This window comes from Ichthyenterobacterium magnum (assembly GCF_003610635.1).
GTDB lineage: Bacteria > Bacteroidota > Bacteroidia > Flavobacteriales > Flavobacteriaceae > Ichthyenterobacterium > Ichthyenterobacterium magnum.
The window spans coordinates 173,015-403,700 of sequence record NZ_RAQJ01000001.1; the positions used below are offsets into that span (position 1 = coordinate 173,015).

The following is a 230,686-nucleotide window of genomic DNA, read 5'->3' on the forward strand; positions in this document are numbered from 1 at the left end:
AAATTACGATTTACATCTACATTTAATTCACCAGCAACAGAAAAGGTGCTTACATCGTCATAAACAAGACCAAAAGAATTACCATAATGGTAACTTTCTGTTGCGCCACCTAAAACACTATTGGCTTTAAATAACGCTTTGCTTCTATCTGCATAGTAATGTCCACTAACATTATAACTCATGCTATTAGATAATTTTCCTTTTAAACCAATTGAAGCATTATATTGCTGATCTGTAGGCGTAATAAATAATGTTGGTGATACAAACGGATTTACATTAGCAAAATCATAATACGAGTTTTGAATCAAGCCGCCTTCAATACCTCCATAAGCGATTAATATTTCATCTACTAAACGGTAACTAGCTGTAATATTTGGATAAATGAATATTTTATTCTTTCCGACTTCTGTGTCATTTAAATACACAAGATTAACACCTAAATTTACAGTTAAGTCATCTTGTATTAATTGATAACTCGGTGCAATACCAACATTTATATTTCCGTATTTAAGTTCTGGTGTTGAATAAAACGTTTGATCAAACGAACCTCCAATATAATCTATAGTTAATTCTGTATTAACATTTTCCCCTTGAATAGGAACATCAAATTCTGCTTTAGCTACAAATCTATTTTCACCAGAATCTTGATCATCACCAAAACGTCTAAATTGCATACTCAATTTATTAATGATAGCATCTTCAAAATTTAATTTTCCTCCAAAATTCGCACTATAAAATGAATGTTTTACATCTAACATATTAGCTGTTGTAGCATCAAATAAAGGTTGTGGCAATCCGTACCAATTATAGGTTTGCAATTCAAAACCTCCACCAACAGTCCAAGATAAATCACTTAGTTTTTTGGTATAATGTACATTTAGGTTTGTTTTAGAAAAATCGTCATCTAACAGTAAGTTTTCAATGCCGCCTTGTGAAGAATGATGACTAAAATAACCACCAACACGTTCGGTTCTATTTAATGCATGATTTAAATACACTTCACCCAAAATAGTTGTGTAAGTACCAAAACCAAGCGACGCATAATTATCGTATAATTTTATGGGTTTAGCTTTAGTAACTGTTGCAGCTTTACCTTTAGCTGGAGTAAATGTTGAAGCCACAGGAATAGAAAAAATATTATACTTCACCTCCTTTTTAGTTTCTGTTGTTTCGTCATCTAAACGAGGTGTTTCCTTAATTTTAAATGCATCAGAAATTGTTGGTGTATATGGCTTTACAACATTAATTACTTGCGTATCTATAGTATCGTTTGTTTGCTTACGTTCTTCTTGAGCGAATGATTGTGTAACGCTTATTGTAAGTACGACTATTATATATTTAATATGTTTAAGCATGTTTATGTTTTTTGATTGAATCATAAAAATTTCAGTAGTAACTTTAATTTTGTTCGGCTTCTACAGAAGCATTTGTTTTAGCTTCTTCGGTTTTAATTTTATTTAGTTCTTGTTGTGCTTCTAAAACCACATCATTAAACTCAGGGAAGTTTTTAATAACACTTTCTAGAATATACGTAGCTTGAAATGCATCATCTAAAGCATCATAATTTTTAGCCATAACAACCAAACCTTTTGCACTGTAGTATTTATAACTAGAATAGTCTCTAGCTAATTTTTGAACTGTAGTATTTGAAGCAGCATAGTTGCCATCTTTATTTTTAAAATATGCATTGTAATACAAGGCTTCTGCAGCAACTATGCCTGTAGCTATCTTTTCTACTTGAGCATAAGCTGCTTTTGCTTTTGTTTCATCACCAGTTTTTATTGCAGATCTAGCAATAATAATTTGAGCATCACTCTTTACTTTATTATCAATTTTAGAATTTGCTAAAACTTTTTCGGCATAAGCAACTGCATCATTATAATTTTGTAATTGATAATAGGCATTCATCAAATTAGATTGCGCATAAGTAATATTTTGCGGATAGTCTGCTTCTGATTCTAAACGTAATAAAACAGGAATAGCGTCATTCCATTTTGAGTTATTTAAATACGTTTCTGTTAACTTAACCATTGCTTGCTCAGTAAACTCGCCTTTAGGTTTAGAAACCACATACTCATAATGAGGCTCAGCATTTTCTGGTAAATCTTTTTTAGAATACAATTCGGCAAGATAAAAGTGAGATTTTAAGGCGTGAATTCCGTTAGGAAACTCATTTAAATAGCCATTAAATTGTCTAATTGCTTTATCTGTATTGTTATCTAGATATTGTTTCTCGGCAGCTAAATAGGTAGTGTTATCTAACTCAGCATCTGTAACATCTACATAGTCTAGTGTTTTTACCCAAGCAGCATATTCGTCTACACGACCTAAATCAATATAAATTAAACGTGCTGTTGCAACTGCTTGAATAGCTTCTTCTGTATTTGGGTAGCTACTAGCAACTTTTTTCAACTTTGTTAAAGCGCGTTCATTATCATTAGTATTATAATACGCTAAACCTTGTCTTAATAATGATTTTGAAACAAATACACTATTACGATATTCTGAAATTAAGCGATCATACATCTGCATCGCCTTATCATTCTGGTTAGATTTTACGTACGAATTTGCCAATTCATACATAGCATCATCACGTAATGATGATTTAGAAAACGCATCTATAAACGCATTTAGCTCTTGCATTTTTGTTGCGCCTTGACCTATATAACCATAACTCATTGCTTTTTGAAATGTTGCATAATCAGATTCTATTTCATTAATTGCTATAGCTTCATTGTATGCATTAATTGCTTTGTTATAATTACTGGTTACAAAATGGCCATCACCTAATCTTAGGTAAGCATCATTTAGCCTTAGTTTATCATCTTTAGATTTTGAAATGAATTTCTGAAAATACTCAGTTGACTTAGCATAATTTTTCAATTTAAAATAAGCATAAGCCAAATTATAATCTATGTTTTCGATTTCTTTAGTTGCGTTTGATTCTGATTGTTGTTCAAACTGCTTTAACCCAATTAAAGCGTCATTATAATTGGTTAGATGGTAATCTGTTTCGGCTTTCCAAAATGTTGCTCTAGATGTAAATTTTGAGTCTTTAGCTTCATTTATAGAAGCATCAAAAAGTTGTTTGGCATTATTATAATCTGCTTCGTTATATACTTCAATTCCGCGATAAAAAGCTACTTTTTGGTAGGCGACTCTATTTTCAAAACTACGCTTACCTTCTAATAACTTTAAAGCTTCTTTATAATTTTTTGATGTGATATATGAATCTATCAACAACGTTTCTAACTCTTCTCTATAACTCGTGTCTGGATATTTATCTAAATAACCAGCTAATACTTGCGGAACAGATTGGTATGGATTACCAATTTCATAACTAATTTTTGCATAATTTAACCATGCATCTTCTTGAATCTTTAAATCATAATCCATTTGAGATGCATTTCTAAACGCATTTAAAGCTTCTTGTTTTTTATCAAGATTAATATAGCTTTCCCCAAGATGATAATAGGCATTTTGAGCAACGCTATTATTACCATCAATTATTTTATTAAACTCAGAAATGGCGCTTTCAAAATCATTTTGCTTGTAATACGCATATCCTAATTGATAATAATCTGTATTATTCCAACGACCACGTTTGCCTTTATATTTGGTTAAAAACGGAATTGCTTCAGCATATTGTTCTAAATTAAAATAACTTTCACCAATAATTTTTGACAATTCTGAAACTTCAGCAGCATTGCTTTTTGGTAATTGTTCTTTTGCTAATGTGATTGCTTTTTCAAAATTACCAAGCTTAAAATTTAAATCTGCTTGATAATATGATAGCTTTTCTTTGTATTTCTCTTCGTCACTTACTTGGTCAAAATACGCATTAGCTTTATCGTAATCATCACCTTCATAAGCCATAAAACCAATATAGTATTTAGCTTGAGAACCATATTCTTTAGAATTCACTACACGGTTTAAATATTTTTGAGCGCCTGTTTCATTTCCTGTAGAATAAAGTGCATACCCATAATTAAAATTAAAACGGTCTCGCTCAGAACGAGCAATACTCTCTTCATCTACTTTATCATACCATTTTCTTGCATAGGCATATTTTGAGTTTTCAAAGTAATAATCGGCAACATCTAAAAATGCTGTATTTCGTTTTGTACTTGTAGGATATGTTTCTACAAAATCTTGAATAAGGTCATCTGCATTTTGCTGGTTTAAACGTACAGCACAATTAGCAATATAGTAAGCACAATCAGACTCCAATGTCTCATCATCAGCTTCATCTTTAATAGTGTCGAATAAAGATTGTGCTGCTTGATATTGCTTATTATTATACAGTGTTAGTGCTTTTTGGTAGTCAACTAATGCATTTGTGTAGGTTGCAGATTTTTGTGCTTGTGTGTAAAAGCTAAGTAATAGGAAACTTACTAAAATTATTATTTTTCTGTTAGCCATTAAGTCCGTTTTTTGTTGAAATTCAAAGATAAATCATTATACTCATTACATGCAGGTTTTTGGTTTTTATTCGTATTCTTTTTCTCTTTCTCTGCGTTAAAATTTTAAACCGTAACTATGGCTATGCTTGAAAATTTTGCCTTAATAAAGAAAAAAATAATTATGCCTAAATTCCCCAAAACCTACATGTAATGAGTATATAAAACTATAACGCAAGAATCGTGCTATAATTATAAACTGAGTTATTAAATGTAAAAAATGGCTGTTGATTGTTGGTTGTTGGTTGTTGGTTGTTGGTTGTTGGTTGTTGGTTGTTGGTTGTTGGTTGTTGGTTGTTGGTTGTTGGTTGTTGGTTGTTGGTTGTTGGTTGTTGGTTGTTGGTTGTTGGTTGTTGGTTAAAAAAATATAAAATAACCTTTTAAACTTTTAAACTTTTAAACTTTTAAACTTTATTTTTACAACACAATAAAAACTACGTATAAAAATGCCAGAAACTGTTTTACAATTAAAAGACGCGTCAATTTTTCAAGGTGATAGCATGGTTTTATCTGATGTAAATTTTGAAATGCATAAAGGCGACTTTGTTTACCTTATCGGAAAAACAGGAAGTGGTAAAAGTAGTTTTATGAAAACACTTTATGGTGATTTACAATTAACTGAAGGTGAAGGTCATATTGTAGATTACGATTTAAGGACACTTAAAGAAAAAGATATTCCTTTTTTAAGACGGAAACTTGGTATTGTTTTTCAAGATTTCAAACTATTGCCAGACAGAACTATAAATAGCAATTTAGAATTTGTATTAAAAGCTACAGGTTGGAAAGATAAAAAAGACATAAAAGAACGCATAGAGACTGTTTTAGATAAAGTAGCCATGAAAACAAAAGGCTTTAAATTCCCTCATGAACTCTCTGGTGGTGAGCAACAACGTATTGCCATTGCGAGGGCTTTATTAAATGACCCTGAACTTATTTTAGCAGATGAACCAACTGGAAATCTAGATCCACAAACTAGTATTGAGGTCATGGAAGTTTTACTAGACATTAATAAAAATGGAAATACCATTTTAATGGCAACTCACGATTATGCATTACTATTAAAGTACCCAAGTAAAACATTAAAGTGTGATGAAAACAAGGTATTTGAAGTCGTGCAGCGTAAAAATTAAATTCTAAAAATTGTTTGAATCACTTAGTTGACTTCTTATAAATATGTGGGTTTTTACGAATTCCTTTTTTAAAGATTTTTCGTAAAAGCATTCTCAGGCTTGCATCAATATCTAGCACTAAATTAGTTAGCGTGTCATTTGGTCTTCCTCTAAATTTTGTGACATGAAACTTGTCTGTTTCTTTTAAAGGCATATCACTAAAATAATAATTAGAAATGCAGCATCTACTCTTATCTACAGTAACCTTATTTACTGAATGCCACGAGGCATCATGAGTAGCCATAACTGCCAGCCTGTTAAACTTACTTTCTAAAACAAGTGGTTCTTTTTTGGGCCCATTAGGCCATAACTCTAAATGCCCGCCATTTTTTGTTTCCCAATCTGGAGTAACATAATATAATAAATTAAACACTCGCCATCGTTCTCTTTCTGCATCATGAGAATTATCTAAATGAGGATGCAAAAAATTATCTTTTGCCATTAATGAAATGCCTCCTGCATAAAGCGACTCATCTGCATAAAGCGACTCTACATTACATATCTCACCAATAAGCTTTACAATTTTTTTATCTTGAAAAGCATAAATAACATCTTCTAATAATTTATGATGCGCATCCATTTGAGCAGAAACATATTTATACTCACGAATACTTTTTAAAGACCTCATTTCTGTTTTATCAGGAAAAACCTCAAAACATTTTTTGGCAATGTCATCTGGTAGTAAATCGTCTATATAAAAATAACCAATTGTTGACAGAGAATTTTCATACATGTCTTGAATGGTTCTAATTCTATTTTTTATAGAATTATAAATATGATCTATTATTTCTTCTTTAGTCAAAATGAAATTAATTAAATAATGTTATAAACTGTTTTGCATTTTTTTTTGATGAATATAAATCTAATGTTTCTAATCTATTTGTACTTATTTCATAATCTAAATTAAAAACATCATTTACTATATTTATATACTCTTCTCTTGTATTTACTACAAAACATAAATCTAAAATAGATTTATCATCAACGATATTATTATTTACCACTACATGCTTTCCTTTATATAAAGCATTAAAAACCTTCAGCTTAGTACCAGACTTCTGATTTGAATACAATACATTTACATGTGCATTCTCTATCAACTCATCAAGTTTTTTATTTGATTGTAATTCTTTAAAAATACAATTAGAATTATTAGAGATTAATTTTTCGATTTTTTTAGGTTTTGTTGAACTCGCTATTATTAATTTATGATTTAAATTTTTAAAAATATCGATTAAAAACATAACAGATTGCACGTTTGAAGGTGACGTTAAATCACCATGATACAATGCATATTTCTCTGCATCATCATTAATTAAACTATTATTCTCATTAATTTCATTATTACCATGAAAAACGGGAATAAAACTCACATGTGAATCAAATCGTTTAGAAAAAAAACTATAATCATATTTTGACAATGTAATTATCTTTTCTGCTTCTTTTAAAATGGACTGATATCGTCTTAATTTTAAAGCTTCAAAATAATAACTGATTTTTTTTACCCAATTGTTTTCACTTTTAGCTAACCCAAAAATGTATTGATGTTCTACATTATGAGTTCTAACATATACTGGAAATTTAAATGTATTATTAACAAGTACAGAAGTACTATGTAAACCCTCAAATAAAACTGGTTTATTTATTTTTTTTAAGTTTAAACAAAGATGTTTATTATCCCTAGATTTTACACGAAACGGGAGCCAATGAAAAAAATTAAACAAAGATGTATTTCTTTTATAGGCATGTACCTCTTCACAGAGTTCTTTTAGAGGCCCAATATCTTTTCTGTCTTTATAATAATAATGTAAATAAATTTTTACACCTTCAAGAGCAAGGGCTTCAATCTTATAAAAAACATCAATAACACCACCAAAATTAGGCGGATATGGGTTATCAAAAGTGACAATTTGAATTTCTTTTAAACTCATTTTTACAAATCTAACGCATTTGAATCATAAATCTAAAGGGTTAATAGAAGAAAACTATTATTTTTGCTTCAATCAAAAAAATAATGCCGCAACAAATATCTGTAGTCATACCTCTTTATAATAAAGAAAAGCATATAGCAAGTACTTTAATGAGTGTCTTGGCTCAAACTTTTAAAGATTATGAAGTTATTATTATTAATGATGGTTCTACTGATAATAGTGTAAAAATTGTTAAATCATTTTCTGATCAACGTATTAAACTTTTTACTACAAAAAACAAAGGTGCAGCACATGCAAGAAATTATGGTATAAAAAAAGCTACTTCAAATTTTGTTGCACTATTAGATGCAGACGATTATTGGTTTCCTTTTTATTTAGCTAAACAAAACAGTCTCATTAATAAATATCCTAAACAACATGTATTTTCGACAGCTCAAAAAATTTATAAATATGGAAGACATTACCCTTGTACATACTCGGTTAATTTTGGGCTAGAAAGTGATGGGGTAACAAATTATTTTAAGTCTAGCACAATAAGTTCTATTATCCACTCATCATCGATAGTAATCCATAAAGATGTTTTTAAAAACGTTGGAATGTTTAATCAAAAAATCATGAGTGGTCAAGATACAGACCTTTGGATTAGAATAGGTTTAAAATACCCCATTGTATTTAGTACAAAAATATGTTCAGTATACAATTTTGTTTCTGATGGGTTGTTTAAATCTACTCACTCAATGAAACAAAAAATTGATTTATCACCTTATGAAGTGTTTGAAAAAAACAATTCTGATTTAAAAAAATTTTTAGACCTCAATCGATACGCTTTAGCTATTCAGTCTAAATTATGGAATGATAAAAAAAGCTTTAAGGCTTTAACTTCTAAAATAGAATTAAGCAATCTTAACAAAAAGCAACGCTTTTTGTTAAAGCAAAATAAAAATACACTTTTAATGTTTATAAAAATTAAAGAAAACCTTTCTAAATTAGGGATACAACTAAGTACTTACAAATAATTTAAACCTATTATAATCTCTAATATAATCTTTCTCATCAAACTCAGTAGAAGCTAAAACAAGGCATACAGATCCAGATGAAAAATCATCTATTTCTCTCCAAATACCTGACGGTATAAAAAGCCCTTTATTTGGTTTATTAAGCATAATAGTTTTTTTATTGATACCATCATCAATAGTAACTTCAAAGCTTCCGCTTAAAGGAATAATAAATGATTGTTGCTTAATATGTGCGTGACCACCTCTATAAGCATCACTAGGCACATCATACAAATAGTAAATACGTTTAATTGCAAAAGGAATAAGGTTTTTTTCAATTACCGCTAATTTTCCTCTTTTTTCATGAACATTCGGAATATTTATTATATCGACCAAATTTAATGTGTTTTTTAATTACTAGCTTAATTTAATAACTTTTTCCAAACTTTAGCTATAGATACCATAGAAAAAGGCTCTGCACTTTTTTTAGCATTAAATTTACATGTTTCATACAAACTAGTATCATTTATAAAACGATTCATAGCTTCGGCTAATGCATTAGAATTATAATTTTCTACTAAAAGCCCATTTTTCTCATTTATAATAATTTCATTAGGTCCAGACATACAATCTACAGATATTACAGGCACACCCAAAGCTAAAGATTCTATAAGAGAGCGTGGAAACCCTTCGTAATGGCTTGTTAATACAGTAAATTGTGCAGCCTTTACATATCTGTATGGGTTAGGCATAAAAGGCACAAAACGAACATTATCTTTTAAGTTTAATCCTGCAACTTTATGCTTTAACAAATTAATATCTAATCCATTACCTAAAAGTATTAAATCTATCCCTTTTTGTGGCAATTGAGACTCATAATAAGATTGAATTAATAAACTAATATTTTTAACATTATCTACTAATCTCCCAAAAAACAATATGTATGGCTTACTTGTGACCTTATTATTTATTTCTATAGGCTCTACCGGATTATAGATTGTTGTAACATTATTAAACCCATATTCTGCAATAATTTTTTCTTCAATTTGTTTCGACACAGCCACAATTTTATAAGCATCTTTATAAAGGTACCTTGATATAAATTTAGGTTTAACAAAATAAGTACCCAAGTTATAACTCCTAACACAATAAATGGTTTTTTTAGGATTAAACAGTAATCTAGAAACTCCTATCTCCCTAAAAAATGAAGACCTAGATCTATTATCTATAACAAAGTCAAAATTATTTGTTTTAAGATAATTCTTAAAAATTATAAATTTTTTGACTTTAGATATAAATGATTTACCCTTTTCAATTTCTCCTAAATTTAATAGTTCACCAGCATATTTATAATCAATTTCTGGCAAAATAGTAACAACATGTACTTTATAATCTAGGCTATCTAACATTATTGATAACAGTGCTGATGAACGCTCTGCGCCTCCATTAGCCAATGAAGAAACCACAATACATACTTTTTTCTTATTTGATTTTGGCATTAAAAGTTATCTTTGATAACAAAAATATGTAATATTAATGAAGATTTTATTAATAGGAGAATATAATAGGGCTCATAAATTTTTAAAAGAAGGTCTTATTAAATTAAACCACGAAGCTATTGTAGTTGGTCTAAATGATGGATTTAAAAAAGTAGATGTTGATATATTAATAAAACCATATTTAGAAAAAGGTATCCTAAAAAAAATTCGTGTTCTATTTTTTAAGCTTTTTAGGTATGATTTACATTCTTATTTTACTAAACGTCAAATCATTAAACATAAAAACAAACTTTCTGGATATGATGTAATACAATTTATTAACGAAAGCTCTTTTTTATGTCAAGCCAAAACAGAAAAAGAAATAATTAACCTTCTAACTCAATGGAATAAAAAAGTTTTTTTACTGTCATGTGGTACAGATTACCCAAGTGTTAAATATGCTTTCGATAAAAAACTTAGATATTCAATACTAACACCTTATTTCGAAAAACGCTTACCAAAAAGTAGTTTTTCTTTAGGATTGAAATACTTAGAACCTGAATTCATAGAATTACACAAACATATGTATAATACTATTGAAGGTGTTATCTCATGTGATCTTGATTACACCATCCCTCTAAAAGACAATTTTAAACATTTAGGTTTAATTCCTCATGCAATTAATACTGACAAAATTGCCTTTACACCTTTAAAAATAAGTGATAAAATCGTTATATTTCATGGCATAAACAGAAATAATTACTATAAAAAGGGTAATGATATCTTCGAAAAAGCTTTAGAGATTGTTAAAGGAAATTATAATGAAAAGATTAAAATAATTACAGTTGAAAATCTTCCTTATCATAATTACATTAAAGCTTTTGATGAAGCCCATATTTTTTTAGATCAGGTTTTTGCTTATGATCAAGGCTACAATGCTTTAGAGGCTATGGCAAAAGGCAAGGTTGTATTTACAGGTGCAGAACAAGAATGGCTCGATTATTATAACTTAAAAAAAGATACAGTAGCAATTAATGCATTGCCAGACGAAAAAGCTATCGCCAAAAAAATAGAGTGGCTTATTTTAAACCCTGAAAAACTTATAGAGATTTCTAAACAAGGAAGAGCATTTGTTGAAAAAGAGCATTATTATATTAAATGCGCTAAACAGTATTTAAATAAATGGCAAACTAATTTTTAACTCTTGGAGATCTTAACTCCAAAGACACTCTAGTTATATCTTTATTTTTGTTTACTGCTGCTCCATGAATTAAAAAGGGCGTAAATATTGATGCTTCTCCCTTTTTAGGGTTAGGTCTTACCATTTTAATAGTCCATTTTTTTGTTTCTAAAATACATGGCACTTAATAAGTATTCTCATTTATTTTTCCGTCTTTGCTTTTAGTTCTTAAAATTTCATGCTCTGAAATTAAGTGGCTTTTAGGCAAAACTGGCAAAGATGAATTTTCATTACACCCTTCTATTGGAATCTAAACATTTATAATATCTTCCCAATAGCTCAAATAACCATCTCGATGTGGTGGATTGATATCCAATGAATTTGGTCTACTTATTCTAATTTGTATATGTGTTTTTTTCAATTCTTCAACCTAGGACGTTAATTTATAACCTAAAACATTTCCAAATTGATTTGTTAATTTATCTATATCGAAATCAAAATCTGAGTTTTCAAGATTACGAGTAATTTCAATTATTTTATTATGCAAATCATCTGACGTAACAACTTTATGATACTTATCTAATGAAAATGTTTGCTCATCAAAATCTACATTATGTTGTCGAATCGCTTTTATTACATTGTTGGTAATTGACTGCTTTAATTTTTCAAAATCTTGTTTAACAAAAGCATTTACAATTGTATAGCCATCATTTTTCCATGGCATTTTTGAAATAACATTGTTTTCTTTTTTAAACAACAGCTTTTTTCTCTAAAAAAAAATCGCCTTCAACATCAAAACGGTATACATCTTGGTTAATAAATAAATACAGGATTTATTCATTTATGTTTTTTTAATTCTAAAGTAATTCCAAATTGCAAAAGCAACAATAACAAAATATATAATGTATCTATAAAAATGTGCCATAACAACACCTTGTACTCCATATAAATCTACATAGTATTTTGATAAAAAATAAAAAAGCCCTAATGAAATTAGCTCTGTAATAATGAAGCTAATTAGCATCTTTTTTGCCAAAAATTGATGTGACATTACCAAAGCTGCTAATCTTACAAAATCTCCTAAAAGTTGCCATTTAAACAAAGGTTCCATTCCAATAAAATTGGGGTAAATTATTTCAATTACTAATTCTCTAAATACGTAAATTAAAATCATTCCTAAGCCAAATAGCGGAAGCAATGTTTTATAAATATTAAAAACTTCTGCTTTAAATGCTTTGCCTCTATTTATTCTAGCAAACTTAGGAATTACATAAAGTGTAAACAAACTAGATGAAAACACCATGTAATTTTTAGAAATAAAATTCATCGCGGTCCAATGACCTGCATCAGTAATACTAATCTTATTTGTAATCATTGTTCTTATATCCAACTCAATATAATTTACAAGTACTGTAGACACAATAGACATTAATGTAAAAGCCAATAACTCTTTTATGTATGGTACTTTAAAATTAATCTTACTAACATTTAAATGTTCTTTAAGTCTAACGCCAAAAACATATAATGTAATTATAATTTGAACTATTGGCGTTATAATAATTGATAACAAAACGCCTTTTAGGCTAAAATTATACAGCCCTATTAAAAGTAAAACAATTGATAAAATATAACTTATTAAATCAATCTTTGCATATTTTTTATAATCTGACAGACCATTAATAATGCCTACAAAAACTTTATTAACACCTATAACAATTGGCATAAATGCTAATATCTGTATTATACCTATAAACTTGAGTGTATCAAATAGCCTAACAGAAATCCATGAGGCATTAAAAAAAAGTGTGATAGAAGTTAACAAAGAACCTATTAGTAGAAATACGAATGTAGTAGAAAACAATTTTTGAAGCTGTAATTTATCTTCTCGATTTTCTGAAACATTTTTTACAACACCATTAAATACTCCCAAAGATGAAGTGCTTGCTATAATCTGCATTAAATTTCTAAGCTGTCCAATTTTAGCAATACCAGCTTCACCAAGTGTCACAGCTAATACCCTTTGAACACCTAAAGAAATTAATAATCTCACAAAAACCACAATGGAGTTTAGTGATATTATTTTTAACAAAAGATTGTTTTTAAGTATGTTTTTAAATTTGGACACAAATTTTAGTTTGCTTGATTTATTACAAATTAAGGCTTATTTATGCTTTATCATCTTCAGAAATAACGCCAAAAAGAGAGCTGCTAAATAATAGTAACACAATACCATAGTGCATTAAGTAACTTACAAAATGCCCCATTACAGCTCCTTTAACACCAAATGCATCTATGAGGTAAACACTAGAAAAATACATCATTATCACCAAAGATATTTCAATAATAATAAAATGAGTAAACATTTTTTTTGCTAAAAACTGATATGCAATAACAACAGACAATACTTTAACAAAATCTCCTAAGAGTTGCCAAAAAAACAGGTTTTCAACGGGTTTAAAATCTTCAGAAAAAACAAGCGTTACAATAAATGGTTTCAACAAATAAATAATTATTAGACCTAATGTAAAAATTGGTATAACCGACTTATAAAAGCTAAACACTTCGTTTCTAAAATCTTTTTTATTATCAATTTCATTAAATCTAGGTAATATATATAAGGTCATTATAGAACTAATAAACATTAGGTAATAATCAGAAATTCTATTCATCGCTTCCCAATAACCTGCATCTTTTATTCCTATAGAATCGATTATATAATTTCTAATACATATTGAAACTATGGGTATTGCTATTGCAGATACTAATGCCATTAAAGCAAAAGGTCCTAATTTTTTTAAAATTTCTGCACTAATATTAGATATTTTAATTTGGGAAACTAAGTTTTTTCTATTTACAATACCAACTAGAGTTATTAAAAAAATTAACGAAGGCGCAATTACCGCTGCAACTAATGCACCATCTATATTATCTTGGTAAATTAACAGTAATGTTACTAAAAGACCTAGTACTTGACCAATGATATTAATAATGAGCAACATTTTATAGTTAGAAAACCCATTCATGATTGAAAAACTAAAAAGGTTTAATGAATAAAATGGAAGTGCTAATGCCATTATTTTAATTACATAAGCATAATTATAGTTTGATGAAAATAAAAAATCATTAATTGTACTCGCATTATAATAGCATGTAAATGAAACTAATATTGTAAAAAAGAAACCAATATAATAAGCTGTAGATAATGTTTTACTAAGCTTAACGGCATCATCTTTATATTGTGCAATGGTTTTAACAACACCATTATAAATGCCTAAAATAGAAAACGACTGTATTGCGCTTAAAAAATTTCTTAGGTTGCCAATAAGCGCCATCCCTTCTACTCCAATAAATATTGCAATGGCCTTAGAGGTTAAAATACCTGCAAAAATCTTAGTGATTATTGTTGCAGTATTTAAATGTGCGACTTTAAATAACACATTATTATTAATATACTTAAGTAGGTTTTTCAATTAATAATTATTTAAAACATTAATTACTTTTTTTACTTCTTCATTAGTCATTACTGGACTTATAGGAATGCTTATTATCGACTCATGTATCGCTTCAGTAACTGGAAAAGATAAATGGCTATACACTTTAAGTGCCTCTTGTTTATGTGGTGCTATTGGATAATGAATTAGATGGCCTATTTTATTTTCATCTAAATACGACATAAATTTTTTTCTATCATCAATCCGTATTACAAATACGTGAAACACATGGCTTTTAGACTGATTATAGTAAGGCAGTTTTATTTTACTATTTACGATTTCATTACAATACCGTTTTGCTATATCTTGTCTTCTTTCATTATCAGCATCTAACCGTTTAAGTTTTATATTTAAAAAAAGTGCTTGGAGTTCATCTAATCTACTATTATAACCTATTAATTGGTTGACATATTTTTGTAAACTTCCATAATTGTGTAATAAACTAACACATTTAGCTAACTCACTATCATTAGTTGTGACTGCTCCACCATCTCCTAAAGCGCCTAAGTTTTTTGAAGGATAAAAACTAAAGGCAGCAGCGTCTGATAGATTTCCTGCTTTTATAGAATTATCATTTTCTGCTCCATGAGCTTGTGCTGCATCTTCTATAACCAATAGATTATGTGTTTTTGCTATTTTACTGATAGCTTTCATATCTGCCAATTGCCCATAGAGATGAACAACTAAAATAGCTTTTACTTTAGAAGTGATATGCTTTTCAATTTCAGTCGCTGAAATATTATAAGTATCTTCATTTGGCTCAACCAAAACAGGTTTTAACCCAGCATTAATAATTGATAAAATACTGGCTATATAAGTATTTGCAGGAACTATAACTTTATCTCCATCATGTAACTTCTTTTGTTGAATAAATGCTTTAAAAATTAGTGTAAGCGCATCTAAACCATTAGCTGTACCTATACAATACTTTGTACCACAATATGAGGCAAAATTAGTTTCAAACGCTTTAACTTGATTTCCTAAAATATAATAGCCAGAGTCTAAAAACGTATTAAATCCTTTTGAAAAATCGTCTTCAAAACGTGCATTAATTTTATGTAAATCAAGAAACTTAATCATACTAAAACATCATTTAAAAGATTATAGTTTTCCGTTTTAATAGTATAAAAATCATGAGCGATAGCTCTTGCACCAAAACTTTCTTTCCAAGATAAAAGTCCTTTATTTATTTGTTGTCCTTGGTTTTCATTAGAAATCCCAAAATCAAAATAGCGTTTATGCTTAAACACCTCTTGAATTAAGTAATTAAAAATAGCATCTAATCCTCCTAAATTGTTTTTACTACTAAGCGTAGAGATGTATTGCGAATGCGCAACCATTTTTGTCTCAAAAATTGTAACTCCAGCAATGATTTTGTTATTATAATAAGCATTAAACTGCCTTATCTGGTTTGGAAAACTTTGCTTTAAAAGTACTATCTCTTTTAATGAATGCGTTGGTAACACATTGTGTTTTTCTTTAAGATTTGGAATTAAAATTTTATTCCAAAATGATTCCATTTCATTAACTTCTCTAACCTCAATATTATTTGCCTGAGCTTTTTTTAAACTTCGCTTTCTATTAGAAGACTTTATTTCTAATTTATTAAAATTGTCTATTGATGTAGATATATCTCTTCGGTATAAATTAGCATTGAGTTTAAATAATAGATATTCTATTTCATCGTTAGGTAGATGAAGGTAAACTTTTGGAAGCACTTTTAACTTTACATATTCTACTAATTCATCACTTAAGTAATTAAGAGTTGCTTTAAACAAATTTAAAACATCTTCAAACTTAGTTTCTTTTAAGGTTATTAAACCTCCATAGGTTAAACCTTGATGAGAGTGTAAAGTATTACCAACTTTATTTGCAGGCAAAAGTGCTATAAGCTTGTCTTCTTTATAAATCATTAACGAAAAATCTTCAAAACGTTCTTGATGATAATCCATATAATCTCTATGAAATAAAAACGTAGCATTTTTAGCTTTTGAGACAAAGATATCCCAAACTTGCTTATCATTTAGGTGGTATTTTTTTATTAAAAAGATAGACTTATTTTTTCTTTAATATTTAAACAATCTAATTTAACTATAAATTGGGGTTGCGTTAATAATTATCATATTTACTTTTGTAAGCTGTTCTAAGCTTATTAAATCAACCAAAAATAGTTTTAATTTTTTTATTTAATTAAAAAATAAACTATTAATAGCTTTTACTACCTTATTAATAATTGTATTTATTATTCTTTTAAACATTAAATATCATGTTAGGTTACTATGGTTAATAGATTCAATCTGAAAAATCTTTTTGATTTAACCCTACTTATTATTCTATATTAGCAAAAAAATCATTCTAGTGTTATCAAGCGAAATTTATAATAAGCTCTTTAAGTACCTTTTTTTTATTATACTTATTTTTTATATGCTTGTGTATGGACCTTATGGTATTGAAGAAGGAGATATGGGCTCTATATTTGGAATATCATGGAGTATGTATAATGGCTATTTTCCGCATAGAGATTTTGTATATATAAAGCCTGCTTTTTCTCCTTTTTTCCATTCACTTCCACTTTATATTACAGAGAATTATGCGTACTTAATCAATCGATATTTATATTTTGCACAAGTTTTTAGCTATTCTTACTTGGCTAGTGTAATTGCTTTTAAATTTTTACAACTGCCAAAAAAACATATTTACTTTATTGCAATTATTGGTGCTTTAGTGTCTATTCATAATTATCCGCCAATGCCTTGGAACACTATTGATGGGCTTTTTTTTAGTATCATAGGGCTATATTTTATTACTATTAACTCTAAAAAATGGTGGCTAATTATACTCGGAACTTTTTTTCTGTTTTTAGGAGCTTTATGTAAGCAGTCTTTTTATTTTTTTCCTCCGCTTGTTGGTTTATTCTTAGTTTACAGAAAGGAGTTAAGAGCTTTTTTAATACTAACCATTAGCGGACTATTATTCTCTTCTTTTTATTTATTATTGTTTTGGTGGCAAAATGCTTTACAACAATTCATTGAACAGATGTTTAGCTTTACATCTGGCTCTAGCTTACTAGATACTGGTATAAAATCATATTATTTAGCAATAAAGTTTCATGCTTTTTATATCGTTTTTGGAATTATAGGCTTTTGGATAACAAAGAAATATACATCTAAGCATCTAACCTTTTTATCGGTAAATATTTTTATCGTTTTAGTATTTGTTTGGCTATACTATAAACACCAAAGCCTATACTATTCAGCTAAATATGGTATTATCCACATTTTATGGGCATTGGGCTTATTATATGCTCTAATAAAAAGTATATACCATAAAAAATATACTATTTTAATTATACTTTTTTCGTTGTCTTGGTGTGCTTCTATAAGTAATGGATATAATACCCCTATTGATTTTTCTACACCAACAATTTTAGTAGTAGCATTAATTTGTTTTGGAAAAGTTTTTACAATAAAAAAATGGCACGCTATTATAGTTACAGTCCTTTATCTAAGTACTTTCTATTATGGGTATCAAATTCCATATAGAGAACAACACAGAAGTGAGCTAAACTATCCTTTAGGGAATCTATTTCCTCGTTTAAAAACCATTTATACAAATAAAAAAACGTATCATAAATTTAAAGAGTTAAAAAACCTATCTAGTAAGTATGATAACTTTACCATATTACCATCTATGACTTTAGGTCATTATATAACAAACACTACAAATCCAATAGGAGTTGATTGGGCCTTTAATCATCATCTAGCAAACAAACTTGAGGACTACAAAAAAATGCTAAGTGATAAGAATGTAGTTGTTTTTATTGAAAATTTCGAAAACCATCGAGATAATTACGAAGATAGTTCATTACTAACAGTATATGTAACCTCTCATTGGAAACTTATAGAAAAGCACAAACACTTTAGAGTTTATCAAAAACCATAATCAAAAAAATGGTAGATTTGTAATACAATTGTACATATGAAATTTCAAGGTGATTTGCTCTCTTTAGTCATTCCTCTTCTTAATGAGGAAGGCAATATAAAACAACTATTAAAAAATATTGATAAAGCTTTAAAAGACTTTAAACATGAAATTATTCTTGTTGATGATTTTTCTACAGATAAAACTGTCAATGAAATAAAAAAAATAAGTCACCCAAAAGTAAAACTTATTGAGCTACGTAAAAATTATGGACAAAGTTTAGCTTTGGCAGCTGGGTTTGATAAAGCTAAAGGAGATTTTATTATCACACTAGATGGTGACCTACAAAATGACCCAAAGGACATATTACCAATGCTTCAAAAACTACAATCTGAAAATTGGGATGTAGTTGTTGGGATTCGTAACAAAAGAAAAGACAATTTCATAAAAAAACTACCTTCTAAAATTGCTAACTTTTTAATTAGAAAAGCTACTAAACTTCATATTAAAGACCATGGTTGTGCATTAAAAGTATTTAAAAAAGATATTGCAAAAGAGTTAAATCTCTATGGTGAAATGCATCGTTTTATCAGTTTACTTGCTTACCTTAATGGTGCTCGTGTTGGTGAAACGAATGTTAACCATCACCCTAGAGTTAATGGGAAATCAAAATATGGTTTAGGAAGAACCTTTAAAGTATTTAATGATATTCTACTTATTTTATTTCAGCGTAACTACCTTCAAAAGCCATTATATTTATTAGGAAACTTAGGTATTTTCTTTTTTATTTTTGGAGCAATTATTAATGCTTATTTATTAATAGAAAAAATATTAGGAAATGACATTGGAGACAGACCCTTATTAATCTTAGGCGTATTACTTCTACTTGTTGGCATTCAGTTATTTACAACAGGAATTGCTATAGATTTACAAATGCGTACTTATTACGAAACTCAAAACACAAGACCTTATAAGGTTAGAGAAATCACTAATTTTAAAAGCAACGAATAATTTTTAATTTCATTCACTTCTAAAATTTAAATTAAAGCAAAAGAGAATGCTAAAAAACATCCTCTTTTAAATATTATTAGTTGCAAAAAATTAAATCTAAATAATTTTATTTCGTTTACGTTCTACTTCTGTTAAGTATATTTTTCTTAAGCGTAAATGATTAGGCGTTACTTCTACATATTCGTCTTTTTGAATATATTCTAAAGCTTCTTCTAACGAGAACTTAATTGCTGGCACAATCTTAGCTTTATCATCTGCTCCAGAACTACGTACGTTACTCAACTTTTTCGTTTTAGTTACATTTACTGCCATATCATCACCACGAGAATTCTCACCAATGACTTGACCTTCGTAAATATCTTCACCTGGATCTACAAAAAACTTACCTCTATCTTGTAATTTATCAATTGAATAAGGAATTGCTTGACCTTTTTCCATGGATACTAAAGAGCCATTTTGACGTTCAGGAATTCCACCTTTTAATGGTTGGTATTCTTTAAAACGGTGAGCCATAATAGCTTCACCAGCTGTTGCTGTTAATAATTGGTTACGTAAACCTATAATGCCTCTTGAAGGCACGATAAATTCACATACCATACGTTCTCCTTTAGCTTCCATGCTTAACATTTCACCTTTACGCATGGTTACCATTTCAATTGCTTTACCAGAAACTGTTTCTGGCAAATCGATAGTCATTTCTTCAACTGGCTCACATTTAACACCATCAATTTCTTTAATGATAACTTGTGGTTGACCAATTTGTAGCTCATAACCTTCACGACGCATAGTTTCTATTAAAACCGATAAGTGTAATACACCACGCCCGAAAACCATAAATTTATCTGCACTATCTGTTTCTTCAACACGTAAAGCTAAATTCTTTTCAAGTTCCTTAGTTAATCTATCTTTAATATGACGAGACGTTACAAACTTTCCATCTTTACCAAAGAAAGGTGAATCGTTAATCGTAAATAACATGCTCATTGTTGGCTCATCAATAGCAATAGTTTTTAAACCTTCTGGGTTTTCAAAATCTGCAACTGTATCTCCAATTTCAAATCCTTCAAGTCCAACAATAGCACAAATATCTCCAGTTTGTACTTCTTCAACTTTTAAACGACCTAAGCCTTCAAAAGTATGCAACTCTTTAATTTTATTTTTAACAATAGAACCATCTCTTTTTACTAAAGAAATTTGTTGTCCCACTTTTAAATTCCCTCTTGTTAAACGCCCAATCGCAATACGACCAGTAAATGAAGAAAAATCTAAAGATGTAATTAGCATTTGTGTATTCCCTTCTGGAATTTCTGGTGAAGGAATATGCTCAATAACCATATCTAATAATGGCTCAATATTTTCTGTTTCATTCTGCCAATCATCACTCATCCAGTTATTTTTAGCTGAACCATAAACTGTAGGGAAATCTAACTGCCATTCTTCTGCACCCAACTCAAACATTAAGTCAAACACTTTTTCATGTACTTCGTCTGGCGTACAATTTTCTTTATCAACTTTGTTTACAACCACACAAGGTTTTAAACCTAAATCAATTGCTTTTTGTAACACAAAACGCGTTTGCGGCATAGGACCTTCAAAAGCATCTACTAACAAAAGCACACCATCTGCCATGTTAAGAACACGCTCTACTTCACCGCCAAAATCGGCGTGACCAGGTGTATCAATAATATTAATTTTAGTGTCTTTATAAATTACTGATACATTTTTTGAGGTAATTGTAATTCCTCTTTCACGCTCTAAATCATTGTTATCAAGAATTAAATCTCCTGTGTTTTCGTTTTCACGAAATAACTGACAATGGTACATGATTTTATCAACCAACGTTGTTTTACCATGATCGACGTGTGCAATAATTGCAATGTTTTTAATATTAGCCATAATGAATGCTCCTTATTTTAAGCGTGCAAAGATACGCTAAATTCCTCTGTAAAAAGTAATCTTGCAAAATAATTTTAAATCCTTGAAACTATTAGAGTTACATAGCAATTGAAAGAGATTAAAATACTCATACATTTTTAAAACATGTGCTTTTAAGTTTTAGTTAATTATATGTTATAGTTTAATAAAAATGTAATTTATGGTAGTATCTTTCGTTTAAGAAATGATTAATAGTAAATAGCCATTTTTGACCAGCCATTTTTAACAGGCGATTTACATCTGATAACCCTTTAAAAACTTAACAGATGAAAATGATTAGTAAGTATTCAAAATTTATCCCTTATCTCTATTTTATTGCAATTATAGCTTATTGGTTCACTATTGTAAATAAAAGCGAAGGAATTTCTGCATATCCAATTTTACTCTTTGCAATTCCTTTTTTATGGCAAGTCATTAAGCCCAATCGAAAATTAAATTTCACATTAGGCATTACATTTGTATGCTTGTCATCTTACTTAATATTAGCGTATTTATTTGACGCATTTAATATTGTAACTTTAACTAATTCTGCTAAACAGTTTATAATTTATGGTGGCTTTTTTGTTATGGCAAACTTTATTATGGCCTTATGGATTATAAGAAATAGTCTTAAAAGAAGCTTTTAATGCTTATCTTTGCAGCTTAAATTTGAAACTTTAAGCAAATGAATCTTAATAACATTCCAAATATAAAGCATACTAATTCTGATAACTTTTTTCTTTTAGCAGGTCCATGTGCCATTGAAGGCGAAGCTATGGCAATGCGAATAGCCGAAAAAGTTATAACTATTACAGATAAGTTAGAAATTCCTTATGTTTTTAAAGGAAGTTTCAAGAAAGCAAATAGAAGTAGAATTGATAGCTTTACTGGTATTGGAGATGAAAAAGCGCTAAAGATTCTTAAAAAAGTATCTGAAACTTTTAGTGTCCCAACGGTAACAGATATTCATGAAGTGTCTGATGCGCATCTTGCTTCTCAATATGTTGATGTTTTACAAATACCAGCGTTTTTAGTTAGGCAAACAGATTTAGTTGTTGCTGCCGCAAAAACCGGAAAAGTTGTCAATCTTAAAAAAGGACAATTTATGAGTCCTGAAGCTATGAAACATGCCGTACAAAAAGTAAAAGATGCTGGAAATGAAAATGCATGGATTACAGACAGAGGTACCATGTTTGGTTATCAAGATATGATTGTAGACTTTAGAGGTATACCAACTATGCGTAGTTATGCACCAACAGTTTTAGATGTAACGCATTCATTACAACAGCCAAATCAAAGTATTGGTGTAACTGGCGGAAGACCAGATATGATTGAAACTATTGCTAGAGCTGGTGTTGTAAATAACGTAGATGGTTTATTTATAGAAACCCATTTTGATCCTGCAAATGCAAAAAGCGATGGTGCAAATATGTTACACTTAGATAACCTTGAATCACTTCTAGCCAATTTAGTAGCTATTAGAAAAACGATAAATAGTCTTAACTAAATAAACCAAGCCTTTTTACTGTTATTAATATTGGTTTTAGCATCTTTAAGAAGTTTTACAAACTCTAATTCATCAAAATCCTCTAATGATTTTACCTGAATGGAACGTACTTGTTTACGGTTATTATAGTCTGTAAGTATAGGATATTTCTCTTCTAAAAGTATACCTTGTACAAAAGCAACATCAACAAAACTTGTCCCTTTTAATACATTTAAATACAACATAGGTTTCTTACCTATATTGTAAAACGGAATTCTGTAACTATACGTTCATTAACATCTGGCAATGTTTTTAATATTACAGCACGTACATACAACATGATAGATTGATAGGGTTCTTCTTGACTAAAAAAGTAATTATCTATAGGATTCAATATGCTAGTTATTTAGACTTTAAATTTATGAAACTTTTAACTTGTGCATTAAAATTATTTATTAACTTTGAATTTCAAAGTACTTTTTATTATGAGCTCAGAAGATTATTTAAAAGACATTAGCGAGATTAAAAACTTAATGAATAAGTCATCTCGTTTTATATCCTTAAGCGGTTTATCCGGGATTTTAGCAGGCGTATATGCATTAATTGGAGCCACTGTTGCTTATTGGTTAGTTATAAATCAAAGCTACGGAAAATTACTTTTAGATGGTTGGGTTTTTAAAACATGTTTAGTCATTCTAGCTTTAGTTGCACTTTTAAGTGTTGCAACTGCAATTTTTTTAACAACAAGAAAGGCTAAGAAAAACAGTGAAAAAGTGTGGGATAATTCTTCTAAGCGATTAATCTTAAATTTTATTATTCCTTTAATAACTGGAGGTATTTATATCTTAATTATTCTTGGTCAACAAAAATATGGACAAACAGGTGCTTTAATGCTTATTTTTTATGGTTTAGCATTAGTAAATGCTTCAAAGTATAGTATTGGAGATATTAGATATTTAGGATTTATACAACTAGTTTTGGGTTTAATTTGTGCTTGGTTTCCAGGATATGGCTTTTGGCTTTGGGTATTAGGCTTTGGAATAATGCATATTATTTACGGTACAATAATGTACTATAAATATGATAAAAAATAATAAACATCAGTAATCTAACCAAGTGAGGCATAAAATGAAAAAATATTTTGGATACATACTAATTTTACTATCCATATACTTTGCATTTTTTAGAGGTAAAAGACAAGGTAAATTAGATTGTATTGACTTTAATGTTTTATCAATTGTTGATAACGCAATAACAATTATAGTTTGCCTCTCATTAATGATAGTTGGTAGTATTCTAATAAAAAGAAAGTTTAATTCAATAAAAAAGATTCCTACTTAGGTAAGGAGTGAAATGAGTATAATTACTAACATAAATAAACTTTTTGACCACAGAATTAGATTAGGCATTATGTCTATCTTAATGGTAAATGAGTATGCAGATTTTAATATGCTTAAAGAACTATTAGGAGCAACTGACGGCAATTTAGCAAGCCATACTAAAGCATTAGAAAATGCAGAATATATTAAAGTGGAAAAACAATTTATAGGCAGAAAACCTAATACACGTTATAGCACTACAAAATTAGGCAGAGCTGCTTTTAAAAAACATATAGATGCATTAGAAAAATTAATTAAAAAACAATAACATTTCGACGACGCTCAATGCAAGTCATTTTTTTTATCACTTTACTTTGAAATTCAAAGTACTTTAAATCAAACATTATGGAACAACAGCAAAAACAAAACACAAACAAATTTGGTAATTGGGTTAAAACATCAATTACCGCAAGAATGCTTATGGTAGGAACTCTCGTTATGATATTACTTCTACCACTATCCTATATAAGCAGTCTCATAAACGAGCGCTCTTTCAGGCAACAAGACGTTGTAAATGAAATTAACGGCAAATGGGGAAACAATGTCTTAGTGTATGGCCCAATTTTAAAGTTGCCATATAAAACATATACCGAAACAACAATCTATAACAAAGAGACTAAAACCTATGCTACAGAAACAGAAACTAAAATTAAATATGCATATATATTTCCAGAGAATTTAGACACTCAAATAACAGCAGATTCAAAAACCTTAAAACGGGGCAACTTTGAGTCTGCAGTATATACATCTTCAATGAATTTCACTGGTAATTATATAAAACCTCAACTAGCATCAAAAGATATAAAAGACGAAGATATAATTTGGGACAAAGCAAGTATAATCATAAAAACTTCTAATTTAAAGGGTATAAAAAATGAAATGTTTATCAATTTAAATAACTCTAAATATACTTTCGAAACCAATTTTAATAATACTCAAAACACGTATTTAAATGAGTTAGAATCATCATTCATTAAAAAAGAAGACGCTCCAATAGATGTTTCAAAATCATTTAACTTTAGCATGACGTTTAATGGCAGTAAGCTCATTCAAATAATTCCTATCGGAAAAACAACAACCATGTCTATGGCTTCAAATTGGCCAGACCCAAGCTTTATTGGAAGTTTTTTGCCTGACGACGAAACTAAAGAAATCACCAAAGATGGTTTTAAAGCTAACTGGAAAGTATTACATATAAACAGAGCTTTTTCACAACAACACCTCAACGCTATTCCTAATCTGTCGCAATTTGCTTTCGGAACAAAATTTGTTGTCATGGTCGACGAATTTCAAAAAAGTGAACGCTCAGCAAAATATGGTTTTCTAGTTATAGGTCTTACGTTTTTAATCTTCTTCTTAATACAAACCATGAGCAAGATTAACATTCATCCGTTTCAGTATTTAATGATTGGTTTAGCTTTAGTGATGTTTTACACATTACTTGTTTCTATATCAGAACACAGTAACTTTTTAAAGGCCTATTTAGTAGCAGGTATTTCTGTTGTTTTACTTATAACCTTATACTCCAAATCCATACTTAAAAACATAAAATTCCCACTATTTATTGGCGTATCACTTACTGCGCTTTACACGTTTATTTATGTAATTATTCAGTTAGAAAATTATGCCCTTTTAGTTGGCAGTATCGGTCTATTTCTCATTTTAGCAATCGTCATGTTTGTATCTAGAAAAATTGATTGGCACAATGGGTAAGTTTAGCTAGTTGTGTTTGGGCGTTTCCTCGACACTTGCAAAAAGCAAGGTTGAGGTCGCGCTTTCACTACTCGCTTTTTTTTGTAAAAAAGAGCTCAAACAATTAGCCTGCTTAAACGCAGTCAAAACGTTCAATCACTAACGCGAAAATTGGAAAACAATGAAACTTACATTCAATAAAACATATTTCTTATTTTTTACAATTCTATTTCTAATAGAAACTCTAATTGCACTTTTTATAAAAGATGGTTTTATACGGCATACTTTTGGAGATTATCTGGTTGTTATTATGCTCTACTGCTTTTTTAAAACAATCTTAAAAACAAAACCAATATATATAGCAATAGTAGTTTTACTAACTGCTTTTACAATAGAGTTTTTACAGCTCACAAATTTATTAGAACTATTACACCTTGAGAACAGTACAACAGCTAAACTAATTTTAGGTAACACATTTCATATAAGCGATTATATTGCTTATTCACTTGGCATCATTACGGTTTTAATTATAGATTATAAAAACAAACAATTATGAACACTATAAAAACATACATTTTTAATCACTTTAAAGTCCTTTTTATACTATCTATCTCAATGATTGCTAGTTTGTTATTATTAATGATACGTTTAAAGATTACGTTATCATTTTTTTACCTGTTTCTGGTATGGAATTTATTTTTAGCACTAATCCCTTATGTTATATCAACATATCTAAAAACTAAAACCAATGTAAACAAATATGCTATGTTGTTTTGGTTAAGTATATGGTTATTATTTTTACCAAATGCACCCTATTTAGTGACCGACTTAATTCATTTAAGATTAAGTCCTCTTTCAATAATTTGGTATGATTGTATTATGATATCCACATTTGCAATAAGTGGTTTACTCCTATTTTACTTTTCAATTATAGATATACAAACTGTTTTAAAACCTTATCTATCATTAAAGAAGCTAAAAGCCATTAACTTTTGCATTCTATTTTTATCAAGCTTTGGTGTATACTTAGGCAGAGTTTTACGATACAATTCATGGGAATTGTTAGAACGTCCACAAAAACTATTTACAGATATATTTAATATAATAACACAACCAACTGAACATGCTGGAGCTTGGATATTTACTATTGGGTTTGGAGTGTTTTTATTTTAGGTTTTTGGCTTGTTAAACAGATTTATTCTAACCCATCAACATAATCCTGAAGGTATGTGTAGCGCTCTGTTAATTGACCTTTTTCATTTGTCATTCTAGCACGTTTTAAAATACCACGCTCATCGTTATTAAAAAATGACGGAATAACATGCTCTAAAAACATATCACCAAAGCCTTCGCTTGCATCTTTAGGTAATTCGCAAGGTAAATTATCTACAGCCATAACGGTAATAGCTCCATTTGCATTAAATGCAACTTCTTTTTCTGTATTTGCATCATAACCATAAAACGGATCTGCAATCGTTGAAGGTCTAATAGTAGTTGCTACTGGACCATCAATATCACAACTCACATCTGCTACTAAATTAATTCTAAAATCTTTATGCTTGGCATCTTCGCGCGTAAATAAATAAGGCGCGCCATCTCCATAAAAATGTCCTGCTATAAAATAATCGGTTTTTTTAGCGTAAGGCATAAAATTACTTTCATAACCTGTTGGGTCTTTATAAAATTCTTGTTTACGTCCTACTTTTCCATCTATACGTCTATTGTATTCCATGACATCAGACATACAGTAAACCGGTTCTGTAAACTCAGAAGTTAAATATAAAGCATCACTAATTTGTTTAATCTCTAAGTGATCTAAAATTTCTTTTGCGCCTTGAGCAACTTTTCCTGTTCCTGTTAGTAATATTTTAATATTTGGAAGCGTGATTTTATCTAACTCTGCTTTTACTTCATCTAAATCTGCCAGTGTTTCTACTTTAGGTAAACTAAACAATCCATCTCTTAAGCCTAATGCTCTAAACCCATTGTATGCGCCTACTAATCCCGCATAACGTCCAAAACCTATAAGTCGTGCTCCACTTTGTTTTACAATAGTTTCGTGGTCATACATTTCAATATTCTTATTGAGCATTGCAACTAGTAACTTTCTATTATAGGGCTGCTTTTTTATAGTATGCGAAAAATAGAAGTATTTTTTATTAGGAATTAAATTGGCAATTGGCACTTCTTTTACACCAATCATAACATCACAATCACTTACATCGTCTGTGACTTTAAATCCGAGTGATTTATAGGCGTCATCAGAAAAAACACGTATATCACTAGACTCAACAACAAACTCTGCTTGAGGAAATTGTGCTCTAGCTTCGGCTAATTTTTCTGGTGAAAATACAACACGTCTGTCTGGTGGATTTTTACGTTCTTTTATGATAGCAAATTTCATAGTAACTATTTGGTATAAATTTTGCACGAAAATACTAGTAAATGTAGGGTTATACAAACTTTTTGATAACTTTGCAGACTGCGTTAAGGATGGAGCAATCTGTTTAAGCTCTTTTTATTTTTATAAAAAAGCGAGTTGCGAGAGCCTGACCTGAAAGGGAACGCCCAAATTATCATTTTAATGGGGTCGACTGGTTTTGACAGCGAGATTAATGAAATGGTAAGCACGTCGTGTAATGGCATTGAAACACGTTAAAGGCTAGACCAAATTTTAAACGGCGAGAATAACTACGCTTTAGCTGCATAATCTGAATTATAGTAAGATTGGCCTAGGCTCACGAGGTGAGCAAGCTTTATGTCTCCAGAAAGCCTTGGTTAATGGCGTTCTATTTTGAGGCATCGTAAAAATTGACTAAGATGGTGCAGTGCTTTGATGCACTTTCGAGATTAAGAAGCTAAGTTATAGGTAGCGTGTTTTTAAGCGGCCTATAATCGAAAACCATGAAAAAACTAAGCGTGTAGAAAGCCCTTTGGTTACTTGTTTGGACGAGAGTTCGATTCTCTCCGACTCCACTCGAGAGGACAATTTTCAACAAAGTTGAAATTGTCCTCTTTTTTATTACTTAAATTTTTGTTTTTTGTCTTACGGAAAACTTATTTATCTTTCAAGTATTACTTTTTAATTGAGCAAAGAGTAACCCTATTTGTCCTGAATGATAAATGTCATGATGTATAATTCCTATCAATAAACTTTCAAAAGAATACGATTCGCCAGGCACTATGTTTTCAAGCTGATTATTTATCATTTGGTCTTCTAAAATCTTAATTATTTCTGCTTGAGTAAAAATTAATTTATTTAATAGTTTGGTCCATTCTAACTCACTTTCTATTTTAATTTCACTCCAATCGCAATTAGAATTAATTATAATTGCATAAGACTCATTTCTTTTTAGCTTTTCTATGACAAAAACTCTCCAGTTAATTAGATGTTGAATAATCATTGCTATTGACTTACTAGAATCGGTTACAACTATATTAGCATCTTGATAGTTAATTTTATTTAACTTATGGATTAATGAATCTCCAAACCAAGGCTTTCCTTTAAAGGATTCTTTTAATTTTAAAACAAGTTTTTGAATTTTATTTACCATAATAAAGTATCAATTTTTATTTAAGATTCATCGTTATTTTTTATTGACAATAGAATGAGGTTATAATGAGTTAGTCATTTCCATATGAAAGTTCTTTCAATGCAATATTATTACTTGTATCTACAGAGAAGAGTTGATTGTTTTCACAATAAAGCTGAATTAAAGCCACATTCTCACTTATATCTAAATTGGTAAATTGATTGTTAAACACATACATATACTTAAGACCAACATTGTAATCTAAATCTAGATGAGATATTTGATTAAGACTTATATCTAGATACACCAATGCTTTATTATGACTTATGTCTAAATCTGTAATTTGATTATCCGCAGCATCTAGGTAAATTAGATGTTTTAAGTTAGTGACATTCAAATCGAATAATTGATTGTTTCCACAAATAAGCGTCTCTAAGAGTAAGTTATTAGTTATGTCTAAATTCATTATATTATTATAACTACAGACCAATGTTTTTAGACCAACAAAAGCTTCAATGCCTTGCATGTTTGTAATGCTTTTATCCTGAATAACTAATTCGGTTACTGCTTCGGCATCTCTTATTAGTATGGTTCCGCTTAAGCCATTGGTATCAACTCCATAGTCTATAAGAGCTTGCTCAAAATTTATGTCTGGAATTTTAATTTCGGTGATTTCTATTGTTTTTTCTATATTATTATTTTTACTACATGATGAAAAAATTAGTACTGTGAGTATTAGCTTTAATATGATCTTCATTATTTCTGATTTTTTTGTGATTGATGAATAATTACACTTTTATGTAGATTTATTTTGATTTTTTTGAAACATCTCTAAATAAGAACATGTCTTTAAGTCTGCTCGATGCTCCATCATAGAACCCTGTTTCTTTTTGATAGTGTTTTGGGTTTTCGAATGTGCCAAATACCATATCGATTAAAGGCAAATCTGCGTAATTGTTTCTATGGATTCCTTTACCATGATGAATTGAATGACTTTCTGGACGCTGAACAATATATCCTATCCAACGTGGTGTTTTTATGTTGGCATGCTGAAAAAATGCCAAGAAGTTCACTACAAAAAGTAAAATGGTAACTGATTGTGGTGGTAAGCCAATGAGAAGCGCAAAACTAACGCTACCTACAAGCGTAAAGCCAATCATGTCTAAAGGGCTATGAAACAGTGAACCATACGCATCTAATCGTTCTGCGCTATGGTGTACTTGATGAAAAGTTCTCCATAAAAAATCATATTTATGCATGGTAATGTGATATGCATAAATGACAAGTTCATAAACAATTAGTCCAATTAACGAGCTTGTTAAAACACCTAATTGACTTAGATCAAACACTTGAAATTTTAGTAAATACGGATCGATAAAAATTGGCAAATAAGACGCAATAAAGAAGAACGCGAAGAAAAAGACTAAGCCTTTAATTCTCCAAAATTTAACTTTAGGAAGTTGTCTTGCGGGAAAAAGTTCTTCCCATAAAATTAAAATAACATATGATACTAAAACGCACAATGATAAAGGGTCGAGTAATAACTCTAACGGTGTTGGTAATTCTGATAAAATAGATTGCATAACTTTTTGTTTTTTAATTGAATAGCAAAACTAGATGCAATACAACTATTAAAAAAAAAATTAGGCTTGACCTATGTTAGGAATTTATTTTCTTTCGAATTCGACTTAAGCTTTCTGGGTGAATCCCAAGATATTTGGCTATTTTATTTACTGGGATTAGAGAAATATATTGAGATCTTGACTGAAACATTTCTACATATCGTTCTTCAGCAGTTTTAGTTAAAAGGTTTTTTTCTCGATTTGATTTTCTGATATAACCTTGTTCAGTGAGTATTCGGCTAAATTTATTTGCTTCTAATGAAAAATCATAAGCATACATCAAATCACTTCGCTTAATAACTTCCATATCACAATCCATTAAAGCTTTTATTTGTATATCTGTTGGTTCTTGCATTAAAAAAGACGTAAAACCACAAACCAATTCATTTTCAAAAAAGAAGTCAATTACTTTCTCAGTCATATAGCTTTTTATTGCCATTTCAACAATCCCAGAATTTATAAAATAAATAGAATCTTCTATCTGCTCATACGTTGTTATATAATTATCTTTGCTAAACTGAATTTTACTCACAGAAAAAGGGATGTCTTCATACGATTTATGAGACGTGTTTAATATAATGTTATAGAGTTCGAGAAAAGTCACCTTAAATTAAAAAAAGCATTAACAATATACAAATTTAATATTTTATACACTTTCAATAATAGCTCATAAACTGCTACTCTATACCATATGTGCTTTATAGATTTTGAATTTAACCTTATGAATAATTAATCTTGAAATAAAAAAGAGATTAACACACTCCAAAGTCATCAAAAATCACAAAACTCTCCTTAAGTTATAGTTGGCAAATGGTATATAACTTTTAAAAGTTGAGTTATAAAATAAAAACTATTTAAATACCCAAAAATCTATTTAGATTTATATCTTTTAAGAAAAATTATTTTTAATAGTTATATGACACAAAACAACATTTACTCTTCTTTAATTAACGCTATAAAGGAACTAGTTACACTTAATGTTGAAGATGTAACTATGATTGAAGATGTCTTCGAGCTTAAAAAACATGCTAAAAAAGAAATAGTATTGTTTAAAGGAGAAACTTCTAATCATATGCGTTTTGTTGTTGAGGGCTGTTTGCGTTCTTATTACATTAATGAAGAAGGTCAAGAATATATTGTGCAATTTGGAATTAAAAATTGGTGGATTAATGATTTGTATAGTTATTTAACCAAAACACCTGCTCAATACTTTGTACAAGCTTTAAAGCCCACTACAGTGCTTCAAATACATAGAGATAAATTAGAACAGTTATTTGTTAATGTTCCTGCTATGGAGCGCTTTTTTAGAATAAAAATTGAAAAAGCCTATGTAGCAAATCAAAATAGAACATTGCAATCTATGAGTGAAAGTGCAGAATCACGCTATAAAAATTTTATTAAAAATTATAGAAGTATAGAGCAAGAAGTCCCTCAGTATATGGTGGCTTCATATTTGGGAATTACACCAGAACACCTAAGTACTATTAGAAAGAATCTTCACAAGTAAGTTTCTTAAGACACCATAATTTCTTACGCTATTTTGAGTTTCACCTTTGTTGCCTAACAAAAGTAACAGATATGAAAATAAAAAGAGTGTTTTTAGTATTAGTGCTAATAGGTCAAATAGCATATAGTCAAGACATTTCAACACCTATAGAAGGCTTAAGTACAAGTACTAATTTTTACTATCAACACTCATTTCATAAAACGATTGGAGAGAGTAAATTCTCGTTTTTTAATCTAAGCTCACTTAAAACAAGTTATGAAAAAGCATCTGTAAATAATTCCTTTTTAGTCAGAAATCAAATATTCTATAATATACATAAAAATTGGAACCTAGGTATTACCGGAGAATTAACAAATGGTCAGAAAATAGCTAGATTTGGTCTTCAGTATTTGCTTAAAAGAAAAACATTCATTACTAGTCTTTATTCTAACATAGCATTCTCTAACAACTCTTCCTTTGTTAATATGCTATACTTTGAGTACAAACCTAAAATAAGTAATGCAACAAACTTCTATAGTCGCATACAAATTCAGACCACAACTTACTTTGGTGGCGACACACAATACAGTAACCTTTATCGCTTTGGAATAGAATATAAACAATTAAAACTAGGTATTGGAATGCCTTGGTTTAACCCCTTTAATGCCAAAAAAAGAGGATATAAGTATCTAGGGTTATTTATAGGAATTATACTATAAAAACAATTTACTTAAGATACCTTAATATTTATCATTTTAATACATCTCATCTTTGCATTATAATTAAATAAAACAAAAAAATGAAAGACTTAATTTTTAGAACAAACACAGATTTAAACCCCTTAATCATTAGAATACTATTAGGTATTGTAATCTTTGTTCATGGTGCTCAAAAGCTCTTTGGCTGGTTTGGTGGAAGTGGTTTTGAAAACACAATGAACTACCTTACAGAAACTATGAATCTCCCTTGGGCAATTGCCTTTTTAACAATCTTATTAGAATCCATTGGAGCCTTTGCATTAATTGTAGGATTAGCAACACGTTTTTTAGCTATATCATTTACAATCATAGCATTAGGCATTGTGTTTACAACACATTTTGAGCACGGATTTTTCATGAACTGGTTTGGAAATCAGGCAGGAGAAGGCTATGAATACTTTCTATTATGGTTAGGCATGTCTGTAGCATTAATTTTTTCTGGCGGTGGTAGATATGCTCTGGACAGATTAATTGCAAAAAAATAACTTAAAATAATATACAAATGGAAAATACAAAACAAAATATTACAATAGTACAAGATTATTTCAAAGCATTTCAACAAGGTAATATAAATCAGGTTTTAGACGCCTTTCATAACGATTGTTTAATAGTAAGTGTTCGTGATGAAAGTCGTAAAAAAAATCAATTGCATGGAACTTATAGAACTAAGGAAAGTGCAAAACAGTTTTTGCAGAATATTGTCGACCATTTTAACACAGAAGAATTCATTGTAGATAAAATTATTGCAGAAAACAATGTTGTATTTGCAAACGGAAAATTTAGACACAAAGTAAAAGCAACAGGTAAGCTGTTTATTAGCGACTGGGTACAACGTAGTATTATAGAAAATAATAAGATTAAAGAGTATAGATTTTATGAAGATTCTGCAGCCTTTGTAAAGGCTTCAATGACATAGTGAGAACTTAATTAGTAATTATATCTAAATAGCAAATCAAACTAAAAAATAATAAACATAAACAACTGTATATGAAAACATTACCCCTTACAATTATCCTATTCGCATTAGTACAATTAACAAAAGCTCAAAACATAAATATTCCTAATGCTAATTTTAAAAATGCCTTGCTTAATACCAATTGCGTAGATACTAATGGTGATGGTAATTACGATAGTGATGCAGATACAAATGATGATGGTGAAATTCAAATAAGTGAGGCAGAAAATGTAATAAGCTTAAACATTAGTTTTAATCATATAGACTCGTTAGAAGGTATTGACCAATTTACTAATCTTGAAGAGTTATCTTGTAATGATAATAGGTTAATTAGTCTTGATGTAACTCAAAACATAAATCTAAAAAAATTATACTGCTTTAATAATCAAATCTTATATCTTAATATATCACAGAATTTAAACCTCAAAACTTTAGATTGTCATACCAACCAACTAACTGGCATAGATATTTCTAATAATACACAATTAGTAAACTTGCTTTGTTATTCCAATCTATTACAATATTTAAACACATCTAATAACATTAACCTCGAAGTTTTAAATTGTTGGGGCAACCGATTACTAGCTTTAGATTTTACTCAAAACACAAACCTTAACGTGCTTTTTTGTTACTTAAACCAGTTAACCTCATTAAATCTTAAAAATGGAAATAATACAGCTTTAAATATTATGTGGGCACAGGTTAACAATAATTTAAGTTGTATAGAGGTTGATTCAGTAAATTATCCTGCTTCAAATGAAGGTTGGATCAAATCTGATTTAGCAACATATAGTCAAAATTGTAGCACTTTAAAAATTGATGATTTTGAAAAAGAGTTGCAGATAGCATTTTATCCAAACCCTGTTGAGGCTATTTTAAATATAAATACCTCAACTTCAGTAACAATAAAATCTATTAAGATTTACGATACCTATGGAAAATTAATGACTCAAGAAAATTCACAATTTAACTCAATAGCTGTATCTCATTTAAGCAAAGGTTTTTATTTAGTTGATATAGAGACAAATAAGGGCAGTATTACTAAAAAAATAATTAAAAAATAAACTTTAAAAGAATGAAATCAATAGTCATAAAAAACGCATACGGATTAGAAAATACAACTGTAGAAAATCAAGACATTCCTACTATTCAAGATAATGAGGTTTTGGTAAAAGTAAAAGCGATGTCTTTAAATCAATTAGACTTAATGGTGGCAAAGGGGGCATTTGCAACTAAATTGCCACACACTTTAGGTTCTGATGCTGTTGGTATTGTAAAAAAAATAGGTACTCATGTTACCAAGTTTAATGTTGGAGATACAGTTTCAACACACTTTGTTCAATCATGGCAATCTGGAGTTCTAAAAGCCAGTGATTCACAAAGTTCTTTAGGAACAAGTGTTAAAGGTGTATTTTCAGAATATATTTCATTGTCAGAAAACGCGTTAGTAAAAGCACCTCAAAACCTTACTGTAGAAGAAGCTTCAACCTTGCCAATTGCAGGACTTACCGCTTGGGAAACGCTTGTTAATTTTGGAAACTTAAAAGCAGGACAAACTGTATTGCTACAAGGTACAGGAGGCGTTTCCATTTTTGCTTTACAATTTGCAAAAATGATAGGTGCTAAAGTCATTCTTATTTCTAGTAATGATGAAAAACTAAAAACTGCGAAATCTTTAGGAGCAGATGAGGTAGTGAATTACAGAACAAATCCCGATTGGCAAGATAAAGTATTGAAAATCACCAAAGGAAATGGTGTAGATTTAGCTTTAGAAATCTCCTGGGCTGGAATAAATAAAACAATCACTGCTATGAAAACAAGTGGCAAAATTGCGGTTATTGGAATGTTAGGTGGTACCGAGGTACAATTATCGGTATTCGACCTTATTCAGCGTAGTTTAACGATAAAAGCTATGTATGTTGGTTCTAAATCTAGTTTTGAGGAAATGAATAACGCTATAGAAGTCAACAATATTAAACCTATAATTGATAGAGTTTTTAGTGTATCAGAATTACCAGAAGCAATAGCACATTTTGAAAAAAGCAAGCATTTAGGTAAAGTCGTACTTATTTTTTAATAAAAAAAACAGTAACTCTAAATAATTAGTATAGTTTAGCTCAAAAAAATGAAAAAAATCTTATTTTTAATAATAGCATTAATAGTAATTACATCTTGTAAAACAGAACAACCAACCGAAATAATTGTTATAGGAAACCTACACAAACCAGCATCAAATTATAATCCAGAAATACTCTTCAATATATTAGAAAATCTACAACCAGACTTTATTTTACACGAAATAGATTCTTCTTTTTTCACATCAGATTTTAAGTTTAGCAAACCCTATGATGAGAATGAAGGTATGGCTTCTAAAAAATATATAGAAAAATACCCAGCAACACAGTTAAGACCCTATGAGTTTGAAGGCAGAAACCAATATAGAAGAGATAAAGGTATGCGCCCAACAGATAGATTAACACTTAAGTTGTTAGACAGCCTAAGTAAAGTGAATTTACTCACAACAGAGCAATCAGAAATTTTCAATACTTACCAAGCACTTTTAGAGCCTTTAAAAGTACGTGCAGCAAAATCACCAGAACACTTTAACAATCCTCAAACAGATAGTATTTGTGAACGACGTCAATTTTATCAATATCAAATGATTCCTAAAATCACAAATGTTCGTGAAGAATTTTCAAAGCGGTTTGTAACCAAACCTAATGGCGAAAAAATAAGCTACAGAAATGGTTACCAACTTTGGGCAGATTTTTGGGATACGAGAAACAAAACAATGGCAAAAAACATATTGAAGATTTCGGAACAAAATAAGGAAAAACGAATTGTTGTATTGACTGGTTTTATGCATCGCTATTATCTTTTAAAGGAATTGAAGCGATTAACTAAAGGGGAAAAATATAGTTTTAAAGAATTTTATGAATAAAAAAAAAGATAAAATATGTATCATTGAATACGCTCTAATGAGCTTTTAAAATTAGATAACTATTTAAGTTTGTAATACAAATTAGGCAATTTAATTTATACACCACTATAACAAATATCATGTCAAATGAAAACAATCATTCAAGTATGCGTACTCTTAGTATTACTAGTGAACTGCACTAATAAAAATAAAACAATTTCTCAGATTGCTAAAGGCAAACAAAATTATACCACAAATGTAAATCTATGCGTACAAAATAATAAAATATCTAATGATTGGATAAAGGCAATAACCATAAGACATAGTGAAAAATTTATTGATTCATTATCTCAAGTAGAAAGAACCTTAACCAAAGAAGAAATAGAATGGTATAAGCTTGTTAATTCTAGAGCTCCGCAATGGAATCAGTTAAAAGATTCATTAAAAGTACCTTTTGGGGATATTTACATCAATGACACTACTTATGTTTATCTTGGGTATCAAGGGCATGATGACGCGTTTACCTATAAATATCAAACAGTCTGTTTCAACCTAACCGCTTTGGTAAAAGAGTATGGTTCAGCCAAACAGGCTAAAAATAAAATTCGTATGGATCGATTTTTTGCCCATGAATACACCCATTTGTTGTCTAAAGAATGGGCAAAACAAACTGAACAAAATCTCAAAACATTTAAAGATAGTATTTTATGGGAATGCATGTATGAAGGCTTAGGTATGTACAGATCAATGTCAGACAAATGGTTTCCTAAAGGAGATTCGCTATCAACAGTTGCCGATAAAACATTTGAAACATTATACCCAATTTTTACGGAACGTTTAATAACAATTGAGACTTCTGAAAATCTAACCCAAGACGATAAAATAAGACTTCATAAAAATCTTTCACGAGGCTCTATGAAAAAAAAGTGGGGAGCTTTACCTGTAGCTGTTTGGCTTGCCATGGAATCTAAAGGCAATGATAAAAATTTAATTCCATGGATAAAAATGGGCTCAAAAGCATTAATTCCTTTAGCTAAAAAGTATTTAACAGGCAAAAGTAAAATTAAGTTTAAAAAAGTGTTTTAAAAAATGGTACTCATTTATTTGGTATGTTTACTCTCTAAATGCAATATCTGTAGCCTGCAAAAACCCCAACTCTTTTAATTTTAAACATATTGTGAGGTTTTTAATTTATATCTTTAATTATTAAACGTAATAACTCTTAATCGTCCATTGCCACTAGGAGCTACTTCTGATACATAGATCTTAGATTTATCATTTGACATGGCTACTCCTAAAGGAGCTCTAAAAGTAGCCTCTTCTCCATAACCATCATTGTTACCAACTGCTCCAGTACCTATTTTATCAAACTCCAAAGTATTGATGTTTATCCTAAAAACCGCATGACCATTATAGCTCGTAGTATACAAATAATCATCTACTATAATAATTGGACCGAGATTACCAATAGGTAAGTTTAGAAACGGAATAATAGTTCCATTCATATTAACTTTACTGATAACTCCATCATTCCAATTTGTTACATAAAACACCTCATTTATTTTATCAAAAGTAACTCCTGATGCCTTATTAAACGTTCCGCCAGAAGCAAACTCTGTTTTTAATCCAGTTTGGTCAATTTTAAACATTTTATTTGTAGGCGGTTCCATCACATATATATTTTCATCATTGTCAATCTCTAAACCAGAAGGTTCTCCAATACCTGAATAAAAGACTTCTGAGCTAGTTCCATCATGGCTTATTTTTGTTATTATACCTGGGGCATTCCATCCTGTTACATACAAATTTTCATTACTATCAAAAATACTTCCTACAGGCCATGAAGGTAAGTTATCTTTAAAAAGTGACACATTACCATCTGGTGTTACTTTATATATTTTAGTACCATTCCACTGGTTTACAAACCCATTGCTATTAACAAAAATATTGTCTTCACTATCTACAGATATTCCGTCATTACCAGGATAGTCTGATACAAGAGTTGCTACAGAAAAGTAAGGCTCTGATAGCATATTAACAGTAATAGTCCAATCTGTTTCAGAAACCCCATCTTCTGCTACAACTTTATAGACAACTGGATTAGTGAAATCGTTTAATGTAACCCCAGATTCTTGCTCAACTCCATTAATATTAATCGAAGCACCTGTTGAAATTAAAAATGTTGCAATTAATTGATTTATTGGTGATCCAAAAGTTACATCAACAACAATTGTTTTATTTGTCTCGTCTATATTTGCTTGATTTTCTTGATAATTTAAAATCTCAAAAGCGTTTATATTACTTTCTGTAGAAGCTGCTCTCTCGGTTATAGTCACTGTCCAACTAGATTCAGTAACACCATCTTCAGCTAATATGGTATATACTACTGGGCTTGTAAAGTTATTAGCTGTTACACTTGAGACTTGAGGTATACCATTAACTGTTACAGACGCTCCTGCAGAAATAGAAAACGTAGCAACTAGTTGGTTAATTGGAGCTCCTAAATTAACCTGTACTGAAATAGTTTTATTAGTTGCATTAATTGTAGCTTGACCCTCTTGATGATTTAATACTTGAAAAGTGAGAATATCACTTTCGTTTGACAAAACTGCCTCATTGTTGGCATCATCTTTTTTGCTACAAGAAATTGATAATACAATTAAAATAATAAAGTAAATTTTTTGTTTAAGTTTCATAGCTGTTTTTTTGTTCAGTAAATGTTAGAATTAAAATATGAGCAGAATAAACAGAGATGTTAATTCTCAATATATTTCATATAATATTCTATAAAAATATCTATGAAAAAGCACATTTCATTAGTTACACAAGATGTAACAGTTCATTTAGATAGAAAAAAACTAAATACAAGTATTAGTATTACATAATTAGCCAAAAACTATAACTTCTCAATAAATTTTGATGGAGTTGTATTAAACTGCTTTTTAAAAAAAGAATAAAATGAGGCTTTGCTTTTAAAACCACTTACTTGGGCTACACCAAAAATAGATAACTTTAAATGCTCTCCAGATTCTAAAAGTTGAGCAGCATATTTAACTCTATAAGTATTTACAAAATCGTAAAAAGTAGTTTTTAAATGTGTATTAAGTGCAAAAGATAATTGATGAGGCGTTAACTTAATTGATTTTGCTAATTGAGGTAATGTTAAGTTATTATCTAAAAAAGGCTTAGAGGTTTCAATATAACTTAATAATTCTTTTTCAATTTCAAAAAAGTCTAATCCTTCATATTTTTGTTTCCTTCTTTTTGGCTCAGCTATTGACTCGAAGATTAGTTTTGGGCTTTTAACTATTGTATAACTTAAAATTAATATAAAAAGCGTCCACATTACCAAAGACCAATTCTCTATAAATCTGTTTTGAATATTTGCAAAATTTCTATACGTTGAAAAAGCGAATTCAAAAATAAAATACAAAGTAAAAAAAAGAAAAATTCTTTTGAGAGTTGTTAAAAGATCTGCTTGATTACTTGAAAAAAAATCTTTAAACCTTTTCTCATATTTATAAATAAAGTTAAAACATATAATAAGGTAGATTAGCATTTGAATCATCATAATTAAAATAAATACTTTTATTAAAAAATTATGCACTGAACCATGCATTACGTAAGATTCTAAAATTGCAGCTTTATATTTTGAATTAAGAAAAAGCATGCCACGGTATGTGTAAAAAAAATATAGAAATGGAACAAAATGTAATGTCTCAATAAGTCTAAACTTATTATTTCCCAATCTAATTTTTAAATAGATCCATAGCAAAGGCGCAATGAGATACCAAATAGAATCACTTATGTATAATCCTTGTGGAAAAAACTTGTAAAGTTGAGAGAGACGCAAACTATGATCAAAAAGAATGATGGCAAATATTAATAGTAAACTAGAAAAAATTAGGTTCGCTTTTCTATTTCCTTTTTTTTGTGTCAAAAAAATAAAACATAATATAAGCGCCTGAATAGTGCCTATTAACAAAAACAATGACCAGATTGTAATATTTAAATTCATGATTATTTGTTTTATTGATTTTGACTCACTTTAAGTTTATAGACTTTAGATTGCTAAGATAATCTTAATGCAAACAGAAAAACCTTTAAAAATTAATTAAAAAGAGTTCTTTTTTATAGAAAAGAACTTTATAAAATAATGTTAACCAACTGTTCTATGTAATTTCAAATTCTAAAAAAACAAAAGAACAATAACTATTTTAAGAAGGGTTTTCAAAATTTTAATAACCCTCTTCATTTTTTAAATTAACTTGATGGTATTAATTTTGAATTATAGCAACTAATTATTAATCAAAAAACTAGGAGTAGACTTATCTAAAGCTAAACTATGGCACCATCAACCTTTTAAACTTTAACTGCTCATAGTTAATATTACTTTTGATTTTTTTTAATTTTTGATTTCTAAAAGCGAAACTAAACCTTTACAAGTCGTTTATCTCCTTATTGTTGAAATATGGAGATAGATTTATGAGCATTTTAACAAACCTGTAGCCTTAATATTGAATATATCAGTAAAAACAATTTTGTAGATGATCTTTTCTATAGTCTTAATAATTTTTTACAATATTTAAAAAAGTGATGTCCCACTTTAAAAAGAGAGATTTTTAATTTCTACCCTTATATATGACAAATATCATATTTTAAACAAGTAAACATATCTAATTTTGAGCTATAGAATTAGGTATGAGTAAGTTGTTAGTAAATAAGTATAATGTAGCTGGTCCAAGATATACCAGCTATCCAACTGTTCCGTATTGGAACATAAACACGTTTTCATTAAAAAAATGGAAGTCTTCTTTAATACAATCTTTTAACGAAAGTAATACTAAAGAAGGTATAAGCTTATATATTCATTTGCCATTTTGCGAGAGTCTGTGTACGTTTTGTGGTTGTAACAAACGCATAACAAAAAGGCACGAAGTAGAATCACCTTATATTAATGCTGTTTTAAAAGAATGGGATTTGTATTGTAACCTATTTAATACAAAACCAAAAATAAAAGAACTGCATTTAGGCGGAGGAACTCCAACCTTTTTTGCTCCAAATAACCTAGAAAAATTGATTAATGGTATTTTGAGCAATGCAACTCTTGCAGATGGTTATGAATTTAGTTTTGAAGGTCACCCAAACAATACTACAAAAACACATCTACAAACACTATACAATTTAGGGTTTAGACGTGTAAGCTTTGGTGTTCAAGATTATAATGACACCGTGCAAAAAGCAATTCATCGTATTCAACCTTTTAAAAATGTAAAACAAGTAACAGAAATTGCTCGAGAAATTGGATATACTTCTATAAGTCATGATATTATTTTTGGTTTACCTTTTCAAACTGAAGCCCATGTAGAAACTACAATAGAGAAAACAAAACAATTAAAACCAGATCGTATTGCTTTTTACAGTTATGCGCATGTACCATGGATTAAAGGTAATGGTCAACGTGGTTTTAAAGATAAAGACTTACCAACAGCAGAAAGCAAGCGAGAACAATATCAACTAGGCAAAAAATTATTGAGTGAAGCAGGTTATTTAGAGATTGGCATGGATCATTTTGCATTACAAACAGATGCACTTTACAAGGCAGTTTCAAATAAAAAAATTCATAGAAACTTTATGGGTTATAGTGCCTCAAAAACTCAAGTTATGGTTGGTCTTGGTGTATCTTCTATTAGTGATAGTTGGTATGGCTTTTCTCAAAACGTTAAAGGTATCGAGGAATATTATCATTTAATAAATGAAGGCATTATTCCAGTATACAGAGGACACATATTAAATAAGGAAGATTTAATTATACGCAAGCATATTTTAAACCTAATGTGTCAGTTTAAAACATCTTGGACCAGCACTCATAATTATTTTACAGAATTACCAGAAACACTTATAAAATTAAAAGAAATCGAGCAAGATGGTCTTATCATCATGGGTTCAAATCAAATAACAGTAACAGACAAAGGTAAACCTTTTGTGAGAAATATATGTATGGCTTTTGATTTGCTATTGCAACGCAATAAACCAGACTCTCAACTATTTTCAATGACAATTTAAATCAAAAAAAAGATGAAAAAAATTATAGTACCAATAGACTTTTCAGAACACTCTGCTTTTGCATTAGAAGCAGCAGCTAGTATTGCAAAAAAATATAACTCAGAGATTTTAGCATTACATATGTTAGAAATTTCTAATGCTGTTTTAACAAATAATGATAATGAACAACAAGCAGAAGCTGTATTCTTTTTAAAACTTGCAGAAAATAAGTTTGAAGAATTTTTAGACAAACCTTATTTAAAAAATATTAACATCACTCCCATTGTTAAGCATTTTAAAGTGTTTAGCGAAGTAAATGACGTGGCAAAAGAGCATGATGCAGATATAATTATAATGGGCTCGCATGGGTCGAGCGGATTAAAAGAAATGCTCATTGGCTCAAACACAGAAAAAGTTGTAAGACATTCAGACATACCAGTTTTGGTCATCAAACACAACCCAATTTTAATGGATTTTGAAACTGTTGTTTTTGCCTGTGATTTCTCTGATGACGCCATTAGACCATATATTAATGCAACAAAAATGTTTAAAACTTTAGGTTCAAAAATTCATTTACTCTATGTCAATCTGCCTAATACAAATTTTAGAAGTTCTGCAGAAATGGAAAAACGTGTAGCAGACTTTTTACTTAAAGCTGATGGCAATATTGATAACATTAAAAATGTAAAATATGTTTCAGATTATACAGTTGAAAAAGGAATATTAAATTATTCTAATATTGCAGGAGCAGATTTGATAGCTATTGCAACTCATGGCAGAACCGGTTTAGCACATTTCTTTGAAGGAAGTATTTCTGAAGATATAGCAAATCATTCTACACTTCCTGTAATGACATTCAAAATATAAAGTAAAATACATTTGGTTTTAAATAGTTAGTTAATAAATAATGTGTTTTAGAGGCGAGTTATATCTCGCCTCTTTTTATATATCACAATTTTAATTCATAAAAAGGATAAAAATATCCTAAATATGATTTATATCATATTTTAACAAAACATTAGGCTGTAATTTTGTTGTATAAATCAATATAAACATGAAGACAACACTAAAATTAATGACCATTTTATTTACACTACTTATAATGAGTTGTGGCGGTAAAGAAGAAAAGAAAGACGAAAAATTCTCTTACAAAAAGAAAACAACAACTGAAAAAACAACAACTAAAAAAGCCGAAAAAGTTTTAGCCTCAAAAAAAGTAGATTTAAACAATAAAGGTATAGGTCCAATAAAATCTATCACTTTAGATGCAACAATAGACCAAAAAATGGCTACACATGGAGACGAAGTCTTTAAAAAAATGTGTACAGCTTGCCATAGACCAAACAAAAAATTTATAGGTCCTGCTCCAAAAGACATTTTAAGTAGACGTTCTCCAGAATGGGTAATGAACATGATTTTAAACCCTGATGAAATGACTCAAAAAGACCCTTTAGCAAAGGCTTTACTAATAGAGTTTAACGGTTCGCCAATGGCAAATCAAGGATTGTCTGAGGAAGATGCCAGAGCCGTTTTAGAATATTTCAGAACAATTAAATAATACTAATATGAAAACAGCCAAAACACTCGTTTTAGTTTTTGCACTAGTAGCTTTCGTATACTCGTGCAAAAATGAAAACAAAGAAGCCTCAACCAATGCAACAGTTACCAAAACTGATAATGAGCCTGCTAAAAAAACGGGCCAAGCTTTTATTAAAGACGATGCAAGTACAACTGTTTTAAGCATAGCTATTGGCTCAAAAGACCACTCTACTCTTGTTGCTGCGGTTCAAGCTGCAGAGCTTGAAAATGCATTAGTAAATGCTGGACCTTTAATGGTATTTGCACCAACAAACGAAGCTTTTGCAGCGTTGCCAGAAGGAACCGTTGATAATTTACTGAAACCAGAAAACAAAGAGGCACTGGCAAATATTTTAAAATACCATGTAACACCTGGTAATTACTCAAAAGATTTTTTAAAGAAGTTTAAAAAGCTTGGGCAAGCTAATAACCAATATGTAAAAGTAGAGGTTATAAATGGAGAACCTATGATTGGAGGCGCAAAAATATTAGGAAGCGTTAAAGCTGGTAATGGCATTGTACACGTCATAGATAAAGTATTATTACCATCAACTGAAGAATAAAAAACACTAATCTAATTTAAGAACATATGAGAAATTTATTAAAATTAACAGTTGCACTTGTATTCGTATTTGGTATCTATACAAGTTGTAACAATACAAAATCATCAGATAGTAAGTCTGGTGCCTTAGCTAGTAATATTGCAGAGAAAGTTTATGTTGCTCCTGGAGAACATGACGAGTTTTATGCCTTTATCTCTGGAGGTTACAGTGGTAATTTAACCGTTTATGGTTTGCCATCTGGAAGAATGTTTAAAGAGATTCCTGTATTCTCACAATTCCCAACATCTGGATATGGTTACTCAGAAGAAACGAAACCCATGTTAAACACGTCTCACGGGTTTGTGCCTTGGGGAGATTCTCACCATCCAGATATTTCTCAAACCAATGGCGAGATTGATGGACGTTTCATTTTTATTAATGAAAATAATACACCAAGAATAGCAAAAATTGATTTAAAAACATTTGAAACAACCGAAATTATTGAAGTACCAAATAGTGCAGGTAACCACAGTTCGTCGTTTGTAACAGAAAACACAGAATATGTTGTTGCTGGTACACGTTTTTCTGTTCCAGTACCTCAAAGAGATATGCCTATTAGTGAATATAAAGGGAACTTTCAAGGTGCTTTATCTTTTATTTCTGTAGAGCCTGAACATGGTCATATGGATATCAAATTTCAAGTGCTAATGCCAGGTTTTAACTATGATTTAGCGCATCCTGGACGTGGAGCTTCTCATGGTTGGTTTTTCTTTTCAACCTATAATTCGGAAGAAGCAAGTACATTGTTAGAAGTAAATGCATCACAAAATGATAAAGATTTTATCGCTGCCATTAACTGGAAGAAAATTGAAGAATATGTTAATAATGGAGGCGGAAAAATGATGCCAGCAAATTATGCACATAACGTTTATGATGAAGCAACGCATACTGCCACCTCTACTATGAAAAAAGAAGTGCGCGTTGTAAATCCATCAGAAGTGCCAGGAGCAGTATTTTTACTACCAACACCTAAATCACCTCATGGTTGTGATGTAGATCCTTCAGGTGAGTATATTATTGGTAATGGAAAGTTATCGGCTAATTTAACTGTGCATTCATTTACTAAAATGTTAGATGCTATTAAAAACGAAAAGTTTGATGGCGATGCATATGGGATTCCTATTCTTAAGTTTGAAGATGTTTTAGCAGGCTCAGTAGAGCAACCAGGTTTAGGGCCTTTACATACAGAGTTTGACGATAAAGGAAATGCCTATACAACATTCTTTATATCTTCTGAAGTTGTAAAATGGAAGCTTGGCACTTGGGAAGTTTTAGATAGACAACCTACATACTATTCTGTAGGTCACTTAACAATTCCTGGAGGAAACTCTAGAAAACCACAAGGAAAATACATGTTTGCAATGAACAAAATCACAAAAGATCGTTATTTACCAACTGGTCCAGAACTAGAACACTCTGCTCAACTCTATGATATTTCTGGAGATAAAATGGAATTATTATTAGACTTCCCAACACATGGCGAACCACATTATGCAGCTGCAATGCGTGCTGACCTCATTAAAGAACGTTCTCAAAAAATATATAATCTAGAAGACAACAAACACCCTTATGCTGCTTTCGCTGATGCTGATACTAAAGTAGTAAGAAAAGGAAACGAAGTACATATATATATGACAACGATTAGAAGTCACTTCTCGCCAGATAATATTGAAGGCATTAAAGTTGGCGATAAAGTATATTTCCACGTTACAAATTTAGAACAAGATTTCGATGTACCGCATGGATTTGCAGTACTAGGACAAAACACGTCTGAGTTATTAATTATGCCTGGACAAACCAAAACCTCTATTTGGGAGCCTACTAAAGTTGGTGTATGGCCATTCTATTGTACAGATTTCTGTTCTGCTTTGCACCAAGAAATGCAAGGTTACATTAGAGTATCTGCAGCACATGCTAACACACCATTAAAATGGTCGATGGGTGAAGACATTGAATAAACAAATTAGGAAAATTTTGTTTTAGTGTTTATTTTCCTATCAAAGGCGAGAGTTGTCTTTTCGCTCTCGCCTTTCTTTTTAAAACACTATATAAATCACTAAATATTTCAAGATGAAAAAGTCAAATATCATCATGTTACTTGCAGCAATTCTGCCATTGGGATTATTCTTATTTCCATTATGGAAAATCACCTTAGAAGCACCTCAATATCCAACACCTTTAGGCATGTATATTCACATTAATGACTTTTCTGATGCAAATCCGCATGACATCAAAAATATCAACTTAATGAATCATTACGTTGGTATGCAGTACATACCAGAAGCCATTCCCGAGTTTAAGATATTTCCGTTAGGTATAATTATTACTAGTGTTATAGGGTTACTTATAGCTTTTAAAGGAAACTACAAGTGGTTTTTGGGATGGTTTGTTTTAATGATTGTTTTGAGTGCTGCAGGCATGTATGATTTCTATTTATGGGAGCACGATTATGGTCATAACCTAGACCCTAAAGCCATTATGAAGTTTACCAATCCAGATGGTACGCAAATGGGGTTTCAACCACCTCTTTTTGGAAGTAAAGATATCTTAAATTTTAGAGCACATTCTTATCCACAATTAGGCTCTTTGTTTTTAACGCTAGGTATTGCTTTTGGATTTATAGCTTATTTGGTAGGAAAGAAAAACTATAAAAAATTCCCATCCTAAATCCTTCCCAAAAGGAAAGGCTTTTTTAAAGTTCTCTTTCCTTTAAAAAAGGGTTAGAGATAGGATAAAACACTAAAAAAATGCAAACACTAAAACACTATTCAATTTATGCATTACTACTGTTGTTTTTCAATTGTAATGTATCACCCAAAGCCATAGACTATGGTAATGATGGTTGCCACTTTTGTAAAATGACTATTGTAGACAAAGTTCATGCAGCAGAAATTGTTACTCAAAAAGGCAAGGTTTATACTTTTGATGCTACCGAGTGCATGATTAATTTCATGGATGAATTTGACACTTCAGAAATTGCATTGTATTTATCTAATGATTATACAGAACCTGAAGCATTAATTAATGCCACTAAAGCTACCTTTTTAATTAGCGAAAACATCCCAAGCCCAATGGGAGCGTTTTTGTCTGCTTTTAAAACTAATGAGGAAGCAAAAAAAGTTCAAACTGAAAAAGGGGGAACACTTTATACATGGAATGAACTACTAGCGCATTTTAAAGACTAGTAAAATGAAAACCTTAATTATTATTTTTTCGGTCATTTTAATGACTAGTTATACACATGCTTCACAAATTGAAGTTTGTAACACATGCCCAATCTCAACATTAAAAGAAGCCATAGCTCAGGCTAAAGATTTTGATACGGTTTTTGTTAAAAAAGGAACTTATAAAGAATATGATATATTGGTAAATAAACCACTTACTATTATTGGTGAAAATTATCCAGTTATTGATGGCGAATTAAAAGGTGAAGTTATTACTATCACTTCAGATAATGTTACAATAGATGGCTTGTTTATTATAAATGTTGGCACTAGTTATACTGAAGATTATGCTGCCATTCGTGTAAAGAAAAGCAAGCATTTTGTTATCCAGAATGTAGTTTTAGAAAAACTATTCTTTGGTATTTACCTTGAAAAATCTAGTTATGGCAAAGTATATCATAACAAAATAATTGGTGATGCAGTTGAAGAGTATAACTCAGGAAATGGCATACAGCTTTGGTATAGCAACCATATAGAAATTGAACATAATTATGTTGAGCACGTTCGCGATGGGATTTATTTAGAATTTTCAGACGACTGTATAATCAAAAACAATATAAGCGCAGAGAATCTTCGCTATGGTTTACATTTTATGTTCTCTAACGATGATATTTATCAAGACAATACTTTCGAAAATAATGGTGCTGGTGTTGCAGTTATGTTCTCCAAAAAAATTAAGATGCTCAACAATACATTTAAAGAAAATTGGGGAACAGCATCTTACGGCATGCTTTTAAAAGAAATTAATGATGCCGAAATTATTGGCAATACCTTTGAAGAAAACACAATTGGAATTAACATTGAAGGCTCAAACAGAATGGTCTATAAAAACAATAATTTTATCAATAATGGTTGGGCAATAAAAGTGCGAGGTGCTTGTTATACAAACCTGTTTATAGAAAATAATTTTCTGTATAATTCCTTTGACATATCATACAATAGTAAAGTAAATGATAATGTGTTTGACAGAAATTATTGGAGTAATTACACAGGTTATGATTTAGATAAAGATGGCGTTGGCGATGTACCATACAGACCTGTAAAGCTGTTTTCATACATAGTAAATCGCACACCAGAAACCATTATTTTATTACGTAGTTTATTTATAGATATTATAGATTTTTCTGAAAAAGTATCGCCTGTATTCACACCAGATAATTTGCTAGACAATAACCCTTTAATTAAAAAAGTACAATGGTAAGCATTCAAAATTTACATAAAAAATTTGGCAAAAATCAAGTGTTAAGTGGTTTGGATTTAACCATAAGCGAAGGTGGTATTTTTGCTGTACTTGGGCCTAATGGTTCAGGAAAAACAACCTTGATTAAGGCTATATTAGGTATGGTAATACCAAACAAAGGCGAGATTTCTGTACTTGGAGAAAACATAAAAAAGAGCTCAAATTACAGGCATCAAATAGATTACTTACCACAGATAGCAAATTTCCCAAGTAATTTAAAAGTTAGAGAACTAATCAAAATGATTAAGGATTTACGCCAAAATACTGATGAAGATAAACGTTTGATTGAACTATTTAAATTAGAACCTTTTCTAGATAAAAAACTAGGCAATCTTTCTGGAGGAACAAAACAAAAAGTGAACATTGTATTAACCTTTATGTTTAATAGTCCGCTCATTATTTTAGACGAACCAACAACTGGTTTGGATCCAATCTCCTTGATACGCTTAAAAGATTTAATCCAAACCGAAAAAGCCAAAGGAAAAACCATTTTAATAACATCGCACATCATGAGTTTTGTTGAAGAAGTGTCGGACGAGATTGTGTTTTTATTAGAAGGCAAAATTTACTTTAAAGGCTCAATTTCAGAATTAAAAACCAAGACCAATCAGCCAGATTTTGAGCATGCTATTGCGTCTATATTAACAGATAATCATGCTTAAAATATTAAAATATAGTTTTTTCGATTTAATGCGTAGTCGTTGGAGTTATGTCTACTTTGCATTCTATTTATTATTAGGGATTGTACTCTTATTTTTAAATAACGATTTATCAAAAGCGGTCATTACCTTAATGAATGTCATCATAGTATTAGTGCCTTTAATAGGAACCATTTTTGGTGTGATGTATTATTATAATTCCAAAGAATTTACAGAACTTTTGTTAGCACAACCTTTAAAGCGTTCATCCATATTTTTAGGGCAATATTTAGGCGTTGCCTTATCGCTTTCTATGAGCTTAATTTTAGGACTTGGTATTCCGTTTGTCTTTTATGGTTTGTTTAAAAGTACTGCCATTTGGGATTTCTCATTACTACTTATAACAGGAACATTTTTAACCCTCATATTCACAGCATTGGCTTTTAACATTGCCTTATCTAACGAAAATAAAATTAAAGGCTTCGGCTATGCTATTTTATTGTGGCTATTTTTGGCTATTATTTATGATGGTATTTTCTTGATGACTTTAATTCTATTTGAAGATTATCCGTTAGATAAATTATCTCTGGTTGGAACCATGTTAAACCCAATAGATTTATCACGTACACTTATTCTTTTAAAACTAGATATTTCTGCTTTATTAGGTTATACAGGAGCAGTTTTTAAACAGTTTTTTGGAACCAATTTTGGGCTCATTGTATCATTTATAATGTTAACCGTTTGGGTGATTTTGCCAGTTTTGCGTATTGTATTTAAATCGATGAAGAAAGATTTTTAAGTCAAAAATTGGCATTAAAATATTTATAAAAATGAAAACAAAAGCAATAGCCTTAACACTCATTTTAATTACAACATTAAGTTGTAAAAATGAAACTACAGATGAAGATATTTCGATAGCTCATAATTTAGAGTTAAAACTAAATCACGGTAAAAAATGGATTGCGAATATAGAAACACATGAAGGCATTATAAAAATGGATTCTATAATTTCAAGATTTAAAATAGATAATGAAAACGATTATAAAGTCTTAGGAAATCAACTTACAAAACAAACAAGCTATGTTATTAAACATTGCAGTATGCAAGGCGAATCACATGACCAACTACATGTAGTATTGATTCCTATGCTTGATGAAATATCAATTTTAAAAGAAGAAAACAATGAAGAATTAGTTAAATTTGCATTTGAAAATTTAGAACAGTTAATTAGTGCCTATTTCAAGTTCTTTAAAGTATGACATTAATCATATTTTAAAGCTGAAATTAGGCTTAATTTTACACCATGATAACAGTAATAATAAAGAAAATAATAGCATTTATATTAGTGTTTATATTATTAGCACAAAATATAAACACACTTGTTATTATTGGAGATTTTGTTGTTAATCAAGATATTATTGCAAAAACGTTGTGTATTCAAAAAGAAGAACAAAAAGGATGTAATGGTAAATGTCAGTTAAGAAAAGAATTGGCTCAAAGTTCAACCAAATCAAATTCTGATGCGCCTGTTCAAGAGCGTGAACGATTAGTTCTTGATATATTTTGTGTTACATCAATCAACACCGTTAAAAATCAATTTATCACGTCTCATTTAAAAAGACAAAAAACTACAATTCAAACTCCAAAAATTTCTAGTTTGTATCTAGAAATAGATACGCCTCCACCAAATTTTATTTAGTTTTTTCAGTATATAAAATCATTTAGATTTTAACTTATTTCTTGCTTAAATCCTTAAGCGAGCAAGAAGTATACACTCACATTTTATAATATAAAAAACTAATATAATGAACCTTAAATATATAATTCCAATTCTATTCATCACGTTATTTTTAACATCATGTAGTAACGATGATGACGAAGCTTTAATTACAAATGAAGTTGAAGGACTTCTTCAAATTCAAGAAATTACAAATAGCACACACACCATTGAATTGTTTAGCAAAAGTGGAATGTTTACAACGGGCTACAATACAATAAGTATGAGACTTAAAGATAATGAAACTGACAGTTATATTGAAAACGCATCATTATCTTGGATGCCAATGATGCAAATGCCAAACATGCAACATTCTTGTCCAAAATCATCGATTACAAAAGCTATAGGAAAAGACACCGTTTATAAAGGCTTTATCATATATCAAATGACCAATACAGACGGAACAGGTTGGACGCTAAACCTTCAATATTCTATCGATGACATAGATTACACAGCTTCTTCTTCAATTATTGTAAACCAGAGCGACTCACAAAACGTGACAAGCTTTATGGGAAGCGACCAATCGCGTTATGTAGTAGCACTTATCGAACCTAACAATCCAATTATTGGTATTAATGATTTAATTGTAGGCATTTATAAAATGGAAACTATGGTGGCTTTCCCAGAGGTTACAAATTATACTATTGCATTAGACCCTAGAATGCCAGGAATGGGAAATCATAGCTCGCCTAACAATACAGATTTAAGTTATAATGCGGCTGATCATTTATATCATGCCAATTTATCATTAACAATGTCTGGATATTGGGTTCTTAATTTAAAACTAATGAATGACCAAGATGAAGTTCTTAAAGGTGAAGATGTTACTGAAAACAACGACCAAAGTTCCTTCTACCTAGAATTAGAATTCTAAAACTTCTAATTATACAGACACATTGATGCCATGTATTAATGTGTCTGTTAAAACAAACACTAATGAAACATTCATAACTAAATTTTCGATACACAGAAAATGATTAAATGAATGTTACATATGACCGATAAAAGACATTAATTGTAAACAGATGAAAAAGCTCATAACATTTTGTATTAGCTTACTTTTTAGCGGATTCACTTTTGCTCAAGAAAAAGAACAGGCTACTATAAAAGACACCACAAAACTAAAAGAAGTTATTGTTTTAAGCAGACGAAAATTAAGCAATCATCGTCAGCAAAAAACATTATCAAGCATTGATGATTATTTAGAAAAATCTAATAAAATCACTATGATTAAGCGTGGCAATTATGCTTGGGAACCATCTATAAACAACATGAATAGCGAACGCTTAAATGTTACCATTGATGGCATGCAAATATTTGGTGCTTGCACAGATAAGATGGACCCAATCACGTCTTATGTAGATGTGTCTAACTTAGAAAAAGTAAGTATTGGCTCAGGACAAGCAGGAACAGAAAATGGTCATTGTGTTGGTGGCGGTATTGATTTACAATTACCTACAAGTAAATTTCATGAATCTGGATTAAAAACAAGTGTCGATTTAGGTTATGAAACCAATGGTAATTATCGAACTGCTGGTTTAGATTTAGAGTACTCAGGAAACAGATTTTATATAAGTACAGATGGTGTTTTTAGAAAATCTGATAATTATGATGCTGGCAGACATAACGAAGTTATGTATTCTCAATTTCAAAAGTATAATATCTCTTTACAAACAGGATATAAACTATCAGAAAACAATACTATTGATGCCAATATTATTTATGACAGAGCAACAGATGTAGGCTATCCTGCCTTACCAATGGATGTCTCTTTAGCCAAAGCTTTAATCACTTCAATAAGTCACAACTACAGTAATGATTCAACGTTTATAAAATCTTTAGAGTCTAAAATTTACCTCAATACTATTACTCATTTTATGGATGATTCTAAGCGTCCAGATGTACCAATACGTATGGATATGCCTGGCTGGAGTGATACTTATGGGTTTTATAGTAAAGCTACAACTAGCTTTAATAAGCATAAATTAGCCTTAAACCTTAATGGGTATTATAACCGCTCATTAGCAGAAATGACGATGTTTCCTAACAATCCAAATCAACCAGATATGTTTATGCTTACTTGGCCAGATGTAAGAACTTTGTATTCTGGAATCTTTGCCAAAGATGCATATGCTTTAAGTAAAAATGAAACAATTACAACATCATTACGTTTGGGCTATCAACATAATAAAGTTGCTTCTGATATTGGTTTAGAAAGCTTAAAGATTTTTTATCCAGAAATCAATACTACTAAAAACCATTTTTTAACGAGTCTGTCTTCAGATTACACCTTAAAAAAACAATCTTATAATGTGTCTTTTGGTATAGGTTATGGTGAAAGAGCACCTTCTGTTAGTGAAGCTTATGGATTTTTCTTGTTTAACAGTTTTGATAATTATGATTATATAGGAAACCCAAACCTAAAGCAAGAAAAAGCCATTGAGTTTAACGCTAAAGCAAATTATAACACAAATACATTTCATATCGGATTAGAAACATCCTATTTTCATATTATGAACTATATTATTGGTGATATTGATGCTACAATAAATTCAATGACAATTGGAGCCAATGGTGTTAGAGTATACAAAACCTTATCAAATGCTACAATTTTTGATGCATATTTAAATACTTCATATAAGTTTAGCAAATCATTTTCAGTGAATGGAACTATTGGTTATAATTACGGAAAAGGCAGCAACGATAAAAACTTACCTTTAATAAAACCCTTTTCTTATATAGCAGAATTAAGTTATAGTAAAAAGAAATTTAATACAGCATTGCAATTTGAAGGCAACGGCAACCAAAGTCAATACAGTAACTTTTATGGTGAAGATGAAACAGCTGCCTATGGTCTTTTAAATCTAAATTTTGGTAATGTATTCTATAAAAACAAGAACAAATTTATTCTAAAATATGGTGTTGAGAATTTGCTAGATGAAACATATTCAACCTATGCAAATTGGAATAATATCCCAAGACAAGGGCGCAATTTTTATGCTAATATTTCTATGATTCTCTATTAAAACATAAGCCACAAACTAATACGCTACTTGTTTATTTTAGAACTGACAATTATCATGTTTTAAGACAGTTTTAACACTTAATTTTGAACATGTTCTTAAAGAGGATGTTTTTGTCTTTTTTAAGACATAATACTAATCAAAATTAAATAATATGTTATCAAAAAAACAAGCACGTGCTTTTTTTCTTGGAGGAACAGTAGTCACTTTTCTAATATTTATTGGGCTAACAATTTTCTCCTTTAGTAAAGCGAATGACCAATCAAATGAAGAAGGAATTACTGAAGCTGTAGTACGCGGAAAGCAAATTTGGGAAGACAATAACTGCATGGGATGTCATACAATTATGGGAGAAGGCGCTTATTACGCTCCAGAACTTACAAAAGTAATAGAACGAAGAGGTATAGGTTACATTAAAGCCGTTTTAATGACTCCAGTAGACTGGGTGCCTAACGGAAGGAAAATGGTGGCTTATGGTTTTTCTGAAGAAGAAGCTGCAGACTTAATTGCCTTTTTTGACTGGATAGATGATATAGACTTAAATGGATTTGACACTGTAGTTTCACCATTAGCTAAAGACAAAAACTAAACTAAAAATTATGAAATATAAATCACAAAAAGTTGCCTATTGGTTTTTTGCCCTATCCATGTTATTATTCGGATTACAAATAGTGTATGGTTTTATAATGGGGTTTGCACATGCTGGAATGGATGGATTACATAGCTTTATTCCGTTTAATACTGCCAGAGCTGTTCATACAAACTTATTAGTTGTTTGGTTATTATCAGGTTTTATGGGAGCAGCTTATTACATTATCCCAGAAGAAGCCCAACGTGAATTAGTAAGTGTAAAACTCGCTTATGCTCAATTAATAAGTTTAGCTGTAGTAGGTGTAGTTGCTATTGTTGGTTACCATTTTAATTATTGGGAAGGACGTAAATTTTTAGAAATTCCAAGACCATTAGATTATTTAGTTGTTGTAAACGTACTCCTATTTTTAGGACTGATATTAGCAACCTTATTTAAAGGAAAAAGAAGAACCACAACAGCGTTGGTGCTTTCAATGGGATTACTATTTGCAGCCCTTTTATACTTACCAGGGATGCTTCCTTTTGATAGTCAAGTAAAAGACTCATTCTTTAGATGGTGGGTTGTACATCTATGGGTAGAAGGTGTTTGGGAATTAATAATGGGTGGTATTTTATCATTCCTATTAATAAAACTTACTGGTGTTGATAGAGAAGTTATTGAAAAATGGCTGTATGTGATTGTTGGATTAACATTCCTATCTGGAGTATTAGGTACAGGCCACCACTACTATTATATTGGTGTTAACAAAATTTGGCTAATTGTAGGTGGAATATTCTCTGCATTAGAACCATTAGCTTTCTTGGCTATGGCTCTATTCGCTGTAAATATGTACAGAAAAGGAGAAAAGAAACACCCAAACACTTTAGCTTTGTATTGGACGCTTGGCGCTGCAATAGTGTCCTTTATCGGCGCTGGCTTATTAGGATTTGCTCACACATTACCACAAACAAATTTATACACACACGGAACCTTAGTTACTGCAATGCATGGTCACCTTGCATTTTGGGGTGCGTATGCTATGATTGTTTTAGCTATTATTAGTTACAGTTTGCCAAATATGACGGGAAGAAAACTATATCAAAGCACACGAGGTAGAGCAGCCTTTTGGCTGTCTAATATTGGCATGATTGGTATGACGGTTGCCTTTGGTGTAGCCGGAGTAGCTCAAGTATATTTAGAACGAAAAATGAAGATGGAATTTATGGAAGTACAAAAAGAAATTGAAATCCATTTTATTGTCCTTATCATTTGTGCAACACTATTTATGACAGGTATTATTCTATACTTCGTTGATTTTTACAAACATGGTAAACCTAATGATGAAGCATTAGAAATAGTTACAAATTAACAACTAAACTATGCCAGAGTTGAGATCTGTATAAAATCAACTCTGGTTTTTTTTGAAGCTATTTCCTGCTTTCGGCAGTCGCTCTCTCCCAATAACTATCGTGAGAGGAGCTCCAACAAATGCCTCTATCAGGACTAAACATATTTGCTAACACATAGCATAACGAAAATGAACACACCATATTACCAACCTATTCATAAAGAAATAGATGTTTTTGAACACACCTACAAATGTAAAATTCCATTTTTACTAAAAGGTCCAACAGGAACTGGAAAGTCTCGGTTTATCGAGTTTATGGCACACAAATTAGAAACCAAACTCATTACCATTTCTTGTCATGAAGAAACATCATCTACAGATTTAATTGGGCGATTTATTATAAAAGGAGCCGAAACCGTTTGGTTAGATGGTCCATTAACTACAGCTGTAAAAGAAGGTCATATTTTATATTTAGATGAAATTGCTGAAGCTAGGCCAGACGTTATTGTAGCTATACATTCTTTAACAGACCACAGACGCGAATTATTTATTGATAAACTAGGCAAAACCATAAAAGCACACAAAGATTTTATGCTAGTTGCCTCATTTAATCCAGGTTATCAACGCGGATTTAAAGAGCTAAAACCTTCAACGAGACAACGTTTTGTAGCTATTTCTTTTGATTATCCTGAAGCAAAAATTGAAACTCAAATTGTAGTTTCAGAAACAGGTATTGAAAAAGACACTGCCAAAAAGCTAGTAAATATTGCTACTAAAATTAGAAACCTAACAGAACTTGGTTTAACAGAAACGGTTTCAACACGATTATTGGTAGATGCTGCGCAATTAATTCATGTTGGTTTACCTAAACGATTAGCCGTACATGTTGCGGTAATTGAACCATTAACTGACGATTTAGAAGTTATACAAGCACTAAAAGATTTAAGCGATTTAATGATATAAAACAGTTGGCAGTCTCAGTTCTCAGCCCTAGAAAACACGGTATACTGAGACTGAGAACTGCAACTGAACACTGAAAACTATGTTTGAGTTCGAGCCAGACGAATATATATTTACCAAGTTTGCTTTCTTTTTTAAAAAACGTAGAATAGCTAAGCAAGCAGAGCTTCAACATGCTATTAATTTAAATGACATAAAGCCTAGGCTATCCATTTTTGCACGCGCTATTACTGGCGAGTCTATAGAAATTTTTGAAGCTGAACGCGAAGGTGGTTATAGAAATAATAATTTTTTCTTACCAAGCAAGTTTTACGATTTTCAATCGGAAGAAGAAAACCTCTCGTTTTATTTATTTAGAGTGTTGTATTTATCTATTCAAAAGAGCCTGGATTTAAACTGGAATGATAATCAAGAGCATGAGACTTTAGAATCTCAACAAAAAGCAGAAGATACCTCAACAATTGTTTTAAAATCTTTATTTAAACAATTCCCAATTACAGAAAAATACCATCAACAATTTTTAAGCTTTTACGAAAACAAATCCACTAAAAAAAACCCAGCAGACTATTCATTTATTTATGGAAAATGGATGCGTAACGACATCAAAGATAATTTAGTTGAACCGCTAGAAAACTTTACAGACCAAGTAAAAAAAGCAAATAAAGAGCAACCAAAAACCATTATAAAATCTAAAGCTGTTGAGGAAATTATATCGGTTCAAATAGACCAACAACAAATGCAAGATGCTGTACTACAACATCAGTTTGAAAAGGTTGAAACTGCCGAAGAGTTTGGTGGAAACTTTAAAGATATGGATGGTGATGACGATCTAGACGACCATTCTAATGCGCTAGACGAAGTTAACATAAAACATACCGTTCGAGTAGATGATACTGCGCACTCCGTTTATCATACTGATTTTATTGAAAACACGACCATAGCCGAAAGTTCAGAAAGCGAAAGCAATAGTCATTTTATAACTTACGATGAATGGAATTATGTAGACCGCAATTATAAAGAAGGCTTTTGCAAAGTGTATCCTAAAACACAATTAGCATCAGATGGTTCATACTACAAAAAAACACTTAACGATAACCGTTCTACTTTAGTTGGTTTACGTAAAATGCTAACTACAGTTAATAATAAATACCAGCAACAACGTAGACAATCTCAAGGTGAAGAATTAGATGTTGATGCAATTACAGATTTATTTGTAGATGTAAAATCTGGACATACACCTTCAGAAAAAATATATCTTTCAAAACGTAAAAAAGAAAAAGATTTATCCATTCTACTATTACTAGACATTAGTTTATCTAGTGATGGTTATGCAGCTGGAAATAGAGTTATAGATGTCGAAAAACAAGTCTCTATTCTTTTTGGCGAAATTTTAAATGAATTTAATATTGATTTTTCAATCAATTGTTTTTATTCAAAAACTAGAAATCATTCTAGTTATTTAACTATTAAAGGTTTTGATGAAAATTGGGATACAGCAAAATATAAAGTTGGTGGTGTTGAGCCTAATGGTTATACACGTATTGGTACAGCTTTAAGACATTCTGGAGCCTTATTAGATAAACGAGACACCAAAAATAAATGGGTCATTTTATTATCAGACGGCAAACCAAATGATTATGATAAGTACGAAGGAAAATACGGTATTAACGACGTAAAACAAGCTTTACGAGAGTTAAATGAGCGTCAAATAAACTCATATGCGCTAGCTATTGAAGCGCAAGCAAAATACTATTTACCCCAAATGTTTGGGCAAAATCATTATCAAATTCTTACAAATCCTGTAGAGTTATTACAATCGTTAGTAAAACTATACGAAAAAATCAAACATCAAAGTTAAAGCTATGCAGCAGACTAAATCTAAATATAACATTATAATTATCGTAGTTTTAATTAGTATTTTTTGTATGTATAATGTTGTTATATATACTTCAAAAGAGTGTGCAGCTCCTATAAAATTAACTACAAAAGCATTAGAAGGTCAAAAAATATGGCAAAACAACAATTGTTGGTCATGCCACCAAATATATGGTCTTGGAGGTTATTTAGGTCCAGATTTAACAAACGTTTTTTCAAATCCAAATAAAGGAGAAAATTATATAAAAGCGTTTTTAAATAGTGGTGTTAAATCGATGCCAAAATTCAATTTTTCAGAAGCAGAAAAAGAAGCTCTAGTAGCTTTTTTACAACAAATAGATAGTACAGGGTACTATCCAAATAAAGAGGCCATTATTAAACCAAATGGTTGGGTAGAAATATTGTATAAAGATGAAAAATAAAACAGCCTTACTTTTTTTAATCGCAGCACTTTACGTACTAATTTTAGGTACGCTTTTTGGCTTGTTAGCTTCCTTACAATATAGCCTTCCAGATTTTTTAAAGGAGCTAATCCCCTTAAACAAAATGAGACCATTGCATACCACAACGGTAATTTCGTGGATTATCCTTTCGGCTACAGGCAGTATTTACTTTTATATTTCTAAAGTAGAACATCTAAGCTTGTTTTCCTTTAAACTACAAAAAGTACATTTGGGCATTTTTATGTTAACAGGAATAGCTATTTATGTTTCTTTAGTCTTCGGAAAAATGGAAGGCAGAGAATACCTGGCTTTTACTCCAATATTAACGATTCCTATACTTTTAGGTTGGTTTTTATTTGGTATTAATTATTTTAAAACGATTAGAAAACATGTAGTTAACTGGCCAATTTATTTTTGGATGTGGGGAACTGGAATTGTATTTATAATCTACCATTTATGCGAAGCGTATTTATGGCTAATTCCTTCCTTTAGAACACACTTTATTAAAGATACTATTGTGCAATGGAAATCTTATGGTTCTTTTGTTGGCTCTTGGAATATGTTGGTTTATGGAATAGCTATTTATGTGATGTCAAAAATTAAAAACGATGTTTCTTTAGCTAGAGGTAAAAAGGTGTTTTTCTTTTATTTTTTAGGCTTATCCAACTTAATGTTGGGTTGGGCACATCATACTTATTTTGTTCCTACACTACCTTGGATTCGCTATCTCTCTTATGGTGTAAGTATGACAGAATGGATTTTATTGATTCATATTATTTATAGCTGGAAAAAATCGCTTACAAAAAAAGAAAAACAAGATAACTCTATGGCTTATAAATTTTTAATGGCAGCCGATTTTTGGGTATTTATAAACCTAATAATTGCCTTACTAATTTCTATTCCTGCTATCAATTTATTTACACATGGAACACATATAACAGTTGCTCATTCTATGGGAACAACAATAGGAATCAACACCTCAATTCTTTTAGCTTCTCTATTTTTTATAGTATCGAAAGTAAAAGGAGAGGTAATCATGTTTCAAAAATTAAAAAAGGTGTATTACGTATTTAACAGTTCATTGTTAGTGTTTTTTAGTGTTTTGCTTTTTGCAGGAGCTAAAAAAGCAAATTGGATGTTTTTTGAAAAAAACACATCATTTTCTATGATGCAAGATTCTTTATACCTAACATATATTGCTTTTTTTGTTTTCGGACTAGTGCTAGCAACTTCCATTACCATACTAGCAATCACATTATTAAAAGTACTACATAAAGCATACAAAAAAGAGGCAACTTCAACTTTATAAATCATTATAAATGACATTACAAGAAAAAATAATAAAGCTTAAAAAAGAGAAAAACGCAGTGATTTTAGCACACTATTATCAAGAAACTGCGATACAAGATGTAGCAGATTATGTTGGAGATAGTTTAGGTTTGTCGCAACAAGCAGCAAAAACTAATGCAGATATTATTGTATTTGCTGGAGTTCACTTTATGGCAGAAACTGCTAAGATTTTGAGTCCAAATAAAACAGTGGTTTTACCAGATTTAAAAGCTGGTTGCTCATTAGCAGACTCATGTCCTGCAGATGCTTTTGAGAATTTTGTAAAAGCACATCCAAACCATACAGTTATTACTTATGTAAATTGTAGTGCTCAAGTAAAAGCTTTAACAGACATTGTTTGTACATCATCAAACGCACTTAAAATTGTAACTTCTATTCCAAAAGATAAACCAATTATTTTTGCTCCAGATAGAAATTTAGGAAAATACATCATTAAGCAAACAGGACGAGATATGTTGCTTTGGGATGGAAGTTGTGTGGTTCATGAAGCGTTTTCAATTGAAAAATTATTAAACCTTCATAAAAAATATCCTAACTATGTAATTATTGCGCATCCAGAATCTGAAGAGCATATTTTAAAAGTGGCAACTTATGTTGGTTCAACTTCTGGAATGATTAATTACGTAAAAGCACATCAAGACAAAAGTTTTATTGTTGCAACCGAAGCAGGAATTTTATATAAAATGCAACAAGAAGTGCCTAACACAGAATTAGTTCCTGCTCCAGCAAAAGAAGACAATACTTGTGCTTGTAGTGAATGTGCTTTTATGAAAGTAAACACATTGCAAAAACTTTACGATTGTTTACTAAATGAAAGTCCACAAATTAAAGTACCAAAAGCGATTAGAGAAAAAGCATTGATTCCAATTAATCGCATGCTAGAACTATCAAAATAATATGATAAAAACAAATTATTTAGTTATAGGTTCTGGAGTTGCTGGATTAACATTTGCAGTTAAAATTGCTGAAAAATTTCCAGAAAAAACTATAATCATAATTACCAAAGACAACGAAAACGAATCTAACACCAAATACGCTCAAGGAGGCGTTGCTATAGTATTAGATACAGAAGAAGATTCGTTTAAAAAACACATACAAGATACGCTTATTGCTGGAGATGGTTTATGCGACAAATCTGTAGTAGAAATGGTTATAAAAGAAGGCCCAAAACGCTTAAAAGAACTAATAGTTTGGGGAGCTAATTTTGATTTAGATGCTGAAGGGAACTTTGATTTAGGTAAAGAAGGTGGACACTCTGAATATCGTGTGGTACATCATAAAGACATTACTGGCTTTGAGGTTTTGCGTGCATTATTAAATCGTGTACATCAATTAAAAAACATAACCGTATTACCACATCATTTTGCTATTGATTTAATTACAGAACACCAATTAGAAACACCAATCCCTAATGATTTATCCTGTTATGGAGCTTATGTGTTAAATGAAAAATCTGGAAAAGTTTTAACCATTCAAGCAGAACGTACTTTGTTAGCTTCTGGTGGAATTGGTAGTGTTTATGGGCATACAACCAATCCTGTAATTGCAACAGGAGACGGAATTGCAATGGCTTACAGAGCAAAGGCACAAATAAAGGATATGGAATTTATTCAGTTTCACCCAACAGCTACGTATAATCCTAAAGGAGGTACTTCTTTTTTAATTTCGGAAGCAGTTAGAGGTTTTGGTGCTTATTTAAGAAACAAAAAAGGCTATCGATTTATGCTTGATTATGATGAGCGAGTCGAATTGGCATCAAGAGATATTGTATCACAAAGCATAGATAATGAATTAAAAAAAACTGGAGACACCCATGTATTTTTAGATTGTACACATCTTGATATTAAAAGTTTTAAAAAACATTTCCCTAATATATATCAAGAGTGTTTAGATAAACATATTAATGTTAAAAAAGATTGGATTCCTGTAGTTCCAGCAGCACATTATTTATGTGGAGGAATTGTTGTTGATAAGCACGGAAAAACATCTATAAACAACCTATTTGCCTGTGGAGAATGTACTAGAACAGGTTTGCATGGAGCAAATAGATTGGCTTCAAATTCGTTATTAGAAGCTTTGGTTTATGCTCATAATATTTACAACTATCAATGTAATCATCAAACAAAACCATTAAGTTTTATAATACCAAAATGGAATGATAAAGGCACAAATATACCTAAAGAGCATGTTTTAATAACTCACAATCTTAATCAACTTCAAGCATTAATGCGCGATTATGTTGGTATTGTAAGAAGTAATGACAGACTAACAAAAGCCATTGCACATTTAGATTTTATTTATAACGAAGTTGAAGAATTATACAAAAAATCTAAAATTGATACATCGTTATGTGAATTAAGAAACATGATTAATATTGCTCACCTTATTATTAGTCAATCTCTAGAACGTAAAGAAAACAAAGGAGGCTACTATAATATTGATAATTTATAAAATGAATAAAGTATCTATCAATTACAAAAACATCTACTATCCACCAGGAGGCATTTTATTATGGATTATTATTTTTTTAGAACTATTCACCTTTGGTATTGCATTAATTGCTATGGTGTTTTATAGTAAGCAAGAGCCATTACTATTTCATGACTCTAGACTTTTATTAAACGCTACTTTTGGGATGATTAATACACTGTTTTTATTAACTAGCGGTTATTTTATGGCAGTTTCTGTAGCTCAATTAAAAGCAAATAACAGAAAAAAAAGTAATACTTATTTACTGTTAACAATGCTTTTTGGAATGTTATTTTTAGCTTTAAAAAGTTTTGAGTATTACGGTAAACTAAACGAAGGCTTAGATTTAAGCTACAATACTTTTTTTACATTTTATTGGTTGCTAACCCTTTTTCATGTTATTCATGTTATCGTTGGTTTGGTTATTTTAACTTCGGTTTATTTTGGAATAAGAAAACCACAATCAAATACAAGTATTGAAGATGTTGAGGCAAGTGCAGCCTTTTGGCACATGTGTGATTTAATATGGATTATTTTGTTTCCTGTAATTTATCTACTGTTTTAATATGAAAACAACAATATCATTAACGTGGTTAATTTTAATCGTGCTCACAATAACTTCAGCTTATATATCAAACCTGCAAGGCACATACATTGCATTTGTAATTTTAATTTTAGCCGCTTTAAAATTTTTAGGAATTGCGTTTCAGTTTATGGAACTAAAAAAAGCGCATGTGTTTTGGAAAGGAATAATTATTGGCTTTGTGGTCATTTTTATAGGGATAATAAGTGTCGTTATTTAAAATATCTTTTTCTATTTTTTAAATAGATTCAATAAAATAAATAAGATACCTAAAGGTAATAATAAACTAAAGAGGAATAGTAACAAGTAATAATTTGGAAGTATTTCGTAGCCAAAGTAATAGTTACAACCTTGAACGAGTAAAGCTGTTTCAGTTAAAACAAATCCTAAAATAAAACAATAAACACCTATATATAAGGTTTTAAAATAGTTTACCAATTTGCTTTGCAAAATAAAAGCAAATAAAAATCCAGTAATAACACCTAACATGAGTAAGTGAATAAAACCAATTACAAAATTACGATGCTCATAAACCACTTGAGAAAATTCTGGTAAAATTGAAACTAGTTGAAATACAACTTTTAGCACAAAACAAAACATAGCAAAACTGTATATGCAAACAATTAGTTTAGATTTTTTATCAATTAAAGTATATAGTTTAGTCCTTATAAGTTTAATAAAAGTAAAGAGTGCAGCAAGTTGTAAAACAACACCAATACTATTAATCCATAACAATACGTTATGAGGTGCAAACCATTGTATTGGTAAAGCAAAAGTAAAAACTGTTGATGCAACTAATACACTAAAAAATTGCCTAAACAGTTTAGAATCTTTAATTTTTAGTAGATGAAAGAAAACAGTAATAATCGCTATTAAAAACCAACCATTAAATTGAAAATGTAAAAAGAATTGAATCGCAATTTGGTAAAATGCTGAAGCTTGCCCAAGCATTGAAACAGCTGGACCTAAACACCAAACACCAAATGTAGATAGTAACATAAAAAACAGCGATGCTTTTAGTAAAATACTAGTTACAATAGATTCCGTTTTGTTGTGTGTCCATATAAGATACACAAAGTAATAACTACAAAAAATATGTAAGGTAGAAAATGAAATAGAAAATGCTGCATACCCTTGAATAGGAAAACTTAGCATCATACCAACAACAGCAAATTCGGTTACCCAAAATAAACGGTTATATATTGGTTTTTTATCAGGAATAAAATAATGAACAATAAGTGTATATAGCATGAGGTAAACCCAACCCAACATAGCAACATGCGAGTGTGCATGTGTTAAAAACCTGTAATTCAAACCAATATCACCTATAGACGAATACCGTAACACCAAACCCATTACAGCAGCAATTAAAAAATTAATCAGGCAAACTATTACAAGCTTTTTAGGCATTCTCTATATTATTTAAAAACTAATCTACAGTAGATAATGCAATCTCAATCATGGTTTTAAAAGTGGACTCTCGATCGCTAGCAGATGTTGATTCTTTTGTTACTAAAGAATCTGAAATAGTTAGTATAGAGAGTGCTTTTACATTATGCTTTGCAGCAATGGTATACAAACCAGCCGTTTCCATTTCTACACAAAGCACACCAAAGTCTGCCCATTTTTTATACGAATTAAAATCGTCTTCATAAAACACATCGGCAGACAATACATTTCCTGCTTTGATATCTATATTATTGTTTTTGGCATATAAAGCGGCTTTCATAAAAAGCTCAAAATTTGCCGTTGGTGCATAATCTGAATTTATAAAACGAGAATTATTAATACCAGATGTAGATGATGCTGCCATAGCAATAACGATATCACGTATTTTCACGGTTTCTTTATAAGAACCTGCAGAGCCAACACGAATTAAGTTTTTTACACCATAATTTGTTATTAATTCATGACAATATATTAGTGTAGATGGTATGCCCATTCCTGTACCTTGAACTGATACGCGGTTCCCTTTATAAGTTCCTGTATATCCCAACATACCTCTTACATCATTATAAAGTTTTGGGCTTTCTAAAAAGGTTTCTGCAATCCATTTTGCTCGCATTGGATCTCCTGGTAATAATACCACTTCTGCTATGTCTCCTTTTTGTGCACCAATATGTGTACTCATGATTTTATTTTATCTTTTTCGTTTATACTGATTCTGTGTCACTTGATTTAAATACGTTTTAGTTTTAACTAATTCGAAGTTGAGTGCGTTAGGAAGTTCTGCAAATAAAGATGAGCCACCACCTAACAATACTGGTATTGTCGTGATGGTCATGTCGTCTATTAAATCTTCTTTTAGAAAATTACGTATTGTTGTGCCGCCATCTATATATAATCGATGGCATCCTTTTTGGTAAATCTGCTCTAAAATTTCAGTCAAAGTGCCTTTAACTAAAAAAGCTTTTCCTTTGTGCGTATTTGGTATCTCTTTTAGTTTGTTGCTCAATACAAATACAGGCTTGTTGTAAGGCCAATCTACATCAAAACCACAAACAGTTTCAAAGGTTGTTCTTCCCATAACAAGTGCATCAATTTCATTGGTAAAATCAACATATCCCATATCGTCGTTATTTGGGTTTGGTATAGCATGTAACCAATCTATGTTTCCGTTTTTGTCTGCGATATAACCGTCTAAACTTGTAGCAATAAATACACTGTTTTTTTTATTCATTGTTTTTTGAGTTGTTTATCATACAAATGAAAACATGCTTATGCATGATTAATTATGGAAACAAGGTATTAAAAATGTTAAGAGTTTTCAATAATGCTACAAGTATTTTTTTGGTTAAATAGCACACTATTTAAATACTCCAAAATGCCATAAAATCCCACAAGGATCATGTAAAAAAAACTCATTTCCCCATTCGTTATACACTATTTCAGATAATCTTACATTATCATACTTTTGAGTTAACTTTAAATTCTTTATATGTTCTAATGAAATTTCCAAATTTTCAACTTCGTAGAATATCATCGAATTATCAATCCAATCTTTCACATAAGCATCTTGTAGATAAAACCCGAATTCTTTTATATAGAAGTATGACATATTTTCTGACGTAATTATTTCATCAAATCCTAAATCTGAATAAAAATTTCTAGAAACATTAAAGTCTTTAGAACCTATAAAAGGTCTGATTGATTCTCCAAGTATTTTCATTTTTAAAAGTTTCTATTAAATTGCTCTTAATTGATATGCATAAGGTTGACTGTATGATTAAGCAACTAATTTAGCAATTACAAACCGAATAGAAAATCTGCAAAGGTTATTGTAAGTAGGCTTGAACTTGTTATGAACTATAAACGTTATTGACATTTCTATTTTATCTTCCACAATTACAATCTTCTATCCAATCATCTTTATAGAAATTAAAATACTCTTTTGTTATTTCATAAGATTTTTTAAAGTCAAAATTCAGATAGCTTTTGTACAATTCACGATATGACGCTGGAAATCCACTTTGCATATTTTTTGTATGTACAACATTATCTCTTAATTTCTTTATATCTAACAAAAACTCATACTTTTTGTGATATTCCTTTAGAAAGGATTTGTTCATAATTTGAGGAATAGCCTTTTTAATTTTATTTAAAAAATCCATTGACCTTTGTATTCTTTCTTTATTATAGTTTTCGTTTTTAATTCTTATCGAAAAATCATCTGGAATCAAACTATTGTTAAAAGCTTCAATTGATGTAAATAGATTAATAATATAATCAGATGATAATTGGAAAAAATTATAAAAAGCGTGTGATAGGTCGCTAAAATTATTTGTAGTTAAATTAGATTCAAGAAGAATTGATTGAAGGTTTAATAATGTATTCAATTTATCTTCAGCGTTAGTAAAATAAAGAATTGATGGCTCAGGCTCAGGAATCATAAATGGCTTTCCGTCAATTAGATGGACAAAACCTTGGATTATTGTTTGGTCTTCCAATTGCATAAAAACTTTTGGATATTCCTCAAAATCAACTTCTGATGGCTTTTTTGCATACTCATTCACTTTGTCCAATTCGTCGAACTTAAAATCAACTTTTATGTCTCCTACAAATTTTCTTTTGGAATGTGGTTTCATATTAATGCCAACTTATCTATAATAACTACCTTAATCTCATAAATGCTGTTCTAGTTTAATTGCTTTAGGAAATAAAATATTATTTTCTAAATGAATATGTAAATGTAAATCTTTTTCAAACTCATCCAACATAGCATAGGTAACTTTATAGGTATTGCATGCATCTGCTGGTGGATTATAGTTATTAGTTAAGCTTGCAATTTGTCTAAAACGCTCACCTTCATTATCATGTTCATGCATCATCATTCCAATTGGGTTTTCTACGGTTCCAAATTGTGGCGATTGTACAGCAGTTTTACTTAATTTAGCTTTTACCATCTTTTTTACAAATGGGAAAAGCATCAATTCTTCTTTTTTCATATGTGACGCTAATTCGCCTGCTGATGCTGTAAACAGTTCGTTTATTTTAAGCAACTCTGGATGACGCTCACCATGAACGCGACATAGTTTATCTAAAAACTGACGCAATACTGGTATCTTCTCCTCTACATATCTGTGATGCTTTTTCTCAATATATTCTACTAGCAAATCTAATGGCCAAGATTTATAATCTATAGATTCTCCTGTCGATGAATTTAAAACTGCTTTTAATTCATCTATTACTAAATTAGAATCTATACCTTTTTTAGTGCACGCTTCTTCTATACTTCTATTGCCATTACAGCAAAAATCTATTTTATGTTTTGAAAAAACTGCTGCTGTTCTGTAATCTTCTGCTACAAATTGCCCTATTTGTTTTTGGGTATTCTCTTGTACTATTTCCATATTTACTTTATTTCGGATAAAATTATCCTATTTATATTCAAATTTTTTTAAATCTTTAAAAATGAAACTCCAGATTTTATATCTAAAGCCAATTGCTCAAGGTTAGTATGCTCTAACATATCTTTTAACTCTGCTTTTATGGTTTTAAATTTGTCGTGTACAGGACAAGGATGATTCTCGTCACATCTGTGTAATCCTAAACCACAACCGCTATAAATTTTGTCTCCGTCAATGGCATTAACAATTTGTGAAAGCTTAATAGATGAAATATCTTTTTTATCTATTTCAAAACCACCATGAGCGCCTTTTACAGAGTTAATAACATTATGCTTTACTAAGGCTTGTAGAATTTTAGCAGTAAATGCTCTTGGTGAATCAATTTCTTCTGAAATTTCTTTGGGACTCACACGCTTACCTTCATACGAGTTTATCGCAATAAAAATTGACGCCTTAATACCATATTCACAAGCTTTAGAAAACATATACTACTATTTATACTAACAAATATATAACAAAATAGCAATTAAGACAAATTTATCTTAATTAGAATAAAATCTATTATGAGCTTCTTTTTCTAAGGCTTCTCTAACATTAGGATGTGCTATAGAAATTAAAGCTTTAGCGCGTTGTTTTAAACTTTTACCAAATAAATTAACAACACCATATTCTGTAACTACATAATGTACATGCGCTCTAGTAGTTGTTACGCCAGCACCTTCTTTAAGAAAAGGTGTGATTTTAGAAATCCCTTTATTAGTCATTGATGGCATGGCAATAATTGGTTTTCCGTCTTGCGATAATGATGCTGCACGTATAAAATCCATCTGACCACCTACTCCAGAATATTGATACATACCAATGGTATCTGCACAAATTTGTCCTGTAAGGTCAATTTCAATAGCACTATTAATTGCGGTTACTTTTGGATTACGTTTAATAATAGATGTGTCATTAGTATAACCTGCTTCTTTAAAATGTACAAGCGGATTGTCATCAATAAAATCGTATAATTTTTGCGAACCTACAGCAAAGCAAGTTACAATCTTACCTGTTTTAATGTCTTTATCTTCTCCTGTAATAACGCCTTGTTCTACTAGAGGTAAAATGCCATCAGAAAACATTTCGGTATGAATCCCTAAACGTTTATGATTGGTTAAATTATGTAATACCGCATTTGGTATATTACCAATTCCCATTTGAAGCGTAGCACCATCATCAATTAATCCTGCAACATACTTTCCTATTTTACTTTCGGTTTCAGATAAATCTTGAGATACTGCCTGATGAATTGGCTTATCTACTTCAACAGAAAAATCAATATTGTTTATATGAATAATACCATCACCATGTGTTCTTGGCACTTGAGGATTTATTAACGCAACAACATTTTTTGCAGTCTGTATCGCTGGTAAAGTGATGTCTACTGAAGTTCCTAAAGAGCAAAACCCATGTTTATCTGGTGGAGACACTTGTATAAAAGCAACATCTAATGGTAATATTTGTCGTCTGAATAACCAATGTATTTCACTTAAAAAAATAGGAATATAATCACCATTATTGGTGTTAACGCCTTTCCTCACATTACTACCAACAAAACAACTAAACAACTTAAATGAATTGCTGTAAGGTTGCTCCATATACTTAGCTTTTCCATCTGTATGTACCTGAATTATTTCTACATTAGATAATGATTTATAGTGCTCACATAAGGTGTCGATAAGTAAATTAGGTGTCATTGCTGCACCTTGAAAAAATACACGATTATTAGATTTTACGATTGAAACAGCTTCTTCTGCTGTAACTATTTTTGTAGTACTCATACCTGTTACTATTAATTTAGAGTACAAAGGTTGGGTATAAATAGAGTAATAAAAATGATAAAAATCATAAAAGAACTGCTATTTTATTTTTTGGATTTTGAAATGGAAAAAAGAGGTTATCTAAAAAGCATTTTTTGTCATTTTGAGCGGTGTCGAAAAATCTTAATCAATTATAAATCGAATTTTGATTTTTTAGAGATTCTTCATTTTATTCAGAATGACACTTTTAGATAGCCTCTTTTTAGCTATTACAATTTTTAATATTGTTCAATTAAATAGTTAATTAAATCTGTAGTTGTTACAATACCTACTAACTTATCATTATCGACTACTGGCAAGGCATGAAATTCTTTTTTAGATAATATTTCGGCAACTTCCTTAATGGTTGTAGCAGAACTTACACTCACTAAATTTTTAGCCATTACTTGTTCAATCGTAAACATATTATAAACAACTGTATCTACATCTTGCTCGTCTTCGTCAATAGCATCTGCAAAACTAATTCGTAATAAATCTGTGTAACTTAACAAACCAACTATTGATGCTCCGCTAACTACTGGTATATGACGAATGTTATGTGTTTTAAATAATCCTTCTGCAACTTCTAAATTATCGTTATGATTTAATGTAATGACATCTTTGGTCATTATTACTGAAACTGGTGTTCTTTTTTTCATGATTTTCTGGTTTTAAATTCTATATTAAATATAGCCAGAAGCGCTACGAAAAAACATGATATAAGTCAGTTGAAGTTGACTTTTTTAAAGTAATTTATATTATATCTTTAGCAAAATTTTCGCACAATGATAACGTCTCTTTTATATCTGCAAGTGTTGTTCTAGGGTTTATTAAACACATGCGCAATACTACTTGATTTTGTAATACAGTTGTCACCAATAAAGCTTCACGAGATGCAACAATACGTTTTGAAATCTCTTGATTAATTCGGTCTAGTTCTTTTTCAGAAATAGATTTACCAATTGGGTGGTATCTAAAATTAATTACCGCTAAAGTAGCCGGAGAAATAACTTCCCATTTTGAGCTTTTACGTAAAAACGCTTCTGCTTTTTCGGCTAAATCAATATTATAAGTTACCGCTTTTTTAAAGGCATTAAGACCGAAGGTTTTCATAGACATATAAAACTTAAGTGCTCTAAAACGTCTCGTTAACTGAATGCCATGATCATAGAAATTTATTTCTGATGTATTACCTTCAATATCACGTAAATATTCAGGTTTCTCTGTAAAGGTTTCACTTAACCATTTATGATTTCTAACCATTAAACATCCCATTTCATAAGGTTGATATAACCATTTATGAGGATCTATGGTTAGGGAATCTGCCTTTTCGATACCTTTTAATAACTGGCTCCCTTTTTTTGAAAGAATTGCTGCGCCGCCATAAGCGCCATCAATATGAAACCATAGTTTTTCTGTTTTGCAAATTTTAGCAATTTCATTTAACGGATCAACAGTTCCTGTATTAGTAGTTCCTGCTGAGGCCAATATACAGAATGGTTGCAAGCCTTTTAAACGATCTTTAGCAATGGCATTTTTAAGCTTATTAATAGCCATTTTAAATTCTATATCTGTTGGTATAATTCTTACTTGCTCTTTCTTAAAACCAAGTACTCTTATCGCCTTAATATTTGATGAATGTGCTTGGTCTGACATATAAATAATGGCTTTAGAAAAATCATCACCACAGCGTTGTCTTCTTGCCGTTACTAAAGCTGTTAAGTTTGCCATAGAGCCACCACTTGTAAATAAACCACCTCCTTTTTTGGCTGGAAATTTAAAGAGTTTTAATAGCCATTGCATAGTCACAATCTCTAACTCTGCAGCTGCTGGTGAAGCAGCCCAACCGCCAGAAAAAATATTAAACCCTGTTGCTAAAGTATCTGCCATCACACTTACATAATTGCTTGGTCCGGGCACAAAAGAATACGATTTTGGGTGCGATACTATATTACTATTAGGTAATACTTTTTCAACTACAAAATCTAAGACTTCATTATAATCTGAAGCTTCCTCTGGAGCTTCAACTTTAAACATAGAATCCATTTCTTCTCTTGAAGCAAAAGCAACTGGTTTTTTTATATGTTCTGTATTAAAATGCTCGACAATAGTATCGATAACTTGATAGCCATATGCTTTCATTTCATCTTTGCTCAATTGGAGCTTATGTGATTGACCCATAATTATATTTTATTTTAAGCTGTAAGGATGCAATATAACTTAATGGCAATCAATTGCACTTGATGCAACCTCAACAACAGGTGAAGGAGAGATATATGGAATTCCTAATCCTAATCCGCGAAGTATAAATAATACACCTATAATAATTACAAAAACAGGAATCGCTTTTTGAATGCGTTGTTTTATAGTACTATTTAAAAATTTTCCTAAATAAATTGCAGTCGTCATTAAAGGCACAGTTCCTAATCCAAATAAGACCATATAAAGACTGCCTTGTAATGCATTTTGTGTAGTTAACGATGCAAAGACCGCCATATAAACTAAACCACAAGGTAAAAATCCGTTAAGGAAACCAATGGTTAAAAAGGTATCTGCTGTTTTCTTTTTTAATGATTTGCCTAAAGCAGATTTTACTTTAGACACTATTTTATAAATAGGCTTTGACACATTGTATTTATTAAATACGTGAACAGGAATTAATACAATTACTATCATTAAAACTCCTATAACTATAGATAATTGCTGTTGAATTCCAAATATGTAGAGACTTTTACCTGCAAAGCCAAAAAACAGACCAATTAAACTATAAGCTAATAAACGTCCAATATGATAGGTAGAAATTTGAGATACTTTTTTAAAGGAGTTGCTTCTATCTACTGGCAACATAAAAGCTATTGGACCACACATACCAACACAGTGAAAACTACCTAATAAACCAAATATGATTGCAGACCAAAGCATTTAATACACAATTTCCTTTTTGTAAAGAAATGATTTTCCTTTATATTGCCAATCAACTTTAATGTTCCAACGACCATCTAACAAACGATTGTCAGGTATGAGCAAATTGTGGTTAGACAATGAAATGGGTGTTTCAAAGTCAAACTGTTTATTAGATGGTCTATATAGGAACACTTTTCCTGTTATGTTTTGAACTTTAAAGGTTTTAGGAAATTTTATCAACAGACCGTTTTCTGCCTTTTCCCAACTTATGTTTTTATCTAAAGCTTTTGCGTTTTGTTCTTTATCTATATCGTTTTGAAATTTTAACTCTTCTCCATAGTAATCTTCAGTAACCAAATCATGATCGTACTTACTATTGACATTCATGTTAATAACAAAGTACAGGATAAAGCTAATAAACCCTATAAATGCTAATACTATGCCTGTTCCCCAATTAAATTTCATAACATCTATTTTAATTATAACTACGTGGCCCTAGAAAGTTTACCGTTGTTGTTTCTATTAACTCATTATTACTATAGACCTCTATAGTTAATTTGTTTTTATCGCCTTTAAGGTCTTTTTTATCTATCTCTATAAATAAAGTTCCTTCTGCTAAGCCTTGTTCTGGAACACTAAAGTTATCTGTAGTTGAAACCAATTTTATTTCTCCTTTATATTTGCGGAGTTTAAAATTCACGTTTTCAATTGTTTTACTTGTTTTATTGACAAGCTTATAGGTAAACACATTACTGATTATAGTGCCTTCTTTATGCTCATACAATTGCCCTGGAAGTCTTAATACACGTGCTTCGACATCATTTCTCAATAATAACATACCACTTAAAACTCCAATAAGAATAACTAAAACAGCTATATAGCCTTTCATTCTCGGAGTGAGTTTAAACTTTTCTTTCTTTTCTATTTCAACTTCACTTGCATAACGTATTAATCCTTTAGGTAGGTTTATGCTTTCCATGATATGATCACACTCATCTATACATGCTGTACAATTAACACACTCTAATTGCGTACCATTTCTAATATCTATCCCTGTAGGGCAAACATTTACGCATTGCAAACAATCTATACAATCACCATGACCTAGCTCTTGTCTGTCTTCATTTTTTCTAAACTTCTTTCTACCACTTTCTCCTTCTCCTCGCTTATGATCGTAGGCTACAACAATAGATTTATTATCTAGCAATACACCTTGCAATCTCCCATAAGGACATGCAATAATGCACACTTGCTCTCTAAACCACGCAAATACAAAATAGAATACCGCAGTAAAAATAAGCAACGGAAACAATGTCCCTAAATGCTCAAAAGGTCCATCAATAATGTATTTTATAAGCTTATCACTACCAATTAAGTAGGCTAAAAACACATTGGCTATTAAAAATGATATCACCAAAAATATGCTCCATTTTAAAACGCGTTTTCTAATTTTTTCTGCATCCCATTTTTGCCTATCTAACTTTCTTTGTTTGTTACGATCTCCATCAATCCAATATTCAATTCTACGAAAAACCATTTCCATAAAAATGGTCTGCGGACAAATCCATCCACAAAAAATACGTCCAAATCCAACTGTAAAAAGCGCAATAAAAATAACACCTATTATCATTGAGATTACCACTAGATGGAAATCTTGAGGCCAAAATGGAAATGAAAACACATTAAAACGTCGTTCAAGAATATTAAACATCAAGAACTGGTTTCCATTTATTTTAATAAAAGGAGCTGCGACTAAAAAAGCAAGCAAGATGTAGCTTACTATTTTGCGTTTATCGTAGAATTTACCACTTGGTTTTTTTGGAAACACCCAAGCACGCTTACCTTCTTCATTGATGGTCCCTATTGAATCTCTAAATGATTCGTTTTCTGGCGCTTCCAAAGTTTAATAGTTTAAATTTATAAATTTATTTTTTGTTACTCTACACCTTCAACATTTGAATCTTCCCAAATGTCTCCCTCTGCAGCTTTTGGTTCTGCAGGGGTTGTCCCTTGAAATTGCAACAAATAACTTGCTACCTGAGCTATTTCTGCTGGTTTTAAACTTTGTTTCCAAGCAATCATTCCTTTACCATCTCGACCACCTTCAGATATTGTTTTAAAGACGTTCTTGATTCCGCCACCTAATATCCAATATTTATCGGTTAGGTTAGGACCAATTCCGCCACCGCCATCAGCTTTATGGCAAGCGACACAGTTGAGTTCGAAAATTTTCTTACCGTTACTTAAATCTGATGCATCTGTTAACAATTCTACCGTATTAAAATCTACTAAATCTTTAGCATTTTTTTTATAGTTTTCAATAGCAATTTTTGCTTCAGCATATTCTGTTTCTAATTCTGTATACTGATTATCTCCATTAAACACATGGTACTTTAATAAATATACAGCACCAAAAATAATAGACGCATAAAACCCATATAACCACCACGGTGGAAGATTATTATCTAATTCTTTAATACCGTCATAATTATGGTCTAAAATTATTTCGTGTTCCTCTTCAACTGGTTTTTGTCCTAATAATTTTATATAGGTCTTTTTTAACCAAGCTATAAACTTTGGTGCTTTTGTTTTTTGAGCATCAAAACGTGCTTTAGCCTCTTCATCTAGACTTTGGTATAAAATATTGTCCATAGATCCTACTATAGCTTCTGTAGCTATTAAAATTAGGAGCACTAACAATAAGAACAACATAATTACGGGTTGCTCTATAAATGCAGGTTTTTCTCCAGAATCTACAAAGTACTCTATAAGACCGAAGATGATAAAGAATACAACTGGTACTCTTACCCAAGATGGAATAAAATTTTTCATAGTTCTGTGTGATTTTGGTTATCTAATGGAATATTACTTACGTTATTTATATACTCTTTTTTAGCAGTTATAACCCACCAAAATAAGACTACAAAAAAGATAAAAAAGATAAGTAGTGAAATTATAGGATATATTTCTATTCCTGATATGCTATCCATATGGTTTTTTACAAATTTTAACATATTATTAGTTTTGAGTGGTTTCTGTATCTTTCACTTTTATATCTGTTCCTAATCGCTGTAAATATGCAATAACTGCAACAATCTCACGATTTCTCATTTCAACAAATTCTGAACCACCAGAAGCTTTATCAGCTTCATAAGTTTCAGCAAAATCTGGATCCGAATAAAGGTTTTGTTCTATTTGAGTGCCTTGCTCCAACATAGTTTGCTGTGCGTTAGCAATCTCTTCATCTGTATAAGGTACGCCAAGCGAAACCATAGCTTTCATTTTAGCTTCAGTTTGCGATTTATCTAACTCATTTCTAACAAGCCATTGATACGCTGGCATTATAGACCCTGAAGATGTACTCTGAGGATCGTACATATGATTTAAGTGCCAATTATCTGAATATTTACCACCAACTCGAGCTAAATCTGGTCCAGTACGTTTAGATCCCCAAAGGAAAGGATGGTCGTAAACAAACTCTCCAGCTTTAGAGTATTCTCCATAACGTTCTACCTCACTTCTAAATGGTCTAATCATTTGTGAGTGGCAACCAACACAACCTTCTCTAATATAAATATCACGTCCTTCTAACTCTAGTGGTGTGTATGGTTTTACACTACTTATTGTTGGAATATTTGACTCCACCATAATCGTTGGAATAATCTGAACTATACCTCCAATAAGAATAGCTATTGTAGCGTAAATTGTAAGTTTAATTGGTTTACGCTCTAACCAAGTGTGCCAAGCTTCTCCTGTAACACGTTTTTTAGAAACGCGTTGCAAAGCAGGAGCTTCTGCCAACTCATCTGTAACTTTGCTTCCGTTTTTAACAGTAAGTATAATATTATAAACTAGAATTAGCATACCAATAATAAATAATGTACCACCAATTGCTCGCATCCAGTACATTGGCATAATCTCAGAAACAGTTTCTAAGAAATTACCATAAGTTAATGTACCATCTGGGTTAAATTGTTTCCACATACTTGCTTGCGTAAATCCAGCAACATACATTGGTAATGCATACATAATAATACCAAGTGTTCCTATCCAAAAATGTAAATTAGCAAGACCTACAGAATATAGTTTTGTTTTAAATAATCTAGGGATTAAATAATAAATAATACCAAAGGCCATAAATCCATTCCAAGCTAATGCACCAACGTGTACGTGGGCAATAATCCAATCTGTAAAGTGACCTATAGCATTTACATTTTTAAGAGATAGCATTGGGCCTTCAAAAGTTGCCATACCATAACCCGTTATGGCTACAACCATAAATTTTAAAACAGGATCTGTACGAACTTTATCCCAAGCACCACGAAGTGTTAATAGTCCGTTTATCATTCCTCCCCAAGAAGGCATTAATAACATAACAGAAAAAGCAACACCAAGATTTTGAGCCCATTCTGGTAAAGCAGTATATAAAAGGTGATGTGGTCCTGCCCAGATGTATAAAAAGATTAATGACCAAAAGTGTACAATAGATAACCTATATGAATATACAGGTCTATTGGCCGCCTTAGGAACAAAGTAATACATCAATCCTAAAAATGGCGTTGTTAAGAAAAATGCAACTGCATTATGACCGTACCACCATTGCACTAGGGCATCTTGAACACCTGCGTAGACAGAATAACTTTTCATACCGTTAACAGGCAACTCTAAACTATTAAAAATATGAAGCACAGCAACCGTTACAAAAGTCGCTAAGTAAAACCAAACAGCTACATAAAGATGACGTTGTCTTCTTTTTAAAATGGTCCAAATCATATTTATACCAAAAACAACCCAAATTAAAGCAATAGCAATATCTATTGGCCATTCTAATTCGGCATATTCTTTAGACGTAGTGTAACCTAATGGCAACGATATAGCGGCAGCAACAATTATAAGTTGCCAACCCCAAAAGTTAATATTACTCAACAAATCGCTAGCCATACGTGTTTTTAATAAACGCTGTAGCGAATAGTAAATACCTGCAAACATTGCATTACCTACAAATGCAAAAATCACTGCATTGGTATGCAAAGGTCTTAATCGCCCAAAACTTAACCAGGAAATACCATCGGTAAGGTTTGGGAATATAAACATGAAAGCAAGTAATAAACCTACTACCATTCCTACAACACCAAAAATTATTGTGGCATAAAGGAATTTTGTAACAATTTTGTTATCGTAATGAAACTGCTGCATTTCCATAATTATTTAAAATTTATTTTTTTGGTTAGTACTTAATTTCTTTTTATTGGATTTTTCTTTAATTATCTCGTCTTCAAAAAGCATTCTAACAGAAGGTGTATAGCTGTCATCAAATTGCCCTTTTTTTACTGCATAAATAAATGCCACAAAAAACACAATTGCGACTATAACACTAATACTTAGTAACATATATATAACACTCATACCTACTTGAAGTTATGGCTCAAAATTACATTTGAACAGCTTTATAAAACATGATTTTTATCATGTTTGGTTAATATTTTTAAACTACTCATAACAAAGTACCATTATTTATTGAGTTTTCTACCTAAAAAATTTGTGGCAATTGTTGTAAATACCACAATACTAATAGAGCTCAAAGGCATCAAAACGGCAGCAACTACTGGTAATAATTGCCCAGTTACCGCAAAATAGAGTCCGATAATATTATACATAAATGACAAGACAAAACTCCATTTTATAATTTTGATAGCGCTTTTTGAGGCGCTAATAAATTTATCTAATTGATTAAATTTTGAAGCATCAAGAATTGCATCACATGCAGGTGAAAACACATTCACATTTTCTGACAAAGCAATTCCAACATTGCTTTGTGCTAATGCTCCTGCATCATTTAATCCATCACCAATCATTAATACTTTTGCACCTTCGGTTTGATGATATTTAATATATTCGAGCTTATCGTCTGGTTTCTGATTAAAAATTAGTTTTGTTTTTGTTGGCAAAAGTTTTTTAAGATTTTCTAATTCGCCTTTATTATCTCCAGATAGAATTACTAAATCGTATTGCTTCTTTAATTTGTTAAATAGTTTAGACAACCCTTTTCTATAACTATTATAAAAGGTAAACTTACCTTTATAAACATTGTTAGTACTTACATGCACAGTAGTATTTAAAGCCGATGTTTCTGTAGCTCCTACAAAACTTGCCGAACCAATTTTTATACGGTCGTTATTATGAGATGCCTCAACGCCTTTACCTATATGTTCTTCAAAATGGTTTAAGGTGATAATATTATGCTCATCTAATATATCGTAGAGCGTTCTGCTTAACGGATGATTTGAACCACGAAGTGTATTTTTCAATAGAGTTTCTTCTGATGCTGTTAACCTAACTCCTTCATAGTTTGCACTACTCTTTTGGTTAGATGTAATCGTTCCTGTTTTATCAAAAATAATGGTATTTACAGCCGCCAATTGCTCTAAAACAGAAGCATTTTTAACATAGAATTTTAACTTCCCAAAAATACGTAGCAAATTACCAAAAGTAAAAGGTGCAGATAATGCTATAGCACATGGGCACGCAATTATCAGTACTGCTGTAAACACATTCATTGCTTTAGAGGCATCTTTAAACAACCAAAATGTTGTAGCAATAAAAGCAATGCTTAAAACTGCTATTGTAAAACGTTTACTAATTGTATTGGTTAATGTTGTAAAACCTTCCTCTTTATTTTTATTAAACACATCGTTGCTCCATAACTGTGTTAAGTAACTTTGCTCTACCGATTTGATGGCTTCCATTTCAATAATACCAGAAGTTTGTTTCCCACCAGCAAATAACTTATCACCTGATTTTTTACTAACAGCTTCAGATTCTCCAGTTACAAAACTATAATCTATTCGTGCTTTTCCGTTTATTAAAACACCATCTACAGGAATTAATTCTTCATTTCTAATAAGAAGTCTATCTCCTTTCTTTATATCATAGACTTGTGTTGGTAGTTCTTCTCCATTAATAATTTTAGTTACAGCAATTGGGAAATATGATTTATAATCACGTTCAAAAGACAAAAAAGAATAGGTTTTTTGTTGAAAAAACTTACCAAGTAATAAAAAGAAAACAAGTCCCGTTAAACTATCAAAAAAACCTGTACCAAAATCAAAGAGTATCTCTATTGTACTTCTTATAAATAAAACTGCAATACCAAGAGCAATTGGTACATCAATATTTAATAGTTTAGAGCGCAAACCTTTGTAAGCTGAAATAAAATAGTCTTGCCCTGCATAAAAAACAACTGGTAATGAAAATGCAAACATTAACCATCTAAATACATTTTTATATTGCTCTATCCAGAAACCATCTACTTGAAAATATTCTGGAAATGATAAAAACATCACATTACCAAAAGCAAAACCTGCAACGCCAAGCTTATAGATGATTGATCTATTAATTTCAGCTTTTCCTGTTTTAAAATCATCAAGTGAAATATAAGGCTCGTAGCCTATAGAACTTAACAATAAAACAACATCTTTAAGTGAATAATCTTTTATACCATAGTTAACTCGAACAGTTTTTTTACCAAAATTAACCTGAGATGCTGATATATTTGGATTTAACTTATTGAGATTTTCTAAAATCCAGATACATGAACTACAGTGAATATGCGGAATATATAATGTGGCTATTTGTATTTGTCCATCATTAAACTCTGTAAATTTATCAATTATATTTTCTTGAGATAAAAAATCGTATTTACCTTGAATTTCTTTTGGAATAGCTCCTGGAGAAGATTGTAAATCGTAGTAACAGGTTAAATCATTTTCTGAGAAAATTTCGTACACGGTTTTACAACCATTACAACAAAATGATTTTTCATTTAAAGTTATAATTGAATTGCTACAATTATCACCACAGTGGAAACAAGTTGTTTGCTCCATAATTAACTTTGCTCATTTATACCTTTTGCAAATATTTAAAGATATTAATAATAGTAATATGATATTTATCATATTTGCTTAATTTTACATTTCTTCGAATAAAATATTATGAGCAAGTGTGAACAGTGTATAGTGCGACAATTTAATTCTCTTAAGGCTTTAACCAAAGATGAATTAGTTAGAATTTCTAGTTGCAAAACATCAAAGATTATAAAAAAAGGCGAGGTCATTTTTGAAGAAGGCGAAACACTTAATGGCATATATTGTGTAAAAGATGGTGTTTGTAAACTCTCAAAATTAAGTGCTAATGGTAAAGATCAAATTGTAAAATTGGTTATTAAAGGCGATTTACTTGGTCAACGCTCTTTAATAGGTAATGAATCTGCCAACTTAAGTGCTACTGCCTTAAAAGACATGGAGGTTTGTTTTATTCCTAAAAGTGAAATTATTAACGACTTACAAAATAATTCTAATTTCTCGATGGACGTGTTACAGAAAATGGCTCATGATTTAAAAGAGTCTGACAATGTTATTGTTAATATGGCTCAAAAAACAGTAAAGCAGCGTTTAGCCGAAGTTTTAATTTACATTTATCAGCATTTTGGAGCAGACACAAATGATATGCTTAATGTTGTGCTTTCTAGAGAAGAATACGCAAATATTGTTGGCACAGCAACAGAATCTGCAATTCGTATCTTATCACAGTTTAAAAAAGAAGGTTTGATTTCTACTTCGGGTAAGCAAATTAAAATAGAAGATATTAAGGGGCTTAAAAAAGTTGTGTAAATAAAAAACTGCCATTTAAAAAATGACAGTTATATTAAGAGTTTAACAACTTTATTTCTAATCTCCACTCATAAATTTGTTATACTCCCAAATTTCATCCCATCGATTACTAAATGTATCATCTAAAGTATCAAGGAAATTATCCCATGAGTTTTCGCCATATAACTTTTCATAGGCATCTTTAAATTTTATATCCTCATCAAAATCTGCCCAACTCTTATAAAAGCTAACAGCTGCAACATGACGTCCCAAATCTCCTTGTAAAAAAGCATTATAATATAAGCCCCAAGGATTGTCCCCTGGCATTGATTTTAATGTTGCACTTACTTGTTTAAAAATAGAGTTCATAGTATAGCCATGATCTGCTTCTACTTCAAAATATCTTACAAACATAATTGGATGGTCAGAGTTATTATCTGTTAATGAGCCTGTATTAGATAGTTTATCATCTTTTCTCCAATACTCTATGGTATGCATTTCTTTAATGTATGGCATTACATTATCTCGCCAATCTGCATTATGACCACCTTCTCCAGGGCGTGTATCATTGTGCTTTAACATCATTGGTCCCATTTCCCAAATTATTTTTCCAGAATTTGGTCCAGATGAAATATTATACACATTTGCTTCATAAGGTGTTGTTTTATGATACGTTTCGTTATGCTTACGCATATTTTCGCCTAGTGTTTTAAGATTGGTATAATCTGGTGTAAGCATAATGCTTTCCCACATTTTATAATCTTTAGAATCTTGTGCATTTGAAGTTAAAGAAACTCCAAACATCATTGTTAGCATCACCACTGATGCAATTACTTTTTTAAACATAATATTATTATTTGGTTGATAGTTACACATTGTATAACCTTTATACAATGTTAATTGCTATTAAAAACTTTTAGAGAGTTAATTATATAATAAATGAATTGTGATAAAAACCCATTTAAGATTAAAGATCAGCTTTGGAGTTAGTGTAAAGGTAAATGGTTAACCATGTTTAAGACAACAGCTTTTGGACGAAACATCAGATATAATGTCCGAAAGAAGGTTTTTATTTATCAAAGTAGATTTTGTGTTATGTAAATATGTTCTATAAAAAAACCTCTCAAATTTGAGAGGTTTTAAATTTAATTTTTAAAATTTTCCAGACCAGTTTCTAGCCAGTTATAATATTCGTCAACATCTGGTGTGTAGCCAACTGGCTGAATAAGATTATCCTCATTATGATTCATTAACACATAGAAAGGTTGTGTATTGGTCTTGTATTTTATGGTTTGTAATTCGCTCCATTTCTGGCCAATGTATTTAAGCTTTTTACCAGGTTTTAGTTTTGAATCAATAACCTCATCATCACTCAACTTTCGTTTATCATCTACATACAAGGAAATTAATACTACATCATTTTTTAAAACATTTAATACTTTATTATTTACCCAAACATTCTGTTCCATTTTACGACAATTTACACAAGCCCAACCTGTAAAATCTATCATGATTGGCTTTCCTACTTTTTTAGCATAAGCCAAACCTTTATCATAATCATTAAACGCTAAAATATCATGTGGTGCTAATAGATGTCCTCCATCTGGTAAATCTGAATGATTTGTAGAAGTTCCTCCAGAACCTAACTTAGTATAACCTACACCATAAGGCGACTCACTATAATCTAAAGGCGGCGGAAATGCACTTATTAAATTTAATGGTGCTCCCCAAAGCCCAGGAATCATATAAATTGTAAAGGACAATACTATAAGTCCTAAACTTAATCTACCAACAGAAATATGTGTTAATGGCGAATCATGCGGTAACTGAATTTTACCAAACAGATACAATGCTAATACTCCAAAAATTGCAATCCAAATAGCGATAAATACCTCACGTTCTAACCAATGCAATTGTAATACTAAATCTGCATTAGATAAAAACTTAAAGGCTAATGCTAATTCTAAAAAGCCTAGAACTACTTTTACAGTATTTAACCATCCTCCAGATTTAGGCAAAGAATTTAACCATCCTGGAAATGCTGCAAATAAAGCAAATGGTAATGCTAGTGCTAACGAAAACCCAAACATACCAACAAAAGGCGCTATTCCTCCTTTTGATGCTGCTTCTACCAATAGAGTACCTACAATTGGGCCAGTGCATGAAAACGACACAATAGCTAATGCAAGTGCCATAAAAAAGATACCAATCATTCCGCCTCTATCTGCTTGTCTATCTACTTTATTAGCCCAAGAGTTTGGCAAAACAATCTCAAAAGCTCCTAAAAACGAAAAGGCAAATACAATTAATAGCAAGAAGAAAATTATATTAAACCACACATTAGTTGATAAGGCATTTAAAGCATCTGCTCCAAATACCCAAGTAACAACTGCACCTAAAAACACATAAATTACAATAATTGCTAAACCATAAATGATGGCATTTTTTATTCCTGCAGCTTTAGATTTACTTTGCTTTGTAAAGAAACTTACAGTCATTGGTATCATAGGAAACACACAAGGTGTTAACAATGCTGCAAAACCTGATAAGAACGCAAGGAAAAAAATAGTCCATAATCCTTTTTTACTAGATTCTTTATTTGTTTTTTCGGCAGACTCAACTTGAAAGTTTTCTTTTGATGCTGCAACACTCTTAGTTAAATTGAAACTTAAATCTTCATATGTTGGCGCAGTACATTGCTTATCATCACAAGCCATGAAACCAACTTCACCATTTATAGTGGTTAATCTATTATTTAATAGTTTAATACGTTGTCTAAACTCCGCTTCATCTTCAAAGTATTTGATTTTCATATCAAAAACTGGATCTTCAACCGTTAAACCTTTTTCTTCTGTAGTTGTTCCTACTATCTCAAAATCACTATTAGAGGCATAAACAAACTCGGTTGGTATTGGTTTAATTTCTTTTTCTTCAGAAATATTCTGAGAATACAAATGCCAACCTTCATCAATTTTTGCTTTAGAAACTAAATTATATTCTGTATCAGAAACTTTTTCAACATAAGTAGACCATTTTACGGGTTCAAATATTTGAGATGCATTGTCATTAAGATCTAATTGTAATTCATTAGCATTTACTTCACTTTTTTTTTCTGTTTTTAAATCAAAAATTAAATCTACATAATCTGGAGGTAAGCATTTAGAGTCATCACAAACCATAAACTCTACTTCTCCTTTTACTATTGACAGTTCTTTATTTAAAATTTTTATGCGTTGCTTAAACTCTGCTTTATCTTCAAAAAAAGTAATTTTCATCTTAAAAATTGGATCATCAATAGTATGTCCTTTTTCTTGAGATGTTTTACCAACAAGTTTATAATTTGGATGCTCTTTATATACAAATGTGGTTGGTATTGGTCCATCTTCTGGAACATTTTGAGAATACAAATGCCAGCCTTTATCTATTGTAGCTGTTGAGATTAAATTATACTCAGTATCTGAAATTTTTTCAACAGAGGTAGTCCATTTTACAGGTTCAAGAATTTGTGCAGTTGAAGTTGTGATAACAAAAAGACAGAAAATACTAAAAACAATATGTTTCATATAAGATTTTTTGTTTTACTAATAGAGCTTTAATTAACAAAAATAAACATGCAATTTGATTAAAGCTATAAAGTTTTCCTAAATAATAAGGCAAAAATTTAATTTGGTAATTAAATTCTAAGTCTAGTTGTCGTGAGTAAATTAAAATTCTTACATAAAAAAAGCTATCTAAAAAGTGTCATTCTGAATGTAAATGAAGAATCTCAATAAAATCACCTTTTATATAGCCTCTATAAGTTAATTAAAGGTTTTTATTTCGAGGCCTTTAAACTCCCATTCGGTTATGCCACCTTCTAAATCATATACTTTTATAAAACCAGCCTCTTTGAGTTTTTTTGAGCACTTGGCACTTCGGCCTCCAGATTTACAATATAAAATAACAGGTTTAGTTTTATCTAACTTAATAATGTCTTCTTCAAAGGTTGGCGAATTAAAATCAATATTTTGAGAATGCATAATATAGCCTTCTTTGTATTCTTCTGCTGTTCTTACATCTACTAGTTGTACATCTTCTAACTCTAAAAGCGTTTGCATCTCTTCTGGAGATACTACTTTTACTTCTGTTTCTTGAGTCTCATTGCAACTTGTTATAAACATTGCAAAAACAAGACTTAAAGTGATTGTGATTTTTTTCATTTTGATTGATTGATTTTTATTTTAAAGCAACTTCGCCAGTCCAATTACTAAAGCCACCTAAAAGGTTATACGCATTTTTAAATCCTAATTGATTCATCACAGAACAAGCCTGACCACTTCTTCCTCCAGCTTTACAATACACATAATAATTTTTGCTAGTATCAAGTTGTTTTACCTCATCGATAAAACCTTGCCCCTTATATATGTCTATATGAATAGCATTAGGAATAATACCTTCATTTACCTCATCTTGAGTTCGAACATCTAAAACAACAGCATTTTTGTCTGAATTTAATTTAGAAGCCCATTCGTTTTGTGTTAAATCTGCCATAGTTTTTTATGTATCAATAATCATGCAAATTTAACATTTCTTTATGTTAAAGACGAAAAAAAATCCGAAGTGTTACACTTCGGATTGATAAATTTTAAACTAATTAGGGTGTTAAACCTTAATAGAACAGCCTATAGCTCTTGTCTTTTTTTCTTTAATTTCTTTACCAAAAAGTAATGCATCAACTGCATTTTCTACATACTTAGTATTAACAGCTTCAGCATCTTGGTAATTATCATCAATAGCTCCAATATACTTAACTTGGTTGCCTTTTTTAGTTTTCTCTAACACATAAACATGTGGTGTTTTTGTAGCTCCAAATTGAGGATATATTTTTTGGCCTTCATCCATTAAGTAAGGAAATGTAAAGCCTTTTGCTTTGGCGCGAGCTTTCATTGCTTCCATATTATCTCCTGGTTTTACATCTGTATTATTTGGCATAATTGCAATAACTGGATATCCTTTATCTGCATATTTTTTATTTAATGCTTCTACTCTATCTTCATACGCAACAGCGTAAGGGCAAGTATTACATGTAAATACAACGATAAAGCCTTTAGCTTTTTTATAATCTGATAATGACACTTTTTTACCATCTATATTTTCTAGACTAAAATCTGTGGCAATGTCTCCAATATGGTAACCGTGATTAGGACCAACAAAAGTTTTGTTTGCAAATGCAGAAAGCATAAAAATAGCTATCAATACAAAAGCAGTTTTTTTAATTGTTTTCATAAGTTCATTTTTTAATTAAGGAATTGTTTTAATTCGGTTTCTAATTCTTTATAATTGAAAGATCTCTCGTAAAATTCTCGTTTATCTTTAGTGTATATTAGTGTTGCTGGAATTGCACCTGTCCAATCTTTATTTACCTTAGGAAGCCACGCATTAAAATCTACATCATTAATTGCTATAACTCTAGACTGTATTTTATTTTTAGCTATAAAAGGCTTCAACTTAGTCTCGTATTTCTTTGGAAAATCAAGACTCACTAAAATAAGCTCAACATTTTTAGCTTTATAATTTTTAGCTAATGTCTCAAAATGAGGAAGTTCTTTAACACAAGGTGCACACCAAGTTGCCCAAAAATTAATTACGTAAACAGTTTCATCATTCTTATGCAATAGTGGTTCAAACTTTTCAAAGTCAAAAATCTCAAGCTCCTTTTCTTCAGCATTATTAAAAACAAGTTCATCATTTGTTTTATTGCTTTTATTATTACAAGAAACCATTAATAAGCCTATAAATATTAAATAACTAAGTTGTTTCATTCTCTAAAAGTAATGAATCTCAAAAAATTGACTTTAGCTTTAACAGAAATTTAAAAACTTTAACAAAACTAGCCGTAATACATACATAATTAATAATCTGTATATTTACATGTACAATGGTTTATAAAACATAATTTATAAATAAGTTAAGACCTTAAATACTTCTTGTAATAAAAGTGAAACAATAAATTGGTAACCCCAAATTATAATAATTAATAGCAATCAATAACTCTAATTATTGACCAATTTGTAAAAACTTCCGTTCTAATAAGCGGAAGTTTTATTTTTCTATTAAAATATTTGAATTTATAAAATACCTTTCTATATTTGAACCAACAAAAGCATATGAAAACAAACTTTAATACAACTTGGTGGTGGAACTCTCGAAACGTCAATTCGTGAAACACCTCGTATATTAAATTTAAAATATCAAAAAGGCTTGTCATTCACGACAAGCCTTTTTTAATACAAAAAATGAAAACATTTAGTTTATACACACATTATAAAAAAATACTTGCAGACACAATTACACCTGTTAGTATTTATCTTAAAATAAGAGACAAATATCCTAATAGCATTCTATTAGAAAGTAGTGATTATCATGCCAACGACAACAGTTTCTCTTATATCTGTTTTAATCCGATTGCATCAATAAAGGTTGAAAATGACTCTGTTTCTCAATCTTTTCCAGATGGAAGTTTTAAAAAAAATAACGCAAAAAATATTTGCGTTACAAATGAAATTCACAAATTCACGCAACGCTTTAAAGTAGATGCCGAAAAGCAATTCAAGTTTATAAATAACGGAATTTTTGGCTATACTGCTTATGATGCCGTTAAGTATTTTGAAGATATCGAAATTTCGAAAAAACCCAACTCTTTAGAGATTCCAGACATTTTTTACGCCGTTTATCAAAACATTATTGCCATTAATCATTTTAATAATGAGGCTTACATATTTGCCCATTGCTTTAATACAGATAATAATATTGATCAAATATTACAGCTTATAAAAACAAAAAATTACGCATCTTATAATTTCTCTAAAGATGGAAATATATTTTCAAATCTTTCTGACGATGATTATAAAGCGCATGTTGAATTAGCCAAAAAACATTGTGCTCGTGGTGACGTTTTTCAACTCGTACTTTCAAAGAAATTCTCACAAGCTTTTAAAGGCGATGAGTTTAATGTGTACAGAGCTTTACGTAATGTAAATCCTTCGCCTTACCTTTTCTATTTTGATTACGGAGATTTCAAAATATTTGGTAGCTCTCCAGAAGCGCAATTAGTTGTTTCAAAAGGTCAAGCAGAAATTCATCCAATTGCTGGAACCTTTAAACGAACAGGTAATGACGAAAAAGATGCCGAATTAGCCAAGCAATTAGCTAATGACGATAAAGAAAATGCAGAACATGTGATGCTTGTAGATTTGGCAAGAAACGATTTAAGCAGAAACGGAAGTCAAGTTAAAGTAGAAACGTATAGAGAGGTTCAATTTTTCTCACATGTCATCCATTTAGTAAGTAAGGTCACAGGAAAAAAACATGATAATGTATCTACAATGCAAGTTGTAGCAGATACGTTTCCTGCAGGAACTTTAAGTGGAGCGCCAAAGCATAAGGCGATGCAACTCATAGAAAAATACGAAAAAACGAGCAGAGCATTTTATGGAGGTGCCATTGGTTTTATGGATTTTGAAGGCAACTTTAACCATGCCATTATGATTAGAACATTTTTAAGTAAAAACCATAAATTACATTGGCAAGCTGGAGCAGGAATTGTTTCAAAATCAAGTGCAGAAAACGAATTGCAAGAAGTATATAATAAGTTAGGAGCATTAACCAAAGCTATAGAATTAGCAAAAGACATTTAAAATTATGACACAAGGGTTTGGCTTTCAGCTATATCTTTAAAAAAACAAAAGGATGTCGCTTCAATCCCTAACGTAAACCAGTTAGCAGTAAAAAAAGAGCCAATAAAAAGATTCGTGTATTCGTGGCAAAAAAATAAATATTATGAAAGTATTAGTTATAGACAACTACGATAGTTTTACCTACAATCTAGTCCATTATTTAGAAGATTTAGATTGTAAAGTAACTGTTATTAGAAACGATAGATTAACATTAGAAGATGTTAAGCCTTACGATAAGATTGTACTATCTCCAGGACCAGGAATTCCTGATGAAGCAGGTCTATTAAAACCTATAATTAAAGAATACGCATCAACCAAAAGCATATTAGGTGTTTGTCTTGGACAACAAGCTATTGGTGAAGTTTTTGGAGGCACTATTATAAATCTTGATACAGTTTTTCATGGCGTAGCAACAGAAGTTACCACTTGTGTTAATGACGAATCATTGTTTAATGGTTTAGGAAAATCATTCGATGTTGGTCGCTATCATTCTTGGGTTGTAGATACAGATCTTCCAGATGAATTAGAAGCAACATCATTTGATAAAAATGGACAGATTATGTCGCTTCGTCATAAAGTATATGATGTTAAAGGTGTGCAGTACCATCCAGAATCTGTATTGACACCAAATGGGAAACAAATATTAAAAAATTGGTTAGAAGCATAAAATGAAAAAATTACTAAACAGACTTATAAATCATGAAAGCATCTCTAGTGAGGAAGCTAAGCAGGTTTTGGTAAACATCTCAAAAGGCGACTATAATCAAAGTCAAATTGCTTCATTTCTAACTGTTTATATGATGCGAAGTATCACGCTTGAAGAGTTACAAGGGTTTCGAGATGCACTTTTAGATTTGTGTATTGCAATCGATTTAAAAGATTTTAATGCCATAGATTTATGCGGAACAGGTGGTGATGGAAAAGACACGTTCAATATTTCCACATTAGCATCATTTGTAACAGCTGGGGCTGGAGTTAATGTAGCAAAACACGGTAACTATGGTGTATCTTCTGCTTGTGGTTCATCAAATGTTATGGAATATTTAGGCATCAAATTTTCAAATGATAAAGATTTTTTAAAAAAATCAATTGACCAAACTGGAATCTGTGTATTACACGCACCGTTATTTCATCCAGCTATGAAAAATGTAGCGCCGATTCGTCGTGAACTAGGTGTAAAAACCTTTTTTAATATGTTGGGCCCAATGGTAAATCCTTCCTTTCCAAAGAATCAAATGGTAGGTGTTTTTAATTTGGAATTACAAAGACTTTATAGTTACCTCTACCAACAAACAGATAAAAACTACAGTATTGTTCATGCATTAGACGGCTATGATGAAATTTCACTTACTGGAGCAACAAAAATTATATCAAACAGTTCAGAAACTATGCTATCTCCTAAAGATTTAGGAATAGCTCAAATAAACCAAAGTGATATTTTTGGTGGTGATACAGTAGAATCTTCAGCTAAAATATTTTTAAACGTTATAGATGGTAAAGGCACAGAAGCACAAAACAATGTGGTATGTGCTAATGCCGGATTAGCTATTGCAACATCAAAACAAATGCCTCATCAAAATGGCTTCGAACTAGCTAAAGAATCCTTGTTAAGTGGGAAAGCAAAATTGAGTTTAGATAAATTAATTGAATTAAGTAAATAGAGAATAGAGAATAGAGAATAGAGAATAGAGAATAGAGAATAGAGAATAGAGAATAGAGAATAGAGAATAGAGAATAGAGAATAGAGAATAGAGAATAGAGAATAGAGAATAGAGAATAGAGAAAGTTATAATATAAAAACAAATAATAGAAATTCGAGTCTCAAATTTCGATATAGTCGAAATCAGCGATTTTCAGAAATAATGAGTGAAAAAGCGAAACTGCTAAGCAAAGCTTTAAGCATGTAGCTTTGAAAGCGAATGATGCTTTAGCAATTTCCTAACAAATCGCTTTGAATTTTTGATTCGTTTTGTTTAAAGACAAAATGAATAAGAAGAAACACATATGGATATTTTAGAAAAAATAGTACGAGATAAAATCGTAGAAGTTAAGCTACGTAAAAAGCTTATTCCTGTTTCTCAGTTAGAGCAATCTGTATTATTTAATAGAGAAACAGTTTCGCTTTCAAATAAACTAAGGGCAAGCAATACAGGAATTATTGCAGAACATAAACGCCGCTCGCCTTCAAAATCTGTAATCAATCACAATTTAAACGTTCAAGACATTGCTAAAGGCTATGAAAACGCAGGCGTTTGTGGTATGTCTGTATTAACTGATGGCAAATATTTTGGAGGTTCTTTAGATGATTTACTATTAGCAAGAGCAAGCTGTAATTTACCTTTGCTAAGAAAAGAATTCATTATTGATGATTATCAAATTATAGAAGCCAAAGCTTATGGTGCAGATGTTATATTACTAATTGCAGCCATACTATCACGAGATGAAATCAAGCAATTTTCACAATTAGCAAAAAGTTTACACCTCGATGTACTCTTAGAAGTGCATAACGAAGCTGAACTTCATAAATCAATAATGACAAGTATAGATATGCTTGGTGTAAATAATAGAAATTTAAAAACCTTTGAGGTGAGTTTAGACACAAGTAAGACTCTTAGTGAACTTATCCCTAACGATTTTATAAAAGTATCTGAAAGTGGTATTAGCTCTATTGAAGCCATAAAAGAATTACAACCTTATGGTTATAAAGGGTTTTTAATTGGTGAAAATTTTATGAAAACAGATAATCCAGGGATTAGTGCCAAACAATTCATAAAAACATTAGAACTATGAAACTAAAAATCTGTGGCATGAAAAATTCAAACAACATTTTAGATGTTGCTAAATTAAATCCGGATTTTATGGGTTTTATTTTCTATAAAAAATCGTCACGTTATTTTAATGATACCATACCAGAATTACCTCATAATATTAAAAAAATTGGTGTTTTTGTGAATGCTACTTTCGATTATATAAAAGGTATTGTCAATAAACATAATTTGCAAGGCGTACAATTGCATGGTAACGAATCACCAGAACTATGTAAACAATTAAAAGATTTAAATTGCATAATTATAAAGGTTTTTTCTATAAAGGACACATTCGATTTTAATAGTTTAGAACCTTATGAAAACATTTGTGATTATTTCTTATTTGATACCAAAGGTAAACTACCAGGAGGCAATGGCTATACTTTTGATTGGAGTGTATTAAATAATTATCCATCAACAAAACCGTTCTTTTTAAGTGGTGGCATTGGTTTAAAGCAAAAAGAAAAGTTAAAAGAGTTTATAAACAGTGAAGCTTCAAAATATTGTTTTGCTATTGATGTAAATAGTAAATTTGAAATCGAGCCAGGATTAAAACATATTGAAAAATTAGAAGAATTTAAACAGAATTTGTCATTCCGTACTTGATGCGGAATCCATTATAAATTGAACTAAAACTAAAAAAAATCCTGAATCAAGTTCAGAATAACATAATCATGAGTTACAACATCAACAAAAAAGGCTATTACGGAGAATTTGGTGGCGCTTTCATCCCTGAAATGCTCTATCCAAATGTAGAAGATTTACGCCAAAATTACTTAAAAGTAATGGCAGAACCTGAGTTTCAAAAAGAATTTAATCAACTCTTAAAAGATTATGTAGGCCGTCCTTCTCCACTCTATTTTGCAAAACAATTATCAGACAAATACAATACAAAAATATATCTAAAACGTGAAGATTTAAACCATACAGGAGCACATAAAATCAATAATACTATTGGGCAAATCTTAATGGCAAAACGTTTAGGAAAAACTAGAATTATCGCCGAAACAGGTGCTGGACAGCATGGTGTTGCTACTGCTACGGTTTGTGCTTTAATGGGCTTAGAATGCATTGTATATATGGGCGAAATTGATATTGCAAGGCAAGCACCAAATGTGGCTCGTATGAAAATGCTAGGTGCAGAAGTAAGACCAGCTTTATCTGGAAGTCGAACCCTTAAAGATGCCACAAACGAAGCCATACGTGATTGGATAAATAATCCTGTAGACACACATTATATTATTGGTTCGGCTATTGGACCACATCCTTATCCAGATATGGTGACACGTTTTCAATCCATTATTTCAGAAGAAATAAAATGGCAACTTAAAGAAAAAGAATGTAGAGAACATCCTGATTATGTAGTGGCATGTATTGGTGGTGGCAGTAACGCAGCTGGAACTTATTATCACTTTTTAGACAATGAAGATGTAGGCATTATTGCAGTAGAAGCAGCAGGAAAAGGCATTCATTCTGGTGAAAGCGCAGCCACTTCTGCTCTTGGTAAAGAAGGCATTATACATGGTTGTAAAACGCTTTTAATGCAAACTAATGATGGACAAATTACAGAACCGTATTCTATTTCAGCTGGCTTAGATTATCCAGGTGTTGGTCCTTTACATTCACACCTGTATAAAACTGGTCGTGGTGAATTTTATTCAGCAACAGATGACGAAGCTATGAAAGCTGGTTTGGAGTTATGCAAACTTGAAGGTATTATTCCAGCTATTGAAAGCTCTCATGCTTTAGCCATTTTTGAACATAAAACATTTCAACCAAACGATGTTGTGGTTATTAGTCTATCAGGTCGTGGCGATAAAGATTTACAAAATTATATTGATTATTTTAAGTTATAGAATTATGGCGTTACCGCAAGGGTCAGGCTTTCAAGACTCGCTATCAAAGATGAGCTCAAACAAATCTTTCAATCCTTAACGCTATAGAGAATAGAGAATAAAGAATAGAGAATAGAGAATAGAGAATAAAGAATAGAGAATAGAGAATAGAGAATAGAGAATAGAGAATAGAGAATAGAGAATAGAGAAACTAATAAAGATAATGTAAAGTCCATAGTTTCGACAAAGTCGGAATCAACGATTTTCAGAAATAATGAGTAAAAAAGCGAAACGGCGAAGCGAAGCTTCAAGCATGTAGCTTTGAAAGCAAATAGTGCTTTAGCAATTTCCTAAAATCGTTTTGAATTTTTGGTTCAGCTACGCTTGTACTTTCGTTTAAAATATATTTTAAACTCAGTAATGTATCAAGACAAAATGAACATATAAAAAAATAAAGTTTAATTAAACAGATTCCTGCCTTCGCAGGAATGACAGGAAAATGACAAATAGAATAAATCAAAAACTAAAAGAAGACAAAAAGCTCCTATCAATATATTTCACTGCAGGTTATCCTAATTTAAACGATACAGCTTCTATCATTCAAAACCTTGAAACATCTGGTGTAGATATAATTGAAATTGGCTTACCTTTTAGCGATCCATTGGCTGATGGACCAACCATTCAAGCGAGTTCAACACAAGCACTAAAAAACGGAATGACTACTAAAATTCTTTTTAACCAATTAAAAGACATCAGGAAATCAGTTAATATTCCACTAATAATTATGGGATATTTTAATCCAATGTTACAATATGGCGTGGAGGCATTCTGTAAAAAATGCCAAGAAACTGGTATTGATGGATTAATCATTCCAGACCTTCCAGTAGATGTCTATCATGATGAGTACAAATCTACTTTTAAAAAATATGGTTTAATTAATGTATTTTTAATCACACCACAAACTAGTGATGAACGTATTAGGTATATCGATTCTATTTCAAACGGCTTTATTTATATAGTAAGTAGCGCAAGTACAACTGGAGCGCAATCAGGTTTTGGAGAAGAACAAACCAACTACTTTAAACGTATTGCAGATATGAACCTCAACAACCCACAAATTGTTGGTTTTGGCATCTCAAATAATGAAACATTTATGCAAGCCACCAAATATGCAAAAGGTGCCATTATAGGTTCTGCATTTATAAAATATATTACAAATAATGGCATTAAAACAATAGATGAATTTACTCAAACCATTATAAATTAAGTTTGTATTTTTAGTTTATGAAAAATATAATATACAGAGTAGCTACTTTAAAAGACCTACCTACTTTATATAAATTTGAACAAGGCATTATATCTACAGAACGTCCTTTTGATAGCACATTAAAACCTGACCCTATAAATTATTATGACCTTAAAGAATTGGTTTTAAATGACAATGTGCAAGTTGTTGTAGCCGAAATTAATAATGAAGTCATTAGTTCTGGCCATGCCAAAATAATAAAAGGAAAACCTTATCATAAACATACAGATTATGTCTATTTAGGGTTTATGTATGTAAAACCTGAATATCGAGGACAAGGAATCATTAAAGCTATTACTGAAACTTTAAAAGCTTGGGCTAAGCAACAAAATCTTTTAGAAGTTAGATTAGAAGTTTATAATGATAATACTTCAGCTATTAAAGCCTATGAAAAATCTGGTTTTAAAAAACATATGATTGAAATGCGAATGCAAATAGAATAATATGAGCCTTAACATTGTCCTTATAGAACCCGAAATACCCAACAATACAGGAAACATTGGTCGTCTGGCTTTAGCTTCAGGTTCTAACTTACATTTAGTAAAACCCTTTGGATTTGAAATTAGTGATTCGCGATTAAAACGTGCCGGATTAGATTATTGGCAACACTTAAATATTACATATTATGATAGTATTGACGATTTTTTCCGCATAAACAAAAATGAAAAATTTGCACTCTTTTCTAGTCATGGGAAACAATCACATTGGGATATTCCTTTTGAAGATAATCTCTTTTTAATCTTCGGAAAAGAATCGGTTGGACTACCAAAACCACTACTAGAAAAACATAAAGAACATCTTTACAAAATACCTTTATATAGCGAACATATTAGAAGTTTAAATCTTGCAAATTCTGTAGGTATTATAGTTTATGAAGGATTACGGCAAGTTAAAATATAAAGCAGTAGGTTTTTTTGTTAAAAAACCATATCTTAGTTATTCTGTTGACTACAAGAATTGAAATTCATTTTTATTACTAACCATGCCTACTGGCGTAATATAAAAAACTATGACAGATCAAATATTTGAGTTCGTAACAGCTAATATTTTTAAGGTTATAATTTCCATTTGTTTGGGACTATTCTTTTTGTTTTTTGGATCATTTATGAAATGGCGCATAAAAAGACGAATTAGAAAAGCAACGAAAGATTAATAACTATGTTTCATATTTGATTTTTTTTTAACATATTCAAATACATGTTTTCAACTTTGGTTCTAGCCCAAGGTGTACGTCTTAAAAACTTAAGACTAGACTTTATTGATGGGTTATCATTAAAACATCTAATATTTATTATTGTCCCCATGTATTCCCAACCATAATGCGTTTCTAAATCAGTAATGATTTGCTCAAGTTTAATACCATGTAAAGGATTGTTTGGTTGAGGTTCCATTATTGTACTAGTGCTTTTATTTTAACCGCTTTTTCAAAATGATCTAATTCATGTGTCTTAATCCACCATGTTGCAGCTTCCATTAATAACTCTGGATTATCATTTTTATTTTTAAAAAAAGCATAAAATGAAATACCAACATTAGTTCCTTTTGCTGCTATTTTTTTGTTGCAAACTTCTATAATCTTATCTCTTAAAACTTTCTGCATTGTTTTTAATTACGTCTGTTATTAGAACGTCTATCATTATTACGCTTAGGTCGTCTAGAATTATTGTTTTTGTTTGAATTACCAGACTTTGATGAATGTCTTGGATTACGTCTTTGTTGTCTACCTTGACCTTGTTTTATAGGTTCTGTAGATGCATTTGGATCAGGTTCAAAGCCTTCAATAATCTCAACTGGAATCTTTTGATCGGTTAGTTTCTCGATACCTCTTAAATATGAAGTTTCATCTGCGCTCACTAAAGATAAAGCTTCACCACTTGCTCCTGCTCTACCTGTTCTACCAATTCTGTGCACATAATCTTCAGAAATATTTGGTAATTCAAAATTCACAACATGTGGTAATAATGGAATATCTAAACCACGAGCTGCAATATCTGTAGCAACTAAAACACGAACACTTCCGCTTTTAAAACCTGCTAAGGCTTTTGTTCTTGCGCCTTGGCTTTTATTTCCGTGAATAGCCGCTGCAGTAATACCAGCACTTATCATTTTTTTACACAACTTATTGGCACCATGCTTAGTTCTTGTAAATACTAATACTTGTTTCCAATTGCCTTCAGAAATTAATTTAATAATTAAACCTGTCTTTTTGCCTTTGGCAACGCGATATACTTTCTGGCTAATAGCATCTACAGTCGTGTTTTCTGGAGTAGCTTCTACTTGTACAGGATGATGTAAAATCCCATGTGCTAATTTTTTTATGTCTTTAGAAAACGTAGCCGAAAACATAAGATTTTGTCGTTTAGTAGGCATAAGTTTCATAATACGCTCTATATCTCGTAAAAAACCCATATCCAACATTCTATCTGCTTCATCTAAAACAAAGATTTCAACACGTTTTATTGATAGTAAACCCTGGTTTTCTAAATCAATTAAACGACCAGGAGTCGCTACCAAAATATCAATACCTTGTCTAATGGTTGCCACTTGCGGCTTTTGATTTACACCTCCAAAAATAACAGCACTTCTTAAATTTAAAAACTCGCTATATTCCTTAACATTGGCATAAACTTGAGCAGCCAATTCTCGTGTAGGCGTTAAAATTAAGGCTCTAATTGGTCTATACTTTTGCTTTGGGTTTTCTGATAAAAGATGCAACAATGGCAAGGTAAAACCTGCTGTCTTTCCTGTTCCTGTTTGAGCAGAAGCTAATACATCTTTACCTTCTAAAACTGGAGGAATTGCTTTTTCTTGAATTGGACTTGGTGTTGTGTATCCTTTTTTGCTAATGGCTTTTAGCAAGGCTTCAGATAAGCCTAAAGATTTAAATGTCATATACATTGTTTATAAAAGCCTATATCAGGCATTTGAGATGACAATCTATAAATTACATATCACCTCTTTTAATTAGGCGTAAAAGTACAGCTATTTTATAGCATGAGTTTTGTTTTGTTTGACTTTGTTAAAAAAATAGTCGAAATTCGTTTAACAACCGATAAGTTTTATTAAGACAGATTTTGTCTTTGTATTATTGTAAGGTTAAAAAAGTAACTCGTTTTTACATTTAAATTAAAAAGAGGCAAGATGAATTTAAAAAACATAAGTTTAGGTAGTACTACACAAAAAACAATATTTTTAATAGGCTCTATATGCTTGGCATCCATAATTGTTTTAGACAGTTCTTATTGGTCTAGGCATATTTTCGAAGAGGGATTCCCAAATTGGAGTATTCGGTTTAATATTCGAAGCATAATTATCTTCTTTTCTACTGTTGCCCTATTTTTGAGTTTAATTGGTAGTCAAAAACCAAAATTAGTCCTAAGTAAAAACAATGGTCAATCTATTGAAATAAGAAGCATCTTATTTATGTTGTTTATCTCAATTGTTTTATTGTTTCTATTTATTTTTCAACCAACAATTTTTAATACACTCTCTAAGGAGGACAATATAATAGAATGGGGATCGGCTATGTTACTGTTTGGCTGTTGTTTTATCACTGCTTTTTCTTTTATAAAAATTAACCGTACTTTAAATAATTCTATAGTAAACAAAGTATCATTAGCACTTTTATCTTTAGTCTTTTTTTTAATTGCAATGGAAGAAGTTTCATGGTTTCAACGAGTATTTGAAATTAAAACACCTAAAATATTTGGAAGTAATATTCAAAATGAAATGAATTTACACAATTTTGCTACAAGTTATGTTGAAAACCTGTATTACTTCGGAACATTTGTGTTTTTGATTGTATTACCATTTATGCGAGCTTTGTTTCCGTTTATATCAAACAATAACTATCTTAAAATATTTGTAGCACGTCCTTTTATTGGTGTTGTTGGGGCAATTGCTTTTGCTTATAACTTCGATATGTGGAACATTATTTTTACACAAATAGCATTCTATGGCAGTTTGGTTGTTTTAGGTGCATTTTATTTTTTCAGTAGTATTAAAAGGGAAAAAAATATTATACTATTTACCATTATAGTAGTTATTGTCAGTAAGCTAGCATTTTTAAGTAATGGAGAAAATTTTGAACGCATTTGGGAAATCACAGAATATAAAGAATTTTTAATTCCGTTAGCACTATTTATATATTCTTGTGATGTATTCTTTTATATAAAAAAATCTCATAACACTCCATCTCTCAAAAGTTGAAGATATTAAATTTAGAATTTTTAGATAAGCTTAAAAGATTTGTATAATACATATATTAGCTGAGCCAATACTCAACATTAGACAAAATGTAATTCTATTTTGATAGTACATTTTACTTGATTTTCTCAATAAATTTAGCGAGCTTGGTTAACGTAGAATATAAGTCTGTTACTGAGTTTTTTGCCGAAGCATTAAAACGACACATATTCTAAACGATAGTATACCATTTACCAAAGCAAAACACCATATTTGTATAAAAATATTTAATGGATAGAACAATTGACATTGAGAACGAAAGAAACGAATTAAATGAATGGGTTTTTAAAAGTTTGGAACTTTTTGAAAACACTCCTTACCTTGACAATATACTTGAAGTTTATCCATTACAAACAGCAAGACCTGAAAGATTAGATAGCCAACTTAGACGCAGAATTATATCAGCTCATCAAGGACGAAGAACACAAGAATTAATAGACATTCTTAAAAATGAAATAAAATTCCCATATGATGAACCATTATGGTATCTAATAAAAAATATACAAGGTTGTTTAACTAATAATCCGCAACAAATTGAAAGAATTGCTGAATCGCTATACGCAATGACAGCAGAGGAAACTGTTATCCGGCTAGAATCTGCACCAAAACTAAATACCCAAATGGGACCAATGTTTACCAATTGGCTAAGAAACAACTTCAATTTATTAGAGATAGATGATTTTCGAAATTCAACAAATGGAATATTTATTTTAGATGCCTCAGAAATTGTAGCAAAATCATTTATAAATAACGAACTAAATCAAAATTTAGCTAAACGGCCTGACCTTGTTGCCAAAGTAAATGAAACTTACGTTATTGGTGAGGCAAAATGGATTGGTTCTCCTGGAGGTAATCAAAACAAGCAAGTTATTGAAGTTATAGATTTGTGCAAAAACCAAAGAGGTAATGTTATTCGAGTTGGCATTATAGACGGTTTCTCTTGGGCTGTACATAAATCTAATGGCGGTATTATTAATGATAAAACTTGTGTTCAAGTTCAAGAATGTGAATATGATATTGTTAGTGCATTATTACTAACTCAATACCTAGAATCTTTAATTTAGACTTTAGAATTATATTCATAATAATTACATTTAATTTTTTCTTCTTGGAAAGTATTTTTTATGACACTAAATGAGTGAGGAGATTTATCAATACCAATCCACTCTCTTCCTAAAGAATTGGCTATTTTCAATGTGCTACCAGATCCTGCAAAACAATCTAGAACTATAGAGTTTTCATTTGAGGAATTTTTAATTATACGTTCTAATAAATCGTAATTTTTTTGGGTTGGGTAATCTACATAAGACATTCCTTTATCTTTAAACTCCCATAAATCTTGTATTTTAAACCCTTTATGGTTTTTTGCCAATACAATCTTTCGAGGGTTTCCAGTACTAGACCATTCTATTAAACCTTTCGAGTCTAGTTCATCTAAAACTTTGCGAGAATAACGCCAATGCCGACCTTTGGGCGGCGAAATACCTTTCCATTCCATTCCTGTATCACCATTAATAGTTTTCCCTGGTGCGTGAATAGGATTTGTAGTATAGTAGCCAAATTTTTGGTGCTTCTTTGGAAAGAGTTCATCTCTTTTGCGTTTTGACATTTGCTCCTTAACATCGTTCCAAATCTGTTTGCCCCTATTTTTGGCATAATACAAAATCATATCAGTATAGTTACCATATGCATTTCTTGCAAAATTTTTAGGGTTACACTTAATTCTAGTTATATCATTTATAAAATTCTTATGACCAAAAACCTCATCCATAATTATTTTTACATAGTGACCAATCTTTTTATCAATATGTAAATAAATACTTCCTTGTTCAGACAATAATTCACGTAATAAAAAAAGTCTTTTTCGCAAAAATTCAAGAAATTCACTATCAATTAATTTATCCGAATATGCATTATCATTATCAACCGAATTAAAATTTTGACCTGTACCAAATGGTGGATCTATGTATACTAAATCAATTTTCGCTTTATGCGTCTCTAACAACTTTTTTAGGACAAATAGATTATCACCAAATATAAATTTATTATTGTCTTTTTTATGGTTATTTTCAATGCTCTTAAATTGACCATTTTCTACACCATATAAAATTTCAAACTCATCTGACTTATCTACATATTCCAAAAAACAATTTTTTGTTCTTCTTAAATAAGCAACTTGTGGTTCTTTGGTTGTAGAATTTTTATTTAAAAAAGACTCAAAATCACTAATAGTAATTCTGTAACTTTTATTTATTTTAACTGCATTAAGTTCATTTGACCTAATGTATTTAGACACAGTTTGTCTAGTAACTTGAAGGTTAACAGCCACTTGTTCGACTGTTAGAAAACTTGATTGAAGCATGAAACTAATTTTTTCACAAATTAACATGTTTTAACTTAAATAAACAAGTGACAACACAGATGAACATATCTTAATATGCAAAAAAGCATAGAGCATTTGCACTAAACTCAAAAAAAATATGTGCACATTTGTTAAGCAATAAATCTAAACAAATATGTTTTTTATGTTTACCGCTAATAAAACCTCTAAAAAAACTCACGATACTGCATTACTCTAAAATCAAACGTATTAAATTTTAAATTTTTAGCTTTTAATTGTTTGTACAAAGGCATACTACCAATTGCTATATTAGCTGCTCCGGAACCAGATGTTAATGATACTGTTTTAATAATACGTGAGACACTTCGACTGCGCTCAGTGTGACAAGGCAATTTAAATTGATGCAACCTTGGCACTTCATTAGATACTAACTCTAGTTTTATGTTGTAGGTTTTAAGATGCTTTCTAAAAAAATATTCAGGTCCATTTTTACTGTTTCCGCCAGTAAACAAAAGTGTTTCTATACTTGGATATTTTTTTATATAACCAATAACATCACGAAGTTTAATATGTTTCATTCCTAAATCTGAAGCATCAATTTTATCACGTTCTGCGCTTTCTACAATATCACAAACACCTATTTTATGCTGTATTAGAAATTGCTTTCGCTCTTTGATAGCCTCTTGAGAGTTATCGTAACGCAAACCGAGGTTATGAATTTTATCTATAAACAACCATAAGGAATTGTAATAACTACCATAACAAAAATTGACATCTTTTTCTAGTAAATCACCTGTACTAAATCTTGGAGGTGGCAAAGTACCTACAATAAGTTTTTTGGTGTCTTTTTGTATAAATGGCTGGTAAGGATGTTTGTGTAAAAACATATGTTGTCATTGGCTTACGCCGAATCTTTGATTTCCTGCGAAAGCAGGAATCTATTTTTTAAACCAATTTGAAGACAAATCGTTCCAATTTGGATTATCTTTTATTATTAAATCAATTTTCCATTGTCGTTTCCATTTCTTCATATTTTTCTCTCGCTTAATAGCATCATTAATATATTGATAAGTTTCAAAATATATTAATTTATCTAAACCATACCGTTTTGTAAATCCATCAATAAGTTTGTTTTTATGTTCAAACATTCTACGCTCTAAATCATTAGAAACCCCAATATACAAAGTGCCATTCTTTTTGTTAGTAAGGATATACAAATAATATTGATGGATAATTTTGTACATAATTATGGATTCCTGGCTTCGCAGGAATGACAGTTAAATAACAAATAAGACCTTTAGATTATAAAAACATTAAGGTGAAATCTAGATTACCTTACAAACACCAATTCTGTCTCTGTAGACATAGACTCACTAAACCCATAACCTTGATAATTAAAGCCTTTTATATCATCAATAGTTTTTGCATTGGTATCTATTACATAACGTGCCATATAACCTCTAGCTAATTTAGCAAAAGTCATTATAGTTTTGTATTCGCCATTTTTTAAGTCTTTAAAATTAGCTGTTACCACTGGCACTTTTAAAGCCTTAGTATCTATTGCTTTAAAATATTCGTTACTGGCTAGGTTAAGAAATAGCTCATCATCTTTTAACTCTTCATTTAAAGCTTGAGTGATTTGTTTTTTCCAAAACTCATATAGGTTTTTATTTTTTCCTACAGGAAATTTTGTTCCCATTTCTAATCTATAAGGCTGTATATAATCTAATGGTTTTAATATTCCGTATAAACCAGAAATAATTCGCACAGTATCTTGAAGTGTTTCTAGTTTATTTTCATCAATTGTATACGCATCAAAGCCACGATATACATCGCCACTAAATGCATAAATTGCTTGCCTAGCATTATCTTTAGTAAATGGCAAACACCAATCTTGATTACGTGTGTGATTAAGTTGCCCTAAAGCATCAGATATTTTCATGAGTTTAGATAAACTCTTTGCAGATTTTTTTTTGAGAAGTTTATTTAACCTTTCAGATTGAGTTAAAAAAGCTGCTTCTGTTGCTTTTTGGGTTGGTAATTCACTTTCAAAATTAAGTGATTTTGCTGGTGATAATACAAGTTTCATCTGTTTAATTCTATTGTTTTTTATAGGTCAGATGTAATTCGCCAATAATCATTTTTGTTTTGTATCAACTCAATGGTTATGGTTCATTTCATAATCCTTTTTTCGTTATCTAAATTACGACAATTCTTTTATTTTTCCGTTTTCAAAACTAAAGTTATAGTCGCCTTTAATTATAAAATCTGAGGTAAAAGCCTCATCATTTGTTGGGTACCATTTTTTAATGGTTTTATTAATAAGTATAAACAAACCTTCATCATTTCCTAAAGCACAAAAACGCTCAAAACTACCATCAAAAATTGGTATTGACTTTATATTGTTTATAGCTTTATATACAGGCTCTATAGCTGTTGTTGCAATTGCCACTTCACTAATAGACAAAATAATTCGTGGTGTAAATGCAACATCACTTTCTATATCTATACGTTCTCTTGCAATAAATTCAATAATGTTATGATCTGCATCATAAAAATAAATGGCTTTGGCTTTCCAGTTACTAAAATCTGAAACATAATTTTCTGCATTACCAATAACTTCTGTTCGTGCTCTTAACCATTTAAGTGCGTCATAAATAGCATTGTAAGGAATATTAAATGCTAAATGAGATGGTTTTATAGTGTCTTTATACTGAAACGTTAAAACACTTTCTCCTACTTTAAATGAAATTTTTTCTGGTGTATCTAATAATTGTTCAAACTCTAAAACATGCTTGTAAAACTGTTTTTGTTTTTGAATATTTGATGTGAATAGTATAACTTCTTGAATTTTCATACTCCAAATTTAAAGTAGAATTCAATAAATTACTATAAATAAAAACTGTTAATTTCTATAAAGAAATAGAATTAATCTATGCATCTTGATGTTTGGCATAATGCCTCCACTTTTCGATACACTGTTGCATATCATCAGGAACTTCAGACTTAAAGTTTAGTTGTTCTCCTGTTTTTGGATGCACAAACCCTAGTGTTTTAGCATGCAAGGCTTGTCTTGGTAAAATTTTAAAGCAATTTTCAACAAACTGTTTGTATTTGGTGAATGTAGTTCCTTTTAAAATACGCTCGCCTCCATAACGCTCATCATTAAAAAGTGTATGACCAATATGTTTCATATGTACACGAATTTGATGTGTACGACCTGTTTCTAATTTACAAGCGACTAAAGTAACATAGCCTAAACGCTCTAACACTTTAAAGTGAGTTACTGCTGGTTTCCCTTTATCTGCTTCATCATCTAAAAAAACTGTATTCTGCAAACGGTTTTTTGGATGACGACCAATATTACCTTCTATAGTGCCTTCATCTTCTTCAATATTTCCCCAAACAATAGCCACATACTCACGTTCACTTGTCTTTTTTGCAAACTGATTAGATAAATGTGCCATGGCTTCTTCTGTTTTAGCAACAACTAACAAACCACTAGTGTCTTTATCTATTCTGTGTACTAATCCAGGACGATTACTTGAGTTATTAGGTAAGTTATCAAAATGATGAATTAACGCATTAATTAAAGTCCCTGAATAATTACCATGTCCAGGATGCACAACCATTCCTGCTGGTTTATTAACTACCAAAAGGTCATCGTCTTGATATACAATATCTAACGGAATATCTTCACCTACCAATAGATTTTCAAATGGTGGATGCTCAAAAAGCACTCTAATTTTATCTAGAGGCTTGACCTTATAATTTTGTTTTACCTGAATATCATTTACATAAATACTACCGTCTTTTGCTGCTGCTTGAATTTTATTTCGAGTAGCATTCTCAATGCGATTCATTAAATATTTATCGATGCGAAGTGGAGCTTGTCCTTTATCTACCGTAAAAGAATGATGCTCATACAAGTCATCATCATTACTTTCAATTGGTGTGTATTTATCAGTCATATTAAATTTGGTGAGCTATTTGCGCTTACCATTACCTAAAACTAGGTCTATTTTTGAAGTTAACGGAAGTAAATCTCCAGACTTAATAGATTTGCCATTAAACTTTACAGCTAATACTTCGTCCTTACCAATATCATCACTATATGTTATTTTACCTACTTCAAAACCAAGTGCTTCTAATGTTGGTTTTGCTTGACGATATGTACGACGCACAATATTTGGCACAGCAACTTTACGATAACCAGACGGATTTAAAATAAGGTAAATTTTACGGTCTTCTTTTACTTGACTTCCTGCTAATGGATGCTGTTCTATTACAGAGTATTTAGGATATTTTGGATTAAAGTTAGCCGAATCTTGAATTTCCATTCGTAAATCATTATCGTCTAATTCTATTTTAACAACTTCAAGAGTCTTACCTTTTAAATCTGGAACTTTTACAAACTCGCCGTGGTTAGTTGTACTCTTTAACCACTGTAGTACCAAAAAGCACAAAACCACTATGGCAACAATTGCAATAGCAATTTGTTTAAAAAAAGTTTTACTCGTTAGAAATTTTATGATACTCATTAGCAAATGTTATAAAAGGCAAATATATAAAAACGTAAGCGTTTTTTCTTTTGCGTTATAAGTGATATTTTAGCTTAACTAACAATAGATACGTTTTATTGTCGATTTTAGATTTATACGAGTTATTAATTTATAAGATTACCGCTTTAGCGGAAACTAAAGATGAAAAAAAATATTGCCATCATCATGGGAGGATATTCTAGTGAATATGAAATATCCCTAAAAAGTGGAAACGTGGTTTATGAGTCTCTTGACCCAGCAATTTATAATGCTTATAGAATTCACATTTTTAAAGACAAATGGGTTTATGTTGATGCTAATAATGATGAATTTAAAATTGATAAAAATGATTTTTCAGTTGTAGTTAACGACCAAAGATTAACTTTCGACTGTGTATTTAATGCCATTCATGGATCTCCTGGAGAAGATGGTTTTATGCAAGCTTATTTTGAATTACTAAATATTCCGCACACTAGTTGTGGCATGTATCAGGCAGCACTTACCTTTAATAAAAGAGATTGTCTTAGCAGTTTAAAACCTTATGGAGTTTTAACAGCTGAGAGTTATTATCTAAATCTTGGCGATGTAATTAATGAAGAAGCTATTATAGCTAAAGTAGGTTTACCATGTTTTGTAAAAGCTAATAAAGCAGGTAGTAGTTTTGGTATTACCAAAGTTTATAAAAGCGAAGAATTGCAACATGCAATTGATGTAGCTTTTAAAGAAGATGATGAAATTATCATTGAATCTTTTTTAGATGGAACCGAAGTCTCTGTTGGCGTTATTACATATAAAGGCGACACTAAAGTATTGCCAATTACTGAAATTGTTAGTGATAATGATTTTTTTGATTATAAAGCAAAGTATTTAGGAGAATCTCAAGAAATCACGCCTGCAAGATTAACAAAAGAACAAGAACGTAAGGTTAATGTTGTTGCAAAAAAAGTGTATGATATTTTAAAAATGAAAGGCTTTAGTAGAAGCGAATATATTTTTAAAGATGGAGAACCACATTTATTAGAAATGAACACAGTTCCTGGATTAACCAAAGAAAGTATTTTACCGCAACAAGCAGCTGCAGCAGGCATAAGTTTATCAGAGTTATTTAGTAATGCTATTGAAGAAGCTTTAAGCTAGCAAGCAATTTTACAGTAGCAGTATTCAGTTAATAAATGATTATATTTGATAATTGAGATTCTCACTTTCGTGAGAATGAAAAATAAGTTTTCAATGAAACGAGCAATTTTCCCTGGATCTTTTGACCCAATAACATTAGGCCATTACGATATTATAAAACGTAGCGTAAAGCTTTTTGACGAAGTTATTGTAGCTATTGGTATTAATGCTGACAAAAAGTACATGTTTTCATTAGAAGAGCGTCTGCGTTTTATTGAAGAGGCTTTTAAAGATGAACCAAAAGTTAGCGTAGTAACTTATAAAGGTTTAACTGTCGATTTTTGCCAGAAAAATAATGTAGAATTCATACTAAGAGGTTTACGTAATCCTGCAGATTTTGAGTTTGAAAAAGCCATTGCGCACACCAATAGAGATTTAGCTCCTATAGAAACTGTATTTCTTTTAACGGCTGCGAGTACTTCGTATATTTCATCTTCTATTGTACGCGATGTGATTAGAAACAATGGCGATTACACCAAGTTAGTGCCTAAAAGTGTAAGAGTTAAATAGTTGTTAGCTGTTAGCTGTTAAACAAATCACTATGGATTTTGAAATTCATAATTTTAAACAAAAAAATGTCATTCCTGAGAAAGCAGGAATCCATTAATATTAAAGTCAAAAGTAGATTCCGCATCAAGTGCGGAATGACAAAAACACCCCAATGAGGTTTATAGAAGTAAAGTAAATGCAATAAAATTTAAGGTTTTCACCTATAACTTGGAAAAAAAGGCTAAATTAAATTATTGCGTTTTGCTTTTTGAACTGCTTCTAACTTGCTATGTACTTGTAGTTTTTTGTATATGTTTTCTATATGTTTTCTTACCGTTCCTGTAGACAGAATTAAGTTTTCTGCAATTTTAATATAATTTAATCCTTTACTTAAATGTTCTAAAACTTCGGTTTCTCTATTTGTAAGCTTAATATCTTCTTTATCCTTTTGGCTTTCTATACTCAAAGGATTTCTAAGTAATTTTAATGTTTTTAGTGCTATTGAAGGATTCATTGCTGCACCTCCATTTAGGGTTTCTAAAATTCCGTTATGCAGCTCTTGGGCATTAATTTCTTTAAGTAAATAACCATCTGCTCCAGCTTTTATAGCATTAAATATGTTTTCATCATTATCAAAAACAGTGAGCATTATAATTTTAATATGTGGATATTTTTGTTTTACAATCTGTGTTGCTTCAATACCATTTAAAACTGGCATTTCTATATCCATTAAAATTAAATCTAGATTATGATTATGCTCTAATTGCGTTAATAAATCTGAACCATTCATAGCAGAAAACTTAACACTGAAATCTTCAAAAAAAGACAGTTTTTCTTTTACTGCACTAATTAAAAACGTGTTATCATCAACTATAGCTATCTTAATTTTCATATTACTAATATAAGCTTATGTATCCAAAATTCATATAACAGATAAATCTAGTTGCTTCTTCATTTAGTTCTAATGTATCAACAACTAATCCAATTTTACCTTGTTTTCCACAATCCCAATTTAAACGATAATACTTATTCTTTTTTATTTCTACTGGTACTTTATTATCGTTAATTGGCTTGCAGTTGCAATCGCTAATTGTAGTACTTAAATCTTGCAAATATATTTTAATCTGCTTTTGAGTTTCACTGTCTAAAAGATTTACATAAGACATATTTACCAGCACATTAAAATCATTAACCAATCTGCTTTCACCACTCATAGGTAGGCCATAATCTGCTTGAAATAATGGATAATCTTTAATAAATTCATGATTTGTATTAACGAACTGGTTAGTACTACCAAATAAGCCAGACATTTTACCAGTTATATCATCAAAAGAAGCTCTTTTAATTCTTTTCTTTTTCACCTCTTTGCTTAATGTTTTAAGCGCATCACAGAACTGTTCATTAAATGTGTTGTTTTGAGCAGAAATTTGTATTGCAAAAAACATAAAGCTACTGTATATTAAAATATGTTTCATACTAGAAAAGTATAACTTACTTCACATAAATCATATACGGCAAATGCCGTATATCTTATATCGACAAATGTATTTTGGTTCCTTTTTTTAATTCTGAATTTATTGTAACGCTAGCTCCAATGTCTTGAGCTCTTTTCTTTATGTTGTTAAGCCCATTGCCTAAACTAACTAAGTTTAGGTTAAAACCTTTTCCGTTGTCTTCAACAACTATATTTAGCTTACTTTCTGCATCATAAATATTTACGCTTATAACACTAGCTTCAGCATATTTTATAGCATTATTTAAGGCTTCTTGTATAATTCTATATACATTCATTCCAATAACTGAAGTAAACTGTTTATTTTTTATTATGTCATCTTTTACGTTAAAATTAAACGCAATGTTATGAGAAGCAATATTGGCTTTATCAATAAAATTTGAAATACGCGTTTGCAAATCTTCAAAGCTTATTTCGCTTTTATTCATTGCCCAAATGGTATCTCTCAACTCATAAATAGTTGTGGTTGTAAATTCACTTATATTTTTGAGTTTATCATTTAGTTTTTCTGGTAGTTTAAATCCGTATTTTAAATTGTCTAATGACGAAATAATAAATGTTAGTTGTGCGCCAATATTATCGTGTAAATCTCTAGATATTCTAAGCCTTTGATTTTGCAAACGACTTTGCGTTTCAATTTTAACTAAAGCATCTTTTAGTTGGTTTTCTTTTTTTAATTGCCTGTTTTTTAGTTTTTGTTGACTGTATAACAAATAACCTAAAAGTGATAGTATTAATGCTAAAGCTAGCAAACCCAAAATGTAATAGTTTTTCTTACTAAGACTTAACTCTTTTTCTGCTATATCTGCTCTTTGAGTAAGAATTTCTTTTTCTTTTTTTTCGGTTTCAAACTCAATTTCTAGTTGAGCAATCTTACTAGTTGTCTCAATATTAAGTGTACTATCTTTAAAAACTGAGTAATCTTTAAAAAACCTTAGTGCAGATTTTGTGTCTTTTTTTGCTTCATAATATTGCGAATAATTTAATAAAGCTGTTTCTATATCAACAGCTGTTTTAGATTGGTTGGCATAATAATAAGCGCTATCGATATAAATTTTTGAATCTGCCACTCTATCACTCTCTATTAAAACTTGAGCTATATTATTGTATGATGCACCTACTCCAGCATAATTACCAATACGTCTTTCTATATCAACAGATGTGTTAAAGTATACTAAAGCCGAATCTATTTTTTGCATATAATAATAAACGGCTCCAACATTGTTTGCAGACTCAGCTATTCCTTTTTTATCATTTAGATTTTTTTCAATAGCTAACGAATGCTTAAAATGGCTTAACGCTTTTTCTAAATCGCCATCATTAGCATAGATAATGGCAATATTATTGTATACTTCAGATATTCCTTTTCTATCATTAAGTTCTTCAAAAACTGACTTTGCTTTTAAATGATACTCTATAGCTTTTTCTGGAACACCTAAATAGCTGTAAACCATCCCTATATTGTTTATAACTCTTGCCTTTTCATTTAAATTATTTTTGACTTCATAGATTGTTAATGCTTTTAAATAATTCTCTAATGCAACTTGATAATTGCCTAATTGCCTATTACATCTACCTATATTATTGTATGATGACGCCATTAAAATTGAGTCATTAGATATTGATAATGCTTCTTTTGATAACGCTAAGGCCTTTTCATACTCGCCTAAATCATTATAAACTAAAGCTTGGTAGTTTTTAGATCTTCCAATCTCTAAATTGTTTTTATTTAATTCAGCAATTTTTAAAGCGCGTTGAAGAATTTCTATCGCTTTAGATGGTGTTTCTTTATATATATCTACTGCTGAATCATTAAGAGTTCTGGCTGAATCCTGAGCATAGATATAGCAGTTTAAAAACAAGAAAACAAATAAGAGTTTCTTCATTTTAATTGAATTAATAGCATCTATGAAGATATGAATTTATATTTTGACACGTATTTTAGTGCCGCTAGTTTCATTTGATGTGATAGCAAACTCGCCGCCTATATCATGAATACGGTTTTGCATATTGTTTAATCCGTTTCCTTTTTTAACAGTTTTTGGGTTAAATCCTTTTCCGTTATCTGAAACTTCAAAATGATAAGCATTTTTATATTGACTAACATTAACCTTTATCTCTGATGCTTCTGCATGTTTTATACTATTATGAATAGCTTCTTGCAAAACACGATGAATATTCATCCCTTCAACAGACGTAAATTCTTTACTTAAGTTAACCGAATTATCAATAGCAAACGAAAAATTAATAGCATCATCAATACTATTTGCTTTATCAATAAAATTTGATATTCTAGCTTGTAAGTCTTCAAAAGAAATTTCACTTTTATTCATTGCCCAAATGGTGTCTCTAAGCTCATAAATAGTTGAAGATGCAAAATTGCTAATCGCGTCTAATTTAGATGTTAGCTGCTCATCTTTAATCTCAAATCCATATTTAAGATTATCTATAGATGAAATAATAAAAGTAAGCTGAGCACCAATATTATCATGTAAATCTCTAGATATTCTTAATCGTTGTTCTTGCAAACGGTTTTGAGTTTCTATTTTAACTAGGGCATCTTTAAGTTCATTTTCTTTTTGTAGTTGCTGATTTTTTAATTTTTGCTGATTATAAAATAAGTAACCTATAATTCCTAAAATTAAAGCAAGGCCAATTAACCCATATAATTGATAGTTGCGCTTTTGTATGGTTAGACTTTGTTCTGCTAATTCTGCACGTTGTATTAAAATTTGCTTTTCTTTTTTTTCTGTATCGTATTGTACTTCTAAATCTGCAATGGCTTTAGCGTTTTGCTCTGAAAACAGTGAGTCTTTAATAGCCACAAATCGATCAATATATGTTCTTGCAGTTTTAATATTGCCAAGCATATAATTACTTTCGGCAGCATGCAAAAATAAATCAGCCGAATAGTGTTCAAAATCTGGATATTTCTTTATAATATCAAAACCTTTTTTAGCAAAGAACAATCCTTTTTCAGGCTTATTTATATGATTATATGAAGACACTAAATTTGCATATGCTACTAAATTGCCTTTCTCATCTGCATTAAAATTATCAGGTTTATCTAATGCTTTTAAATGTATTTCAATTGATTTGAGATAATCTCCATTAATATGATAACTGTTTGCCAAATTATCTAACAGCCTATAATAGTCTAACAAATTATCTGAAGTTTTTGCTAATTTTAATCCTTCTTTATAAACAGAAATAGCATTGTCTATTTGACCTAATTCTTTATAACAAATACCAATATTATTTAATGAAGCAACTTGGTCTTTTTCTAATTTATATTTTTTTCTAATTTCTAATGCTTGTTTATGATAATCAAGAGCTTTCTCACTCAAATTCATTTCTTGATAAATCAAGCCGATATTGTTTAATGGTACAGATACAGACTTTTCATCATTTATATTTTCATACATTTTTAATGCCTGAAAAAAGTAGTTTAGTGCTTCATTATAATTACCATTATTCCAATTAAACATGCCAAGATTATTAAGGCACATACTCTCAATTATTGAGATTTTATGTTCTCGGCTAAGTTTTAAAGCCTTAGTAAAATAGAATTTAGCAGAATCTAACTTTCCCGTAACATCCATATAGATACCATGTGTGTTTGTAAGCTCTGTTAATCCAAACATGAATTTTTTTTCTTTAGCTAGTTTTTTCCCTTTTATAATAACTTCAAGAGCTTTATCGGTATCATTAAAAATATAACTAAACCCTATTTTGTTATACATTCTAATTTTAGCAGAGTCATTTTTAGTTGCATTTGCTACAGTAAGTAAACTATCTAAATTCTGAGAAAAGATATTGCTATAGCTTAAAAGAAGGATTAAAAGTAATGCAAGTTTTTTCATTTTAAATAATAAAAAAAGCATCAGATTGTATTTGCCTTTTGGGACACTTACATTAACTGACGCTTTTTTAAAAAAATTGATTAATAGCATTACGAATATATAACTTAATGGTTTTGTGTTCTTTTTTTTTCGACGAGAAGCAATTAAAAAAGATTAAGCGTAATCCTACAAAAAATTACGCCTAACCATAATCTCAACAACAAGATTTAATTATTAAGATTGTATGCGTAAATTGTTTTATCGTTTGGCTTATAGTATAGATAGCCACCAAACTCATCTACTTTATATGCTGGTTTTTTGTCTTTTAAAACAATTTCTTTTTCTACAGTACCAGTATCTTTATTAAGTTTTACAAGCCCAATACCATCATCTAATTTAGTAAGAATAAATTGAGCGTCTTTGGTTGCCGAAGTAGCTTTAAAACGTTTTAACATTTCTGCTACCGAAGCTCCAGAAGCAGCTGCCATTCCTTTAGATAAATTATTTAAACGATCTCCTCTTGCAGTATATTGACCTAAGTAGTTACGCTCTTTTCCCGCTTCATATGCAGCAGATGCAGAAGCTGCTGCTGTAGCTACTGCTGTTACACCTGCCAAAATTGCCCCAAAAGCACTTTTTCCTGGAGCACGCTTATACTCATGCCAAGATGCATCTCCGTTCCAATCTAAAAACATCATGTTTTGGTCTGATGCTAAAAGCACGCCTCCATCTCTAACCTCAACAGAGGTAGGATTTTCTTTACCTTCAAAGTCTGCTTCAGTTAAAATTTCAGATGTTCCAGTATTAGCATCGATTGAAAATAGTACTTCATCTGCAGCAATTAAAAACCGATTATTCTTCTTATCATAATCTGAACTTACAACATCAGCACGTTTAAACTTCAATGGTTTTTTCCATACTTGATCTCCAGTATTTAAGTCTACAATATTTGCGTCTTCTGAAGTGATATAAATTAGGCCTTGAGATGTTTCTGCCATTGTTAAAATATTCTCACCTGTTTTTAAAGGCTTTTTAAATAGTGTTTTTCCATCATAAGAAATTTTATTAATTCCTCCTTCTTTAATTCCAAATAGAATACCATCATCCATTACATAAAAATGCTGAACATAGCCTTTTGTTTTAGGTGCTTTTTCCCACAAGTCTTCTCCATTAGCAGCACTTAACATGGTGATTTTTGATTCTGCCTTACTAGCCGCCAACTTTGCTAAGCCTTTTTTTCCAGAAGAGGCAACATCACTTACAACTGCTATACCTTGAGGCAAAATTTGAAAATTAGAAATACTTCCTTTTACTTTACGTTCATCTGCCCAAGCTGAAGATCCATTGGCATTAATTTTATAAATCTTGGTGTTTTTACCATTAGCTGAGCCTGTAAAAGCATAAATTTCTTTTTCAGTTTCATCAGCAACCATCCAAGCTACATTTTTAAGCTCATTCTCCCAAAGCACATTTCCTGAAGTCATGTCAACTTTCATCAAACCTTTTGTTGTTGGAATAATTACACCATCAGAAAGTACTAATGGAGTTCCCATAGCTTGTCTAGATCCTTTAAACTTATAAAAGCTAACCTGATCTCCTGTATTTAAATCATAGATAGCTACAGCTTGTGCATACTTTTCTTTTGCTCTTCGCTGTCCACTAACAATTAATTTATTTTGAGGCATTAATACTTGAGACATTCCTATGGCTTTCCAACCATTTTTTTCTGTACTAAACACAGTTTTTCCTGACATATAGTCTATAACAGCACTTTTGGTTTGCAAGCCTCCAAAACCTGTTTGACCAACTACTACATAAGGTGCTCTAGGTATAAATTTTAATTCTTCAGGTTTAACTCTTCCGTAATCTGTAAAGTTGAATAATAATCCATCTTGTCCTGGTTTAATCCCTACTAAACCATCATTAGTGGCTACCACCACAGTTCCTCCTTCTGTAATAGTCATATCGTTAATCTTAGCACCAAAGTCATAACTATTGTCTGGTGTTTCAGCCTTTTGAGCCAGAAGTGTTGTTGCACTTAGCATAAGCATAACAACTACCAAGCTTTTTATTTGAATTAATAGCGTTTTCATAATAAAAGGTATTAATCAAATATGGCTTTAAAACTACCTTGAGTTACAACTTTAGTTGTCATATCATCTGCATTGTAACCATCAAAACTAAATGTTCCTTCTACTGTAGTACCATCGTCTGAGGTGATTTCTATTGTTCCTGGATTTAAAGTTCCAAGAGCAGCAGTAGCCAAGTTTGAAGCCCAACCAGCAACAGGACTAATTTGCAAGTATTGAATTAGGTTTGCATTAGTTAAGTTATCTCCTGTTGTATATGTACCAACACCATTATAATTTTGGATTGCAAAATTAATAGTATTGCCATTGTTATCGCCTCCTTGTACGGCTAGAATACCATTAGTAGATTGCGCGCCTACTATTACAGCCGGACTTTGTGAAGCAGCAAAATCTGCACCATCAATTTTAGCTGTTAAAAATTCGTTACCATTTCCGCCTCCATTATCTCCTCCATTATCGTCGTCACTTGAACACGATGTTAATGTTATTAATGATCCAATCATTACAAATAACATAAGTTGTTTTAAATTTCTCATTGTTGAATATTTATTTGGTTAATATTAACCCAAAATTGCAACTAATTGAGAATGAAATCAATACGACAAATGCCGTATATTCAAAATATAATATGAGGAAACTTAGAGTTTACAATGGCTTTCTTGTTCTCTAATTTTTGAAGAAATAACTGATGCGTATTAGATTTTGGATTAAATGGTCGATGTAATAAGCCTTTTTGAATACTATTTACGTCTTCCATAGTTTCATTAGATGATTCTGAAATCCAAACAGCCTGAAACTTATTCCAAATGTAATTGATTGCTGTTTGATTTGGGTGAATCATATCATCTGTATAAAAACGATAATCACGAAGCTCATCCATCATTATTTCATACGATGGAAAATAATACTGCTGCTTTTTTGATTCTACTACTTGATGAATAGCAGAAATTAAATGCGCTTTGCTTTGTGCGTTTTCTACAAAACCATCTTTAAGATGTCGTACTGGTGACACAGTAAAAACAACTGATACTTTAGAATTTACGCTTTTTATTAATGCCATAGTAGATTCTAAGCTTTCTACAATTGCATCAACAGACAACAATTCTTTTAAAAATTGTTTTTGAGGAATTTTATGGCAGTTAGCAACATAGCTATCTGTTTCTATAAACCTATATAACCAAGCAGTACCTAAAGTAATTATAATATGTGTTGATACGTTTATTTGTTTATTTGTTAGCTGAATATTTCTATTTAAAGATTCTAACAATTCTTCTTTAGAAGTAGCACTTAATTGCGAATGCGCATCAAAACAATGCCAACGTTCGTTATGAAAAAAGATGTCTTGTTCTGTATATTTTTTTTCATTTATAGCATTGGTTAAAAATGTTTCAATAGCTAATGGATGAAATAAAATACCAAAAGGGTTTATGGCATTTTGAAACTTAAAATAGTTAAGCTTCTCTCCAATATTTTCAACAAAACATGAACCTACTAATAGAATATTAGATTTATAGTCTATTAGATTGTTAGACTGTTTTTTTAAAGATATTTGAGTTTGAAGTTTCAATTACACTAAATAATCTTTTGCTTTTTCTAATGCGTCTTTTATACCATCTGGATTTTTTCCTCCAGCTGTTGCAAAAAACGACTGTCCGCCACCGCCACCTTGGATATACTTACCAAGCTCTCTTACAATTTGCCCTGCATTTAAATCTTTACTAGCAACCAATTCTTTAGAAATATAACAAGACAATATGGCTTTACCATTTTGGTTTGCTCCAAATAATAAGAATAGATTGTCAAACTGGCTTCCTAACTCAAAAGATACATCTTTAATTCCTGAAGCATCTAAATCTATTTGTTTTGCTAAAAACTGTACGCCATTAATTTCGGTTAGTTCATTTTTAAGGTCGCCTTTTATATTTTTAGCTTTGTCTTTTAATAAGCCTTCTATTTGTTTTTTTAAATCTGCATTTTCGTCTTGTAAAGTTTTTAATGCTTTAACAGGTTCTTTAGCATTGTTTAACAAATCTTTCATTTCAAAATAGGCGCGATTGTTTTCAAAATAAAAGTCTTTTACAGCATCATTTGTTATTGCTTCAATACGGCGTATTCCTGCAGCAACAGCTGCTTCAGATCTAATTTTAAAGTGCCAAATATCTGATGTGTTTTTCACGTGAGTTCCGCCACATAACTCTATAGATTGCCCAAATCTAATTGCACGAACTGTATCACCATATTTCTCACCAAATAAAGCCATTGCACCTTCGTCTATAGCTTGTTGCATTGGTATGTTTCGTTTTTCTTCTAAAGGTAATTTTCCTTCAATTCTACGATTTACAAAATTTTCAACTTCTCTTAATTGATCTACTGTAACTTTAGAAAAATGAGAGAAATCAAAACGTAAATATTTAGAATGTACAGCTGATCCTTTTTGTTCTACATGATTTCCTAAAACTTCTCGTAAGGCTTGGTGCAATAAATGTGTTGCTGTGTGATTACACTCTGTTCTATAACGCTGCTTAGCATCTACAACCGCTTTAAAAGTTTCGTCTAAATGCTTAGGCAAATTTTTAGTAAAGTGAATAATAACATTACTTTCCTTTTTAGTGTCTAAAATATAGACAACATCTCCATGTGTGTCTTCTAAGTAACCTTTATCTCCAACTTGTCCGCCACCTTCTGCATAAAAAGGAGTAAGATTGAATACAAGTTGATACATCTCTCCATCTTTTTTAGAAGTGACTTTTCTATATCGTGTAATTTTTACTTGTGCTTCTAAAGTATCATAACCAACAAACTCTTCAACATCATCCTCTATTAAAATCGTCCAATCATCTGTAGACATTTCACTTGCAGCTCGCGAACGACTTTTTTGTTTTTGAAGCTCTTCGTTAAACCCTTTTTCATCTAACTTTAATCCTTTTTCTGAAAGAATTAATGCTGTAAGATCAATAGGAAAACCATAGGTATCATACAGTTCAAAAGCTTTTTCTCCAGAAACAGTATCTCCTTTAGTTTCTTCTACAATACGGTTTAACAAAACTAAGCCTTGATCTAAGGTTCTTAAAAATGATTGTTCTTCTTCTCGTATTACATTTTCAATAAGTTGTTTTTGAGATTTTAACTCTGGGAATGCTGTTCCCATTTTTTTACTCAAAACATCAACCAATCTATAAATAAACGGTTCTTTTTTATCTAAAAATGTAAATCCATAACGTACAGCACGACGTAAAATTCTACGTATTACATAACCAGCTCCTGTATTACTTGGCAACTGTCCATCTGCAATAGAAAAAGCTACAGCACGAACATGATCAGAAATAACACGAATAGCCACATCTATTTTTTCGTTTTTACCATAATCCTTATCAGTTATGGTTTCTATCTCACGAATAATTGGAGTAAATACATCTGTATCATAATTAGATGTCACACCTTGCAATACCATACACAAACGTTCAAAGCCCATTCCTGTATCGATATGCTTGTTTGGTAAGTTCTCTAAAGAACCATTAGCTTTTCTGTTATATTGCATGAATACGAGATTCCATATCTCAACAACTTGTGGATGATCCATATTAACTAAAGATTTACCATCTATTTTTGCTTTCTCTTCAGCAGAACGAATATCAACATGAATCTCACTACAAGGTCCACATGGTCCTTGATCACCCATTTCCCAAAAGTTATCTTTCTTATTTCCCATAAGAATTCGGTCTTCAGGAATTAAGGCTTTCCAAAAATCATAAGCTTCTTGATCCATAGCTAGATTATCTGCATCATCGCTACCTTCAAAAACAGTTACATATAAAATATCTTTATCAATTCCGTAGACTTCAGTTAATAATTCCCAAGCCCAAGCAATAGCTTCTTTTTTAAAGTAATCACCAAAACTCCAATTTCCTAACATCTCAAAAAGTGTGTGATGATACGTATCATAACCTACTTCTTCTAAATCATTATGCTTTCCAGATACTCTCAAACATTTTTGAGAATCTGCAATACGATTATTCTTTGGTTCAGCATTTCCTAGAAAAAACTCTTTAAAAGGTGCCATTCCAGAATTTACAAACATTAACGTAGGATCGTCTTTTAATACCATTGGAGCAGATGGTACAATACTGTGTTTTTTATCTCCAAAAAAACTTAAAAAGGTATTGCGAATGTCTTGAGACTTCATAATCAGTAATTAACAAGCTTGTTTCTATTAAATTGCTTTAAGTGTGAAACAATTTATATATTTGTGTTTCGTTCTATTAATCTTGCAAAAATAGAACTTTTTAAGATATGTCTAAGGTAAAATATTATTACGATTCTGAAACACTCTCTTATCGCAAAATAGAGCGTAAAAAAAGGACAACACTTAAGTATGCTTCAATGTTTATTTTAGCAGCTGCGCTTTTTGGCTTTTTATTTGTTTTTATAGCTAGCCAATTTATTGAATCTCCTAAAGAAAGAGAACTAAAAAGAGAATTATCTAATCTTGAATTACAATACAAATTAATTAACAAAAGATTAGACGATGCTTTTGCAGCATTAGAAAATGTTGAAGAACGAGACAACTCCATTTACAGATTATATTTTGAAGCTAATCCAATTCCTAACGAACAGCGAAGAGCAGGTTTTGGAGGTATAAATAGATATAAAAAATTTGAAGGTTATGACAATTCTGCTTTAGTAGTAGAAAGTAATAAGCGTATTGATCAATTGCAAAAAGCTATTGTTGTACAGTCGCGCTCTTTAGATGAAATAGCAGTTTTAGCAAAAGACAAAGAAAAATTTTTAGAAGCAATACCAGCTATTCAACCGGTAAACAACGAAGAGTTAACACGTATGGCTTCTGGTTATGGTTATAGAACAGACCCGTTTACCAAAGTTAGAAAGTTTCATTTTGGAATGGATTTTACTGCACCTAGAGGCACTCCAGTATATGCTTCTGGTGATGGTATTGTAAAACGTGCAGATAATAGTGCAACAGGTTATGGTAAGCATATTAGAATAGATCATGGTTATGGTTATATGTCGTTATATGCGCATTTAAATAAATATAAAGTACGAGCCAACCAAAAAGTAAAACGTGGCGATTTAATAGGTTATGTAGGAAGTACTGGTCGCTCTGAAGCACCACACTTACATTATGAAATTTTTAAAGATGGAGAACGTATAAACCCTATAAACTTTTATTACGGAAACTTATCTGCTATTGAATATGAAAATATGCTAAAAAAAGCACTCCTCGAAAATCAATCTTTAGATTAATATTATGTACGTAGAACTTCCAGAAAAAAGATATTATGGCATTGGAGAAGTTGCAAAAGCTTTTAATGTAAACACCTCTTTAATTCGGTTTTGGGAAAAAGAATTTGATGTCTTAAAACCAAAAAAAAATGCAAAGGGAAATAGAAAATTTACACCTGAAGATATTAAAAACCTAAAGTTTATTTATCATTTAGTAAAAGAACGTGGTTTTACTTTAGAAGGCGCAAAAACACACCTAAAAGAAGAAAAACAAAAGTCTTTGAGTAATTTCGAAATTATAAGTAAATTAGAAGGTATTAAAGCTCAGCTAATTAAAATTAAAACACAACTTTAAAACTCGCTTATTATGAAAAAATGGATTATTCCTATCGTTCTTATAGTACTACTTCTTTTTTGGGGAACTAGTGTAAACAATACTGCAGTAGACCTTCAAGAAGCCACAAAATCTGAGTGGGCTGATGTTGAAAGTTCATATCAAAGACGTAATGATTTAATAGGTAATTTAGTTAAAACAGTACAAGGTGCTGCAGATTTCGAAAAAGGAACTTTAACAGCAGTTATTGAAGCTAGAGCTAAAGCAACATCTATAAACATAGACCCAACAAATATTACACAAGAGCAATTAGCCAAATTTAATGAAGTGCAAGGTGGATTATCTGGAGCACTAAAAAGTTTATTGGTAACCGTAGAACGTTATCCAGAATTAAAAGCTAATCAAAATTTTCTTGAACTTCAGTCTCAATTAGAAGGCACAGAAAATAGAATTAATGTAGCTAGAGATCGTTTTAATGATGTAGTTAAACCTTACAATCAATATGTTAGAAAAGTGCCTACAAAACTAATAGCTAGCTTAATGGGTTTTAAAGAAATGGGATATTTTGAAGCAGAAGATGGAAGCGATAAAGCTCCAGACGTAGATTTTGATTTCGAATAGAAAATATGTCAAATTCTATAGAAGACTTTTTACCAGCAAGTTCAGAAATTGAAGTTGTAAAAGCCATTAGAAAAGCTGAGCAAAATACTTCTGGTGAAGTTAGAGTGCATCTTGAGAAAACATCAAAAGGCAATATTGATTCTCGAACTCTTGAAGTCTTTAATATTCTAAAAATGTACAACACCAAGCTCAGAAATGGTGTATTAATCTATGTTGCTGTTGATGACAAAAGTTTTGCAATTTATGGTGATAAAGGCATTAATACTGTAGTCTCAGATAATTTTTGGAACAGTACAAAAGATATAATTCAAAATCATTTTAAATCTGGAAATTTTAAACAAGGCCTCGTTGATGGTGTGCTAAAAGCTGGAGAACAACTAAAGCATTTTTTTCCAAGAACAGATGGTGATGAAGACGAACTAACCAATACAATATCTAAAAGCTAATGCAACAACTGAAGCATATTACGTTTTTAGTAACTTGTCTTTTATTTTCGATAAGTATAACTGCTCAATTTGAAATTCCGGAAAAACCAAAAAAGGCAAATCCAGATGCAGTTTATGATTATTACAAATTACTATCTCCATCAGAAAAAGCACAGCTAGAAAACAAGCTTATAAAATATTCAGATACAACATCTACCCAAATTGTTGTGGCAATTATTCCGTCTACTCAAGGAGAATATATTAATTACTTAGGCACAAAATGGGCTCATAAATGGGGCATTGGACAAGAGAAAGAAGATAATGGTGTTTTTATTTTATTAGCAAAAGATGACCGCAAAATCGGTATTAATACTGGTTATGGCATAGAGCATTTACTTACTGATGCTATATCAAAACGTATTATTGAAAGAGACATTATCCCTTATTTTAAACAAGGCGATTATTATGGAGGATTAAATCGTGGTACTGATGCTGTTTTTGAAGTTCTAAATGGAGAATATCAAGACACAAGACAATCAAGCTCTGGCGATTTTCCGTTTGGTTTTTTTATTTTTCTATTCTTTGTTTTTATAATCATCCTTATTGTTATTTCTAAAAATCGTCGTGGTGGTAATCAAGGCGGAAGAGGATTTAGAGACGACACTACAAATCGTGACATCCTTGAAGCCATTATATTTAGCAACTCAGGTCGTGGAAGCTACAGAAGAAGTTCTGGTGGTTTTGGCGGCAGCTCATCTGGAGGAAGCTTTGGCGGTGGTGGTTTTGGTGGTGGCTTTGGCGGCGGCGGCTTTGGCGGCGGCGGCGCTTCTGGTGGCTGGTAGCTTCTATAAAAATGGTGTTAGTGAAAGAAAATCATATCTCCTTTACCCGTTTCTCCTTTTTTACCTAGACTATTAAATTTCCAACTAAAACTAAGCATAAAGTATTGCTCTAAAACTGTACTTTGAGAATCTTGAATGTAATTTTGTGTAGCAGTTCGTCTTGCATTTGTATTCTGATTTAATAAATCGTAAACCTTTAAAGTTAAGGTGCCGTTATCCTTTAACATTGAATACGCCAAAGTTGAATTCCAAAACCAAGCACTTTTTTGAAACCCTTGTGCAACATTAGGGTTATAGCTGTAATTTATATCGTTTTGCCATTCAAGTTTTTTAGGTACATAAGTTCTGGTTCTAAGCCCAAACGTATGCCTTAAAAAGTCTTGGTCATCAAAATCAGCTATATCATATTTATTACTAGAAAAAGACAGTCTATAACTTGGTATTAACTCTAAAACTTTTTTCCAAGTAAAAGTCAAACTTGTATTAGGTGTTATAGATGTATTCTTTGAAGTATATTGAACATTATTATTATAATTAATTGTACGTTCAGTATTTGAATACAAACCAACTCTGTATTTTAATGTCTTAAGTGTATCAACTTTTATTGTTTTACTATAACTTGCACTTGCATAAGCTGAATAGTTACCATTAACATTAGCATATGTTGTATTTCTTACTAAGTCATCATTTACAATTGTTTTAGAAACAACCTGATTATTAATAATACTTAAATTCATATAAGAATAAAATCCAGTTTTTTTCTGAAAATCAAAACTATTATATCCTAAATAGAAATCATGACTATTAGCTGGTTCAAGGTTTGGGTTACCTGTAATTATATTTAACGGATTAGATACATCTTGAAATGGTTGCAATTGACTAATTTGTGGCGGACGATTACTTAAGTTGTAACCACTATACATTGATGATTTAGGGCTGAATTCATAATTAAAATTCGCTCCCAATTCGATAGCTTCAAAATCTCGCTTTAAACTTAGCTCTGGTCTAAGTGCATCGTTATTTTCTAAGGTTCTAAATACATAACCTCCATCTACACTTATAGACCATTTTTCTTTTTTATAAGTTAAATCTAAACTTGGTGTACTTCTTCTATTTGTATAATCAAAATTAGTACTTAACTCAGTATTAAATAATGTATAATCTTGTGCTGCTGCATCAAAATCAAAAGTATTTTTAACACGCTCTCGCTTATCATTTCTAATACTATATTTAAAATCTAAAAACAGTGTTTTAGCAAGTATTGGTAACCGATATTTAATACTGGAATATATACTCTTTAATGATTGTTCTCCATCACTAAACTGGTCTCTAATAATATTTTGCGAAACATCTTCAAAGGTTGTCTCAGAACCAATAAAATCGTCTGTTTCTGTAGTATTAAATTCAGTACTAAAAGATGCTTTTAAAAATGCTCCTTTGTCTCCAAAACGCTTAGTAATATCAAAATCGTTACTAAAGTTTTTACCTGTTACTTCTGTAAAAGAAGATAAGTTTGATGCATTTATCATTGCATTTTCTTCACTAAAAGAGTTTTCATTACTAGTATATAATGTTTTAGATTTATTAAGTCTAAATGAAGGACTTATATTGATTAGAAATGTAGAATCAATTTCAATATCAAACTCCAAATTAGCACTGTGGTTATTAGAGTCGTTAGATGACTTTGACCTAGACACAGTAAAATATCTTGAATCGGATAAGATATTTTCTCTGTTTGTAACTGTTTCGTTTTCTGAATTGCTAGTAGCTAAAAAGTAATCTCCATTAACATCTACGCCTTTAGATAGTACATCAGCATAATTTGCTCCAACGTTGGTAGATTTGGTAATGCCTTCACCTCCACCAAAAGAACGTCCGTCAATTCTAAATGAACCATTACTATTAAATCTAATACTTCTGCCACCACCAAACATTTTTCGTATTTCACCAAAACTAAACCCTGGCGAATTAATATTATTGCCTCCGGCTAAAACACTTATACGTTGGTCATTATCAAACACATTTAATAAACCTGCAAATTCATAACGCTTTTCTGTGCCAGTTCCTGCTGCAACTCTCCCAAAAACACCTTTATTGTTTTCTTCTTTAATAGTGAGGTTTATTGTTTTATTTTCTTTATCTCCATCTTCCCCAGAATAAGCTTCAGATTTAGTTTTTGTATCTGTAATTTGAACCTTTTCAATAATATCCTTAGTCAAGTTTCTTGTCGTTATTGTAGGATCATTACCAAAAAATGGTTTACCGTTAACTAATATCTTATTAACTTCTTTTCCATTAACCTTTATTTTACCTTCATCATCGACCTCTACACCTGGAAGTTGTTTTAACAAATCTTCGACATTAGCATCCTTTTTTGTTTTAAACGATTTTACATTAAATTCTAGGGTGTCCTTTTTTATTGTAATTGGCACTCTAGATTTAACAACAACTTCATCTAATTGATTACCGACTTCTAATAAAATATTGCTTAAATTAATTTCTGCTTTATCAATTATTATTTTTTGAGAATAGTTTTGAAACCCAATAGAAGAAACAGCGATATTTAAACTTTTATCATAGGTATCATCTATCAACTCAAACTTCCCATTTTTATCTGTTATTGTATAAGTAACTAAAGTTGAATCTTTTAAGCGTTCTAAATAAACGGTTGCAGATTCTAAAGGAGATTTATCATCTGCTGCAACAACTGTTCCTGTAATTTTAAACGATTTTGATTGCGAAAAACAAAGAGATACACAACAAAGTGTAAAAATTAAAATAATTTTCCTCATGATTTGATTGATGGTTGATACTTAGTATTATCTTTTTGTAAACGATAGTAAGAAGACTTTCGTATGAATTTTCTTAATTAATATCATTTTTTAATCTTCAGGTTCTAAATAAAAAACATCTTCTACAGTTAGCTTAAATAATTTAGAAATTTTTAAAGCTAAAATAGTAGATGGTACATATTTACCTTTTTCTATAGCATTTACAGATTGTCTACTTACATCAATCTTTTTTGCTAAATCGGCTTGTGTAAGATTATGTCTGGCTCTTTCAATTTTTATATTATTCTTCATTAATAATTGATTTTAATTTTAAAAAATTGAATCTTACAATAAAAAACATCAAAGGTGTAAACATATTAAATACAAGCACATCAAAAAAAGTAAAATCATACACAAATGCAATTGCAAAAATTAAAATGACATAATTAAAAATGATAGCCCAAACTAATGAATCAATCCTAAGTTTATAAATAAACTCATCTTCAACCTTTTCTTTAGTAAAACCTATAATTAAACCACCAATTATAATTAATAAAGCTACTAACTCATCAATAATACTATTTTCAATAATTTTAAAAAACATATCATCATTATAAATGGATAATACATTTACTTTTAATAAATCAAATTCATACCCACTTGCGATTAATTGAATACCTAGAACAAGTCCGATAACAAAAAGAATCCAACCGAACAATTTAAACCTATGCGGTAGTAAATAGCTTGCTTTCATAACAATCTTGCTTTTAATTACATCAACAAATGTAAAGCAAAATGTTCTAAATGTAAAATATAATTGACAAAAAGTAAAATATAATTGCTAAATAATACATTAGTAACTAGCGACATCCTACTTCTTCCTCATATAAACGCTAACAGGAACTCCATTAAAATCGAAGTGTTCACGAAGTTTATTCTCTAAAAAACGTTTGTATGGATCCCTAACATATTGAGGTAAATTACAAAAGAATGCAAACTGCGGCTGTGGTGTTGGCAATTGCATAATGTATTTAATTTTAACAAATTTTCCTTTATATGCTGGTGGCGGATAGTTTTCTATTAGTGGTAAAAGGAGCTCGTTAAGTTTACTTGTTTTAATCTTTTTTGATCTATTTTTATAAACCTCTACTGCTGTTTCTATAGCCTTAAAAATTCGTTGTTTATTTAATACTGAAATAAATACAATTGGCACATCTGTAAAAGGTTCAATTTCTTTTCTTATTTTTCTTTCAAAATCACGGGTTGTCATCGTGTCTTTTTCTACTAAATCCCATTTATTTACCAGAATAACAATGCCTTTACGGTTTCGTTCTGCTAACCAAAAGATGTTTTGAACTTGTCCATCAAATCCTCTAGTAGCATCTAATACCAATAAACATACGTCTGCATGTTCTATAGCTCTAACGCTTCGCATAACAGAATAAAACTCTAAATCTTCTTTTACTTTAGATTTACGACGAATTCCAGCTGTATCAACTAAATTAAATTCAAACCCAAAACGATTGTACTTAGTATCTATTGAATCTCTAGTTGTACCTGCTATATCTGTTACGATATAACGGTCTTCTCCAATTAATGCGTTTATAAATGACGATTTACCAGCATTAGGTCTACCAACAACAGCAAAACGCGGTAATGCAGCTTCCTCTTTTTCCTCTTCTTCAATTTCTGGTAAGGCTTCAACCAATGCATCTAATAACTCTCCAGTACCACTGCCATTAATACTAGCAATTGTATAGTATTCACCAAGTCCTAAAGCATAAAACTCTACGGCATCTTCTGCTCGCTTGCCATTATCTACCTTATTAACAGCTAGAAAAACTGGTTTGCTAATTTTACGAAGTAATTTTGCAACATCTTCATCCATTCCAGTAACACCAGATTCTACATCAACCATAAAAATAATAGCATCTGCTTCTTCTATTGCTAACTCTACTTGCTTATCAATCTCTGCTTCAAAGACATCATCACTTCCTTTTACATATCCACCTGTATCAATGAGCGAAAATTCTTTTCCATTCCAATCGCTTTTACCATAATGGCGATCTCTAGTAACACCGCTTACGGCATCAACAATAGCTTCTCTTCTCTGTATCAAGCGATTAAAAAATGTTGATTTACCAACATTTGGTCTTCCTACAATTGCAACTATACTACTCATAATTTATGTTTTATCTGCATTACATATCCTGTAAGCGGCTGCGAAGATACTAAATAAGTACTGATGCAGCATAGAATTTACGTTAAACATTAAATAGGTGATTATATTAAATAAAAAATAGTAATTTGAAGCTCAATTTCAAAATAAAAATGTCGACTACTAATGCTATAGTTTTAAGGCCTCGCTTTAAGTTTAACGTTAAACAGGATAATGAACTGCTTTTAAAACTGTTTGAAGACACTAGCCAAAAACAATCAGATTTTATAGTATCTAGAATTGATGATCACGTATTTATAAAAATACCTAAAGAGAAACAACATTTTTGGTCACCGCAATTACACTTAGAAATCAATAAAAACGACACAAATAATCACAGTACTATTTATGGTTTATTTGGTCCAAACCCAACAGTATGGACTATGTTTATGTTTCTTCATTTTATAGTTGCAGGATTATTTATTGGTTTTGGTATTTGGGCTTATGTTAATTGGAGCTTAGAGAGCGATTATGTTATTCAACTATTTGTTACATTACTAATGATAGTATTATGGTTGGCTTTATACTTTGGTGGTCGTTTAGGAAAGAAAACTGGGATGAGTGAAATGCACCAACTACATCACTTTATGCGAGATACACTTAGAAACAAAGATATTCATGCAGAAATTTAAATTACTTCTGGTTATACCCAAAACGCTTTAACTGACGCTGATCGCTTCTCCAGTTTTTATTGACTTTTACATAGAGTTCTAGATGAACTTGTTTACCAAAAAACTTTTCTAAATCTTTTCTAGATTCAATTCCAACACGTTTTAAAGCAGAACCTTTATGACCAATAATAATTCCTTTTTGGGTATCACGCTCAACCATTATTACAGATCGCATACGAATGATATTTTCTTCTTCAAAAAATTCTTCTGTATCTATCTCAACAGCATAAGGAATCTCCTTTTTATAATGCATTAAGATTTTCTCTCTAATAGTTTCATTAACAAAAAAACGTTCTGGCTTATCTGTTAACTGGTCTTTAGGGTAAAAAGGTGGTGACTCTGGAAGGATTTCTATAATACGACTAAACACTTCTTTTACATTAAATCCTTCTAAAGCTGATACTGGAAAAATCTCAGCATTTGGTACTTTTAATGACCATTCTTGAACCTGCTCCTCAAGAAACTCTTGATTAGACATGTCAATTTTATTTAAAAGCAATAAAACTGGAATTTTAGAATTTGTGATTTTATTAAAAAAAGCATCATCTTTAAGTGCTTTTTCTCCAATCTCAACCATATAAATAAGTACATCTGCATCATCAAAAGCAGATTTAACAAAATCCATCATAGATTCTTGCAATTCATAAGCTGGTTTAATGATTCCAGGAGTATCAGAAAGAATGATTTGAAAATCCTCACCATTGACTATTCCTAAAATACGATGACGTGTAGTTTGTGCTTTAGATGTAATTATTGATAATTTTTCACCTACAAAAGCATTCATTAATGTAGACTTACCAACATTTGGATTACCAATAATATTTACAAAACCTGCTTTATGCATTCTTATTTATTTTTTACAAAGATAAAATTAATACCTTAGGTTTATATTCTACAAAAGTTATATTAAGGGTTTATACATAAAAATGTTATTTTTGAAGAATCCACATATTATAAAAAAATTAACGATGAAGTTTAGTTGCATAGTATATGTTATTATATTAATTCAAAACCCATTTGTTTTTTCTCAAAATTTTCAAAGAATAGAAGCTCAATCTGGTTTAAATTTACTAGAAAATAATACTGGAGTTGCTGTAGCAGATTATGATGGAGATAATGATTTAGACATTTTTGTTGTTGCTAAACAACGAGATGAAAGTGATGGTGATTCTATGAGTCAGTTATTTAGAAACAATAATGATGGCACTTTTACTGACGTAACAATTGAGGCTGGTTTAACGAACCTACACCCTTTTGAAGATTCTCATAGAGATGACCCTTTAAATACAGTTGTATATCAAGATTATAAATGGGGGGTTTCTTGGGGCGATTACGACAATGATGGTGACCCAGACTTATTCTTAACTAACGCATACAGGGTTATGCTTTTTAATAATTTAGGAGATGGTACATTTACAAATGTTACATCAAACTCTGGTATTAGTGATTACAATGGATGTTTTAATACAAGTGCATTATGGTTTGATTACAACAAAGATGGGCTTTTAGATATTTACATAAGTGACTATAGATCTTCTTGTGGAAGAAACACCTTATTTAAAAACAATGGTAATGGTACTTTTAGTGATGTTTCAAATCTATTTGTAAGTGATGGAGAAGGCAGCATGTTTACATTTATGAGTGTGCCAATAGATGTAAATAATGATGGTTGGCTTGATTTGTATTTAGCTAATGATTTTGGTCGTAATAACCTATATATAAATCAAAATGGAAACAGTTTTATTGAGCAATCTGAAAGCTTTGGTCTAGATGATTCACGAACTGGAATGGGTTTATCTATAGGAGACTACAATAATAATGGAAGTTTTGACATCTATTTATCTAATATTAATGCTAATGCACTCTATACAGATAATGGAAATAACTTTTTTAACAATGTTGCAAGTCAAATGAATGTTGAATCTGGAGAATGGGCTTGGAGTCCTCGTTTTGCCGATTTTGACCTCGATGGTGATGAAGACTTATTTGTTTTAAATGGATATGACAACTTTTATAACCATAATATATATTTTGAAAACTTACTTAATGAAGGTCAAAATGGTTTTTCTAATATTTCAACAGAAATAAACATTGATGAGTTTTCTTATAGTTTATCAAATGAAGCTTTTGATTATGATAACGACGGAGACTTAGAGATATTTATTACTAACAAAGAAGGCTCTGCTTTTTTTTATGATAACAAGACAATAGATTTAAGTCAGCCTGACAATCTTCATTGGTTTAAAATAGCATTACAAGGCACTCTATCTAATAGAGATGCTATTGGAACAACTGTTTCCATAACAACGAATAATGGAACATACCACAGGTATTATCATGGAGCAAGTTTATTTTCTCAAAGTCTTCAACCAATTCACTTTGGAGTAGGTGCAGATGATGAAATACTAGAACTAAAAATCACTTGGCCTTTAGGATTGGTTGAAACCTATACTAATTTAAATGTAGATGAAACTATATTAGCTATAGAAGGGCAAGGATATCAAACTCTTAATATACAACCTAGTCAAAGAGTTGTTGGGTGCACAAATCCTAATTCATGTAATTACGATGTAATGGCTGTAATTGATGATGGTTCCTGTACTTTCTTAGAATCGAGTGAAATCTCTGGAAATATTAATTCTTTTTACCTACAAGATGAAGTATATACCTATACATTATTAGATCAAAGTTCACAAGTAAATTGGGATATTATTGGAGGCGAAATCATTGAGACTTTAAGTAATAATTCTATACGTGTACAATGGGGACTTGAACAATCAGGTAAGATTATCGCATCAGAATACAATACATGTTCTAGCCAACCTGTTGAACTATTAGTAGATCTTGATGCACCAACTCCATCAGTAAATGGTATACATTCTGTAGCTCGATTATGGAACGAAGCCTTGCTAGAAGCCATAAGAGGTGATTTTGCTCGACCTACTGTACACGCAAGAAATCTTTTTCATACAAGTATAGCTATGTATGATGCTTGGGCTATTTATGACAACCGTGCTCGTACTTATTTAATTGGTAATTCAATACACAATTACAGTAATTTTTTTAATGGGTTTACTACTACCGAAACTATTGAAGATGCTAGAAAGAAGTCTATCAGTTATGCTGTTTACCGACTACTAACACATCGTTTTTCTAACTCACCTAGTTCAACAGAATCTATAGAAAGGTTTAATTTATTGATGCAAACACTAGGATATGATATCAATAACACCTCAACAGATTATTCAACAGGAGATTCTGCAGCTTTAGGAAATTTTATAGCAGAATCTATAATTAACTATGGTAATACAGATGGTTCCAGAGAGGCGAGTTCTTACGATAATAGCTATTACTCTCCAATTAATACTCCTTTAGCTCCTATACAACCTGGCAGCGGAAATATTACAAATCCAAATAGATGGCAGCCTTTAAGTTTAGATACTTTTATAGACCAAAGTGGAAATTTAATTATTGGAGAAACACCTGAGTTTCTTAGTCCAGAATGGGGTAATGTTTTACCATTTTCACTTGGTAGTGAAACAAAAACCAATTATGAAAGGTCTGGTCATAATTTCTCAGTTTACTTTGATCCAGGAAATCCTCCTTTTTTAAATTCATCTGCAGAAACAGAATCTAGTGAAGCATACAAATGGGGATTTACACTTGTTTCAATTTGGGGGTCTCATTTAGACCCAAATGATAATACAATGTGGGACATTTCACCTAGATCAATCGGAAATATTGACATTAGTCAATTTCCAAATAGTTTCACTGAGTATCCAGACTTCTATAACTTACTTGAAGGAGGAGATATTGGACAAGGTCGTTCAACAAATCCAATAACAAATGCACCATACGAACAACAAATTGTACCACGTGGAGATTACACCAGAGTATTAGCTGAATTTTGGGCAGATGGTCCCGATTCCGAAACACCACCTGGCCATTGGTTCACCTTATTAAATCATGTGAATGACCATCCGTTATTTGAAAAAAAATTGGGAGGTGAAGGTGAAATTTTAAACCCATTAGAATGGGATGTAAAAGCTTACTTTACATTAGGGGGCACCATGCATGACGCAGCAATAGCCGCATGGAGTATTAAAGGATGGTATGACTATATCAGACCTATCTCTGCAATTAGATTTATGACAGATAATGGACAAAGCACAGATGAGTCTATAGAGAATTACGATATATCAGGAATCCCATTAAGAGATGGCTATGTAGAAATAGTAGAAGATGGAGATGAGCTTGAAGGCCGAGAAGGTGAACATATTGGAAAAATAAAATTATACACTTGGAAGGGTCATGATTTCATTGGAGATTCTGATACAGATCAAGCTGGTGTAGGTTGGATTTTAGCTGAAAATTGGTGGCCTTATCAACGTCCTTCTTTTGTAACGCCTCCTTTTGCTGGATTTGTGTCTGGTCATTCTACATACTCTAGAGCTGCAGCTGAGGTTATGACACTTTTAACTGGTGACGAGTTTTTCCCAGGCGGATATGGAGAATTCATTGCTAGAAAAAATGAATTTTTAGTTTTTGAAGAAGGCCCTTCAATGGACATAAAACTGCAATGGGCAACCTATCGAGATGCTTCAGACCAATGTAGTCTATCAAGGATTTGGGGAGGCATACATCCACCTGCCGATGATATTCCTGGAAGAATTATTGGTAAAACATTAGGTATTAATAGTTACAACTATGCCGTAGAATATTTTGATGGAAAAACTCCAGAATCTATAGAGAGTAATATCTATCCAAACCCAGTGATATCAAACGAGCTATTTATTAACAATTCCCAAATTACAGACACTTTTATTTTGTTTGATATTAAGGGAAGTAATCTGCAAATAGATAACATTAAGTACAATCCCGAAACTAAGGTTACACATTTAAAATTCCCTCAAAGCATCTCAACAGGGATTTATATTCTTAGAATGAATAACGATAATACAATACTTATTTTTAAGTAATTTTTTTAGAACATTTAAGATGATTTATGACCGAGGCTTACCTAAGAGTCTATCATACATCACTATACTTCCAGCTACAGATACATTTAAACTTAATTGCGATTTAAATTTTACTAAAAAATGACTTTGCTCAATAGCTTGTTTAGACAAACCATGATCTTCAGCTCCAAGTAGATAAACGCATCGTCTTGGGTGATGAAAGGTTTCTAGACCTTCAGCTTCTTCTGTCAATTCAACACCAACTATACGTGTTCCTTTAGGTAGATTATTAAAAAAATCATCAAATGTATTATAATGAAAATATGGCATTGACTTTACTGCGTTATGCGTATCACATGCTTGTTTTGCATAACGATTACCAATGGTAAAAATAAAACTCGCTCCTAAATTTTGAGCTTATCGCCAAAGCACACCTAAGTTTTCTGGTGTTTTTCCATTTTGTATGCCTATTCTAAAAAATTCGTTTTTAAAGTTATCATTCATGGTACAAAAATAAAAAAGCCTTATGATTTCTCATAAGGCTTACTTTTTAGCGTGAACTGGATTAACTCACTTCGTTCGTTGGACCTAAAAGGAGTGCTTGTACAACAAACCAAACTTAATAAAAATTTACTTTTTTGACATTTCTATTTTAAAAAGTAAACTTTCTAAAATATCATTTACAAAAAAAGCTCCACATTTCTGTGAAGCTTTACTTAGTAGCGGGAACTGGACTCGAACCAGTGACCTTCGGGTTATGAGCCCGACGAGCTACCTACTGCTCTATCCCGCGATTTAATATCAAAAATAACTTACTTAGCTTTTAACTCTTGGCTCATAATACCAACAAAATTATTTTGGACTGCAAATATAAAACGTTTTTTTAGATTACGAAAGCTTTTAAAAAAAAACTCCCAATAAAATTATTGAGAGTTTAACTTATTAAAACTATTTAAATAACTAATCTTCTGTATCTAAAGTCACTATAGCTCCTCGGCTTGTAGTATTAACAAAATCAAATTCTACAATATTTGGTAGTTGCTCTCCTAATTTTGCTAATTCGCCTTCAAAGCTGTTGTTTCCAATTAATAATGTTTTTAGATTTGATAAGTTTGCCATATTAGTTGGCAAGCTTCCATAAAATGCATTATTAGCTAAAACCAATTCTTCTAATTGCTCTAATTCACAAATTGAAGAAGGCACTACACCTAATAAATTATTATCGAATACGCTTAAAACTTTTAAGTCTTTTAAATTTGAAATATTTGAAGGTAATCTACCTGTTAATTGGTTACTGCTTACTAATACTTCTTTTAATTTAGTAAGGTTACCTATTGTGGTAGGAATGCTTCCAGATAAATTATTATTATATAATTCTAGTTTTTCAAGATTTACTAAGTCACCAATATTACTAGGAATCTCTCCTTCAATTTTATTCATAAACAACTGTAAGGATGTTAATGCTGTTAATTGACCTAATGTTTTTGGTAATTGCCCATCAAGTTTATTAAATGAAATATTAATTGCTTTTAAAGCCGTTAAATTTCCTATTGAGTTTGGTAAGCTTCCTGAAATATCATTTCTGAAAAAATTAACTTTCTCTAATGACGTTAAATCGCCAAATGTTTCTGGCAATTGACCTTTAAGGTTATTAAACTCTAAGTTTAGTTCTACAACTTTATCATTATTAACAACTACGCCATACCAATCTGAAACTGGAGTATTTAAATCCCAAGTTGTATTCCAAGATTGTCCGTTAGTGGCATTGTATAAATCAACTAAAGCGTGTTTTTCTTTTTTAGAAACGGTACCGAAAGAGAGTAATGTTACTAAACAAAATAACATTGTAATTTTAGCAGTTTTCATAATAGTAGATTTTGTGAGGGAGCACATTTACTTTACGAAATTAATAAAACATCGTTGAATTACCAATTATTTTCGATGAACTGCACGGCTAAAATATCACAAAAATTATAATTTACTGAAAATCAGATATTTAAACAAAATTTATTGTTCAATATTTATAGCTTGAAAACTAGAAATTACACCATCTTTTATACTGATATTTAACTGAATAGGATTACAACAAACTTCACAATCTTCAATATATTTTTGATTTGATTGAGAATAATCAATTAACATTGAGACTTGCTCCCAGCAATACGGACACTGAAAAAAGTGCTCTTTCATGATTATAAATCAATATTATCTATGGTTTCTTGAACTGTCTCCCATTCTGCCATCAACATCTCTAAATCATTTTTTTTAGCTTGATATGCATCAAAAAAACTAGGGTTAGATGCAACTTCATCATAATTAGTTGCTAAACTTACATCATCATTTTTAATATCTTTTTCTAATTGATTTATTTTAGATTCGATATTACTCAATTTGTTGTTTAATGATTTTAGTTTTTTTTGGTCTTGGTATGATTGTTTATTACTAGTTTTTGGTTGCTGTTTAACAACGTCTCTTTTTTCAACTTCTCTAAGATTTTCAACATTGCGTTGGTCTAAATAATAGTCTATATCGCCTAGATACTCTTTTATTTTTTGATCTTTAAATTCGTAAACTTTATTTGTTAAACCTTGAAGAAAGTCTCTATCGTGAGACACCAAAATTAAAGTGCCTTCAAACTTTTTAAGCGCTTCTTTTAAAACATTTTTAGACTTAATATCTAAATGATTTGTTGGCTCATCCATAACCAACACATTAAGTGGTTGCAATAATAACTTAGCCAAGGCTAACCTATTACGTTCTCCACCAGATAAAACTTTTACATACTTTTCTGCTTCTTCTCCTCTAAACAAAAACGACCCGAGAATATCTCTCACTTTACTTCTGTTGGTTTCGTTGGCAGCATCAATCATAGTATCTAAAACCGTTTTGCTTCCATCAAGATATTCAGCTTGATTTTGAGCAAAATAGCCTATTTGCACATTATGACCAAGTTTTAAGTGTCCTTGATGTTTTAACTCTCCAACAATAATTTTAGCCAACGTAGATTTTCCTTGTCCGTTTTGACCAACAAAAGCTGTTTTACTATCTCTTTCTACACTTATATCTATATTGTTTAAAACTTGTAAATCTCCATAATGCTTTGAAACATTTTCGGCTTCAATAATCATTTTTCCTGGTACTATTGAAACAGGGAAGTTTAATGTCATCACACTATTATCGTCTTCATCTACTTCAATGCGATCTATTCTATCAAGTTTCTTAATTAAAGATTGTGCCATTGTAGCTTTAGAAGCTTTGGCTCTAAACTTTTCAATTAACTTTTCGGTTTGCTGAATTTGTTTAGCTTGATTTTTTTGCGATGCCAACTGCTGCTCTTTAATTTCGTTACGTAAAATTAAATATTGAGAGTATGGTTTTTTATAATCATATATACGTCCTAAAGATATTTCTATAGTTCTGTTAGTAACATTGTCTAAAAACATTTTATCATGAGACACAATAACAACTGCACCTACATAATTTTTCAGAAAGTTTTCTAACCAAATAATAGATTCGATATCTAAATGGTTAGTAGGCTCATCTAAAAGTAAAATGTCATTATTTTGAAGTAGAAGTTTTGCAAGCTCAATACGCATTCTCCAACCACCAGAAAATGTATCTGTAAGCTTATTAAAGTCTTCACGTTTAAAACCTAAACCTTGAAGAATTTTCTCTGTATCGCCTTGATAATTATAACCTCCTATAATTTCATATTGATGCTGAACCTCATTTAAATCAATCATTAATTGATTGTAACTATCACTTTCATAATCTGTTCGTTCAACTAACAACTGATTAATTTCATCTATTTTTGCCTCTAAAACTTTAATATCCTTAAAGGCTTCATAAGCTTCTTCAAGTACTGTTCTACCTAAAACAAAGTCTATATCTTGTTTTAAAAATCCGAAGCTTAAATTTTTATCTGCTGCAATTTGTCCAGAATCTGGTTCTAAGTCTTTAGACAATATTTTTAGCATGGTAGATTTACCAGCTCCGTTTTTACCTATAAGACCTATTCTGTCTCCATTACCTAATCTAAATGTAATGTCTTCGAATAAATATTCGCCTTGAAATGAAACAGAAAGATTATGAATATTAAGCATTTAATTTGAGTTATTAATAAACAAAAGTTTAATTTTGTATTTCTTTTGTAAAACGCAAAAATAAACAATCTTAAATATAATGAAAGGAACAAAGTTATATAGTATTTTAAAAGGTGTTTGCCCAAGATGTCATGAAGAGTCTATGTATGAAAACACAAATCCGTATGCTCTTAATCAAGTTCTTACAATTAAAGAAAAATGCTCTAATTGTCAAACAAAATACAGACTTGAACCTTCATTTTTTTATGGTTCTATGTATGTTAGTTATGGCGTTGGGATTGCATTTGCTGTTGCTGCGTTTATTATAAGTTACATCTTTTTGGATACAAGTATACATACAGTTTTTATATCTATTGTTGCAACTCTAGTAGTGTTTGCTCCAATAATTATGCGCTTATCAAGAAACATTTGGATAAATCTATTTATGAAATATGATAAATCTTTAACTAAGAAATAAATCGTTTTACATTTATAGCATTATCTAAAGGTAATTTATTTTCTATAAACTCATAAAGTTGTTCTGCAACATAAGGTCCAATTATAACACCTCGAGTACCCAAACCGTTTAAGACATACATGTTGCTATGTATTTCATGAGCGCCAACTAAAGGTCTTCTGTCTATAACCGTTGGTCGTATTCCTGCAACTTGGTTGACCACTTTAAAGTCGCAAGTAATTATTTTTTTAAGCTTGTTTACTAATTCATTTTTCCCTTCTTCAGTAACACTGTTCGTGGTATCTTTCCAATTATACGTTGCTCCAACCCAATACAAATCATCTTCTATTGGCACAATAAATACTGAAGCTTTTAATGTAAAATCTATATTTAAATCTGGAGCTTTAATTGTTATCAATTCTCCTTTTGCAACATTGAGAGGCAAACTTTTAAAAAATGGATTATGTCGAACACCAAAGCCTTCGGCAAAAACAATATTAGATGCTAAATAATCTTGATATTCTATTTTATCTTCTAAAACACTTAGGTTTTGGTAATTAAAAGTTTCATTAACAAACTGATTCATCTCTACTAAATAGTTTCTATAATTTTTAATGAGTGCTTTGGTATCTATACGTCCTGTTTGTAAAACTTCTCCAAATCCAAAAGGAGCATCAATATTGGCATTCACATTCTTTTTAAGCGTTGTTGATAGATAATGTTCTAATGATGGTTTATCTGCTGCAGTAAACCATTTGTTTTGCTCTTCAATAGAAGTAAAGCGTCTATAAACAGGAATTTTATAGTCTAACTTTACATTAAGCAAATCTTCTAAAGCTTTATATTTTGGTAAAGCTAAATCTAACTGTGCTTTAGCTTGCCATACTTCTGTAAATCGTTTTAGAATAACTGGATTATATAAGCCAGCAGCAACAATTGATGACTGCTGCGAATCATTGTCAAAAACTATAAAAGATTTATTATTAGCACGCAAAACTTCACTAAAGGAAATCCCAGCAAGACTAGAGCCAACTATAATGTAATCTACATTTTTCATGTTTGTAAAAATAATATTCTAAGTTGACTACACATTATGTAATAAAACAAAAAACGCTCACTAAATTAGTGAGCGTTTTTAAATTATAAGTCATATTAATACGACCACATATCTTGTTCGAAATTACGAATCTTCTCTTTAATACGGTCAGATTCTAAAAGTTGCATTAATGCATTATCTGCTACATACTCTTTAACTTCTCTATCGCCATATACGTTTTCTTCTTTATACATATACCCATTAAATCGCCTAGAATTTAACAAGTGATCAAAAGAGATTGGTATTGCGCTATTTTTGTTATTAAATGCTTTTGCCTCATGTAATATTTCTCTAGCTTCAGGAAAAAACACCCAAAATAATGCATTTGGAGTTTTGTTAGCTTCATCATTAGAATCTATAAAGTTTACATCTGGCGCTGCTGGAGCAATACCTAATAATCTGTATTTAAGTTCACCTTGACGTTTGTCAAAATACCATAACCCTTTAATTAAATAAGCACTAATATCGAAAGCTTCGATATTACGTGTTGTGATATATTCTGGATCCACATAACCATCAGCATTTAATTGATCGTAACCAATATCTAATGTATCAACTTTAGTTGTAATATCTGCCAACTCTTTTATGGTTCTTTTCTCAGTAAAATATGAATCGTTATAAACATTTTTTATTCTACCATCTTGTACTGCTTTAATCAATACATGATATAATGAACGTCTATCTTTTCCTATATTATTTGTATCAATTGGGAAATATAAAGGAAAATTAATACGTTCATCTAAAACAACTTTTTCCCAAGTCATTTTAGAGAATAAAATATCTCTATCATCAACATAGCCATATTCTAATGGTTTATCATTATCTAATGCTAATTGAGCTTCTGTTTTAACGCCTATTTCTTTAGGTGTATTGGCGTTTAAAATATTTGCCTGAGAAAACATGCTAGATGTTAAACCTACAGTTACAAGTATTGATAATAAGAATTTACAATTCATTTTTTTAATTTTTAATTTGGGTTACTCTATCTATTGGTGTTGATTAGTTAGATAACTCTATAACAATTGGCGTAGCTGGCTTAATAATTGGACCGTTACTTCTTGATTTAATATCAAAGATTTGAATTCCTGCGCCACGTTTTGCTTTACGTAATGCAGCTTTTGCAGCTCCATTAAGTCTATTACCAGAACACGTTACAGATGGTTGACCAGGTACTTTAATTTTAAATCCTGTTACCGTTAATGGTAAATCAAAATCAAAGTCTTCTAATACTGCTTGAATTTTTCCTATCTCTACGTTGTTTCTTGGTAATTTAGCAGAACTTTTTCCTGCAATCATACCAGTTGGTTTTGGTATATCTTTAATTCTAAATACAGCTTTATCACTAACTTTAGAACCATCGTCTAAGGTAGCCGTAACATTAATAGTTACTTCTCTACCAGAAGTAGGCACCATGTTATATTTACCCATTCCAGAACCTTTTTTTAATCCAGCACCTGAAGCAGATACTTTATTATCTGGTACACCAGCAAATGATATTGTCATTGGGTTTGTAACACCACGATATACAACATTCATTTTATCTGCTGATATAGTTGCAGAATTTGGTCTAGGGACAACAACATAATTTCCTTTAATTGGAATATCTAATGGTTTTCCATCTTCTAAAAACGTGAATTTTCCATCAATTTCATGCTCACCTACACTACCAACATTAAAGTCAAGACGTGCAGCTCCTGTAGAATCTATTGCTTTTTCTAAATCTACAGAAGATCCAGAAATACTTAATCCTGTTGGTGTTACATTAGCATATTTACCTAACACAACTTTACCTTGAAATTTTTCTCCTGCAAAAAATGCAGACTTATCGGCAATTACAATCGCTGTATAGTTTTTAAGTGAAACAGCTTCATCTAACGTGTTTCCTAAAAACACATTAAACATGTTAGCTTCAGTTACCTTAACATCATTTTGCATTGCTGTTAACTTTGTATAAGAAGCAATTGCTGGGAAACCTTTAAAGTGGTAATCTAACCAATCTACAGATTTTCCGTCTTTATTTTTCACTTTAGCTGTACTAAATCTCTTTTCAAAATTCTCAATAGCCTTTGTATACTTAACATCGTCACCAATAATTTCTTTTACTTTACTTTTATAGCCTTCTATTTTAGCCATGACTTCATCACCTTTTTTAGTGAGTCTATCTCCTGTAAACCATTTTTCGTCTAGGATATCTGTTTTATCCATTGCTTCAAAAGGAAGCTTTCCTGTTTCAGAATCAATAGAGTATTTTCCATCTTTTAAAAGACCTACTTTTAAAGTTTCTAGATACTTGTAAAAATCGTCTGAAGCTGTGCTTATTTGTTTTGCTTTGTTTGCTGCTGTAGCAAATTCTGCTGGTTTTTCTTCAGCTTTTGTTTCTAAGTTAGCAAGCAACTTAGTGTTCATGTCTGTAGTTACTACGTTAGCGTCTGAAAACTTTGCTTCCATTAAACCGAAAGCTGAAAGTACTTCTTTAGACATATTCATTGCCATCATAGCAATAAATACTAAGTACATTAAGTTAATCATTTTCTGCCTTGCAGATAATTTTCCTCCTGCCATTTCTAATTAGTTTTTAGTGGTTAATTATTATTATAGTTAAAAAAACTAATTAGTTTTTATTCATTGCAGAAAGCATTCCTCCATATACACCGTTTAAAGATGATAGGTTAGATGCTAATGATTGCATTTGTTCTTTTAATTTTGTTGCGTTTTCAACAGCTTCTTCATTAATTGTAGCTTGACGATTAGCACTTTCCATTTGTACTTTATAAAGACTATTTAAAGACTCCATTTGAGCAGCAGCTAAAGACATCTCTTCACTGTACTTCTTTTGAGCAGCCATAGAATCTACCGTTGGACTTATACCTTTAGCAGCACCTTCAAAGTTCTTAATACTATCTCCAAGGCTAGCCATAAGTTCTCCATCAATTTTTGCTTCTTTTAATAAATTATCTAATTTTTTAGATAACATGCCTTCTGCATCTTTAGGTTCTTCTTTTTTCTTCTTATTTGAAGTCATACCTCCAGCTAATTCAGGATATACCAAAGACCAATCAAGCTCTGCTCCTTGTCTTTCGAAAGCTGAATATGTAAATACTAATGCTTCAACAATCATACCTACAGTTAAGATTTCAGAACCAAAAGGCCAGTGCTGAATTTTAAATAAGGCTCCAACAATTACGATTGCTGCTCCTAATCCGTAGATCATATTAGTCAAGGTTATTTTTCCATTTTGTGCCATAATAGTTTTTTTAGTTAAGTTAAATATTTAGTTTGATTAGTTGTTGTTAATTAGTTTGTTGCTGCGTTTTTAGTCACCTCAGTTCCCATGTAATCTTGTACTGTTCTGAAACCAATATAACTTCTAGCAGAATCTGCATATTCGTAATCTCTAGAGCTTACTTGTAAGAAATATGCAACATCTTTCCATGAACCTCCACGAACAACTTTACGTTCGTTTTCAGGGTCATTTACACTTGGATTAAATGATGCAGCATACTCATAAGAACCTGGATCGTATGACCCTTGAACCCATTCTGACACATTCCCTGCCATATTATACAATCCAAAATCATTTGGCTCATAAGAATCGGCCTCTACAGTATATAAGGCTTGATCGGCAGCGTAATCACCTCTTAAAGGTTTAAAGTTTGCCATAAAGCAACCTCTATCATTTTTAGCATAAGGTCCACCCCAAGGATACGTTGCTCCTTGTAAACCACCTCTTGCAGCATATTCCCATTCTGCTTCAGATGGCAATCTAAAAGCATTTACGTGTTGTTTACCTTTACTTTTTTGGTATGAATTTTTCTTTAAACTTCTCCACTGACAAAACGCATTAGCTTGTTCCCAAGACACTCCAACTACTGGATACTCTCCATAAGCATCATGCCAGAAATAATCATTATGCATTGGCTCATTATATGAATATGAGAAATCTCTAATCCAAGCCGTTGTATCTGGATAAACAGCAACTTCTTCGGTTATGATTGCATCTTTTCTACTTACATTCCTGTCTTTGGCTGCTTTTTGAATGTCCATATACTTATACTGGAATTTGAATTTTGTTACATCCCATGTACGCTGACCGTTATATGATTCTTCAATAGGCAAATACATAGAATCCATAACCTCTGCATAATATTCATCAGGATATTCTGAAGTGTCAAAAATTAACTCAGGCTCATTATTTAATTTTCTACCTTCAAAACCAGTTGGTCCCAAACCGCTATAATTATCGTACATATACTTTTCGTACACGGTCATTTCTTCTTCGTTGGCATCTTTGAATGCATACTCACCAATACCTCCATTACCAGGAGTTTCTCCTACTTCATCAGCTAAAATAGCGAGTTTAGTTCTAAGTATTGAGTCTCTAACCCAATATACAAACTGTCTATATTCGCTATTAGTAATTTCGGTCTCATCCATATAAAATGCTCTAACTGTTACTGTTTTTGTTGGAGCATCTTTAACTCCAGCTAAATCATCATCAGATTTACCCATAATAAATGCACCTCCAGGAACAAGTACCATTCCATAAGGCTTTTCTGGGTGCCATTTTTTTCCTTTAACTCCTACCAATTCTCCTCTGTCTCCAGAGCCACAACTGACTAATAGGGCTAAAACTGCGGTTAATAAAACAAACTTCTTAATATTCATAGAAACTCGAGGTTAAATTATTTTTAGTTGTAATTAGTTGCCTTTATTTTTTTAAGGCAGTAAACATATTTATATATTTTGAGAAAACCAATTTTTTTTTAAGTTATTTTACACTTAATCCCAAAAAAATTACATTTCATCGATAATAATTGTGTTAAATTTTTAATGCATAAATATACTAAAAACTGTTCTTTTTATACGCTTTATACCATCTTTCTGGTATTTTACCGTGACTAGCCTCTACATAATCCTCATGCATGCAAGGTAATAACGTATGCTTTTTTAATTTATTATTAACATTTGGCAAAAAAGGTATCTCAATCCACCAACGTCCTGTTTTTATACTTTTATAAAATATCAATTCTTCATTTTCGATAAGGACATTATACTTTTGGTAATTAATATCATCTTTAAAATCATCATCTTTTACTCTACAATTAACACCTTCTATAAAGTACCATATAATTTGCCCTATTAGCATTGCTGTTGCTTCGTCATCATATAATGGCTTATATTCATAAATACCGAAAGATGACACTTTATTGCTTATACCTGCATATCTAGAAATTGTACAAATCTCTTTACCATCAAAACCATTAGGTGAATATTTTTGTTTCTCTCCTACTTCTGATGCTTTAACACATTTTAAATCTAGAGTTACTATATGTGCATCTCGCATTACTGGTTCTACTAAACTAATAGTATTATTAACTTCCCCTAAGCGATAAGCTTCGAAGTATAGTTTTTCCATCAAATCTATTTCTTCTTGCGAATTAAAATAAGTTTGATAACCTATAGTTGAATAATTGAATAGATTAAAAGGTTCTTCTAAAATTATCTTACCTAGATAACTATTGTTCTTCATATCTATTGAAGAATCACCCAAATCAAAATTACTATCTACATTAACAATATTTACCATTGGCGCATTAGAATCGTACGCTCTATAATTTGCATAGGTTAAATCTTGACTTCCGCCTAGTATAATAGGAATTATCTGTTTTTCTATTAATACTGAAAGTGTAGTGCGTAATGCATAATAGGTGTCTTCTACTGAATCACCCTGAAGTATATCTCCTAAATCTGCTATTTGCGTAAACCAATTTCCAGGAAACAATGCATAAAGTGATTTTCTTAAGGTATCAAACTGAAGTTCTTCTCCTATATAGTTTACATCGTTTCTGTTTTCAAGAACACCTATAATGGCAATCTTTACACCATCTAAATCTGGGATACCATTTTGTTTGGAGTGAATTTTTAATTTTCGTCCGAGAGCCTGTTCAGATAAAAGCTCGTTATGTGCTAATACTGAATCTGAAACAGGAGACAAAACATTAAAATTCATTTACTTTTTCTTTTTTGCAGTTGTTTTTTTCTTTCTCGTTTTTTTCTTCGGCGCATTTTTCTCAATCAGCACTTTTACATCTTCGAGTGTAAATTTAGAAACATCTACGGTTTTTGCAAGCTCAATTTTAGTTTTTCCTTTAATAATATTATGTCTTCCCCAACGTGCTTTTTCAATCTTGATACCTTCTTCTTCCCAATGATGAATAACTTTATCTATTTCCTTTTGAATTTTTTCTTCAATTAAAGTCACAATATCATTATCAGACAAGTTATCCCAATCGTATTTTTTGTTCACATTGATAAACATATTATTCCATTTAATAAATGGTCCAAAACGTCCTTTCCCTTTTTGAACAGGCAGCTCTTTATACATATATATTGGGGCGTCTGCTTTTTCTTTTTCTTTTATTAATTCTATCGCAAAATCTAACTCGACATCCATTGGGTTTGTACCTGCTGGTAGTGATACAAACTTTTTACCAAACTTCACGTATGGCCCAAAACGCCCATTATTAACCTCTATATCTTCACTTTGGTAAACGCCTAATCGCTTTGGAAGTTTAAACAACTCCATTGCCTCCTCGTAAGTAATTGTAGTTAACTGTTGATCTTGAGACAGGCTAGCAAACTGAGGTTTCTCCTCATCATCAACAGTACCAATTTGTACCATAGGTCCAAACTTACCTAAACGAACACTTACTTGCTTTCCTGTTTTAGGATCTACGCCTAAAATACGCTCACCAGATTCTCTGTCTGCATTGGCTTGAACATCTTCAACTATAGGATGAAAGTCTTTATAGAAATCTTTCATCATTTTTTTCCAATCTTCATTTCCTTCAGCTATTTCATCAAAATCTGCTTCAACTTTAGCCGTGAAATTATAATCTAAAATACTTCCGAAATGATTAACTAAAAAGTCGGTAACAATCATTCCTATATCTGTAGGAACCAATTTACCTTTATCTGAACCTACTTTTTCTGAAAGTAGATTGTCTTTAACTTGACCTTGCTCTAATACTAATTGCGAATATTTTCGCTCTACACCTTCAACTGTTCCTTTTTCAACGTAGTTTCTATTTTGAATTGTAGAAATTGTAGGCGCATATGTAGATGGTCTTCCTATACCAAGCTCTTCTAGTTTTTTTACAAGTGAAGCTTCAGTAAATCGTGCTGGTGGTCTTGTATAACGTTCTGTAGCTGTTATGTATTTATTAAGAAGTGCTTCATCAACTCTTAATGCTGGCAACATACCTTCTTGCTCTGCATCCTCATCATCTGTACCTTCTAAATATACTTTTAAAAACCCCTCAAAAGTAATAACCTCACCATTGGCTGTAAACATACTGGTATGGGTTGATGCACTAATTTTAACATTAGTCCGTTCTAAAAGTGCTTCACTCATTTGAGATGCAATAGCGCGTTTCCAAATTAAATCGTACAATCTAGCTTGATCGCGCTCTACTGCAACAGAATGTCTAGAAAAATCTGTCGGCCTGATAGCCTCATGCGCTTCTTGGGCGCCTTTAGATTTTCCTTTATAATTTCTTGGTTTACTATATTGAGAACCATATGCACTCTCTATTTCAGCTTGTGCTCCTTTACGAGCTTCGTCAGATAGATTTACACTATCTGTTCTCATATATGTAATTAAACCTGCTTCGTATAAACGTTGCGCATTACTCATTGTTCTACTTACAGAATAACCTAATTTTCTTGAGGCTTCTTGCTGTAATGTAGATGTAGTAAATGGTGCAGCTGGTGATTTTTTTGCTGGTTTCTTTTCTAAATTGGCAACTTTAAAATCTGCTGAAGCATTTTGCTCTAAAAAGTCAAGTGCCTCTTCTTTACTCGAAAAATTCTTTGGCAGTTTCGCTTTAAAAAGCTTGCCAGCTTCATTAGAGAATTCTGCATCAATTCTGTAAGATGCTTGCGGCTGAAAACCTTGAATATCTCTTTCGCGCTCAACTATTAAACGTACTGAAACAGATTGTACGCGTCCTGCAGACAAGCCACCTTTTACTTTACGCCAAAGTACTGGCGACAACTCATAACCAACTATACGATCTAAAACGCGTCGCGCTTGTTGCGCATCAACCAAATCATAATCAATCCCTCTTGGGTTCTCTATAGCTTTTTGAATTGCTGCTTTTGTTATTTCATGAAAAACAATTCGTTTTGTTTTTTCTTTATCAAGTTTTAAAGTCTCTGCTAAATGCCAAGCTATTGCTTCTCCTTCTCGATCCTCATCACTTGCTAACCAAACCATATCGGCTTTTTTCGCTAGATCTTTCAGTTTTTTTACAACGTCCTTTTTATCTTTTGAAACTTGATATTTTGGATCAAAATTTCCTTCTACATCTACTCCTAATTCTTTTGACGGTAAGTCAGATATATGACCAAAACTGGATTCGACCTTAAAGTCTTTTCCTAAAAACTTTTCTATAGTTTTGGCTTTTGCTGGCGACTCAACGATGACTAAATTCTTCGGCATTTTTGATTTTTTAAGGCTACAAATGTATATGAAAAAAAAGATATCATCCTAATTTTTAAAATTTTCAATTGCATTTAATCCAAAAATAAATTCTTTTCGTCTAGAAAATTGACATAAAAAAAGCCTGAAATATTTCAGGCTCAAATTATATTTTGCATCTATTATTAATAAGTATATGTTAATGCTGACTCTAAACCATCTATATTTAAAACAACTTGATTACTTCCTTCTACTCTAATGCTTGTTAAATCAAATGAAACGGTTTGTTGAAACACAGCCAAACAAACTTCGTTATTTATTAATTGTAGTTTTAAACTACGCTGTTCTGGAGACGACTCGGCAACCAAACTAGAATCGACTAAATTAAAAACCCAACTATTACCATCACAACCAGAACTACTTATTTCAGCATTTAAACAATCATCTATTATCTCAACATTGACAAACGTAAAGAATGCTGTTTCTAGATTGTTATATACATCTTCGTCAATTATAACTTCTAAACCACATGTTTCGACAAAAATATCATCGTCATCACATTGGGTATTCATTAAACATAACATTACAACTAAAACAAATACTAACTGCTTATAAAACTTCATTTTAATAAAGGTGTTTTTTAGTAGATGCAAAATTCTAAAATTGGTTGCGTTGAACTTTACAAGTTTTCAATTTGGTTTATTTCTTTATTATCAAACCCAACAACTTCTTTATATATAAAATACACTGGTATTGCCACAAATGAAGCTGTTGCAAGTATACCAATACCACACATTAATAGCCCAACAATTTCTGCTAAAAATGCAGCAACAAAAGTAAGCCCAAACGTGATGAACCATTTCTTATTTCCTAATTCAAAACTAACTTTAATTAAATTTGAAGTTGTTAAATCTGGATTAAAAGCATAAACAACAACTAACAAATTTAAAGGCACCATTACGTATATAACAGGAAAAAAGCACAATAGCGTAGCCAAAATCATTATTCCAACATAAGCTAAAGATACTTTTATGGTTTTTCGTAAATATGGTTTCTTTAAAAAGTAGAGATAATCTTCTTTAGTTATTGTATTAAAATCTTTTTGAGCAAAAATTCTAAACAGAGCTGCTTTTAAAGCAAAGCTAATAACCAATATTGCTAGCATCAATATTATATATCCTATAACTAAGCTTAAAGCCAAAAATGGCATAAATGCATCTACTGATCCAGGATTTGTTGTATCAAAAACACTAAACACAACTAAAGGCACATAAAATATCATTATTATTGGTATTGCAAATGCTAACGCAATTAAAAGCATTAAAAGTCCTTGAAGCCAGACTTTTTTAAACAATTCTATACTTTGATTTAAAATTGTACCAAAATCTAATTCTCTAGCATTTTGTATTTTATATTGTATTTCTGAAAAAAGCATAAGTTTTGTTCATTTATTGAATACCAAAGAAAACCTATTTATATCATATAATCAAACAAGAATTAATACTGCCACTTTGTCATAATACTTAAAATAATCGTAACTTTGCACGCTTATTGACTGATTTTAAACTTTCAGTATTACACATGGAGAAAACAATAGACGAGAAAAAGCAAGGTCAAACTTTAGTTTTAGATCAAAAAAAAGAAAACACACGTAAACTTTTTATTGAAAGTTACGGATGCGCTATGAATTTTAGTGATAGTGAAATAGTAGCCTCAATACTTTCTGATCAAGGTTTTAACACAACCCAAAGCCTTGAAGATGCCGATTTAGTTTTAGTCAACACTTGCTCTATTAGAGATAAAGCCGAACAAACTGTTCGGAAACGCTTAGAAAAATACAATGCTGTAAAACGCATAAATCCAAAAATGAAAGTTGGTGTTTTAGGCTGTATGGCTGAACGTTTAAAAACAAAATTTCTTGAAGAAGAAAAAATTGTTGATCTCGTTGTTGGCCCAGATGCTTATAAAGACTTACCAAACTTACTTGCCGAAGTAGACGAAGGCAGAGATGCTATAAATGTCATTCTATCTAAAGAAGAAACTTATGGTGATATTTCTCCAGTACGTTTAAACAGCAATGGCGTAACAGCATTTGTATCTATTACTCGCGGTTGTGACAATATGTGTACGTTTTGTGTGGTTCCTTTTACTCGTGGAAGAGAACGTAGTAGAAATCCACAAAGCATTATTGAAGAAGTTAATGATCTTTGGAGCAAAGGTTATAAAGAAATAACGCTTTTAGGTCAAAATGTAGACAGCTATTTATGGTATGGTGGAGGACTTAAAAAAGACTTCGTAAAAGCTAGCGACATGCAAAAAGCTACAGCTGTTAATTTTTCAAATTTATTAGAATTATGTGCTCAAGCACAACCAAAAATGCGAATTCGATTCTCTACATCTAACCCTCAAGATTTGACTTTAGATGTTATTGAAACCATGGCAAAATATGATAACATTTGTAAGCACATCCACTTACCTGTTCAAAGTGGTAGTAATCGTATTTTAAAAGAGATGAACCGCTTACATACTAGAGAAGAGTATTTTGAACTTATTGACAATATTAGACGTATTCTTCCAGAGTGTTCAATTAGTCAAGATTTAATTGCTGGTTTCCCAACTGAAACCGAACAAGACCATCAAGATACGTTAAGCCTTATGGACTATGTAAAATATAATTTTGGTTATATGTTCACCTATTCTGAACGACCAGGAACCATGGCAGAGCGTAAAATGGATGATGATGTTCCTGAAGCTATAAAGAAACGTAGATTGGCAGAAATTGTACAATTACAAAGAGAACATAGTGAAATTAGAACTAAAGAATATTTAAATACAACTGTAGAAGTACTTATTGAGCGTGAATCAAAAAAATCTGATGCACATTGGTCAGGACGTACCTCACAAAATATTGTAGCAGTATTTCCAAAAGAACACTACACTATTGGAGATTTAGTAAAAGTTACCGTTAAAGATTGTACAAGTGCAACACTTATTGGTAAAGCAATTAAGTATTCAGATAATAATTAAAAGAAATTGTCACTTTTGTAATATACAAATATGGAATCAATACAAGCTATAAAACAACGATTTGGTATCATTGGTAATGACCCAAAACTTAATCGTGCTATAGAAAAAGCAATACAAGTTGCTCCAACAGATATTTCTGTTTTAGTTACTGGAGAAAGTGGTGTTGGTAAAGAGAGTATTCCTAAAATTATACACCAATTATCACACAGAAAACACGGTAAATATATTGCAGTAAATTGTGGTGCAATACCTGAAGGAACCATAGACAGTGAATTATTTGGGCATGAAAAAGGCGCATTTACAGGAGCAACTCAAACGCGTAATGGGTATTTTGAAGTTGCAGATGGCGGCACCATTTTTTTAGATGAAGTTGGAGAATTACCATTAACAACCCAAGTAAGACTTTTACGTGTTTTAGAAAATGGAGAGTTTATTAAAGTAGGTTCAAGCAAGGTTCAAAAAACAAATGTGCGAATTGTTGCAGCAACAAACGTTAATATGTTTGAAGCTATAAAAAAAGAAAAGTTTCGTGAAGATTTATATTACAGACTAAGCACCATCGATATTAACATTCCGCCTTTAAGAGACAGAAAAGAAGATATTCATTTACTATTTAGAAAGTTTGCAAGTGACTTCGCTCTTAAATACAAAATGCCAACAATTAAACTTACAGATGATGCGGTAAGTATTCTTTTAAAACATAGATGGAATGGTAATATTCGTCAGTTAAGAAACATTGCCGAGCAAATTTCGGTATTAGAGCAGAATCGTACTATAAATGCTGCAACATTGCATAGCTATCTTCCTAGTGGAGGAAGCAATTTACCTGCTGTAATTAATACCTCAAAATCTGAAAGTGATTTTAGCAGTGAACGTGAGATTTTGTACAAAGTTCTATTCGATATGAAAGGCGACCTAAACGACCTCAAGAAGCTGACTATGGAACTGATGAAAAATGGAAATACTCAAGATGTTCAGAAAAACAACGAAGGTTTAATTCAAAAAATATACAATGAAGATTCTACTGAAAGCTTTGAAGACTCTGTAGAAGATTTAGAAGTATTATCTATTCCAGAACAAGTTTCAGAAACCGCAACTTTTTCAGAAGATACAACACAAGACAAATATCATTTTGCAGAAGAAATTGAAGAAGAAGAAACCTTATCTTTACACGATAAAGAATTAGAGCTTATAAAAAAATCTTTAGAACGTCACCAAGGCAAACGCAAATTAGCAGCTGCCGAGTTAGGTATTAGTGAACGAACATTGTACAGAAAGATAAAACAATATGATCTTTAAGATAACTTTATGAAACGAGCATGCTAAAAGCTTTATTACTCAAGAAAATGACTAATAGCGAACAACATGTGACCATTAAAATCAATAAATATAAACACATGAAATCAACCACAAGAAAATAGTCTTTTTACAGTTTTAAACTAAAGTTGATTACATCTGACAAATAAAAGAGATAATAAAAACCTACAGATGAAGGCAGTAGAAATATTTAGAATAAAAAAAACATTTGGCCCTAATAGCTCTGAAGCCATTAGAAAAGAAGCTGAAGATTTAATTAACAAAAAACATTATAAAGGTTATAGGCTTATAACAACGTCGTTTGCTATTGAAGCTGGCAAAATTTATGCTTTTATAACGATGAAAAGACCAAACACATATTAAATGAAAAAGCTAATTATTTTCTTATGTTTTATCTCAATTATAATAACACTAACTAGCTGTTGGAAATATTCATTTACCGGAACATCAATTTCTAGTGATACCAAAACATTTCAGGTTAATTATTTTCAAAACAATGCCCCTTTAATTGAGCCTGGATTAGAAAGAGATTTTAAAATTGCTTTAGAAGATTTAATCCAAAACCAAACCAACTTAAGTATTGTAACTTCTGGAGGTGATTTAACATACGAAGGAGAAATTACAGAGTATAGAATTTCTCCAACTACAGCGCAAGCAAATAGTACAGCTGCACAAAACAGACTAACCATAAGTGTTAACGTTCGTTTTTATGATAAAAATGACCCTGAAGAAGATTTAGAACAACGTTTTTCGTTTTTTCGTGATTACGAAGGTGATGCACAACTCATAGGCTCTCAAAAAGACACTCTTATCGAGGAAATTTTTGAGCGTTTAACTCAAGATATTTTTAATGCAACTTTAGCAAAATGGTAAAATAAAATGCATATCGACGATTTTTCATACATACTTCAAAATCCTCAAAACATCACCATTGAGCAAACAAGTAACTTAACAACTTTAATTGCAGAATACCCATATTTTCAAACTGCTAGAGCCTTATATTTAAAAGGATTAAAAAATAAAGAAAGCTTTAAATATAATTTAGAGTTAAAAACTACAGCAGCATATACAACAGACCGTAGCATCTTATTTGATTATATAACATCAGAAGAATTTAATCAAAATGAAATCTCTCAAATCATTAAGCAAAATTCTGAACATTTAAAAGAGTTAACCGTAAACGATGCCGATGATATTTCGGTAAATAAAAGTGTAACAATAGATGATGCTTTAAAACAACATATAAAAAATACAGAAGGTGTCTTGGATCCAAATCTTTTTGAAGAAAAAGAAAAAATAAGTAATGATGTAGCTCAGTTTTTATCGCTTCAAACAAACTTACCAGACCAAAGCATTATTAATATTGACACAAAAAATATTGAAGCATCTCCAGAAGAAACTTTACAGTTAGGCAAACCATTAGAATTTGATAAAACCGAAACGCACTCGTTTACAGAGTGGTTAAAAATAACAAGCTTTAAACCTATCATTAGAACAGAAGAAGAAGAAGAAGAAGAGAAAACAAATGAAGAATCTGATTTAAAAGAAAATTCTTCAGAGAAAAAAGACAACTCAGTTGATAGAAAATTTGAACTTATTGATAAGTTTTTAAAAGAGAACCCAAAAATAACGCCAACTAAAGAACCTTCAAAAACCAATATAGCCGAAACTAGCCAAGAGCAAAACGATGGCTTAATGACCGAGACTTTAGCGCGAATTTATCTAGAGCAAAAAAACTACAAAAAGGCAATTCAATCTTATAAAATTTTAAGTTTGAAATATCCAGAAAAAAGTGGTTTCTTTGCAGACCAAATTAAAGCAGTAAAACAATTACAAGAAAATAATAACACAAAATAATGAATACGTTTACAATCTTTTTAATCCTTATCGTGCTAGTAGCATTTTTACTAGTTGTAGTTATCATGGTACAAAACCCTAAAGGAGGTGGATTATCATCTTCGTTTGGTGGCGGCGGAACTCAACAAGTTGGTGGTGTTAAACAAACAGGTGATTTCTTAGACAAAAGTACTTGGGCTTTAGCAACTTTATTATTAGCATTAATATTAGCTTCTAATTTAGCTATTCCAGGAGCAGGTGGCAATGCAATAGAATCTAAAGCAATTCAAGGTGAAGAAGGAACCACAACAACAGTCCCAGCAACTACTCCTGATACTGCAGCAGATGACGCAACAAAAGTGATTGACTCAGCAGGAAACTAAAATAGTATTTATAAAGCATATTAAAAGCCAACTTTACAGTTGGCTTTTTTGTTTCATATCATAAACTGAAACTTTGTCAGTGATTATCTATTGGCACATTTTTAGCATAACGCTTAAGCGTTAAACAATTTTTAATTAACTAAACACATATACAAATATGGCTTTAAACATTAAACCATTAGCAGACAGAGTTGTTATTCAACCTGAAGCTGCAGAAACTAAAACTGCATCAGGAATTATTATTCCAGACAATGCAAAAGAAAAACCTCAACAAGGTAAAGTAATGGCAGTAGGAAAAGGAACTAAAGACGACCCAATTACTGTTAAAGTTGGAGACAAAGTACTTTACGGAAAATACGCAGGCACTGAGCTAAAATTAGAAGGTAAAGATTACCTTATCATGAGAGAAAGTGATATTCTAGCAATCGTATAAATTGCTAATAGCTATTAGCCCTTGGCTTTTAGCATTAAAAAATAATTATAACCCATAGCCAATAGCAAACTACTAAAGGCTAAAAGCAAAAAAATAAGAAATGGCAAAAGATATAAAATTTGATATTGAAGCACGTGACGGATTAAAACGCGGTGTTGATGCATTAGCAAATGCAGTAAAAGTAACATTAGGTCCTAAAGGGCGTAATGTAATTATTAGCAAATCATTTGGTGCACCTCAAGTAACAAAAGATGGTGTAACAGTTGCTAAAGAAGTTGAGCTTGAAAATGAAATTGAAAACATGGGAGCTCAAATGGTAAAAGAAGTAGCTTCTAAAACTAATGATTTAGCTGGTGATGGTACTACAACAGCAACAGTTTTAGCTCAAGCAATTGTAAAAGAAGGTTTAAAAAATGTTGCTGCAGGTGCAAATCCAATGGATTTAAAACGTGGTATTGACAAAGCTGTCACTGCTATAACTGAAAACTTAGACAAACAATCTAAAAAAGTAGGTAACTCTTCAGAAATGATTAAGCAAGTTGCTTCAATTTCTGCAAACAATGATGAAACTATTGGTGATTTAATCGCTAAGGCTTTTGGGAAAGTTGGTAAAGAAGGTGTTATTACTGTTGAAGAAGCCAAAGGTACAGACACTTATGTAGATGTAGTTGAAGGCATGCAGTTTGATAGAGGTTATCTTTCTCCTTACTTTGTAACAGATGCTGATAAAATGATTGCAGATTTAGAAAATCCATACATTTTATTATTTGACAAAAAGATTTCTAACTTACAAGAAATACTTCCAATATTAGAACCAGTTGCACAATCTGGTCGTCCATTATTAATTATAGCAGAAGATGTTGATGGCCAAGCTTTAGCAACCTTAGTAGTAAACAAATTACGCGGCGGATTAAAAATTGCAGCAGTGAAAGCTCCTGGTTTTGGAGACAGACGTAAAGCAATGTTAGAAGATATTGCCATCTTAACTAATGGTGTAGTAATTTCTGAAGAAAGAGGATTTTCTTTAGAAAACGCAGATTTAACTATGCTTGGTACTGCAGAAACTGTTACAATAGATAAAGACAATACTACAATTGTTAATGGTTCAGGAAAAGCATCAGAAATTAAGGCAAGAGTAAATCAAATTAAAGCCCAAATAGAAACAACAACTAGTGATTATGATAAAGAAAAACTACAAGAACGTTTAGCTAAATTAGCTGGTGGAGTTGCAGTATTATATGTTGGTGCAGCTAGTGAGGTTGAAATGAAAGAGAAAAAAGACAGAGTTGATGACGCATTACATGCAACACGTGCCGCAGTAGAAGAAGGTATTGTTGCTGGTGGTGGCGTTGCTTTAGTAAGAGCAAAGTCTGTTTTAGAAAAAATTACTACAGAAAATTTAGATGAAGTAACAGGAATTCAAATTGTAGCTCGCGCTATTGAAGCACCTTTACGTACTATCGTATCAAACGCTGGTGGTGAAGGAAGTGTTGTAATTTCTAAAGTTATGGAAGGTAAAAAAGACTTTGGTTTTGATGCCAAATCTGAAACTTATGTCGACATGCTTAAAGCAGGTATTATCGATCCTAAAAAAGTAACACGAATTGCATTAGAAAATGCAGCGTCTGTTGCAGGAATGATTTTAACTACGGAGTGTGCTTTAGTTGACATTAAAGAAGATACACCAGCTGCCGCAATGCCACCAATGGGAGGCGGAATGCCAGGCATGATGTAAGTCGAGAGCCTCGATACTCAATTATATAAAAACGCTTCAATTCATTTTGAAGCGTTTTTTTTTCGTTTATAAACAAAAAAATGCCACTGAACGCGGCATTTTTTTGTAATAGTTTATTATAAGTTATTAATAAAACTCTCTAATTTTTATGAGCATCTTTAACGTCTTCATCTCTGTATTTACAACAAGGATGCACTTTACTATAAGCTTCGTCAGACGCTTTCATTTCTTTAGTATCATGCCCAACTGCTGTAACACTTTTTTGAATGGCTTTTAAGTTTGTTTTACGCTCATCAAATATAAGTTTCAATTCATGAGTATCTACACTCCATGTGGCAAATTTCACGCCTTTAGTGTTAATGGCTGCTTTCTCGATTCGGTCTTTACACATTTGGCAAACACCATCTACTTCAATAGATGCTTTAGCATTTTTATTTTGCGCAAAGCTTAACGTTCCTATAAACATTACAAATACAATTATTAAATTTTTCATCATTATTACTTTTTTGTCCTTCATTTAAAGGTATTATTATTTTTTAATTTAACTTATATCTCAATCCAGCATAATACATGCTTCCAAAAATCGGACCATATACAAAAGTAGTATCAAAATTCGCTCCAAAAGGATTATCGGCACTTACTATTGGATTGTCTTGACGTACATTAGTTATATTCTCACCTCCCAAATATACTTCAAATTTTGGTGAAAACACTTTAGTAACTTGAGCGTTTAATGTCCCAATTGTTGGTGAAAATTCTGGACGTTGATATTGCATTGGACTTGAGCTAGTGTTTGAGAAACGCTGCTCACTTAACCAGTTAAAGGTTGCATCAAATTTCCAACGTGATTTCACACCTCCTTTTACATTTGTTTTATACCCAATATTAGCAAAAAAACGATGCTTTGGTGTTAAAGGCTTTATTTTCTTTCCAGAATTGTATTGCGTTTTAACATCATAATGTTTGTAAGCTGTTCTTATATCAAATCCTTCAAATGGATTATAATTAAACTCTACTTGAAAACTATTTGCATAACTGTCACCTTTTAAATTATAGAAATTAACTTCAGTAGGGTTTTCCATATCTACAACCACCTGATTTTGAAAATCGGTTCTATAAAAATCTACAGTAATGTCTCCTTTTTTTCCGAAGAGGTTAAATCCTTGCAAATAAGAGACTCCAAAATTCCATGCAATTTCTGGGTCAAGTCCGTAGATTTTTCCTCCAGTATTTTCAACATTAATGGTTCTTGATGTTGCAAATACATTTTGGTTTTCAGCAAAAATATTAGCGCTTCGTTTTCCGCGTCCAACCGAAAAACGCAAAGCAGATTTTTCCCAAGGTGTATAACGCACATGCAAACGTGGTGTTACAAAAAAGCCTAAGGTGTTATGATTATCTGCTCTAATTCCCATAGTAAGATTTAGCTTATCTAGGTTATCAAAATTGTATTCTAAAAAACTTCCAAAAGAATTTTCTGTACGTTCAATAGTATTACCAACTACTAATTCATCGTAATGGTCATAGGTAAAACTAAGTCCTGTTTTTATCTTATGGCGAGAATCGTCAATTATAGAACTGTAGATAACATTAGAATAAACACTATTATGCTTAATATCAAAAGTATTAAGTCCGAAATAAGAATCTTGATTGTGATAGCTAAAAGCGGCTTGAATACCTAAACTCTGCCAAGGCAATTCTGGGTTTACATAGCCAAACTTGCTCGAAAGTTCAAAGCGATTCGTATTTATCTCACTTCCCCAAGCATTGGTTGTTAACTTATCTGTATCAGGATTAAAATCTAACTGACCTGCTTGTTTTTCATCATTTAAATACTTTACATTAATAAAGCTTACAAATCCTTTTTCTGGGTTAGTATACTGCCAACGGTTCATTACATTAATTTGTTGATACAATGGCATGTCTAAAAAACCATCTTCATTAACATCATGCTTTTTTTGATGTGTATTACCATGAAGATATAAGCCTGTATGCCATTTATCACTAACCTTGGTATTGAAATGCGTATTCAACTCTAAACGTTCACTACTTGCTCCATAAAAGTTAACAAAAAGCTTATCGTCTGTTGATGGTTTTTGGAGTTCGGCATTAATTTGTCCTGCCATACTCTCATAACCATTAACTACACTTCCTGCACCTTTTGTTATTTGAATACTCTCTACCCAAGTTCCTGGAATAAAGCTTAATCCATAAGCTTGCGAAGCGCCTCGTATTGACGGAATATTTTCAGTTGCAATTAAAATGTAAGGACTTGTTAAACCTAGCATTTTTATTTGTCGTGTTCCTGAAACTGCATCGGCAAAATTCACATCAATAGATGGGTTTGTTTCAAAACTTTCTGACAGGTTACAACAAGCTGCTTTTAATAGTTCGTCTGCAGTTACAGTAAATGTATTACTTGCTTTTAAAAATGACTTAGCTGTTGCCTGTTTATGGGATGTTATAGTAATTTCATCAAGCTCACTTGTAGGCAACAAAGCATGCTTTATGTATTTTGGACTGTTAATAGTTAACGTGTCTGTTTTATAACCAACATAACTAATAACAAGTTTTTTGTATGATGTTTCAAATGGTATTGAAAATTTACCATTAATATCAGTAATAGTTCCAACGGTTGTATTAAGCCAATACACATTAGCGCCAACTACCGGTACTACTTTTTGGGTTTCACCAGCATCAATAACGACGCCTTCTACATTACTTTGCGAAAATGCTAGCAATGGAAACCAAAGAATAAAATATATAAAATGTTTCAATTTGAGTTTAATTTAAAGTGGTACAATTAGAAAATTTCTTCTTTTACAGAAGAGCTAAAAGCCTGACTTTAAATCAAATTAAAAAAACGGCATCCAAAAGCTGAATGTCAAAAACAAGGTTTGGTGGTGAATAATCTTTATGAGGAATAACATGATTTGGTAACCCTTCAAAAAGATTTTTGTAGGATTTAAAATAAGCTGTTAAAAATAATTGTTGATCTAAATCATCAAAAGATGTTTTTTGAAGCTCATCTTGGCCTTCAATAACATCAACTACATCTTTACAACATGGTTTTTTTGTGATTTTTTCAAGTTCAATTTCATAAGCTTCAGAAGCACACTTTTCTACTTCAGAAAATACAGAAGCGTCTATTAATGCATCACCACAGTAATGCTTTTCAACTGTAAATGACACAGTAGATAATAACACTAAAAGTGCCATGTTTATAGAAAATACTTTATGTAATATCTGCTTAATCACAATGCAAAGTTATAAAAAAAGGAAACAACCTAAGCTTTTTTACAAAAGCATTAACATATTAATGTTTTAATTTATAATAGTAAAAAGCTGGTAACAATAAGAGTAAAAGAATAGGTTGAATTAGAAATCGTCTAAGATTAAAGAATAAATAATAGTCTTCTTGTTTTGGATTAATAACAAAGTATAAAAACAGAATTAGCAAAATTATATAAGCAACCACATAAATTAATGCTGAAAACTTTAGAATTGATTTGTCTTTAAAAAAGATATAAATAATTCCTAAAGAAATAAGTGAATTCATTGCATATCTTAAGCTTGTAAAGATTGATAATTTCAAGATTTCTCTTCTAGGGTAATCCATATGCAAATAGTCGCTTTTAAAAAACAACAAATAAGGATCGTAGAACAATTCGTTTTCAAAAACCCGTATTAAAATTAAGAGTCCAAACAAACATAAAAGCAATATGTATTTAAAAGGATTAACCATTAGCTTTTTGTTGTTTAGAAAAACGATTAATCCAAATCATCCAGAGCAAAAACACCATTCCGTAAATAATTAAAGGAAAAATTGTAGTGTGCAAAATTTCTTTTCGCCAAGGATATTGGTACAATCCTATAGATAGTATTGCTATACGCATAAGGTTTACAGCATAAATTAATACACTTCCGCTAAGTATAAATAAAAACGTGGTTTTAAATCGACCTGCAAAAGCGATAACAAACGACACAAACAAGATAATAACACTTGCAGAGTTGCAACCTTCTACTACTCTACCCACATATTTATTATTAATTATAAACTTCATTGATGGCTCTTTTAGATGCTTTACAACTTCAGTTTCATATCCAAAAATCTCTACTAAAGACTTGCTCTGTTTCGCAACCAGATTTGTAATGTAATCAGGATAATACTTACTGCCATCTGAAAAATCCAAATACAACTTATAAGTAAATGAAAGCACCAGATAGACCAACAAGAAGGTGAGTATAAATTTTACTACAGATTTATATTTAAGTATTAAGGCTTTCAAAAAAAAATACGCTATTATTCATGTTAAAATTATATAAAATGAATTTAGAAATCATGCTTTTTAAATACTTTTACCAAAACTTTTTAAACAATGACGCTCCAAGAGTTAAAACCTAAGATTGAAACCTTAGTTTCTAGTAACAAAACTACTAGAGAAGATAAATTACTTAAAATATGTGAACTGCTCGAAGAACACGTAGATTACTACAATTGGGTTGGTTTTTATTTTAAAAATGGAGACAAAAACGAATTAAAACTAGGGCCTTACGTTGGAGAACCTACAGATCACACAATTATCCCTTTTGGTAAAGGTATTTGTGGTCAAGTTGCAGTAAGCAATAAAAATTTTGTAGTACCAAATGTTGCTGCTCAAGATAATTATATAGCATGTAGTATAACTGTTAAGGCAGAAATTGTGATTCCTATTTTTAAAAACGGAGAAAACATTGGGCAAATAGATATAGACTCTAATACTCCAGACCCATTTACTAAAGCTGATGAAGAATTTTTAGAGTTTGTGTGCGAAAAGGTTTCAACTATTTTGTAGTTGTTAATAACTTCTATTTTAAGTTGAAAAATCCAATAAGTTTTAACCTCGTTTCCCTTTAATATATTGCTATTTTTGTGTGCTTAACAACACAACACAAATGAGCAACAACAAAACAATTAAATCTGCATTAATTTCGGTTTTTAGCAAAGACGGATTAGAACCAATCGTTAAAGAATTAAATGCACAAGGTGTCACTATTTATTCTACAGGTGGAACCGAAAAATTCATAAATGAATTAGGTATAACGGTTACTCCTGTTGAGGATGTAACATCATACCCTTCAATATTAGGAGGTCGTGTAAAAACACTTCACCCAAAAGTTTTTGGAGGTATTTTAAATCGTCAGCATAATGAAAATGATGCTGACGAATTGGTAGATTTTGATATACCTCAAATAGATTTAGTAATTGTCGATTTATATCCTTTTGAAAAAACTGTAGCTTCTGGAGCTAGCAATGCAGATATTATTGAAAAAATTGATATTGGTGGGATTTCATTAATTAGAGCTGCTGCAAAAAACTATGCAGATGTAGTTTGTGTGTCTTCAGTTGAAGATTACAGTGAGTTTTTAGAGCTATTAAAATCTAAAAACGGAATTACGTCTGAAGATGATAGAAAGCTATTTGCTGCAAAAGCATTTAATGTATCTTCTCATTACGATTCTGCAATTTTTAATTACTTCAACCAGAACCAAGATATTACTTCATTTAAAATAAGTGAAACTAAAGGAAAAGCATTGCGTTATGGTGAAAACCCACATCAAAAAGGGTTTTTCTTTGGAAACTTTGATGATATTTTTACAAAACTTCATGGTAAAGAATTAAGCTACAATAACCTTTTAGACGTTGATGCTGCTGTAAATTTAATGTCAGAATTTAAAGGTGAAGCACCAACATTTGCAATATTAAAACACAACAATGCTTGTGGCTTTGCACAAAGAGGCACAATTCATCAAGCTTATGTTGATGCATTAGCTGGAGATCCAATTTCAGCTTTTGGAGGTATTTTAATTAGTAATACTGAAATAGATAAAACTACAGCAGAAAAAATTCATACTTTATTTTGTGAAGTTGTAATTGCTCCTTCATTTTCTGATGAAGCATTAGAAATATTAAAAGGGAAAAAGAATCGAATTTTATTGGTTTTAAAAGACGTCGAGCTATCTCAAACAACGGTAAGAACCTGTTTAAATGGCGTTTTAGTTCAAGATAAAGACAATATCACAGATGCTATTGAAGATTTATCTAATGCAACTGAAAGTAAACCAACACAAAATGAATTAGACGATTTGATTTTTGCTTCAAAACTATGTAAGCACACAAAATCTAATACTATTGTTCTAGTAAAAAACAAACAGTTATGCGCAAGCGGAACTGGACAAACCAGTCGCGTAGACGCATTAAATCAAGCCATACATAAAGCGCAATCATTCAAATTTAATTTAAATGGAGCGGTTATGGCTAGTGATGCATTTTTTCCATTTCCAGACTGTGTAGAAATTGCAAAAAATGCAGGAATCACTTCTGTTATTCAACCTGGAGGATCTATAAAAGACCAATTAAGTATCGATTATTGTAATGCAAATAATGTATCGATGGTGTTTACAGGAACGCGTCATTTTAAACATTAAAAAATAAACGATTTTAAAAGCATCTAAAATATAAATTGTTACGTATATTTATTACATTTACAACACACCAAGAACAAAACAAATAACAACCTCACAATTTACATTAACATATGGGATTTTTTGATTTCTTAACAGAAGAAATAGCCATAGATTTAGGAACAGCAAACACACTAATTATTCACAACGACAAAGTTGTTGTTGATAGTCCATCAATAGTTGCAAGAGACAGAATTTCGGGTAAAATTATAGCAGTTGGTAAAGAAGCCAACATGATGCAAGGAAAAACGCATGAAAACATTAAAACAATTAGACCTTTAAAAGATGGTGTAATTGCAGATTTTGATGCCTCTGAGCAAATGATAAGTATGTTCATAAAAAACATACCTGCATTAAAAAAGAAATTGTTTACACCGGCGTTAAGAATGGTTGTTTGTATTCCTTCAGGAATTACTGAGGTAGAAATGCGAGCTGTAAAAGAGTCTTGCGAGCGTGTTAACGGTAAAGAGGTTTACCTTATTCATGAACCAATGGCTGCGGCTATTGGTATTGGTATCGATATTATGCAACCAAAAGGAAACATGATTGTTGATATAGGTGGAGGAACAACAGAAATTGCTGTTATTGCTTTAGGTGGTATTGTTTGTGACAAATCTGTTAAAGTAGCTGGTGATGTATTTACCAACGATATTATTTATTACATGCGCACACAACATAATCTATATGTTGGTGATCGTACTGCCGAAAAAATAAAAATTCAGATTGGTGCAGCAACTGAAGATTTAGAATTGCCACCAGAAGAAATGAGCGTTCAAGGACGTGATTTATTAACAGGAAAACCTAAACAGGTTCAGATATCTTATAGAGAGATTGCAAAAGCTTTAGATAAATCTATTTTACGTATTGAAGATTCTGTTATGGAAACTTTATCTCAAACGCCTCCAGAATTAGCTGCAGATATTTATAATACTGGCATTTATTTAGCTGGTGGTGGATCCATGCTTAGAGGCTTAGACAAACGTTTGTCTCAAAAAACTGATTTACCAGTTTATATAGCCGAAGATCCTTTAAGAGCTGTTGTAAGAGGAACAGGAATAACACTTAAAAACCTTCCTAAATTTAAAAGTGTATTGATAAAATAATAATCCCAAATGCAACAAATAATAAACTTTGTTATACGAAACAAAACTTTTCTTTTGTTTCTGTTGCTATTTGGTATTTCTTTAGCATTAACAATTCAATCACATTCTTATCATAAAAGCAAGTATATAAACTCTGCTAACTTTTTAACTGGTGGTATTTATGAAAGCGCAAACAGTGTCTCAGATTATTTTAATTTAAAAACACAAAATACCATTTTAGTTGAAGAAAACAAGCAATTAAAATCACTGCTTTACAATAAAGAAAATACGCAATCAAATTGGGTATTAGATAGTTCAAATAGCAACGGAAGGTTTAAATTTAAAACAGCCAAAGTTTTAAAAAACAGTTACGCATCTTCTAAGAACTACCTTAATATTAACAAAGGTGAAAAAGATAGTATTCAACAAGATTTTGGTGTGATTTCCTCCAAAGGAATTATTGGCATTATCGATAATACTTCTAGAAACTATGCTAGAGTGTTATCAATACTAAATACTAAAAGTCAGATAAATGCGCAATTAAAATCAACCAATCACATTGGTTCTTTAATTTGGAATGCAAAATCTTCTGAGTATGTTCAACTAACAGATATTTCAAAATTTGCTCCTGTTAAAGTTGGTGATACCATTGTAACTGGCGGACAATCTTCTATTTTTCCACAAGGAATTTTAATAGGTAGTATTGATACATTTGAGCTTGATATTAGTGGTGACACCTATACTGTTAATGTAAAATTATTTAATGACATGACTAATATTGGCCATGTTTATGTGATTGAAAATTTAGACACTGAAGAAATTAAATCTCTGGAAACTGATACTAATGAATAACATCAATTTTAATATCATACTTCAGTTTTTTGCTCTAATTCTAATTCAAGTTTTAGTACTTAACAATATTAATTTTTTAGGTTATATCAACCCATATATCTATATATTATTTATCATCCTTTATCCAGTAAAAAACAATAGACTTTTATTCATATTTTTAAGCTTTACACTAGGGCTTTTTGTAGATATATTTTCAGATTCTGGTGGTGTTCATGCTGCTTCTGCAGTCACTTTAGCTTTTATAAGACCACCAGTTTTAAAGTTTTCTTTTGGTATGATTTACGAGCATCAAACTATAAAATTTAGTAATACCGAATTTGGCAATCGACTTATCTATTTTACAATAATGGTTGTCATTCATCATTTAATATTATTCTCTCTAGAGGTTTTTAACATATCTAACATAATTTTAATACTTAAAAAAACGTTGTTTTCAAGTATTTTCACTATTCTATTATGTGTATTAATTTCTGTTCTGTTTAGTAAAAATCAACGATGAGAAAACTACTATTATTAATTACAGTAATTTGTGTAGGACTTGTATTCATTGCTCGATTATTTTACTTGCAAGTTTATAATGAAACCCCTTATAATCTATTTGAAGATAATGCAATAAGAAAGGTTTACGACTATCCAAAACGCGGCTATGTATATGATCGAAATGGCACATTATTAGTTGCTAATCAACCATCCTATGACGTCATGGTTATTCCTAGAGAAGTTGAACCTTTAGATACTCTTGAATTCTGTGGCTTATTAAAGATATCCAAAGAAGAGTTTACTAAAAAATACGCTAAAGCAAAAAACTACTCACCGCGATTACCTTCTGTATTTGTACCTCAACTATCAAAAAAAGACTATGCTGTACTACAAGAAAAAATGCGAAAATTTGATGGCTTCTATATCCAAAAGCGTTCTTTAAGAGATTACCAGACAACTATTGGAGCTAACGTTTTAGGAGATATTGGTGAGGTAAACCAACGTATTATAGAAAAACAGCCTTATTACAAAATGGGCGATTTAATTGGCAAACAAGGTGTAGAAATTTCATATGAAAAAACTTTACGTGGTGTAAAAGGGATTAAATTTATTCAAAAAGATAGATTTAATAAAAATATTGGTCCATATCAAAATGGTGTACATGATACTTTACCTCAACCAGGAAAAGACATTACCATTACAATTGATGCTAAGCTTCAAGAATATGGCGAACTTTTAATGAAAAACAAACGAGGTGGCATTATTGCTATTGAACCTAGTAGTGGAGAAATTTTAGCTATGGTTTCTGGACCTAGTTACAATCCAAATTTATTAGTTGGTAGAGATCGTTCTAAAAATTTTTCAAAGCTATATAGAGATTCTATTGCAAAACCTTTATTTGACAGAGCATTACAAGCGCAGTATCCACCAGGATCACCATTTAAAGTTATGAATGCACTTATTGGACTTCAAGAAGGTATTGTAGACGTAAATGATAAAGTAACATGCAGAATGGGATATTATTATGGAAGCCGAAAACTTACAGGTTGCCACCATCATAAAAGTCCTGTTGATATGAATGCTGGAATTGCCCAATCGTGTAATGCCTACTTTGTAAATATTTACAGACGAATTATTGACAAAGAAGACGATGCTGGAGCAGCGATGAACAAATGGAGTAATCATGCTAAAAGTTTTGGGTTAGGAAACTTCTTAAATAACGATTTATCTGTTGGTCGTCCAGGGCGAATTCCTGATGGTGACTATTATGATCGGGCTTATGGTGATAATCGTTGGGGTTCAACATACATAGTATCTAACGCTATAGGTCAAGGTGAAGTTGAAGCAACTCCCATACAACTAGCAAATATGGCCGCAGCAATTGGCAATAGAGGATATTATTATACTCCTCATATTATTAAATCAATTGAAGGAGACACCATACCGAGTAAGTACACAACTCCTAAAAAAACAACCATAGACAAACAACATTTTGAACCAGTCATACAAGGCATGTTTGATGTTTACAATAAAGGAACCGCAGAGTATTTACAAGTTCCTGGTATTGATATATGTGGTAAGACTGGTACAGCAGAAAATTTCATGAAGATTGATGGCATAAAAACACAACTAACCGATCATTCTATTTTTGTTGCTTTTGCACCAAAAGACAACCCTAAAATCGCTATCGCTGTATTTGTTGAAAACGGCTATTGGGGAAGTCGATTTGCTGGAAGAATGGCAAGCTTAATGATTGAAAAATATATAAAAGGAACAATTACTCGAACAGATCTAGAAGATTGGATTTTAACGCATAGTCTAGAAAACGAATATGCAAAACCATATTCTGGAAAATCTTTTAAAATTAACGGAGAAACCACATTACAGGTTGTAGAAAAGCAATAATACACTATGCTAAGAGAAAACCATAGAGGCTTTAAATTTGATTGGGTTACTATAATTATATATCTGCTCCTAGTTACTTTTGGCTGGCTAAATATATTATCGGCATCTCATGTTGGTGAAGTTGTAACTTATTTTGACACAAGCCAATTATATGGAAAGCATCTTGTTTTTGTAGGTCTTAGTTTTGTTTTAATAATTCTTATTCTCTCTATTGAAGCTAAGTTCTACGAACGTTTTGCAAGCATTATATACATAACAGCCATGTTAGCCTTGGTAGGCTTATTTGTTTTTGGTAAAGATGTTAATGGAGCACGCTCTTGGTATGGTATTGGTAGTATGACCATACAACCAAGTGAATTCGCTAAGTTCGCAACAGCTTTAGCTGTTTCTAAATATATAAGTGATTTACAAACTAATATGAAAACGCTACAAGACCAATTAAAAACCTTAGCATTAATTATTATTCCTGCGTTTTTAATTTTACTACAAAATGATGCTGGAAGTACAATTGTCTATGCTTCTTTCTTTTTTGTCTTTTACAGAGAAGGCTTACAACAAATTTATTTAATTGTTGCTATAAGTACTATTGTATTAGCAATTATAGCTTTAAAATTTGGAGTACTGTACGCAGCAATTTTTTCGGTAGCAGTAATTGGAGGACACCTTTTTGTTAAACGAAAAAAACGTCCTTCAATTTTTAAATCTGTAATAGTTCTTGCTGTTTGTATTGGCTTCTCTTATGGCGTAAAGCTGTTTTACAACCATGGTATAAAACCCCATCAACAAAACAGAATTAGCTTATGGCTACGTCTTGAAAAAGATGCTTCCAAGCTAGAGAGAATGAAAAAAGAAGAAGCCTACAATCTTATTCAATCTGAAAAAGCCATAAGCTCAGGAGGTTTTTCAGGTAAAGGTTTTCTAGAAGGTACACGTACTACTGGTAAGTTTGTGCCTGAACAACATACAGACTATATTTTTAGTACTGTTGGTGAAGAATGGGGATTTCTAGGCAGTGCATTTGTTGTAGTTCTATTTATGGCGCTAATCATTCGTATTTTATACCTCTCAGAATCTCAGAAATCACAATTTAGCCGTGTTTATGGTTATTGTGTAGCTTCTATTTTGTTTATTCACTTTACAATTAACACTGGTATGGTTATGGGCTTAATACCAACTGTTGGTATTCCGCTTCCATTTTTTAGTTATGGTGGTTCAGGTCTTATGGGCTTTACAATTTTACTCTTTATTTTTGTTAAGCTGGACTCAAATAAGATTAATGAGTGGTAAAACAAAACGTAATAAAAATAGGGAACCAATACTTAGCTCCCTTTATATGATAAATTAAATACGTTTTTAATTTAAACTTGCTAAGCTAGATTTTAATGTTTCTATTTTAGCTAAAGTATCTGCTTCTTTTTTACGTTCTAAAACAATAACCTGTTCTGGTGCGTTGCTTACAAATCGTTCATTTGATAGTTTTTTTTGAATACCAAACAAGAAACCTTCTGCTCTTTTTAACTCTTTAGTTAACTTATCAATTTCTTCTTCTACATTAATATTATCTAAAGAAATAGGAACAAAATATTCATTTGATTTCACTCTAAATGAAGCGCCATCAACCTTTTCTTCTACATAGTTAATTACTACTATGTTTGTCAATTTTTTAATAACAACATCAAAACTATTGGTGTAATTTTCATTGTTAACTACAGACAACTCAATTGGATCTTTGAAAGGAATATTTTTATCCTTTCTAATAGTTCTAATTCCTGAAACTACATCTGAAGCAAAATCAAACTGATTTATTAAGCTCTCATTTACTGTTGCTGTTTGTGGATACCTTGCTATAATTAAAGCATCATCAGGCGTTCTTTTTTTTATTGATTGCCAAATTTCTTCGGTAATAAAAGGCATAAACGGATGTAATATTTTTAAATTGTCTTCAAAAATGGCAATTACATCATTATATGTTTTAGCATCAATAGGTTGTTGATACGCTGGTTTTATAATCTCTAGTAACCATCCGCAAAAATCATCATAAATTAATTTATAAATAGCCATTAAAGCATCACTTAATCTGTATTTACTATAATGGTCTTCTATTTCAGATAGTGTTTTTTGAAATTTAGCTTTATACCACTCTAAGCCTATTTTACTTGATTTGGGTTGTTCTACAGTTTCAGAAACTTCCCATAATGTTGTTAAGTAAAAAGCACTCCAAACTTTATTCCCTAATCCTTTCCCTTGTTGACATAAAGCTTCATCAAACATTAAATCATTACCAGCTGCAGAACTCAATAACAAACCAACACGAACACCATCTGCACTATAATTTTCAATAAGTTTTAATGCGTCTGGAGAGTTTCCGAGTGACTTAGACATTTTTCGTCTTTGCTTATCTCTTACGAGACCTGTTAAATAAACATTCTCGAAAGGTTTTTCATTTTTATATTCATAACCTGCTATAATCATACGTGCTACCCAAAAGAATAAAATATCTGGACCAGTAACCAAATCGTTGGTTGGGTAATAGTATTTTATTTCTTCATTTTCGGGGTTACGAATTCCATCAAAAACACTCATAGGCCATAACCAAGATGAGAACCAAGTATCTAAAGCGTCTTTATCTTGTGTTAAATCTTCTGCTTTCAATGCTGCATTTCCTGATTTATCTTGTGCTAGTTTTAAGGCTCTTTCTTTATTTTCTGCAACTACAAAATCATTTTTCCCATCGCCGTAGAAATACGCAGGAATTTGTTGTCCCCAAAGTAATTGGCGAGAGATATTCCAATCTCTTATGTTTTCCATCCAATGACGATAAGTGTTTTCAAACTTCTTTGGAAACAATTTAATTTCAGAATCTTTGTTTAAAACAGCTTTTATTGCAGGCTTTACCAAATCTTCCATTTTTAAAAACCATTGATCGCTTAAACGAGGTTCAATAACAGCTTTTGTACGTTCACTTGTGCCTACTTTATGAGTAATGTCTTCAGTTTTAACAAGAATACCCATTGTTTCTAACTCTTTGGCAACATCTTTTCTAGCTACAACACGATCTTTTCCTTGATGATGTAATCCAAAACTGTTCATTGAACCATCTTCATTTAATACATCTATAACTTCTAAATCATGTCTGTCACCAATTTCCTTATCATTTACATCATGAGCAGGTGTCACCTTTAAACATCCTGTACCAAATTCTACATCTACATAATCATCTTCGATTATTGGAATTACACGATTACAAATTGGTACAATTACTTTTTTACCTTTTAATGATGTAAATCGTTCATCATTTGGATTAACACACACTGCTGTATCTCCTAAAATTGTTTCTGGTCTTGTTGTAGCAATGGTTACAAATCGATTTTCATTTTCAATTTGATATTTTACATAGTACAACTTATCTGTGCGTTCTATATAAATTACCTCTTCATCTGACAATGTCGTTTTTGCCTCAGGATCCCAATTTACCATACGATATCCTCGGTATATCAATCCTTTATTGTGCAAATCAACAAATACCTTGATAACAGCTTCATTCATATCATCATCCATCGTAAACTTAGTACGACTCCAATCGCATGAGCAACCTAATTTTTTGAGTTGCTCTAAAATAACACCTCCATATTCATGTGTCCACTCCCAAGCATGTTTTAAAAACTCTTCTCTTGTTAAATCATTTTTATCAATACCTTGTTCTTTAAGTTTAGCAACAACCTTTGCTTCTGTAGCAATAGATGCGTGATCTGTTCCAGGAACCCAACATGCATTTTTACCTTGCAAACGAGCTCTACGAATTAGCACATCTTGAATAGTATTATTAAGCATGTGCCCCATATGCAAGACTCCTGTTACATTTGGTGGTGGAATTACTATAGTATATGGTTCTCTTTCATCTGGTGTTGAATGGAAATAGTTATGTTCCATCCAGTAATCGTACCATTTGCTTTCTACACTTGATGCTAAGTATTTTGATGGTATGCTCATGCTTTGGTATTGTTTTTGTATAGTAACCAACAAAAGTACTTATATTTCTTTTTTTGCGAAATTATTAAAACAAATAATCGAATATATTTTAATAATAGCGTTAATATATGTGTAATACATCTAATTAATTTTGCAGAACGCTAAAAAGTAAGTAGTTTTGATAGTATCAATTTAAAATTAAAATGATGAAAAATTTAGTACTAATTTTGTTTGTAGGATTACTTAGCTTTGGTGCTTTAGCACAAGATAAAGTAGCAAAAATAGAATTTAAAACTGATGTAATAGATTACGGAACTATTGAAAAAGGTTCAGATGGTGTTAGAGTGTTTGAATTTACAAATACGGGTAACGCTCCTTTAATTATATCTAAGGTAAAGTCTACTTGTGGTTGTACAGTGCCAAAAAAACCAGATGGACCAATTTTGCCTGGAGAAACAGGTGAGATTTCTGTAAAGTATGACACTAAAAGAGTTAATCCTATTAGAAAGACTATTACAGTTACGTCTAATGCAGACACACCAACTGTTGCTTTAAAAATTAAAGGTTTAGTTGTCGATTCTAGTAAGACAAGTGTTCTTGAGAAAAAAACTAAAAGTGTTATTGAACAATAATCACTTTTTAAATAATATTAATATTTAAAAGAGCTCCCATTATGGGAGTTCTTTTTGTTTAAACACATCTTCAAGTCTAAATTGATGATTAGTAATTACTCCATTTCTATCAACTTTTATACGTATATTTTTGCCATTTTCAGCACGAAACATTTGATTTATTTCTTGAAGGCTTGACATATGTGCTTCTTTACCATTAATGACAATAATTATGTCTCCTATTAAAAGTCCTGCTTTTTCAGCAGGAGAATCTTTTCTAAGTTCAACAATAGTATAAGCTGGCTTTAAAGCGTATTTATATAAAGTAACTACATTTATTGTTGTTCCAGTACTTGCGCCTTCTTTACTTCTTTCAACATATCCTTGTTCTTCTTTTACTATTCTAACTCCGTTTTGCTCTAAAACAATACCGCTTTTATTATAATAAAAAGAAGATTTAAAATTCCTATTCTTTCTTAAAGTAAGTTTAGCATTACCATAATCAACAATCATATTAAAACGCTTTAATATTTCACCCGAAAGACTCCCATTTCTTTTCTTATGTTTACGCGCATAGCTTATAGCAATTGAATCTGGAAAGGCTGCATTAACATCCTTTAATTCAAAACTTTTTAATTTTAATGAATTAACTTTTGATCGCTTACCATACACACTCCCACTTAATCCTTTTCCTAAGAAATCAACAAAATATTTATCTTCATGTGGTATAATTCCAAGTTCATCATCTTCAAATAACCATAACGCATCTCCACTTCCAGAATCAATTAGAAGCTTAATGGGGATAAGCTTAGATTCAATTTTAACTTCGCCATCAATATATGGTTTATTATTAAAAAAAGTTAAATTAAACGTTTCGCACTTTTTACAATCTTTATACACATATTTATCTGGTTTATATAATTTTAGATATTTAGACGTATAATTTATGTCAACTATAAAATCTTTAAAAACGTCATAACCAATAATTCCATGTACAGGAACACCTAATCTGGGTGTAAAATTTATAGCATTATCAAAAACAACATAAATATCCTGATTCACATTTAAAGCATTTCCAATTTTAAAAAAATTTCTTTTTGATTTTAAAGCCTCTATTGGTTCGCCTCCACCTAAGCCTCTTAAATATATGGTTTCTACGTTATTTATTTGAAGTGAATCTGTATTGGTTATATTAAATAATATAGGTTTGCTAACGCCTGAATCTAACAAAAAAGATAGTTTTATACCATTAACCTCAACTGGTACAATAATTAAATTATCTATTAATTGAAATCTAATTTTGTCGCTATCCTTTCTTGGTAAATTAAACCTACTTTGCGAAAAACTAATTGCAGTGAACAATAAGCCTGTAAGTATAACGTATTTTTTAAACATATAACTGTTAATGATTTACAACAAGTTACAAATCTTAACTCTAAATTATTTTTTTAAGCTCATTTTTTAAATAAACTTTAAGATAATTTTCAGAACTTTACCATCTAAATTTGTCAAACATGCCAACAATTTCAGATAAAGGAGCTTTAATGCCCGAATCACCAATTAGAAAATTAGTCCCTTATGCCGAAAAAGCTTATAAAGAAGGTAAAACTGTTTATCATCTAAACATAGGTCAACCAGATATCAAAACCCCACAAATAGCATTAGATGCTGTTAAAGTGCATTCGTTAAACATTCTTGCCTATACACGATCAGAAGGTTCTGAAGAATATCGCCAAAAAATAGCTAATTATTATGCAAAAAACGATATCTACGTAAAACATGATGATATCATAGTAACTACTGGTGGCAGTGAGGCTCTTCTATTTACTTTTGGAAGCATCATGGATGTTGATGATGAAATTATTATTCCTGAACCTTTTTATGCAAATTACAATGGGTTTTCTACAGCTTCAGGCGTTAAAGTTGTTCCGGTAATTTCAAAAATTGAAGATAATTTTGCGCTTCCAGCTATTGAAGAATTTGAAAAACTAATTACCCCAAAAACAAAAGCAATTCTAATATGCAACCCCGGAAATCCAACAGGTTATTTATATTCTAAAGAGGAGATACAAAAGCTTGCTGCTATTGTAAAAAAGCATGATTTATTTTTAATAGCAGACGAAGTTTATCGTGAATTTGCTTATGATGGAAACAAACATTATTCTATAATGCAAGATTTTGGACTAGAAGATTACGCAATTGTGATAGACTCTGTATCTAAACGTTATAGCATGTGTGGTGCTAGAATTGGGTGTCTTGTATCAAAAAACAAAGATGTTATAAAAACAGCTTTAAAATTTGCTCAAGCAAGGTTAAGTCCGCCAACTTTAGCTCAAATTGCTAGTGAAGCTGCACTTGAAACACCACAAAGTTACTTTGATGAAGTCATTACAGAGTATGTAGAAAGGCGAAATACCTTAATAACAGAATTGCAAAAAATAGAAGGTGTAAAGGTTGCCAAACCTAAAGGTGCTTTTTATTGTATTGCTGAGCTACCTGTAGCTAACTCAGATGATTTTGCGCAATGGCTTTTAGAAGAGTTTGATGTAAACGGAGAAACCATAATGGTTGCTCCAGCTGCAGGTTTTTATTCAACACCTGGAGTTGGGTTAAACCAAATTAGAATTGCATACGTATTAAATAAAGAAAGTCTTATTAAGTCAGTTAATATTTTAAAAGAAGCTTTAAAAGCATACAATAATTAATGCAAATACTAGAAAATATATCTTTAAAAGAATATAATACTTTTGGTATAGATGTTAAAGCAAAGCATTTTGTTTCTGTATCTTCTCTAGATCAATTAAAAACAGTTTTTTCTTCAGAAGCCTTTCCTAAAAAATTTATTTTAGGTGGCGGAAGTAATATGCTGCTCACAAAAGATATCGATGCTTTAGTTGTTCATTTAAATTTAAAAGGAAAGCAAATTCTTTCAAAAACAGAAACTGAGGCTTTTGTTGAAAGCCAAGCAGGCGAAAACTGGCATGACTTTGTGCTTTGGACTTTAGATAACAATTTTGGAGGTTTAGAAAACTTATCACTCATCCCAGGAAATGTTGGCACAAGTCCAATACAAAATATTGGAGCTTATGGCGTTGAATTAAAAGATGCGTTTTACTCATGTAAAGCCTTAAATCTTGAAACTTTAGAAGTCGAAACATTTTCTAATTTACAATGTGAGTTTGATTATCGAAATTCTATTTTCAAACAACATGCTAAAGGAAAATACATTATTATAAGTGTGATTTTTAAATTAACTACCAAAAATCACCTGCTACATACTAACTATGGTGCAATTACTTCAGAGTTAGAAAGCATGAGTATTGAACAGCCAACTATTCAAGACATATCAAAAGCAGTAATTGCAATTCGGGAGAGCAAGCTCCCAAACCCAAAAAAAATTGGTAATTCAGGAAGTTTTTTTAAAAACCCAATTATTTCAAAAGATGCATTTTTAAAACTACAAAACAATTTTCCTAATGCACCACATTATGTGGTTTCTGATACTGAAATTAAAGTGCCTGCAGGCTGGCTTATAGAACATGCTGGTTTTAAAGGGAAGACTTTTAACAACTATGGTGTTCATAAAAAACAAGCACTTGTACTTGTAAGTTATGGAGGTGCAAAAGGAGAAGATATTTTAAAACTGGCACAACTTATTCAAAAAACTATATATCGTCTTTTTGAAATTAAAATTGAAACCGAAGTCAACATTATATAAAGAAGAAGCCTCAAATTAATTTGAGGCTTCTTAATTACTATAGAATAGTATGAAAATGCTATTAATCAATTTCTTTAAAAGAAAGTTTAATTCTACAGTTGTATATATGATAATGGATTAAATTTCGTTTTAGTAATATTTTACTAATTTTACCACCTTAACCTATATACGTATAAAACACCCCATTCGGATTTTTATAATTCATTTTTAACAAAAATCAAAACCATAATTTTTTGAGTACACCAATAGAACAACATATTGTAAAGCTACTAGAGAAAGGCGATAAAAAAGCAATTAATCTGCTATATGAAAATTATTCAAGCAGTCTCTATGGTGTTATTTTAAAAGTGACAATTAACGAAGAATTAGCTCAAGATGCGCTTCAAGAAACCTTTGTGAAAATTTGGAAAAATGCTAAAAAATACGATTCTAAAAAAGCAAAACTTTTTACTTGGCTATATAGAATTGCAAGAAATACAGCCATTGATAAACTAAGAAGTCATAACAAGAAATTTGATAAAGAAGTCCAAATAGACAAATCTAACGTATATATTCTACCAACAGTTAGTTTAAATCAAGATGTTATAGATTTAAAAGAACATGTTGCTAAGCTGGACAACAAGTATCAAATTGTACTCAAAGCCTTATTTTTTGAAGGCATGACACAACAAGAGGCAAGTGATGAATTAGAAATTCCGTTAGGTACAATAAAGTCTAGATTAAAAATTGGATTGCGAGAATTAAAAAAAATTTACAATCCATAAAATAGATGGCTATGGAAACAAAACTACATTCTTTTTTACAGTCTGGTATATTAGATAAATATATACTAGGCACTACTTCTGCTTCAGAAAATTTAGAAGTAGAACATTATATTTCAACCTATCCAGAAGTTGAAAAAGAATATAATAGATTACAAGATAATTTAGAAACTATCGCAAAAGCAAATGCTGTAGAAGCACCTAAATTTATTTTAGATGCAATTAATGATGAGTTAAATGAAACTCCAGTTATTAATTTACAATCACAAAACAGAAAAACACCTTGGTATAGTATTGCTGCAAGTATTGCTGCCTTAATATTTGCTGGAACTGCGTTTTTAATGTATCAGCAAAATCAATTATTACTTAATGAAAACCAAGTTGTAGTAGATGAAATTTTTGATTTACGTCAAGACATAGAACAAAACAATGGAAAGTTAGACGCCGTTATGCGTCAGTTTATGAAACTTAATAACCCAGAAACTGAAAAGTATGTTTTAAGAGGAAATGAACGTGCAAAAGACTTAAAAACCGTAGCATATATTAATGCTGTTGATAAAACATCTATGATAGATGTATTATCGCTTCCGCAATTACCAGAAAATCAAACGTATCAAATTTGGGCAGAGATGCAAGACAGAATGGTTAATCTCGGTATTTTAGATGCTTCAGAAAGACAATTTCAATCTATTCCGTATATGGAAAATGCTTTAGCATTAAGCATAACTATTGAGCCAAAAGGAAGTAATGCTTCTGAAAATGCTGAAAAGGCAGTTGCAGAAATATCGCTTAAAGATTAACAACATTTATATAAAAACGAAAGCTCCTTTGTTATTTTCAAAGGAGCTTTTTTTATATCAAAAAAATAAATTATTCTTTATCAAAAAGTGCTTTATGAATAAACCCAGCAACTAAAGCACCAGCAATTGGAGCTAACCAAAACAACCATAATTGAGGTACATATTCGCCTCCTGCAAATAATGCTTGACTTGTAGAACGTGCAGGATTAACTGACGTATTTGTTACAGGAATACTAATTAAATGTATTAACGTTAACCCTAAACCTATAGCAATTGGCGCAAATCCTTTAGGAGCTTTAACGTTTGTACTTCCTAAAATAATTAACAAGAAAAACATAGTTAATAAAAATTCAACAATTAAAGCTGACATCATAGAATATCCACCAGGAGATAAATCTCCATAGCCATTAGCAGCAAAACCACCAGCATCATTAAAGCCAGACTTTCCAGATAAAATAAGATACAATGCGCCTGCTGCAACCACTGCACCAATTAATTGCGCAATTATGTAACCAATTAAATCTTTAGCTGGAAATTTTCCACTTGCCCAAAGACCAAAAGATACCGCTGGATTAAAATGTCCTCCAGAAATATGTCCAACAGCATAAGCCATTGTTAATACAGTTAGACCAAAAGCTAATGCAACACCAACAAAACCAATTCCTAATTCTGGGAATCCTGCAGCAAAAATTGCACTACCACAACCTCCAAATACAAGCCAAAATGTACCAAAGAATTCTGCAAATAATTTTTTCATAAGTAATAATTTTAAAAGTTAGTTAATTAAAAATACATATAATCAACAATATGACACCAAAAGTGTTAAAAAGTCACACAACTCATAATTTACTAAATAGCAGTTTATAACACATAATTGTTATAGAAAATCAGCTAAAAGCAGTATCTTTGTAAAAATTTTAATAGATGAAACATTCATGACTAAATTTTCTTCTATCTAAGAGAATATTTATGTGAATGTTCCATGTGGCCATTAAAAAACAATAGATAAAAACACATGAAACTTTTATTAATCACCTTATTATTATTAGGCTTAGGAATTGCAGGAATTGCTATAAAAATCTGGGCTAAAAAAGACGGAAAATTTGCAGGCACATGTGCAAGTCAAAACCCTATGCTAAATACAGAAGGTGAATCTTGTGGTTTTTGTGGCAAAACACCAGACCAGTTTGAAAACTGCAACGAAACTCAACATTCATAAGCATTGACATCGTTATTTGAAGTAGTATTCTACAGCTTTATAATAGTTGTTACCATTCAAATAATTTATTATGGCTTCGTTTTTATGAATTTTTCTTTTCATAAAGAATCAGCCTCAACTTCAAAAAACATTGCTATATCTGTTCTTATTTGCGCAAAAAATGAAGCAGAAAATTTAAAACAATTTTTACCGTCAATTCTTGAACAAGAGTATCAAAACTTTGAAGTTGTTTTAATTAATGACGACTCAACAGATGAGACTTTAAAAGTCATGGAGGCTTTTAAAGAGAAGCACAGCTCCATTAAAATTGTAAATGTAAAAACTATCGAAAAATTTTGGGGAAACAAAAAGTACGCGCTTACATTAGGCATAAAAGCTGCTACACATAACTTTTTACTCTTTACTGATGCAGATTGCAAACCAGTTTCAAGACATTGGATAAGTGAAATGAGTAGTCATTTTTCTAACACAAAATCTATTGTTATAGGTTATGGTGCTTATAAAAAAATTAAAGGTTCTTTTTTAAACAAACTAATTCGTTTTGAAACCTTACTATCTGCTACACAATATTTTTCTTACGCGATATTAGGTCAACCATACATGGCTGTTGGCAGAAATCTTGCTTATAGAAAAGAAACTTTCTTTGTAGCAAATGGTTTCATGAACCATATGGAAATTAAATCTGGAGATGATGACTTATTTATAAATCAAGTGTCTAATAAATTAAACACATCTATTTCTATTTCTAAAAACAGTTTTACTTTATCTGAACCTAAAACATCTTTTAAAGCATGGATTAAACAAAAACAAAGACATATTAGTACCGCAAAACATTATAAATTTAAACATAAGATTGCATTAGGCCTTTTTTATACATCTCAACTTCTGTTTTGGGTACTCGCAATTTTATTACTAAGTACATTATTTAATTGGAAAATAGTTTTAGCTCTAATAACCTTAAGATTTAGTATTCAATTTATTAGTTTAGGTTTAATCTCAAAAAAGTTAAATGAAAAGGGACTTATCATCCTTTTTCCGTTTCTTGAATTATTTTTAATTACATTTCAATTCTATATCTTTATAAAAAATCTTATATCAAAACCTCAGCACTGGAAATAAAAGAAGCTATTGAAAAAGCAAAAGACAATGACCAAATTGCCTTTAACTTTTTGCTAGATAAGTTTTGGAATGATGTTTATGGATTTCAAATTAAACGTACTAAAAACGAAAATGACGCTGAAGATATAACCATTCAAACATTTTCTAAAGCTTTTGATAAAATACATACTTATAAAGACAAATATGTATTTAAAACATGGTTAATAACCATTTCAAAAAATATTCATATTGATTTAATTAGAAAACAAAAATCTACAATTGCCAATACTTCCAGACATGGTGATGAAAATGAGTTTTATGATATTATAGACGAATCACCTTCACCTGAAGACAAATTAATTACCGAACAAAATTTAGCAAAATTACTTAGAGACATAAAAAAATTGAAACCTCATTATCAAGACGTGATTAACCTTAGATATTTTCAGGAGTTAAGTTATAAAGAAATATCTGAGCAACTTGAAGAACCAATTAACAATGTTAAAGTAAAGCTTTTAAGAGCTAAAAAATTACTAGCAGAAATTATTACTAAAAAATAACCTTTTCAATCTAAAAATTATAAGCTGAGGCTTAGGTTTAAAAACAGTATATTACAATTTTACTTTGTATCTTTGCTTTTTGAAATTTCAATAATTGATGGATACTAAAACAGCTTCAAATACAGCAACAGAACGTCAACCAAAACCTAAATGGCTTCGTGTAAAATTGCCTACTGGTAAAAAATATACTGAGCTTAGAGGTCTTGTAGATAAATACAAACTCAATACTATTTGTACATCTGGTAGCTGCCCTAATATGGGAGAATGTTGGGGAGAAGGTACTGCAACCTTTATGATTTTAGGAAATATTTGCACACGTTCTTGCGGATTTTGTGGTGTAAAAACTGGTCGCCCAGAAACTGTAGATTGGGATGAGCCAGAAAAAGTTGCGCGTTCAATTAAAATCATGAATATTAAACATGCTGTATTAACAAGTGTTGATAGAGATGATTTAAAAGATATGGGAAGCATCATGTGGTCAGAAACTGTAAAAGCAGTAAGGCGTATGAACCCAGAAACTACTTTAGAAACTTTAATTCCAGATTTTCAAGGTATCGAACAACATATTGATAGAATTATTGATGTTGCGCCAGAAGTTGTATCTCATAATATCGAAACTGTAAGAAGACTTACTAGAGAAGTAAGAATACAAGCAAAATACGACAGAAGCCTTGGTGTGTTAAAGTATTTAAAAGCGCAAGGACAACGACGCACAAAATCTGGTATTATGCTAGGTCTTGGAGAAACTCGTGAAGAAGTAATCGCTACACTTCACGATCTTAAAGATAATGATGTTGATGTTGTTACTATAGGGCAATATCTTCAGCCAAGTAAAAAACATCTTCCTGTTCAAGAATTTGTAACTCCAGAACAGTTTGACGAGTACAAAAAAATTGGTTTAGATTTAGGCTTTCGTCATGTAGAAAGTAGTGCTTTAGTACGTTCTTCATACAAAGCTCAAAAACACATTAACTAATGATTAATGTTGCTATTAATGGTTTTGGAAGAATTGGACGTAGAGTATTTCGTCTTATTCAAGAAAGAAATGACATTCAAGTTGTTGCTATAAACGATTTGGCAGATGCTAAAACCTTGAGTCACTTATTAAAGTACGATAGTATTCATGGTGTATCAAATCAATCTATATCTCATTCTGAAAAAACTATAATTGCAAACAATAAAAGTATTCCGCTTCTAAATGAAACACATCCAAAAAATCTAGATTGGAATCCTTACAATATTGATTTTGTAATTGAAGCCACAGGTAAATTTAAAGCAGCTTCAGATTTAGAATTTCATATTAAAAATGGAGCCAATCGCGTTATTTTGAGTGTTCCTCCATTAAAAGATGATATAAAAACCGTAGTTCTTGGCATAAATGAAGATATTCTAAATGGTGACGAGACTATAATATCTAATGCATCATGTACCACAAATAATGCGGCTCCAATGATTTCTGTTATTGATGAATTATGTGGCGTAAGGCAAGCTTATATCACCACAGTACACTCGTACACAACAGATCAAAGCTTACATGATCAACCTCATAGAGACCTACGTCGTGCTAGAGCAGCTGGTCAATCAATAGTTCCAACCACAACTGGAGCAGCAAAAGCATTGACAAAAATTTTTCCTAAACTTTCAAATGTTATTGGCGGTTGTGGCATAAGAGTTCCTGTTGCTAATGGTTCTTTAACCGATATTACATTTAATGTTGACAAAACTGTATCTATAAACGATATTAATTCTGCATTTAAAAAAGCTTCAGAAACACATTTAAAAAACATATTAGAATATACAGAAGACCCAATTGTATCTATTGATATTGTTGGTAATACGCACTCTTGCATTTTCGATTCTCAAATGACTTCGGTTATCGGAAATATGATAAAAATTGTAGGTTGGTACGATAATGAGACTGGTTATTCATCAAGAATTTTAGATTTAATTTGCAATTTATCGGATAAATCATCACTTTTATCGAATAAATAATTATATTTGTTCAAAATAAGTGGCCTAAATATGTCCCAAATTAAGTATTACATAGTTGCTTTATTTATATGTTTATCATTTTCATTAACAGCACAAACCAATGCTGAGAATGATACAGATGTATTAAAAATGCGCGTTAAAAACCTTATCACTCAATCTAGTTTTGATAGTGAAAGAGGTCAGTATTTTAATGCAAAAGATAACTTAGACAAAGCCTTAGAAATAGCCATTTCTATAGAAGACAGGCAAAGCGAAGGCATCATACATACCAAAATTGCAAAACTTCAGTATGCAATTAACGAACCTGAAAAAGCTTTAGTATCTCTTACAAAAGCTTCAGAAATACAAAGAGAAATTAATGATTATGCAAATCTTGCTATTTCATATAGTATAAGAGGTGTTTTACATTCTAGTAAAAAAGAATACCAAACAGCTCTAGATTATTTTAACTCAGCAAAAACTAAATTCGAAGAAGAAAACTTAGAGGAGTTTATTTCTGAAGTTACGTTAAACGAGGCTAAAATTTACCTTGAGCAAGAAGATTATAAAACGGCTAAATCTTTATTAGAAAAGACTATTGTATTAGCAAAAAAATACAAGCAAAACAACATACATAGTAATGCGCTTATTTATAGCGGAAAAGTATTAGAAAAACTTGATAATACAGAATTGGCACTTTCTATGACCAATGAAGGTCTAGAGATTGCAAAACAAAATAAACTTGCCGAAAACATTAATGAAAGCTATGTTACTTTAAGTGACATTTATCAAGAAAACGAGAATTATAAGTTAGCAAATCAGTACTTAATGAAACATATTAAGTTATCTGATTCTATATTAAATATAAAGCGCGAAAACCTTTCACCAGAACGAAGAGCAGAATACATTAATGCTTATAATGATGCTGATTATCAAAAATTAAAAACTCAGGTTGAAGAGCAAGAATCTGAAAGTAGTTTAGCTAAAATCACAACCATTTTAAGTATTGCCTTAATTACCATTTTATCCTTACTTACACTTTCGTTATATAAAAACAATAATATTAGGCTAAAGACCAACAATATGCTCCATAAAAAAAATGATGAGCTCATTGTTGCTATGGAAAAAGCAGAATTAGCTTCAAAAACTAAGGCCAACTTTTTATCAACCGTAACGCATGAGCTCAGAACACCTTTATATGCCGTTACTGGTCTTACAAACATGCTATTAGATGAAAAGCCTAAAGAAGATCAAATTCCTCATTTAAAGTCTTTAAAATTCTCTGGTGATTATTTATTGACGTTTATAAATGATATACTCCAAATTAATAAAATTGAAGCTAATAAAGTAGAACTAGATCCAGAGCTATTTAACTTAAAAATGAAAGTTGAAAATGTAGTTTCTGCCCTTAACAATTCTGCTTTAGATAATAATATTATAACACATTTTGAGTATCAAGAAGATTTACCAGAAACCTTCTATGGTGATAATTTAAAAATATCTCAAATACTAATAAACCTAATAGGTAACTCTATAAAATTCACTAAAGATGGTGACATTTGGGTTCGTGTTTATGGTATAGATAAAAAAGGGGATAACCATACAGTTAGATTTGAAATAGAAGATAACGGAATTGGTATTTCTAAAGAAAAACAAGAAAATATGTTTGAGAGTTTTTCTCAAGGCTCTATACAAATTAATAGAAAGTATGGCGGAACAGGACTTGGTCTTTCTATCGTAAAAGGACTTATTGAGATCTTAAAAGGTAAAATTTATTTAAAGAGTGAGCTCGGAAAAGGAACAACTTTCTTTTTTGAAATACCACTTACCTATGCTGAAGAAACTAAAAAAATTATTAAGGAAGATTATTCAAAAAACATCAACAAATTGGACATTAGCAACATTAAAATTTTGATTGTAGAAGACAACAAAATTAATCAAATGATTACCAAGAAAATCTTGAATAAGATGAATCTTGAATGTGATATTGTAGATAATGGAGAAGCTGCAGTAGAAAAAGTAAAAGAGAATAATTACGATGTGGTATTAATGGATATTCACATGCCAGGAATTAGTGGTTTAGAAGCCACAAAGATCATTAGAACGTTTGATAAAGAGTTAACCATTTTTGCTTTAACAGCTGTTACTTTAGAAGACAAAATGCATGAGTTTGACGAAGCTGGTTTTGATGATATTATCTCTAAGCCTTTTAAACAAGATGATTTCGAAAAGAAATTATACCAAGCACTTGTACAAAACACAACGGCTTCTGTTTAAAAATTATGTACAAACTTTTTTACTAGTTTAATTAATGCTGTTGAGTCATCAATAGCAGTTTCAATAGGTAGATAAAATAATTTTTCTGATACCTTAAAATGAGGCTTTAACCTCATATAATCCTTTTCTGTTGTTATAACAAGTTCCTTTTGCTTTAAGTTTTCTATCTCATGTTGAGAAAAATTATGATGGTCTTTAAAACTTAAATGTTCAAAACTTAATCCATTCAATTTTAAATACTCTACTAAAGGCTTTGGATTTGCAATTCCTGTTACCAATGTAAATGATTTGTCTTTCAAGCTCTTTAAATCTATTGCTTTCTTAGCTCCAAAAACCTTTTCTGAATAAGAAATATAACTAAAAAATAAGCGTTGATGCGAAGCTAATTTTAAAGCCTTTTTAATAGCTTCTTTTTTATTAGCGTCTAATTGTTCTGGACATTTAGTAACTATAATGACATCTGCTCTTTTAGCTCCAGATCTTGGCTCTCTCAAATTTCCGGTAGGTAATACAATATCATTTACGTATAAATTATCATATGCCGTTAATAAAATATTAAAACCTGCTTTCACCTTTCTGTGCTGATAAGCATCATCTAACAAAATAACTTGAGTCTTATCTTTTAAAGCTAATAATTGCTGTATCCCATTTTGCCTATTAGCATCTACACTAACAAGTACATCATCAAACTTTTTATAAAATTGAAATGGCTCATCGCCAACTGTTGATGCACTTGCATTAACATCTGCAATTACAAAGCCTTCACTTTTTCGTTTATAACCTCTACTAAGCGTAGCAATTTTATATTCAGGTTTTAATGCTCTAATAAGGTACTCAATCATAGGTGTTTTTCCAGTACCTCCAACACTTAAATTACCAACACAAATAATTGGTAAATCAAATTTAGAACTAGGTTTAACACCTAAATCATAAGCTTTATTTCTTAACCAAGTAACCAAATAATAAATAGGTACAACAGGAAATAGAATGTATCTCAAAAATTTCATCTCAACGAAAGTATAATATTTTATCTTTGAAACAAATTCATAATTATGATTGTAAAAGATGTTATTAATTATTTAGAAGAATTAGCGCCTTTAAATTATGCCGAAGATTTTGATAATGTTGGTTTGCTAGTCGGTGATAAATCCACTAAAATAACAGGTATTCTTGTAACTTTAGACACGCTTGAAGCTGTTGTAGATGAAGCTATTAAAAACAATTGCAATCTAATTGTAAGTTTTCACCCAATAATTTTTAAAGGCTTAAAAAAGTTAAACGGAAAAACATATGTAGAACGTGTTGTTATAAAAGCTATACAAAATAACATAGCAATTTATGCAATGCATACCGCTTTAGATAATGCATTACAAGGTGTAAATGATATTATATGCAATACGCTAGGCTTAACAAATAAAAAAATACTACTTCCTCAAAAAGGAACTATAAAAAAGCTCACAACTTACGTCCCAAAAAATAATGCTCAACAATTAAGAGCGGCCTTATTTAAAAGTGGCGCTGGAGAAATTGGCAATTATGCAAATTGTAGCTTTAATACAGATGGTTTAGGTACATATATGGGCAACTCTAACTCAAATCCTACACTTGGCGAAAGAGATAAACTACACACCGAAGAGGAAACCCAAATTTCTGTTACCTTTAAAAAACATTTAGAAACTAAGGTTTTAAATACACTTTTTGAAAATCACCCTTATGAAGAAGTCGCTTTTGAAGTTACAACGCTTGATAACTACAATCAAACCATAGGAATGGGAATGATTGGAGAACTAGAAAAAGAGGTGAAAGCAGAAGATTTCTTAAATTTTGTGAAAAATAAAATGAAATCTTCTAGTATAAGACATTCAAAACTCATAAATAAACCAATTAAAAAAGTTGCTGTACTTGGAGGTTCTGGGAGTTTTGCTATTCAAGCTGCAAAGGCTGCCAATGCTGATGTTTTTATAACTTCAGATTTAAAATATCATGACTTTTTTATGGCAGAAGACACTATTATTTTAGCAGATATTGGGCATTATGAAAGCGAACAGTACACAAAAACGTTTTTAGCTGATTATCTCTCAAAAAAAATCACTAATTTTGCAGTCGTTTTATCAATGACAAATACCAATCCAGTAAAGTATTTTTAATTATGGCAAAAAAAGTTGAAATTTCTGTTGAAGATCGTTTAAGAGCATTATACGATTTACAATTAATTGATTCTAGAATCGATGAAATTAGAAACGTAAGAGGAGAACTTCCTTTAGAGGTTCAAGATTTAGAAGATGAAGTAGAAGGTCTTAATACTAGACTTGAAAAGCTAGGTACTAGCCTTGATTTGGTTGATGAAGACATCAAATCAAAAAAGAATTTAATTGAAGAAGCTAAAGCTTTAATAAAAAAATATTCTGAACAACAAAAGAACGTTAGAAATAACAGAGAATTTAATTCTTTAACTAAAGAAGTTGAATTTCAAGAATTAGAAATTCAATTAGCAGAAAAGCATATTAAAGAATTTAAAGTTCAAATTGAGCAGAAAAAAGAAGTTATTTCTGAAACTAAAGACAGACTTAAAGATCGCACAACGCATTTAAAACATAAGCGTAGCGAATTAGATGCAATTTTAGCTGAAACTCAAAAAGAAGAAGAAGCTTTAATCAAAAAATCTGATGATTACCAAAAACAGATTGAAGACAGACTAGTAAAAGCATATTTAAGAATTCGTAATAATGTAAAAAACGGACTTGCAGTAGTAGCTATTGAAAGAGGCGCTTCTGGAGGATCGTTCTTTACAATTCCGCCACAAGTTCAAGTTGAGATTGCTTCGCGTAAAAAAGTAATTACAGATGAGCATAGTGGACGTATTTTAGTTGATGCCGTATTAGCTGAAGAACAAAAAGCAAAAATGGAAAAAATGTTTGCTAAACTATAAACAACCATTTTACAGATATAGTAAAGCCTTCTATTTTAGAAGGCTTTTTTTTGCTTCTTATTATAAAAACAAATTAATCTGTTAAGGTTTTACCTTTTAATACGTCTATTTAGTTATAAAATTTTTAGAAATGAAGCATTTACTCCCAATTATACTAATTACGTTATTATTTAGCTGTCAAAACACAGCACAAGTTAACTCAAAGCAACAGGCTATTATTGATGCCGAGCCTGTAATTGTACCATTAAAAGACGGAAAAGCTAGAGCGTATTTTGCTAGTGGTTGTTTTTGGTGTGTAGAAGCTATTTATGAAAGCGTAAAAGGTGTAGAAGAATCAATATCTGGATATTCTGGAGGATATTCAAACAATCCAACTTATGAGTCTAGTAATACAGGTAGAACAGGACATGCTGAAGCTGTAGAAATTATTTACGATCCAAATATTGTAAGCTTTGCTACATTAGTAGACGTCTATTTTGGTTCACAAAATGTAACACAAGTAAATGGTCAAGGTAATGATAGAGGCTCACAATATCGTTCTATTATTTTTTATCAAAACGACGAACAAAAACAAATTATACTAGAAAAAAAGGAAGCTTTGGCTAAAAAGCTAAATGTAAAAGTTGCTGCCGAAGTTTATCCGTTTCAAAAATTCTGGGTAGCCGAAGATTACCATCAAGACTACGAGCGTTTACACCCAAATCATCCTTATATTCAAAACGTTTCTGTTCCTAGGCTAAACAGATTCAAAAAGAAATTCCCAGAGTTAATCAAAAGAAGCCACTAAAGTTTAGTTGCTTTTAACTCAAAAAGTAAAGGATAAAGACCATCTTTAGTTTTATACATCCCAGATTTTGTTTTAATTAAATCTGGTAGTACATCATACGGACTTTCGTCATGTTCATTTAAAAAATCAATTCGTAATCCTGCCTCAGTTAGTGCTGTTACTACTTCGCCTAAACCATGATTCCATCCATATTCTTTACTAATCATTTTTGAGTTTTGGTCTGCATAAGTCCCTTCGTACTCTTCATAAATTACTTCATCTTGATTGTATCCATATTTTAGTTCAGACTTCCCATTGGTATAATCAAACATCCACACAATTGGGTGAAATTCTACCATATAAAATTCGCCTCCTTTTTGTAATCGTTCAGCAATCATATTAGCCCAAGGTGTTAAATCTGGTAACCAACCAATAACACCATAGCTTGTAAATACAATATCAAATGTTTCTTGAATATATTTTGAAGTCTCTAATACATTACAACAAAAAAATCCTGCATCAAGTTGCAATTCATTATTTAATGTTTTTGCTATTTCAATAGCTTCATCACTAATATCAACACCAACACACTTAGCTCCTAACCTGCTCCAACTTAACGTATCTTGACCAAAATGACATTGCAAATGCAATAATGATTTTCCAGAAACATCTCTAAGCGCATTCAATTCGTAAGGCATTAATGACGTTTTTCCTTTTTTAAAAGCATCTAGATTATAAAATTCACTTGCAGAATGCACTTTTGCTTTCTCGTTCCAAGTTGCTTTATTAACCTCAAAAAAATCGTCTTCTTTATTCATCATCTTATTATAACTATTAAGCAATATAGTATTTAATATTATTTGGCATAAAATTTGAATTACATTTTGTAATTATAACAAGGTTATTACGACTTAAATCGTATCTATTTTAAACAGCGTTTTTTCCGCATTATGCGTCTATATATATTAAAAGTGCTTCAATGAATTTTGAAGCACTTTTTCCTTTTTATCAATAAATTATAGATTACCCTTTAAACTCAGCTTTTATATGTGTACCATCACAATAAGGCTTGTTATTTGATGAACCACATCTGCAAAAAGCAGTCGTTTTATTTTTGGTTTCCACATTACCATGTTTATCTGTTACTTTAAGCGTACCATAAACTAGTAAAGGGCCATTTTCTAAAACCTCAACTTTTGTTTTAAGTGTTTCGGCAGTATTGTCACCTTCGGCATTCATGTAATAGCGTAAAGCTCCAGAAGGACATTGCTTCACTTGATTAATAATTGTTGTGGTATTAGCAGCATCAATTTTAACCCAAGGTCGTTCTCTAGGCTGAAAAACTTCAGGCAAACCTTTTGCACAAATAGCAGAATGAATACACTTTTCAGCTTCCCAAACTACTGTGGTTTCTCCATTACTATATTCTCTTATTTTTCCCATAACTAGATTATTTCTTTTAAAGATACAAAAAAAAGAAAAAGACTAATTATCTCTTTTTTTACACTTCATTCCTAACGTATTAATTCCTATTTTTGTTGGAAACCGAAAATCAATTCACTTTGTCCAACTATCAATCTGGTCTTGAATACGCAAAGCAACAAGACGCTTTAGACGAATTATCAAGCTATAGAAACCAATTTCATATTCCAAAAGACAAATATGGAAATGAACTTATTTACCTCTGCGGAAACTCGCTTGGATTACAACCAAAAACCACTAAAGCATATATTAATCAAGAACTTGAAGATTGGGCTAATTTAGGTGTAGAAGGTCACACAGATGCAAAAAACCCATGGTTACCATATCATGAGTTTTTAGCAGAAAGCACAGCAAAATTAGTTGGCGCAAAACCAATTGAAGTCGTTACAATGAACTCGCTTACTGCAAATTTACATTTTATGATGGCTTCGTTTTACAAGCCTACTAAATCACGTTACAAAATTGTTATTGAAAGTGACGCATTTCCTTCAGATAAATATGCTGTAGAATCACAACTACGTCATCATGGTTATGATGATAAAGAAGGTTTAATACTTTGGACACCTCGAAAAGGCGAAGAGTTATTACGTTATGAAGATTTAGAAACAATTTTAGAACAACAAGGTGAGCAAATTGCATTAGTAATGATTGGTGGTGTAAACTACTATACAGGACAGTTTTTCGATTTTAAACGTATTACAAAACTAGGTCACAAACATGGCTGCATGGTTGGTTTTGATTGTGCCCATGGCGCAGGAAATGTTGATTTAGATTTACATAACTCTGGAGCAGATTTTGCCGTTTGGTGTACTTACAAATATTTAAACTCTGGCCCAGGAAGTTTATCTGGATGTTTTGTACATGAACGCCATGCTTACGATAAAACCTTAAACCGATTTACAGGTTGGTGGAGTCATAATAAAGAAACGCGTTTTAATATGCGTCACGAATTTGATGTATTGCCAGGTGCAGAAGGATGGCAGTTAAGTAATCCGCCTATTTTATCTATGGCAGCAATTAAAGCGTCGTTAGATATGTTTAACAAAGTAGGTATTAAAAAACTTAATAAAAAGTCTAAAAAACTTACAGGTTATTTTGAGTTCTTATTAAAACAATTAGGTGAAGATACTATTAAAATTATTACTCCAGAAAACCCAGATGAACGTGGTTGTCAATTATCTATTCAAGTATTAAACGCAGACAAATCATTACATAATAAATTAACAGAAGCAGGTGTAATTAGTGATTGGCGAGAGCCAGATGTGATTCGCTGTGCTCCAGTACCTTTATATAATTCGTTTGAAGATGTATACCAGATGGTTGAAAAAATGAAAAAAATATTAAATTAACATGTCATTCCGCACTTGATGCGGAATCCACTATAAATTGAAGTTTAATTAATTAAGATTCCTGCTTTCGCAGGAATGACATATGAAAAACAAACAACAAAACATACTCATTATTGGTGCAGGACTCTGCGGAAGCCTTCTTGCATTACGATTAGGACAACGTGGATATAATGTTACCGTTTTTGAAATGCGTCCAGATTTACGAAAAACAGATATTTCTGCAGGACGTTCTATTAACTTAGCGTTTTCGGATCGTGGCAATAAAGCCATGAAATTAGTTGGCATAGAAGATAAAGTAAAAGCGTTGTGCATCCCAATGAATGGTCGTATGCTTCATGATAAAGAAGGTAATACATTCCTTTCAAATTATAGCGGACGCGAGCATGAATACATTAATTCTATTTCTCGTGGAGAGCTTAATGGTCTATTACTAACTGAAGCCGAAAAACATGATAATGTTACCATTCATTTTAATAAAAAATGTAAATCGGTTGATTTTGAAAAAACAACAGCTTTATTTCAAGACTACAATACCAAGAAAGAATTTGTAGAAGATGCAGATGCAATTTTTGCTACAGATGGTGCTGGTTCTGCTATGCGAAAAAGTTACTATTTAGGTAAAAAATTCTTGTTTAGTTTTTCTCAAGATTACTTAACACATGGTTATAAAGAATTAAGCATTCTTCCAACAAAAACTGGAGATTATAAAACCTATAAAAACGCCTTGCATATTTGGCCAAGAGGCGCATTTATGCTTATAGCTTTACCCAATTTAGATGGCAGTTTTACAGTAACACTCTTTTTAGGTTATGATGAAGGCGAATACAATTTCAATAATTTAACAACACCAGAAATCGTTACAGAGTTCTTCCAAAAAGAATTCCCTGATGCTTTAGAACTCATGCCAAACTTAGTTGAAGACTTTTTTGATAACCCAACTGCACCTTTAGGAACCGTAAAATGTTCACCATGGCATTATAAAGGTAATACGCTACTTATGGGAGATTCGGCTCATGCTATTGTTCCGTTTTACGGACAAGGTATGAATGCCTCTTTTGAAGATGTTGTAGAATTTGATGCCGTTTTAGATAAACATGAAGGAAACTGGGAAACCGTTTTTACCGAATACGAAAAAAACAGAAAGAAAGATACTGATGCTATTGCCGATTTAGCGATAGATAATTTTCATGAAATGAAAGACCACGTTGGTCAAGCCATATTTCAAGAAAAGCGAAAAATTGAAATGGCTTTAGAAAAAGAATTTCCAAAAGACTATTCATCAAAATACAGCCTAGTAACCTTTAATGAACATATTGGTTATCGAGAAGCAATGCTTAAAGGTCGTGCTCAAGATAAAGCCATATTGAATATGTTATCAGATGGTGTTATTTCTCCAACTGGTAATATGAAAGACATTTTAAACAAAGTAAAACAAGAAACCGAAGCCATTTTAGAAGACGATAGAGTTGCTGGATTAAAATGAGTTAGCAGTTAGCAGTTAGCAGTTAGCAGTTAGCAGTTAGCAGTTAGCAGTTAGCAGTTAGCAAAATAAAAAGATATATTGGGAAATGATATAACCTAGTAAAGTTCATGTCCCAGATCAATTCTGAGAATTGAACATTGAAATGTAGAAATAATGAACGAAGGAATGGAGATGCAAAACGAAGCTTTAAGCACGAAATTCCGAAAGAGAATGTTCCGAAGGAATTTCCTCATTTCAATTTGACTTTTTGGTTCGTTTTGTGTCAAGACAAAATGAACAGATAAAAAAAATATTATGAGTAATAACAACAATGAAATTCCTGCTTCAGCAGGAACAAAGGTAACACCAAGAGGAGCATATCCACATGTAAAGCAAGTAGGCGATTTTATTTTCGTTTCAGGAACGAGCTCTAGAAGACCCGATAATACAATTGCTGGTGTAGATATTATTGACGAAATGGGAACTAAACGTCTAAATGCTGAAGTACAAACTCGTGAAGTTTTAAAGAACATAGAAAGCAACCTAGTTAAAGTTGGAGCCTCTTTAAAAGACGTAGTAGATGTGACTTCCTTTTTGGTTAATATGAATGATTTTGCAGGTTATAACAAAGCCTATGCTGAATTCTTTGACAAAGAAACCGGACCAACACGCACAACCGTTGCTGTACACCAATTACCACATCCAGATTTAGTGGTTGAGATTAAAGTAATGGCTTATAAGAAAGTATAGATGACTAAATTATTTGAAAATGAAATTTTACTTTTAATTGTCGGTATTACAACTTTAATATTCGCAATATTTGATTACAGGAAAAATTATTCAAAATCTGGTGCTTATGGTAAAGCATCAAAAATTGGCTTAATACTTCTTGGAATTACTTTCATAATGTTAAGTCTAATTCAGTTTAGTAATAGTTGAAAATAAATTTACGGTTTAGTAGAAATAACAAAAAATGAACATTCAAAACTATATTAACGGCAACTTTCATAATCCAATTAATGACAATTGGATAGACAACTTTAATCCATCTAATGGTGAAGTTTATGGACAAATACCTAACTCAACCAAAGAAGATGTTGAAAATGCTTATATCGCTGCAAAATCTGCTTTCCCTGTTTGGTCACAAACTACATTTGAAGAGCGAAGCAGAATCATACTCAAAATTTCTGAGTTACTCGAAGCCAACTTGCAACGCTTTGCCGAAGCCGAATCTAAAGACAATGGCAAACCTTTAAATTTAGCAAAAGCAGTAGATATCCCAAGAGCAGCAAGCAACTTTAGATTTTTCGGAAATGCCATTACGCAATTTGCAAGCGAAAGCCATGAGAGTGTTGGTCAACAAGCTATAAATTACACCTTACGCCAGCCTATTGGTGTTGTTGGCTGTATTTCTCCTTGGAATCTTCCACTCTATTTATTTAGTTGGAAAATTGCTCCAGCAATTGCCGCAGGAAACTGTGTAGTTGCAAAACCAAGCGAAGTTACGCCAATGACTGCATATTTATTAGGCGAGATTTGCAACGAAGCTGGGTTACCAAAAGGTGTACTCAATATTGTTCATGGGCTTGGTGGTTCAACTGGTCAAGCCATTGTAGAACATCCAGATATTAAAGCCATTAGTTTTACTGGAGGCACAGCAACTGGAGCACATATTGCGAGAACAGCTGCGCCAATGTTTAAAAAATTATCACTAGAACTCGGTGGAAAAAATCCAAATATTATTTTCGCAGATTGTGATTATGAAGATATGTTAGATACTACTGTACGTTCGTCGTTTGCAAATCAAGGTCAGATTTGCTTATGCGGAAGTCGTATTTTTGTTGAAGCGTCTATCTATGATAAATTTAAAGCTGATTTTGTTAATCGCGTAAAGGCATTAAAAATTGGTCATCCATCTAAAGCAGACACAAATATTGGTGCTTTAGTATCCAAACCACATTTAGAAAAAGTAAAAGAATACATTCAAATTGCTAAAGACGAAAATGGAACTGTTTTATGTGGCGGAAACGATGTTTTAGTTAAAGGCTACGAAAATGGCTACTATCTAGAGCCAACAGTTATTGAAGTTCCAAATGATGAATGTCGCGTAAATCAAGAAGAAATTTTCGGGCCAGTAGTTACCATCATGCCATTTAATACTGAAGATAGTGTCTTACAAATGGCAAACAAAGTAAAGTATGGTTTATCAGCAACACTTTGGACTAATGATTTAAAATGCACCATGCGTATGAGTAATCAATTACAAGCTGGAATTGTTTGGGTGAACACTTGGATGATGCGTGATTTAAGAACACCTTTTGGTGGTGTAAAAAATTCTGGCGTTGGCCGTGAAGGTGGTTTTGAAGCGTTACGCTTTTTTACTGAAGCTAAAAATGTGTGTATTAAATATTAAGTGGTTAGTGGTTAGTGGTTAGTGGTTAGTGGTTAGTGGTTAGTGGTTAGTGGTTAGTGGTTAGTGGTTAGTGGTTAGTAAAACAATAGAAAAAAATAATTTAAAAAGATTCTGAATCAAGTTTAGGATAACAAATATGAATTTTAAAATAACTATCTTAACATTATTAATTACTTTTCATTGTTTTGCTCAAGACAATTGGCAGACATACACAAAGGACAATTACACTATTGATTATCCTTCAGATTGGACTTACAGCAATCAAAAACCTCAACCTACGATTCAGTTTGTTTTAAAAGCTAGTCCTAACTCGGCAAAAAATGATCAATTCCAAGAAAATATAAACCTCAATCTAGAATTTCTTAAACAAGATAAAATTAATCTAGATTCTTATATAAACACAACAATTAAACAGATTTTATCTCAAGTTAATGATGCCCAAATTATAGAAAACAAATTAATAAAATCAAATGACTTAGATGCGAAATTGTTTGTTTGGTCTGGTAGTTTTGGAAATGGTATCGTTTTAAAATTTAGACAATTAGTTTTTATAAAAAATAAAACCGCTTACGTACTCACATTAACTTGTACAGAGACTGATTATGAAAGCTATATTAATATAGGAAACAAAATTTTTAACAGTTTTAAATTTAAAAATTAAATGAACTTAGAGCTCAATAACAAATACGCTTTAGTCTGTGGAAGCACTGCTGGAATTGGCAAGGCAACAGCTTTAGCCTTAGCAACAGAAGGCGTTCAAGTAACACTTATAGCTAGAAATGAAGAAAAGCTAAAAGCTACGCTTGCCGAATTACCTCAACAACGTAATCACGATTATATTGTGGCAGATTTTTCAAATCCAATAGAATTGAAAGCTAAAGTTTCTGAATATATTTCTGAAAATCATGGATTTCACATTTTAGTAAATAATACAGGTGGCCCAAAAGGTGGGCCAGTTTTTTCGGCAGATGTCGATGAGTTTGAAAGTGCTTTTACACAACATCTAAAATGCAACCATGTACTAGCACAAGCAGTTGTTCCGTTTATGAAAGACGAAAATTATGGACGTATTGTAAACGTTATTTCTACATCTGTAAAACAACCACTAGATGGCTTAGGTGTGAGTAACACCATTCGTGGCGCAGTTGCAAATTGGAGCAAAACCTTAGCAAATGAATTAGGTCAATTTGGAATTACAGTCAATAATGTATTGCCGGGAGCAACAGGAACAGAGCGTTTAAGTGAAATTATCAAAAATAAATCTACAAAAACTGGTGTTACAATTGATGATGCATCAAATGCTATGAAAAATGCTGTTCCTGCAAAACGTTTTGCAAAACCAGAAGAACTAGCAGATGCTATTACGTTTCTTGCAAGTGAACGTGCAGCCTATATTAACGGAATTAATCTTCCTGTTGATGGTGGACGCACAAAATCTCTTTAATATCAAACTTGATTTGATATCTTATAAATTGAAAAGTAATCATTAACTTTAGAACTTGTCATTCCGTACTTGATACGGAATCCATTATATATTGAAATAGAATTAAAAAAGATTCCTGTCTTTGCAGGAATGACAAAATAAAAATAGAATCATGAGTAAATTAGTTTCTCCCTTAAATTTTAAAGCTTGGATTGAAGAAAACAGACATCTTTTAAAACCACCTGTTGGAAATAAAGTAGTTTGGAAAGATGGTGATTTTATTGTTATGGTTGTTGGTGGACCAAATAGCAGAAAAGATTATCACTATAATGAAACTCCAGAATTTTTCTATCAAGTTGAAGGTGATATTGTTTTAAAAGTCATTGATAAAGGCACACCAAAAGACATACACATTAAAGAAGGTGAAATATTTTTATTACCTCCAAAAGTGCCGCATTCTCCACAACGAGGAGCAAACACTGTTGGATTAGTTATTGAATATCCAAGAGAAAAAGGTGTTCAAGATGCTTTACTTTGGTTCTGTGAAAATTGTACAACTAAATTGTATGAAGAAGATTTTACTTTAGACAATATTGAAACTGATATGCCTGCGATTTTCGACAAATATTATGGAGATAAAGACAAACGCAGCTGCCCAAATTGTGGTGAAGTAATGCAACCACCTAAAAAAGTACAAATAGATTAATACTGTCATTCTAAACAAAGTGAAAAATCTTTTTTATTACTCTGTTTAGATTACAACTTTTTAATTAATAATAATTTATGAGATGCTTCGACTGCGCTCAGCATGACATATGAAAGAAAAACAAAAATTAAGGATAAACGGTCACTCGCATTTATTACCTTATCCAGAGCAAATTCCTCAATTTATGAAGGAAAAAGAAATTTTCTGGGTAGATGATGAGCGTAAGCACATGTTACAAAAAGGTTGGAAACGCCCCGTAACCGATTCCAGTTTCTTTTTAGATGAAAAGATTGAATGGATGGAAAAAAACCGTCTGGATCATGCAGTAGTTTTAAATTTATCGCAATTATATGGAAACGGTCTTCGCTTAGAAGAAATGAAAAAAGCCTTGCGTTTTCAAAATGATTTTAATGCTAAAGTTCAGCATGATAACCCTGATAAATTTACTTGCGGATTTGTAGTTCATCCTGGTTTTATTCATGGTGCTCTATGGGAAATGGAACGTTGTGTAGAAGAACTAGGCATGCACGTTTTGTGCTTACCAACACACTTTATGGATTCTATCGGTCAATGGCGTTGTGTGTTTGACAAAGAAAACGATCCCATTTTTGAGTTAGCAAACAAGTACAAATTAGCCATTGAAATTCATCCGTACGATGGTGATAAAATGATAAAATTAGAAAACACCAATTGGCGTTTTCATTTAATTTGGATGCTTGCTCAATGTGGTGATGCCTATCATTTTTACACTCTAAACGGAATGCAAGAGCGTTTCCCAGATATTAGAACTTGCTTTGCTCACGGTGGACAATTAGCTCAAATGAATTTAGGTCGTCGTATTCAAGGTTTTGATGGTCGTCCAGATTTATTTGAAGGTAAAACGCACCCTAGAAAAGCAGTTGGTCATCCAAATATTTATTTTGATACACTTGTACACGATACTGATTCTTTAAAATTGATGATTGAACGTCAAGGTTCTAATCAAGTCATTATGGGATTAGATGACCCATATCCTCTTGGAGAGATGGAAAGTGATGCACAATCATCATATCCAGGAAAACTATTAGATTTAGCTATTGATAGAGATATTATCAATCAAAAACAATACGATGACATTTGGGAAGACAATGTGTTGCGTTGGCTGTTTGGTGATAACAATACTGCTAAAACAGATTTAATAGATAAAATTCTAAACTAGTTAGAATGACTGAAGTTTCAGAATTTTATAACCTTTCACACATTTTCATTTCGTTTGTTGGAGCCATATTACTTATTGCTATTTGGTACAATATTAGGAAACGTTTTAAACAACTTCTTGAAGAAGACGACACTCAAAAACGTGTAGATAAAGGCTTACTATATCTGAGTTTTTCAATGTTTATTTGGGTGCTTTCTGGTATTTGGTCGTATACTGGAAGTGTGTTCAACTTTGAAAACACCAACAGTTTTCAATTTGGAGTTCATATCCTATCTATAGTCAATAACATGTTTTTATTGTTGGCTTTATTTTACTTTTATTATGCGCCACGCTTTATATATCACAACAAAAAAAATATTAAAACTATAATAATAATTATTGTTGTAACGTCTATAATCACTTTTATACTTTCAAATTCATCAAGCACAAATGGCATAACAAATAACATTAAAACAAGTGGTATACCTGATTTAATTCTATCTGGTTTTTTATGTTATTTATTGGGTATTTCACTTTATAGAACATTTGCTCATAGAGGTTTAAAAATTGTTGGTGTTATCTCAGTATTGGTAGTTTTTCTGATGTTTTCTTCTCAATTATCAGAAGTATTTACAACCTTCGGAAATGAATTTAGTAATAATCTCATAAAGATAATTGCTAAAACATCCTTGATTTCAGTATTTCTTGTATTAGCAACAACTTGGGTTATTCGTTTAGCAAACATGCCAAAACCTAACGAAATGACAATTAGTTTTATGGATTGGAGTTTAGTAAAAATTAGCATTCCTACTAAAGGTGTTTTTGACCAAACTATAGATTTTGGTTCTAAAACAACACAATACAAAAATTTATTAAAGTTTGCTATAAGAAGAAAATATGGCGAAGGTAATTCGCAAAGTATTTCTGTAAGTTTAGGTGGAGAAATTAAAAACCAAACCTATCTAACACGCATTATTGAGAATATAAATTCTATATTAAAATTAGATGCTACTCAGTCTTTAGAAAGACGTGATCTTTTCACTTTTATTGGCGAAGGTCGCTACCGATTACGTATGATTCCTAATCATATAACTATAGATTCAACATTACTTGAAGAGTTTTGTAAAGCATCTCAAAACGCAGACTACAAAACGCTTTGCAGGCTATAAATTACTCAGTTACAATTAAGCACAATCTACTATAATTTATTATAAATTACAACACTGTTCTGTATTGACATCATCTTAAAATACATTGCCATCAAATCAAAAAACAGAACAGATGAACACCTCTAATTCTAATGAAGCTTTTGGTCATCCAAAAGGATTACTCTACTTATTTTTTGCAGAACTCTGGGAACGATTTTCGTTTTATGGCATGCGAGCACTTTTGGTGCTTTATATGACTAAACAATTATTATTTACAGACGACATGGCTTTTGGTATTTATGCAGCATATATGTCTTTAGTTTATGTTACACCAATGATTGGTGGTATTCTTGCAGACAAAATATTAGGGTTCAGAAAAGCTATATTACTTGGAGGTGTTTTAATGGCATTAGGTCATTTCTTTTTAACCTTTGAGCATCCAGTCTTCTTTTATGGCTCATTAGGTTTAATCATTGTAGGAAACGGTTTTTTTAAACCAAATATCTCCTCTTTTGTAGGTGATTTATATCAGCAAGGTGATGCAAGACGAGACTCTGGTTTTACTATTTTCTATTTAGGAATTAACTTAGGAGCTGCTATTGCTCCTTTAGCTTGTGCTTGGTTTGCTGAAAGTTATGGATGGCATTATGGTTTTGTTTTAGCTGGAATAGGAATGGTCGTTGGACTTTTAGTTTTTAATAAAGGATTAAAAAGTGACGTTTTTGGAAACAAAGGTTTTGAACCAAATACAACACTTTATAACAAAACATGGCTTGGTTTAAATAAAGGGCAACAAATAACCATTGCTGCATTTTTAACGGTTCCGCTTTTTGCAATAATTATTAAGTTTCATCAGTTTGAACACTATCTTGTTTGGGTTGTTTCAGTATTCTTAATTGGCTACATTATATATATACTAAAATCTGTAAATGCAATTGAAAAAAAGCGCTTAACTGTTGCTATTTATTTTACAGTACTATATACATTATTCTCAGCTATTTTTGAACAAGCAGGAAGCTCTCTTACCCTATTTGCAGACAGAAACGTCAACTTAGTTGGCATGGATGCTGCTGGAACAAATAGCATAAATGCAGGATTTATCATGCTTTTTGCTATACCTTTTTCAATACTATGGACATACTTAAGTAAACGGAAGAAAAACCCAAATTCAGCTATTAAATTTAGCTTAGGGTTAATATTTTTAGGTTTAGGCTTTATCATTTTTGCATTATCTGCACACAGTGTTGATGAACTAGCAAAAACATCAATGTTATACTTAGTGCTTGGATATTTAGTACTAACTATTGGCGAGTTATTTCTATCGCCTATTGGCCTTTCAAAAATGACTGAGTTATCACCTCTTAAATATGTTGCATTTATTATGGGTGTTTGGTTTTCGGCAAACTTTTATGGTCATTATTTTGCTGGAAAAATAGCCAAACTAACCACTGTAACCGAAGGTGAAACTAATGTGTTTACAAAAGGAATATTTGGTGATACTGTCGAGTTTATCACTGGAATAACACCAGAAATTGCAATGCAAAATAGTGATAACTTTCAGCAGTTATATTCTTACTTATCTGTATATGCAAGCTTTGGTGTAATTAGTGTGATTGTTGGTATATTTGCATTACTAATTTCGCCAGTAATTAAAAAACTAATGTCTGGCGTTCATTAATACACATCAATGCACTTTATACCAGAACAATTAGATGATTATGTTGTAAAACATTCTGAAGACGAACCAAAACTATTACAACAGCTAACGCGAGAAACCTATCAAAAAATACTGCAACCACGTATGCTTAGTGGCCACTATCAAGGACGTATTTTAAGTATGATTTCTAAACTCGTAAACCCAAAAAATATTTTAGAGATAGGCACATACACAGGATACTCAGCTTTGTGTTTAGCAGAAGGCATGAAAAATGGAGGTGAATTACATACTATTGATATTAATGAAGAGCTAGTAGATTTTCAGCGTAAGTATTTTGATAAATCTGAATATGGAGCACAAATAATTCAGTATTTAGGGAATGCATTAGACATTATACCAAAACTAAATGCTACTTTTGACTTAGTGTTTATTGATGCAGACAAAGACAATTACCCAAATTATTTTGAGGTAATTATAGACAAACTAAACTCTGGTGGCATTATCCTTTCAGACAATGTGTTGTGGAGCGGAAAAGTAATAGAACCGCTTAATCCAAAAGATTTATCTACTAAAGCAGTTTTAGAGTATAATACATTATTAAAAGAAGATGATAGAATAGAAACGGTGTTACTTCCTATAAGAGATGGCTTGACTATTAGTCGAAAAAAATAATTATAATTTTCGTTTTACAGAACCAGTAAAGTCTTGAAGGTCGTCTTTAACTTTATTAATCTCTTCGGTAATATTTTTAGTAACATCTGAATCAATACCTTGTTTTTCAGCACTTTTAGTGATTTCAGACTTAATATCATTTGAAGCATCTTTAAGCATACGCATACCTTTCCCTAAACCTCTAGCTATTTCAGGGATTTTATCAGCACCAAAAACCATTACCACTATAAATAGGATAAATACAATCTCTGTTGTACCAATAAATAAAAATGTTGCTCCTTGTATCACAGTGCAAATATAGTGAGATGTTTGATTAGATAATAGTGTTGTTTATGAATTATTTTTGAGTGTCATTAATTCTTTTTAGTTTTAAGATTAGCGCTATAAACTATTAATTTTTACTGAAGGAACTCTAACATTTTTAAGTCATCACTAGCTTCACATAGTCCTAAAAATAATTCATCATCAGATACAAAATAGAAAAAGTCAATCCTTAACTCTTCTTCTAATGAATCAGCTTCAAAAAGTAATTCTGAAAATTCAGAAATTACAGACCTCATACATTTCTCTTGGTTTTCAAAATGCACTCTGTTTTTCAACATTTTGGTACGCCCAGAAATTTTATTAAGTATTTTTTGAAAATTAATTTTTAAAGGTGCTCCATCAAATAGGCTAATTGCCTTGCCGTGATCTGCTTCATACAAACGTCTTTCCGTTTGTGTTTTTGGCTTCCCAGTATAACCAAGTATTCCTAAATCGTAAAAATTAATATCGCGCTTTGTATCTGAGTTTTCGATATCTGAAAGTAAGTCTCCTGTTAAAATTTTTCCTACAACAACTTCATCTAATTCATTTATATTCTCGGTGAGATAAACCGTTATTGATTTAGCTTGAATTTGTAAATGCGTAACAATAATCTCTTTGGGCTGGTATTTTATGCCAGAAACCAGAATTGTATCACTGTGTTTAGCTGGAATCACAAACTCACCGCGTTCGTTTGTTATTGTAAACCTATTTGCTGTTTTATTAATAATATGAATACCTTCTACTTCATCAGACGCTATAACTTTCCCGTTTACATCTGTTTGAGCATTTACAATGCATGAACTAAAACTGAATAATACAAGTATATAAAACCTAATCCTTTTCACTCTTAGGCTTTAAAAATTGTTTGCTCTGTAAAGTTAAATGCTCTAAAAATTGTAATTCTTTACCTGTTTCTAATAAAGAATAATCAAGGTTATTAGCTTCTACATAAGTTATAAACTCTTCAAATCTATTAATTGGTATACCAAAATTTTCGTTTAAAAAAAGCTCACTATAATAAGTTGTTAAAGTATTTATAGGAATATTAACACTTGCGTTTTTAGCTTTTCCTTCTTTACTTTTATTAGACCTGAATAATGGCTTTAAAAGCAAACCAACTAAATTAATAACATTTAAACCATTAACCATTGTTTGGCCTTGAGAGTGCATGGCTATATTCTCTACATTAGAACGTATATCATCAGAAAACTCATACGCACTACTATGCTTAATACCAAAATGAATTGCTTCCATATTGGGGTTAAATGTTTTAACACTTTCTAAATCAACTGCTAAATTTCCGGTAAGGTCATAAGGCAAAATAACGACCTCATCAAGTTTATTTACATCTTCCACTAAAAAAACAGTCATTTGTTTTGAGTCAATAATTTTTTCATCAATAATTACTGTAAAATCTTTAAACTGAAGTGCTCCAAACTCTATATGGTCGTTAAGCGCAACCTCAATAACAAACTCACCCTTTTCATTTGTTATTGTGCCTTTATTTGCTGAAGAATTATAAACCGTTACACCTTCAAGATCATCACTATCTACAACAATTTTACCTGAAACCTCTATACGGTTACTAACTTGAGAAAAAATGGCAAATGCCTGAAACAAAAAAACAAATACTAGTAATTTTCTTTTCATATGAATTGGTTTAGAAGTATAAAGAACGGATTTCATATCTTAATTAAATTGCAAAGTCATTATAAACTTTTGTTAAATGGAAGGTTTACTTAAATTTACAACAAATTTACCAAGCATGAAAAATATAATTATAGCAAGTACATCTACAGTTCACGGAAGCGGTTCTTTAGAATATCTTTTAGAAGAGTTGTCTGTGTTTTTTAAAAACACTTCAGATATATTGTTTATTCCTTACGCAAGACCAGGAGGAATTACGCATGATGAGTATACAGCAAAAGTAAATGTAGCTTTTAATAAAATCAATAAAAAAGCTAAAGGAATTCATGAATTCGAAAACCCAAAAGAAGCTTTAAAAAATGCTAAAGGTATTTTTGTTGGCGGTGGAAACACATTTGTTTTGGTAAATCAATTATATAAAAACAATCTTTTAGAAGTTATAAAGGACGTCGTAAGTAACGGAACACCATATTTAGGCACAAGTGCTGGAAGTAATATTTGCGGTCTAACTGTAAATACAACTAATGATATGCCTATTGTATATCCACCAAGTTTTAAAACTTTTGGTTTTGTACCTTTTAATATAAACCCACACTATTTAGATCCAGACCCAATTAGCAAACATATGGGAGAAACTCGAGAAACGCGTATTAAAGAGTTTCATAAGTTTAATACACAACCAGTTGTTGGTATTAGAGAAGGTAGTTGGCTAGCAGTAAAAGGTGATTCTATAATTTTGAAAGGCGACTTATCTGCTCGTATTTTTGAATATAACAAAGCACCATACGAAGTTGATACCGAAACAGAACTTAATAGGTTAAAATAAAAAAGCCTCATCGTTTTAGATGAAGCTTTTGAGCGAGAGACCGGGTTTACTTCGGCTGCGCTCAGTATAAACTTCTTACCCTAAATTTTTAAATACCATTTTATTTATTGCATAAAAAAGCCTCATCGTTTTAGATGAAGCTTTTGAGCGAGAGACCGGGTTCGAACCGGCGACATTCAGCTTGGAAGGCTGACGCTCTACCAACTGAGCTACTCTCGCATTTCCGAGGCGCAAATATATATAAACTATACTTTCTAATAAAGAAAAATCTAAAGTGTTTTCACAAAATGATAACCTAATATTTTAAAGCCTTCATTAAAATAAAATTTATGTGATGGATGGTTCTGTACATATGTATTTAACTCAATAGATTCAAAGCCTTTATCTTTAATATATTTATAAATCCAATTCAAAAATTGTTTACCTAAACCTCTATTTCTATAGCCATCATCAATAAAAACATGATCAATTTCTACGCTCCTACCAGAATAATGTCGTGTACAAAACCAAAGTCCTGAAACTCCTATAAGCTTATCATCATTATAAATAACTGCACACTCATAGTTTTGATTTGCCATTTCTAAAAAACGACTTTCTAAAACTGCATCAGAAAACTTATGTTCTGTTAATTTTTGAACTAAAGGAATTACCTCTTTAATTTTCGACTTTTCGATAATTTTAAATTCAAATGGCATTTGTTACTATTTTTAAGTGAAGATAATTATTTTTATAACTGAAAATTTAAATAAATCAAAAATTCTAAGTCTTACATAAAATTAATTAGCGCAAAGGAAACACATGCTGTTAGACATCCTGTTTTACGTAAAGGCAGACCAATTGAAGATTGCATCTTTAGTGGTGATAATTTAGAAACAACTGTTCATATAGGATTATATATTGAGAAAAAACTTGTTGGTGTTGCAACATTTTTAATGCAAACAAATAAACTATTTCTTGAAACTAAACAATACCAGCTTCGTGGTATGGCAATACTAGAAGCTTATCAAGGTTTAAAGTATGGAGAACAAATTTTAAAATATGCAGAACAATTTTTAAAAGAAAAAAAAGTAAAACTCATTTGGTGTAATGCGCGTGAAATTGCTGTTCGTTTTTATAAAAGAAACAACTATAAAATAATTGGCTCAGCATTTGAAATTGAAAAAGTTGGCACTCATTATGTAATGTATAAGGAAATTTAGTTTATGAATCGGAGAACATTTATAAAGTCTGCAACAGTTTCTGGAGTAACATTGTCCTTACTACCTACGCTTGCATTTCAAAGTGCAGAAAAAATAATTCCTTTTAATGAGCTCATAGGAAAAGGAAATCCATCTTTATTTGGGTCTAATTTTAAGTTGAAAAAAGAAGCTCATAATGCTTTTATAAAAATGAAAACCGATGCCTTAAAAAGTAACCTAAATATAAAAATCGTGTCAAGTTATAGAAGCTTCGATGACCAAAAAAGAATTTGGGAACGTAAGTATAAAAAGAACCTAAATCAAGGCATGAGTCCAACACAAAGTATTCAAAACATAATACAATATTCTACAATTCCAGGCACATCAAGGCATCATTAGGGAACAGACATTGATATTATTGATGCTAATGCAAAACGACCAAAACACCTCTTATCTCCAAAAAATTTTAAAAATACAGGCTGTTATAATAAATTAAAAACATGGCTGGATGAAAACGCAAATAAATTTGGTTTTTATTTAGTTTACACAAACTCATCAAACAGAAAAGGATTTAAATATGAGCCATGGCACTATAGTTACAAACCACTTTCTACCCATTTTTTATCAAGTTTTTGTGGTTTAGATATAAAATCTATTCTTACAAAAGAAAAGCTAATAGGGTCAAAATATTTTTCAGACACATTCATTACCAAATACTTAAACGAAAATATATTAGATATAAATCCAGAACTTTTGTAAATTTAATACTATTAAACTAGACTAAAATGAGAGGAAGAAATTTAAAAGTAAGGTTATTAATTGGGATTGTTATTGCACTCTTTTTTGTTGTTAAAAGATGTAGTCAACGTGAAGTGAACCCATACACTGGGCGAACGCAAACTATCTCAATGACTCCAGATAAAGAAATAGCTATTGGTTTACAAAGTGCCCCGCAAATGGCTCAACAACATGGAGGCTTACATCCAAACAACCAATATCAAACTTTAGTTGATAATGTTGGAAACAAATTAGTAAACAATAGTATAGCTAAAGAAACACCTTATAAATATGAATTTCACTTACTAGCAGATCCAAATACCATTAATGCATTTGCACTACCTGGAGGTCAAGTTTTTATTACCTATGCATTATTTTCTAAACTAGAAAACGAAGACCAATTGGCAGGTGTCTTAGGGCATGAAATAGGGCATGTTCTTGGTCGACATAGTGCCGAACGTATTGCAGAAAGTGAATATTGGCAAGGCTTAGCTACTGCTGGTTCTGTTGGTGGAGATATTGGAGGTTTAGTAAGCGGTATTGGTCAAAATACACTATTAACCAATGGTAGAGATGATGAATTAGAAAGTGATGATCTTGGTGTTTTATTTATGTTAAAAGCTAACTATAATCCTGAGGAAATGATTGGTGTAATGCAAATTTTAAAACAAGCTGCTGGACCAAATAGAGTTCCAGAAATGCAGAGCACACATCCAGACCCAGAAAATAGAATAGAAAAGATAAAAGCGTCTATTGCAAAATACAAAAAAACGCTTTAGGAAAACTAAAGCGTTTTTTCAAACTAACTAACTCAAATAATTACCTTATTACAAGGTCTGTTTTTTTTTAAGAATCTAAACTTTTAATGTATGCTAAAGTATCTTTTGCATTAGATAATTTGGCATATTTAGCAGCAGTCATTCCTTTGTCTGATTTTTTATTCAACTTTGCTCCTTTTTCTACTAACAATTTCAAAATATCTAATCTATTATATTTTGCTGCATACATTGCAGGCGTTAAACCATTAGAAACCTGATTAACATCAGAACCTAATTCTATAAGTTTTTTTACTGTATCAAAATCTCCTTTAACAATTGACATACAAAAAGGGTTAACTGGAGATTTAAACGTTGCTTCATAAGTTGTTGTTAAAGCTTCTAATTTGTTTGTTGCATTTAAGGTTGTAAATGAAAACCCTAATGCGATTGCAATAATAACTACTGATTTTTTCATGATGAAAGATTTTAAATTAAATTGATTGTTTTTTGATTATACTAAAGAGACGATATTATTTACAAAGTGTTACACATTAAAATCATAAATAACATTTTTTTAACTATTTGCAAACAAATATGTTAAGCACATCACAATTAAAATCAACCAATTAAGAGTAACTAAAAAATTACATAATCAATCTTTAATCAATACTATTTTTTTGTTACTAAAGTTTCATGTATAGGCATTTAAACTTTTATCTTTGAACTTAAATTTTAACGCACATGAATAAGAAAGTAATTTTAATGATTCTAGATGGTTGGGGGAAATCTCCAGACCCACAAGTATCTGCAATAGATCATGCACAAACACCTTTTATTGATTCGCTTTATAAAACTTATTCTAATGCGTCTTTAAGAACAGATGGTTTACATGTTGGGTTACCAGAAGGACAAATGGGAAACAGTGAAGTTGGACATATGAATTTAGGTGCTGGTAGAATTGTTTATCAAGATTTAGCTAAAATAAATCTAGCTGTAAAAAACAATACGCTTAAAGATGAAAACACTTTAGTAGAAGCTTTCCAATATGCAAAACACAATAACAAACCCATCCACTTTTTAGGCTTAGTAAGTGATGGCGGTGTACATTCTCATATTAAACATCTTTTAGGTTTAGTAAATGCTGCTAACGATTTTGGAATTAAAAAGTCATTTGTTCATGCATTTACAGATGGTCGTGATGTAGATCCAAAATCTGGATTAAGTTTTATAAACACATTAGAATCTCATATTAAAAACTCTCCCACAAAACTTGCTTCTGTAACAGGACGCTATTATGCTATGGATAGAGACAAACGTTGGGAGCGCATTAAATTAGCTTATGATGCAATAGTAAATGGTGTGGGAAATTATTCAGAAAGCGTATTAGAGTCAATTCAAAATAGTTATGACGAAAATATAACTGACGAGTTTATAAAACCAATCGTTATGGTTAAAAACAATCAACCCATAGCAACTATTAAAGATGGAGATGTTGTTATCTTTTTTAATTTTAGAACAGATAGAGGTCGTCAACTCACAGAAGCATTATCTCAAAAAGATTTTCATGAGCAAAACATGCACAAATTAAATTTGCATTTTGCAACTATGACCAATTATGACGACTCTTTTAAAGGAATTAATGTTATTTACAATAAAGATAATCTTACAGATACTTTAGGTGAAGTGTTAGAGCAACAAAACAAAACTCAAATACGTATAGCAGAAACAGAAAAATATCCGCACGTTACTTTTTTCTTTTCAGGAGGACAAGAGCAGCCTTTTAAAGGTGAAACTCGAATTTTACGTCATTCTCCAAAAGTAGCAACCTACGATTTAAAACCAGAAATGAGCGCCTTTGAATTAACAGATGCTCTTATTCCTGAACTTGAAAAAGGCGATGTAGATTTTGTTTGCCTAAATTTTGCTAATGGAGATATGGTTGGTCACACAGGAGTTATGGAAGCTGCAATAAAAGCTTGTGAAGCAGTAGATACATGTGTTAAAAAAGTTATAGAAACAGCTTTAAAAAATGATTACACAACCATATTAATTGCAGATCATGGTAATTGCGAAACCATGATAAACCCTGATGGAACGCCACACACAGCGCACACCACCAATCCAGTTCCTATAATTTTAATTGACAATGGCAACTTAGAAATTAAGGATGGTATTTTAGGAGACATAGCTCCTACAATTCTAAGACTTATGGGAATTAAGCAACCAAAAGCAATGACCCAAAAACCCCTTGTGAGTTAAATTTCACAAATAGATATTTATTGTATTTTTGCAGCATCACAAAATTATGCGATGAATTTTCAAGATAAATTAGTAATAGCCATCGATTTTGATGGCACAATAGTAGAAGATGCCTATCCAAAAGTAGGTAAAGCAAGACTCTTTGCTTTTGAAACTCTTAAACGACTTCAAGATGATGGTCATCGTCTTATTTTATGGACTTACAGAAGCGGTTCTAAACTTAAAGACGCAGTAGAATTTTGTGAAGCAAATGGCATTGAGTTTTATGCAGTAAACCAAAGTTTTCCTGAAGAGCAATTTGATAATAGTGTTAGTAGAAAAATTTATGCCGACATTTTTATTGACGATAGAAATATTGGTGGCATTTTAGGTTGGGGAGAAGTTTATCAACTAATTACAAAAGAAGCTCCAAACATGAAATCTATAAAACAGAAAAAAGGATTCTTTTCATTTTTAAGAAAATAAATATGATTGTAGTAAAAACAAAAGAAGAAATAGAAATAATGCGCCAAAGCGCACTAGTTGTTTCAAAAACTTTAGGCATGCTTGCTAAAGAGATAAAACCTGGAGTAACCACACTACAGTTAGATAAAATGGCAGAAGAGTTTATTAGAGCACAAGGTGCTGTCCCTGGGTTTTTAGGACTTTATGACTGTCCTTCAACTTTATTATGTAGTGTAAACGAAGCCGTAGTACATGGCTTGCCTACAAACACTCCTCTAAAAAATGGTGATATTGTATCTGTAGATTGTGGTGCTTTAATGAATGGGTTTTATGGCGATCATGCCTATACTTTTGAAATAGGCGAAGTGTTGCCAGAAACAAAAAAACTAATTGAGGTTACTAAAGAATCTTTATATGTAGGCATTAGAGAATTAAAAGTTGGTAATCGTGTTGGAGATGTTGGTTATGCCATTCAAAAGTATTGCGAAAATCATGGTTATGGTGTAGTTAGAGAACTCGTTGGTCATGGTTTAGGTCGTAAAATGCATGAAGATCCAGAAATGCCAAATTATGGAAAACGTGGTCGTGGCAAAAAATTTATTGAAGGCATGGTTGTAGCTATTGAACCTATGATAAATGGCGGAACACATCGTGTTAAACAATTAAAAGATGGCTGGACTATTGTCACGCTTGATGGCAAACCAAGTGTTCATTTTGAACATGACATTGCAATTGTTGACGGTAAACCAGAACTATTATCAACCTTTGCATATGTGCATGAAGCTTTAGACATAAAAAGTGATGAAGAAAACGAGTTTAGAAATCAGTTTACAGTAAACAGTTAACAGTTTTCAGTTGAAAAAACTCTTTAAAACTTTTCTAAACATAATCCCAAGGCCTTTACTTATAAGGTTAAGTTATCTTGTTAGGCCTATTCTTGCATTTTTTTTAAAAGGAAACACCTTTACAGATCCTATTGATGGTAAATCGTTCAGGAGTTTTTTACCTTATGGTTATGGCAACCAACGTAACAATGTGTTATCACCATCAACACTTTCACTAGAACGCCATAGACTACTTTGGCTATTTTTAAAAAATGAAACCGGTTTCTTTTCAAAAAAACTTAAAGTACTCCATTTTGCTCCAGAACAAGCTTTTTACAAACGCTTTAGAACTATGAAGAATTTGGATTATATAACTACAGATTTACACTCGCCTTTAGCAGATGTAAAAGCAGATATTTGTAATTTACCTTTTAAAGATAATAGCTACGATGTAATTTTATGCAATCATGTTTTAGAACACATTTCTGATGATACTAAAGCGATGAAAGAATTATATCGTGTTTTAAAACCTGAAGGTATGGGCGTTTTTCAAATTCCTCAAGATTTATCTCGAGAACACACTTTTGAAGATAATACTATAACTGATAAAAAAGAACGCGCTAAAATTTTTGGTCAGTATGATCATGTTCGTATTTATGGTCGTGATTATTTTGACAAACTTCGCTCTGTTGGTTTTAAAGTAAAGGAAGTTGATTACACATCTAAATTAACAAAAGAAAACGTAACCAAATACTGTTTAGCTAAAGGCGAAATTATTCCTGTAGTTTACAAATCTTAGTCAACAGGAAACCCATTAATTGCTATTGATTCTAGATTTTGCTTATCGTTTTCAAAAATTAAAAATGCTTTAAGTTCTGGATGCGACTGAAGAAAACGTTTTACGTTTTCGATTCCCATAGACTTAAAAGCCGTTGCGTAAGCATCTGCAGTCATACAATCTTTTGCAATTACAGATATTCCCAACAGATTTGTTTGACTTGGATACCCAGTTTTTGTATCAATAATATGTGCGTAACGATTACCATTTTTATCAATTTTAAACTTTCTGTACGTTCCAGAAGTTGCCATGGCTTCGTCTGTTAAACTAATTGCTTTATAAACAGATTGCGAGCCATCAAAATTAGGCTTATCAATACCAACACGCCAAGGTGATTTTTTTTCAACATTTAATCCTTTAGCACGTATCTCGCCTCCTATTTCTACTAAATAATTTTTTGTGTTTTTACCCTCTAAAAATTCGGCAATTACATCCACGCCATAGCCTTTAGCAATAGCATTAAAATCTATTCTGGTTTCTGAGTTTCTTTTAATAATCTTCTCGTTTATTAAGCCAACTTTATTCAAGCCTACAGTTTGCATTAAATTATTAATCTTTACACTATCTAAATCTTTTACAGCACCTTCTGGTCCAAAATCCCATGCATTAACAACAACCCCAATTGTTGGATCAAATGCGCCTTCTGTAAGTCGGTAAATAGACTTAGAAGCCTTAAAAACTTTTATAAAATGATTATCAACATTAAATGCTTCGTTTCTATTTAATTTTGAAATATCTGAATTGTCTTGATAGGTTGACATTGATTTATTAATCACATAAAACAAACTATCTAATTGTTTTTCATAATTAACCTCATTGTCATAAATAACTGAATATGACGTGCCAAAAACAGCTCCAGATAGCTTTGTATTTTTTGATTCCTTTTTACAAGACACTATAAAAAGGATAATCATTAAGTAGGTAATAGGTTTCATTTTAATTTAAATTGGTTTCTACAACTTGTATCCCATTGTATTCAATAAGGTAATCTTCATTTAAGTAAATTGGCAAATCTTCACCGTTAGGATTTCCTAAACCTACTCCAGCATACAATACTTTTGCATCTTTATCATGTGCATGTTTTTTAAATGTTTCCATCCAAATTACATCATAATTGTTAGGGTTCTCGGGTAGAATTACTGCTTTTACAATAACAAAAAAATACTGATTGTTTTTATCAATACACACAAACTGTGGATGCTTTTTTAATTTGCTATTAACAGCTACAAACTCAAAACCACGTTGTTCTAAATCTTTACCAACGTGATTCATAGCTAGGTTATGTAATTCTTGTTTTGTTAATGCTTTGTTCATATTGCAAAAATAGCATAAAAGTTAATTTAGTGATGACTTTTTTTAAAGCATACGATATACAAGAAAACACAAATAGAACTTATATGTCTTTAATCTATAAAAAACAGTCTTTAAGCAAATTAGATTGTAAAAGTCGATGCTTTGATATATCTTTAATTAGTATATGCAAAAAGTCGATTTTAAATCTAATCTAACCCAAAAAAGCGCTCAACTTGTTGCTGCCATTAAGGCTAATGACGAAATGGTATTAAAATCATTATATATCACAAATTATCAAAAAATTGAGTTTCTGGTTTTAAAAAACAATGGAACAAAAGAACATGCTAAAGACATCTATCAAGATGCTTTTTTAGCTGTTTGGAGAAACATTAAAGACAATAAATTTGAACCAAAAAATGAATCCTCTATTAATGGATACCTATATACTATAGCAAAAAACAAATGGATGGATTTTTTACGATCAAAAAATTATAAAAAAACAATATTAAATAATGATATAGCTACATTGAAAAGCGATAATTTACATATACATCCTTCTACTCAAGACCATGAGTTTGAACTTAAATTAAATCAAGCAATGAAAGCTTTTGAGAGTTTGGGTGAACCCTGTAAATCATTATTAAAATCGTTTTATTTTGATAAAAAATCGATGAAAACAATTGCAAATGAATTACAAATTGATGCAGCTTCAGTTAAAAACAAAAAATATAGATGTATGCAAAAATTAAGACTATTAGCCCAAAATCTAAACAAAACATAGCATGAATGCTGAAAAACAAAATATAACACAAGAAGAATTTGAACTTATAGAACGTTACCTACTTAACACTATGAGCGAAACTGAGTTTATTTCTTTTAATGAAACTCTAAAAACTGATTCTCTATTAAAAGAAAAAGTTGAAAATTGTCGCATTACTCTTCAAGCCATTGAAGAGCAATCATTAATAGAAAAATTTGATACTTTTCATCAAGAGATTACATTAGAAAATAATAGCAAAATTATTTCACTTTCAGATAATGTAAAACAAGTCAAATGGTATAAAAAGTATACTGTTGCGGCATCAATTATACTACTACTTGGTCTATCTGGTATTTGGTATTTATCTTCAACCCAAAACCCTAAACAACTGTATAATAAATACTTTAATGTAGATCCAGGTTTACCAACAATTATGAGCGATAATACTAGTCATTTTAAGTTTTATGATGCTATGGTAAATTATAAACAAGGTGAGTATATTATTGCTATTTCAAAATGGGAAGCTTTACTTAAAAACAAGCCTCAAAATGATACTTTAAATTATTTTATAGGTGTTGCACATTTAGCAAATAAAAATGAGGATGCTGCAATAAAGTTTCTTGATAATGTTATTCTAAACTCAAATACAACTTTTAAAAATGAAGCTTATCATTATCTAGGTTTAGCATATTTAAAAACAAATAATATTGAGCTTGCAAAAAAAAACCTTACCTTTAGTACTATTGATAATAGCAAAGCCCTTCTTTCTGAACTAAACGACTAAAAGACTTTTAGTAATGAAAAAAATATGCTATTTCAAGAAAGTTGTATTGTACTTATTTATAAGCTTCAATATGACAGCTTTTTCTCAAAATGATTCCATTTCTGGATTAGAATATGTTAAAAAACTAATAGAAACTGATGCTTTACAAGAAGCTCAAAAAGAATTAAACACACAAATTGAATATTTTAAATCTCAACAAAATTATGACACTTTGGTTTCATACATTCCTTTAGTTGGGAGTTTTAAGTTAGCCAATGGAGATTCTAAAATTGCTATTGATAAAGCATTAGTTTTAGTTAATAACTTAAAGCAACAAAAAAACCCAACAATTTCTACTGATGCTTTAATTCAATTATCAAATATTTATTTTAATGCTAGACAAGCAAATGAGGTCTATAAAACCTGTGTTGAAGCTTTAGAACTTGCTATGCAAATTCAACCTATAGATTGGTTTAAAATATCAAAAATTCAATACAACTTAGGAACAGCCTCTCTCAATCTAGGGCAATATAATAAAGGTAAAGAGCATCTTTATAAATCTAAGTCCATTTTAGAACAAAGCTCAAAAAAAAACTTAAAACAGTTATATAATACCTATAATTCTATTGGTAGATTTCAATCTAGTAAAACTCAAATAGACAGCTCTACATATTATTATAAAAAAGCTTTAAAAATGTTAAGCTTAATGGATAGCACAGAAGTTAATCGAGACTATTGGAAAGCAATCGTAAACAATAACATTTCTTTAAATTTTCAAAACACAGGAAATACTGATGCGGCTATAACATATATAACAGATGCAATTTTTAACTTTCAAAAATTTATTGATATTGCTAAAGACGAATCAAAAAAATTAAGAGCTAAACGATATCGACTCTCTTCTATTGATAATTTAGGAACCTTTTATGATGGCATAGGAGAATATAATAGAGCGGTAGAATTGATGACTTATTCGTATCATGAAAAATTAAAATTTTTAAAAAAGGAAGACCCCAATATTGTTTTCTCTTTAGTTCTATTAGGTCACACCAACCTTAAAGCACAAAATTATATTAAAGCTGCAGAATATACAGACAAAGCACTTGTATTAATACATAAAACGCCAATCAATTACAGTTATATACACAGTTTTACATTAACTATTAGAGCATCTATATATGAGGCTATGAAAGATTTTGAAGGTGCAAAAAAATTGTATGAAGATAGTGAGGTGTTATATAGAAAAAATTTTGATGGTAATTACTCCAGAGATTATTTAGATGCTTTAATAGAAATGTCTAAGTTTTATGCAAAAACTAACGACTCAAAAAAAGCTATAGAACTTGCAATGAAAGGCTATTTATTCGCAAAAAAAGAAAACTTTGAAAATAACTTAACACAATTTCACCAAACACTAAACTTAGCATTAGTCTATCTAGAACTTGAAAACCATGAAAAAGCTTTAATATATAGTGAAGAAGCTTTGTCCTTTTTTAAAGATAAAAAACTAAATCCAAAATCACTATCAGACTCTATTCAAAATGAATTTAATAAACCAAAAGCATTATACATAAATGCAAAATCTAGATATATTCTTAACACTAATAAAAACAAGTCTTTTTTAAAATCAATTTTAAATGATATAGAAGAAAGTATTACTATTTTAGAACGAAGAAAAGTTACTATAAAAACACCCGATGATTTAAATTTACTTATTCAAGAAAACAATGACTTATTCAATTTTGCTAAGCAAATTCGTTTAGATCTTTATAAAAAAACTAATAACGAAACTTATTTACAAGATTTAATTGCCATACATGAGTCTAGTATCTATAATAGAATAAGGTCTCGATTAAACCTAAGAAACAACATTACTTTTTCTGGTTTACCTAAAAAAGTAGCAGCAAGAGAAACCTTTCTAAAAAACAAACTAAACTCATCATTAAACTCATCTCAAAATACGATTAAAAACTTTATTGAATCAACAACACAATGGCATCAATTTATAGATTCTTTAAAACAACATTTCCCGAAGTATTATAAAATGCGTTATGCTACAATTGAGGAGCCACTAACTAATTTACAAAACAACATCTCAACAAATACAACCATAGTTCGTTATCTTTATATAGAAGATATTCTTTATGCTTTTGTAGTTACTAAAACAAACAAAAGCTTAGTTAGACTTAACACAGAAAACCTAAAAGAAAGCATTGAGTATTTAACCAAAAACCAGTCTGATATTTTAAAAACCAGCACCAAACTACATGAACTATATTTAAAATTGTGGCAACCTATTGTAAACTTAATTACAACAGATAAAGTAATTTTAATTCCAGACGGAAATCTTTTTAATTTAAGTTTTGAAACTCTAACACCTTCAAAAATAAGCACCTTTAAAGATTTAGCAACTAATAGTCTTTTAGCAAAACATAGTTTTTCATATAACTATAGTTTATTTTTATTAAACTCTGATAATAAAAAAGTTAACTATAGTAGTGATTTTATTGCTTTTGCTCCTGAGTTTACAAGTAAAATGAAACATGCATATAAAATTACGGTTACAGACTCTGTGAGTTTAGATAAAACCTACCTTACATTATTACCTCAACCCTTTAGTGTTGACTTAGCTAAAAAATATTCTAAAATTTTTAAAGGATCTTCGTTTTTAAATGAAAAAGCCTCAAAGCAAATTTTTACAAATGAAGCTAATGAGCATAAAATTATACATATTGGCACACATGCAGAATCTAATAATATTAGTCCTGAATTATCCCGCTTAATTTTTGCAAAAAACGCATCTAGCGATGATAACTCATTATATACTTATGAGATTTACAATCAAAACTTAAACTCAAATTTAGCCATTTTAACAGCTTGTGAAACTGGCAAGCCAACATACCAAGCTGGCGAAGGTATGATTTCTTTAGCTCATGCTTTTAATTATGCTGGTAGTGAGAGTATATTAACTAGTCTTTGGAAAATTGATGAGCAATCTAGCACACAATTAATTAAATCTTTTTACGATTATATTGCCAAAGGACTACCTAAAGATATTGCTTTAAAAAAGGCAAAATTAGATTATATTTCTACTGCAAATGGAAGAATAGTTGCTCCTCAATATTGGGCAGGACTCGTTTTAATTGGTGACCAATCTCCTATACAAATCAATACCAACTCTAATTTTATTTTCTGGCTATTTGGTGTTTTAATAATTATTCTTTTAATGATATTGATTAAGAAAAAACGAAAAACATAAAAAAGAGCTATCATTTTTGATAACTCTTCTCGTATAATAAACCCTAAATAATAACTTCCCTAATTAATAGCAGAGGATTTATATCATAATTATTGTTTGACTAAACGGTTTACAATTGAACCATTATTAGAATTTATTCTAAAAAAGTAAATACCGCTTGAATAGTTGTCTAATGAAATAATATGATTTGTTACCATTTCTTTAAAATTGATTTTTTGTATCAAACGACCATTGATATCAATAATTTCGGCATATGATAGCTCAAGATTGTTTGGATTGCTTAGTATTAACTTATCTTGTATTGGGTTAGGATATAATATTAAGCTTTCCATAAGTTTATCTGTAACCGATAAGGATTCTCCATCAACATCAAATTCAAAATCCCCAAACTCATCCTCATTAAACCCTCTAATGCCAATAAAATACGTTGTACTTCCATCTGATGTAAATGCGTTATTCTGTCGCCAACCAGATGAACATCCTGGCTCTGCAACTAGCTCATTGGAGGTAAATGGATAAACACATGTTAAACTACTACAGTCTCCTGTAAACACACCTAGCTGAACTGAAAAAGGTCTATCACAAAAAGAAATGATGATATCTTCTTCACTACCCAACCCTGTGTACGAAAACCAAACTACTTTTTCATCATCATTCGTTGGGTTATTGCAAAGCGGAACATTATCAAAATTGGTAGCCCAAGTGGTGTCTCCAGAATAAGATGTACCTCTTTGGATAGCAATAGCATCTATGCAGTTATTATTTACTGGCGGCGGCGGTGGAATACTAATGCACAGATCAAATGATGCATCTCGTCCATCTTCAAATGAAGCTCTATTCATTGTTAATCTAAGATAGTATGTATTACCAATCACTAAGTTGTAATAAATATAAATTTCATCATCATCATTGTATGAACAGAAAAGTCTATCTACATCATCTTGAGTATTACAGTCAATAATATTATCAAAAAGTACTGCATTGTAATCTGAGTCGCTAAAATCATTGTTTGTTCCAATAATTTTAAATTGATATGAGGTTGATGTTGCTACAAAAGAGTACCATACATCTTCATCATGAAAACCACAATCATCAAAATTATCTGGAGAATACGTTGCTCCCAGTGTGTTGCCACTAGTACTAAATTCGCAATCACCACCAGTAGGCAATAATAATTCAGCATTCTCACAATCGTTATTAGCTGGAATTAAAGACTGCAACCACTCAAAAGGACCAGCCCAATCACTAAATATACCACTACCACAATCTGTTCTAACATAAAACTCATAGGTTTCATTTACGCTACCACTAACTGAAACAGAGGTTTCTGTAGTTGATGTACCAGAACCTGTAGGTGCTCCCAAACCATCTAACTGCACCACATACTCCCAAATGCTTTCGCTACCATCATAGTCTGTCCAAGAAATATCAGCATCGGTTTCAGAAGTTACAGTAACATCCAAATCAACTGGAAGTACACAACCTATTGCTTCTACGCAAATTTCTGAGACTGTTGTGTTAGGAAAACCAGATCTCCAAACTGCAAGGCTGTATTCTGTATTAGGGTCTAAATCCAGTACTGTTTGTTGATTCATATTTGTTGGGTTTCTATAACAAAACACCTCGCTATCTCTAAAACAAACACCTTGACTATTACAATTAAGTGTGTGTATAACAAAGTTGTCATCAGCATTATCGGTTGTAATCTTTATAGCACCATTTGGAGGACTTGTAAACCGATACCAAAACCCATGCTTTTCAACTGTGGCTTGTGGATCACAGGCAAAATTCAAATACACATCGGTGTTATTTGGAAATCTATAAAACGGAAAACCGTTATTATAATCAAAATTAATGGTTGGTTCCAAAGTGCAACTATCTGGCGATAGATTAATAGAAATAGGAAAAGCAACAGACTCGCCTTCTACAGGTTGAACTATAGTATAAGGTCCTATCCATTGGCTATTATTTACACCACAACTGGTTTGCAAATAGTAATCATAAGATACTCCTGAGGTTAAACCAGTAATAATAGGGAAATTATTATCTGGTATACTATCATCTGTAATTTGCATGCCATTTCCAAGTGTAAAACCTGTTTCTCCATATTCAACTATCCAACCACTTTCGTTTGATACAATTCTTCTCCAGGTAAAAACAGATTCTGTAAGTAATCGTGGCGATCCATCTAATGCATATGGACTTGGACAGTTAAAGCTATCGTTAGAAAACTCGTCTAGATACAAAACACCACCTGTTGCCATAGAGACAATAGCGATATAAACCAATTGATTATTATATGCCGAGAGGTCATATGCATATAAATCATAGTTTCCAAACTCGGCATCTGGAGCAGTTTCTGTAGCAATTATGTTTGTAAAATCTGAGGAATCTGTTCCTGTTGTTGATAACCGCACTTCAAAATTCTGTTCCATAAAATCACCACGAACATGAAAGGAAATACGTTCAGAAACACCAGAAGTAATTATAAATTGTGGTGTAATTAAATAATCTTCATCAATATCACTGTCATTAAATATAGCAAGACCATCGCCTCCGCCCCAAGAATAAAGCGAAGTAGACTCCCACAAATCATTTCCAGAACCATCTAGTACTGTCCAATTATTAGGAATTCCTGAATTAAAATCTTCAAAAAACTGTGCATTAACTATAGTTATATATAATAATGAAATTGTAAAAAAAAGTAAAATTCGTTTCATGATTAATAGCTTTATAAGGTTGATATACTATTACATCGGTAAAGTCAGTAAATGTCATCAAAAAGGACGACCACCAAAAAGGTGATCGCCCCAAATAAACCAATAATATGAAACGATAACTTATTATTGCTTAATTAATCGTTTTGTAATTGAATTGTTTGATGCATTTATTTTTACAAAATACATCCCACTAGAATAGGTGTCTAATGAAATTTCTTTAACCGTATTCATGTTTCTAAGGTTAATAATACTAATAACTTTACCCGTAACATCAATGATTTCAGCATTAATCAATTCTAATCTACTTGTGTTTTTTAATGTAACTATGTTAAATGCTGGATTAGGAAACAAAGAAATATCTGCATCATTCAACTCATTATCATTAATACTTAAGGTGTCATCAACAGTTACTTTAAAAGAACACTCAGCTGTATTTCCAGAATCGTCTGTAACTTCAACTCTAATATTATGACTTCCAGGACCAAGTTCTGTTCCTGGTATTGGTGTTTGTACACGATCGAGGTCATCATCACAGTTATCTGAAACTACAACGGTTCCATCTTGAATATAATTTGGGACTGTATATGTACCATCTACCTGTACTGTAAAATCACTAGGGCAAATTATTTCTGGCAATGTATTATCAATCAATGTTACGGTCGCTGGTACTGATGCGCTATTGCTACTTTGGTCAGTTACTATTAAGTTTACTGTGTTTGCACCTAAATCTTCACAGGTAAAATCGGTTACATCTAAGCTTAAAGTACTCATCATACAATTATCTGATGACCCATCATTAACGTCTGCTGGCACTATTGATGCATTTCCTGAAGCATCTAACTGAACTATAATATCTTGAGTAACTACTATTGGATTTTCAGTATCATTTATCGTAACATTAAACGTACAAACATCTGTATTACCTGATGCATCGGTTGCTGTTACTGTTACTTCTGTTGTTCCTAACGGAAACACACTGCCTGATGCTGGAACACTCGAGGTTGTTACTCCTGGACAATTATCTGTTGCTGATGCCATAAATGTAACTACGGCATCACATGAACCTGAATCGTTTGATTGAACAATATCATCTGGACAGGTTACTACTGGGTTTTCAGTGTCATTTATCGTAACATTAAACGTACAAACATCTGTATTACCTGATGCATCGGTTGCTGTTACTGTTACTTCAGTTGTTCCTAACGGAAACACACTGCCTGATGCTGGAACACTCGAGGTTGTTACTCCTGGACAATTATCTGTTGCTGATGCCATAAACGTAACTACGGCATCACATGAACCCGAATCGTTTGATTGAACAATATCATCTGGACAGGTTACTACTGGGTTTATAGAGTCTTCAACTGTTACTATAGCAGTTGCATTAGCTGAGTTTCCATCATTATCAGTCACTGTAAGTATTACTGAATTATCACCTACATCTGCACATGTAAAAGCGGTAATATCTAAAGAAAACACTAACTCATTTGTTGGTGTACAATTATCAGTTGTACCATCATCTACATCAGTATCGACTATGCTAACATTCCCTGTAGCATCTAATTGAACTGTAATATCTTGAGTAATTATATCTGGAGGCAAAATATCTAACTTATCTGAAATGGTAAGCAATACAGAATTACTTTCAGGATATGTAACATCAAAAGTATATCGTTTTCCGTCATAATCAACAATGATAGGTGTTACTAAATTTTCAGTAGAATTTGTTCCAGAAACTGTTGCTATTGTAAATGTATCTCCTTGGTTAGCTTCAAAACCCATTATAATATTAACATTGCCTTCAAACACAACATTGGTACCAGTTATTGCTAAAACATCATGCTCGGTATCTGGTGTTAAACCATTTAATTCAATATCTAGAATAGTATTTATTGTAGATATATAATTTCCTATAACAGTTAATGTTCCTGGTGACGCTCCTGGTGCAAATGTCCCATCATTGGTAAATATGGAAATCGCAGGTAAATCGAATATTGCATTTCCTTTTACGACTCCACCTACTTGATGGTCTAATGTACTCGAAAAACTCATTGTTCCTGTTTCGGCATCAATAATTCCAGAATTAGTAACCTCAACACCAATATTTGATTTATCAGCAACTATATCGTTAGTATAAGCCGTTCTTAAAATTCCTGCATTATTTAAAATTCTAGGTACAGCACCACTTCCAGAAAATCCTGAGTCATCACCTATAAATTGAATGACACCAGTTTCGGTATTATTTAAAACAGCATTAGTACCAATAAATATATCTCCTAATCCATTAAAATCAATATCACCATTGTTGGTTAATGTAGAACCTGCTGACATAGTAATGTTACTATCTAAAATTGAAATTCTACTCTCATTTACAAGTGTCCCGCTTTGAAGGCTTCCACTTGCCCAAGTCACAGTTTCACTCCCTAAGAAATCAAATGTTGCTGTTTCTGCTGGTGCAATAATAGCAGTACTTCTCCAATTTATTATACCATCAACAGTTCCTGATAGCACTCCAGATAATGTAATGGTTGTGTCCCAATCTAAAGTTCCATCTGCAAATACGTTATAAGTTCCATCATTTAACTCAATCCCAGGGCTACTTAAATTAAGCGTCCCATTTTCAACCTGTATTATACCATTATTATTTTTTAATTCAACACTTATTGTTGCTTTGTCTGTAATATCAGAAAATGTTGCTTTAATAATCCCTTCATTATTTAATAGTCTAGGTAAGCCTCCTGACCCAGAGAATCCAGAATCGTCGCCTTGTAAATCAATTACACCTGTACTAGTATTATTTAAAACAGCATCTGTTGAGATAAAAATATCGCCTCCTCCAGAAAAATTGATTTTATCATTATTAATTAGGGTAGTAGCAATATTTATAAACACATTACCTATCTGTATTTCTATGATACTATTGTTGGTAAGTACACCTCCACCAGCCAAAGAACCTGAAGGCCAATTTACAGTTCCGTTTCCAGTAAAATCAAACGTTGCGGTACCTAAAACACTGGTTGTACTTCTCCAGTTAAAATCACCATCAATAGCACCTGTTAAAGTCCCAGATATTAATATTGGCGAATCCCAATCTAGTGTAGCTCCTGAAAACACATTGTAAGTACCTCCTGTTAATTCAATACCTGGACTAGCAAGGTTAAGTGTTCCGTTTTCGACTTGAATTACACCATCATTATTTCGTAACTCAACTCCAATTGAGGTTTTATCTGAAGGATCAATAAAAGACGTTTTAATTAGGCCCTCATTATTTAATAGTCTAGGTTGAGCTCCTGTTCCAGAAAAGCCTGAATCATCGCCTTGAAAGTCAATAACGCCTGTACTCGTATTATTGAGAATGGCATTTGTAGCAATAAAAATATCGCCTCCTAAAGCAAAATCAATATTGCCATTATTTGTTAGTGTTGTCGACATTGAAAGCGTAACATTTCCAGACTGAATTTCTATAGTACTTTCATTGGTTAAAGTTCCGCCTCCTGTTAGATTTCCACCTACCCATTTCAATGTTTCATTACCTGAAAAATTGAATGAAGCCGATGTTAAAACATTTGCTGTACTTCTCCAATTAATATCGCCATCAACAACTCCAGTAAACGTACCAGAAATTGTTATAGCTGAATCCCAATCTAAAGCTGCTCCAGAAAAAACATTGTAAACTCCACCGTTTAACTCAATTCCAGAACTTGAAAGATTTAGTGTACCAACTTCAACTTGAATCGTTCCACCATTATTAATCAGCTCTGCACCTATAGATGATTTATCTGAAACATCTGCATACGAAGTTTTAATTAACCCTTCATTGTTTAATAGTCTTGGTTGACCTCCTGAGCCACTAATACCAGAATCATCACCTTGAAAGTCTATAACGCCAGATATTGAATTATTTAATACACCATTAGTTGCAATAAAAATATCGCCACCACCAACAAAATCAATAGCTCCATTATTAGTTAGTATGGTTGATGCAGGAATAAATACATTTCCGCCAAGTATACTAATGGTTCCATCATTTGTAAGTGTACTACCATTTGAAGTGAAAGTTCCTCCGCTCCAATTAATGCTAGTATTTGGCCCAAATGAGGAGTCATCAGTAAACGTTAAATTAGTGTTTACATCAAATATTGATGTTCCTTGTACGTCAATAGATTTAACGGTTCCTGCAACATTAAGCGTTACTGTAAATCCTGTTGGGATAATAACATCATCTGCCGCTGTTGGTACTAAGTTAGTGTCCCAGTTATCGGTATTGTTCCAGTTTGTGTTTGCGCCTAAACCTGTCCAAGTGGTTTGCGCAATTGCTATTGTGCCTGAGAGCAACAATAGTAGTAGTAAAAATCGTTTCATAATTAATAGCATTTAAAGATTTATATACTATCACATCGAAACGAATAAAAAATGTGAGCATTAAAACCAAATGCTACTTAAATCGTACAAATTTTGAGCTATTAAAAGTATAATTAGAAACTGGGATTATGGTGTCTTTTTTTAAATTATACCAAGGTGAAATATTTTCGTCTTCAAGGTTTTTAACTAAATGAACACTTTGTGCCGGTGTATTACCTTGAAACAACAAATACAGCTTTTCGCCTTTTGAGTTTACAACTTCATCACAAATCATAGCAATATGCCCTGGTGAACCACCTTTAATAAGCATATCTCCAATCTTTAAATCCTTAGCATATTCAATTTTAGACAATTCATTAAACAACGATAAAGTACCAGAATACATATAAATTAAATTCAGGTATTTATAAAAATTAGCTTTAGAATAATCTTTGTTTGATGTTTTATGAAATGATACTTTATTTCCTTTAATTTTTGGCCGGTAACCTTCTGCATACTTAAACCAAGAACAATAATGTCCAGAAGTAAAGTTAAAGCCTATCTCATCTTTTCTATTACTATCCCAAAGATATTCTGCTCTAATTCTTATTAAAGCATCTGCGCATTGTTGTAGCCCGTTTGACGGCACAGGAATATCTAAAACTCCTATATGACCTCTTTGCCAGAAATACTCAGTTGCATCATAATTAATAATTTTACTCCCAAATGGTTTCAAACTATAATTCCGTAAATACTCTTGAAAAGACCCTTTTTTATAAATGACACGCTTATAACCTTTAGGTGCAATCACTCTAGATTTAATTGTTAAGCTATCTTCATTTAATAAAACTATTTTCTTTGTAGAAGCTATCAAGACTTGAGTCGTTTTTTTAACTGGCTTTAATTGGTATACTAACAAGACAATAGTAATACAAACTAATACTACAAGTAAATATTTTTTCATAAGTATAAGAACGTTTTGAAACTGTTTTTTCGTATTTGATATACAAAAAAGTGTAACTTTAAGCAAAGTTACTTCTGTAACATTTTATTTTTTATATACAGATAGTCTTATACTCAACTCCAGCTACAACCATTAGCTTCATTTTACTAACAACTGTAAATTTATGATCAAACAATTCTGTAATACTAATAAGAATAGTTTCTTAATTATTGGAAGCATTTTTAGCATTATTTTCTTATTTAATTGCAAAAACAAAAGTACGCTTCCTGACCCTCTTGAAGCTGGGTGGAACAATATAGCCGTTTGTGAGGTATTAGAAGACAATGAAAGCTTAAGAGCTTTAAAGTGCACGTTTCCGCCAAGCGTTGGGCACAATCGTCATTACCATAACGCTCATTTTGGATATGCTATTTCTGGAGGAAGAATGAGAATAAAAGACACAACAGGCATTAGAGAAGTCACTATAAAAAAAGGAGCTCATTTTTCTAGTGATGGTATAGACTGGCATGAGGTTATAAATATTGGTGACAGTACTGCTATTTTTTTAATTATTGAGCCTAAATAACTCCATTCTATAAACAAAAATTAATTTTTAGTATCTTTAAATACATAATTAAACCTAACATCATGAAGCTATTAATTACACTATGTTGTGTGTTAGGTTTTAGTTTACAATCTTACACACAACAGGACGCTCCATCTCCTATTTTATTTATCTACGACGCTAGTGGCTCCATGTGGGGACAACTAGATGGTAAAACAAAAAAAGGCATTGCTGCAAACGTTTTATCAACAACTGTAAGCAATCTTCCTACCAATCAAAACATTGGCTTAGTGGCTTATGGTCATCGCAAAAAGGGAGATTGTAACGATATTGAGTTTTTGGTTGATATAAAAAATGACGACAAAAACAATATTACAGCTGCAGTTAAAAGCATGAATGCTTTAGGAAAAACACCATTAGCTCGTTCGGCTGGACTTGCCATTAATTCACTAAAAGAAAACAATACTAAAGCCACCATTATTTTAATTACTGACGGCATTGAATCTTGTGACGGAAATATTTGCGATGTGGTCTCAAAAGCTAAGTTAGAAGGTATTGATTTTAAACTTCACATTGTCGGATTTGGGCTAAAAGAAGAAGAAACTGAACAATTAAAATGTGCGGCCAATGCTGGAGGTGGCACATATTATGATGCTACTAATGCTGCTGGTTTAGGAGAAGGGCTGACAGAAGCCACTGAGCAAACTATCGACGATTCAGAAGGAAACTTTTCTATCTATGCGACCAAAAATGATGAACCCGTAGATGCTTGGGTGAAAGTAGTTAAGTCTGGTACCAACCAAGAAATAGCTGTCACTCGTACTTATCGAGATTCGGGCTGGGTATTTCTTCCGCCAGGGAAATATGACATGATTGTCAACCCTCTAGAAAATACAAGAATTAAAGGAACCACAATAAAAGTAGAAAGTGTCAAAGATAAAATTGGGCATCAAACTGTAAGTTTTGATGGCGGAAAAATAAATCTTATTACGCTAAATAATGGTGAAGGTTGGGATTGCACAAGTAAAGTAAAAACTCAAGAAGGCGAAGTAGTTGGTGGTAGTAGAACCTATGGTAGGCCACAAATTATAGAAGTAAACGCAGGAGTTTATGATATTGAAATTATGGGTTTAACCATGAAGGGTTTAGAAACCAAATATATTATTGAAGATGTGGTAGTTGCATCTGGAAAAACAGTTGAAGCTTCCCACAATTTCGAAACTGGAATTGCTATGATTGGCGTAAAAAGTGGAGAAACCTTAGTTGACGCCGTTGTAAGTATTAAGGATAAAAAATCAGGCCAAAATGTAGCTGGTAGTAGAACTTATACATCTAATTCTAGTAATCCAAGAGAATTTATGTTGAATCCAGGTACATATGAAGTGAAAGTTAGTGCGGTAAAAAAAGAGCATGCAGGAAAAACAGAAACTTTTACAATTGAAGTAAAAAAAGGTGAAACCATAACCAAGATTATAACCTTTTAATTATGGCGCATCAAGCAATAAAACTCTATAGTTTATTAATGTACTTTTTAGCTATTATTGCCTTTTTCTTTTTAGGGTTGGTCTATGCCGGTATAACTGAAGCTGGTAAAGGGCAAATGCTTGCTGGTGGCGCTATTGTATTTGGCTATGCTGTTATTGGAGCTTTTATAGGACTTTGTTTATCATTGATTATTGCCTTTATAGCTAAGCGGTCTACAATTATTAAACTTAATGTAGTATTAACACTCATCATTGTAGCTTCATTTTCGTATTTTACCATTAGCTACCAAAAGCGTCAACGCGAAAAATTAGAAAATGATTCTCATATAAAAAAGCAACCAACAAAATCTAAACTTATAACACCTGTAAACGAAGCTCAAGAAAATAAAGCTATGGCAATGCTCAAAACAAAAAAAGTAAAAAAACAAACACAACCCATTATGGGTTTAGGTATGTTTACACCAAACTTTTATAAAAACAAGGCACTTTATTTTTACAGTAATTTAACACCTAGCAAATCTGTACATGAGCATATACCAACTGATAGTATTACTTTTAAACAACTAGAATACGGTGGTTTTGATATTGCCACCGCGCCGTCTTGGCTGGTTCCAGACCATTTAAAACTGGATTATGATAGGTTACATTTTAAAGCAAAGTCTATTAGTCATGATTTTATTGAGATTGTCGTTAATACAACTAATAATCAAACTACTTTTGTAGACAGATATGCTGGAAAACTACAATATTGGCCCGAGTTTTTATTAGGCATTCATAGTGTTGAATTTCCAGAACCTTCAAAACACAAGATATATGTAAAACCTTTAGATTATGCTGAAACAATTAAAACACCTTACAGTTTTATGCTACCAATAAAAATTCAAAATCAATGGATGTATGTCGAGTTACAAGGTGATGATTATAAAGCAGTAGCCAAAGGTTGGATTCGTTGGTGTAAGGATGGAAAACTTCTTATAACTTATAACTTATTAAGCTAGCTTACTATATGATAAAATTTTTCAGAAGAATACGCCAAAACATGATTAAAGAAAACAAAGTAAGTAAATACATGTTATATGCCATTGGAGAGATAATATTGGTGGTTATTGGTATCCTCATAGCATTGCAGATTAATAATTGGAATGAAAGAAAAAAAGAACGAGCAAAAGAGCAGGCTTTTTTAAAGGAAATAAACCTAGACTTTAAATCAAATAAAGCACAGTTAGATTCAATAATTAGTTTCAACAAAATTAATTTTCATGCTAGTACTAGATTACTAAAAATTATAGGAACCTTTAATCTAAAAACCCTCAGAGAAATGACGCTAATACACACTTTGCAGATAGTATGAGAGTTTATAATCGATTAATGTGGAGAAATAAATCGTTTAATCCAAAAAACGGAGCTGTTGAAGCACTTTTAAATTCATCATCTTTTAATCTTATTAAAAATGACACTTTAAGGCGAAATTTAATTTCATGGAAAGATGTTTTGGGAGATTATTTAGAGGAAGAACAATTTGCAGTCAATTTTT

At 31.1% G+C, this 230,686-nt stretch carries 224 protein-coding genes, 2 tRNA genes, 1 other RNA gene and 2 pseudogenes (2 of these 229 cut by a window edge); 124 read left to right on the top strand and 105 right to left on the bottom strand.

Features of this window, described 5'->3' with window-relative positions:
• Together BXY80_RS00850 and BXY80_RS00855 are read right to left on the bottom strand one after the other, a co-directional pair.
• A protein-coding gene (locus BXY80_RS00850) for a TonB-dependent receptor (RefSeq protein WP_120200313.1) crosses the window boundary here: on the bottom strand, positions 1 to 1,355 show its 5' portion. 382 nt of this gene lie to the left of the window's left edge; the window shows 1,355 of its 1,737 coding nt (coding positions 1-1,355); it begins with the start codon at positions 1,353 to 1,355; its stop codon lies beyond the left edge, outside the window.
• A 43-nt stretch (positions 1,356 to 1,398) separates the two neighbouring features.
• Positions 1,399 to 4,422, bottom strand: a complete 3,024-nt coding sequence (locus tag BXY80_RS00855; RefSeq protein WP_120199330.1) for a tetratricopeptide repeat protein — start codon at positions 4,420 to 4,422, stop codon at positions 1,399 to 1,401.
• A 258-nt stretch (positions 4,423 to 4,680) separates the two neighbouring features.
• On the opposite strand from BXY80_RS00855, the gene BXY80_RS13855 reads away from it, so the two are divergent.
• A complete protein-coding gene (locus BXY80_RS13855; RefSeq protein ID WP_162843251.1) occupies positions 4,681 to 4,821 on the top strand; it encodes a hypothetical protein in 141 nt (46 codons plus the stop codon).
• Between the two features lie 85 nt (positions 4,822 to 4,906).
• Positions 4,907 to 5,590: a cell division ATP-binding protein FtsE gene (locus BXY80_RS00860; protein WP_120199331.1), complete on the top strand. Its 684-nt coding sequence runs from the start codon at positions 4,907 to 4,909 to the stop codon at positions 5,588 to 5,590.
• 19 nt (positions 5,591 to 5,609) lie between these two features.
• Here BXY80_RS00860 and BXY80_RS00865 read toward each other — a convergent pair whose 3' ends face one another.
• Positions 5,610 to 6,431: a 2OG-Fe(II) oxygenase gene (locus tag BXY80_RS00865; RefSeq protein ID WP_245977129.1), complete on the bottom strand. Its 822-nt coding sequence runs from the start codon at positions 6,429 to 6,431 to the stop codon at positions 5,610 to 5,612.
• Positions 6,432 to 6,438: 7 nt separating this feature from the next.
• On the bottom strand, positions 6,439 to 7,560 hold the full coding sequence (locus BXY80_RS00870) for a glycosyltransferase family protein (protein WP_120199332.1): 1,122 nt from the start codon (positions 7,558 to 7,560) through the stop codon (positions 6,439 to 6,441).
• Between the two features lie 83 nt (positions 7,561 to 7,643).
• On the opposite strand from BXY80_RS00870, the gene BXY80_RS00875 reads away from it, so the two are divergent.
• Complete coding sequence (locus BXY80_RS00875) at positions 7,644 to 8,576, top strand: glycosyltransferase family 2 protein (protein ID WP_120199333.1); 933 nt, start codon at positions 7,644 to 7,646, stop codon at positions 8,574 to 8,576.
• Here BXY80_RS00875 and BXY80_RS00880 read toward each other — a convergent pair.
• Positions 8,559 to 8,951 carry a sugar 3,4-ketoisomerase gene (locus tag BXY80_RS00880; protein WP_120199334.1) on the bottom strand — a complete coding sequence of 131 codons (393 nt, stop codon included), beginning with the start codon at positions 8,949 to 8,951 and terminating at the stop codon, positions 8,559 to 8,561. The genes BXY80_RS00875 and BXY80_RS00880 overlap by 18 nt on opposite strands.
• 26 nt (positions 8,952 to 8,977) lie before the next feature.
• Positions 8,978 to 10,054 carry a glycosyltransferase gene (locus tag BXY80_RS00885; RefSeq protein ID WP_120199335.1) on the bottom strand — a complete coding sequence of 359 codons (1,077 nt, stop codon included), beginning with the start codon at positions 10,052 to 10,054 and terminating at the stop codon, positions 8,978 to 8,980.
• 37 nt (positions 10,055 to 10,091) lie between these two features.
• Here BXY80_RS00885 and BXY80_RS00890 point away from each other — a divergent pair, with 37 nt between their 5' ends.
• Positions 10,092 to 11,234: a glycosyltransferase gene (locus BXY80_RS00890; RefSeq protein WP_120199336.1), complete on the top strand. Its 1,143-nt coding sequence runs from the start codon at positions 10,092 to 10,094 to the stop codon at positions 11,232 to 11,234.
• Here BXY80_RS00890 and BXY80_RS14060 read toward each other — a convergent pair.
• The 6 genes from BXY80_RS14060 to BXY80_RS00915 all read right to left on the bottom strand — a co-directional run bounded on the left by BXY80_RS14060 (position 11,224) and on the right by BXY80_RS00915 (position 16,656).
• Complete coding sequence (locus BXY80_RS14060; RefSeq protein ID WP_262603050.1) at positions 11,224 to 11,358, bottom strand: hypothetical protein; 135 nt, start codon at positions 11,356 to 11,358, stop codon at positions 11,224 to 11,226. The two genes, BXY80_RS00890 and BXY80_RS14060, sit on opposite strands and share 11 nt — an antisense overlap.
• 285 nt (positions 11,359 to 11,643) lie before the next feature.
• Complete coding sequence (locus BXY80_RS00895) at positions 11,644 to 11,970, bottom strand: hypothetical protein (RefSeq protein ID WP_120199337.1); 327 nt, start codon at positions 11,968 to 11,970, stop codon at positions 11,644 to 11,646.
• An 84-nt stretch (positions 11,971 to 12,054) separates the two neighbouring features.
• Positions 12,055 to 13,338, bottom strand: coding sequence for an O-antigen translocase (locus BXY80_RS00900; protein ID WP_262603052.1), 1,284 nt, complete (start codon positions 13,336 to 13,338; stop codon positions 12,055 to 12,057).
• A gap of 40 nt (positions 13,339 to 13,378) precedes the next feature.
• The gene (locus tag BXY80_RS00905; RefSeq protein ID WP_120199338.1) at positions 13,379 to 14,683 is read right to left on the bottom strand and encodes an O-antigen translocase; all 1,305 of its coding nucleotides are present in this window, start codon (positions 14,681 to 14,683) and stop codon (positions 13,379 to 13,381) included.
• Complete coding sequence (locus BXY80_RS00910) at positions 14,684 to 15,784, bottom strand: DegT/DnrJ/EryC1/StrS family aminotransferase (protein WP_120199339.1); 1,101 nt, start codon at positions 15,782 to 15,784, stop codon at positions 14,684 to 14,686.
• Positions 15,781 to 16,656 (bottom strand): GNAT family N-acetyltransferase, encoded by an 876-nt coding sequence (locus BXY80_RS00915; protein ID WP_245977134.1) that lies wholly within the window; start codon positions 16,654 to 16,656, stop codon positions 15,781 to 15,783. Before BXY80_RS00915 ends, BXY80_RS00910 begins: the two co-directional genes overlap by 4 nt.
• A 472-nt stretch (positions 16,657 to 17,128) precedes the next feature.
• Between BXY80_RS00915 and BXY80_RS00920 the strand changes: the two genes are divergently transcribed.
• Together BXY80_RS00920 and BXY80_RS00925 are read left to right on the top strand one after the other, a co-directional pair.
• The gene (locus BXY80_RS00920) at positions 17,129 to 18,646 is read left to right on the top strand and encodes a hypothetical protein (protein ID WP_120199341.1); all 1,518 of its coding nucleotides are present in this window, start codon (positions 17,129 to 17,131) and stop codon (positions 18,644 to 18,646) included.
• A gap of 36 nt (positions 18,647 to 18,682) precedes the next feature.
• Entirely contained in the window at positions 18,683 to 19,636 is a 954-nt protein-coding gene (locus tag BXY80_RS00925) for a glycosyltransferase family 2 protein (RefSeq protein ID WP_120199342.1), read from the top strand.
• Between the two features lie 96 nt (positions 19,637 to 19,732).
• On the opposite strand, the gene typA is transcribed toward BXY80_RS00925, so the two are convergent.
• Positions 19,733 to 21,532 (bottom strand): translational GTPase TypA, encoded by a 1,800-nt coding sequence (gene typA / locus BXY80_RS00930; RefSeq protein ID WP_120199343.1) that lies wholly within the window; start codon positions 21,530 to 21,532, stop codon positions 19,733 to 19,735.
• 305 nt (positions 21,533 to 21,837) lie between these two features.
• On the opposite strand from typA, the gene BXY80_RS00935 reads away from it, so the two are divergent.
• Both BXY80_RS00935 and kdsA read left to right on the top strand, forming a co-directional pair.
• Positions 21,838 to 22,197, top strand: a complete 360-nt coding sequence (locus BXY80_RS00935) for a hypothetical protein (RefSeq protein WP_120199344.1) — start codon at positions 21,838 to 21,840, stop codon at positions 22,195 to 22,197.
• 38 nt (positions 22,198 to 22,235) lie between these two features.
• Complete coding sequence (gene kdsA / locus BXY80_RS00940) at positions 22,236 to 23,057, top strand: 3-deoxy-8-phosphooctulonate synthase (protein WP_120199345.1); 822 nt, start codon at positions 22,236 to 22,238, stop codon at positions 23,055 to 23,057.
• Here kdsA and BXY80_RS00945 read toward each other — a convergent pair.
• A complete protein-coding gene (locus BXY80_RS00945) occupies positions 23,054 to 23,281 on the bottom strand; it encodes a hypothetical protein (RefSeq protein ID WP_120199346.1) in 228 nt (75 codons plus the stop codon). The genes kdsA and BXY80_RS00945 overlap by 4 nt on opposite strands.
• Before the next feature lie 11 nt (positions 23,282 to 23,292).
• A complete protein-coding gene (locus BXY80_RS13865) occupies positions 23,293 to 23,430 on the bottom strand; it encodes a hypothetical protein (RefSeq protein WP_162843252.1) in 138 nt (45 codons plus the stop codon).
• 91 nt (positions 23,431 to 23,521) lie between these two features.
• Here BXY80_RS13865 and BXY80_RS00950 point away from each other — a divergent pair, with 91 nt between their 5' ends.
• From BXY80_RS00950 to BXY80_RS00970, 5 genes are all read left to right on the top strand, one after another.
• Positions 23,522 to 24,130 (top strand): hypothetical protein, encoded by a 609-nt coding sequence (locus tag BXY80_RS00950; RefSeq protein ID WP_120199347.1) that lies wholly within the window; start codon positions 23,522 to 23,524, stop codon positions 24,128 to 24,130.
• A 259-nt stretch (positions 24,131 to 24,389) separates the two neighbouring features.
• Complete coding sequence (locus tag BXY80_RS00955; RefSeq protein ID WP_120199348.1) at positions 24,390 to 24,683, top strand: winged helix-turn-helix domain-containing protein; 294 nt, start codon at positions 24,390 to 24,392, stop codon at positions 24,681 to 24,683.
• Positions 24,684 to 24,760: 77 nt separating this feature from the next.
• Complete coding sequence (gene creD / locus BXY80_RS00960; RefSeq protein WP_120199349.1) at positions 24,761 to 26,128, top strand: cell envelope integrity protein CreD; 1,368 nt, start codon at positions 24,761 to 24,763, stop codon at positions 26,126 to 26,128.
• Positions 26,129 to 26,288: 160 nt separating this feature from the next.
• Entirely contained in the window at positions 26,289 to 26,663 is a 375-nt protein-coding gene (locus tag BXY80_RS00965; protein ID WP_120199350.1) for a ribosomal maturation YjgA family protein, read from the top strand.
• Entirely contained in the window at positions 26,660 to 27,280 is a 621-nt protein-coding gene (locus tag BXY80_RS00970) for a DUF1361 domain-containing protein (protein WP_120199351.1), read from the top strand. Before BXY80_RS00965 ends, BXY80_RS00970 begins: the two co-directional genes overlap by 4 nt.
• Before the next feature lie 22 nt (positions 27,281 to 27,302).
• Here the strand turns inward: BXY80_RS00970 and BXY80_RS00975 are convergent, their stop codons facing one another.
• Positions 27,303 to 28,511, bottom strand: a complete 1,209-nt coding sequence (locus BXY80_RS00975; RefSeq protein ID WP_120199352.1) for an NAD(P)-dependent oxidoreductase — start codon at positions 28,509 to 28,511, stop codon at positions 27,303 to 27,305.
• A 182-nt stretch (positions 28,512 to 28,693) separates the two neighbouring features.
• On the opposite strand from BXY80_RS00975, the gene ssrA reads away from it, so the two are divergent.
• Positions 28,694 to 29,086, top strand: a transfer-messenger RNA (tmRNA) gene (gene ssrA / locus BXY80_RS00980).
• 89 nt (positions 29,087 to 29,175) lie between these two features.
• Here ssrA and BXY80_RS00985 read toward each other — a convergent pair.
• From BXY80_RS00985 to BXY80_RS01000, 4 genes are all read right to left on the bottom strand, one after another.
• A complete protein-coding gene (locus tag BXY80_RS00985) occupies positions 29,176 to 29,661 on the bottom strand; it encodes a DinB family protein (RefSeq protein WP_120199353.1) in 486 nt (161 codons plus the stop codon).
• 70 nt (positions 29,662 to 29,731) lie between these two features.
• Positions 29,732 to 30,397, bottom strand: a complete 666-nt coding sequence (locus tag BXY80_RS00990; protein WP_120199354.1) for a leucine-rich repeat domain-containing protein — start codon at positions 30,395 to 30,397, stop codon at positions 29,732 to 29,734.
• Between the two features lie 49 nt (positions 30,398 to 30,446).
• Positions 30,447 to 31,223, bottom strand: coding sequence for a sterol desaturase family protein (locus tag BXY80_RS00995; protein WP_120199355.1), 777 nt, complete (start codon positions 31,221 to 31,223; stop codon positions 30,447 to 30,449).
• A 76-nt stretch (positions 31,224 to 31,299) separates the two neighbouring features.
• On the bottom strand, positions 31,300 to 31,866 hold the full coding sequence (locus BXY80_RS01000; RefSeq protein ID WP_120199356.1) for a Crp/Fnr family transcriptional regulator: 567 nt from the start codon (positions 31,864 to 31,866) through the stop codon (positions 31,300 to 31,302).
• Positions 31,867 to 32,178: 312 nt separating this feature from the next.
• On the opposite strand from BXY80_RS01000, the gene BXY80_RS01005 reads away from it, so the two are divergent.
• The 8 genes from BXY80_RS01005 (at position 32,179) to BXY80_RS01040 (ending at position 38,467) form a co-directional block, all read left to right on the top strand.
• The gene (locus tag BXY80_RS01005) at positions 32,179 to 32,769 is read left to right on the top strand and encodes a Crp/Fnr family transcriptional regulator (protein ID WP_120199357.1); all 591 of its coding nucleotides are present in this window, start codon (positions 32,179 to 32,181) and stop codon (positions 32,767 to 32,769) included.
• A 71-nt stretch (positions 32,770 to 32,840) separates the two neighbouring features.
• The gene (locus tag BXY80_RS01010) at positions 32,841 to 33,467 is read left to right on the top strand and encodes a hypothetical protein (protein WP_120199358.1); all 627 of its coding nucleotides are present in this window, start codon (positions 32,841 to 32,843) and stop codon (positions 33,465 to 33,467) included.
• 80 nt (positions 33,468 to 33,547) lie between these two features.
• A complete protein-coding gene (locus tag BXY80_RS01015) occupies positions 33,548 to 33,991 on the top strand; it encodes a DoxX family protein (protein ID WP_120199359.1) in 444 nt (147 codons plus the stop codon).
• Positions 33,992 to 34,008: 17 nt separating this feature from the next.
• Entirely contained in the window at positions 34,009 to 34,422 is a 414-nt protein-coding gene (locus BXY80_RS01020; protein WP_120199360.1) for a nuclear transport factor 2 family protein, read from the top strand.
• Positions 34,423 to 34,493: 71 nt separating this feature from the next.
• Positions 34,494 to 35,525: a T9SS type A sorting domain-containing protein gene (locus BXY80_RS01025; protein ID WP_120199361.1), complete on the top strand. Its 1,032-nt coding sequence runs from the start codon at positions 34,494 to 34,496 to the stop codon at positions 35,523 to 35,525.
• 11 nt (positions 35,526 to 35,536) lie between these two features.
• The gene (locus BXY80_RS01030) at positions 35,537 to 36,538 is read left to right on the top strand and encodes a zinc-dependent alcohol dehydrogenase family protein (protein ID WP_120199362.1); all 1,002 of its coding nucleotides are present in this window, start codon (positions 35,537 to 35,539) and stop codon (positions 36,536 to 36,538) included.
• Between the two features lie 48 nt (positions 36,539 to 36,586).
• Complete coding sequence (locus BXY80_RS01035) at positions 36,587 to 37,402, top strand: hypothetical protein (protein ID WP_120199363.1); 816 nt, start codon at positions 36,587 to 36,589, stop codon at positions 37,400 to 37,402.
• Positions 37,403 to 37,528: 126 nt separating this feature from the next.
• Complete coding sequence (locus BXY80_RS01040) at positions 37,529 to 38,467, top strand: hypothetical protein (protein WP_120199364.1); 939 nt, start codon at positions 37,529 to 37,531, stop codon at positions 38,465 to 38,467.
• A gap of 113 nt (positions 38,468 to 38,580) precedes the next feature.
• Here BXY80_RS01040 and BXY80_RS01045 read toward each other — a convergent pair whose 3' ends face one another.
• Positions 38,581 to 40,077 carry a hypothetical protein gene (locus BXY80_RS01045; RefSeq protein ID WP_120199365.1) on the bottom strand — a complete coding sequence of 499 codons (1,497 nt, stop codon included), beginning with the start codon at positions 40,075 to 40,077 and terminating at the stop codon, positions 38,581 to 38,583.
• 200 nt (positions 40,078 to 40,277) lie between these two features.
• The gene (locus tag BXY80_RS13870; protein WP_162843253.1) at positions 40,278 to 40,814 is read right to left on the bottom strand and encodes a helix-turn-helix domain-containing protein; all 537 of its coding nucleotides are present in this window, start codon (positions 40,812 to 40,814) and stop codon (positions 40,278 to 40,280) included.
• Between the two features lie 1,268 nt (positions 40,815 to 42,082).
• Here BXY80_RS13870 and hemN point away from each other — a divergent pair.
• The 24 genes from hemN (at position 42,083) to BXY80_RS01170 (ending at position 65,327) form a co-directional block, all read left to right on the top strand.
• The gene (hemN, locus tag BXY80_RS01055; protein ID WP_120199367.1) at positions 42,083 to 43,447 is read left to right on the top strand and encodes an oxygen-independent coproporphyrinogen III oxidase; all 1,365 of its coding nucleotides are present in this window, start codon (positions 42,083 to 42,085) and stop codon (positions 43,445 to 43,447) included.
• 12 nt (positions 43,448 to 43,459) lie between these two features.
• A complete protein-coding gene (locus BXY80_RS01060; RefSeq protein WP_120199368.1) occupies positions 43,460 to 44,293 on the top strand; it encodes a universal stress protein in 834 nt (277 codons plus the stop codon).
• Between the two features lie 187 nt (positions 44,294 to 44,480).
• Positions 44,481 to 44,984, top strand: coding sequence for a c-type cytochrome (locus BXY80_RS01065; protein ID WP_120199369.1), 504 nt, complete (start codon positions 44,481 to 44,483; stop codon positions 44,982 to 44,984).
• A 7-nt stretch (positions 44,985 to 44,991) separates the two neighbouring features.
• Entirely contained in the window at positions 44,992 to 45,567 is a 576-nt protein-coding gene (locus tag BXY80_RS01070; RefSeq protein ID WP_120199370.1) for a fasciclin domain-containing protein, read from the top strand.
• Between the two features lie 26 nt (positions 45,568 to 45,593).
• Positions 45,594 to 47,564, top strand: a complete 1,971-nt coding sequence (gene nosZ / locus BXY80_RS01075; protein ID WP_120199371.1) for a Sec-dependent nitrous-oxide reductase — start codon at positions 45,594 to 45,596, stop codon at positions 47,562 to 47,564.
• 112 nt (positions 47,565 to 47,676) lie between these two features.
• A complete protein-coding gene (locus tag BXY80_RS01080; protein ID WP_162843254.1) occupies positions 47,677 to 48,273 on the top strand; it encodes a hypothetical protein in 597 nt (198 codons plus the stop codon).
• A gap of 80 nt (positions 48,274 to 48,353) precedes the next feature.
• The gene (locus BXY80_RS01085; protein WP_120199372.1) at positions 48,354 to 48,791 is read left to right on the top strand and encodes a nitrous oxide reductase accessory protein NosL; all 438 of its coding nucleotides are present in this window, start codon (positions 48,354 to 48,356) and stop codon (positions 48,789 to 48,791) included.
• A 4-nt stretch (positions 48,792 to 48,795) separates the two neighbouring features.
• Positions 48,796 to 50,031, top strand: a complete 1,236-nt coding sequence (locus BXY80_RS01090) for a nitrous oxide reductase family maturation protein NosD (protein ID WP_120199373.1) — start codon at positions 48,796 to 48,798, stop codon at positions 50,029 to 50,031.
• The gene (locus tag BXY80_RS01095; protein ID WP_120199374.1) at positions 50,025 to 50,732 is read left to right on the top strand and encodes an ABC transporter ATP-binding protein; all 708 of its coding nucleotides are present in this window, start codon (positions 50,025 to 50,027) and stop codon (positions 50,730 to 50,732) included. Before BXY80_RS01090 ends, BXY80_RS01095 begins: the two co-directional genes overlap by 7 nt.
• Entirely contained in the window at positions 50,725 to 51,507 is a 783-nt protein-coding gene (locus tag BXY80_RS01100) for an ABC transporter permease (RefSeq protein WP_120199375.1), read from the top strand. Before BXY80_RS01095 ends, BXY80_RS01100 begins: the two co-directional genes overlap by 8 nt.
• Before the next feature lie 31 nt (positions 51,508 to 51,538).
• Complete coding sequence (locus BXY80_RS01105; RefSeq protein ID WP_120199376.1) at positions 51,539 to 51,967, top strand: hypothetical protein; 429 nt, start codon at positions 51,539 to 51,541, stop codon at positions 51,965 to 51,967.
• Positions 51,968 to 52,011: 44 nt separating this feature from the next.
• Positions 52,012 to 52,407, top strand: coding sequence for a hypothetical protein (locus BXY80_RS01110; RefSeq protein WP_120199377.1), 396 nt, complete (start codon positions 52,012 to 52,014; stop codon positions 52,405 to 52,407).
• A 106-nt stretch (positions 52,408 to 52,513) separates the two neighbouring features.
• Positions 52,514 to 53,359 (top strand): hypothetical protein, encoded by an 846-nt coding sequence (locus BXY80_RS01115; protein ID WP_120199378.1) that lies wholly within the window; start codon positions 52,514 to 52,516, stop codon positions 53,357 to 53,359.
• Between the two features lie 151 nt (positions 53,360 to 53,510).
• Positions 53,511 to 55,511 carry a TonB-dependent receptor domain-containing protein gene (locus tag BXY80_RS01120; RefSeq protein WP_120199379.1) on the top strand — a complete coding sequence of 667 codons (2,001 nt, stop codon included), beginning with the start codon at positions 53,511 to 53,513 and terminating at the stop codon, positions 55,509 to 55,511.
• Between the two features lie 151 nt (positions 55,512 to 55,662).
• Positions 55,663 to 56,097, top strand: coding sequence for a c-type cytochrome (locus BXY80_RS01125; protein ID WP_120199380.1), 435 nt, complete (start codon positions 55,663 to 55,665; stop codon positions 56,095 to 56,097).
• A gap of 10 nt (positions 56,098 to 56,107) precedes the next feature.
• Positions 56,108 to 57,448 (top strand): cbb3-type cytochrome c oxidase subunit I, encoded by a 1,341-nt coding sequence (locus BXY80_RS01130; RefSeq protein WP_120199381.1) that lies wholly within the window; start codon positions 56,108 to 56,110, stop codon positions 57,446 to 57,448.
• 168 nt (positions 57,449 to 57,616) lie between these two features.
• Positions 57,617 to 58,390, top strand: coding sequence for a CbbQ/NirQ/NorQ/GpvN family protein (locus tag BXY80_RS01135; protein WP_120199382.1), 774 nt, complete (start codon positions 57,617 to 57,619; stop codon positions 58,388 to 58,390).
• 79 nt (positions 58,391 to 58,469) lie between these two features.
• The gene (locus BXY80_RS01140; protein ID WP_120199383.1) at positions 58,470 to 60,245 is read left to right on the top strand and encodes a nitric oxide reductase activation protein NorD; all 1,776 of its coding nucleotides are present in this window, start codon (positions 58,470 to 58,472) and stop codon (positions 60,243 to 60,245) included.
• A 4-nt stretch (positions 60,246 to 60,249) separates the two neighbouring features.
• Positions 60,250 to 60,684 carry a c-type cytochrome gene (locus tag BXY80_RS01145; RefSeq protein WP_120199384.1) on the top strand — a complete coding sequence of 145 codons (435 nt, stop codon included), beginning with the start codon at positions 60,250 to 60,252 and terminating at the stop codon, positions 60,682 to 60,684.
• A complete protein-coding gene (locus BXY80_RS01150) occupies positions 60,674 to 62,014 on the top strand; it encodes a cbb3-type cytochrome c oxidase subunit I (RefSeq protein ID WP_120199385.1) in 1,341 nt (446 codons plus the stop codon). Before BXY80_RS01145 ends, BXY80_RS01150 begins: the two co-directional genes overlap by 11 nt.
• 10 nt (positions 62,015 to 62,024) lie before the next feature.
• Entirely contained in the window at positions 62,025 to 62,951 is a 927-nt protein-coding gene (nadA, locus tag BXY80_RS01155) for a quinolinate synthase NadA (protein WP_120199386.1), read from the top strand.
• Between the two features lies 1 nt (position 62,952).
• A complete protein-coding gene (gene nadB, locus BXY80_RS01160) occupies positions 62,953 to 64,506 on the top strand; it encodes an L-aspartate oxidase (RefSeq protein ID WP_120199387.1) in 1,554 nt (517 codons plus the stop codon).
• A gap of 1 nt (position 64,507) precedes the next feature.
• Complete coding sequence (locus tag BXY80_RS01165) at positions 64,508 to 65,089, top strand: cytochrome c oxidase subunit 3 (RefSeq protein ID WP_120199388.1); 582 nt, start codon at positions 64,508 to 64,510, stop codon at positions 65,087 to 65,089.
• 1 nt (position 65,090) lies between these two features.
• Positions 65,091 to 65,327 carry a cytochrome C oxidase subunit IV family protein gene (locus BXY80_RS01170; RefSeq protein WP_120199389.1) on the top strand — a complete coding sequence of 79 codons (237 nt, stop codon included), beginning with the start codon at positions 65,091 to 65,093 and terminating at the stop codon, positions 65,325 to 65,327.
• Positions 65,328 to 65,338: 11 nt separating this feature from the next.
• Here BXY80_RS01170 and BXY80_RS01175 read toward each other — a convergent pair whose 3' ends face one another.
• The 18 genes from BXY80_RS01175 to BXY80_RS01260 form a co-directional block, all read right to left on the bottom strand.
• The gene (locus tag BXY80_RS01175) at positions 65,339 to 66,517 is read right to left on the bottom strand and encodes a hypothetical protein (protein ID WP_120199390.1); all 1,179 of its coding nucleotides are present in this window, start codon (positions 66,515 to 66,517) and stop codon (positions 65,339 to 65,341) included.
• 19 nt (positions 66,518 to 66,536) lie between these two features.
• Positions 66,537 to 67,238, bottom strand: a complete 702-nt coding sequence (gene deoD / locus BXY80_RS01180; protein WP_120199391.1) for a purine-nucleoside phosphorylase — start codon at positions 67,236 to 67,238, stop codon at positions 66,537 to 66,539.
• A gap of 9 nt (positions 67,239 to 67,247) precedes the next feature.
• A complete protein-coding gene (locus BXY80_RS01185) occupies positions 67,248 to 67,787 on the bottom strand; it encodes a dihydrofolate reductase family protein (protein WP_120199392.1) in 540 nt (179 codons plus the stop codon).
• 126 nt (positions 67,788 to 67,913) lie between these two features.
• Positions 67,914 to 68,276 (bottom strand): VOC family protein, encoded by a 363-nt coding sequence (locus BXY80_RS01190; RefSeq protein ID WP_120199393.1) that lies wholly within the window; start codon positions 68,274 to 68,276, stop codon positions 67,914 to 67,916.
• A gap of 163 nt (positions 68,277 to 68,439) precedes the next feature.
• A complete protein-coding gene (locus BXY80_RS01195) occupies positions 68,440 to 69,192 on the bottom strand; it encodes a hypothetical protein (protein WP_120199394.1) in 753 nt (250 codons plus the stop codon).
• A gap of 36 nt (positions 69,193 to 69,228) precedes the next feature.
• Positions 69,229 to 69,957 (bottom strand): iron-sulfur cluster repair di-iron protein, encoded by a 729-nt coding sequence (ric, locus tag BXY80_RS01200; protein ID WP_120199395.1) that lies wholly within the window; start codon positions 69,955 to 69,957, stop codon positions 69,229 to 69,231.
• Positions 69,958 to 70,004: 47 nt separating this feature from the next.
• A complete protein-coding gene (locus BXY80_RS01205) occupies positions 70,005 to 70,439 on the bottom strand; it encodes an RrF2 family transcriptional regulator (protein ID WP_120199396.1) in 435 nt (144 codons plus the stop codon).
• Positions 70,440 to 70,496: 57 nt separating this feature from the next.
• Complete coding sequence (locus BXY80_RS01210; protein WP_120199397.1) at positions 70,497 to 71,777, bottom strand: acetyl-CoA hydrolase/transferase family protein; 1,281 nt, start codon at positions 71,775 to 71,777, stop codon at positions 70,497 to 70,499.
• Positions 71,778 to 72,034: 257 nt separating this feature from the next.
• Positions 72,035 to 72,454, bottom strand: coding sequence for a CBS domain-containing protein (locus BXY80_RS01215; RefSeq protein ID WP_120199398.1), 420 nt, complete (start codon positions 72,452 to 72,454; stop codon positions 72,035 to 72,037).
• A 94-nt stretch (positions 72,455 to 72,548) separates the two neighbouring features.
• Positions 72,549 to 73,976, bottom strand: coding sequence for a pyridoxal phosphate-dependent decarboxylase family protein (locus BXY80_RS01220; protein WP_120199399.1), 1,428 nt, complete (start codon positions 73,974 to 73,976; stop codon positions 72,549 to 72,551).
• Positions 73,977 to 74,015: 39 nt separating this feature from the next.
• Entirely contained in the window at positions 74,016 to 74,717 is a 702-nt protein-coding gene (locus BXY80_RS01225) for a sulfite exporter TauE/SafE family protein (protein WP_120199400.1), read from the bottom strand.
• A complete protein-coding gene (locus BXY80_RS01230) occupies positions 74,718 to 75,164 on the bottom strand; it encodes a FixH family protein (RefSeq protein WP_120199401.1) in 447 nt (148 codons plus the stop codon). It lies immediately after the preceding gene.
• Positions 75,165 to 75,174: 10 nt separating this feature from the next.
• On the bottom strand, positions 75,175 to 76,599 hold the full coding sequence (ccoG, locus tag BXY80_RS01235; RefSeq protein WP_120199402.1) for a cytochrome c oxidase accessory protein CcoG: 1,425 nt from the start codon (positions 76,597 to 76,599) through the stop codon (positions 75,175 to 75,177).
• Positions 76,600 to 76,634: 35 nt separating this feature from the next.
• On the bottom strand, positions 76,635 to 77,531 hold the full coding sequence (locus BXY80_RS01240; protein ID WP_120199403.1) for a cbb3-type cytochrome c oxidase N-terminal domain-containing protein: 897 nt from the start codon (positions 77,529 to 77,531) through the stop codon (positions 76,635 to 76,637).
• Positions 77,528 to 77,713: a CcoQ/FixQ family Cbb3-type cytochrome c oxidase assembly chaperone gene (locus BXY80_RS14030; RefSeq protein WP_120199404.1), complete on the bottom strand. Its 186-nt coding sequence runs from the start codon at positions 77,711 to 77,713 to the stop codon at positions 77,528 to 77,530. The genes BXY80_RS01240 and BXY80_RS14030 overlap by 4 nt, the downstream gene beginning before the upstream one ends.
• A 4-nt stretch (positions 77,714 to 77,717) precedes the next feature.
• Positions 77,718 to 79,901, bottom strand: coding sequence for a cytochrome-c oxidase, cbb3-type subunit I (gene ccoN / locus BXY80_RS01250; RefSeq protein ID WP_120199405.1), 2,184 nt, complete (start codon positions 79,899 to 79,901; stop codon positions 77,718 to 77,720).
• Between the two features lie 6 nt (positions 79,902 to 79,907).
• Positions 79,908 to 80,105 carry a cbb3-type cytochrome oxidase assembly protein CcoS gene (ccoS, locus tag BXY80_RS01255; protein ID WP_120199406.1) on the bottom strand — a complete coding sequence of 66 codons (198 nt, stop codon included), beginning with the start codon at positions 80,103 to 80,105 and terminating at the stop codon, positions 79,908 to 79,910.
• A 104-nt stretch (positions 80,106 to 80,209) separates the two neighbouring features.
• On the bottom strand, positions 80,210 to 82,582 hold the full coding sequence (locus tag BXY80_RS01260; RefSeq protein WP_120199407.1) for a heavy metal translocating P-type ATPase: 2,373 nt from the start codon (positions 82,580 to 82,582) through the stop codon (positions 80,210 to 80,212).
• Between the two features lie 108 nt (positions 82,583 to 82,690).
• Between BXY80_RS01260 and BXY80_RS01265 the strand changes: the two genes are divergently transcribed.
• Positions 82,691 to 83,368 carry a Crp/Fnr family transcriptional regulator gene (locus BXY80_RS01265; protein WP_120199408.1) on the top strand — a complete coding sequence of 226 codons (678 nt, stop codon included), beginning with the start codon at positions 82,691 to 82,693 and terminating at the stop codon, positions 83,366 to 83,368.
• Positions 83,369 to 83,425: 57 nt separating this feature from the next.
• Here the strand turns inward: BXY80_RS01265 and BXY80_RS01270 are convergent, their stop codons facing one another.
• The 6 genes from BXY80_RS01270 to BXY80_RS01295 form a co-directional block, all read right to left on the bottom strand.
• A complete protein-coding gene (locus BXY80_RS01270; RefSeq protein ID WP_147376090.1) occupies positions 83,426 to 84,193 on the bottom strand; it encodes a hypothetical protein in 768 nt (255 codons plus the stop codon).
• A 299-nt stretch (positions 84,194 to 84,492) separates the two neighbouring features.
• Positions 84,493 to 86,910, bottom strand: a complete 2,418-nt coding sequence (locus tag BXY80_RS01275; protein ID WP_120199410.1) for a protein-disulfide reductase DsbD family protein — start codon at positions 86,908 to 86,910, stop codon at positions 84,493 to 84,495.
• Positions 86,911 to 87,147: 237 nt separating this feature from the next.
• Positions 87,148 to 87,546 carry a rhodanese-like domain-containing protein gene (locus BXY80_RS01280; RefSeq protein WP_120199411.1) on the bottom strand — a complete coding sequence of 133 codons (399 nt, stop codon included), beginning with the start codon at positions 87,544 to 87,546 and terminating at the stop codon, positions 87,148 to 87,150.
• A 16-nt stretch (positions 87,547 to 87,562) separates the two neighbouring features.
• Complete coding sequence (locus BXY80_RS01285; RefSeq protein ID WP_120199412.1) at positions 87,563 to 87,877, bottom strand: rhodanese-like domain-containing protein; 315 nt, start codon at positions 87,875 to 87,877, stop codon at positions 87,563 to 87,565.
• A 111-nt stretch (positions 87,878 to 87,988) separates the two neighbouring features.
• Positions 87,989 to 88,612 carry a thioredoxin family protein gene (locus BXY80_RS01290; RefSeq protein WP_120199413.1) on the bottom strand — a complete coding sequence of 208 codons (624 nt, stop codon included), beginning with the start codon at positions 88,610 to 88,612 and terminating at the stop codon, positions 87,989 to 87,991.
• A gap of 11 nt (positions 88,613 to 88,623) precedes the next feature.
• A complete protein-coding gene (locus tag BXY80_RS01295; RefSeq protein WP_120199414.1) occupies positions 88,624 to 89,148 on the bottom strand; it encodes a TlpA disulfide reductase family protein in 525 nt (174 codons plus the stop codon).
• Positions 89,149 to 89,622: 474 nt separating this feature from the next.
• On the opposite strand from BXY80_RS01295, the gene BXY80_RS01300 reads away from it, so the two are divergent.
• The 9 genes from BXY80_RS01300 (at position 89,623) to BXY80_RS01345 (ending at position 97,910) form a co-directional block, all read left to right on the top strand.
• Positions 89,623 to 91,023, top strand: coding sequence for an anthranilate synthase component I family protein (locus BXY80_RS01300; RefSeq protein WP_120199415.1), 1,401 nt, complete (start codon positions 89,623 to 89,625; stop codon positions 91,021 to 91,023).
• Between the two features lie 139 nt (positions 91,024 to 91,162).
• Positions 91,163 to 91,729 carry an anthranilate synthase component II gene (locus BXY80_RS01305; RefSeq protein ID WP_120199416.1) on the top strand — a complete coding sequence of 189 codons (567 nt, stop codon included), beginning with the start codon at positions 91,163 to 91,165 and terminating at the stop codon, positions 91,727 to 91,729.
• 1 nt (position 91,730) lies between these two features.
• Complete coding sequence (gene trpD / locus BXY80_RS01310) at positions 91,731 to 92,723, top strand: anthranilate phosphoribosyltransferase (RefSeq protein ID WP_120199417.1); 993 nt, start codon at positions 91,731 to 91,733, stop codon at positions 92,721 to 92,723.
• A gap of 343 nt (positions 92,724 to 93,066) precedes the next feature.
• A complete protein-coding gene (trpC, locus tag BXY80_RS01320) occupies positions 93,067 to 93,852 on the top strand; it encodes an indole-3-glycerol phosphate synthase TrpC (protein ID WP_120199419.1) in 786 nt (261 codons plus the stop codon).
• Entirely contained in the window at positions 93,849 to 94,475 is a 627-nt protein-coding gene (locus tag BXY80_RS01325; RefSeq protein WP_120199420.1) for a phosphoribosylanthranilate isomerase, read from the top strand. The genes trpC and BXY80_RS01325 overlap by 4 nt, the downstream gene beginning before the upstream one ends.
• A gap of 68 nt (positions 94,476 to 94,543) precedes the next feature.
• On the top strand, positions 94,544 to 95,725 hold the full coding sequence (trpB, locus tag BXY80_RS01330; protein WP_120199421.1) for a tryptophan synthase subunit beta: 1,182 nt from the start codon (positions 94,544 to 94,546) through the stop codon (positions 95,723 to 95,725).
• Between the two features lie 478 nt (positions 95,726 to 96,203).
• Complete coding sequence (gene trpA / locus BXY80_RS01335; protein WP_120199422.1) at positions 96,204 to 96,971, top strand: tryptophan synthase subunit alpha; 768 nt, start codon at positions 96,204 to 96,206, stop codon at positions 96,969 to 96,971.
• Between the two features lie 17 nt (positions 96,972 to 96,988).
• A complete protein-coding gene (locus BXY80_RS01340) occupies positions 96,989 to 97,453 on the top strand; it encodes a GNAT family N-acetyltransferase (protein WP_120199423.1) in 465 nt (154 codons plus the stop codon).
• Between the two features lies 1 nt (position 97,454).
• Complete coding sequence (locus tag BXY80_RS01345) at positions 97,455 to 97,910, top strand: tRNA (cytidine(34)-2'-O)-methyltransferase (protein WP_120199424.1); 456 nt, start codon at positions 97,455 to 97,457, stop codon at positions 97,908 to 97,910.
• Positions 97,911 to 98,173: 263 nt separating this feature from the next.
• On the opposite strand, the gene BXY80_RS01350 is transcribed toward BXY80_RS01345, so the two are convergent.
• The 3 genes from BXY80_RS01350 to BXY80_RS01360 are packed head-to-tail and all read right to left on the bottom strand — an operon-like array spanning position 98,174 to position 99,902.
• Complete coding sequence (locus tag BXY80_RS01350) at positions 98,174 to 98,401, bottom strand: VF530 family protein (RefSeq protein ID WP_120199425.1); 228 nt, start codon at positions 98,399 to 98,401, stop codon at positions 98,174 to 98,176.
• Complete coding sequence (locus BXY80_RS01355; RefSeq protein WP_120199426.1) at positions 98,401 to 98,610, bottom strand: DUF6500 family protein; 210 nt, start codon at positions 98,608 to 98,610, stop codon at positions 98,401 to 98,403. The genes BXY80_RS01350 and BXY80_RS01355 overlap by 1 nt, the downstream gene beginning before the upstream one ends.
• A 5-nt stretch (positions 98,611 to 98,615) precedes the next feature.
• Complete coding sequence (locus BXY80_RS01360; RefSeq protein ID WP_120199427.1) at positions 98,616 to 99,902, bottom strand: DEAD/DEAH box helicase; 1,287 nt, start codon at positions 99,900 to 99,902, stop codon at positions 98,616 to 98,618.
• A gap of 249 nt (positions 99,903 to 100,151) precedes the next feature.
• Between BXY80_RS01360 and BXY80_RS01365 the strand changes: the two genes are divergently transcribed.
• Together BXY80_RS01365 and BXY80_RS01370 are read left to right on the top strand one after the other, a co-directional pair.
• Complete coding sequence (locus tag BXY80_RS01365) at positions 100,152 to 101,219, top strand: LTA synthase family protein (protein ID WP_120199428.1); 1,068 nt, start codon at positions 100,152 to 100,154, stop codon at positions 101,217 to 101,219.
• A 266-nt stretch (positions 101,220 to 101,485) separates the two neighbouring features.
• Entirely contained in the window at positions 101,486 to 102,319 is an 834-nt protein-coding gene (locus BXY80_RS01370; protein WP_120199429.1) for a hypothetical protein, read from the top strand.
• Here the strand turns inward: BXY80_RS01370 and BXY80_RS01375 are convergent.
• The 7 genes from BXY80_RS01375 to BXY80_RS01405 form a co-directional block, all read right to left on the bottom strand.
• The gene (locus tag BXY80_RS01375) at positions 102,316 to 103,617 is read right to left on the bottom strand and encodes a DNA methyltransferase (RefSeq protein WP_162843255.1); all 1,302 of its coding nucleotides are present in this window, start codon (positions 103,615 to 103,617) and stop codon (positions 102,316 to 102,318) included. The two genes, BXY80_RS01370 and BXY80_RS01375, sit on opposite strands and share 4 nt — an antisense overlap.
• 185 nt (positions 103,618 to 103,802) lie before the next feature.
• Entirely contained in the window at positions 103,803 to 104,483 is a 681-nt protein-coding gene (locus BXY80_RS01380; protein WP_120199431.1) for a uracil-DNA glycosylase family protein, read from the bottom strand.
• A 51-nt stretch (positions 104,484 to 104,534) separates the two neighbouring features.
• Positions 104,535 to 104,840: a GIY-YIG nuclease family protein gene (locus BXY80_RS01385; RefSeq protein ID WP_120199432.1), complete on the bottom strand. Its 306-nt coding sequence runs from the start codon at positions 104,838 to 104,840 to the stop codon at positions 104,535 to 104,537.
• An 86-nt stretch (positions 104,841 to 104,926) separates the two neighbouring features.
• Positions 104,927 to 105,685, bottom strand: coding sequence for a peroxide stress protein YaaA (gene yaaA, locus BXY80_RS01390; RefSeq protein ID WP_120199433.1), 759 nt, complete (start codon positions 105,683 to 105,685; stop codon positions 104,927 to 104,929).
• A gap of 114 nt (positions 105,686 to 105,799) precedes the next feature.
• Complete coding sequence (locus BXY80_RS01395) at positions 105,800 to 106,453, bottom strand: VOC family protein (RefSeq protein ID WP_120199434.1); 654 nt, start codon at positions 106,451 to 106,453, stop codon at positions 105,800 to 105,802.
• 76 nt (positions 106,454 to 106,529) lie between these two features.
• Positions 106,530 to 107,567, bottom strand: coding sequence for an RluA family pseudouridine synthase (locus BXY80_RS01400; RefSeq protein ID WP_120199435.1), 1,038 nt, complete (start codon positions 107,565 to 107,567; stop codon positions 106,530 to 106,532).
• A gap of 15 nt (positions 107,568 to 107,582) precedes the next feature.
• Complete coding sequence (locus tag BXY80_RS01405; protein ID WP_120199436.1) at positions 107,583 to 108,137, bottom strand: PASTA domain-containing protein; 555 nt, start codon at positions 108,135 to 108,137, stop codon at positions 107,583 to 107,585.
• Positions 108,138 to 108,299: 162 nt separating this feature from the next.
• Here BXY80_RS01405 and BXY80_RS01410 point away from each other — a divergent pair, with 162 nt between their 5' ends.
• The gene (locus tag BXY80_RS01410; protein ID WP_120199437.1) at positions 108,300 to 109,274 is read left to right on the top strand and encodes a D-alanine--D-alanine ligase; all 975 of its coding nucleotides are present in this window, start codon (positions 108,300 to 108,302) and stop codon (positions 109,272 to 109,274) included.
• Positions 109,275 to 109,367: 93 nt separating this feature from the next.
• Complete coding sequence (gene coaD / locus BXY80_RS01415) at positions 109,368 to 109,823, top strand: pantetheine-phosphate adenylyltransferase (protein ID WP_120200317.1); 456 nt, start codon at positions 109,368 to 109,370, stop codon at positions 109,821 to 109,823.
• A gap of 220 nt (positions 109,824 to 110,043) precedes the next feature.
• On the opposite strand, the gene BXY80_RS01420 is transcribed toward coaD, so the two are convergent.
• The 8 genes from BXY80_RS01420 to alaS form a co-directional block, all read right to left on the bottom strand.
• Positions 110,044 to 110,694, bottom strand: a complete 651-nt coding sequence (locus BXY80_RS01420; protein WP_120199438.1) for a response regulator — start codon at positions 110,692 to 110,694, stop codon at positions 110,044 to 110,046.
• Positions 110,695 to 110,698: 4 nt separating this feature from the next.
• Entirely contained in the window at positions 110,699 to 111,277 is a 579-nt protein-coding gene (locus BXY80_RS01425; RefSeq protein ID WP_147376091.1) for a hypothetical protein, read from the bottom strand.
• Positions 111,278 to 111,332: 55 nt separating this feature from the next.
• On the bottom strand, positions 111,333 to 113,201 hold the full coding sequence (locus tag BXY80_RS01430) for a tetratricopeptide repeat-containing sensor histidine kinase (protein WP_120199440.1): 1,869 nt from the start codon (positions 113,199 to 113,201) through the stop codon (positions 111,333 to 111,335).
• A 36-nt stretch (positions 113,202 to 113,237) separates the two neighbouring features.
• Positions 113,238 to 115,178 (bottom strand): tetratricopeptide repeat-containing sensor histidine kinase, encoded by a 1,941-nt coding sequence (locus BXY80_RS01435; protein WP_162843256.1) that lies wholly within the window; start codon positions 115,176 to 115,178, stop codon positions 113,238 to 113,240.
• Between the two features lie 206 nt (positions 115,179 to 115,384).
• Complete coding sequence (locus tag BXY80_RS01440; protein WP_120199442.1) at positions 115,385 to 117,250, bottom strand: outer membrane protein assembly factor BamB family protein; 1,866 nt, start codon at positions 117,248 to 117,250, stop codon at positions 115,385 to 115,387.
• A gap of 11 nt (positions 117,251 to 117,261) precedes the next feature.
• Positions 117,262 to 117,783, bottom strand: a complete 522-nt coding sequence (locus tag BXY80_RS01445; protein WP_120199443.1) for a DUF6252 family protein — start codon at positions 117,781 to 117,783, stop codon at positions 117,262 to 117,264.
• An 80-nt stretch (positions 117,784 to 117,863) separates the two neighbouring features.
• Positions 117,864 to 118,814: a GSCFA domain-containing protein gene (locus BXY80_RS01450; RefSeq protein WP_120199444.1), complete on the bottom strand. Its 951-nt coding sequence runs from the start codon at positions 118,812 to 118,814 to the stop codon at positions 117,864 to 117,866.
• Positions 118,815 to 121,430, bottom strand: a complete 2,616-nt coding sequence (gene alaS / locus BXY80_RS01455) for an alanine--tRNA ligase (protein ID WP_120199445.1) — start codon at positions 121,428 to 121,430, stop codon at positions 118,815 to 118,817. It abuts the gene before it with no gap.
• A gap of 107 nt (positions 121,431 to 121,537) precedes the next feature.
• Here alaS and BXY80_RS01460 point away from each other — a divergent pair, with 107 nt between their 5' ends.
• Genes BXY80_RS01460 through BXY80_RS01480 form a run of 5 tightly spaced genes read left to right on the top strand, consistent with a single transcriptional unit; the run spans position 121,538 to position 124,710 of the window.
• Positions 121,538 to 122,509 carry a M23 family metallopeptidase gene (locus BXY80_RS01460; RefSeq protein ID WP_120199446.1) on the top strand — a complete coding sequence of 324 codons (972 nt, stop codon included), beginning with the start codon at positions 121,538 to 121,540 and terminating at the stop codon, positions 122,507 to 122,509.
• Positions 122,510 to 122,513: 4 nt separating this feature from the next.
• Positions 122,514 to 122,843 carry a MerR family transcriptional regulator gene (locus BXY80_RS01465; protein ID WP_120199447.1) on the top strand — a complete coding sequence of 110 codons (330 nt, stop codon included), beginning with the start codon at positions 122,514 to 122,516 and terminating at the stop codon, positions 122,841 to 122,843.
• Positions 122,844 to 122,855: 12 nt separating this feature from the next.
• Positions 122,856 to 123,443 (top strand): LemA family protein, encoded by a 588-nt coding sequence (locus tag BXY80_RS01470; protein WP_120199448.1) that lies wholly within the window; start codon positions 122,856 to 122,858, stop codon positions 123,441 to 123,443.
• Between the two features lie 5 nt (positions 123,444 to 123,448).
• Positions 123,449 to 123,889 (top strand): TPM domain-containing protein, encoded by a 441-nt coding sequence (locus BXY80_RS01475; protein WP_120199449.1) that lies wholly within the window; start codon positions 123,449 to 123,451, stop codon positions 123,887 to 123,889.
• The gene (locus BXY80_RS01480; RefSeq protein WP_120199450.1) at positions 123,889 to 124,710 is read left to right on the top strand and encodes a TPM domain-containing protein; all 822 of its coding nucleotides are present in this window, start codon (positions 123,889 to 123,891) and stop codon (positions 124,708 to 124,710) included. The genes BXY80_RS01475 and BXY80_RS01480 overlap by 1 nt, the downstream gene beginning before the upstream one ends.
• Positions 124,711 to 124,727: 17 nt before the next feature.
• On the opposite strand, the gene BXY80_RS01485 is transcribed toward BXY80_RS01480, so the two are convergent.
• The 4 genes from BXY80_RS01485 to der form a co-directional block, all read right to left on the bottom strand.
• Positions 124,728 to 127,502 carry an outer membrane beta-barrel protein gene (locus tag BXY80_RS01485; protein WP_120199451.1) on the bottom strand — a complete coding sequence of 925 codons (2,775 nt, stop codon included), beginning with the start codon at positions 127,500 to 127,502 and terminating at the stop codon, positions 124,728 to 124,730.
• Positions 127,503 to 127,592: 90 nt separating this feature from the next.
• A complete protein-coding gene (locus BXY80_RS01490) occupies positions 127,593 to 127,793 on the bottom strand; it encodes a helix-turn-helix transcriptional regulator (RefSeq protein ID WP_120199452.1) in 201 nt (66 codons plus the stop codon).
• Positions 127,783 to 128,235 carry a hypothetical protein gene (locus BXY80_RS01495; protein WP_120199453.1) on the bottom strand — a complete coding sequence of 151 codons (453 nt, stop codon included), beginning with the start codon at positions 128,233 to 128,235 and terminating at the stop codon, positions 127,783 to 127,785. Before BXY80_RS01495 ends, BXY80_RS01490 begins: the two co-directional genes overlap by 11 nt.
• A gap of 117 nt (positions 128,236 to 128,352) precedes the next feature.
• Positions 128,353 to 129,663, bottom strand: a complete 1,311-nt coding sequence (gene der, locus BXY80_RS01500) for a ribosome biogenesis GTPase Der (RefSeq protein ID WP_120199454.1) — start codon at positions 129,661 to 129,663, stop codon at positions 128,353 to 128,355.
• Between the two features lie 149 nt (positions 129,664 to 129,812).
• On the opposite strand from der, the gene BXY80_RS01505 reads away from it, so the two are divergent.
• Positions 129,813 to 130,331 (top strand): GTP-binding protein, encoded by a 519-nt coding sequence (locus BXY80_RS01505; RefSeq protein WP_120199455.1) that lies wholly within the window; start codon positions 129,813 to 129,815, stop codon positions 130,329 to 130,331.
• Between the two features lies 1 nt (position 130,332).
• Here the strand turns inward: BXY80_RS01505 and era are convergent, their stop codons facing one another.
• Positions 130,333 to 131,214, bottom strand: coding sequence for a GTPase Era (gene era, locus BXY80_RS01510; RefSeq protein ID WP_120199456.1), 882 nt, complete (start codon positions 131,212 to 131,214; stop codon positions 130,333 to 130,335).
• Positions 131,215 to 131,338: 124 nt separating this feature from the next.
• On the opposite strand from era, the gene BXY80_RS01515 reads away from it, so the two are divergent.
• Positions 131,339 to 135,349, top strand: a complete 4,011-nt coding sequence (locus BXY80_RS01515; protein WP_120199457.1) for an FG-GAP-like repeat-containing protein — start codon at positions 131,339 to 131,341, stop codon at positions 135,347 to 135,349.
• A gap of 24 nt (positions 135,350 to 135,373) precedes the next feature.
• Here BXY80_RS01515 and BXY80_RS01520 read toward each other — a convergent pair.
• The 5 genes and pseudogenes from BXY80_RS01520 to BXY80_RS01540 all read right to left on the bottom strand — a co-directional run bounded on the left by BXY80_RS01520 (position 135,374) and on the right by BXY80_RS01540 (position 139,431).
• A pseudogene (locus BXY80_RS01520) lies at positions 135,374 to 135,832 on the bottom strand (RNA methyltransferase).
• A 216-nt stretch (positions 135,833 to 136,048) separates the two neighbouring features.
• Positions 136,049 to 136,121 (bottom strand) — tRNA-Met (locus tag BXY80_RS01525).
• A 167-nt stretch (positions 136,122 to 136,288) separates the two neighbouring features.
• Positions 136,289 to 137,194 carry a leucine-rich repeat domain-containing protein gene (locus tag BXY80_RS01530; protein ID WP_245977137.1) on the bottom strand — a complete coding sequence of 302 codons (906 nt, stop codon included), beginning with the start codon at positions 137,192 to 137,194 and terminating at the stop codon, positions 136,289 to 136,291.
• Between the two features lie 141 nt (positions 137,195 to 137,335).
• Entirely contained in the window at positions 137,336 to 137,518 is a 183-nt protein-coding gene (locus BXY80_RS01535; RefSeq protein ID WP_120199458.1) for a CPXCG motif-containing cysteine-rich protein, read from the bottom strand.
• Between the two features lie 2 nt (positions 137,519 to 137,520).
• Positions 137,521 to 139,431, bottom strand: coding sequence for an ABC-F family ATP-binding cassette domain-containing protein (locus tag BXY80_RS01540; protein WP_120199459.1), 1,911 nt, complete (start codon positions 139,429 to 139,431; stop codon positions 137,521 to 137,523).
• Between the two features lie 79 nt (positions 139,432 to 139,510).
• Between BXY80_RS01540 and BXY80_RS01545 the strand changes: the two genes are divergently transcribed.
• A complete protein-coding gene (locus tag BXY80_RS01545; RefSeq protein ID WP_120199460.1) occupies positions 139,511 to 139,888 on the top strand; it encodes a DUF983 domain-containing protein in 378 nt (125 codons plus the stop codon).
• On the opposite strand, the gene BXY80_RS01550 is transcribed toward BXY80_RS01545, so the two are convergent.
• From BXY80_RS01550 to BXY80_RS01590, 9 genes are all read right to left on the bottom strand, one after another.
• Complete coding sequence (locus tag BXY80_RS01550; RefSeq protein WP_120199461.1) at positions 139,878 to 140,924, bottom strand: NAD(P)/FAD-dependent oxidoreductase; 1,047 nt, start codon at positions 140,922 to 140,924, stop codon at positions 139,878 to 139,880. The genes BXY80_RS01545 and BXY80_RS01550 overlap by 11 nt on opposite strands.
• Positions 140,925 to 141,019: 95 nt before the next feature.
• Positions 141,020 to 141,919 (bottom strand): type IX secretion system ring subunit PorN/GldN, encoded by a 900-nt coding sequence (gene porN, locus BXY80_RS01555; RefSeq protein WP_120199462.1) that lies wholly within the window; start codon positions 141,917 to 141,919, stop codon positions 141,020 to 141,022.
• Positions 141,920 to 141,962: 43 nt separating this feature from the next.
• Complete coding sequence (gene porM / locus BXY80_RS01560) at positions 141,963 to 143,525, bottom strand: type IX secretion system motor protein PorM/GldM (RefSeq protein WP_120199463.1); 1,563 nt, start codon at positions 143,523 to 143,525, stop codon at positions 141,963 to 141,965.
• Positions 143,526 to 143,574: 49 nt separating this feature from the next.
• Entirely contained in the window at positions 143,575 to 144,207 is a 633-nt protein-coding gene (gene porL, locus BXY80_RS01565; RefSeq protein ID WP_120199464.1) for a type IX secretion system motor protein PorL/GldL, read from the bottom strand.
• Between the two features lie 50 nt (positions 144,208 to 144,257).
• Positions 144,258 to 145,622: a type IX secretion system lipoprotein PorK/GldK gene (gene porK / locus BXY80_RS01570; RefSeq protein ID WP_449404361.1), complete on the bottom strand. Its 1,365-nt coding sequence runs from the start codon at positions 145,620 to 145,622 to the stop codon at positions 144,258 to 144,260.
• Positions 145,623 to 145,806: 184 nt separating this feature from the next.
• The gene (locus BXY80_RS01575; protein WP_120199466.1) at positions 145,807 to 146,973 is read right to left on the bottom strand and encodes a formimidoylglutamase; all 1,167 of its coding nucleotides are present in this window, start codon (positions 146,971 to 146,973) and stop codon (positions 145,807 to 145,809) included.
• Positions 146,974 to 149,466 (bottom strand): type I DNA topoisomerase, encoded by a 2,493-nt coding sequence (topA, locus tag BXY80_RS01580; protein ID WP_120199467.1) that lies wholly within the window; start codon positions 149,464 to 149,466, stop codon positions 146,974 to 146,976.
• A 164-nt stretch (positions 149,467 to 149,630) separates the two neighbouring features.
• On the bottom strand, positions 149,631 to 150,068 hold the full coding sequence (locus tag BXY80_RS01585) for a hypothetical protein (RefSeq protein WP_120199468.1): 438 nt from the start codon (positions 150,066 to 150,068) through the stop codon (positions 149,631 to 149,633).
• A gap of 56 nt (positions 150,069 to 150,124) precedes the next feature.
• Entirely contained in the window at positions 150,125 to 150,880 is a 756-nt protein-coding gene (locus BXY80_RS01590; protein WP_120199469.1) for a hypothetical protein, read from the bottom strand.
• Positions 150,881 to 151,026: 146 nt separating this feature from the next.
• Between BXY80_RS01590 and miaB the strand changes: the two genes are divergently transcribed.
• The 8 genes from miaB (at position 151,027) to groL (ending at position 158,176) form a co-directional block, all read left to right on the top strand.
• Positions 151,027 to 152,472, top strand: coding sequence for a tRNA (N6-isopentenyl adenosine(37)-C2)-methylthiotransferase MiaB (gene miaB / locus BXY80_RS01595; protein WP_120200319.1), 1,446 nt, complete (start codon positions 151,027 to 151,029; stop codon positions 152,470 to 152,472).
• Between the two features lie 30 nt (positions 152,473 to 152,502).
• Complete coding sequence (locus tag BXY80_RS01600) at positions 152,503 to 153,771, top strand: sigma-54 interaction domain-containing protein (RefSeq protein ID WP_120199470.1); 1,269 nt, start codon at positions 152,503 to 152,505, stop codon at positions 153,769 to 153,771.
• Between the two features lie 189 nt (positions 153,772 to 153,960).
• The gene (locus BXY80_RS01605) at positions 153,961 to 154,152 is read left to right on the top strand and encodes a hypothetical protein (protein WP_120199471.1); all 192 of its coding nucleotides are present in this window, start codon (positions 153,961 to 153,963) and stop codon (positions 154,150 to 154,152) included.
• The gene (gene lptE, locus BXY80_RS01610) at positions 154,153 to 154,662 is read left to right on the top strand and encodes an LPS assembly lipoprotein LptE (protein ID WP_120199472.1); all 510 of its coding nucleotides are present in this window, start codon (positions 154,153 to 154,155) and stop codon (positions 154,660 to 154,662) included.
• Between the two features lie 6 nt (positions 154,663 to 154,668).
• Positions 154,669 to 155,646 (top strand): hypothetical protein, encoded by a 978-nt coding sequence (locus BXY80_RS01615; RefSeq protein ID WP_120199473.1) that lies wholly within the window; start codon positions 154,669 to 154,671, stop codon positions 155,644 to 155,646.
• Positions 155,646 to 156,008, top strand: coding sequence for a preprotein translocase subunit SecG (gene secG / locus BXY80_RS01620; protein WP_120199474.1), 363 nt, complete (start codon positions 155,646 to 155,648; stop codon positions 156,006 to 156,008). The genes BXY80_RS01615 and secG overlap by 1 nt, the downstream gene beginning before the upstream one ends.
• A 157-nt stretch (positions 156,009 to 156,165) precedes the next feature.
• Positions 156,166 to 156,441: a co-chaperone GroES gene (locus tag BXY80_RS01625; protein ID WP_120199475.1), complete on the top strand. Its 276-nt coding sequence runs from the start codon at positions 156,166 to 156,168 to the stop codon at positions 156,439 to 156,441.
• 100 nt (positions 156,442 to 156,541) lie between these two features.
• A complete protein-coding gene (gene groL, locus BXY80_RS01630; protein WP_120199476.1) occupies positions 156,542 to 158,176 on the top strand; it encodes a chaperonin GroEL in 1,635 nt (544 codons plus the stop codon).
• Between the two features lie 139 nt (positions 158,177 to 158,315).
• Here groL and BXY80_RS01635 read toward each other — a convergent pair whose 3' ends face one another.
• The 5 genes from BXY80_RS01635 to xrtF all read right to left on the bottom strand — a co-directional run bounded on the left by BXY80_RS01635 (position 158,316) and on the right by xrtF (position 162,465).
• Positions 158,316 to 158,669 (bottom strand): heavy-metal-associated domain-containing protein, encoded by a 354-nt coding sequence (locus BXY80_RS01635; RefSeq protein WP_120199477.1) that lies wholly within the window; start codon positions 158,667 to 158,669, stop codon positions 158,316 to 158,318.
• Between the two features lie 43 nt (positions 158,670 to 158,712).
• A complete protein-coding gene (locus tag BXY80_RS01640) occupies positions 158,713 to 160,953 on the bottom strand; it encodes a TonB-dependent receptor (protein WP_120199478.1) in 2,241 nt (746 codons plus the stop codon).
• Between the two features lie 73 nt (positions 160,954 to 161,026).
• Positions 161,027 to 161,395 carry an HYC_CC_PP family protein gene (locus BXY80_RS01645; protein WP_120200320.1) on the bottom strand — a complete coding sequence of 123 codons (369 nt, stop codon included), beginning with the start codon at positions 161,393 to 161,395 and terminating at the stop codon, positions 161,027 to 161,029.
• Between the two features lie 97 nt (positions 161,396 to 161,492).
• The gene (locus BXY80_RS01650; RefSeq protein ID WP_120199479.1) at positions 161,493 to 161,921 is read right to left on the bottom strand and encodes an exosortase F system-associated membrane protein; all 429 of its coding nucleotides are present in this window, start codon (positions 161,919 to 161,921) and stop codon (positions 161,493 to 161,495) included.
• Positions 161,914 to 162,465, bottom strand: coding sequence for an exosortase family protein XrtF (xrtF, locus tag BXY80_RS01655; protein ID WP_120199480.1), 552 nt, complete (start codon positions 162,463 to 162,465; stop codon positions 161,914 to 161,916). The genes BXY80_RS01650 and xrtF overlap by 8 nt, the downstream gene beginning before the upstream one ends.
• Positions 162,466 to 162,555: 90 nt before the next feature.
• Here xrtF and BXY80_RS01660 point away from each other — a divergent pair, with 90 nt between their 5' ends.
• The 7 genes from BXY80_RS01660 to rodA all read left to right on the top strand — a co-directional run bounded on the left by BXY80_RS01660 (position 162,556) and on the right by rodA (position 170,286).
• The gene (locus BXY80_RS01660; protein ID WP_120199481.1) at positions 162,556 to 163,011 is read left to right on the top strand and encodes a GAF domain-containing protein; all 456 of its coding nucleotides are present in this window, start codon (positions 162,556 to 162,558) and stop codon (positions 163,009 to 163,011) included.
• A 100-nt stretch (positions 163,012 to 163,111) separates the two neighbouring features.
• On the top strand, positions 163,112 to 164,644 hold the full coding sequence (purH, locus tag BXY80_RS01665) for a bifunctional phosphoribosylaminoimidazolecarboxamide formyltransferase/IMP cyclohydrolase (RefSeq protein ID WP_120199482.1): 1,533 nt from the start codon (positions 163,112 to 163,114) through the stop codon (positions 164,642 to 164,644).
• Between the two features lie 110 nt (positions 164,645 to 164,754).
• Complete coding sequence (locus tag BXY80_RS01670; RefSeq protein WP_120199483.1) at positions 164,755 to 165,783, top strand: rod shape-determining protein; 1,029 nt, start codon at positions 164,755 to 164,757, stop codon at positions 165,781 to 165,783.
• A 9-nt stretch (positions 165,784 to 165,792) separates the two neighbouring features.
• The gene (gene mreC, locus BXY80_RS01675) at positions 165,793 to 166,614 is read left to right on the top strand and encodes a rod shape-determining protein MreC (protein WP_120199484.1); all 822 of its coding nucleotides are present in this window, start codon (positions 165,793 to 165,795) and stop codon (positions 166,612 to 166,614) included.
• On the top strand, positions 166,607 to 167,113 hold the full coding sequence (locus BXY80_RS01680) for a rod shape-determining protein MreD (RefSeq protein ID WP_120199485.1): 507 nt from the start codon (positions 166,607 to 166,609) through the stop codon (positions 167,111 to 167,113). The genes mreC and BXY80_RS01680 overlap by 8 nt, the downstream gene beginning before the upstream one ends.
• Positions 167,110 to 168,999, top strand: coding sequence for a penicillin-binding protein 2 (gene mrdA / locus BXY80_RS01685; protein WP_120199486.1), 1,890 nt, complete (start codon positions 167,110 to 167,112; stop codon positions 168,997 to 168,999). Before BXY80_RS01680 ends, mrdA begins: the two co-directional genes overlap by 4 nt.
• Positions 169,000 to 169,005: 6 nt before the next feature.
• Positions 169,006 to 170,286, top strand: coding sequence for a rod shape-determining protein RodA (gene rodA / locus BXY80_RS01690; RefSeq protein WP_120199487.1), 1,281 nt, complete (start codon positions 169,006 to 169,008; stop codon positions 170,284 to 170,286).
• 66 nt (positions 170,287 to 170,352) lie between these two features.
• Here the strand turns inward: rodA and BXY80_RS01695 are convergent, their stop codons facing one another.
• The gene (locus tag BXY80_RS01695; RefSeq protein ID WP_120199488.1) at positions 170,353 to 172,989 is read right to left on the bottom strand and encodes a valine--tRNA ligase; all 2,637 of its coding nucleotides are present in this window, start codon (positions 172,987 to 172,989) and stop codon (positions 170,353 to 170,355) included.
• A gap of 185 nt (positions 172,990 to 173,174) precedes the next feature.
• Between BXY80_RS01695 and BXY80_RS01700 the strand changes: the two genes are divergently transcribed.
• Positions 173,175 to 173,600, top strand: a complete 426-nt coding sequence (locus BXY80_RS01700; RefSeq protein WP_120199489.1) for a DUF1573 domain-containing protein — start codon at positions 173,175 to 173,177, stop codon at positions 173,598 to 173,600.
• A 39-nt stretch (positions 173,601 to 173,639) separates the two neighbouring features.
• Here the strand turns inward: BXY80_RS01700 and BXY80_RS01705 are convergent, their stop codons facing one another.
• On the bottom strand, positions 173,640 to 174,974 hold the full coding sequence (locus BXY80_RS01705; RefSeq protein ID WP_120199490.1) for a retropepsin-like aspartic protease: 1,335 nt from the start codon (positions 174,972 to 174,974) through the stop codon (positions 173,640 to 173,642).
• Between the two features lie 119 nt (positions 174,975 to 175,093).
• Between BXY80_RS01705 and BXY80_RS01710 the strand changes: the two genes are divergently transcribed.
• The 4 genes from BXY80_RS01710 to BXY80_RS01725 all read left to right on the top strand — a co-directional run bounded on the left by BXY80_RS01710 (position 175,094) and on the right by BXY80_RS01725 (position 178,858).
• Positions 175,094 to 176,284 carry a pyridoxal phosphate-dependent aminotransferase gene (locus tag BXY80_RS01710; RefSeq protein ID WP_120199491.1) on the top strand — a complete coding sequence of 397 codons (1,191 nt, stop codon included), beginning with the start codon at positions 175,094 to 175,096 and terminating at the stop codon, positions 176,282 to 176,284.
• Complete coding sequence (gene murB / locus BXY80_RS01715) at positions 176,284 to 177,297, top strand: UDP-N-acetylmuramate dehydrogenase (RefSeq protein ID WP_120199492.1); 1,014 nt, start codon at positions 176,284 to 176,286, stop codon at positions 177,295 to 177,297. The genes BXY80_RS01710 and murB overlap by 1 nt, the downstream gene beginning before the upstream one ends.
• 233 nt (positions 177,298 to 177,530) lie before the next feature.
• Positions 177,531 to 178,061 (top strand): RNA polymerase sigma factor, encoded by a 531-nt coding sequence (locus BXY80_RS01720; protein WP_120199493.1) that lies wholly within the window; start codon positions 177,531 to 177,533, stop codon positions 178,059 to 178,061.
• Between the two features lie 11 nt (positions 178,062 to 178,072).
• Positions 178,073 to 178,858 (top strand): anti-sigma factor, encoded by a 786-nt coding sequence (locus BXY80_RS01725; protein ID WP_120200321.1) that lies wholly within the window; start codon positions 178,073 to 178,075, stop codon positions 178,856 to 178,858.
• Between the two features lie 70 nt (positions 178,859 to 178,928).
• Here the strand turns inward: BXY80_RS01725 and aqpZ are convergent, their stop codons facing one another.
• Positions 178,929 to 179,615, bottom strand: a complete 687-nt coding sequence (gene aqpZ / locus BXY80_RS01730) for an aquaporin Z (RefSeq protein WP_120199494.1) — start codon at positions 179,613 to 179,615, stop codon at positions 178,929 to 178,931.
• Between the two features lie 258 nt (positions 179,616 to 179,873).
• Between aqpZ and BXY80_RS01735 the strand changes: the two genes are divergently transcribed.
• From BXY80_RS01735 to BXY80_RS01760, 6 genes are all read left to right on the top strand, one after another.
• On the top strand, positions 179,874 to 180,077 hold the full coding sequence (locus BXY80_RS01735) for a membrane or secreted protein (protein ID WP_120199495.1): 204 nt from the start codon (positions 179,874 to 179,876) through the stop codon (positions 180,075 to 180,077).
• An 84-nt stretch (positions 180,078 to 180,161) separates the two neighbouring features.
• Positions 180,162 to 181,196 (top strand): glycosyltransferase, encoded by a 1,035-nt coding sequence (locus tag BXY80_RS01740; protein WP_120199496.1) that lies wholly within the window; start codon positions 180,162 to 180,164, stop codon positions 181,194 to 181,196.
• Positions 181,187 to 181,735, top strand: a complete 549-nt coding sequence (locus BXY80_RS01745; RefSeq protein WP_120199497.1) for an RNA polymerase sigma factor — start codon at positions 181,187 to 181,189, stop codon at positions 181,733 to 181,735. Before BXY80_RS01740 ends, BXY80_RS01745 begins: the two co-directional genes overlap by 10 nt.
• 97 nt (positions 181,736 to 181,832) lie before the next feature.
• The gene (gene lipA, locus BXY80_RS01750) at positions 181,833 to 182,711 is read left to right on the top strand and encodes a lipoyl synthase (protein WP_120199498.1); all 879 of its coding nucleotides are present in this window, start codon (positions 181,833 to 181,835) and stop codon (positions 182,709 to 182,711) included.
• Positions 182,711 to 183,727 (top strand): type I glyceraldehyde-3-phosphate dehydrogenase, encoded by a 1,017-nt coding sequence (gene gap / locus BXY80_RS01755; protein WP_120199499.1) that lies wholly within the window; start codon positions 182,711 to 182,713, stop codon positions 183,725 to 183,727. The genes lipA and gap overlap by 1 nt, the downstream gene beginning before the upstream one ends.
• Positions 183,728 to 183,757: 30 nt before the next feature.
• Complete coding sequence (locus BXY80_RS01760) at positions 183,758 to 185,983, top strand: ATP-binding protein (protein ID WP_120199500.1); 2,226 nt, start codon at positions 183,758 to 183,760, stop codon at positions 185,981 to 185,983.
• Here BXY80_RS01760 and lpxK read toward each other — a convergent pair.
• On the bottom strand, positions 185,980 to 186,990 hold the full coding sequence (gene lpxK, locus BXY80_RS01765; protein ID WP_120199501.1) for a tetraacyldisaccharide 4'-kinase: 1,011 nt from the start codon (positions 186,988 to 186,990) through the stop codon (positions 185,980 to 185,982). The two genes, BXY80_RS01760 and lpxK, sit on opposite strands and share 4 nt — an antisense overlap.
• A 45-nt stretch (positions 186,991 to 187,035) precedes the next feature.
• On the opposite strand from lpxK, the gene BXY80_RS01770 reads away from it, so the two are divergent.
• From BXY80_RS01770 to msrA, 3 genes are all read left to right on the top strand, one after another.
• On the top strand, positions 187,036 to 188,130 hold the full coding sequence (locus tag BXY80_RS01770) for a Nif3-like dinuclear metal center hexameric protein (RefSeq protein ID WP_120199502.1): 1,095 nt from the start codon (positions 187,036 to 187,038) through the stop codon (positions 188,128 to 188,130).
• Positions 188,131 to 188,132: 2 nt separating this feature from the next.
• Complete coding sequence (locus BXY80_RS01775) at positions 188,133 to 188,912, top strand: zinc ribbon domain-containing protein (RefSeq protein WP_120199503.1); 780 nt, start codon at positions 188,133 to 188,135, stop codon at positions 188,910 to 188,912.
• A 130-nt stretch (positions 188,913 to 189,042) separates the two neighbouring features.
• The gene (gene msrA / locus BXY80_RS01780; RefSeq protein ID WP_120199504.1) at positions 189,043 to 189,699 is read left to right on the top strand and encodes a peptide-methionine (S)-S-oxide reductase MsrA; all 657 of its coding nucleotides are present in this window, start codon (positions 189,043 to 189,045) and stop codon (positions 189,697 to 189,699) included.
• Here msrA and BXY80_RS01785 read toward each other — a convergent pair.
• Positions 189,696 to 190,499 carry a class I SAM-dependent methyltransferase gene (locus BXY80_RS01785; RefSeq protein WP_394340455.1) on the bottom strand — a complete coding sequence of 268 codons (804 nt, stop codon included), beginning with the start codon at positions 190,497 to 190,499 and terminating at the stop codon, positions 189,696 to 189,698. The two genes, msrA and BXY80_RS01785, sit on opposite strands and share 4 nt — an antisense overlap.
• Before the next feature lie 202 nt (positions 190,500 to 190,701).
• Entirely contained in the window at positions 190,702 to 191,121 is a 420-nt protein-coding gene (locus BXY80_RS01790; RefSeq protein WP_120199506.1) for a (4Fe-4S)-binding protein, read from the bottom strand.
• Between the two features lie 119 nt (positions 191,122 to 191,240).
• Between BXY80_RS01790 and kynU the strand changes: the two genes are divergently transcribed.
• The 11 genes from kynU (at position 191,241) to BXY80_RS01850 (ending at position 203,167) form a co-directional block, all read left to right on the top strand.
• On the top strand, positions 191,241 to 192,509 hold the full coding sequence (gene kynU / locus BXY80_RS01795; protein WP_120200322.1) for a kynureninase: 1,269 nt from the start codon (positions 191,241 to 191,243) through the stop codon (positions 192,507 to 192,509).
• 82 nt (positions 192,510 to 192,591) lie between these two features.
• The gene (locus tag BXY80_RS01800; RefSeq protein WP_120199507.1) at positions 192,592 to 193,992 is read left to right on the top strand and encodes an FAD-dependent oxidoreductase; all 1,401 of its coding nucleotides are present in this window, start codon (positions 192,592 to 192,594) and stop codon (positions 193,990 to 193,992) included.
• Positions 193,993 to 194,286: 294 nt separating this feature from the next.
• The gene (locus BXY80_RS01805) at positions 194,287 to 194,721 is read left to right on the top strand and encodes a RidA family protein (protein ID WP_120199508.1); all 435 of its coding nucleotides are present in this window, start codon (positions 194,287 to 194,289) and stop codon (positions 194,719 to 194,721) included.
• Between the two features lie 223 nt (positions 194,722 to 194,944).
• On the top strand, positions 194,945 to 196,384 hold the full coding sequence (locus tag BXY80_RS01815; protein ID WP_120199510.1) for an aldehyde dehydrogenase: 1,440 nt from the start codon (positions 194,945 to 194,947) through the stop codon (positions 196,382 to 196,384).
• 136 nt (positions 196,385 to 196,520) lie between these two features.
• A complete protein-coding gene (locus tag BXY80_RS01820) occupies positions 196,521 to 197,045 on the top strand; it encodes a PsbP-related protein (protein WP_120199511.1) in 525 nt (174 codons plus the stop codon).
• The gene (locus BXY80_RS01825) at positions 197,046 to 197,828 is read left to right on the top strand and encodes an SDR family oxidoreductase (protein ID WP_120199512.1); all 783 of its coding nucleotides are present in this window, start codon (positions 197,046 to 197,048) and stop codon (positions 197,826 to 197,828) included. It abuts the gene before it with no gap.
• A 151-nt stretch (positions 197,829 to 197,979) separates the two neighbouring features.
• Positions 197,980 to 198,513 carry a 3-hydroxyanthranilate 3,4-dioxygenase gene (locus tag BXY80_RS01830; RefSeq protein ID WP_120199513.1) on the top strand — a complete coding sequence of 178 codons (534 nt, stop codon included), beginning with the start codon at positions 197,980 to 197,982 and terminating at the stop codon, positions 198,511 to 198,513.
• Between the two features lie 109 nt (positions 198,514 to 198,622).
• Entirely contained in the window at positions 198,623 to 199,711 is a 1,089-nt protein-coding gene (locus BXY80_RS01835) for an amidohydrolase family protein (protein ID WP_120199514.1), read from the top strand.
• Between the two features lie 5 nt (positions 199,712 to 199,716).
• Positions 199,717 to 200,859 carry a hypothetical protein gene (locus BXY80_RS01840; protein WP_120199515.1) on the top strand — a complete coding sequence of 381 codons (1,143 nt, stop codon included), beginning with the start codon at positions 199,717 to 199,719 and terminating at the stop codon, positions 200,857 to 200,859.
• Between the two features lie 112 nt (positions 200,860 to 200,971).
• Complete coding sequence (locus BXY80_RS01845) at positions 200,972 to 202,516, top strand: peptide MFS transporter (protein ID WP_120199516.1); 1,545 nt, start codon at positions 200,972 to 200,974, stop codon at positions 202,514 to 202,516.
• A gap of 9 nt (positions 202,517 to 202,525) precedes the next feature.
• Positions 202,526 to 203,167, top strand: coding sequence for an O-methyltransferase (locus tag BXY80_RS01850; protein ID WP_120199517.1), 642 nt, complete (start codon positions 202,526 to 202,528; stop codon positions 203,165 to 203,167).
• Here the strand turns inward: BXY80_RS01850 and BXY80_RS01855 are convergent, their stop codons facing one another.
• The 3 genes from BXY80_RS01855 to BXY80_RS01865 all read right to left on the bottom strand — a co-directional run bounded on the left by BXY80_RS01855 (position 203,168) and on the right by BXY80_RS01865 (position 205,123).
• Positions 203,168 to 203,455, bottom strand: coding sequence for a Sec-independent protein translocase subunit TatA/TatB (locus BXY80_RS01855; RefSeq protein ID WP_120199518.1), 288 nt, complete (start codon positions 203,453 to 203,455; stop codon positions 203,168 to 203,170).
• 110 nt (positions 203,456 to 203,565) lie between these two features.
• A complete protein-coding gene (locus BXY80_RS01860; RefSeq protein ID WP_120199519.1) occupies positions 203,566 to 204,318 on the bottom strand; it encodes a carboxypeptidase-like regulatory domain-containing protein in 753 nt (250 codons plus the stop codon).
• The gene (locus BXY80_RS01865; RefSeq protein WP_162843257.1) at positions 204,305 to 205,123 is read right to left on the bottom strand and encodes a carboxypeptidase-like regulatory domain-containing protein; all 819 of its coding nucleotides are present in this window, start codon (positions 205,121 to 205,123) and stop codon (positions 204,305 to 204,307) included. The genes BXY80_RS01860 and BXY80_RS01865 overlap by 14 nt, the downstream gene beginning before the upstream one ends.
• Before the next feature lie 115 nt (positions 205,124 to 205,238).
• Here BXY80_RS01865 and pepE point away from each other — a divergent pair, with 115 nt between their 5' ends.
• Positions 205,239 to 205,946, top strand: a complete 708-nt coding sequence (gene pepE / locus BXY80_RS01870) for a dipeptidase PepE (RefSeq protein WP_120200323.1) — start codon at positions 205,239 to 205,241, stop codon at positions 205,944 to 205,946.
• Between the two features lie 146 nt (positions 205,947 to 206,092).
• Here pepE and BXY80_RS01875 read toward each other — a convergent pair.
• Together BXY80_RS01875 and BXY80_RS01880 are read right to left on the bottom strand one after the other, a co-directional pair.
• Positions 206,093 to 206,165: transfer RNA gene (locus tag BXY80_RS01875), tRNA-Gly, on the bottom strand.
• A 50-nt stretch (positions 206,166 to 206,215) separates the two neighbouring features.
• A complete protein-coding gene (locus BXY80_RS01880) occupies positions 206,216 to 206,641 on the bottom strand; it encodes a GNAT family N-acetyltransferase (RefSeq protein ID WP_120199521.1) in 426 nt (141 codons plus the stop codon).
• A 189-nt stretch (positions 206,642 to 206,830) separates the two neighbouring features.
• On the opposite strand from BXY80_RS01880, the gene BXY80_RS01885 reads away from it, so the two are divergent.
• The 3 genes and pseudogenes from BXY80_RS01885 (at position 206,831) to BXY80_RS01895 (ending at position 208,680) form a co-directional block, all read left to right on the top strand.
• Positions 206,831 to 207,145, top strand: a complete 315-nt coding sequence (locus BXY80_RS01885) for a GNAT family N-acetyltransferase (protein WP_394340459.1) — start codon at positions 206,831 to 206,833, stop codon at positions 207,143 to 207,145.
• Positions 207,146 to 207,148: 3 nt separating this feature from the next.
• Positions 207,149 to 207,883: pseudogene (locus BXY80_RS01890) on the top strand (M15 family metallopeptidase).
• 26 nt (positions 207,884 to 207,909) lie between these two features.
• Positions 207,910 to 208,680, top strand: a complete 771-nt coding sequence (locus tag BXY80_RS01895) for a M48 family metalloprotease (RefSeq protein ID WP_120199523.1) — start codon at positions 207,910 to 207,912, stop codon at positions 208,678 to 208,680.
• A gap of 67 nt (positions 208,681 to 208,747) precedes the next feature.
• On the opposite strand, the gene BXY80_RS01900 is transcribed toward BXY80_RS01895, so the two are convergent.
• Complete coding sequence (locus tag BXY80_RS01900) at positions 208,748 to 209,134, bottom strand: ankyrin repeat domain-containing protein (RefSeq protein ID WP_120199524.1); 387 nt, start codon at positions 209,132 to 209,134, stop codon at positions 208,748 to 208,750.
• Positions 209,135 to 209,400: 266 nt separating this feature from the next.
• Between BXY80_RS01900 and gpmI the strand changes: the two genes are divergently transcribed.
• The 4 genes from gpmI to BXY80_RS01920 are packed head-to-tail and all read left to right on the top strand — an operon-like array spanning position 209,401 to position 212,985.
• Entirely contained in the window at positions 209,401 to 210,918 is a 1,518-nt protein-coding gene (gpmI, locus tag BXY80_RS01905) for a 2,3-bisphosphoglycerate-independent phosphoglycerate mutase (protein WP_120199525.1), read from the top strand.
• A 51-nt stretch (positions 210,919 to 210,969) separates the two neighbouring features.
• Complete coding sequence (locus tag BXY80_RS01910) at positions 210,970 to 211,383, top strand: BT0820 family HAD-type phosphatase (protein ID WP_120199526.1); 414 nt, start codon at positions 210,970 to 210,972, stop codon at positions 211,381 to 211,383.
• A 2-nt stretch (positions 211,384 to 211,385) separates the two neighbouring features.
• Positions 211,386 to 212,207 carry a type I methionyl aminopeptidase gene (map, locus tag BXY80_RS01915; RefSeq protein ID WP_120199527.1) on the top strand — a complete coding sequence of 274 codons (822 nt, stop codon included), beginning with the start codon at positions 211,386 to 211,388 and terminating at the stop codon, positions 212,205 to 212,207.
• 10 nt (positions 212,208 to 212,217) lie between these two features.
• Positions 212,218 to 212,985 carry a class I SAM-dependent methyltransferase gene (locus BXY80_RS01920; protein WP_120199528.1) on the top strand — a complete coding sequence of 256 codons (768 nt, stop codon included), beginning with the start codon at positions 212,218 to 212,220 and terminating at the stop codon, positions 212,983 to 212,985.
• Here BXY80_RS01920 and BXY80_RS01925 read toward each other — a convergent pair.
• Positions 212,982 to 213,959 carry an FAD:protein FMN transferase gene (locus BXY80_RS01925; protein ID WP_120199529.1) on the bottom strand — a complete coding sequence of 326 codons (978 nt, stop codon included), beginning with the start codon at positions 213,957 to 213,959 and terminating at the stop codon, positions 212,982 to 212,984. The two genes, BXY80_RS01920 and BXY80_RS01925, sit on opposite strands and share 4 nt — an antisense overlap.
• A 1-nt stretch (position 213,960) precedes the next feature.
• A complete protein-coding gene (locus BXY80_RS01930; protein WP_120199530.1) occupies positions 213,961 to 214,338 on the bottom strand; it encodes a Na(+)-translocating NADH-quinone reductase subunit F in 378 nt (125 codons plus the stop codon).
• Between the two features lie 163 nt (positions 214,339 to 214,501).
• On the opposite strand from BXY80_RS01930, the gene BXY80_RS01935 reads away from it, so the two are divergent.
• The 3 genes from BXY80_RS01935 to BXY80_RS01945 are packed head-to-tail and all read left to right on the top strand — an operon-like array spanning position 214,502 to position 219,099.
• Positions 214,502 to 215,098 carry an RNA polymerase sigma factor gene (locus BXY80_RS01935; protein ID WP_120199531.1) on the top strand — a complete coding sequence of 199 codons (597 nt, stop codon included), beginning with the start codon at positions 214,502 to 214,504 and terminating at the stop codon, positions 215,096 to 215,098.
• 1 nt (position 215,099) lies between these two features.
• Entirely contained in the window at positions 215,100 to 215,861 is a 762-nt protein-coding gene (locus tag BXY80_RS01940; RefSeq protein WP_120199532.1) for a tetratricopeptide repeat protein, read from the top strand.
• Between the two features lie 13 nt (positions 215,862 to 215,874).
• Positions 215,875 to 219,099, top strand: coding sequence for a CHAT domain-containing protein (locus BXY80_RS01945; RefSeq protein ID WP_120199533.1), 3,225 nt, complete (start codon positions 215,875 to 215,877; stop codon positions 219,097 to 219,099).
• Between the two features lie 89 nt (positions 219,100 to 219,188).
• On the opposite strand, the gene BXY80_RS01950 is transcribed toward BXY80_RS01945, so the two are convergent.
• The 3 genes from BXY80_RS01950 to BXY80_RS01960 form a co-directional block, all read right to left on the bottom strand.
• Positions 219,189 to 221,819, bottom strand: coding sequence for a T9SS-dependent choice-of-anchor J family protein (locus BXY80_RS01950; RefSeq protein WP_120199534.1), 2,631 nt, complete (start codon positions 221,817 to 221,819; stop codon positions 219,189 to 219,191).
• 123 nt (positions 221,820 to 221,942) lie between these two features.
• Complete coding sequence (locus tag BXY80_RS01955) at positions 221,943 to 226,181, bottom strand: HYR domain-containing protein (protein WP_162843258.1); 4,239 nt, start codon at positions 226,179 to 226,181, stop codon at positions 221,943 to 221,945.
• A 73-nt stretch (positions 226,182 to 226,254) separates the two neighbouring features.
• Positions 226,255 to 227,124: a DUF4846 domain-containing protein gene (locus BXY80_RS01960; protein ID WP_120199536.1), complete on the bottom strand. Its 870-nt coding sequence runs from the start codon at positions 227,122 to 227,124 to the stop codon at positions 226,255 to 226,257.
• A gap of 163 nt (positions 227,125 to 227,287) precedes the next feature.
• On the opposite strand from BXY80_RS01960, the gene BXY80_RS01965 reads away from it, so the two are divergent.
• The 5 genes from BXY80_RS01965 to BXY80_RS01985 all read left to right on the top strand — a co-directional run.
• Complete coding sequence (locus BXY80_RS01965; protein ID WP_120199537.1) at positions 227,288 to 227,689, top strand: cupin domain-containing protein; 402 nt, start codon at positions 227,288 to 227,290, stop codon at positions 227,687 to 227,689.
• Between the two features lie 62 nt (positions 227,690 to 227,751).
• Positions 227,752 to 229,152 carry a vWA domain-containing protein gene (locus BXY80_RS01970; RefSeq protein WP_120199538.1) on the top strand — a complete coding sequence of 467 codons (1,401 nt, stop codon included), beginning with the start codon at positions 227,752 to 227,754 and terminating at the stop codon, positions 229,150 to 229,152.
• A gap of 2 nt (positions 229,153 to 229,154) precedes the next feature.
• On the top strand, positions 229,155 to 230,150 hold the full coding sequence (locus tag BXY80_RS01975; RefSeq protein WP_120199539.1) for a hypothetical protein: 996 nt from the start codon (positions 229,155 to 229,157) through the stop codon (positions 230,148 to 230,150).
• 41 nt (positions 230,151 to 230,191) lie between these two features.
• A complete protein-coding gene (locus BXY80_RS01980) occupies positions 230,192 to 230,503 on the top strand; it encodes a DUF6090 family protein (RefSeq protein WP_120199540.1) in 312 nt (103 codons plus the stop codon).
• Positions 230,500 to 230,686: the start of a hypothetical protein gene (locus BXY80_RS01985; protein WP_147376092.1), read on the top strand. It continues 212 nt past the right edge of the window; only the first 187 of its 399 coding nucleotides appear in the window; the start codon lies at positions 230,500 to 230,502; its stop codon lies beyond the right edge, outside the window. The genes BXY80_RS01980 and BXY80_RS01985 overlap by 4 nt, the downstream gene beginning before the upstream one ends.

Excerpts from the sequence above, each read along its gene's own strand:
- ccoS (WP_120199406.1), bottom strand. The coding sequence starts at position 80,105 with ATGAGTGTTATATATATGTTACTAAGTATTAGTGTTATAGTCGCAATT.
- BXY80_RS01825 (WP_120199512.1), top strand. The coding sequence starts at position 197,046 with ATGAACTTAGAGCTCAATAACAAATACGCTTTAGTCTGTGGAAGCACT.
- BXY80_RS00990 (WP_120199354.1), bottom strand. The coding sequence starts at position 30,397 with ATGAAGATCATATTAAAGCTAATACTCACAGTACTAATTTTTTCATCA.
- BXY80_RS01465 (WP_120199447.1), top strand. The coding sequence starts at position 122,514 with ATGTACGTAGAACTTCCAGAAAAAAGATATTATGGCATTGGAGAAGTT.
- groL (WP_120199476.1), top strand. The coding sequence starts at position 156,542 with ATGGCAAAAGATATAAAATTTGATATTGAAGCACGTGACGGATTAAAA.
- BXY80_RS01535 (WP_120199458.1), bottom strand. The coding sequence starts at position 137,518 with ATGAAAGAGCACTTTTTTCAGTGTCCGTATTGCTGGGAGCAAGTCTCA.
- BXY80_RS01190 (WP_120199393.1), bottom strand. The coding sequence starts at position 68,276 with ATGAAAATACTTGGAGAATCAATCAGACCTTTTATAGGTTCTAAAGAC.
- trpC (WP_120199419.1), top strand. The coding sequence starts at position 93,067 with ATGGATATTTTAGAAAAAATAGTACGAGATAAAATCGTAGAAGTTAAG.
- deoD (WP_120199391.1), bottom strand. The coding sequence starts at position 67,238 with ATGAGTACACATATTGGTGCACAAAAAGGAGACATAGCAGAAGTGGTA.
- lptE (WP_120199472.1), top strand. The coding sequence starts at position 154,153 with ATGAAAAAGCTAATTATTTTCTTATGTTTTATCTCAATTATAATAACA.
- BXY80_RS01760 (WP_120199500.1), top strand. The coding sequence starts at position 183,758 with ATGTCCCAAATTAAGTATTACATAGTTGCTTTATTTATATGTTTATCA.
- alaS (WP_120199445.1), bottom strand. The coding sequence starts at position 121,430 with ATGAAGTCTCAAGACATTCGCAATACCTTTTTAAGTTTTTTTGGAGAT.
- trpA (WP_120199422.1), top strand. The coding sequence starts at position 96,204 with ATGACAAATAGAATAAATCAAAAACTAAAAGAAGACAAAAAGCTCCTA.
- BXY80_RS01605 (WP_120199471.1), top strand. The coding sequence starts at position 153,961 with ATGAAGGCAGTAGAAATATTTAGAATAAAAAAAACATTTGGCCCTAAT.
- BXY80_RS01955 (WP_162843258.1), bottom strand. The coding sequence starts at position 226,181 with ATGAAACGATTTTTACTACTACTATTGTTGCTCTCAGGCACAATAGCA.
- BXY80_RS01960 (WP_120199536.1), bottom strand. The coding sequence starts at position 227,124 with ATGAAAAAATATTTACTTGTAGTATTAGTTTGTATTACTATTGTCTTG.
- BXY80_RS01925 (WP_120199529.1), bottom strand. The coding sequence starts at position 213,959 with ATGAAACCTATTACCTACTTAATGATTATCCTTTTTATAGTGTCTTGT.
- BXY80_RS01470 (WP_120199448.1), top strand. The coding sequence starts at position 122,856 with ATGAAAAAATGGATTATTCCTATCGTTCTTATAGTACTACTTCTTTTT.
- BXY80_RS01170 (WP_120199389.1), top strand. The coding sequence starts at position 65,091 with ATGAAAACAACAATATCATTAACGTGGTTAATTTTAATCGTGCTCACA.
- der (WP_120199454.1), bottom strand. The coding sequence starts at position 129,663 with ATGAGTAGTATAGTTGCAATTGTAGGAAGACCAAATGTTGGTAAATCA.
- BXY80_RS01430 (WP_120199440.1), bottom strand. The coding sequence starts at position 113,201 with ATGAAGAAACTCTTATTTGTTTTCTTGTTTTTAAACTGCTATATCTAT.
- BXY80_RS01790 (WP_120199506.1), bottom strand. The coding sequence starts at position 191,121 with ATGGGAAAAATAAGAGAATATAGTAATGGAGAAACCACAGTAGTTTGG.
- BXY80_RS00935 (WP_120199344.1), top strand. The coding sequence starts at position 21,838 with ATGAAAATGATTAGTAAGTATTCAAAATTTATCCCTTATCTCTATTTT.
- BXY80_RS01645 (WP_120200320.1), bottom strand. The coding sequence starts at position 161,395 with ATGGCACTTTTAGTGTTATTATCTACTGTGTCATTTACAGTTGAAAAG.
- BXY80_RS01530 (WP_245977137.1), bottom strand. The coding sequence starts at position 137,194 with ATGAAAACTGCTAAAATTACAATGTTATTTTGTTTAGTAACATTACTC.
- BXY80_RS01215 (WP_120199398.1), bottom strand. The coding sequence starts at position 72,454 with ATGAAAAAAAGAACACCAGTTTCAGTAATAATGACCAAAGATGTCATT.
- BXY80_RS01375 (WP_162843255.1), bottom strand. The coding sequence starts at position 103,617 with ATGCTTCAATCAAGTTTTCTAACAGTCGAACAAGTGGCTGTTAACCTT.
- BXY80_RS01480 (WP_120199450.1), top strand. The coding sequence starts at position 123,889 with ATGCAACAACTGAAGCATATTACGTTTTTAGTAACTTGTCTTTTATTT.
- BXY80_RS01695 (WP_120199488.1), bottom strand. The coding sequence starts at position 172,989 with ATGAGCATACCATCAAAATACTTAGCATCAAGTGTAGAAAGCAAATGG.
- hemN (WP_120199367.1), top strand. The coding sequence starts at position 42,083 with ATGAGTAAGTTGTTAGTAAATAAGTATAATGTAGCTGGTCCAAGATAT.
- trpB (WP_120199421.1), top strand. The coding sequence starts at position 94,544 with ATGAGTTACAACATCAACAAAAAAGGCTATTACGGAGAATTTGGTGGC.
- era (WP_120199456.1), bottom strand. The coding sequence starts at position 131,214 with ATGCATAAAGCAGGTTTTGTAAATATTATTGGTAATCCAAATGTTGGT.
- BXY80_RS01395 (WP_120199434.1), bottom strand. The coding sequence starts at position 106,453 with ATGAAAATTCAAGAAGTTATACTATTCACATCAAATATTCAAAAACAA.
- kdsA (WP_120199345.1), top strand. The coding sequence starts at position 22,236 with ATGAATCTTAATAACATTCCAAATATAAAGCATACTAATTCTGATAAC.
- BXY80_RS01030 (WP_120199362.1), top strand. The coding sequence starts at position 35,537 with ATGAAATCAATAGTCATAAAAAACGCATACGGATTAGAAAATACAACT.
- BXY80_RS01845 (WP_120199516.1), top strand. The coding sequence starts at position 200,972 with ATGAACACCTCTAATTCTAATGAAGCTTTTGGTCATCCAAAAGGATTA.
- rodA (WP_120199487.1), top strand. The coding sequence starts at position 169,006 with ATGCTAAGAGAAAACCATAGAGGCTTTAAATTTGATTGGGTTACTATA.
- BXY80_RS01100 (WP_120199375.1), top strand. The coding sequence starts at position 50,725 with ATGCTTAAAATATTAAAATATAGTTTTTTCGATTTAATGCGTAGTCGT.
- BXY80_RS00945 (WP_120199346.1), bottom strand. The coding sequence starts at position 23,281 with ATGTTGTATTTAAATGTATTAAAAGGGACAAGTTTTGTTGATGTTGCT.
- BXY80_RS01440 (WP_120199442.1), bottom strand. The coding sequence starts at position 117,250 with ATGAAAACGCTATTAATTCAAATAAAAAGCTTGGTAGTTGTTATGCTT.
- porN (WP_120199462.1), bottom strand. The coding sequence starts at position 141,919 with ATGAATTGTAAATTCTTATTATCAATACTTGTAACTGTAGGTTTAACA.
- BXY80_RS01070 (WP_120199370.1), top strand. The coding sequence starts at position 44,992 with ATGAAAACAGCCAAAACACTCGTTTTAGTTTTTGCACTAGTAGCTTTC.
- BXY80_RS01025 (WP_120199361.1), top strand. The coding sequence starts at position 34,494 with ATGAAAACATTACCCCTTACAATTATCCTATTCGCATTAGTACAATTA.
- BXY80_RS01325 (WP_120199420.1), top strand. The coding sequence starts at position 93,849 with ATGAAACTAAAAATCTGTGGCATGAAAAATTCAAACAACATTTTAGAT.
- BXY80_RS01240 (WP_120199403.1), bottom strand. The coding sequence starts at position 77,531 with ATGAAAAATTTTATTCCATCTTGGGTAAGAGTACCAGTTGTATTCTTT.
- miaB (WP_120200319.1), top strand. The coding sequence starts at position 151,027 with ATGGAGAAAACAATAGACGAGAAAAAGCAAGGTCAAACTTTAGTTTTA.
- BXY80_RS01345 (WP_120199424.1), top strand. The coding sequence starts at position 97,455 with ATGAGCCTTAACATTGTCCTTATAGAACCCGAAATACCCAACAATACA.
- BXY80_RS01295 (WP_120199414.1), bottom strand. The coding sequence starts at position 89,148 with ATGAAACAACTTAGTTATTTAATATTTATAGGCTTATTAATGGTTTCT.
- BXY80_RS01625 (WP_120199475.1), top strand. The coding sequence starts at position 156,166 with ATGGCTTTAAACATTAAACCATTAGCAGACAGAGTTGTTATTCAACCT.
- BXY80_RS01350 (WP_120199425.1), bottom strand. The coding sequence starts at position 98,401 with ATGGAACCTCAACCAAACAATCCTTTACATGGTATTAAACTTGAGCAA.
- secG (WP_120199474.1), top strand. The coding sequence starts at position 155,646 with ATGAATACGTTTACAATCTTTTTAATCCTTATCGTGCTAGTAGCATTT.
- BXY80_RS01410 (WP_120199437.1), top strand. The coding sequence starts at position 108,300 with ATGAAAAAAAATATTGCCATCATCATGGGAGGATATTCTAGTGAATAT.
- BXY80_RS00920 (WP_120199341.1), top strand. The coding sequence starts at position 17,129 with ATGCTTGTGTATGGACCTTATGGTATTGAAGAAGGAGATATGGGCTCT.
- BXY80_RS01775 (WP_120199503.1), top strand. The coding sequence starts at position 188,133 with ATGGCAAAAAAAGTTGAAATTTCTGTTGAAGATCGTTTAAGAGCATTA.
- BXY80_RS01670 (WP_120199483.1), top strand. The coding sequence starts at position 164,755 with ATGGGATTTTTTGATTTCTTAACAGAAGAAATAGCCATAGATTTAGGA.
- BXY80_RS01975 (WP_120199539.1), top strand. The coding sequence starts at position 229,155 with ATGGCGCATCAAGCAATAAAACTCTATAGTTTATTAATGTACTTTTTA.
- BXY80_RS01125 (WP_120199380.1), top strand. The coding sequence starts at position 55,663 with ATGTTATCAAAAAAACAAGCACGTGCTTTTTTTCTTGGAGGAACAGTA.
- purH (WP_120199482.1), top strand. The coding sequence starts at position 163,112 with ATGAGCAACAACAAAACAATTAAATCTGCATTAATTTCGGTTTTTAGC.
- BXY80_RS01835 (WP_120199514.1), top strand. The coding sequence starts at position 198,623 with ATGAAAGAAAAACAAAAATTAAGGATAAACGGTCACTCGCATTTATTA.
- BXY80_RS00955 (WP_120199348.1), top strand. The coding sequence starts at position 24,390 with ATGAGTATAATTACTAACATAAATAAACTTTTTGACCACAGAATTAGA.
- BXY80_RS01185 (WP_120199392.1), bottom strand. The coding sequence starts at position 67,787 with ATGAATAAAAAAAACAGTGTATTTATTGCTACAAGTTTAGACGGTTAT.
- BXY80_RS01300 (WP_120199415.1), top strand. The coding sequence starts at position 89,623 with ATGAAAACATTTAGTTTATACACACATTATAAAAAAATACTTGCAGAC.
- BXY80_RS01365 (WP_120199428.1), top strand. The coding sequence starts at position 100,152 with ATGAATTTAAAAAACATAAGTTTAGGTAGTACTACACAAAAAACAATA.
- nadB (WP_120199387.1), top strand. The coding sequence starts at position 62,953 with ATGATAAAAACAAATTATTTAGTTATAGGTTCTGGAGTTGCTGGATTA.
- BXY80_RS00890 (WP_120199336.1), top strand. The coding sequence starts at position 10,092 with ATGAAGATTTTATTAATAGGAGAATATAATAGGGCTCATAAATTTTTA.
- BXY80_RS01540 (WP_120199459.1), bottom strand. The coding sequence starts at position 139,431 with ATGCTTAATATTCATAATCTTTCTGTTTCATTTCAAGGCGAATATTTA.
- BXY80_RS01895 (WP_120199523.1), top strand. The coding sequence starts at position 207,910 with ATGAGAGGAAGAAATTTAAAAGTAAGGTTATTAATTGGGATTGTTATT.
- BXY80_RS01950 (WP_120199534.1), bottom strand. The coding sequence starts at position 221,819 with ATGAAACGAATTTTACTTTTTTTTACAATTTCATTATTATATATAACT.
- BXY80_RS01945 (WP_120199533.1), top strand. The coding sequence starts at position 215,875 with ATGAAAAAAATATGCTATTTCAAGAAAGTTGTATTGTACTTATTTATA.
- BXY80_RS01660 (WP_120199481.1), top strand. The coding sequence starts at position 162,556 with ATGACGCTCCAAGAGTTAAAACCTAAGATTGAAACCTTAGTTTCTAGT.
- BXY80_RS01140 (WP_120199383.1), top strand. The coding sequence starts at position 58,470 with ATGTTTGAGTTCGAGCCAGACGAATATATATTTACCAAGTTTGCTTTC.
- BXY80_RS01225 (WP_120199400.1), bottom strand. The coding sequence starts at position 74,717 with ATGCTTTGGTCTGCAATCATATTTGGTTTATTAGGTAGTTTTCACTGT.
- typA (WP_120199343.1), bottom strand. The coding sequence starts at position 21,532 with ATGGCTAATATTAAAAACATTGCAATTATTGCACACGTCGATCATGGT.
- BXY80_RS01740 (WP_120199496.1), top strand. The coding sequence starts at position 180,162 with ATGAATTTTTCTTTTCATAAAGAATCAGCCTCAACTTCAAAAAACATT.
- BXY80_RS01105 (WP_120199376.1), top strand. The coding sequence starts at position 51,539 with ATGAAAACAAAAGCAATAGCCTTAACACTCATTTTAATTACAACATTA.
- BXY80_RS01460 (WP_120199446.1), top strand. The coding sequence starts at position 121,538 with ATGTCTAAGGTAAAATATTATTACGATTCTGAAACACTCTCTTATCGC.
- BXY80_RS01420 (WP_120199438.1), bottom strand. The coding sequence starts at position 110,694 with ATGAAAATTAAGATAGCTATAGTTGATGATAACACGTTTTTAATTAGT.
- BXY80_RS00925 (WP_120199342.1), top strand. The coding sequence starts at position 18,683 with ATGAAATTTCAAGGTGATTTGCTCTCTTTAGTCATTCCTCTTCTTAAT.
- BXY80_RS01150 (WP_120199385.1), top strand. The coding sequence starts at position 60,674 with ATGAAAAATAAAACAGCCTTACTTTTTTTAATCGCAGCACTTTACGTA.
- BXY80_RS01800 (WP_120199507.1), top strand. The coding sequence starts at position 192,592 with ATGAAAAACAAACAACAAAACATACTCATTATTGGTGCAGGACTCTGC.
- BXY80_RS01650 (WP_120199479.1), bottom strand. The coding sequence starts at position 161,921 with ATGGTTAATCCTTTTAAATACATATTGCTTTTATGTTTGTTTGGACTC.
- BXY80_RS01175 (WP_120199390.1), bottom strand. The coding sequence starts at position 66,517 with ATGCCTAAAAAGCTTGTAATAGTTTGCCTGATTAATTTTTTAATTGCT.
- BXY80_RS01965 (WP_120199537.1), top strand. The coding sequence starts at position 227,288 with ATGATCAAACAATTCTGTAATACTAATAAGAATAGTTTCTTAATTATT.
- BXY80_RS01360 (WP_120199427.1), bottom strand. The coding sequence starts at position 99,902 with ATGACATTTAAATCTTTAGGCTTATCTGAAGCCTTGCTAAAAGCCATT.
- BXY80_RS01575 (WP_120199466.1), bottom strand. The coding sequence starts at position 146,973 with ATGAATTTTAATGTTTTGTCTCCTGTTTCAGATTCAGTATTAGCACAT.
- BXY80_RS01635 (WP_120199477.1), bottom strand. The coding sequence starts at position 158,669 with ATGAAAAATTTAATAATTGTATTTGTAATGTTTATAGGAACGTTAAGC.
- BXY80_RS01265 (WP_120199408.1), top strand. The coding sequence starts at position 82,691 with ATGAGCAAGTGTGAACAGTGTATAGTGCGACAATTTAATTCTCTTAAG.
- BXY80_RS01060 (WP_120199368.1), top strand. The coding sequence starts at position 43,460 with ATGAAAAAAATTATAGTACCAATAGACTTTTCAGAACACTCTGCTTTT.
- BXY80_RS01475 (WP_120199449.1), top strand. The coding sequence starts at position 123,449 with ATGTCAAATTCTATAGAAGACTTTTTACCAGCAAGTTCAGAAATTGAA.
- trpD (WP_120199417.1), top strand. The coding sequence starts at position 91,731 with ATGAAAAAATTACTAAACAGACTTATAAATCATGAAAGCATCTCTAGT.
- BXY80_RS01400 (WP_120199435.1), bottom strand. The coding sequence starts at position 107,567 with ATGACTGATAAATACACACCAATTGAAAGTAATGATGATGACTTGTAT.
- BXY80_RS01135 (WP_120199382.1), top strand. The coding sequence starts at position 57,617 with ATGAACACACCATATTACCAACCTATTCATAAAGAAATAGATGTTTTT.
- topA (WP_120199467.1), bottom strand. The coding sequence starts at position 149,466 with ATGCCGAAGAATTTAGTCATCGTTGAGTCGCCAGCAAAAGCCAAAACT.
- BXY80_RS01970 (WP_120199538.1), top strand. The coding sequence starts at position 227,752 with ATGAAGCTATTAATTACACTATGTTGTGTGTTAGGTTTTAGTTTACAA.
- BXY80_RS00915 (WP_245977134.1), bottom strand. The coding sequence starts at position 16,656 with ATGGATTATCATCAAGAACGTTTTGAAGATTTTTCGTTAATGATTTAT.
- nadA (WP_120199386.1), top strand. The coding sequence starts at position 62,025 with ATGACATTACAAGAAAAAATAATAAAGCTTAAAAAAGAGAAAAACGCA.
- BXY80_RS01910 (WP_120199526.1), top strand. The coding sequence starts at position 210,970 with ATGAATTTTCAAGATAAATTAGTAATAGCCATCGATTTTGATGGCACA.
- BXY80_RS01615 (WP_120199473.1), top strand. The coding sequence starts at position 154,669 with ATGCATATCGACGATTTTTCATACATACTTCAAAATCCTCAAAACATC.
- BXY80_RS14030 (WP_120199404.1), bottom strand. The coding sequence starts at position 77,713 with ATGTTAAAATTTGTAAAAAACCATATGGATAGCATATCAGGAATAGAA.
- aqpZ (WP_120199494.1), bottom strand. The coding sequence starts at position 179,615 with ATGAAAAAATTATTTGCAGAATTCTTTGGTACATTTTGGCTTGTATTT.
- BXY80_RS00875 (WP_120199333.1), top strand. The coding sequence starts at position 7,644 with ATGCCGCAACAAATATCTGTAGTCATACCTCTTTATAATAAAGAAAAG.
- creD (WP_120199349.1), top strand. The coding sequence starts at position 24,761 with ATGGAACAACAGCAAAAACAAAACACAAACAAATTTGGTAATTGGGTT.
- BXY80_RS01840 (WP_120199515.1), top strand. The coding sequence starts at position 199,717 with ATGACTGAAGTTTCAGAATTTTATAACCTTTCACACATTTTCATTTCG.
- BXY80_RS01505 (WP_120199455.1), top strand. The coding sequence starts at position 129,813 with ATGTCGACTACTAATGCTATAGTTTTAAGGCCTCGCTTTAAGTTTAAC.
- BXY80_RS01195 (WP_120199394.1), bottom strand. The coding sequence starts at position 69,192 with ATGAAACCACATTCCAAAAGAAAATTTGTAGGAGACATAAAAGTTGAT.
- BXY80_RS01085 (WP_120199372.1), top strand. The coding sequence starts at position 48,354 with ATGCAAACACTAAAACACTATTCAATTTATGCATTACTACTGTTGTTT.
- BXY80_RS01680 (WP_120199485.1), top strand. The coding sequence starts at position 166,607 with ATGAATAACATCAATTTTAATATCATACTTCAGTTTTTTGCTCTAATT.
- BXY80_RS01355 (WP_120199426.1), bottom strand. The coding sequence starts at position 98,610 with ATGCAGAAAGTTTTAAGAGATAAGATTATAGAAGTTTGCAACAAAAAA.
- BXY80_RS01700 (WP_120199489.1), top strand. The coding sequence starts at position 173,175 with ATGAAAAATTTAGTACTAATTTTGTTTGTAGGATTACTTAGCTTTGGT.
- BXY80_RS01380 (WP_120199431.1), bottom strand. The coding sequence starts at position 104,483 with ATGTTTTTACACAAACATCCTTACCAGCCATTTATACAAAAAGACACC.
- BXY80_RS01550 (WP_120199461.1), bottom strand. The coding sequence starts at position 140,924 with ATGAAAAATGTAGATTACATTATAGTTGGCTCTAGTCTTGCTGGGATT.
- BXY80_RS00855 (WP_120199330.1), bottom strand. The coding sequence starts at position 4,422 with ATGGCTAACAGAAAAATAATAATTTTAGTAAGTTTCCTATTACTTAGC.
- ric (WP_120199395.1), bottom strand. The coding sequence starts at position 69,957 with ATGGAAATAGTACAAGAGAATACCCAAAAACAAATAGGGCAATTTGTA.
- BXY80_RS01830 (WP_120199513.1), top strand. The coding sequence starts at position 197,980 with ATGAGTAAATTAGTTTCTCCCTTAAATTTTAAAGCTTGGATTGAAGAA.
- BXY80_RS01425 (WP_147376091.1), bottom strand. The coding sequence starts at position 111,277 with ATGAAACATATTTTAATATACAGTAGCTTTATGTTTTTTGCAATACAA.
- BXY80_RS00985 (WP_120199353.1), bottom strand. The coding sequence starts at position 29,661 with ATGGTAAATAAAATTCAAAAACTTGTTTTAAAATTAAAAGAATCCTTT.
- BXY80_RS01515 (WP_120199457.1), top strand. The coding sequence starts at position 131,339 with ATGAAGTTTAGTTGCATAGTATATGTTATTATATTAATTCAAAACCCA.
- BXY80_RS01280 (WP_120199411.1), bottom strand. The coding sequence starts at position 87,546 with ATGAAAAAAATCACAATCACTTTAAGTCTTGTTTTTGCAATGTTTATA.
- BXY80_RS01110 (WP_120199377.1), top strand. The coding sequence starts at position 52,012 with ATGATAACAGTAATAATAAAGAAAATAATAGCATTTATATTAGTGTTT.
- BXY80_RS01785 (WP_394340455.1), bottom strand. The coding sequence starts at position 190,499 with ATGATGAATAAAGAAGACGATTTTTTTGAGGTTAATAAAGCAACTTGG.
- BXY80_RS00860 (WP_120199331.1), top strand. The coding sequence starts at position 4,907 with ATGCCAGAAACTGTTTTACAATTAAAAGACGCGTCAATTTTTCAAGGT.
- BXY80_RS01405 (WP_120199436.1), bottom strand. The coding sequence starts at position 108,137 with ATGAGTATCATAAAATTTCTAACGAGTAAAACTTTTTTTAAACAAATT.
- BXY80_RS01205 (WP_120199396.1), bottom strand. The coding sequence starts at position 70,439 with ATGTTTTCTAAAGCTTGTGAATATGGTATTAAGGCGTCAATTTTTATT.
- BXY80_RS01980 (WP_120199540.1), top strand. The coding sequence starts at position 230,192 with ATGATTAAAGAAAACAAAGTAAGTAAATACATGTTATATGCCATTGGA.
- BXY80_RS01210 (WP_120199397.1), bottom strand. The coding sequence starts at position 71,777 with ATGAGTACTACAAAAATAGTTACAGCAGAAGAAGCTGTTTCAATCGTA.
- lipA (WP_120199498.1), top strand. The coding sequence starts at position 181,833 with ATGGATACTAAAACAGCTTCAAATACAGCAACAGAACGTCAACCAAAA.
- BXY80_RS01930 (WP_120199530.1), bottom strand. The coding sequence starts at position 214,338 with ATGAACAAAGCATTAACAAAACAAGAATTACATAACCTAGCTATGAAT.
- BXY80_RS01015 (WP_120199359.1), top strand. The coding sequence starts at position 33,548 with ATGAAAGACTTAATTTTTAGAACAAACACAGATTTAAACCCCTTAATC.
- BXY80_RS01585 (WP_120199468.1), bottom strand. The coding sequence starts at position 150,068 with ATGAAGTTTTATAAGCAGTTAGTATTTGTTTTAGTTGTAATGTTATGT.
- coaD (WP_120200317.1), top strand. The coding sequence starts at position 109,368 with ATGAAACGAGCAATTTTCCCTGGATCTTTTGACCCAATAACATTAGGC.
- BXY80_RS01940 (WP_120199532.1), top strand. The coding sequence starts at position 215,100 with ATGAATGCTGAAAAACAAAATATAACACAAGAAGAATTTGAACTTATA.
- BXY80_RS01495 (WP_120199453.1), bottom strand. The coding sequence starts at position 128,235 with ATGAAAGCAAGCTATTTACTACCGCATAGGTTTAAATTGTTCGGTTGG.
- BXY80_RS01770 (WP_120199502.1), top strand. The coding sequence starts at position 187,036 with ATGATTGTAAAAGATGTTATTAATTATTTAGAAGAATTAGCGCCTTTA.
- gpmI (WP_120199525.1), top strand. The coding sequence starts at position 209,401 with ATGAATAAGAAAGTAATTTTAATGATTCTAGATGGTTGGGGGAAATCT.
- BXY80_RS01220 (WP_120199399.1), bottom strand. The coding sequence starts at position 73,976 with ATGGGTCAATCACATAAGCTCCAATTGAGCAAAGATGAAATGAAAGCA.
- pepE (WP_120200323.1), top strand. The coding sequence starts at position 205,239 with ATGAAAAATATAATTATAGCAAGTACATCTACAGTTCACGGAAGCGGT.
- BXY80_RS01260 (WP_120199407.1), bottom strand. The coding sequence starts at position 82,582 with ATGGAGCAAACAACTTGTTTCCACTGTGGTGATAATTGTAGCAATTCA.
- BXY80_RS00885 (WP_120199335.1), bottom strand. The coding sequence starts at position 10,054 with ATGCCAAAATCAAATAAGAAAAAAGTATGTATTGTGGTTTCTTCATTG.
- BXY80_RS01275 (WP_120199410.1), bottom strand. The coding sequence starts at position 86,910 with ATGAAACATATTGTTTTTAGTATTTTCTGTCTTTTTGTTATCACAACT.
- BXY80_RS01590 (WP_120199469.1), bottom strand. The coding sequence starts at position 150,880 with ATGCTTTTTTCAGAAATACAATATAAAATACAAAATGCTAGAGAATTA.
- BXY80_RS00910 (WP_120199339.1), bottom strand. The coding sequence starts at position 15,784 with ATGATTAAGTTTCTTGATTTACATAAAATTAATGCACGTTTTGAAGAC.
- BXY80_RS01290 (WP_120199413.1), bottom strand. The coding sequence starts at position 88,612 with ATGAAAACAATTAAAAAAACTGCTTTTGTATTGATAGCTATTTTTATG.
- BXY80_RS01090 (WP_120199373.1), top strand. The coding sequence starts at position 48,796 with ATGAAAACCTTAATTATTATTTTTTCGGTCATTTTAATGACTAGTTAT.
- BXY80_RS00995 (WP_120199355.1), bottom strand. The coding sequence starts at position 31,223 with ATGCAATCTATTTTATCAGAATTACCAACACCGTTAGAGTTATTACTC.
- BXY80_RS01490 (WP_120199452.1), bottom strand. The coding sequence starts at position 127,793 with ATGAAGAATAATATAAAAATTGAAAGAGCCAGACATAATCTTACACAA.
- gap (WP_120199499.1), top strand. The coding sequence starts at position 182,711 with ATGATTAATGTTGCTATTAATGGTTTTGGAAGAATTGGACGTAGAGTA.
- BXY80_RS00950 (WP_120199347.1), top strand. The coding sequence starts at position 23,522 with ATGAGCTCAGAAGATTATTTAAAAGACATTAGCGAGATTAAAAACTTA.
- map (WP_120199527.1), top strand. The coding sequence starts at position 211,386 with ATGATTGTAGTAAAAACAAAAGAAGAAATAGAAATAATGCGCCAAAGC.
- BXY80_RS01865 (WP_162843257.1), bottom strand. The coding sequence starts at position 205,123 with ATGAAAAGAAAATTACTAGTATTTGTTTTTTTGTTTCAGGCATTTGCC.
- mreC (WP_120199484.1), top strand. The coding sequence starts at position 165,793 with ATGCAACAAATAATAAACTTTGTTATACGAAACAAAACTTTTCTTTTG.
- BXY80_RS01165 (WP_120199388.1), top strand. The coding sequence starts at position 64,508 with ATGAATAAAGTATCTATCAATTACAAAAACATCTACTATCCACCAGGA.
- BXY80_RS01010 (WP_120199358.1), top strand. The coding sequence starts at position 32,841 with ATGAAAATAAAAAGAGTGTTTTTAGTATTAGTGCTAATAGGTCAAATA.
- BXY80_RS14060 (WP_262603050.1), bottom strand. The coding sequence starts at position 11,358 with ATGGTAAGACCTAACCCTAAAAAGGGAGAAGCATCAATATTTACGCCC.
- BXY80_RS01095 (WP_120199374.1), top strand. The coding sequence starts at position 50,025 with ATGGTAAGCATTCAAAATTTACATAAAAAATTTGGCAAAAATCAAGTG.
- BXY80_RS01005 (WP_120199357.1), top strand. The coding sequence starts at position 32,179 with ATGACACAAAACAACATTTACTCTTCTTTAATTAACGCTATAAAGGAA.
- BXY80_RS13855 (WP_162843251.1), top strand. The coding sequence starts at position 4,681 with ATGGCTGTTGATTGTTGGTTGTTGGTTGTTGGTTGTTGGTTGTTGGTT.
- BXY80_RS01385 (WP_120199432.1), bottom strand. The coding sequence starts at position 104,840 with ATGTACAAAATTATCCATCAATATTATTTGTATATCCTTACTAACAAA.
- BXY80_RS00965 (WP_120199350.1), top strand. The coding sequence starts at position 26,289 with ATGAAACTTACATTCAATAAAACATATTTCTTATTTTTTACAATTCTA.
- BXY80_RS00970 (WP_120199351.1), top strand. The coding sequence starts at position 26,660 with ATGAACACTATAAAAACATACATTTTTAATCACTTTAAAGTCCTTTTT.
- BXY80_RS01445 (WP_120199443.1), bottom strand. The coding sequence starts at position 117,783 with ATGAGAAATTTAAAACAACTTATGTTATTTGTAATGATTGGATCATTA.
- BXY80_RS01900 (WP_120199524.1), bottom strand. The coding sequence starts at position 209,134 with ATGAAAAAATCAGTAGTTATTATTGCAATCGCATTAGGGTTTTCATTT.
- BXY80_RS01035 (WP_120199363.1), top strand. The coding sequence starts at position 36,587 with ATGAAAAAAATCTTATTTTTAATAATAGCATTAATAGTAATTACATCT.
- BXY80_RS01935 (WP_120199531.1), top strand. The coding sequence starts at position 214,502 with ATGCAAAAAGTCGATTTTAAATCTAATCTAACCCAAAAAAGCGCTCAA.
- BXY80_RS01270 (WP_147376090.1), bottom strand. The coding sequence starts at position 84,193 with ATGTTTAAAAAAGTAATTGCATCAGTGGTGATGCTAACAATGATGTTT.
- porL (WP_120199464.1), bottom strand. The coding sequence starts at position 144,207 with ATGGCACAAAATGGAAAAATAACCTTGACTAATATGATCTACGGATTA.
- msrA (WP_120199504.1), top strand. The coding sequence starts at position 189,043 with ATGAAGCATTTACTCCCAATTATACTAATTACGTTATTATTTAGCTGT.
- BXY80_RS01600 (WP_120199470.1), top strand. The coding sequence starts at position 152,503 with ATGGAATCAATACAAGCTATAAAACAACGATTTGGTATCATTGGTAAT.
- BXY80_RS00870 (WP_120199332.1), bottom strand. The coding sequence starts at position 7,560 with ATGAGTTTAAAAGAAATTCAAATTGTCACTTTTGATAACCCATATCCG.
- BXY80_RS01145 (WP_120199384.1), top strand. The coding sequence starts at position 60,250 with ATGCAGCAGACTAAATCTAAATATAACATTATAATTATCGTAGTTTTA.
- BXY80_RS01040 (WP_120199364.1), top strand. The coding sequence starts at position 37,529 with ATGAAAACAATCATTCAAGTATGCGTACTCTTAGTATTACTAGTGAAC.
- BXY80_RS01850 (WP_120199517.1), top strand. The coding sequence starts at position 202,526 with ATGCACTTTATACCAGAACAATTAGATGATTATGTTGTAAAACATTCT.
- BXY80_RS00975 (WP_120199352.1), bottom strand. The coding sequence starts at position 28,511 with ATGAAATTTGCTATCATAAAAGAACGTAAAAATCCACCAGACAGACGT.
- BXY80_RS01815 (WP_120199510.1), top strand. The coding sequence starts at position 194,945 with ATGAACATTCAAAACTATATTAACGGCAACTTTCATAATCCAATTAAT.
- ccoN (WP_120199405.1), bottom strand. The coding sequence starts at position 79,901 with ATGGAAATGCAGCAGTTTCATTACGATAACAAAATTGTTACAAAATTC.
- BXY80_RS01545 (WP_120199460.1), top strand. The coding sequence starts at position 139,511 with ATGAAAGGAACAAAGTTATATAGTATTTTAAAAGGTGTTTGCCCAAGA.
- BXY80_RS01805 (WP_120199508.1), top strand. The coding sequence starts at position 194,287 with ATGAGTAATAACAACAATGAAATTCCTGCTTCAGCAGGAACAAAGGTA.
- BXY80_RS01115 (WP_120199378.1), top strand. The coding sequence starts at position 52,514 with ATGAACCTTAAATATATAATTCCAATTCTATTCATCACGTTATTTTTA.
- BXY80_RS01230 (WP_120199401.1), bottom strand. The coding sequence starts at position 75,164 with ATGAAATTTAATTGGGGAACAGGCATAGTATTAGCATTTATAGGGTTT.
- BXY80_RS01705 (WP_120199490.1), bottom strand. The coding sequence starts at position 174,974 with ATGTTTAAAAAATACGTTATACTTACAGGCTTATTGTTCACTGCAATT.
- BXY80_RS01020 (WP_120199360.1), top strand. The coding sequence starts at position 34,009 with ATGGAAAATACAAAACAAAATATTACAATAGTACAAGATTATTTCAAA.
- BXY80_RS01710 (WP_120199491.1), top strand. The coding sequence starts at position 175,094 with ATGCCAACAATTTCAGATAAAGGAGCTTTAATGCCCGAATCACCAATT.
- BXY80_RS01435 (WP_162843256.1), bottom strand. The coding sequence starts at position 115,178 with ATGAAAAAACTTGCATTACTTTTAATCCTTCTTTTAAGCTATAGCAAT.
- BXY80_RS01340 (WP_120199423.1), top strand. The coding sequence starts at position 96,989 with ATGAAAAATATAATATACAGAGTAGCTACTTTAAAAGACCTACCTACT.
- BXY80_RS01120 (WP_120199379.1), top strand. The coding sequence starts at position 53,511 with ATGAAAAAGCTCATAACATTTTGTATTAGCTTACTTTTTAGCGGATTC.
- murB (WP_120199492.1), top strand. The coding sequence starts at position 176,284 with ATGCAAATACTAGAAAATATATCTTTAAAAGAATATAATACTTTTGGT.
- lpxK (WP_120199501.1), bottom strand. The coding sequence starts at position 186,990 with ATGAAATTTTTGAGATACATTCTATTTCCTGTTGTACCTATTTATTAT.
- porM (WP_120199463.1), bottom strand. The coding sequence starts at position 143,525 with ATGGCAGGAGGAAAATTATCTGCAAGGCAGAAAATGATTAACTTAATG.
- mrdA (WP_120199486.1), top strand. The coding sequence starts at position 167,110 with ATGAGAAAACTACTATTATTAATTACAGTAATTTGTGTAGGACTTGTA.
- BXY80_RS01285 (WP_120199412.1), bottom strand. The coding sequence starts at position 87,877 with ATGGCAGATTTAACACAAAACGAATGGGCTTCTAAATTAAATTCAGAC.
- BXY80_RS01485 (WP_120199451.1), bottom strand. The coding sequence starts at position 127,502 with ATGAGGAAAATTATTTTAATTTTTACACTTTGTTGTGTATCTCTTTGT.
- BXY80_RS01820 (WP_120199511.1), top strand. The coding sequence starts at position 196,521 with ATGAATTTTAAAATAACTATCTTAACATTATTAATTACTTTTCATTGT.
- yaaA (WP_120199433.1), bottom strand. The coding sequence starts at position 105,685 with ATGAAACTTGTATTATCACCAGCAAAATCACTTAATTTTGAAAGTGAA.
- BXY80_RS01045 (WP_120199365.1), bottom strand. The coding sequence starts at position 40,077 with ATGAAACTTAAACAAAAAATTTACTTTATTATTTTAATTGTATTATCA.
- nosZ (WP_120199371.1), top strand. The coding sequence starts at position 45,594 with ATGAGAAATTTATTAAAATTAACAGTTGCACTTGTATTCGTATTTGGT.
- BXY80_RS01880 (WP_120199521.1), bottom strand. The coding sequence starts at position 206,641 with ATGCCATTTGAATTTAAAATTATCGAAAAGTCGAAAATTAAAGAGGTA.
- BXY80_RS01065 (WP_120199369.1), top strand. The coding sequence starts at position 44,481 with ATGAAGACAACACTAAAATTAATGACCATTTTATTTACACTACTTATA.
- BXY80_RS01725 (WP_120200321.1), top strand. The coding sequence starts at position 178,073 with ATGGAAACAAAACTACATTCTTTTTTACAGTCTGGTATATTAGATAAA.
- BXY80_RS01080 (WP_162843254.1), top strand. The coding sequence starts at position 47,677 with ATGAAAAAGTCAAATATCATCATGTTACTTGCAGCAATTCTGCCATTG.
- BXY80_RS01370 (WP_120199429.1), top strand. The coding sequence starts at position 101,486 with ATGGATAGAACAATTGACATTGAGAACGAAAGAAACGAATTAAATGAA.
- BXY80_RS01735 (WP_120199495.1), top strand. The coding sequence starts at position 179,874 with ATGAAACTTTTATTAATCACCTTATTATTATTAGGCTTAGGAATTGCA.
- BXY80_RS01130 (WP_120199381.1), top strand. The coding sequence starts at position 56,108 with ATGAAATATAAATCACAAAAAGTTGCCTATTGGTTTTTTGCCCTATCC.